At 64.2% G+C, this 225,930-nt stretch carries 214 protein-coding genes, 2 tRNA genes and 1 riboswitch (2 of these 217 only partly in view); of the genes, 72 read left to right on the top strand and 144 right to left on the bottom strand.

Annotated features, from left to right (window positions below):
* The 3 genes from J2R78_RS33560 to J2R78_RS33550 form a co-directional block, all read right to left on the bottom strand.
* Positions 1-168 carry the 5' portion of an oxaloacetate decarboxylase gene (locus tag J2R78_RS33560; protein ID WP_253608284.1) on the bottom strand. Its footprint begins 699 nt before the window's first position, so the window shows 168 of its 867 coding nt (coding positions 1-168); the start codon lies at positions 166-168; the stop codon falls past the left edge of the window.
* Positions 169-288: 120 nt separating this feature from the next.
* Entirely contained in the window at positions 289-2,304 is a 2,016-nt protein-coding gene (locus tag J2R78_RS33555) for an acetyl/propionyl/methylcrotonyl-CoA carboxylase subunit alpha (protein WP_253608283.1), read from the bottom strand.
* A gap of 197 nt (positions 2,305-2,501) precedes the next feature.
* Positions 2,502-2,708, bottom strand: a complete 207-nt coding sequence (locus tag J2R78_RS33550; protein ID WP_016840474.1) for a hypothetical protein — start codon at positions 2,706-2,708, stop codon at positions 2,502-2,504.
* 343 nt (positions 2,709-3,051) lie between these two features.
* Between J2R78_RS33550 and J2R78_RS33545 the strand changes: the two genes are divergently transcribed.
* Both J2R78_RS33545 and J2R78_RS33540 read left to right on the top strand, forming a co-directional pair.
* Entirely contained in the window at positions 3,052-3,831 is a 780-nt protein-coding gene (locus J2R78_RS33545) for a thermonuclease family protein (RefSeq protein WP_253608282.1), read from the top strand.
* An 80-nt stretch (positions 3,832-3,911) separates the two neighbouring features.
* On the top strand, positions 3,912-6,380 hold the full coding sequence (locus tag J2R78_RS33540; protein ID WP_253608281.1) for a PAS domain-containing protein: 2,469 nt from the start codon (positions 3,912-3,914) through the stop codon (positions 6,378-6,380).
* Between the two features lie 19 nt (positions 6,381-6,399).
* Here the strand turns inward: J2R78_RS33540 and J2R78_RS33535 are convergent, their stop codons facing one another.
* The 4 genes from J2R78_RS33535 to J2R78_RS33520 form a co-directional block, all read right to left on the bottom strand.
* A complete protein-coding gene (locus tag J2R78_RS33535) occupies positions 6,400-6,648 on the bottom strand; it encodes a septal ring lytic transglycosylase RlpA family protein (RefSeq protein WP_245467148.1) in 249 nt (82 codons plus the stop codon).
* 153 nt (positions 6,649-6,801) lie between these two features.
* Positions 6,802-7,251, bottom strand: coding sequence for a PPC domain-containing DNA-binding protein (locus tag J2R78_RS33530; protein ID WP_253608280.1), 450 nt, complete (start codon positions 7,249-7,251; stop codon positions 6,802-6,804).
* Positions 7,252-7,332: 81 nt separating this feature from the next.
* The gene (locus J2R78_RS33525) at positions 7,333-10,035 is read right to left on the bottom strand and encodes an EAL domain-containing protein (protein ID WP_253608279.1); all 2,703 of its coding nucleotides are present in this window, start codon (positions 10,033-10,035) and stop codon (positions 7,333-7,335) included.
* A 124-nt stretch (positions 10,036-10,159) separates the two neighbouring features.
* Positions 10,160-10,654, bottom strand: coding sequence for an ArsI/CadI family heavy metal resistance metalloenzyme (locus J2R78_RS33520; protein WP_253608278.1), 495 nt, complete (start codon positions 10,652-10,654; stop codon positions 10,160-10,162).
* A 94-nt stretch (positions 10,655-10,748) separates the two neighbouring features.
* Here J2R78_RS33520 and J2R78_RS33515 point away from each other — a divergent pair, with 94 nt between their 5' ends.
* From J2R78_RS33515 to J2R78_RS33495, 5 genes are all read left to right on the top strand, one after another.
* Positions 10,749-10,976 (top strand): hypothetical protein, encoded by a 228-nt coding sequence (locus J2R78_RS33515; RefSeq protein ID WP_018272058.1) that lies wholly within the window; start codon positions 10,749-10,751, stop codon positions 10,974-10,976.
* Positions 10,977-11,068: 92 nt separating this feature from the next.
* Complete coding sequence (locus J2R78_RS33510) at positions 11,069-11,419, top strand: hypothetical protein (RefSeq protein WP_143029738.1); 351 nt, start codon at positions 11,069-11,071, stop codon at positions 11,417-11,419.
* A 113-nt stretch (positions 11,420-11,532) separates the two neighbouring features.
* Entirely contained in the window at positions 11,533-12,753 is a 1,221-nt protein-coding gene (locus tag J2R78_RS33505) for an efflux RND transporter periplasmic adaptor subunit (protein WP_253608277.1), read from the top strand.
* Entirely contained in the window at positions 12,746-15,970 is a 3,225-nt protein-coding gene (locus J2R78_RS33500; protein WP_253608276.1) for an efflux RND transporter permease subunit, read from the top strand. Before J2R78_RS33505 ends, J2R78_RS33500 begins: the two co-directional genes overlap by 8 nt.
* Before the next feature lie 139 nt (positions 15,971-16,109).
* Entirely contained in the window at positions 16,110-17,951 is a 1,842-nt protein-coding gene (locus J2R78_RS33495; RefSeq protein WP_253608275.1) for an alkaline phosphatase family protein, read from the top strand.
* Between the two features lie 43 nt (positions 17,952-17,994).
* On the opposite strand, the gene J2R78_RS33490 is transcribed toward J2R78_RS33495, so the two are convergent.
* On the bottom strand, positions 17,995-18,576 hold the full coding sequence (locus J2R78_RS33490; protein ID WP_026192875.1) for a hypothetical protein: 582 nt from the start codon (positions 18,574-18,576) through the stop codon (positions 17,995-17,997).
* A gap of 388 nt (positions 18,577-18,964) precedes the next feature.
* Between J2R78_RS33490 and J2R78_RS33485 the strand changes: the two genes are divergently transcribed.
* Both J2R78_RS33485 and J2R78_RS33480 read left to right on the top strand, forming a co-directional pair.
* Positions 18,965-19,624 (top strand): peroxiredoxin, encoded by a 660-nt coding sequence (locus J2R78_RS33485; RefSeq protein ID WP_092088955.1) that lies wholly within the window; start codon positions 18,965-18,967, stop codon positions 19,622-19,624.
* 21 nt (positions 19,625-19,645) lie between these two features.
* The gene (locus J2R78_RS33480; RefSeq protein ID WP_253608274.1) at positions 19,646-21,109 is read left to right on the top strand and encodes an FAD-binding domain-containing protein; all 1,464 of its coding nucleotides are present in this window, start codon (positions 19,646-19,648) and stop codon (positions 21,107-21,109) included.
* Here J2R78_RS33480 and J2R78_RS33475 read toward each other — a convergent pair.
* Positions 21,106-21,978, bottom strand: coding sequence for a DMT family transporter (locus J2R78_RS33475; protein WP_253608273.1), 873 nt, complete (start codon positions 21,976-21,978; stop codon positions 21,106-21,108). The genes J2R78_RS33480 and J2R78_RS33475 overlap by 4 nt on opposite strands.
* 563 nt (positions 21,979-22,541) lie before the next feature.
* Here J2R78_RS33475 and J2R78_RS33470 point away from each other — a divergent pair.
* Positions 22,542-23,369: a YkgJ family cysteine cluster protein gene (locus J2R78_RS33470; RefSeq protein ID WP_253608272.1), complete on the top strand. Its 828-nt coding sequence runs from the start codon at positions 22,542-22,544 to the stop codon at positions 23,367-23,369.
* 30 nt (positions 23,370-23,399) lie between these two features.
* Here the strand turns inward: J2R78_RS33470 and J2R78_RS33465 are convergent, their stop codons facing one another.
* Together J2R78_RS33465 and J2R78_RS33460 are read right to left on the bottom strand one after the other, a co-directional pair.
* Positions 23,400-23,774, bottom strand: coding sequence for a hypothetical protein (locus J2R78_RS33465; protein ID WP_253608271.1), 375 nt, complete (start codon positions 23,772-23,774; stop codon positions 23,400-23,402).
* Between the two features lie 140 nt (positions 23,775-23,914).
* A complete protein-coding gene (locus J2R78_RS33460) occupies positions 23,915-25,099 on the bottom strand; it encodes an MFS transporter (RefSeq protein ID WP_253608270.1) in 1,185 nt (394 codons plus the stop codon).
* A gap of 114 nt (positions 25,100-25,213) precedes the next feature.
* On the opposite strand from J2R78_RS33460, the gene J2R78_RS33455 reads away from it, so the two are divergent.
* The 5 genes from J2R78_RS33455 to J2R78_RS33435 all read left to right on the top strand — a co-directional run bounded on the left by J2R78_RS33455 (position 25,214) and on the right by J2R78_RS33435 (position 30,031).
* Positions 25,214-26,035, top strand: a complete 822-nt coding sequence (locus tag J2R78_RS33455; protein WP_253608269.1) for a helix-turn-helix transcriptional regulator — start codon at positions 25,214-25,216, stop codon at positions 26,033-26,035.
* A gap of 88 nt (positions 26,036-26,123) precedes the next feature.
* Entirely contained in the window at positions 26,124-26,351 is a 228-nt protein-coding gene (locus J2R78_RS33450; protein WP_253608268.1) for a hypothetical protein, read from the top strand.
* Between the two features lie 85 nt (positions 26,352-26,436).
* Positions 26,437-26,655, top strand: a complete 219-nt coding sequence (locus J2R78_RS33445; RefSeq protein ID WP_028337636.1) for a hypothetical protein — start codon at positions 26,437-26,439, stop codon at positions 26,653-26,655.
* Positions 26,656-26,668: 13 nt separating this feature from the next.
* On the top strand, positions 26,669-26,965 hold the full coding sequence (locus tag J2R78_RS33440; RefSeq protein WP_253608267.1) for a plasmid stabilization protein: 297 nt from the start codon (positions 26,669-26,671) through the stop codon (positions 26,963-26,965).
* Positions 26,966-27,766: 801 nt separating this feature from the next.
* Complete coding sequence (locus J2R78_RS33435) at positions 27,767-30,031, top strand: cation:proton antiporter (RefSeq protein ID WP_253608266.1); 2,265 nt, start codon at positions 27,767-27,769, stop codon at positions 30,029-30,031.
* Between the two features lie 76 nt (positions 30,032-30,107).
* Here the strand turns inward: J2R78_RS33435 and J2R78_RS33430 are convergent, their stop codons facing one another.
* On the bottom strand, positions 30,108-30,554 hold the full coding sequence (locus tag J2R78_RS33430) for a hypothetical protein (protein ID WP_018272072.1): 447 nt from the start codon (positions 30,552-30,554) through the stop codon (positions 30,108-30,110).
* Between the two features lie 213 nt (positions 30,555-30,767).
* Between J2R78_RS33430 and J2R78_RS33425 the strand changes: the two genes are divergently transcribed.
* From J2R78_RS33425 to J2R78_RS33415, 3 genes are all read left to right on the top strand, one after another.
* Entirely contained in the window at positions 30,768-31,040 is a 273-nt protein-coding gene (locus tag J2R78_RS33425) for a hypothetical protein (RefSeq protein WP_253608265.1), read from the top strand.
* Positions 31,041-31,138: 98 nt separating this feature from the next.
* Positions 31,139-31,215 (top strand) — tRNA-Arg (locus J2R78_RS33420).
* A 226-nt stretch (positions 31,216-31,441) separates the two neighbouring features.
* Positions 31,442-32,668 carry a site-specific integrase gene (locus tag J2R78_RS33415; RefSeq protein ID WP_253608264.1) on the top strand — a complete coding sequence of 409 codons (1,227 nt, stop codon included), beginning with the start codon at positions 31,442-31,444 and terminating at the stop codon, positions 32,666-32,668.
* Between the two features lie 27 nt (positions 32,669-32,695).
* Here the strand turns inward: J2R78_RS33415 and J2R78_RS33410 are convergent, their stop codons facing one another.
* Complete coding sequence (locus J2R78_RS33410; protein WP_253608263.1) at positions 32,696-32,926, bottom strand: helix-turn-helix domain-containing protein; 231 nt, start codon at positions 32,924-32,926, stop codon at positions 32,696-32,698.
* 1,454 nt (positions 32,927-34,380) lie between these two features.
* Entirely contained in the window at positions 34,381-34,569 is a 189-nt protein-coding gene (locus tag J2R78_RS33405) for a hypothetical protein (protein WP_253608262.1), read from the bottom strand.
* An 876-nt stretch (positions 34,570-35,445) separates the two neighbouring features.
* Between J2R78_RS33405 and J2R78_RS33400 the strand changes: the two genes are divergently transcribed.
* Entirely contained in the window at positions 35,446-35,616 is a 171-nt protein-coding gene (locus tag J2R78_RS33400) for a hypothetical protein (protein ID WP_253608261.1), read from the top strand.
* Positions 35,617-35,689: 73 nt separating this feature from the next.
* Here J2R78_RS33400 and J2R78_RS33395 read toward each other — a convergent pair whose 3' ends face one another.
* On the bottom strand, positions 35,690-35,941 hold the full coding sequence (locus J2R78_RS33395) for a hypothetical protein (RefSeq protein WP_253608260.1): 252 nt from the start codon (positions 35,939-35,941) through the stop codon (positions 35,690-35,692).
* Positions 35,942-36,132: 191 nt separating this feature from the next.
* Between J2R78_RS33395 and J2R78_RS33390 the strand changes: the two genes are divergently transcribed.
* The 3 genes from J2R78_RS33390 (at position 36,133) to J2R78_RS33380 (ending at position 37,163) form a co-directional block, all read left to right on the top strand.
* Positions 36,133-36,336, top strand: a complete 204-nt coding sequence (locus J2R78_RS33390; RefSeq protein WP_253608259.1) for a hypothetical protein — start codon at positions 36,133-36,135, stop codon at positions 36,334-36,336.
* Positions 36,337-36,532: 196 nt separating this feature from the next.
* Positions 36,533-36,709, top strand: a complete 177-nt coding sequence (locus J2R78_RS33385) for a hypothetical protein (protein ID WP_253608258.1) — start codon at positions 36,533-36,535, stop codon at positions 36,707-36,709.
* A gap of 274 nt (positions 36,710-36,983) precedes the next feature.
* A complete protein-coding gene (locus J2R78_RS33380; RefSeq protein WP_253608257.1) occupies positions 36,984-37,163 on the top strand; it encodes a hypothetical protein in 180 nt (59 codons plus the stop codon).
* 1,097 nt (positions 37,164-38,260) lie between these two features.
* On the opposite strand, the gene J2R78_RS33375 is transcribed toward J2R78_RS33380, so the two are convergent.
* Positions 38,261-39,271: an AraC family transcriptional regulator gene (locus J2R78_RS33375; protein WP_253608256.1), complete on the bottom strand. Its 1,011-nt coding sequence runs from the start codon at positions 39,269-39,271 to the stop codon at positions 38,261-38,263.
* Positions 39,272-39,432: 161 nt separating this feature from the next.
* Here J2R78_RS33375 and J2R78_RS33370 point away from each other — a divergent pair, with 161 nt between their 5' ends.
* On the top strand, positions 39,433-40,578 hold the full coding sequence (locus tag J2R78_RS33370) for an alkane 1-monooxygenase (RefSeq protein WP_253608255.1): 1,146 nt from the start codon (positions 39,433-39,435) through the stop codon (positions 40,576-40,578).
* A 26-nt stretch (positions 40,579-40,604) separates the two neighbouring features.
* On the opposite strand, the gene J2R78_RS33365 is transcribed toward J2R78_RS33370, so the two are convergent.
* From J2R78_RS33365 to J2R78_RS33340, 6 genes are all read right to left on the bottom strand, one after another.
* Positions 40,605-41,402 (bottom strand): hypothetical protein, encoded by a 798-nt coding sequence (locus tag J2R78_RS33365; protein WP_253608254.1) that lies wholly within the window; start codon positions 41,400-41,402, stop codon positions 40,605-40,607.
* A 190-nt stretch (positions 41,403-41,592) separates the two neighbouring features.
* Positions 41,593-41,964, bottom strand: coding sequence for a hypothetical protein (locus J2R78_RS33360; protein WP_016846479.1), 372 nt, complete (start codon positions 41,962-41,964; stop codon positions 41,593-41,595).
* 243 nt (positions 41,965-42,207) lie between these two features.
* Positions 42,208-42,501 carry a hypothetical protein gene (locus J2R78_RS33355; protein WP_016846480.1) on the bottom strand — a complete coding sequence of 98 codons (294 nt, stop codon included), beginning with the start codon at positions 42,499-42,501 and terminating at the stop codon, positions 42,208-42,210.
* Positions 42,502-42,724: 223 nt separating this feature from the next.
* Positions 42,725-43,312 carry a zinc-ribbon domain containing protein gene (locus tag J2R78_RS45055; protein WP_253608253.1) on the bottom strand — a complete coding sequence of 196 codons (588 nt, stop codon included), beginning with the start codon at positions 43,310-43,312 and terminating at the stop codon, positions 42,725-42,727.
* A 58-nt stretch (positions 43,313-43,370) separates the two neighbouring features.
* A complete protein-coding gene (locus J2R78_RS33345; protein ID WP_253608252.1) occupies positions 43,371-43,823 on the bottom strand; it encodes a MaoC/PaaZ C-terminal domain-containing protein in 453 nt (150 codons plus the stop codon).
* 129 nt (positions 43,824-43,952) lie between these two features.
* Positions 43,953-44,816, bottom strand: coding sequence for a bifunctional 5,10-methylenetetrahydrofolate dehydrogenase/5,10-methenyltetrahydrofolate cyclohydrolase (locus J2R78_RS33340; RefSeq protein WP_253608251.1), 864 nt, complete (start codon positions 44,814-44,816; stop codon positions 43,953-43,955).
* Between the two features lie 15 nt (positions 44,817-44,831).
* Positions 44,832-44,911, bottom strand: a riboswitch (ZMP/ZTP riboswitch).
* A 219-nt stretch (positions 44,912-45,130) separates the two neighbouring features.
* Between J2R78_RS33340 and J2R78_RS33335 the strand changes: the two genes are divergently transcribed.
* On the top strand, positions 45,131-45,538 hold the full coding sequence (locus J2R78_RS33335; protein WP_028337625.1) for a hypothetical protein: 408 nt from the start codon (positions 45,131-45,133) through the stop codon (positions 45,536-45,538).
* A gap of 120 nt (positions 45,539-45,658) precedes the next feature.
* Here the strand turns inward: J2R78_RS33335 and J2R78_RS33330 are convergent, their stop codons facing one another.
* Entirely contained in the window at positions 45,659-46,186 is a 528-nt protein-coding gene (locus J2R78_RS33330; protein ID WP_253608250.1) for a hypothetical protein, read from the bottom strand.
* 215 nt (positions 46,187-46,401) lie between these two features.
* Positions 46,402-47,037, bottom strand: a complete 636-nt coding sequence (locus J2R78_RS33325) for a hypothetical protein (RefSeq protein WP_253608249.1) — start codon at positions 47,035-47,037, stop codon at positions 46,402-46,404.
* A 263-nt stretch (positions 47,038-47,300) separates the two neighbouring features.
* Between J2R78_RS33325 and J2R78_RS33320 the strand changes: the two genes are divergently transcribed.
* Positions 47,301-47,684 (top strand): VOC family protein, encoded by a 384-nt coding sequence (locus J2R78_RS33320; protein WP_028339253.1) that lies wholly within the window; start codon positions 47,301-47,303, stop codon positions 47,682-47,684.
* A gap of 15 nt (positions 47,685-47,699) precedes the next feature.
* On the opposite strand, the gene J2R78_RS33315 is transcribed toward J2R78_RS33320, so the two are convergent.
* Positions 47,700-48,131, bottom strand: a complete 432-nt coding sequence (locus J2R78_RS33315) for a hypothetical protein (protein WP_375167080.1) — start codon at positions 48,129-48,131, stop codon at positions 47,700-47,702.
* A gap of 235 nt (positions 48,132-48,366) precedes the next feature.
* On the opposite strand from J2R78_RS33315, the gene J2R78_RS33310 reads away from it, so the two are divergent.
* Positions 48,367-48,717, top strand: coding sequence for a GrlR family regulatory protein (locus tag J2R78_RS33310; protein ID WP_253608248.1), 351 nt, complete (start codon positions 48,367-48,369; stop codon positions 48,715-48,717).
* 106 nt (positions 48,718-48,823) lie between these two features.
* On the opposite strand, the gene J2R78_RS33305 is transcribed toward J2R78_RS33310, so the two are convergent.
* The 7 genes from J2R78_RS33305 to J2R78_RS33275 form a co-directional block, all read right to left on the bottom strand.
* Positions 48,824-51,505, bottom strand: coding sequence for a PAS domain S-box protein (locus J2R78_RS33305; protein WP_057015976.1), 2,682 nt, complete (start codon positions 51,503-51,505; stop codon positions 48,824-48,826).
* 149 nt (positions 51,506-51,654) lie between these two features.
* Entirely contained in the window at positions 51,655-51,786 is a 132-nt protein-coding gene (locus tag J2R78_RS33300) for a hypothetical protein (protein ID WP_309145027.1), read from the bottom strand.
* A 1-nt stretch (position 51,787) separates the two neighbouring features.
* Positions 51,788-52,627, bottom strand: coding sequence for a tripartite tricarboxylate transporter substrate binding protein (locus tag J2R78_RS33295; RefSeq protein WP_253608246.1), 840 nt, complete (start codon positions 52,625-52,627; stop codon positions 51,788-51,790).
* A 137-nt stretch (positions 52,628-52,764) separates the two neighbouring features.
* On the bottom strand, positions 52,765-53,673 hold the full coding sequence (locus J2R78_RS33290; RefSeq protein ID WP_229158986.1) for a DMT family transporter: 909 nt from the start codon (positions 53,671-53,673) through the stop codon (positions 52,765-52,767).
* A gap of 273 nt (positions 53,674-53,946) precedes the next feature.
* Positions 53,947-54,747: an NUDIX hydrolase gene (locus J2R78_RS33285; protein ID WP_253608245.1), complete on the bottom strand. Its 801-nt coding sequence runs from the start codon at positions 54,745-54,747 to the stop codon at positions 53,947-53,949.
* A gap of 2 nt (positions 54,748-54,749) precedes the next feature.
* Positions 54,750-55,706: a dihydrodipicolinate synthase family protein gene (locus J2R78_RS33280; protein WP_018272087.1), complete on the bottom strand. Its 957-nt coding sequence runs from the start codon at positions 55,704-55,706 to the stop codon at positions 54,750-54,752.
* A 95-nt stretch (positions 55,707-55,801) separates the two neighbouring features.
* Positions 55,802-56,683: an SDR family oxidoreductase gene (locus J2R78_RS33275; RefSeq protein ID WP_076831307.1), complete on the bottom strand. Its 882-nt coding sequence runs from the start codon at positions 56,681-56,683 to the stop codon at positions 55,802-55,804.
* On the opposite strand from J2R78_RS33275, the gene J2R78_RS44840 reads away from it, so the two are divergent.
* Entirely contained in the window at positions 56,682-56,804 is a 123-nt protein-coding gene (locus J2R78_RS44840; RefSeq protein ID WP_256558704.1) for a hypothetical protein, read from the top strand. The genes J2R78_RS33275 and J2R78_RS44840 overlap by 2 nt on opposite strands.
* Positions 56,805-56,811: 7 nt before the next feature.
* Here J2R78_RS44840 and J2R78_RS33270 read toward each other — a convergent pair whose 3' ends face one another.
* The 5 genes from J2R78_RS33270 to J2R78_RS33250 form a co-directional block, all read right to left on the bottom strand.
* Entirely contained in the window at positions 56,812-57,672 is an 861-nt protein-coding gene (locus tag J2R78_RS33270) for a MaoC family dehydratase (protein WP_229158984.1), read from the bottom strand.
* 208 nt (positions 57,673-57,880) lie between these two features.
* A complete protein-coding gene (locus J2R78_RS33265; protein WP_076831312.1) occupies positions 57,881-58,270 on the bottom strand; it encodes a Zn-ribbon domain-containing OB-fold protein in 390 nt (129 codons plus the stop codon).
* Positions 58,270-59,427: a thiolase domain-containing protein gene (locus J2R78_RS33260; protein WP_225646197.1), complete on the bottom strand. Its 1,158-nt coding sequence runs from the start codon at positions 59,425-59,427 to the stop codon at positions 58,270-58,272. Before J2R78_RS33260 ends, J2R78_RS33265 begins: the two co-directional genes overlap by 1 nt.
* Before the next feature lie 268 nt (positions 59,428-59,695).
* Positions 59,696-60,199 carry a DUF4262 domain-containing protein gene (locus tag J2R78_RS33255; RefSeq protein ID WP_253608244.1) on the bottom strand — a complete coding sequence of 168 codons (504 nt, stop codon included), beginning with the start codon at positions 60,197-60,199 and terminating at the stop codon, positions 59,696-59,698.
* Positions 60,200-60,202: 3 nt separating this feature from the next.
* Positions 60,203-63,697, bottom strand: a complete 3,495-nt coding sequence (locus J2R78_RS33250; RefSeq protein WP_253608243.1) for an indolepyruvate ferredoxin oxidoreductase family protein — start codon at positions 63,695-63,697, stop codon at positions 60,203-60,205.
* 233 nt (positions 63,698-63,930) lie between these two features.
* Between J2R78_RS33250 and J2R78_RS33245 the strand changes: the two genes are divergently transcribed.
* Positions 63,931-65,157, top strand: a complete 1,227-nt coding sequence (locus tag J2R78_RS33245) for a cytochrome c (protein WP_229158977.1) — start codon at positions 63,931-63,933, stop codon at positions 65,155-65,157.
* A 4-nt stretch (positions 65,158-65,161) separates the two neighbouring features.
* Here the strand turns inward: J2R78_RS33245 and J2R78_RS33240 are convergent, their stop codons facing one another.
* Positions 65,162-65,803 carry a trimeric intracellular cation channel family protein gene (locus tag J2R78_RS33240; RefSeq protein ID WP_225646193.1) on the bottom strand — a complete coding sequence of 214 codons (642 nt, stop codon included), beginning with the start codon at positions 65,801-65,803 and terminating at the stop codon, positions 65,162-65,164.
* Positions 65,804-65,947: 144 nt separating this feature from the next.
* Between J2R78_RS33240 and J2R78_RS33235 the strand changes: the two genes are divergently transcribed.
* On the top strand, positions 65,948-66,388 hold the full coding sequence (locus J2R78_RS33235) for a hypothetical protein (protein ID WP_229158975.1): 441 nt from the start codon (positions 65,948-65,950) through the stop codon (positions 66,386-66,388).
* Positions 66,389-66,454: 66 nt separating this feature from the next.
* Here the strand turns inward: J2R78_RS33235 and J2R78_RS33230 are convergent, their stop codons facing one another.
* Genes J2R78_RS33230 through J2R78_RS33220 form a run of 3 tightly spaced genes read right to left on the bottom strand, consistent with a single transcriptional unit; the run spans position 66,455 to position 68,022 of the window.
* Entirely contained in the window at positions 66,455-67,273 is an 819-nt protein-coding gene (locus J2R78_RS33230) for an oxaloacetate decarboxylase (protein ID WP_253608242.1), read from the bottom strand.
* A gap of 56 nt (positions 67,274-67,329) precedes the next feature.
* The gene (locus J2R78_RS33225; protein ID WP_253608241.1) at positions 67,330-67,680 is read right to left on the bottom strand and encodes an antibiotic biosynthesis monooxygenase; all 351 of its coding nucleotides are present in this window, start codon (positions 67,678-67,680) and stop codon (positions 67,330-67,332) included.
* Positions 67,681-67,713: 33 nt separating this feature from the next.
* A complete protein-coding gene (locus tag J2R78_RS33220; RefSeq protein WP_050384507.1) occupies positions 67,714-68,022 on the bottom strand; it encodes an NIPSNAP family protein in 309 nt (102 codons plus the stop codon).
* A 117-nt stretch (positions 68,023-68,139) separates the two neighbouring features.
* Here J2R78_RS33220 and J2R78_RS33215 point away from each other — a divergent pair, with 117 nt between their 5' ends.
* The gene (locus tag J2R78_RS33215; RefSeq protein WP_253608240.1) at positions 68,140-68,835 is read left to right on the top strand and encodes a helix-turn-helix transcriptional regulator; all 696 of its coding nucleotides are present in this window, start codon (positions 68,140-68,142) and stop codon (positions 68,833-68,835) included.
* A gap of 179 nt (positions 68,836-69,014) precedes the next feature.
* Here J2R78_RS33215 and J2R78_RS44835 read toward each other — a convergent pair whose 3' ends face one another.
* Positions 69,015-69,140, bottom strand: coding sequence for a hypothetical protein (locus tag J2R78_RS44835; protein WP_256520351.1), 126 nt, complete (start codon positions 69,138-69,140; stop codon positions 69,015-69,017).
* Between J2R78_RS44835 and J2R78_RS33210 the strand changes: the two genes are divergently transcribed.
* Positions 69,139-69,402, top strand: coding sequence for a GCG_CRPN prefix-to-repeats domain-containing protein (locus J2R78_RS33210; RefSeq protein ID WP_028338226.1), 264 nt, complete (start codon positions 69,139-69,141; stop codon positions 69,400-69,402). The genes J2R78_RS44835 and J2R78_RS33210 overlap by 2 nt on opposite strands.
* 69 nt (positions 69,403-69,471) lie before the next feature.
* Here J2R78_RS33210 and J2R78_RS33205 read toward each other — a convergent pair whose 3' ends face one another.
* Positions 69,472-69,768, bottom strand: coding sequence for a twin-arginine translocation signal domain-containing protein (locus tag J2R78_RS33205; RefSeq protein WP_253608239.1), 297 nt, complete (start codon positions 69,766-69,768; stop codon positions 69,472-69,474).
* 134 nt (positions 69,769-69,902) lie between these two features.
* Positions 69,903-70,220: a hypothetical protein gene (locus J2R78_RS33200; RefSeq protein WP_253608238.1), complete on the bottom strand. Its 318-nt coding sequence runs from the start codon at positions 70,218-70,220 to the stop codon at positions 69,903-69,905.
* A gap of 96 nt (positions 70,221-70,316) precedes the next feature.
* Here J2R78_RS33200 and J2R78_RS33195 point away from each other — a divergent pair, with 96 nt between their 5' ends.
* Together J2R78_RS33195 and J2R78_RS33190 are read left to right on the top strand one after the other, a co-directional pair.
* Complete coding sequence (locus J2R78_RS33195) at positions 70,317-71,564, top strand: glycerophosphodiester phosphodiesterase family protein (RefSeq protein ID WP_253608237.1); 1,248 nt, start codon at positions 70,317-70,319, stop codon at positions 71,562-71,564.
* 146 nt (positions 71,565-71,710) lie between these two features.
* Complete coding sequence (locus tag J2R78_RS33190; RefSeq protein ID WP_253608236.1) at positions 71,711-72,061, top strand: cupin domain-containing protein; 351 nt, start codon at positions 71,711-71,713, stop codon at positions 72,059-72,061.
* Positions 72,062-72,448: 387 nt separating this feature from the next.
* Here J2R78_RS33190 and J2R78_RS33185 read toward each other — a convergent pair whose 3' ends face one another.
* The 3 genes from J2R78_RS33185 to J2R78_RS33175 form a co-directional block, all read right to left on the bottom strand.
* Positions 72,449-73,228, bottom strand: a complete 780-nt coding sequence (locus J2R78_RS33185) for a hypothetical protein (RefSeq protein ID WP_253608235.1) — start codon at positions 73,226-73,228, stop codon at positions 72,449-72,451.
* Between the two features lie 213 nt (positions 73,229-73,441).
* Positions 73,442-73,789, bottom strand: coding sequence for a hypothetical protein (locus J2R78_RS33180; protein WP_092090159.1), 348 nt, complete (start codon positions 73,787-73,789; stop codon positions 73,442-73,444).
* Between the two features lie 94 nt (positions 73,790-73,883).
* Positions 73,884-75,416 (bottom strand): acyl-CoA carboxylase subunit beta, encoded by a 1,533-nt coding sequence (locus J2R78_RS33175; protein WP_253608234.1) that lies wholly within the window; start codon positions 75,414-75,416, stop codon positions 73,884-73,886.
* Between the two features lie 160 nt (positions 75,417-75,576).
* Here J2R78_RS33175 and J2R78_RS33170 point away from each other — a divergent pair, with 160 nt between their 5' ends.
* Positions 75,577-75,993, top strand: coding sequence for a DUF4260 domain-containing protein (locus J2R78_RS33170; protein ID WP_028335494.1), 417 nt, complete (start codon positions 75,577-75,579; stop codon positions 75,991-75,993).
* Positions 75,994-76,137: 144 nt separating this feature from the next.
* Here the strand turns inward: J2R78_RS33170 and J2R78_RS33165 are convergent, their stop codons facing one another.
* A complete protein-coding gene (locus tag J2R78_RS33165) occupies positions 76,138-77,001 on the bottom strand; it encodes a DMT family transporter (protein ID WP_253608233.1) in 864 nt (287 codons plus the stop codon).
* Positions 77,002-77,353: 352 nt separating this feature from the next.
* On the opposite strand from J2R78_RS33165, the gene J2R78_RS33160 reads away from it, so the two are divergent.
* Together J2R78_RS33160 and J2R78_RS33155 are read left to right on the top strand one after the other, a co-directional pair.
* Positions 77,354-78,712, top strand: a complete 1,359-nt coding sequence (locus J2R78_RS33160; RefSeq protein WP_253609990.1) for a PLP-dependent aminotransferase family protein — start codon at positions 77,354-77,356, stop codon at positions 78,710-78,712.
* A gap of 247 nt (positions 78,713-78,959) precedes the next feature.
* Entirely contained in the window at positions 78,960-80,123 is a 1,164-nt protein-coding gene (locus tag J2R78_RS33155; protein ID WP_253605569.1) for an IS4 family transposase, read from the top strand.
* A gap of 57 nt (positions 80,124-80,180) precedes the next feature.
* Here the strand turns inward: J2R78_RS33155 and J2R78_RS33150 are convergent, their stop codons facing one another.
* The 5 genes from J2R78_RS33150 to J2R78_RS33130 form a co-directional block, all read right to left on the bottom strand.
* Complete coding sequence (locus J2R78_RS33150; RefSeq protein WP_225646182.1) at positions 80,181-80,837, bottom strand: carboxymuconolactone decarboxylase family protein; 657 nt, start codon at positions 80,835-80,837, stop codon at positions 80,181-80,183.
* Positions 80,838-80,923: 86 nt separating this feature from the next.
* Positions 80,924-81,736 (bottom strand): class D beta-lactamase, encoded by an 813-nt coding sequence (gene blaOXA, locus J2R78_RS33145; RefSeq protein WP_253608232.1) that lies wholly within the window; start codon positions 81,734-81,736, stop codon positions 80,924-80,926.
* A 133-nt stretch (positions 81,737-81,869) separates the two neighbouring features.
* On the bottom strand, positions 81,870-82,133 hold the full coding sequence (locus tag J2R78_RS33140; protein WP_253608231.1) for an EscU/YscU/HrcU family type III secretion system export apparatus switch protein: 264 nt from the start codon (positions 82,131-82,133) through the stop codon (positions 81,870-81,872).
* A complete protein-coding gene (locus J2R78_RS33135) occupies positions 82,130-83,713 on the bottom strand; it encodes a flagellar hook-length control protein FliK (RefSeq protein WP_253608230.1) in 1,584 nt (527 codons plus the stop codon). Before J2R78_RS33135 ends, J2R78_RS33140 begins: the two co-directional genes overlap by 4 nt.
* A gap of 64 nt (positions 83,714-83,777) precedes the next feature.
* Positions 83,778-84,563 carry an ATP12 family chaperone protein gene (locus J2R78_RS33130; protein ID WP_253608229.1) on the bottom strand — a complete coding sequence of 262 codons (786 nt, stop codon included), beginning with the start codon at positions 84,561-84,563 and terminating at the stop codon, positions 83,778-83,780.
* 70 nt (positions 84,564-84,633) lie between these two features.
* Between J2R78_RS33130 and J2R78_RS33125 the strand changes: the two genes are divergently transcribed.
* On the top strand, positions 84,634-85,089 hold the full coding sequence (locus J2R78_RS33125; RefSeq protein WP_092090144.1) for a hypothetical protein: 456 nt from the start codon (positions 84,634-84,636) through the stop codon (positions 85,087-85,089).
* Between the two features lie 117 nt (positions 85,090-85,206).
* Here J2R78_RS33125 and J2R78_RS33120 read toward each other — a convergent pair whose 3' ends face one another.
* The 4 genes from J2R78_RS33120 to glsA form a co-directional block, all read right to left on the bottom strand.
* The gene (locus J2R78_RS33120; RefSeq protein WP_309145050.1) at positions 85,207-86,514 is read right to left on the bottom strand and encodes an amidohydrolase family protein; all 1,308 of its coding nucleotides are present in this window, start codon (positions 86,512-86,514) and stop codon (positions 85,207-85,209) included.
* 166 nt (positions 86,515-86,680) lie between these two features.
* On the bottom strand, positions 86,681-87,244 hold the full coding sequence (locus J2R78_RS33115; RefSeq protein WP_253608227.1) for an HdeD family acid-resistance protein: 564 nt from the start codon (positions 87,242-87,244) through the stop codon (positions 86,681-86,683).
* Between the two features lie 421 nt (positions 87,245-87,665).
* Positions 87,666-89,318 (bottom strand): MFS transporter, encoded by a 1,653-nt coding sequence (locus tag J2R78_RS33110; RefSeq protein WP_229161319.1) that lies wholly within the window; start codon positions 89,316-89,318, stop codon positions 87,666-87,668.
* 70 nt (positions 89,319-89,388) lie between these two features.
* The gene (gene glsA, locus J2R78_RS33105) at positions 89,389-90,387 is read right to left on the bottom strand and encodes a glutaminase A (protein ID WP_168857031.1); all 999 of its coding nucleotides are present in this window, start codon (positions 90,385-90,387) and stop codon (positions 89,389-89,391) included.
* 1,251 nt (positions 90,388-91,638) lie between these two features.
* Here glsA and J2R78_RS33100 point away from each other — a divergent pair.
* Both J2R78_RS33100 and J2R78_RS33095 read left to right on the top strand, forming a co-directional pair.
* The gene (locus J2R78_RS33100) at positions 91,639-93,447 is read left to right on the top strand and encodes a multicopper oxidase family protein (protein ID WP_253608226.1); all 1,809 of its coding nucleotides are present in this window, start codon (positions 91,639-91,641) and stop codon (positions 93,445-93,447) included.
* Positions 93,447-95,621: an alkaline phosphatase family protein gene (locus tag J2R78_RS33095; RefSeq protein WP_253608225.1), complete on the top strand. Its 2,175-nt coding sequence runs from the start codon at positions 93,447-93,449 to the stop codon at positions 95,619-95,621. The genes J2R78_RS33100 and J2R78_RS33095 overlap by 1 nt, the downstream gene beginning before the upstream one ends.
* A gap of 142 nt (positions 95,622-95,763) precedes the next feature.
* On the opposite strand, the gene J2R78_RS33090 is transcribed toward J2R78_RS33095, so the two are convergent.
* The 3 genes from J2R78_RS33090 to J2R78_RS33080 form a co-directional block, all read right to left on the bottom strand.
* A complete protein-coding gene (locus J2R78_RS33090) occupies positions 95,764-96,066 on the bottom strand; it encodes a hypothetical protein (protein ID WP_225160323.1) in 303 nt (100 codons plus the stop codon).
* Between the two features lie 88 nt (positions 96,067-96,154).
* Complete coding sequence (locus tag J2R78_RS33085) at positions 96,155-97,369, bottom strand: amidohydrolase family protein (protein WP_253608224.1); 1,215 nt, start codon at positions 97,367-97,369, stop codon at positions 96,155-96,157.
* Between the two features lie 108 nt (positions 97,370-97,477).
* Positions 97,478-98,770 (bottom strand): RluA family pseudouridine synthase, encoded by a 1,293-nt coding sequence (locus J2R78_RS33080; protein ID WP_253608223.1) that lies wholly within the window; start codon positions 98,768-98,770, stop codon positions 97,478-97,480.
* A 167-nt stretch (positions 98,771-98,937) separates the two neighbouring features.
* On the opposite strand from J2R78_RS33080, the gene J2R78_RS33075 reads away from it, so the two are divergent.
* Positions 98,938-99,855 (top strand): alpha/beta hydrolase, encoded by a 918-nt coding sequence (locus J2R78_RS33075; protein ID WP_253608222.1) that lies wholly within the window; start codon positions 98,938-98,940, stop codon positions 99,853-99,855.
* Between the two features lie 282 nt (positions 99,856-100,137).
* Here J2R78_RS33075 and J2R78_RS33070 read toward each other — a convergent pair whose 3' ends face one another.
* Positions 100,138-101,472, bottom strand: a complete 1,335-nt coding sequence (locus tag J2R78_RS33070) for a replication-associated recombination protein A (RefSeq protein ID WP_141343263.1) — start codon at positions 101,470-101,472, stop codon at positions 100,138-100,140.
* Entirely contained in the window at positions 101,469-102,827 is a 1,359-nt protein-coding gene (locus J2R78_RS33065; RefSeq protein ID WP_092090135.1) for a DegQ family serine endoprotease, read from the bottom strand. Before J2R78_RS33065 ends, J2R78_RS33070 begins: the two co-directional genes overlap by 4 nt.
* Positions 102,828-103,172: 345 nt before the next feature.
* Here J2R78_RS33065 and J2R78_RS33060 point away from each other — a divergent pair, with 345 nt between their 5' ends.
* A complete protein-coding gene (locus tag J2R78_RS33060) occupies positions 103,173-104,771 on the top strand; it encodes an OprO/OprP family phosphate-selective porin (RefSeq protein WP_057015490.1) in 1,599 nt (532 codons plus the stop codon).
* Between the two features lie 351 nt (positions 104,772-105,122).
* On the opposite strand, the gene J2R78_RS33055 is transcribed toward J2R78_RS33060, so the two are convergent.
* Positions 105,123-105,503 carry a helix-turn-helix domain-containing protein gene (locus tag J2R78_RS33055; RefSeq protein ID WP_166205903.1) on the bottom strand — a complete coding sequence of 127 codons (381 nt, stop codon included), beginning with the start codon at positions 105,501-105,503 and terminating at the stop codon, positions 105,123-105,125.
* Between the two features lie 118 nt (positions 105,504-105,621).
* Here J2R78_RS33055 and J2R78_RS33050 point away from each other — a divergent pair, with 118 nt between their 5' ends.
* The 3 genes from J2R78_RS33050 to J2R78_RS33040 all read left to right on the top strand — a co-directional run bounded on the left by J2R78_RS33050 (position 105,622) and on the right by J2R78_RS33040 (position 109,048).
* A complete protein-coding gene (locus J2R78_RS33050; protein WP_253608221.1) occupies positions 105,622-106,635 on the top strand; it encodes a zinc-binding alcohol dehydrogenase family protein in 1,014 nt (337 codons plus the stop codon).
* A 188-nt stretch (positions 106,636-106,823) separates the two neighbouring features.
* Entirely contained in the window at positions 106,824-107,903 is a 1,080-nt protein-coding gene (locus J2R78_RS33045; RefSeq protein WP_253608220.1) for an ecdysteroid 22-kinase family protein, read from the top strand.
* Between the two features lie 17 nt (positions 107,904-107,920).
* Positions 107,921-109,048, top strand: a complete 1,128-nt coding sequence (locus J2R78_RS33040) for a hypothetical protein (RefSeq protein ID WP_253608219.1) — start codon at positions 107,921-107,923, stop codon at positions 109,046-109,048.
* Here the strand turns inward: J2R78_RS33040 and J2R78_RS33035 are convergent, their stop codons facing one another.
* The 3 genes from J2R78_RS33035 to J2R78_RS33025 all read right to left on the bottom strand — a co-directional run bounded on the left by J2R78_RS33035 (position 109,049) and on the right by J2R78_RS33025 (position 111,556).
* Positions 109,049-109,345, bottom strand: a complete 297-nt coding sequence (locus J2R78_RS33035; protein ID WP_225646166.1) for a DUF1330 domain-containing protein — start codon at positions 109,343-109,345, stop codon at positions 109,049-109,051. It lies immediately after the preceding gene.
* Between the two features lie 6 nt (positions 109,346-109,351).
* On the bottom strand, positions 109,352-110,146 hold the full coding sequence (locus J2R78_RS33030) for an SDR family NAD(P)-dependent oxidoreductase (protein ID WP_076831371.1): 795 nt from the start codon (positions 110,144-110,146) through the stop codon (positions 109,352-109,354).
* A 372-nt stretch (positions 110,147-110,518) separates the two neighbouring features.
* On the bottom strand, positions 110,519-111,556 hold the full coding sequence (locus tag J2R78_RS33025) for an IS110 family transposase (RefSeq protein ID WP_253605065.1): 1,038 nt from the start codon (positions 111,554-111,556) through the stop codon (positions 110,519-110,521).
* A 197-nt stretch (positions 111,557-111,753) separates the two neighbouring features.
* Between J2R78_RS33025 and J2R78_RS33020 the strand changes: the two genes are divergently transcribed.
* Positions 111,754-112,788, top strand: coding sequence for an IS30 family transposase (locus J2R78_RS33020; protein ID WP_253608218.1), 1,035 nt, complete (start codon positions 111,754-111,756; stop codon positions 112,786-112,788).
* Positions 112,789-112,836: 48 nt separating this feature from the next.
* On the opposite strand, the gene rplQ is transcribed toward J2R78_RS33020, so the two are convergent.
* The 31 genes from rplQ to rpsL form a co-directional block, all read right to left on the bottom strand.
* Positions 112,837-113,253 (bottom strand): 50S ribosomal protein L17, encoded by a 417-nt coding sequence (gene rplQ / locus J2R78_RS33015; RefSeq protein ID WP_016843769.1) that lies wholly within the window; start codon positions 113,251-113,253, stop codon positions 112,837-112,839.
* A gap of 162 nt (positions 113,254-113,415) precedes the next feature.
* Positions 113,416-114,447, bottom strand: coding sequence for a DNA-directed RNA polymerase subunit alpha (locus J2R78_RS33010; protein ID WP_035631062.1), 1,032 nt, complete (start codon positions 114,445-114,447; stop codon positions 113,416-113,418).
* 119 nt (positions 114,448-114,566) lie between these two features.
* Positions 114,567-114,956 (bottom strand): 30S ribosomal protein S11, encoded by a 390-nt coding sequence (gene rpsK / locus J2R78_RS33005; protein ID WP_006021048.1) that lies wholly within the window; start codon positions 114,954-114,956, stop codon positions 114,567-114,569.
* A gap of 114 nt (positions 114,957-115,070) precedes the next feature.
* Positions 115,071-115,439, bottom strand: a complete 369-nt coding sequence (gene rpsM, locus J2R78_RS33000) for a 30S ribosomal protein S13 (protein ID WP_057019544.1) — start codon at positions 115,437-115,439, stop codon at positions 115,071-115,073.
* Positions 115,440-115,628: 189 nt separating this feature from the next.
* Positions 115,629-116,501 (bottom strand): adenylate kinase, encoded by an 873-nt coding sequence (locus J2R78_RS32995; RefSeq protein ID WP_253608217.1) that lies wholly within the window; start codon positions 116,499-116,501, stop codon positions 115,629-115,631.
* Positions 116,502-116,572: 71 nt separating this feature from the next.
* Complete coding sequence (secY, locus tag J2R78_RS32990) at positions 116,573-117,907, bottom strand: preprotein translocase subunit SecY (protein WP_057019546.1); 1,335 nt, start codon at positions 117,905-117,907, stop codon at positions 116,573-116,575.
* Positions 117,908-118,063: 156 nt separating this feature from the next.
* Positions 118,064-118,549, bottom strand: coding sequence for a 50S ribosomal protein L15 (gene rplO, locus J2R78_RS32985; protein ID WP_092082428.1), 486 nt, complete (start codon positions 118,547-118,549; stop codon positions 118,064-118,066).
* A 21-nt stretch (positions 118,550-118,570) separates the two neighbouring features.
* Positions 118,571-118,762, bottom strand: coding sequence for a 50S ribosomal protein L30 (gene rpmD, locus J2R78_RS32980; protein WP_028335461.1), 192 nt, complete (start codon positions 118,760-118,762; stop codon positions 118,571-118,573).
* Positions 118,763-118,801: 39 nt separating this feature from the next.
* Positions 118,802-119,377, bottom strand: a complete 576-nt coding sequence (gene rpsE, locus J2R78_RS32975) for a 30S ribosomal protein S5 (protein ID WP_016843761.1) — start codon at positions 119,375-119,377, stop codon at positions 118,802-118,804.
* Between the two features lie 58 nt (positions 119,378-119,435).
* Entirely contained in the window at positions 119,436-119,795 is a 360-nt protein-coding gene (gene rplR / locus J2R78_RS32970) for a 50S ribosomal protein L18 (protein WP_016843760.1), read from the bottom strand.
* Between the two features lie 11 nt (positions 119,796-119,806).
* On the bottom strand, positions 119,807-120,340 hold the full coding sequence (gene rplF / locus J2R78_RS32965) for a 50S ribosomal protein L6 (protein ID WP_028339311.1): 534 nt from the start codon (positions 120,338-120,340) through the stop codon (positions 119,807-119,809).
* A 14-nt stretch (positions 120,341-120,354) separates the two neighbouring features.
* Positions 120,355-120,753 (bottom strand): 30S ribosomal protein S8, encoded by a 399-nt coding sequence (gene rpsH, locus J2R78_RS32960; RefSeq protein ID WP_024578580.1) that lies wholly within the window; start codon positions 120,751-120,753, stop codon positions 120,355-120,357.
* A 14-nt stretch (positions 120,754-120,767) separates the two neighbouring features.
* Complete coding sequence (gene rpsN, locus J2R78_RS32955; protein ID WP_253608216.1) at positions 120,768-121,073, bottom strand: 30S ribosomal protein S14; 306 nt, start codon at positions 121,071-121,073, stop codon at positions 120,768-120,770.
* A 46-nt stretch (positions 121,074-121,119) separates the two neighbouring features.
* Positions 121,120-121,677: a 50S ribosomal protein L5 gene (gene rplE, locus J2R78_RS32950; RefSeq protein WP_016843756.1), complete on the bottom strand. Its 558-nt coding sequence runs from the start codon at positions 121,675-121,677 to the stop codon at positions 121,120-121,122.
* Positions 121,670-121,984 (bottom strand): 50S ribosomal protein L24, encoded by a 315-nt coding sequence (gene rplX, locus J2R78_RS32945; protein ID WP_016843755.1) that lies wholly within the window; start codon positions 121,982-121,984, stop codon positions 121,670-121,672. Before rplX ends, rplE begins: the two co-directional genes overlap by 8 nt.
* Entirely contained in the window at positions 121,984-122,352 is a 369-nt protein-coding gene (gene rplN / locus J2R78_RS32940) for a 50S ribosomal protein L14 (protein ID WP_011473865.1), read from the bottom strand. The genes rplX and rplN overlap by 1 nt, the downstream gene beginning before the upstream one ends.
* A gap of 75 nt (positions 122,353-122,427) precedes the next feature.
* Positions 122,428-122,676 carry a 30S ribosomal protein S17 gene (rpsQ, locus tag J2R78_RS32935; protein ID WP_016843754.1) on the bottom strand — a complete coding sequence of 83 codons (249 nt, stop codon included), beginning with the start codon at positions 122,674-122,676 and terminating at the stop codon, positions 122,428-122,430.
* A gap of 10 nt (positions 122,677-122,686) precedes the next feature.
* A complete protein-coding gene (gene rpmC, locus J2R78_RS32930) occupies positions 122,687-122,893 on the bottom strand; it encodes a 50S ribosomal protein L29 (RefSeq protein WP_016843753.1) in 207 nt (68 codons plus the stop codon).
* A gap of 5 nt (positions 122,894-122,898) precedes the next feature.
* Positions 122,899-123,312: a 50S ribosomal protein L16 gene (gene rplP, locus J2R78_RS32925; protein ID WP_016843752.1), complete on the bottom strand. Its 414-nt coding sequence runs from the start codon at positions 123,310-123,312 to the stop codon at positions 122,899-122,901.
* A gap of 30 nt (positions 123,313-123,342) precedes the next feature.
* Entirely contained in the window at positions 123,343-124,044 is a 702-nt protein-coding gene (rpsC, locus tag J2R78_RS32920; RefSeq protein ID WP_016843751.1) for a 30S ribosomal protein S3, read from the bottom strand.
* 20 nt (positions 124,045-124,064) lie between these two features.
* Complete coding sequence (gene rplV, locus J2R78_RS32915) at positions 124,065-124,451, bottom strand: 50S ribosomal protein L22 (RefSeq protein WP_016843750.1); 387 nt, start codon at positions 124,449-124,451, stop codon at positions 124,065-124,067.
* A gap of 10 nt (positions 124,452-124,461) precedes the next feature.
* Complete coding sequence (rpsS, locus tag J2R78_RS32910; RefSeq protein WP_028335459.1) at positions 124,462-124,740, bottom strand: 30S ribosomal protein S19; 279 nt, start codon at positions 124,738-124,740, stop codon at positions 124,462-124,464.
* A gap of 12 nt (positions 124,741-124,752) precedes the next feature.
* Positions 124,753-125,586: a 50S ribosomal protein L2 gene (rplB, locus tag J2R78_RS32905; RefSeq protein ID WP_021081655.1), complete on the bottom strand. Its 834-nt coding sequence runs from the start codon at positions 125,584-125,586 to the stop codon at positions 124,753-124,755.
* Between the two features lie 12 nt (positions 125,587-125,598).
* On the bottom strand, positions 125,599-125,898 hold the full coding sequence (locus tag J2R78_RS32900) for a 50S ribosomal protein L23 (RefSeq protein ID WP_028339313.1): 300 nt from the start codon (positions 125,896-125,898) through the stop codon (positions 125,599-125,601).
* Entirely contained in the window at positions 125,895-126,515 is a 621-nt protein-coding gene (gene rplD, locus J2R78_RS32895; protein ID WP_016843745.1) for a 50S ribosomal protein L4, read from the bottom strand. Before rplD ends, J2R78_RS32900 begins: the two co-directional genes overlap by 4 nt.
* A 1-nt stretch (position 126,516) precedes the next feature.
* A complete protein-coding gene (gene rplC / locus J2R78_RS32890; protein ID WP_253608215.1) occupies positions 126,517-127,236 on the bottom strand; it encodes a 50S ribosomal protein L3 in 720 nt (239 codons plus the stop codon).
* Positions 127,237-127,290: 54 nt separating this feature from the next.
* Positions 127,291-127,599 (bottom strand): 30S ribosomal protein S10, encoded by a 309-nt coding sequence (rpsJ, locus tag J2R78_RS32885; RefSeq protein ID WP_002712302.1) that lies wholly within the window; start codon positions 127,597-127,599, stop codon positions 127,291-127,293.
* A gap of 86 nt (positions 127,600-127,685) precedes the next feature.
* Entirely contained in the window at positions 127,686-128,876 is a 1,191-nt protein-coding gene (gene tuf / locus J2R78_RS32880; RefSeq protein ID WP_018272140.1) for an elongation factor Tu, read from the bottom strand.
* 39 nt (positions 128,877-128,915) lie between these two features.
* Positions 128,916-130,988: an elongation factor G gene (gene fusA, locus J2R78_RS32875; protein WP_092082422.1), complete on the bottom strand. Its 2,073-nt coding sequence runs from the start codon at positions 130,986-130,988 to the stop codon at positions 128,916-128,918.
* Positions 130,989-131,018: 30 nt separating this feature from the next.
* Positions 131,019-131,489: a 30S ribosomal protein S7 gene (gene rpsG / locus J2R78_RS32870; RefSeq protein WP_016843741.1), complete on the bottom strand. Its 471-nt coding sequence runs from the start codon at positions 131,487-131,489 to the stop codon at positions 131,019-131,021.
* Between the two features lie 15 nt (positions 131,490-131,504).
* Positions 131,505-131,876 carry a 30S ribosomal protein S12 gene (rpsL, locus tag J2R78_RS32865; RefSeq protein ID WP_006611834.1) on the bottom strand — a complete coding sequence of 124 codons (372 nt, stop codon included), beginning with the start codon at positions 131,874-131,876 and terminating at the stop codon, positions 131,505-131,507.
* A gap of 699 nt (positions 131,877-132,575) precedes the next feature.
* Between rpsL and J2R78_RS32860 the strand changes: the two genes are divergently transcribed.
* A complete protein-coding gene (locus tag J2R78_RS32860; RefSeq protein WP_253608214.1) occupies positions 132,576-133,787 on the top strand; it encodes an NAD(P)/FAD-dependent oxidoreductase in 1,212 nt (403 codons plus the stop codon).
* A gap of 40 nt (positions 133,788-133,827) precedes the next feature.
* Here the strand turns inward: J2R78_RS32860 and J2R78_RS32855 are convergent, their stop codons facing one another.
* The 6 genes from J2R78_RS32855 to rplJ all read right to left on the bottom strand — a co-directional run bounded on the left by J2R78_RS32855 (position 133,828) and on the right by rplJ (position 148,179).
* Positions 133,828-135,870: an ABC transporter ATP-binding protein gene (locus J2R78_RS32855; RefSeq protein ID WP_057019550.1), complete on the bottom strand. Its 2,043-nt coding sequence runs from the start codon at positions 135,868-135,870 to the stop codon at positions 133,828-133,830.
* 226 nt (positions 135,871-136,096) lie between these two features.
* Positions 136,097-138,157: an FAD-dependent oxidoreductase gene (locus J2R78_RS32850; protein ID WP_253608213.1), complete on the bottom strand. Its 2,061-nt coding sequence runs from the start codon at positions 138,155-138,157 to the stop codon at positions 136,097-136,099.
* Positions 138,158-138,337: 180 nt separating this feature from the next.
* A complete protein-coding gene (gene rpoC, locus J2R78_RS32845; protein ID WP_057019552.1) occupies positions 138,338-142,540 on the bottom strand; it encodes a DNA-directed RNA polymerase subunit beta' in 4,203 nt (1,400 codons plus the stop codon).
* Positions 142,541-142,667: 127 nt separating this feature from the next.
* Complete coding sequence (rpoB, locus tag J2R78_RS32840) at positions 142,668-146,786, bottom strand: DNA-directed RNA polymerase subunit beta (RefSeq protein ID WP_057019553.1); 4,119 nt, start codon at positions 146,784-146,786, stop codon at positions 142,668-142,670.
* A 441-nt stretch (positions 146,787-147,227) separates the two neighbouring features.
* A complete protein-coding gene (gene rplL / locus J2R78_RS32835; protein WP_028335453.1) occupies positions 147,228-147,608 on the bottom strand; it encodes a 50S ribosomal protein L7/L12 in 381 nt (126 codons plus the stop codon).
* Positions 147,609-147,660: 52 nt separating this feature from the next.
* Complete coding sequence (gene rplJ / locus J2R78_RS32830; protein ID WP_028335452.1) at positions 147,661-148,179, bottom strand: 50S ribosomal protein L10; 519 nt, start codon at positions 148,177-148,179, stop codon at positions 147,661-147,663.
* 618 nt (positions 148,180-148,797) lie between these two features.
* Between rplJ and J2R78_RS32825 the strand changes: the two genes are divergently transcribed.
* The 3 genes from J2R78_RS32825 to sigJ are packed head-to-tail and all read left to right on the top strand — an operon-like array spanning position 148,798 to position 150,575.
* Entirely contained in the window at positions 148,798-149,175 is a 378-nt protein-coding gene (locus tag J2R78_RS32825) for a hypothetical protein (RefSeq protein ID WP_253608212.1), read from the top strand.
* Entirely contained in the window at positions 149,168-149,713 is a 546-nt protein-coding gene (locus J2R78_RS32820; protein WP_253608211.1) for a hypothetical protein, read from the top strand. Before J2R78_RS32825 ends, J2R78_RS32820 begins: the two co-directional genes overlap by 8 nt.
* On the top strand, positions 149,691-150,575 hold the full coding sequence (gene sigJ / locus J2R78_RS32815; RefSeq protein WP_253608210.1) for an RNA polymerase sigma factor SigJ: 885 nt from the start codon (positions 149,691-149,693) through the stop codon (positions 150,573-150,575). The genes J2R78_RS32820 and sigJ overlap by 23 nt, the downstream gene beginning before the upstream one ends.
* A gap of 8 nt (positions 150,576-150,583) precedes the next feature.
* Here sigJ and J2R78_RS32810 read toward each other — a convergent pair whose 3' ends face one another.
* The 7 genes from J2R78_RS32810 to J2R78_RS32780 form a co-directional block, all read right to left on the bottom strand.
* Positions 150,584-151,540 (bottom strand): 2-hydroxyacid dehydrogenase, encoded by a 957-nt coding sequence (locus J2R78_RS32810; RefSeq protein WP_253608208.1) that lies wholly within the window; start codon positions 151,538-151,540, stop codon positions 150,584-150,586.
* Positions 151,541-151,694: 154 nt separating this feature from the next.
* Positions 151,695-152,387 carry a 50S ribosomal protein L1 gene (gene rplA, locus J2R78_RS32805; RefSeq protein WP_018272150.1) on the bottom strand — a complete coding sequence of 231 codons (693 nt, stop codon included), beginning with the start codon at positions 152,385-152,387 and terminating at the stop codon, positions 151,695-151,697.
* A 6-nt stretch (positions 152,388-152,393) separates the two neighbouring features.
* Positions 152,394-152,822: a 50S ribosomal protein L11 gene (rplK, locus tag J2R78_RS32800; protein ID WP_016840552.1), complete on the bottom strand. Its 429-nt coding sequence runs from the start codon at positions 152,820-152,822 to the stop codon at positions 152,394-152,396.
* 130 nt (positions 152,823-152,952) lie between these two features.
* The gene (gene nusG, locus J2R78_RS32795) at positions 152,953-153,486 is read right to left on the bottom strand and encodes a transcription termination/antitermination protein NusG (RefSeq protein WP_021081670.1); all 534 of its coding nucleotides are present in this window, start codon (positions 153,484-153,486) and stop codon (positions 152,953-152,955) included.
* A gap of 20 nt (positions 153,487-153,506) precedes the next feature.
* A complete protein-coding gene (secE, locus tag J2R78_RS32790; RefSeq protein ID WP_028335448.1) occupies positions 153,507-153,698 on the bottom strand; it encodes a preprotein translocase subunit SecE in 192 nt (63 codons plus the stop codon).
* Positions 153,699-154,034: 336 nt separating this feature from the next.
* Positions 154,035-155,348 (bottom strand): ATP-binding protein, encoded by a 1,314-nt coding sequence (locus J2R78_RS32785; RefSeq protein WP_253608205.1) that lies wholly within the window; start codon positions 155,346-155,348, stop codon positions 154,035-154,037.
* Between the two features lie 20 nt (positions 155,349-155,368).
* Positions 155,369-156,115, bottom strand: coding sequence for a response regulator (locus J2R78_RS32780; protein WP_057019557.1), 747 nt, complete (start codon positions 156,113-156,115; stop codon positions 155,369-155,371).
* Positions 156,116-156,319: 204 nt separating this feature from the next.
* Here J2R78_RS32780 and J2R78_RS32775 point away from each other — a divergent pair, with 204 nt between their 5' ends.
* The gene (locus tag J2R78_RS32775) at positions 156,320-157,153 is read left to right on the top strand and encodes a DUF3313 domain-containing protein (RefSeq protein WP_253608204.1); all 834 of its coding nucleotides are present in this window, start codon (positions 156,320-156,322) and stop codon (positions 157,151-157,153) included.
* Positions 157,154-157,158: 5 nt separating this feature from the next.
* On the opposite strand, the gene J2R78_RS32770 is transcribed toward J2R78_RS32775, so the two are convergent.
* The gene (locus J2R78_RS32770; protein ID WP_253608202.1) at positions 157,159-158,772 is read right to left on the bottom strand and encodes an acyl-CoA synthetase; all 1,614 of its coding nucleotides are present in this window, start codon (positions 158,770-158,772) and stop codon (positions 157,159-157,161) included.
* Between the two features lie 59 nt (positions 158,773-158,831).
* A complete protein-coding gene (locus J2R78_RS32765) occupies positions 158,832-159,596 on the bottom strand; it encodes a FadR/GntR family transcriptional regulator (RefSeq protein WP_018272155.1) in 765 nt (254 codons plus the stop codon).
* Positions 159,597-159,781: 185 nt separating this feature from the next.
* On the opposite strand from J2R78_RS32765, the gene J2R78_RS32760 reads away from it, so the two are divergent.
* Positions 159,782-160,987 carry an ABC transporter substrate-binding protein gene (locus J2R78_RS32760; RefSeq protein WP_253608200.1) on the top strand — a complete coding sequence of 402 codons (1,206 nt, stop codon included), beginning with the start codon at positions 159,782-159,784 and terminating at the stop codon, positions 160,985-160,987.
* Between the two features lie 64 nt (positions 160,988-161,051).
* Here J2R78_RS32760 and J2R78_RS32755 read toward each other — a convergent pair.
* Positions 161,052-161,127: transfer RNA gene (locus tag J2R78_RS32755), tRNA-Trp, on the bottom strand.
* 169 nt (positions 161,128-161,296) lie between these two features.
* On the opposite strand from J2R78_RS32755, the gene J2R78_RS32750 reads away from it, so the two are divergent.
* Positions 161,297-162,520 (top strand): serine hydrolase, encoded by a 1,224-nt coding sequence (locus J2R78_RS32750; RefSeq protein WP_253608199.1) that lies wholly within the window; start codon positions 161,297-161,299, stop codon positions 162,518-162,520.
* Between the two features lie 116 nt (positions 162,521-162,636).
* Here the strand turns inward: J2R78_RS32750 and J2R78_RS32745 are convergent, their stop codons facing one another.
* Together J2R78_RS32745 and J2R78_RS32740 are read right to left on the bottom strand one after the other, a co-directional pair.
* Entirely contained in the window at positions 162,637-163,404 is a 768-nt protein-coding gene (locus tag J2R78_RS32745; RefSeq protein WP_026192903.1) for an SDR family NAD(P)-dependent oxidoreductase, read from the bottom strand.
* A 138-nt stretch (positions 163,405-163,542) separates the two neighbouring features.
* On the bottom strand, positions 163,543-164,250 hold the full coding sequence (locus tag J2R78_RS32740) for a histidine phosphatase family protein (protein WP_168857052.1): 708 nt from the start codon (positions 164,248-164,250) through the stop codon (positions 163,543-163,545).
* A gap of 152 nt (positions 164,251-164,402) precedes the next feature.
* On the opposite strand from J2R78_RS32740, the gene J2R78_RS32735 reads away from it, so the two are divergent.
* Entirely contained in the window at positions 164,403-165,188 is a 786-nt protein-coding gene (locus J2R78_RS32735; RefSeq protein ID WP_253608198.1) for an SDR family NAD(P)-dependent oxidoreductase, read from the top strand.
* Between the two features lie 644 nt (positions 165,189-165,832).
* Positions 165,833-167,002 carry an acetylornithine deacetylase gene (gene argE, locus J2R78_RS32730; protein WP_253608197.1) on the top strand — a complete coding sequence of 390 codons (1,170 nt, stop codon included), beginning with the start codon at positions 165,833-165,835 and terminating at the stop codon, positions 167,000-167,002.
* Between the two features lie 32 nt (positions 167,003-167,034).
* Here the strand turns inward: argE and J2R78_RS32725 are convergent, their stop codons facing one another.
* A complete protein-coding gene (locus J2R78_RS32725) occupies positions 167,035-167,949 on the bottom strand; it encodes a DMT family transporter (protein WP_092082390.1) in 915 nt (304 codons plus the stop codon).
* Positions 167,950-168,367: 418 nt separating this feature from the next.
* Between J2R78_RS32725 and J2R78_RS32720 the strand changes: the two genes are divergently transcribed.
* Entirely contained in the window at positions 168,368-169,531 is a 1,164-nt protein-coding gene (locus tag J2R78_RS32720; RefSeq protein WP_057015126.1) for an IS4 family transposase, read from the top strand.
* Positions 169,532-169,616: 85 nt separating this feature from the next.
* On the opposite strand, the gene J2R78_RS32715 is transcribed toward J2R78_RS32720, so the two are convergent.
* Both J2R78_RS32715 and J2R78_RS32710 read right to left on the bottom strand, forming a co-directional pair.
* A complete protein-coding gene (locus J2R78_RS32715; RefSeq protein ID WP_092082388.1) occupies positions 169,617-170,675 on the bottom strand; it encodes a phosphotransferase family protein in 1,059 nt (352 codons plus the stop codon).
* A 135-nt stretch (positions 170,676-170,810) separates the two neighbouring features.
* Entirely contained in the window at positions 170,811-172,043 is a 1,233-nt protein-coding gene (locus tag J2R78_RS32710; RefSeq protein ID WP_057019565.1) for an acyl-CoA dehydrogenase family protein, read from the bottom strand.
* Between the two features lie 329 nt (positions 172,044-172,372).
* Between J2R78_RS32710 and J2R78_RS32705 the strand changes: the two genes are divergently transcribed.
* The gene (locus tag J2R78_RS32705) at positions 172,373-173,062 is read left to right on the top strand and encodes a TetR/AcrR family transcriptional regulator (RefSeq protein WP_057019566.1); all 690 of its coding nucleotides are present in this window, start codon (positions 172,373-172,375) and stop codon (positions 173,060-173,062) included.
* A 29-nt stretch (positions 173,063-173,091) separates the two neighbouring features.
* Here J2R78_RS32705 and J2R78_RS32700 read toward each other — a convergent pair whose 3' ends face one another.
* The 3 genes from J2R78_RS32700 to J2R78_RS32690 form a co-directional block, all read right to left on the bottom strand.
* Complete coding sequence (locus J2R78_RS32700) at positions 173,092-173,487, bottom strand: RidA family protein (RefSeq protein ID WP_253608195.1); 396 nt, start codon at positions 173,485-173,487, stop codon at positions 173,092-173,094.
* A 219-nt stretch (positions 173,488-173,706) separates the two neighbouring features.
* Positions 173,707-174,543, bottom strand: coding sequence for an IS5 family transposase (locus J2R78_RS32695; protein WP_253608194.1), 837 nt, complete (start codon positions 174,541-174,543; stop codon positions 173,707-173,709).
* Positions 174,544-174,669: 126 nt separating this feature from the next.
* Positions 174,670-175,896 carry a CaiB/BaiF CoA-transferase family protein gene (locus J2R78_RS32690; RefSeq protein WP_253608193.1) on the bottom strand — a complete coding sequence of 409 codons (1,227 nt, stop codon included), beginning with the start codon at positions 175,894-175,896 and terminating at the stop codon, positions 174,670-174,672.
* Between the two features lie 271 nt (positions 175,897-176,167).
* On the opposite strand from J2R78_RS32690, the gene J2R78_RS32685 reads away from it, so the two are divergent.
* Positions 176,168-176,419 carry a hypothetical protein gene (locus tag J2R78_RS32685; protein WP_141339650.1) on the top strand — a complete coding sequence of 84 codons (252 nt, stop codon included), beginning with the start codon at positions 176,168-176,170 and terminating at the stop codon, positions 176,417-176,419.
* On the opposite strand, the gene J2R78_RS32680 is transcribed toward J2R78_RS32685, so the two are convergent.
* The 4 genes from J2R78_RS32680 to nirB form a co-directional block, all read right to left on the bottom strand.
* Positions 176,416-177,471: an amidohydrolase gene (locus J2R78_RS32680; protein WP_233442899.1), complete on the bottom strand. Its 1,056-nt coding sequence runs from the start codon at positions 177,469-177,471 to the stop codon at positions 176,416-176,418. The two genes, J2R78_RS32685 and J2R78_RS32680, sit on opposite strands and share 4 nt — an antisense overlap.
* 97 nt (positions 177,472-177,568) lie before the next feature.
* Entirely contained in the window at positions 177,569-180,232 is a 2,664-nt protein-coding gene (locus tag J2R78_RS32675) for a nitrate reductase (protein WP_253608192.1), read from the bottom strand.
* An 11-nt stretch (positions 180,233-180,243) separates the two neighbouring features.
* A complete protein-coding gene (nirD, locus tag J2R78_RS32670) occupies positions 180,244-180,573 on the bottom strand; it encodes a nitrite reductase small subunit NirD (protein ID WP_028335429.1) in 330 nt (109 codons plus the stop codon).
* Positions 180,570-183,029 carry a nitrite reductase large subunit NirB gene (gene nirB, locus J2R78_RS32665; RefSeq protein ID WP_253608191.1) on the bottom strand — a complete coding sequence of 820 codons (2,460 nt, stop codon included), beginning with the start codon at positions 183,027-183,029 and terminating at the stop codon, positions 180,570-180,572. The genes nirD and nirB overlap by 4 nt, the downstream gene beginning before the upstream one ends.
* A 636-nt stretch (positions 183,030-183,665) precedes the next feature.
* Between nirB and J2R78_RS32660 the strand changes: the two genes are divergently transcribed.
* Together J2R78_RS32660 and J2R78_RS32655 are read left to right on the top strand one after the other, a co-directional pair.
* Positions 183,666-184,925: an MFS transporter gene (locus J2R78_RS32660; protein ID WP_076831717.1), complete on the top strand. Its 1,260-nt coding sequence runs from the start codon at positions 183,666-183,668 to the stop codon at positions 184,923-184,925.
* Positions 184,926-184,988: 63 nt separating this feature from the next.
* Positions 184,989-186,662: a protein kinase gene (locus J2R78_RS32655; RefSeq protein ID WP_253608190.1), complete on the top strand. Its 1,674-nt coding sequence runs from the start codon at positions 184,989-184,991 to the stop codon at positions 186,660-186,662.
* A gap of 162 nt (positions 186,663-186,824) precedes the next feature.
* On the opposite strand, the gene J2R78_RS32650 is transcribed toward J2R78_RS32655, so the two are convergent.
* From J2R78_RS32650 to J2R78_RS32635, 4 genes are all read right to left on the bottom strand, one after another.
* Positions 186,825-187,451, bottom strand: coding sequence for a hypothetical protein (locus J2R78_RS32650; protein WP_253608189.1), 627 nt, complete (start codon positions 187,449-187,451; stop codon positions 186,825-186,827).
* Positions 187,448-187,942, bottom strand: coding sequence for a c-type cytochrome (locus J2R78_RS32645; RefSeq protein ID WP_035631104.1), 495 nt, complete (start codon positions 187,940-187,942; stop codon positions 187,448-187,450). The genes J2R78_RS32650 and J2R78_RS32645 overlap by 4 nt, the downstream gene beginning before the upstream one ends.
* A gap of 134 nt (positions 187,943-188,076) precedes the next feature.
* Positions 188,077-189,849, bottom strand: a complete 1,773-nt coding sequence (locus J2R78_RS32640) for a PQQ-dependent dehydrogenase, methanol/ethanol family (RefSeq protein ID WP_129965109.1) — start codon at positions 189,847-189,849, stop codon at positions 188,077-188,079.
* 135 nt (positions 189,850-189,984) lie between these two features.
* Positions 189,985-190,455 carry a copper chaperone PCu(A)C gene (locus J2R78_RS32635; RefSeq protein ID WP_307720401.1) on the bottom strand — a complete coding sequence of 157 codons (471 nt, stop codon included), beginning with the start codon at positions 190,453-190,455 and terminating at the stop codon, positions 189,985-189,987.
* Positions 190,456-190,583: 128 nt separating this feature from the next.
* Here J2R78_RS32635 and J2R78_RS32630 point away from each other — a divergent pair, with 128 nt between their 5' ends.
* Positions 190,584-191,579 carry a phosphotransferase gene (locus J2R78_RS32630; protein WP_253608188.1) on the top strand — a complete coding sequence of 332 codons (996 nt, stop codon included), beginning with the start codon at positions 190,584-190,586 and terminating at the stop codon, positions 191,577-191,579.
* A 48-nt stretch (positions 191,580-191,627) separates the two neighbouring features.
* Here J2R78_RS32630 and J2R78_RS32625 read toward each other — a convergent pair whose 3' ends face one another.
* The 3 genes from J2R78_RS32625 to J2R78_RS32615 form a co-directional block, all read right to left on the bottom strand.
* A complete protein-coding gene (locus J2R78_RS32625) occupies positions 191,628-191,810 on the bottom strand; it encodes a hypothetical protein (protein ID WP_229158945.1) in 183 nt (60 codons plus the stop codon).
* Between the two features lie 87 nt (positions 191,811-191,897).
* A complete protein-coding gene (locus tag J2R78_RS32620) occupies positions 191,898-192,353 on the bottom strand; it encodes a cupin domain-containing protein (protein WP_253608187.1) in 456 nt (151 codons plus the stop codon).
* An 88-nt stretch (positions 192,354-192,441) separates the two neighbouring features.
* The gene (locus J2R78_RS32615; protein ID WP_253608186.1) at positions 192,442-192,999 is read right to left on the bottom strand and encodes a zinc-dependent metalloprotease; all 558 of its coding nucleotides are present in this window, start codon (positions 192,997-192,999) and stop codon (positions 192,442-192,444) included.
* Positions 193,000-193,620: 621 nt separating this feature from the next.
* On the opposite strand from J2R78_RS32615, the gene J2R78_RS32610 reads away from it, so the two are divergent.
* Entirely contained in the window at positions 193,621-195,459 is a 1,839-nt protein-coding gene (locus tag J2R78_RS32610) for a caspase family protein (RefSeq protein ID WP_253608185.1), read from the top strand.
* A 202-nt stretch (positions 195,460-195,661) separates the two neighbouring features.
* Here J2R78_RS32610 and J2R78_RS32605 read toward each other — a convergent pair whose 3' ends face one another.
* From J2R78_RS32605 to J2R78_RS32595, 3 genes are all read right to left on the bottom strand, one after another.
* A complete protein-coding gene (locus J2R78_RS32605) occupies positions 195,662-196,309 on the bottom strand; it encodes a DUF4384 domain-containing protein (RefSeq protein WP_253608184.1) in 648 nt (215 codons plus the stop codon).
* Between the two features lie 20 nt (positions 196,310-196,329).
* Positions 196,330-198,108 (bottom strand): caspase family protein, encoded by a 1,779-nt coding sequence (locus tag J2R78_RS32600; protein WP_253609989.1) that lies wholly within the window; start codon positions 198,106-198,108, stop codon positions 196,330-196,332.
* Between the two features lie 139 nt (positions 198,109-198,247).
* Complete coding sequence (locus tag J2R78_RS32595; protein WP_253608183.1) at positions 198,248-199,972, bottom strand: hypothetical protein; 1,725 nt, start codon at positions 199,970-199,972, stop codon at positions 198,248-198,250.
* Between the two features lie 156 nt (positions 199,973-200,128).
* On the opposite strand from J2R78_RS32595, the gene J2R78_RS32590 reads away from it, so the two are divergent.
* Both J2R78_RS32590 and J2R78_RS32585 read left to right on the top strand, forming a co-directional pair.
* Entirely contained in the window at positions 200,129-200,425 is a 297-nt protein-coding gene (locus tag J2R78_RS32590; protein WP_253608182.1) for a hypothetical protein, read from the top strand.
* Between the two features lie 88 nt (positions 200,426-200,513).
* Positions 200,514-201,494, top strand: coding sequence for a DUF4424 domain-containing protein (locus tag J2R78_RS32585; RefSeq protein ID WP_253608177.1), 981 nt, complete (start codon positions 200,514-200,516; stop codon positions 201,492-201,494).
* 8 nt (positions 201,495-201,502) lie between these two features.
* Here J2R78_RS32585 and J2R78_RS32580 read toward each other — a convergent pair whose 3' ends face one another.
* From J2R78_RS32580 to J2R78_RS32540, 9 genes are all read right to left on the bottom strand, one after another.
* On the bottom strand, positions 201,503-203,308 hold the full coding sequence (locus J2R78_RS32580; RefSeq protein ID WP_253608175.1) for a serine/threonine-protein kinase: 1,806 nt from the start codon (positions 203,306-203,308) through the stop codon (positions 201,503-201,505).
* Positions 203,305-204,081 (bottom strand): PP2C family serine/threonine-protein phosphatase, encoded by a 777-nt coding sequence (locus J2R78_RS32575; protein ID WP_253608172.1) that lies wholly within the window; start codon positions 204,079-204,081, stop codon positions 203,305-203,307. The genes J2R78_RS32580 and J2R78_RS32575 overlap by 4 nt, the downstream gene beginning before the upstream one ends.
* 6 nt (positions 204,082-204,087) lie before the next feature.
* Positions 204,088-204,789, bottom strand: coding sequence for a type VI secretion system-associated protein TagF (gene tagF, locus J2R78_RS32570; protein WP_309145026.1), 702 nt, complete (start codon positions 204,787-204,789; stop codon positions 204,088-204,090).
* Positions 204,786-208,337, bottom strand: a complete 3,552-nt coding sequence (gene tssM / locus J2R78_RS32565) for a type VI secretion system membrane subunit TssM (protein WP_253608169.1) — start codon at positions 208,335-208,337, stop codon at positions 204,786-204,788. The genes tagF and tssM overlap by 4 nt, the downstream gene beginning before the upstream one ends.
* 45 nt (positions 208,338-208,382) lie before the next feature.
* Positions 208,383-209,618, bottom strand: coding sequence for a type VI secretion system protein TssL, long form (gene tssL, locus J2R78_RS32560; RefSeq protein WP_256558703.1), 1,236 nt, complete (start codon positions 209,616-209,618; stop codon positions 208,383-208,385).
* Between the two features lie 284 nt (positions 209,619-209,902).
* Positions 209,903-211,240 carry a type VI secretion system baseplate subunit TssK gene (gene tssK, locus J2R78_RS32555; RefSeq protein ID WP_028335406.1) on the bottom strand — a complete coding sequence of 446 codons (1,338 nt, stop codon included), beginning with the start codon at positions 211,238-211,240 and terminating at the stop codon, positions 209,903-209,905.
* A gap of 48 nt (positions 211,241-211,288) precedes the next feature.
* The gene (gene tagH, locus J2R78_RS32550; protein WP_253608166.1) at positions 211,289-212,665 is read right to left on the bottom strand and encodes a type VI secretion system-associated FHA domain protein TagH; all 1,377 of its coding nucleotides are present in this window, start codon (positions 212,663-212,665) and stop codon (positions 211,289-211,291) included.
* Between the two features lie 12 nt (positions 212,666-212,677).
* Entirely contained in the window at positions 212,678-213,241 is a 564-nt protein-coding gene (locus J2R78_RS32545) for a DUF6931 family protein (RefSeq protein WP_225160378.1), read from the bottom strand.
* A gap of 5 nt (positions 213,242-213,246) precedes the next feature.
* Positions 213,247-215,115, bottom strand: coding sequence for a type VI secretion system Vgr family protein (locus J2R78_RS32540; RefSeq protein WP_253608164.1), 1,869 nt, complete (start codon positions 215,113-215,115; stop codon positions 213,247-213,249).
* A 350-nt stretch (positions 215,116-215,465) separates the two neighbouring features.
* Between J2R78_RS32540 and J2R78_RS32535 the strand changes: the two genes are divergently transcribed.
* The 9 genes from J2R78_RS32535 to J2R78_RS32495 form a co-directional block, all read left to right on the top strand.
* The gene (locus J2R78_RS32535) at positions 215,466-216,779 is read left to right on the top strand and encodes an ImpA family type VI secretion system protein (protein WP_253608163.1); all 1,314 of its coding nucleotides are present in this window, start codon (positions 215,466-215,468) and stop codon (positions 216,777-216,779) included.
* 128 nt (positions 216,780-216,907) lie between these two features.
* Complete coding sequence (gene tssB / locus J2R78_RS32530) at positions 216,908-217,435, top strand: type VI secretion system contractile sheath small subunit (protein WP_092082334.1); 528 nt, start codon at positions 216,908-216,910, stop codon at positions 217,433-217,435.
* A 17-nt stretch (positions 217,436-217,452) separates the two neighbouring features.
* Positions 217,453-218,955, top strand: a complete 1,503-nt coding sequence (tssC, locus tag J2R78_RS32525; protein ID WP_057019596.1) for a type VI secretion system contractile sheath large subunit — start codon at positions 217,453-217,455, stop codon at positions 218,953-218,955.
* A gap of 52 nt (positions 218,956-219,007) precedes the next feature.
* Positions 219,008-219,493, top strand: a complete 486-nt coding sequence (locus J2R78_RS32520; RefSeq protein ID WP_016843423.1) for a type VI secretion system tube protein Hcp — start codon at positions 219,008-219,010, stop codon at positions 219,491-219,493.
* 68 nt (positions 219,494-219,561) lie between these two features.
* Positions 219,562-220,110 carry a type VI secretion system baseplate subunit TssE gene (tssE, locus tag J2R78_RS32515; RefSeq protein ID WP_253608162.1) on the top strand — a complete coding sequence of 183 codons (549 nt, stop codon included), beginning with the start codon at positions 219,562-219,564 and terminating at the stop codon, positions 220,108-220,110.
* Between the two features lies 1 nt (position 220,111).
* On the top strand, positions 220,112-222,079 hold the full coding sequence (gene tssF, locus J2R78_RS32510; protein WP_253608160.1) for a type VI secretion system baseplate subunit TssF: 1,968 nt from the start codon (positions 220,112-220,114) through the stop codon (positions 222,077-222,079).
* Positions 222,043-223,107, top strand: a complete 1,065-nt coding sequence (gene tssG, locus J2R78_RS32505; RefSeq protein ID WP_225160383.1) for a type VI secretion system baseplate subunit TssG — start codon at positions 222,043-222,045, stop codon at positions 223,105-223,107. Before tssF ends, tssG begins: the two co-directional genes overlap by 37 nt.
* Positions 223,108-223,203: 96 nt before the next feature.
* Complete coding sequence (gene tssH / locus J2R78_RS32500) at positions 223,204-225,840, top strand: type VI secretion system ATPase TssH (protein WP_253608159.1); 2,637 nt, start codon at positions 223,204-223,206, stop codon at positions 225,838-225,840.
* A gap of 5 nt (positions 225,841-225,845) precedes the next feature.
* Positions 225,846-225,930, top strand: partial view of a class I SAM-dependent methyltransferase gene (locus J2R78_RS32495; RefSeq protein WP_253608156.1) — the 5' end (the start) only. Its footprint extends 1,502 nt past the window's final position; the window shows 85 of its 1,587 coding nt (coding positions 1-85); it begins with the start codon at positions 225,846-225,848; its stop codon lies beyond the right edge, outside the window.

The raw sequence follows: 225,930 nt of genomic DNA, 5'->3' as shown, positions 1-225,930 counted from the left end.
ATCGCCGAGCACGGCGAGCGACGCCACCGAGCCGCCGAACATGCCGAGCTCGAAGCCGAGATCCTCCGCAATCCGGATCGAGGTCGCGTCATAGACCGAGCCCGGGCGGATGCAGGTCGATCCGGTGAGAATCGATCGCAGGGCTTCGCGGCGTTTGCGGAAGGCCATTTGCTATGTCCTATTCTCCGTCATTCCGGGGCGGTGCGAAGCATCGAACCCGGAATCTCATCTCGCTCTCAATCTCGAGATTCCGGGTTCGCGCGTACCGCGCGCCCCAATATGACAGGGTTACGCGAACTCCAGGATCAGCGCGTCGACCGCGAGCGTGGCGCCGGCGGCGGCGTGGATCTTCTTGACCGTGCCGTCGCGCTCGGCGCGCAGCACGTTCTGCATCTTCATGGCTTCGACCACCGCCAGGGTCTCGCCGGCCTTGATCTCCTGCCCCTCGGTCACCGCGATCGACACGACGAGGCCCGGCATCGGGCACAGCAACTTCTTGCCGGTGTCGGCGGCCGAGACCACCGGCATCAGCCGCGCCGAGGTCGCTTCGGTCTCGGTGAAGACATAGACCGGCACCTCAAAACCCTGATGCGCGAGGCGGAAGCCGCTGTTGATCGCCCGCACCTGCACGGCAACAAAGTTGCCGTCGATGGTGCCCTGCCAAACCGGATCGCCCGGGACCCAGCTCGATACGAGGTTATGAGGGTTGCCCGGCAGCCCGTCGGCGCCGATGAAGCGCACTGCAATCGCGTCACCCTCGCGCGCCACGTCGAGCGCGATCTCGGCACGGTCGAGCCACACCGCGCGGCGGCGCTCGCGCAGCACCACGCGGCCGCCCATCTGGCCGGAGATCTGCCGCTTGCGCTCGCCCAGCACGTGATCGATGGCGGCACCGACCGCGGCCAGCCGCCGCGCGATCTCGCCCTCGGGCGCGCGCGCCGAAAACCCTTTCGGGAATTCCTCCGCAATGAAGCCGGTCGACAGCCGGCCCTCGCGCCAGCGCGGATGGTTCATCAAGGCCGACAGGAACGGAATGTTGTGCCGGATGCCGTCGACATAGAAGGCGTCGAGCGCGGTCGCCTGCGCCTCGATCGCCGCGGCGCGCGACGGGGCGTGGGTGACGAGCTTGGCGATCATCGGATCGTAATGGATCGAAATCTCGCCGCCTTCCTGCACGCCGGTGTCGTTGCGGATCGTGATGCCGTCATGGCTGGCCTCGGCCGGCGGACGGTATTTCACCAGGCGCCCGATCGACGGCAGGAAGTTGCGGAACGGATCCTCGGCATAGACGCGGGATTCCACCGCCCAGCCGGTCAGCGTCACGTCCTTCTGCGCGATCGCGAGCTTCTCGCCGGCGGCGACGCGGATCATCTGCTCGACGAGATCGATGCCGGTGATCAATTCGGTGACGGGATGCTCGACCTGCAGGCGGGTGTTCATCTCCAGGAAGTAGAAGCTCTTGTCCTGGCCTGCGACGAATTCCACGGTGCCGGCCGAATCGTAGTTCACGGCCTTCGCCAGCGCGACGGCCTGCTCGCCCATCTTGCGGCGGGTGGTCTCATCGAGCAGCGGCGACGGCGCCTCCTCGATGACCTTCTGGTTGCGGCGCTGGATCGAGCACTCGCGCTCGCCGAGATAGATCACATTGCCATGCTTGTCGCCGAGCACCTGGATCTCGATGTGCCGGGGATCGACGATGAATTTCTCGATGAAGACGCGGTCGTCGCCGAACGACGACTTCGCCTCGGCCTTGGCGAGGTTGAAGCCTTCGGCGACCTCCGCCTTCGAATGCGCGATGCGCATGCCCTTGCCGCCGCCGCCGGCGGAGGCCTTGATCATCACGGGGTAGCCGATCTCGTCGGCGATCTGGACGGCGTGCTTGTCGTCCTCGATGACGCCGAGATGACCCGGCACGGTCGAGACTTTCGCCTTCGCCGCGGCCTTCTTGGATTCGATCTTGTCGCCCATCGCGGCGATGGCGCCGGGGTTCGGACCGATGAAGACGATGCCGGCGGCTTCCAGCGCGCGCGGAAACGCCTCGCGCTCGGACAGGAAGCCGTAGCCGGGATGCACCGCCTGCGCGCCGGTCTTGCGGCAGGCCTCGACGATCTTGTCGATCAAAAGATAGCTCTCGGCCGCGGCGGGCGGTCCGATCAGCACGGCCTCATCGGCCATCTCGACATGCAGCGCGTCGCGGTCGGCCTCGGAATAGACGGCGACCGTCTCAACCCCCATACGGCGCGCAGTCTTGATGACCCGGCAGGCGATCTCGCCGCGGTTGGCGATCAGGATTCGTTTGAACATGCTCTTCTTGCTTGGGCTTTTTCGGACTTCGAATTGTCCATTTGGCAGGATTCCTCCCCGCGCAATCTGGCACGGGCGATTGGGCGTAACCACTCCGTTGGTACAGCAAATTGCCCCGGAGGCAACGGTCTAATGCAGACCCTGCCTACTGCCCGGCCAGTCCAAGGTCAGTCCTCGGCAGTAGCCCGATCGGTATTTCAGCCCGAATAGGTCTTGAAGCGGCCACGCGAATGAGCCTTCGCGACGGCCTTCATCAGCTCGCTGACCTCGTTCTCCAGGAATTCATTGGCCACGATCAGCGCCCGGATAGTGGCACGCAGATTCCCCCCGCAGGCGGAAATGGCCTGATCGACAGCGGCTTCCAGCCCGTCATCGTCGTCAGATTCGGGCCGTGCAGACATCATGGGGTATCCGGGATTCAGGTGGCGCATCATGTTCCTATTTTGTTCCCATCAAGTCAATTGGATCTTTGATCGGGCGCGGCCTCCTGGGCCGTCTTTCTCTTCCGCCGCCAGCGCGCGAAGCATTGCAGGCTCCAAATGCCGGTGATGATTTCGGCGGAGGACGTTGATAACGAAACTTGCCCATGCGCACCGCTTCAATGGCAATTGTCCGGCCGTTCTACGTCGCGGAATGCCGATCGGGACGTGACGGTGCGCACGCCCCCACTCGCGAACAGTCCTTGGTTGGATCGTACCGGCTTGTGCTAGAAGTTCGGCTGCCCGCCAAAGATCTGAAGTTGAGAAAATGCGGTTTCGAAATCCGGTCGCCACGACGCTTCTCCTGGCCTTCCTGTCTGCAACTACCAGCCTGACTGCAACCGCAGGCCCCACGGCCACTGCGGTCATCAAGGACGCCGGCACCATTCAGCTCGGCAACACGACCTATCGGCTCGACGGCATCGACGCGCCGGCGGTCGATCAGCTCTGCATCGACGAGCACGCCGACGCCTGGACCTGCGGGATCGAGGCGCGCGACCAGCTGACCAGGCTGATCGGCGGCAAGCCAATTCACTGCGACGATATCGGCGTCGATCCGACCTTCAAGAAGCGCCGCCTCGGCGTCTGCAAGATCGAGGGCGACCCGACCAGCCTCAGCCAGGTGCTGGTCCAGAAGGGCTACGCTCTCAATGTCGAAAACTCGGCCACTGGCCGATTCAAGCCGGATGAAGCCACCGCCAAGGACAATCGTGCCGGGCTCTGGAAGGGCTGCTTCGTGGCGCCACGCGATTTTCGTACGGCCAGGAAGGACGGCGCCCTGCTCGGCAACGCCTGCCCCGCCGACCGCGACCAGCAGATCCGCAACGCGCTCTTCCCCGACGACCTGCCGATGCCGGCCAGCTGCAACATCAAGGGCAAGTACGCCGTGCGGGCCCGCGTCACCGGCAATGTCGGCATCTACCACCTGCAGGCGTGCCGCAGTTATCCAGGCCTCGGCAATCCGGATCGCTGGTTCTGCTCCGAGGAGGATGCACAGGCCGCCGGGTTCCGCCGGGCCTATAATTGCCGGCCGCCCAAAGCCAAGTGAAGGGCAAGTGATCGCGATAAATCAAGCTGGCAAAGCCGCCGCGTCCTGTGTGAGACTGCACCGAGAGGTTGCCGGCGCGTATGACCCCATCCGATCCCGCTGATGTGCTTCCCGAAGCTGCGGCAGCCGAACGGCTGCGGCAGCATCTTGAGGAGATCGCGCGCGAACGCGATCGCGCCCATCGCGAGCTCCAGGAGCGCGAGGCGGAGCTGGCGCGGATCCAGCGCATCGCGCGGGTCGGCGGACTCGAGATCGATTTCCGCGACGGCGTGCGCAACCGCCGCTCTCCCGAATATCTCCTGGTGCATGGGTTGCCACCCGAAGAGGTCAACGAGACCTATGAGAACTGGGTCGCGCGCATCCACCCCGAGGATCGCGAGCGCACGATCCGGCACCTGTTCGGCGTGCTCAAGGCCGGCGGCGAAGACTACACGGCCGAATACCGCATCATCCGCCCGAACGACGGCGAGAGCCGCTGGATCCGCGTCGTCGCCAAGATCGAGCGCGACCGCAGCGGCCGTGCGCTGCGGCTGGTCGGCGCCGATCTCGACGTCACCGATCAGATGCTGGCACAGGAGACCCTGCGCGAGAGCGAAGAGCGCTTCCGCCTGATCGCCGACAGCGCGCCGGTGCCGATCTGGGTGACCAAGCTCGACCGCACCCGCTCCTTTGCCAACCAGGCCTATCTCGACTTCCTTGGACTGCCGTTTGAGGAAGCGATCGTGTTCGACTGGCGCAAGGCGCTGCATCCGGATGACCTGCCGCAAATCCTGCAGGAGCAGATCACCGGCGAGCTCTCGCTGAAGCCATTCGTGCTCGAGGCCCGCTATCGGAACGCCGCAGGCGATTGGCGCTGGCTGCGCTCGGAATCGCAGCCGCGCTGGGACCCGAACGGCAAGCACATCGGCTTCATCGGCGTCGCCCACGACATCACGGCGGCCAAGGAAGCCGAGATCGAGCTTCGCAAGCTCAACGAGTCGCTGGAGCGGCGCATCCTGGAGCGCACCGCGCAACTCGAATCCCGCGAAGCGCAGACGCGCGCGATCCTGGAAACCAGCCATCAATACCAGATGCTGCTCAACCGCAATGGCGGCCTGCTCTACAGCAACCAGACGGCGCTGGCCGGTATCTGTACCGATGCCGCCGACGTCGTCGGCAAGCCGTTCTGGGACACGCCGTGGTTCGCCGCGACCGAGGGCATGCCGCGCGTGATCCAGAATGCCTTCGCGACCGTGATGCGCGGCGAGGAAGTCAAGATCGAGATGCAGCTGCGCCTGCCGATCGGCGAGCGCTATTTCGATTTCGCGATGCGGCCGCTGCAGGACCAGCACGGCACCATCGTCGGCGCCGTTCCGGAGGCCGTCGATATCACCGAACGGCGCCGCGGCGAGGAAGCCCTGCGGCAATCGCAGAAGATGGAAGCCGTCGGCCAACTCACCGGCGGCGTCGCGCACGATTTCAACAACCTGCTCACCATCATCCGCTCCGCGACCGACTTCCTGCGCCGCCGCGATCTGCCGGATGACCGGCGCCGCCGCTATATCGATGCGATCTCCGAGACCGTGGAGCGGGCCTCCAAGCTCACCGCCCAGCTATTGGCATTTGCGCGCAGGCAACCGCTCAATCCGGAAGTGTTCAATGTCGGCACGCAGGTCGACAGCGTGACGCAGCTGATCCGCCCGCTGGTCGGCGCGCGGATCCACATCGAGGTCAGGATCGAGGATCCCGACTGCTTTGCGATCGCCGACATCGGCCAGTTCGAGACCGCGCTACTCAATCTCGCGGTCAACGCCCGCGATGCCATGAGCGGCGAAGGCCAGCTGACGATCGGCGTCCGGAAGGTCAAGAATATCCCTGCCCTGCGCGCCCAGGCCTCGCGCAGCGGCGATTTCGTCACGGTCTCGATCCAGGACACCGGCACCGGCATCTCGCCGGAAAACCTCGACGCGATCTTCGAGCCGTTCTTCACGACCAAGGAGGTCGGCAAGGGAACGGGTCTCGGATTGAGCCAGGCCTTCGGCTTCGTCAAGCAATCCGATGGAGACATCGAGGTCACCTCTACGCCCGGGCACGGTGCGACCTTCACCATCTATCTGCCGCACGCGATGCGCCCGGCGGACGCCAAGGTCGCAGCCCGCGCGGGCACCGAGCAGGCTTCGATCGGCCGCGGCTATCGCGTCCTCGTGGTGGAGGACAACGACGATGTCGGCCAGTTCTCCACCGAGCTGCTCGAGGATCTCGGCTATTCGGTCAAGCGCGCGGCCAATGCCAATGCCGCGCTCTCGATCCTCTCGGAGAACGAGTTCTCCGCCGACTTGGTGTTCTCCGACGTGATCATGCCGGGCATGAACGGCGTCGAGCTCGCCGGAATCATCCGCGATCGCTTTCCTGGACTGCCGGTGGTGCTGACCAGCGGCTACAGCAACGTGCTCGCCGAGAACGCGCACAGCGGCTTCGAGCTGATCCAGAAACCCTATTCGGTCGAGGCGCTGTCACGGACGCTCCGCAAGGCGATCGCCGAACAGCGGGCGACTGCTTCCAGGCCCTGATCCTGCCGCCGGCCGCGCTCTACTGGATCACGACATGCGCGACGCCGAGCTGAAGGATGCCGAGCGCGCGGGCCGCCGTGGTCGACACATCGATGATCCGTCCACGAACGAACGGGCCCCGGTCGTTGACGCGGCACCGGATCGATTTTCCCAGATACGAGACGGTGATCATGCTGCCGAATGGCCGCTTGCGATGCGCGCAGGTCATCTCGCCACTCCTGCCGATGCCACGATAATAGGACGCAAGGCCACTCTCTGCGTTTGCCATGCACGAGGCAAACAGCAGCATGGCCGCGGACGTTGCTGCGGTTTTCATTGATCGCCTGCCGGTCGAGCCCCGCAAGGGAACGCGGTTCCACGGGTTCGGTTCCGCGCCTCAGCGTCGGCAGGTCGATTTTTAGGAACTTTTCGGCGGAAAGCGTCAGGCGGTCGCGGCTGGATCGATCAGGGCGATGCCGAGCTCGGATCGCTTCCGCCGGCGAAGCCTGGCGGGGGCTTCCGTGACCACAACCTCCAGCGTCGGCCGAACGATGCCGGCAAGCAGATGGCCGCCGCGTGTCGATCCATCCGACAGTCCGAGCACGATGTGAATATGCAGGCTGGCCTTGCCGTCGTCGCCGGTCGCGATATCGCCGATCGCGCACAGCAATTCGCATTGCTCGTTGATCTCGATCTTCCGGTAGCTCTTGGATGCGAAATCGAACCAGCCGACGGTTGCCCGCTCGAACGCGCCGATCGCAGTGAGCGACGCCGCCGTCACCTTCGCATCATTGGCGAACTTCGTCAGCGCGCCGAACGCTTCCTCGCCGCTGTCGAGCACGACGACGTGAACCTGCGCGCTCGGCGCATCGGACACGAGCTTGCTTTTCATGGACCGCCTCGCCTCTCAAGAGCTTCCACTCTCAATCGGAGACGGCGACGATTGTTCCTGACGGACCGGATCGGCAGGCGCTCAGGCGGCGACGCAATCGGCCGCGAGCAGCGTCCGCAGGTCCCGCGCAGGAACCGGCCTGCTGAACAGGTAGCCCTGCATCTGCGTGCAGCCGAGCATCTGCACGGTGTCGCGCTGCTGATCGGTCTCGACGCCCTCGGCAGTGGTGATCATGTTGCGGTCGGCTGCGATCGAAACCACGGCGCGGATGATCGAGGCCGAGCCGCTGTTGCGGGTCACTTCCTTGACGAAGCTGCGGTCGATCTTGATCTTGTCGAACGGGAAGCGTTGCAGATATTGCAGCGACGAGTATCCGGTGCCGAAATCGTCGAGCGCGATGTGGAGACCGAGCGCGCGGAGCTGGCCGAGCGTGACCAGCGCCGCATCGTCGTCGGCGATCAGCACCGCCTCGGTGATCTCGAGCTCGAGCCGGCGCGGGTCGAGCCCGCTGTCGGCAAGCGCATTCGCAACCTTCAGCGCCAGCGTCTCCGACTTGAACTGGATCGGCGAGACGTTGACCGCGACGCACACATGCGCCGGCCAGGCTGCCGCCTCGGTGCAGGCGGTGCGCAGCACCCACTGCCCGATCTCCTCGATCAGCCCGGTCTCTTCGGCAACCGGTATGAACTCCGCCGGCGAGATCATGCCGCGCACGGGATGCCGCCAGCGCAGCAACGCCTCGCAGCCGGTCACCTCGTCGCTGCGCAGGTCGACCAGCGGCTGGTAGTGCAGCTCGAAGCCGCCCTCGGCCAGCGCGATACGCAAATCGGCCTCCAGCACGCGGCGCAGATTGGCCTGCGCCTCCATCGCCGGATCGAAGAAGCGATGGGTCCTGCGGCCCGCCGCCTTGGCGGCGTACATCGCAAGGTCGGCACATTTGAGCAGGCGGAACAGATCGGAGCCGTGGCGCGGGGCGATCGCAATGCCGATGCTGGCGTCGCTCGACAAATGGTGGCCGAGGCAGTCGAACGGCGTGCGCAGCGACTGATAGATGCGTGCGACCAGGTCGCCGACGTCGTCGTTCGAGGTGATGTCGTGCTGGACGATCGCGAACTCGTCGCCGCCGAGCCGCGCGATGAAGTCGTTCGACCCGACCGACTGGCGCAACTTCTCGGCCACGCGCCGGAGAAACTCATCGCCGATCAGATGGCCTAGCGTGTCGTTGATCCGCTTGAACTCGTCGATATCGATGTAATGGATGGCGAACTCGCGCGTGGCGGCCTCGAGCAGCAGCCCTTCCGCGTGGCGCTGGAACAGCGTCCGGTTTGGCAGATTGGTCAGCGCGTCGTAATGCGCGAGATACTCGATCCGCGCCTGCGCACGCCGCCCGTCGGTGACGTCCTCGAGAGTGGTGGCCCAGCCGCCGTCGGGCGCACGCTTATAGATCAGGCGGATGCTGCGACCGTCAGGCGTCATGATCACGGAGTCCCGAACCTCATCGCCCCTCGGGTTGGTGAAGCGGGCGCAGTACTCGTCGACGTCGCCGACAAACGAGCCGATCGCCTGGCGATGCAGGATCAGCTCGCGCAGATGGCAGCCCGGCCTCGCGACATCAGGCGAGAGGCCGAACATGTCGATGTATTGCTGGTTGCAGATCACGAGCCGCGCCGAGGCGTCGAACAGCAGCAGCCCCTGCGTCATGGTGTTGATGGCGGTGTCGAGGTGCTGGCTCTTCTCGGACAGCCGGCGGCTTGCCGCATCGTGCTGCCGCTGCAATTGGCGGACGATCAGGAAGACCGCGAAGCTGATGATCAGTACCGCCAACACGGCCGCGCAGAATTGCAGTTTGGTCTGGGTGCGCCAGTCCTCCAGCGCGCTCGATGTCTTCGTGGTAGCGAGGATCAGGATCGGAAAATGCGACAGCGATCTGACCGCGCCGACGCTCTCCTCGCCCGAAGCGCCAACGAACCGTCCCGAGGTGTTGCCGCCAAAGCTGATGACCTTCTGGAACACCGGCAGGTTGATGATGTTGCGACCGATCACGCTGGCATCCTGCGGATAGCGCGCGATGATGGTGCCGTCGCGGTGGATCATCGAAATCACGGTGTCGCCGCTCAGTGCCAGCGAGGCGACGAAATCCTCGAAATGGCTCGGCTCGACACCGCGGCTCGCGAAGCCGATGATCTCGCCGTTGCGCCCGGTGATCTTGCGCGCAAAGATCGTGGTCCAGTTGCCGGTCACCTTGCTCATTGCGGGCTCGACGATCACGGGTGAGGTCGGACGCCCCGAAGTGAACTCGTGGAAATAGCGCCGGTCCGCAACGCTGATGTCGGGCACCGGCCACATCTCGGATGAGTTGATCAGCCATCCCTTGGCGTTGAACAGATTGAGCCCGCCGACATGCGGCAGCGCCGCCAACCGCGTGCGCAGCATCTCGTGCGCGCTCAAGAGCGACATATTCTTTTCGAATTGATCGGCGGTCTCGACCTGCTCGGCCCGCAGGTAATTCACGATGTCGTCGTGGACATGCTGGAGATCTGTAAGCTGCTGGTCGAAATGCCGCGACAGCAGCAGCGCAGTGTTGTTGAGCTCGCGCTCGGACATCTCCAGCGCGCGCTCGCGAAACTGCAGCGCGAGATAGCCGGTGCCGAGCGTGATGGCGAGCACCAACAGCGCGGCGCTCAAGACGAGCCACTGGATCGCGCCCATCCTGCTGGCGCGCAACACACCCTTGATCGACAGCCGCCGGTATTCCGGCACGCTGCTCGTTGAGACAACCGACATTTTCCTGCCCCTGTGGATGCCCTTGTACGGGAACACAACCCAAGGGGTGGTTAGGAAAATCAGTTATCGGACGGTTAAGGCCAACGTGGACTCGCGCAGAGCCGGCCCCTCGGCCGCTCCATACTCACGAGCTGCAGCAAGCCGAAGCCTCCGGCGGCGCGGCCTTGGGCTGTGGGGCGCAACACGCGCTCTGTTTGTCTTCCTGCTTCTCGTGCGCCACTCGCGCGGTCCGCTCGCCGGTGCCGTCGCCATAGACGATGCTCTCACAGGTCGTATGGAACGTCTCCCAGGCGATCCCCGCGGGATCGTCGATCCACGACTTCTCGGACTTGGCATAGCAGCACACCGTCTGGCCCTGCTCGATGACCTCGCCGCCGGCCTTGCGCAGCCGTCCGTACACCTCGCCGAGCTCTTCAGCGCTCTCGACCTGAATGCCGAGATGGTCGAGGCCCGGTTCGCGGCCGCGGCTCGAGATCGCGAAGTTGACGCGGGGATCGTCGAGCATCCATTTGGCATAGTCGGATTTCACGACCGTCGGCTCGGCCCCGAACAGCGCCGAGTAGAAGCCGACCGATTGCGGGATATCCTTGACCGCGACGTGAACATGCATGCGCTTCATGGGGCAGTCCTTTCAGGGCGGCGACGCTGGATGGATATTCCATCCCAAGCATGCTCAGATATCAACAGCGTTACAACAGGAGTTCTGCTGCGGAATGGATGCGCTGACGCTGTTCGGGTTATTCGCCGTGACCATGATGCTCGTCTGCTATGCGGCCGAAGATCGCAGCCCCTGGTTCATCCTGGCCTTCGCTGTCTCCTGCGCGCTCGGCTCGGCCTACGGTTTCCTGCAGGGCGCCTGGCCGTTCGGCCTCGTCGAAGCGATCTGGGCGGTCGTCGCGGCGCGCCGATGGCTGCTGCGCCGAACCGCAGACAGCGCGTAACGTTATAGTATCCACGGCCAATCTGTCGCGGACGCGAACTTGAATGCGCGCTAGCACGGCGCTAAGTAGGCCTCATGGACGCTTCGCGCACCATGATTCAGTCTTCCCCTCACGCGACGGGATCGCGCCGCTGGCGCAGCCTGCTTGCGGGACTGATTTCGCTTGCGCTGGTGCTGTCGTTCTTCCACGGCTGGACCTCCGACGGCGATGCCGACGCGGCTCCCGGTTTCTCGATCGCGCAGCCGATCAACGACGCCGGCGGCAAGGCTCCGGCGCATCCCGCCTCGCCTCACAGCGACCATTGCCTGACGCACGTCGCCTCCGTGGCTCCGCAGGAGGCCGCGTTCCCGATCGCCTATGCACCGCACAGCTACGGCGACACCAACATCGGGCTGCCGGCTTCGGCCGATCGCCGCTCGCCCTTCAAGCCACCCCGCGCCTGATCCGGTCGACATGACCGGCCGTGCGCTGCTGCCATTCGGCAGCGCGCACCCTTCCGCACAGATCGATGTCGCGACAGCGCAGGGCCATCGGCCTGCGCTGCGGAGAGGCGCATATGAAACGGGTTGTTCTATTTTTCGCCGGCGTGGCCGCCGGCATTGCACTGGTCGTTGTGGCGGCCGGATGGATCGGTTGGCCGGTCAGGTTCCCGGCCGCGATGCAGGAGACTGCGACGACAGACACAAAGGCCGAGGCCCGGCACGAGGCCCCCGGACATATCGAGCTGAGCGAAGACCAGGTTCGCGAAGCCGGCATCACGTTCGCGCAAGCCAGCGGCGGCATGCTGAAGCGGCATTTCCTCGCGCCGGGATCGCTGATCCCCGATGCGGATCACATCGGCCGGGTATCGGTGCGCGTGCTCGCGACGGTCACGGAACTGCGCAAGCGCCTCGGCGATGTCGTCGAGAAGGGCGAGATCGTCGCCGCGATCGAAAGCCGCGAGGTGGCCGACGCCAAGAGCGAATACCTCGCCGCACGGCTCACCAACGATCTGCAGCAGACCCTCTACGCGCGGCAGAAGACGCTGGTCGAGACCCGCATCGTGTCGGAAAACGAGTTCCTGCGCACGCGGCTGACCGCGAACGATGCCCAGATCAAGCTCGACGGCGCTCGGCAGAAGCTGTTTGCGCTTGGTCTCTCGGAGGCCGAGATCGCCGACCTGCCGAACCAGCCCCCGGAGAGCCTGCGGACGCAGTTCTTGCGCGCGCCGATCAGCGGCCGGGTGTCCGAGCGGCGCGTCGATCTCGGCGGATTGATCGGGCGCGAGGGCCAGGAGAGCGAGCTCTATGTCATCGTCAATCTCGATGACATCTGGGTCGACCTCGCGGTCTCACCCGAAGACATCGGCGCGGTCCGCGAAGGCGTTTCGGTAAGAATCCGGGCCATCGGCACCGAAGATGAAGCCAATGCCGGTGTGATCTTTGTCAGCCCCCTGCTCGACCGCGAGACCCGCAACGCGCGCGTGATCGCGACCATGCCCAACAAGGACCACCGCTGGAAGCCGGGTACCTTTGTCACCGCCGAGGTCCCGCTGTCAGGCGCGCCGTCGACCGTGATCGTCTCGAAGAAGGCGCTTCAAACCATCAAGGGAACGCCGACCGTGTTCGTGCGCGATGCCGACGGCTTCGAGGCGAGATCGGTGCGGACCGGCCGCGAGGACGACGACGATATCGAGATCGTTGCCGGCCTCACAGCCGGCGAGACCATCGCGGTACAGAACACCTTCACGCTGAAGGCGGAGTTCGAGAAGGACGAGGCGGAGCACGACCATGATTGAGCGCATCATCGGTCTTGCGATCCAACGGCGCTGGGTGGTCGTCACATTGGCGGCGATCGCGATGTTCCTCGGCGGCCTTGCGCTGACCAGGCTGCCGATCGACGCGGTGCCCGACATCACCAACAAGCAAGTCCAGATCAACACCGTGGCCCCGGCGCTGTCGCCGGCCGAAATCGAGAAGCAGATCACCTTCCCGATCGAGACGGCCCTGGCCGGCGCGCCGGGGCTCGAGAGCACGCGCTCGCTCTCCCGCAACGGCTTCTCGCAGATCACGGCGGTGTTCAGCGAGGCCACCGACATCTATTTTGCCCGCCAGCAGGTTGGCGAGCGCCTGACCGAGGTCCGCGCGCGGCTGCCGCAAGGCATCGAGCCGCGGATCGGCCCGACCTCGACCGGCCTCGGCGAAATCTACATGTGGACCGTCCATTATTCCGGGCAGAAAGTGCAGGCCGACGGCGCGCCGGGCCTGCAAAGCGACGGCCGCTTCCTGACGGCGGACGGCCAGATGCTGCAAAGCGAGGTCGAGAAGGACGCCTATCTGCGTACCGTGCAGGACTGGATCATCAAGCCGCAGATCAAGATGGTGCCTGGTGTCGCCGGCGTCGATACGATCGGCGGATACCTCAAGCAGTATCAGGTCCATCCCGATGCGGCGAAGCTGATCGCGCTCGGCCTCACCTTTGCCGACGTCGCCAAGGCGATCGAGACCAACAATGTCAGCCGCGGTGCGCGCTATATCGAGCGCAACGGCGAAGGCTTCGTCGTGCGCTCCGGCGGCCGGCTCGAGAACATCGACGAGCTCGGCGCCGTCGTCGTCACCACCCGCGGCGGCGTCCCGGTCCGGATCCGCGACCTCGCCACGCTTTCGATCGGCGGCGAGACGCGCACCGGCAGCGCCAGCGAGAACGGCCGCGAGGTCGTGGTCGGCACCGCGCTGATGCTGATCGGCGCCAACAGCCGCACCGTGTCGGCCGCGGTCGACGCCAAACTGCTGACAATCATGCCGTCCTTGCCGGCCGGCATCGAGGTCAAGACGGTGCTGGATCGGACCCAGCTGGTTGATGCAACGATCGGCACGGTGGCGCGCAACCTCAGCGAAGGCGCATTGCTCGTGATCGCCGTGCTGTTCGTGCTGCTCGGCAATTTCCGCGCGGCATTGATCACGGCGCTGGTGATCCCGGTCGCGATGCTGATGACCGCGATCGGCATGTGGCAAGGCCGGATCAGCGCCAATCTGATGAGCCTCGGCGCGCTGGATTTCGGCCTGATCGTCGACGGCGCCGTGATCATCACCGAAAACAGCCTGCGTCACCTCGCCGAGAAGCAGCATGCGCTCGGCCGCGTGCTGACGCGCGATGAACGGCTGGCGACGGTGCAGGCCTCCGCGGTGGAAATGGTGCAGCCGAGCCTCTACGGCCAGGCCATCATCCTCCTGGTCTATGTGCCACTGCTGACCTTCACCGGCGTCGAAGGCAAGATGTTCGAGCCGATGGCGCTGACCGTGATCCTTGCGCTCGCGGCCGCCTTCGTGCTGTCGCTGACACTGGTTCCGGCGCTGATCGCGATCGGCATCACCGGCCGCGTGCAGGAGCAGGAAAACCGGCTCGTTGCCGCCCTGAAGCGCTGCTACAGCCCGCTGCTCCGGCGCGCGGTTGCAACGCCGATCCCGGTCATCGCGGTGGCGGTCGTGCTGTTCGCGACCGCCCTGTTCGGGTTCTTCCGCCTCGGCCAGGAGTTCATCCCCTCGCTCGACGAGAAGAACATCGCCATGCACGCGCTCAGGATTCCGAGCACAGCACTGTCGCAGTCGCAGGCGATGCAGCTGTCGGTCGAGAAGGCCGTCAGCCGCTTTCCGCAGGTGTCGTTCGTCTTCTCCAAGACCGGCACCGCGGAGGTGGCGAGCGATCCGATGCCGCCGAACGCGTCCGACACCTTCATCATCCTGAAGCCGCGCGAACAGTGGCCGGATCCATCGCTGACCAAGGAGCAACTGATCGAGGACATCTCGAAGGCGGTTGGCCGGCTGCCCGGCAACGTCTATGAATTCACCCAGCCGATCCAGATGCGCTTCAACGAGCTGCTCGCCGGCGTTCGCGGCGACATCGCGGTCAAGGTGTTCGGTGACGAGTTCGGGCCGATGCAGAAAGCCGCCAACCAGATTGCATCAGCGCTGCGCAGCGTGCGCGGCGCGACCGACGTCAAGGTCGAACAGGCCGGCGGCCTGCCCGTGCTCGAGATCAAGGTCGACAAGGGGGCGATCGCCCGGCGCGGCCTCAGCGTCTCTGCCGTGCAGGACGTGATCGGTACCGCGGTCGGCGGCCAGGATGCCGGCGTTGTGTACGAAGGCGACCGCAGCTTCGACATCGTGGTGCGATTGCCGGAGAGCGTGCGCTCCGATCTCGAGGCGCTGAGCAATTTGCCGGTCGCGTTGCCGAAGGCAACGCCGAGTTCGCCGGTGCAGAGCCTGCCGCTCAACCGCGTCGCCCAGTTCTCCTTCACCGAAGGGCCGAACCAGATCAGCCGCGAGAACGGCAAGCGCCGCATCGTGGTGACAGCCAATGTTCGCGGCCGCGATCTCGGCTCGGTGGTCGAGGAAGCCCAGGCAAAAGTCGCGCAATCGGTGCAGCTGCCGCCGGGCTATTGGATGACCTGGGGCGGCCAATCCGAGAATCTTGCCGCGGCGCGACAGCGCCTGGCCGTGGTGGTGCCGGCGTGTTTTGCGATGATCTTCCTGTTGCTGCTGGCGGCGATGGGCTCGGCCCGCGATGCGCTGCTGGTGTTCAGCGCGGTGCCGCTAGCGCTCACCGGCGGCATCGCCGCACTTTGGCTGCGCGGCATGCCGTTCTCGATCTCGGCGGCGGTCGGCTTCATCGCACTGTCGGGCGTTGCGGTGCTGAACGGGCTCGTGATGCTGAGCTTTATCAGGCAATTGCGCGAGCGCGGCGTGCCGATGCGGGAAGCCATCGAGCAAGGCGCCCTCACCCGCTTCCGCCCCGTGGTGATGACCGCATTGGTGGCCTCGCTCGGCTTCGTGCCGATGGCGTTCGCCACCGGCACCGGCGCCGAGGTGCAGAAGCCGCTCGCTACGGTCGTGATCGGCGGGCTGATCAGCGCGACCCTGCTGACGCTTGCCGTGCTGCCGGCGCTCTATGCCCGGTACGGGCATGCCGGCAGTGCTGCGCGCAATGGGAGAACCGCGATTCAGCCTGCCGAATGACGGTGTGTTGACCGACCGTCCGCGGGAGAAATCCGGCCGTTACAGCGCCGAACAAGCGCTGTAACATTTCTGTCATATGGCAAAACTAAACGAAGACTGCGGCGGGCTGCCGCGGGGCTTCATCAGGGGGAATAACAATATGCGTCGTGCCATTACCTTACTGTCCGCGAGCATGATCGCGCTTTCGGCGGGCGCCGCCTCGGCGCAGAACGCTAACCCCCGCAACCTCATCCTGTTCGTCCCCGACGGTCTGCGCGGCGGCATCGTGACGCCGGAGACGGCACCGGCCATGGCCGAGATCCGCGACAAGGGCGTCAATTTCAAGAATTCGCACTCGCTGTTCCCGACCTTCACGATGGCTAACAGCTCGGCGCTGTCGACCGGCCATTATCTCGGCGACACCGGCACCTTCTCCAACACGATCTATACCGGCTACACCTCGGTGCCCGCCGGCGACACCGTGGTCCCCTTCATCGAGAACGACGCGGTGCTCGCCGATGTCGACGATCACTTCAACGGCGACTACCTCAACGAGGAGACGCTGCTGAAGATGGCCCGCGGCCAGGGTTTCAGCACCGCCGCCATCGGCAAGGTCGGCCCGACCCTGCTGTTCGACCACACCGATCGCGGCAAGAACACGATTGTGATCGACGATTCCACCGGCGGCAAGACCGGCGTGCCGCTCTCCGACGAGATGAAGGAGGCGCTGACCAAAGCGGGCCTGCCGCTCGCCACCCCGAGCCGCGGCGACAACGCCAAGGCGGGCGACGCCAAGACACCCGGCACCACGGTCGCCAACGTGGCGCAGCAGGCCTACATGGCCGACGTCGCGACCAAGGTCGTGCTGCCGATGTTCAAGGCGCGCAACAAGCCGTTCGTGCTGGTGTTCTGGTCGCGCGATCCGGACGGCAGCCAGCACAACACCGGCGACAGCCTCAACACCATCACCCCCGGCATCAACGGCCCGACCTCGATGGCCGGCATCAAGAATGCCGACAACAACCTCGCGCAGCTGCGCAAGGCGCTCGACGAGCTCGGGCTTTCCGCCGACACCAACATCATGGTCTCCTCCGACCACGGCTTCTCGACGATCTCGAAGGAGAGCAAGACCAGCCCCTCGGCCAAGATCGTCTATGGCGACACGCCGAAGGATTTCCTGCCGATGGGCTTTCTGGCGATCGACCTCGCCAAGGCGCTGGACCTGCCGCTGTTCGACCCCAACGACAAGAACGCGAAGGTCGCCGACAATGCCCACCCGAAGGCCGGCAACGGCGTGCTCGGCCAGGATCCGGCCAAGCCTGACGTCGTGATCGCGACCAATGGCGGCTCGGATCTGATCTATCTGCCGAACCGCGACAAGAAGCTCGCCGACCGCGTCATCAAGGCGCTGCTCGAGCAGGACTATGTCAGCGGCCTGTTTGTCGACGACAAGCTCGGCACCTTCCCCGGCACGCTGCCGAATTCGAACCTCAATCTGAAGGGCAAGGCGGTGACGCCGAACCCGTCGATCGTGGTCAATTTCCGCTCCTGGTCGAGCGGTTGCGAGATCCCGACCAACTGCTCGGTGCAGGTCGCCGACACCGTGCTGCGCCAGGGCCAGGGCATGCATGGCAGCTTCAGCCGCGGCGACACCTTCAACTTCACCGCGGCGATCGGCCCCGACTTCAAGGCGGGCTATGTCGATCCGCTGCCGGTCAGCAACGCCGATGTCGGCATGACCGCGGCCCAGCTGCTCGGCCTGCGCGCGCCGAACAATGGCGGCTTGATCGGCCGGGTGATGTCGGAGGCGCTGCCGAACGGCATCGTGCCGAAGATGGCCGAGGGCACCATCATGTCGAAGAAGCCGTCGGCCAACGGCCTGCGCACCGTGCTGAAATTCCAACGCGTGCTTTCGACCCGCTATTTCGACGTCGCCGGGTTTCCGGGGCGGACGCTCGGGCTCGAGGAAACCGGTGGCAAACAGAAAACGGCGGGGAAGTAATCCCCGCCGCTCTGCTCGAATTCCAGTCACGCGGGATGATGGTTTACATCATTCCGATGTCGAACACGTTGGGGAGCTGCGCCGCGAGCGGCAGCGCAGTCGCGCCGACCAGCGTCGCCACCATCGCCGCCAGCGCGCGGCCGGTGCGGCGCTGACCGCGCATCTGGCCCGCGATCCACTCCAGAACCTTGGTGTCCATCTTGGCGCCCTGCCTCGGCGCCCAGCGATCGATCTCGGTGTCGGGCGACAGCGCCACCGTGCGCGGCGGCACCGGCAGGCCGGACTCGGAGGCGGCATGATGGGCGATCGCCTTGGCGAGCAGATCGTCGAACCGGCCGCCATCGCTGCGCTCGGCGGCGGCCTCGTTGATCGCGAACAGCGCCTCGATCTCGGCCCGGCTGACCGGCTGATGCTCAACCGCGGCCGCCGTCAGGATGCGCGCGCACCAGGCAGCGTCATCGGCATCGAGCGACCGGGAGAAATGGATGCGGCCCTTGGTGGTCGGGCCTTCGCCGGTGATCACGCCGTCGCGCACGATGGTGAGCGCATGGGCGGCAGTCTTGCGGCAGGACGGATGCAACGCACCGCTGAGAGGCTCAGCGGTCTTGGTACTTGGGGTAGACATTGTGGGAGCTTTCAATTCCTATCTCAGGCCAGCTTTTCCATGCGGGCGTAAACGAGTGGTTAATGATTCGGAACTTGCGTTCCGAGATTTTTAGATGGTTGCTATTTGGTCGCTTTAAACGTCGTCACGGTTCAGTCCTATAGCAGCCAGGGCCGGCGTGATGACTGCGATAAGCGGCATTATCTGGGCATTTCCAAGCCTTTGTGCCGCAGCTGATATTTCGCCGTAGGGATCCGGATCAAAACAAGTTGCTTGGAATTCCACCCTCAAGGAGAAATGTTTCACCTTTTTTCAGAACCCGTTCACTTAAGCCTTATCCCGTCCTATACTGGAACAGACAGCCTCAAATACAAATTCAATCGCAACTTCAAAGAGATGAGGTAAAATCATGGCACTTCAGATTGGCGCCGTCGCCCCCGACTTCGAAGCCGAGACCACCGAAGGAAAGATCAAGTTCCATGACTGGATCGGCAACAGCTGGGCGCTTTTGTTCTCCCATCCCAAGGACTTCACCCCGGTCTGCACCACCGAGCTCGGTGCGCTCGCCCGCCTGAAGCCTGAGTTCGACAAGCGCGGCGTCAAGCTGATGGGCTTGTCGGTCGACCCGGTGGACCGCCACGCCAAATGGTCCGACGACATCAAGGAAACCCAGGGCGCGGCGCCGAACTATCCGATGATCGGCGACACCGATTTCAACGTGTCGAAGCTCTACGACATGCTGCCGGCCTCGACCTCGGGCGATCCCCTCACCCGCACCCCTGCCGACAACCAGACCGTCCGCAACGTGTTCGTGATCGGACCGGACAAGAAGATCAAGCTGGTGATGGTCTATCCGATGACCACCGGCCGGAATTTCCAGGAGATCCTGCGCTCGATCGACTCGCTGCAGATGACCGCCAAGCATCGCGTCGCCACCCCTGCCGACTGGAAGCAGGGCGAGGACGTGATCATCGCGGGCTCGGTCAGCGACGACGAGGCCAAGACGATCTACCCGCAGGGCTGGAAGGCGCCGAAGCCTTACATCCGCATCGTGCCGCAGCCGAAGTAACGGCAGGCTCACTGCGTCCGGGTGACCCGCGCACAGCCGATCATCGTCTGGTTTCGCGACGATCTGCGGCTGTCGGATCACCCGGCGTTGCATGAGGCGGCGGCAAGCGGCGCGCCGGTCGTCGGCCTCTATGTGCGTGACGAAGAGAGCTGTGCATTGATGCCGCCGGCCGTACGTCGGCTCGGGGGTGCGACGCGCTGGTGGCTGGCGCAGTCGTTGCGCGCACTCGGCAAGAGCCTCACCATGGCAGGCGGATCGCTGGTGCTGCGCACCGGACCGGCCGCGTCGGTGATCGCCACGGTGGCGCGCGAAATCGGCGCACGCGCCGTATTCTGGAACGACATCGCGCAGGCACCGCATCAGGCCGTTGCCAGAGAAGTCGAAGCCGCGCTCGCAAGTGACAGCATCGACTCGCAAATTTTCCGCGGCGATCTGCTCGTCGAACCGAAGGCGATCCGCAACAAGGACAACCGGGCCTTGCGCGTGTTCACGCCGTTCTGGCGGCGCGTCCAAGGCCTCGGCGATCCGCCAAGGCCGTTGCCGGCGCCGAAGAGACTCACATCCATCGGCGGCATCGCGAGCGACGCCCTCGATGACTGGGGTCTCGAACCGACACGGCCGGATTGGGCCGGCGGCCTGCGCGAGACCTGGACACCGGGTGAAGCCGCGGCGCAGGCGCGGCTGAAGCGATTCCTCGATGAGGGGATCAGCGGTTACGCCGACGACCGCGATCGGCCCGACCGCGACGGCACCTCGCGCCTGTCGCCGCATCTGCGCTTCGGCGAGATCAGCCCGCGGCAGGTCTTTCACGCGGCCCGCTTCGCCGCCGCGGAAGACTCGCGCCTTGCCGGCGACATCGACAAGTTCCTCAGCGAGCTCGGCTGGCGCGAATTCTGCCGCCATCTGCTGTTCGACGTCCCCGATATGGCGGATCGGAACTTGCAGGAGCTGTTCGATGCCTTTCGGTGGAGGCGCAACGCTCTCGCCCTGGAGGCGTGGCAACGCGGACTCACCGGCTATCCGATCGTCGATGCCGGCATGCGCGAGCTCTGGCACAGCGGCGTGATGCACAACCGGGTGCGAATGGTGGCGGCCTCGTTCCTGGTCAAGCACCTCTTGATCGACTGGCGCACAGGCGAACAATGGTTCTGGGATACGCTGGTCGATGCCGATGCCGGCTCCAACCCCGCCAACTGGCAATGGGTCGCGGGCTGCGGCGCTGACGCCGCGCCCTATTTCCGCGTCTTCAATCCGGTCCTGCAGGGCGAGAAATTCGATCCCGACGGCGGCTATGTCAGGCGCTGGGTGCCGGAGCTCGCGCAGCTCTCCAACGAGCTGATCCATCAGCCCTGGACAGCGACACCGATCGAGCTGGCGAGCGCCGGCATCGAACTCGGCAAGACGTACCCGCCGCCGATCGTTGATCACAAGCAGGGGCGCGAACGCGCGCTTGCAGCTTACGCGAAGATCCGTCGCAAAGACTAAGCGCGGCGATTGACCAGCAGCACCGCCGCGGCGCAGGCGGCCATGCCGGCAATGGCGACATGATCCAGCCGCTCGTCGAACAGGACGTAGGCCATCAGCGCGGTCACCGCCGGCACCAGATAGAACAGGCTCGCGACCGAGGTCGCGGCATGGTGACGGATCAGCCAGTACAACAGCCCGATCGAACCGATCGACAGCGCGAACACGAGCCAGGCCAGCGCCAGCACGAACTCGCCGGTCCAATGCACCACATTGGTCTCGAACACGAAGGCGCCGATACCGAAGAAGATCGTCACCGCGATGTACTGCACCAGATTGCCGGCGCGCCAGTCGATCCGGTTGCAATAGCGCCGTTGGTAGAGCGTGCCCAAGGTGATGCTGATCAGCGAGACGCCGGAGGCGAGCCAGCCCCACCCCGCCTCGCTCGTCATCGGCCGGTTGTGCAGGATCAAGACGACGCCGGCGAGGCCGAGCACCAGTCCGCCCCATTGCAGCGGCGTGACGCGCTCGCCCAGCCAGCGGTTGGCAATGGTCGAGGTCAGGATCGGCTGCAGGCCCGGGATCAAGGCCGAGAGCCCCGCCGGAACCGAATGCGCGATCGCAATCGCGGTGCCGCCGAGATAGAAGCCGTGCACCAGGATGCCGGCGACCGCGCTGTGGAAAATACCAGTCCGGTCCGGCCAGTTCGGCCGCGCGATCGCGGCGATGACCGCCATCACCACCACCACGAACGCCATCCGGATTGCCAGATAGGTCAGCGGCTCCGCATTGTTGATGACGTATTTGGTGCCGATGAATCCGGTGCTCCACAGCACCACAAAGATCGCCGGCGCCAGACGAGCGGCAGTTTCCTCGAAGCTCTTGTTCATTGCAGGCTGTCATTGCCCGAAGATGAGGCAGCCAGCAATCGCGAATTTTGGCGGGGTGCCGCGCCCGTTTCCGCAAGCACACTTTCGTCCCGGCGCAAGCAGGGACCCATACTCCGCGGCGGTTGTTGTGAACGGGACCCGTCGTATCAGCATCGCGCAATAATCAGCATTCGTGGTTACGGGTCCCTGCTCCCGTGCGCAATTGCGCACTAGGCAGGGACGACACTGAGTGTGTTGCGCGGTCAGTGGTGTGCGCGAGGGGTTGCCCGTCGGGTCGACTTGCCGCGGTAACAGCGGCTCGCGAGCTCGCCGGCTCGTCAGCCCTCTCATGCGATGCGAAGCGCCGGCCGCACGCGCTGCCAATCACGACGATTTGTCCTCAGGGATGCCATGCGCGTTTGTCGGATGCGACATGCCGCCCTCGCCGATACGCTTCGGTAGAATCTCGCAGCCGTCGGTCGCGGCACGTTCCGGATTGCACTGGAATATACCGTCGCCGAATACCGGCGGCCAAAAACACTGCACAAGAAGAACCGGCCACGAGCCGGACAAGAAGAAAAACAATGGATCAAGTGGCGTTGGTCGTCGTTCGGGCGGTCGAGAGCGGCGCGACGACGACGAAAGATATTATCGGCGTGACCAGATTGTCGCGTCTCAAGGTCGAGCGTGCACTGAGCACGCTGGAGAAGCAGAAGCTGCTCCTCCGCGAACGGCAGGGCTCGTGGGCCCTCGGCTTTCCCGTGGCTCCGACGGTCAGGCAATGTGGATCATGCACCCTCTGCTGCAAGGTGCTTGAGGTGACCGATCTCGGCAAGCCGGTGAATACGGTCTGCAGCCACATCCTGGCGGGCGGCGGATGCGAGATCTACCACGAGCGTCCCCGGCAGTGCCGCTCATTCAGCTGTGCCTGGCTGCAAGGCCACCTCGATGATGATTGGTTTCCCGAGACCACGGGCATGGTGCCGCATTTCGGGCTCGACGCGCTGAATGTGCAGGTCGACCTCGATGATCCCGACCGCTGGCGCGAGGAACCCTATTTCAGCAAGCTGTGCGAACTTTCGTTGAAGGGCCTCAGGGTAAGTGAAGGGCGGCCGTATGCCACCCTCGTCATCGTCGGTCAGGATCGCTACCTGCTGCTCGGGCGGACCATCGTGCCCGATCCAACCCTGTTCGGCACCGCCTTCGTGCCGATTTCGCTCGACACCTTCCGCTACTGGAAGGCAACATCGCTTGAGCATCTGCAGCGGTTGAACGATCGGGTCATGGAGATCCAGCGCATCCAGCAGGAGTTCGGCCATTGCGCCATCCCTGACGACGACGATCCCTCCCCGCCTTACCGGCCGGCTCTGCTCCAACGGTCGAAGGAACTGGGCGTGATACGCACGACGTGACGACAGCCGGACACAGCGCAGGTCAGCTCGTCATCTCAGGTGATACTTCCTGCCGTTGGTGTTCGGGTCGGTGTTGTCGCTTGTCGAGAACATCAAGGCCGGGCCGAAGTAATTCCAGGTGTCCCGGTAAAATGCGAAGCGGCCGGCACCCTTGTCGATGATCTCTTGCTGGGTGGTGTTCGCGGGGCCGAGAAGCCGGTCGTCTTCGTACAATCGGGCAGTCTCGAGCGTGCCGTCCACGTATTTGACGGGGATGAGATACGCATATCCCTTGTAAAGACGGAAGGCGCCACGCAACAGGTTCCTGTCGATCGGACTCGGAGGAACCAGAAAAAGGAATGCGCTCGACGCCAAGGCAAAGAGCGTCGATCCGATCGCGATGCGCGTGCTGGCAGATGTCCTCAACGATACTTTTCCCTTGGCTCTTGCTTGCGAGGCTTCCCGCCTTCTGTAGCGCGCGCCTGCGGCGCAGACAACCGACCGCCCGCCGCCACGCCTTGTTGCGAGCCGGATCTGGCTCGCGATATTTCCGCATCGAAGGACAATCAGATTGTCGCCGCGCGGCCGGCTGATCGGCCCAGGACTGCCATCAACACCGTCGCGACGGCGCAGCACGCGAGCGCAACCTCCCAGCCTCCGGTCGCATCATGGGCAAGTCCGGCGAGCGGCGGGCCCGCGGCGGCGAGCGAGTAGCCGAGGCACTGCGCCATGCCCGACAGCACGGCCGCCTGCTGGCTGTGCGAGGTTCGCAGGCTGACGAATGTCAAGCCGAGGATGAAGGCTGCACCCGCCCCGAAGCCGAACAGCGCGACCCACAGCATTGCGAGCGACGGACACTGCCACAATCCCAGCAGCGAGAGGCAGGTCGCAAGCGACACGGTGATCGCAATCCCGCGCTGGTCCTTCATGCGCCGGACCATCGGCCCGAGGATCAGGCCGGGGACCGCGGTCGCCAATTGCAGCACACCGTGCAGCGTACCCGCCGTCGCCGCCGCGTAGCCTGCCTGAACGAGGATGGCGGGCAGCCATCCGACGATGATGTAGAACACCAGCGAGGTCAGGCCGAGGAAGCCGGTCACCTGCCAGGCGAGCAGCGAGTGCCAGATGCGCCCGCGATGCGGCGAGGAGGCCGGCTCGACTGTCGGGGCCGAGTGCGCCCCCAGCTGGGGTGCCCAGGCCATCAGCGCCACCAACGGAAAGATCAGCGTGCTGGCAAGCGAGAGATGCCAGTTCGATCCCAGCAATTGCGCGAGCGGGATGGCCACGACCGACGCGAGCGCCTGGGCCAATGCGGACGTGATCGCGTAAGCGCCGGTCAGGCTGGCGATACGGGTCGGAAAGTCCCGCTTGAGCAGGCTCGGCAGCAGCACATTTCCAACGGCGATTCCGGCACCAATGGTGGCGGTGCCCGCGAACAGCGCCCAGACCGGACCGGACGAGCGCAGCGCGATCCCGGCCGCGATGACAAGCAGCGCACCGAACAGCGACCGCTCGATGCCCCATTTGCGCCCGAGCACAGCTGCAACAGGTGAGATCGCGGCGAACGCCAGCAAGGGCAGCGTCGTCAGGATTCCGGCCTCGGCCGCGCTGATCCCGCTGGTCTCACCGATCATGCCGAGCATCGGCGCGACGCCGGTAATGGGCGCGCGGAGCGTCGAGGCGATCAGCAGGATCCCCGTCAACAACAGCCCCTGCCCGCCCAGCGTGCGCATCGGCGCTATCATCGTCATCGCATGCTCCTGCCCATCTGCATCGCCAGGCTATCGACTTGGCTGTCGGAAGAATTTACATATCTGTTCTATCGATCGCTAAATTCGGTCACTCGACGGGTTTCCGGCTCCCTTATGGGCTTTCAACTTCGCTATCCCTGGCCGGACCTTGATCCGGATGACGTCGCGGCGGCGGCCATCGCCGTGCGCCTCGACGTCACCGAAAACAAGGTCGAGGCGGCCGAGCATGCGCACCGGAAGGGACAGCTCGTCTTCGCGCTCGGCGGCGGCGTGATGTGCCGCGTTCCGAACGGGTTGTGGATGGTGCCGCCGCATTGCGGCGTCTGGCTTCCCGGCGGCACGCGCCACACCAATATCGCAACCGCCAATGCACGAATCTTCTTCGTCTTCATCGAGCCCGGTGCGGCCGACCTGCCCGACCGCTGCTCCACATTGTCGATCTCACCCTTGCTGCGAGAGCTGATCATCGCGCTTTCCGACCGTATGCAGCAGGACCACGGCACTGAAACCCTCGTTGCGCAATTGCTGCTGAGCGAATTGCCGCACATGCCGCTGCAGCAGCTGCATCTGCCGATCTCGCCCGAGCCACGCTTGCGACGGATCGCGGCAGCGCTCGCCGACGATCCGGCCGATCGCCGCACGATGGCCGAATGGGCCGAACGCGTGGCGCTGAGCGAGAGCAGTCTCGCGCGGCTCATCCTGAGGGAAACCGGCCTGACATTCGGACGCTGGCGTCAGCAACTGCATTTGATCGTCGCGTTGCGCGAACTCTCCGCCGGCGCGAGCGTTCAGCAGGTCTCGTCCGAACTCGGTTATGGATCCGTCACAGCCTTCATCACCATGTTCAAGAAGGCGCTCGGCAAGCCACCGGCGAAATATCTCAGCGATATCATGCAAGGGAGCGGCTCGGCGTTCGCGGCCGGCGGGCGAATTTAGGAACACCGGTCGGCAACGGACGTTTTCGACATATCGGGCGAACGACAAGCGAGCCGCCTGCGCCAAGCCAATGCAGCGAGGATGCCAGATGCCCTACGCGCTGTTCGATCGCGACAGACAGATCGACAAGGCTTTTCCGACGGAGAAGCAAGCGTGGGAACATGCACTGATCTGCGGGCTGGTCTTCGACGTTCCGGTCGCGGATGAAGCGCCGGGCCAGGTGCTGCCGACCGGCTATCACATGAAGCGAATTCCCGCCGATAGCGAAGTGTTCGAACCGGCGCCCGAATGGAAGTTACCGAACGAAATTTCGTGATCGGCCCGCGGCAGGGTTGCCGGTTGCGATCGTGACGTTGCGCGATAAGTAACGCCGAACCAGACCAACAATTCAGGATGAGCGCATGGCCGAAACCGGCAAGATTTTTCACGTTCGCTGCGTCGACAACACGTTGCAGCGGGATACGCTCTCGCTCGGGCGCGTCTACGAGGTGACAAGGGATATCGAACGTGACGGCTATTACGAGCTCAGCGGATTGGGCCGCTTCAGCCGATCCAGATTCGAGGTTGTCGAGACGAGCGACGACACGGCCGAAGTCCGGCAGACGTCTCGATCAAAATAGACAGGAGAGCGCGATGCCCAGAGGCGACAAGTCGAGCTATACCGACAAGCAGAAGCGGCAGGCCGAGCACATCGAGGAAGGCTACGAGACGCGTGGTGTTCCGGATCGCGAGGCCGAGCGGCGCGCATGGGCGACCGTCAACAAGGAGACCCACGGCGGCAAGAAGAGCGGCTCCGGCCGCGGCACGCGCGAGGATCATTCCCCGTCGCGCAAGGGCGGCAAGCTCGGCGGCAAGGCAGCCGCGAGCCGCCCCGCGGCGGAGCGGTCGCGTTCGGCGAAAAAGGCGGCACGCAGGCGCCGGGCCGCCTGACCGGCACGGACGTGGCCCCACAGACAGGAAGACAATACCGCAAGCCGGAGCATGATCCGGGAAATGCGCGGCGGTTTTCCGAAAAAATCATGCTCAAACAATGAGCTAGAGCGCGATGACGACGGCACACGATCTCATCGCGCGTTAGGCGACGGCTCGCAAATGCGTGATCGGGCGCCACCACCGGTTGCCTTCATTTCGGCACCTATCGGGAACAGGCTGTCGGCCCAGGAAGCAAAAGCGAAGCAAAGAAGCAAAGAAGCAAAAGCGAAGCAAAGGCGGCCGCCGCAGGGGGTGCCTGCAATTGACGTATCGGTCCCATAGCAGCTGGCAGGACGTGGATCTGCGCAATCTCGTCCGGGTCATATCGGCCTGCACCCTCGGGCTTTGGGCATTTGCGGCCGGCCTCCTGATCGGGACCTTCCTGCTTTGATGAATCGGCGCAGCACGCGCCGCCTTCCTACCCGCCGCTCAGGTGATGCGCGGCGACGAATAGGACGAGCGCGCTAAGCACCAATGCCGATGTGGCGCCGGCAACGCTACGCGCGAGTTCAGCCTTCGAAAGATTGGATCTGGTTGCCATTGCAGCCTCCCGTTCGCGCGAGCTGAGCCATAGCCGCTCCGGCGGTCAGGCTCGCTCATGGAGACATTCGCATCACCAGGATGAACGCATCATGAGCGAAACGAACCGCCGGTGCGTCCGTTCCAAAATCTGACCCAGTGGATCGCTTTCGGAACCCGGGCGTTGACCGCATGCGGCAAGCCGGCCGAGCCGCGCTGGAATTGGAAATCGGAGATGCCATGGTGATCCGCTGGGGGCGGCTTCAACCGGCGATTTGGGCGACCGTCATCCTGCTCGTGAGCATCACGGCAGCCGACGCTGCGGGCGACAAGGCGAGCAAGCCATCCGAGTTCATCCTGCTCGTCCAGATCGCGCTCCTGATCGCGGTCGGGCGCGGTCTCGGCGAATTGATGCAGCGGATCGGCCAGCCCTCCGTGGTCGGCGAACTGCTGGGCGGCCTGTTGCTCGGACCATCGCTGTTCGGCTGGCTGTGGCCATCGGCGCACGGCGTGATCTTTCCGCCATCCGGCGAGCAGAAGGCGCTGATCGACGGCATTGCGCAGTTCGGCATCCTGCTCCTGTTGCTGCTAACGGGCATGGACACCGACCTCAAGCTGGTGCGGAAGGTCGGCCGCGCCGCGACCACGATCTCGGTCGCGGGCATCGCGGTGCCATTCGTGTGCGGCTTCGTGCTCGCCGAATTCCTCCCCGACGGCCTGCTGCCGCATCCCGAAGCACGGCTGATCGCCTCGCTGTTTCTCGGCACGGCGCTGTCGATCTCCTCGGTGAAGATCGTCGCCGTCGTGGTGCGCGAAATGAACTTCATGCGCCGCAATGTCGGCCAGATCATCGTCGCCAGCGCGATCATCGACGACACCCTCGGCTGGATCATCATCGCTGTCATCTTCAGCCTCGCCTCGCGCGGCAGCCTCGACATCCTCTCGGTCGCGCAGGCGCTGTTCGGCACGCTCGCCTTCCTCGCGGTCAGCTTCACGATCGGCCGGCGGCTGGTGTTCCGGCTGATCCGCTGGGCCAACGACAATCTGGTCTCTTCGGCGGCGGTGATCACCGTGATCCTGCTGCTGATGTGCGGGATGGCGATGATCACGCATCTGATCGGCGTGCACACCGTGCTCGGCGCTTTCATCGCCGGCGTGCTGGTCGGGGAATCCCCGATCCTGACCCGGCAGATCGACGAACGGCTGCGCGGGCTGATCTCGAGCCTGTTCATGCCGGTATTCTTCGGGCTCGCCGGCCTCAGCGCCGACCTCACGGTGTTGAAGGATCCGTCGGTGCTGGGGCTGACCGCGGCGCTGGTGCTGATTGCGAGCATCGGCAAATTCGGCGGCGCCTTTGCCGGCGGTGCGCTCGGCGGGCTGACCCGGCAGGAGTCCTATGCGCTGGCGAGCGGCATGAATGCGCGCGGCTCGACCGAGGTGATCATCGCCACCATCGGCCTTTCGATGGGGGTACTGAGCCAGACCATGTTCTCGATGATCGTGACCATGGCGATCCTGACCACGATGGCGATGCCGCCGATGCTGCGCAGCGCGCTGGCGCGGCTGCCGCTCGGCCAGGACGAGAAGGATCGGCTGGAGCGCGAGGAATACGAGCAGCGCGGCTTCGTCGCCAATCTCGAGCGGCTGCTGGTCGCGGTCGACGAGAGCAGCAACGCGACATTCGCCGCGCATCTCGCCGGCCAGCTCGCCGGCGGGCGCGGTCTGCCGATCACGGTGCTGCATGTCGGCGCCAACGCCAAGCTGCAGGAGAAGAACCGTGCGGATGAGGAGAGCCCCGAGGCGGCGGTCATCAACGCGGCCAAGGCGAGCGCCGAAGCCGATGCCGACGGCGGCGGCAATGTCGACGTCATCAGCCGCGCCCGCGAGGAGACGGCGGCGGAGGCGATCGCCGAGGAAGCCAAAAAAGGTTTCGACCTGCTGGTGGTCGGCATGGACGCGGTCGCCGGCCCCGATGGCGGCTTCGACCGGCGGCTCGACGACCTGACCTCCGGCTTCGACGGTCCGCTGGCGATCGCGGCCGCCAAGGGCGTGCACGAGAAGGAGCCGACGGCGAATGCGCGGAAGATCCTGGTGCCGGTCTCGGGCAGCAACGTCTCGCGGCGCGGAGCCGAGGTCGCGATCGCGCTGGCGCGCCTCTCGAGCGAGCCGCTGCAGGTGGTCTACGTCTCGACCACGCGCGACAAGGGCGCCCGCCGCACCAGCCCCAGCATGTCGCTGGCGCATGAGGAAGCCATCCTGAAGGACATCGCGGCGACCGCGGCGCGCTACGACATCAACGTGACGACGCGGCTACGTGCCAACACCGCACCAGAGGTCGCGATCCTGCAGGAGATCGCGTCAAGCCGGGCCGACCTCGTCGTGATCGGTGTCGACCGCATCCAGGGCGACAGCCTGAATTTCGGCAGCGTCGCCGCGGCCGTGCTCGGCAAGTCGAAGGCGTCCGTGCTGCTGGTGTCGGATGGCGACGTCAGGCCCAAGACCTGAAACCCCACACCTGAATCTCCCAAGACTTGAAACAAAGACCTGAGCAAGGAGGTTCGAAGCGCGAGCGCGTCCGCGCCTACCACTCTTCCGGACAGGGATCGACGATCTTCCAGAGATCGACCCCGTTCTTGATCTTCTTCATCTCGGTGGTGAGCCCGCCATTGCGGCGGATCCAGTCCTTCACCGTATCGGGGTAGTAGGACATCAGATCGGAGGTGCCCTCGAGGCTGGTGACCTTGATGCCGAAGGTGAAGGCCTTGTCGTAATAGGCCTGGTGGAAGCCGATGCTGGCCCGCGGCGTGACGCAGATCTTGTTCAGCGGCACGATGCCGAACACCAGCGTGCAGGCCGAGTTGCAGATGCCGTCGATCACGACGCGCTCGCGGCGCTCGCGGATCTGCTTGTACTTGGCCTTGTACTCCTCGACATAGCCGCCATGGTCGCGCGTGATGTGCAGCACCGCCCGCGCAGGCGTCGCGGCCAGAACCGAGAGCAGCAAGGCGACAAGGGGCGTGATGCGCATGGATCGTTCGAAACCGCGGGAAAGGCCGGGCCCGGGCGGACCTGACCGCAAGACTCTGGCCGGACTGTGTTGGCAATCCGTTAAGCATCCGCAAAAAGGCAAAATTTGGCGCGCTGTGACTGATTTCCCGCAGCTTTTGGCCCCGATTCCGGGTTAGATGGGCCCCCGGGGCGGCCCACAATGCCGATTCCCGTAAATGCCCGGAGGCCGCCCATGACCAAGACCAAGCTTTTCGCCGCCCTCGCTGTTGCCGTGATGGCCCTGACCCCGGCGGTCGCGGCCGATCTCACGGCCCATCCGCGCCACCACAGGCATCACCACCACGCCCATTGGGGCCTGCCCTACCACATCAGCTATCTGCACAATTACGGCCCGGGCCCGACTGCCGGCAGCTTCGCCTATTACGACGGCTCCCCGCGCAACAAGTGCTACCAGAGTGCGGCCGCCTATATCGGCCAGGACCACCGCCGGCATCCCTGCTTCTGACGGCTGTAGGGGAGACGGCGGGACGTGCCGGCACCGCCGGGTGCCGCGCTCCGTGCCTGCTGGCCCTCCCCGCCCAAGTCTGATAATCGACCCGCGACGCGCTCGTAGCTCAGCTGGATAGAGCATCGGATTTCGATTCCGAGGGTCGGGAGTTCGAATCTCTCCGAGCGCGCCAAGCCCGCTTTTGCCGCCCTTCGCTCATCGTCGCCCGCGGCCTCCACCAACCAACTAAGCGCCTGTTTTACATCTCATTTTCGCGTCGCCGAGCGTCGTCGTCCGTCGCTCGTCGTCGCCGGCGATCCCGCGCCGGAACGCCCCTTTTGCTGTCCCTCGATCTGAGTTAGAATCTCCCATCGCCGAGAGCCGCATTATTTTGCGAGGGACAGGAGTTCGAATCTCCCATGCAGATTCCAACTGAAAAACCGGAGATCACCGCAAAGAACTACCTTTCCGTCGGTCCCGGCGAGTACCCGTGCGGCAACAACCTCTATCTGATCGTCACCCCCAGCGGCGGCCGGCGCTGGGCGTTCCGTTACCAGCGCAATGGCATCGTCAGAAAGATGGGTTTCGGCTCGGCCAAAGCTGCAGGCCTCAAGCCCTCAGAGGCCAAGGACAAGGCGATCGACGCCCTGCGGCTTCTTGCCAAAGGGACCGATCCGCGAGATCAGCGCGACGAGGACAGACGCCGCGAGCAAGGATCGCGTCTGTTTGGTGAATTCGCCGAGGAATGGCGGCAGACTTATGAGACCGGCCTGAAACACAAAGCTGCGCGCAACAAGCTTCGGCGCATCGTACAGGTTACCTGCCAACCGCTGCACAAGTTGCAACTCGACCAGATTGAAACCGAACATGTTAGCGGAGTCCTGCGGAAGGTCTGGCATCAGCGCGAGATCTCTCGCGATGCACGCCAGCGGATCAAAAAGATTCTGGACGCGGCGATAGCGCTGAATCCACGGCCGAAACACAACCCGGCGGACTGGGACAGCCGACTGAAGCCGATTATGCCGAAGCAGCGAAAGCGGGGCACGATCCGCGGCAGTCATAAGGCCATGGACTACCATGATCTGCCGGCATTCATGCAGAAGCTCAACGCTGATCCCGATCAAAGCGCGCGGGCCCTCGAGGTCGCAATCCTCACGCTGGCTCGAACCAATGAAGTGCAGAACATGCGCTGGCCGCAACTCGATCTCGAAGGCGGGCTTTGGGATCTGAACACGCTTGATACCAAAAACGAACGGCCCAAACGGACGCCGATGCCCCGACAGACCTTAGCCTATCTGCGCGAGGCCTATCAGAGCCGCGTTAGTGACGAGTTCGTATTTCCAGGTCGCAGCCTAAAGCAGCCGATCTCAAATATGACCATGCTCAAACATCTGAAGGAGATCACCGGAGACGAAACACTGACGGTCCACGGCTTCCGGACCACGTTCCGGACCTGGGCACAGGAGGAAACCGACTTCGAGGAGGAGATCGTCGAGCATTGCCTACATCACATCACCGGCGATGATGCTGAAAAAGCCTATAAGCGCGGTGAGGCGCTCAAGAAGCGTCGTGTCGTGATGCAGGCGTTTGCTGACTTCGCGACGCGACCACCAAAAAACAACGTCAAATCGATAAGGGCCGCCTAACTGGCTGTCTCCGCCCGCCGCTAGGTATCAGGCTTCGAAGCCATCGCGACCATCGGGTAGGTTCTCCAAGAAGGACGCCAGGTCGGCACGCGTGATGATGGTTCGTGTGCCGTACTTGCGAATTCGCAAGCGCCCTTCCCTAATCGCCTTATAGACCGACGTCTGGCCGAGTGAGGAAAGCACTGCAGCTTCTGCAACAGTAAGACCGAGTCTTTCCAAGGTAGGCCGGACGGGTGCGTCGCGTTTTGCTATCGTCATCGATCTTTGCTTTGAAAGCGGCTCGTCGGTCGCGTGTGTTCGCCTTACCGATGCATGAGACCTTCACTGCGGTCTCTTCAAGAGAAGCGGAACAGCCATAGATTCAAGGCGAGCGCTCGACAACGAACCGATACAAAACGGCGCAGTTTCGGACGCATTTGCGTACAATTCGGATGGTTATCAAAGGGTACTGCGATACGGTGCACGAGGACGCCGCTTGAAAGACGCCTCATAAGTCTCCCCATGGACGAGGTAGTTTCGCTTTGTCTTGAGAGCCCGCATGTCCGCGTAGATGCGCGTCAGCTCGCTCGCCGGCCGTTTGTGAACCAGTTCACAAATCGTCCCCCGTAAAACCACGGCATCGCACTCCCTTGCGCTCGACCAAGAGGTCTATCGATCGTTGTCGGCGTCGCCGCGAATGCGCGCGGTCGCAATGGAGCAGGATGGTTCATCCTTGCGTTAATCATCTCCCCACTGATCGCGCTTTTGCTGGTGTTGGTCATAGAGCGCAAGATGAGCTCAGGCAGTGACGCAGGGCGCAAAGACACGCCCAGCCGTTCTGAGGTGATCCGCCGGCTGGTCGAGATCAGTCTGGGGAAGGCCAAATGAGGCGCGCGCCCGCGGGTCACGCAAACTCGGGGTACCGTCCTAGTTAGGACACCCGCAGATCGGAACTAGGACACCCTTCGGTTGTTAATGGCCACAGCGGTCATTTTATCGCTGGGGAATTTCAATGCGGCTGTACTCTGATCTGATCGGATAGACAGCGTGGAGATCGCCCTCGCCAGCACTGTAGCAGTGTCATTCATTGCGCTTCTTGCCAGTATGGCGTGGCTTCTGTTTGGCTGACATGCTGATCGGTTCCGCTCCTCGGAACACCGTGCTCTCCCGGAATCCTCAAGCCTGTGGATAAGAGTAAAGTAGGTTCTTGCCGAGGTGAGAGCATTTCAGTGCGTGAGATTTTCGAGAATTTCCTTGGCTGGGGGCCGTAAGACGCGAACGGCCCCCTCTCGATTCAGCCGGCGCGGTGAGACGGCCCCAGCATTAAGCTCCAAGGGTGCTCGGGCCGTTTCTTTTGGAAAAAAGTGACGCGCGAACCGGAACGGCCCATGTACGCTCCCGGCAGTGAGCGACTTATCCCGCCCTTCAACACGCAACGCATTAACGATTTGGTACCAATTGGTGTCAGGCTAGGCTCACTGCAGACGACAGCGAATTCGGAAAGGCTTAACCGACTAGCCCAGTTGGCGGTCTCTCAATGGGGCCCACTATGATCAAAGGCTTCGCAATTGCAGCAATCGCGGTGCTAGGCACATCGCAAGTAGACCAGTATTTGACCCACGGTTTTTATACCGATGCCGTGCTAGCGATGCTGAGGCAGATGAGGCATTGGTTCGGAGTTTGAACCACGCGGATCGATTGGGCTTTCCAAGCGGCTTAAGATCGGTGTGAACTCAAGCCGCCGATTGATTATTCTCCGAATAATCGGTGTTGCAGGCCCTGAAATGCGCTGCAATTTCGGCCTCGGCGATCTGCTCCCAACGCTCAGCTTGGCAGAGCCACATCGATCTTTCGGTAGGACGCAATGCCGCTTTCTGGCGGCACAACGTGCTGAGTGCGCGGTAGCTCCGAATATTCTCCATTGCCACACTCCTCGCTGAGACCTTCGAGCATATTTCAGCTTAATACGTCACGGCGATTACAATTGTCGGACAGCCTTCCGTGCGCACCTTGAGGGTTTAGCGGGACCGCCTGCCTTGCTTTAAAATTCAGGCGGCCCCTACCGGCCACATCAATTATCCTGGCAGCGGCCATAGCCGGCCGACAAAAGTATGAGCAAAGCTATTTGACCCTCTTATGACAAAGGCAACGCATGGGCCCATGTGTCAGGGCTGCGGAATAGTATCGGACACCGAACAGACTGCTAGTTCTACATGTTGCAGCCTTAGCTGCCGGGATTTTGCAGAACCTTCCCGGGGCTGGACCAACGCCGCTCGCGATCATTTCAAGCGGGCGGCGTTGTTGTTTGAGTGAATCCGCATGTTGCCGATCGGCGGCTGATTGCCTCAGCCGGGCGGAAGGTAACCGCCGGGCTGCAGCTGCTTCACCATCGCAAGATTCTTGTCGATCGCCGCCAGCAGCTTGTCGTAACGCATTTGCAGGAACTCTGACCGGGCTGGACGGCTTACCTCCCGAAACTGCTCCCGGCTCGTCGGCTGACAGTTCACGAATGCTCGTCATCTTCATCTGCTCTCCCTCCTGTTGCCGGCGGCTCCATTGCGACCGGTGCAGGATGGATATGAACTCCAAGCGTCCATCGCTGTGACGTAAGCCGCGGAGGCCCCCGCTGAGTTGATGGGTGCGTCAGGGAGCCTTCGTCGTGGTGTTGGAGGGGCCAGCAACTAAGACCGACGTGAGGCGTTTCCAAGTCGCCCCTACCGCGGCGGCCGGTGTGCGCACTGGATCAAGGTCAAGAACCGAATTCACCCGGCCATGTATCGACAGCTCGAATAATGGAAATGGACCGGTCCTTCTATCTCGTGGGCTTTGCGCTCGTCCTGATCATCCTCGTCTATGGCCTGTGTGGCAGCCTCAGGAGAAGAAGAGCGCGGCGGGACGAGGAAATACGTCGGCTGATCGACGAACGCATCGACCGCATGGACATGAAGCGCGACAAAAAGCACGATTAATCGCATTAACGCATGTCAGTCAGCGCTGGTGTCTAATCTCCGCCAACTGAGACGGTTAATCTGGATTCTCATATCAGCGGTGACGCAGACCGCCGTGCACATTCTGAGAGTGGGCCGTGACCAAGTTTTTGCGGTGCTTCCGGGCCGCCGCTTCGGCCTCACGGGCCAGTCGTTCAGCCTTTAAGCGCTCGCGGTTTGCATGAAACGCCGCTTGGGTGCGTTGATACTCGGACATCGCCGGCTTGGCATCGGTTTCCTTGAAGACCTTTTGCGCCTCACGTTGGGCGGCAGTAGGCGGCCTCCATCCGGAATTATGAGCGGTCATTCCCTCCTCCTTCGGTGATAGCCGTGGGGCTTGTTGTGGGTTGATAGCGTGCGCCCTGCGTACCGCTAGGGCGCATGCGCAACTTCTAAAGCCGCGGGGACCATCAAATTCTCTGCCTGTTTTCCAGTTGCCGCAATCGAATATTTGCCTAGGGTTCGCAAATCCAGGGTCCGATAATTATCTGTCCAGACATGCCCATCCGGAGACCGCTGGAAATCCCGCCTGCGGTAGCCCGGCAGTTCGCCGCCAACATGCGGGCGTTTCATGTCGAGCACGATCCGCTCAAGCGGGACGAGATCGCAGCTGATACCAGTCATCTCCTCCTCGAGCAGATGCCCAAGGGCGCGAAGCTGCGGCTTGCCGACGTGCTTGAGCTGTTCAGGCTGATGCGATGACCTGAGCCGGCTCGCATCGTTTGGGACGCAGGTGGCGCTTAAAACTTTCGTCTGTCGGCTTCCATTTTTTTGTATTCCCCGTTGCAACATTCCTCGAGGTGAGTGCCACAGGGCCGTGCCCACAACGGCTGATCGCTTGCACCAACTACCTCCCGTGCTAGAACGCCGCCACGAAAGTGGATGAAGGATCGATGCCTTGGTCAAAAAGAAAAAGAGTGCTCGTCGTGAGTGGACGAAGGATGATGTTAAGACGCTGAAGTCGCTTGCCAAGCAAAAAGCTGGCGTCAAAAAAACTGCAAAGACGCTGAAGCGAACTCCCGCCGCCACAGCCGCGAAAGCGCATATCCTCGGGGTATCGCTCAGCACGCAGTAGGTGGACGCAGTGTGAATGGTTTGGCTGCACCGAGCCTTAGGGTGCTTAGAACCAGCCCTACATCCCTCAACATTGGTGCCCCGGAGACGGGACCACGGACGTGATTGGACAAGCTCAAATATTCAGCGCACCGGCTAATGATCGTCGGAGCCCCCAGGGCGGCATTGTGCTGAGCAGCAGGCCCAAAAAGGCCCTGGCGATGGGGCCGGGGCCAGTTGTTCCTATGCCGAATCGGGAGCGAGCCCCGACCGCCTACGCTACGTGACATAAAACCTTGGCACGTTTTGTGCTGAATGATCGGCACCGGGTTTTGCGTGACCCTCCCGGGGGCTGGGAAGCCGCCGCTCGCGATTTATTTCAAGCGAGCGGCGATTTTTTTGTCTCCAAAGCTCTTCACCGCGCCGCCGATCTCCCGAACGACAGCTCGCAAGATCAAGGCGACAAATTTGATTGACTGACCTCACTGCCAGCCCCTCGACTTGCCCCTCGAACAAAATCGAAGCAAAAATTCATTGGTGCCTGAACGACTTAGAGGGAAAATTCGAACCTCTCCGAGCGCGCCAGCGATTTTACCGATAGATCAATAATTTAAGCCGCGCTCATTTCGTTCTGAGTGAGCGTTTTCGCGTTGCGAGCCAGCTCAACTCGCTGCAAGTAAAATCAACGCGCTACCAGCCGCTACAAATCACTCCGCGCAACACGGGCGCAATACGGCGGTTTAGCGTCTGTTCTGAAGCGACGCTGCAAGATGAGAACGACCCCGACGCCACGCGCCGAGGCCGCCCCTGTGGCTCCCAGCCGGGTTGGGGGTATAGAGCCGGGAGCCGGAAGACACTACTTCCAAAACCACCGCTCGTTCCTGCCGCCAATAGCACCAATAGGGATTACCTCCCGGCCAGGCTCGCCGAAAAACGATATCGGAACTCGAGTGATGGTATCGGCCGCCCTGCCGACGAGAGGGACGGTTAGCAAATCGGCAACTAGATCGGCGCAGGCTTCTCTGAGGGACGGGACCGTTGGGGACGCAGCACGGTCACGTTTCGGAGGAGCTGACGTGTAGGCCCTGGCGTCGGCTCCTCTCTTAGAAGCTTGTGTGAGTTCGGCAACAGCCGTCTCTCCGCGGATCTGCTAAGGAAATGACACTGGGAATTTCAGGGCCCTAGCGCTGGGAATGACAGGGCGCCGCCGGGACAAACCATTTCGGGCCCGGCGGCGTAGCTTTTAGGTCGGCGTCACAGTATCGATGCCGAGCGATCCGAGCACCGCGCGAGCTCGATCCGGCAGCCGATCGTTGCAGCGATCCTGCCGCGAAACCATTTTCATCAGCGGACGAAACCGGGCGGAAACAATTGACCGGTACCACTTGTCCCAAACAATAATGGGGAAGTGTCATGATGGAAGCGACCATTGTCGCGCTGCTGCTCCTCAGCGCCGCTGTGTTTTTTGCCCACGCCTACGACGCCCTGCATACGCATTGACGGGATCGGCATCGTTTAGGTCTGCGTACCGTCCACCAGGGTCTGTGGACTTGCGCGAGCCAACAATCGCGCCCTAACCCCGCCCGTTCTTCTCGCCGAACCACCGCCGGCACGCCCGGCTGAAGCTCGTCGCATCGGTGTAGCCGAGCGCGGCCGCCATTTCGTCGCGCGATTGGGTGCCGGCCGCGAGCATGATCCTCGCGCGCTCGCGCAGCACGCCGTCGAGCAGCGGGCGGAAGGCGCTGCCGGTCTCGGCGAGCCGCCGCACCAGCGTTCGCCGCGAGGTGCCGATGAGGCGCGCGGCCTCCTCCTCACCAAGACGCTGCGGCAGGCGCGCCGCGATCAGGCGCTCGACGATCCCCGCCAGCGCCGTGGTGTCGGGCTGCGGATTCTCGATCGCCTCGAGCGCTTCGATGGCCTTGGCGTGCAATTGCGGATCGGCAAACGGCGACGGCCGCGCGCCAAGCGCTTTCGGCACCTCGAAGATGAAAGCGGCAGCGTTGAACTTCACCGCGCAGGAATAATGCTCGAGCAGCCGCGCCGCGCCCGCAGGCGGCGGCCAGGGAAATTGCAGCGTCGCCTGCCCGATCGAATCCTCGAGCAGCTGGACGTACACGGCGTGCACATTGAGGCTGACCGCCAGCGCCACGGCGTGCCACAGCGCTTCATCCATCGCGACGGCGGGAGAGATTTCAATCTGGATCGCTCGCGCGGTCTTGCGCAGCCGGTTACGGACGAAGGGCGCGCGGGTCGACCCGAAGCGCGCGCCGGTCGCCAGCGCGTCCGCGATGGTCGGCGCCGTCCTGGTCGCGACGTCGAGCGCGCCTTGCAGCGATGTCGACCACACCGCCGCGGCCGACAACGGCCACAGCTCGCCATGCCGGCGCGTGATGTTGGCCGCCAGCACCACCAGCGAGGATACCGGCATGTGAGCGCCGGGCTGGTCGAGCGCCTCGAGCCGAATTCCGGTGCCCTTCAGCAGCTCGTCGCGATCGCTTCGCGTCTGGCCAAACGCCCGCACCAGGGCCCGCGCATAGGCCGCGGAGACCGGCGAGCGAAGGGCATCGGATTCCGATCCGTGCATGGCGTCGGCGACCTCCCCCTCGTGAACGTCCGGCCGAACAAGCTTGGCGCAAAATGCCACAAAATTGGCCTGTTGTGAACTGGCGGCGCAGGCCCGCCTCGCGGCATGCTCGGCCCAACAATGGCGAACGCCGCCTCGCAAGAGATGCTGGAGGGAATGCGATGATCTTCACGGGCACCAATGCTGCTGGCGAAACGATCACCTACCGGGACGGCAAACGCTATCTCTGGATGCTCTCGTTCATTCCGCCGCTGATCCCGCTGTTGTCCTACTGGCTCTTCCTGCGGACGCACAATCCGCTGGTGACGCTGATCCCGTTCGTCTTCATCTTCATCCTGATCCCGCTGCTCGACGTCGTGTTCGGCGAAGACACCCACAATCCGCCGGCGGAAGTGGTCGCCGCGATGGAGGCCGATCCCTATTACCTGCGGCTCGCACGCGTCACCGTGGTGTTTCCCTGGATCAACTACGTCGCGCTGATCGCCTTCTTCGGCACCCAGGATCTGCCGTGGTGGTCCTATGTCGCCTTGCTGCTCGGCGTCGGCACCATCAATGGCGGCGCGCTCCTGATCGGGCACGAGCTCGGCCACAAGCCGGACAGGCTCAACATCCTGTTCGGCATGCTCGCCAACTGCGCGGTGGGCTACGCGCATTTCCGCGTCGAGCACAATCGCGGCCATCACACTTGGGTCGCAACCCCCGAGGACCCCGCCAGCGCGCGCTTCGGTGAATCGATCTATGCGTTCGCAACGCGCGAGCTGCCCGGCGCGTTCAAGCGCGGCTGGCGCAATGAAGCCGAACGGCTGACCAGGCGCGGCGAGCCGGTCTGGTCGGTCAACAACGAGATCCTGCAGGGCTTTGCGCTGACGCTCGTCGTCGCGGCCGTGCTGATTGCGCTGTTCGGCTGGAAGGTCGCGCCGTTCATCGTCGCGCACCATTTCCTCGGCTGGTACGCGCTGACCCAGGCCAACTATGTCGAGCATTACGGGCTGCTGCGCGAGAAGCTGCCGAACGGCCGCTACCAGGCGGTCGAGCCGCGCCACTCATGGAATACCAACCACATCGTCTCGAACCTGATGACGTTCCACCTGCAACGTCACTCCGACCACCACGCCAACCCGATGCGCCCCTACCAGTCGCTGCGCGATTTCGACGACATCCCGCGGCTGCCGAACGGCTACACCGGCATGTTCGGGCTGGCGGCGATCCCGCCGCTCTGGTTCCGCGTGATGGACCCGAAGACCCTGGCCTGGGCCGGCGGCGACAAGAGCAAGCTGAACCTCCGCGATCGGCCCGCGAGCTCGTGATCGCGGCGATTGCCCGGCTCCCGGTCCTACATCTGGGCCGAGCGCCGCTTCATGGCGCCGATGCCGAGGAATGAGCCATTGATCGACAGATACTGGCTGGTGAATTCGAACGTATCGAAGCTCGGCGCCTCGAACTGCTTCAGCGCCTTCCAGAGCAGCGTGGTATCCGGACAGGCTTGGGAATGGATGTCATGATGCACGATGATGCGGGCGTGGGAACGCACCAGCAGATGATCCTGTAGCGCACCGCGCAGGCTGTGATCGCCATCGATAAAGACGAAGTCCGGCTTCAGCCGGTCGACATGCGCACCGACCAGCGGCGAGGTCGAAAAATCCTGGATGTAGATCGGCTCGATAGCGGCCTGCTGCTGCAGCAGATCGAAATAGGTCGAGATAAAGGGCGTCGGCGCGATCGGATCGAGTGCAATCACGGTCTTGAGGTCGGCGCCGCTGTTCCTGAGCCACTCCGTAACCAGGACGAACATGCCGCCCCAGCGGCAGCCGATTTCCATGTACGAGGAAACGCCGGACGAATTGCGCGCAAGCCAGGCGAGGTATGGCGCAAGCTGGTTCGGGTATTGCCAAAGGTGGAGGCCCTTGCCGAAGTTCGGCGCCAGCTCCGGCGGCTGCTCATGAAGCAGTTCGTCATTGAGCCCCAGCGCCGGGATGAATTCGCGTTCGAGGAAGTCCACGTCTGTACGCTGAGCCGGATTCAACCCGGCGATCGCATTGATCGCGTCACCGACGGTGACAGCGAGATCGGCGAAACGCTGGTATCGGTCGGCTTGGTATCGGTCGGTTTGGGCTGGCTGGGCGTTGAGCATCGGCGCAATCAGATCGGTGGGCTGAAGAGGACACAGAGAGGCCGCAGGTCGTCGCGCCCCGATGATTGAACGGATGGGACATCCGTCTCGGGCGCGAAATCTTGCGTTCGGTCGCGAATAGTCCGCCTTCCCCCACCGGAAGAGCGAGCCGCTTCGGCATGGCGCGCCCGGCGTGCAGCCGGCATTCCTTTCAGCCACTCGGAATCTTCCGACGCACGGCCTCCACGCCGGCATCGGTCACGTTGTATCTGCGCCCCATCTCCGGGACGATCCAGCCCTTCTCGATCATTCCGGCAATGGTGCTCGGGCCGACGCCCGCGGGAAACGGACGGCGGTTGCGGATCGCGTCGATCGCGACCCGCTCGAGATGGGTGGCGACATGCGAGGGGCGCGCGCGAAACGCCTTTGCCATGATCAGGACCGACAGGACCTCGGCGCGCCGGCGCACCGCCGAAGCGCTGCGGGTCAGTTCGTTGCTGATCTCGAGAGCGTTCTTGCCGGCCCTGGCGAGTTCTCTGAGCTTCTCGTCCTCGTCAGGGCTCCAGCGCCGCACGATCCCCATCTGCCCCTCACCGCCTGGATACCCATCTCAAACCGATGCATACGCAGGCGGCGCTGATTTGCCATGTGACTTTCGGCACCTCTTGATGCGACGTCGGGGCTGTCGCCATCAGGACGGCCGATCGCGGTGTCGCACGATGCAGCACAAAGAGCACGATCCGATTGAATCGGATCATGCTCTCAATCCCCTTGCTTGGTGGCGTTTTGGTTGCGCGAACCGGTATTCACTTCGCGCTGGAACGCTTCAGTGCTTGCTGGGTTCAAGCGCGATGAGCACGCCGGTCGGCTCGGGCTCGTGCGGCCGAAGCGAGGTCAGCTCCGGATCGCTCCACTCGGCGAGACTGACGACTTCGCCGGTCTGCCCCGGCATGTCGGAGGTCTGGGCCGGTTCAAGCACCTTGAGCCCGCTGGTGTCGACGAAGAACGTGTGCTCACCGAACACGCTGTTCAGTTGCGCCACGGCCGGGTGATCGTCCGGAAGCACCTGGGCATTCAGTTGCGTCATGGTCTGCTTGACTTGCGTGGAATTGAGTTTCATCCGCTGCTCCTTCTCGTTGGTTCCGGCCGCGATGGTTTCCTTGACAGGTTTCCTTGACAAGTTTCCTTGGCTGGTTCCTCCCCGCCCGCACCCCACATCGGGGGCTTCAAGGTCTCGAACCAATCAGGCAACGAAACGTTCCGCACGCGCGACGCATTGACCGCCTGCGCAGCGGTTCCCCGCGTATCAGATGTGAAGTGCGACTCTGATGTCACGCCCATCGCTACGAGACGGGAGGCTTCTTCCTTGCGAGCCCTTCCAGGTGCACGCGGCGCGCGGCGGATTTGCGCGCGCGCTCCCTGGTGCGGCAGGCCCGGCAGCGCACTGCCGCGGTAAATACATCGCCCTTGGCGGTCTCGTACCACCATTTCTGCTGCAACGGCGTCCAGACCTCGGCAACGCCGCAGTCCTTGCAGATAAAGGGCTCCGGTCGATAGGTTCCGCGCAGCACGAAATCGGGAGTCGAATAGCTGTTCGATGGCGCGAGCCGCGTCGTATCCACGGCAACCTCGTCGCGCGCCAGCGCAATCTTGTAGTCGCGGAGACGTTGCCGTTCAGCGGCGCGTTGCGCCTGGATGCGGCGCCATTCCTCGGCCTTGCGCCGCCTGGCTTCGATCTCTCCGTTCGTCTGCTTGCTGCGTTTCACGGCGGCACATCCGTCTGGGTCGAATGCCTTCGGCGCATCGACGAAGTAAATACCGGGCAGCACGACCTCGTCGATGATGACGTCATTGATGCGCTGCCGTTCTGCCGCCGGCTTGTCATAATTGCCGCAACATTGCGCGACGACAAGGTCCCGTGCGGGGAACACGTAGAGGCGCTGACGGCCGTCCGAGGCGGATGACTTCGGGATGCCCCTCAGGCCGCGCCTATACCGGCCCCTGCTCCGCCGGCCGCATGCGGATCAGCGCGTCGAGCACGAGGACAAGAACCGGGCGCTGCTCGTCGTTGACCAGCTCCGTCTTGAAGATCACAACAGCGTCGCGCCGCTCCGGCCTGATGGTGATCTTCTGGATCTGGGATTGGCCGGTGAGCGTGGCGCCGGGCCGAACCGGGCTCGGCAGGCGGATCTCGAAGCTCCGCCCGACGATCCCCGCCACCTTGGTCCAGATCGCCTCCACGACGAGCCGCTGATAGATCGCAATGGTGTTGAAGCCGCTTGCGATCAGTCCGCCGAACGGGCCTGCCGCAGCCGCGACGGGATCGGCATGGATTGGCACCGGATCGTATTTGCCGGCGAACTCCAGGATCTCGGCCTCGCCGATCGTGTAGCTGCCAAGCCTGAACGTCTGGCCCTCGGTGAGATCTTCCGCATACAGCATCGCGCGCCTCCATCTGTCGCGCGACGATAGACGAATGGTGCGGGCTTTCCATTACCCCGGACGTCATGAACTTCGCGCGTGATGCGCGAGCGACACCCACCGCTCGCATATCGCCGCAGGTATCCCGCGCTAATGCAGCCGCGCCGCCCTCGCCTTTGCCGCCTTCAGCGTGTTCTCCATCAGGCAGGCGATCGTCATCGGGCCGACGCCGCGCGGCACCGGCGTGATGGCGCCGGCGACCTGCACCGCCTCGTCGAACGAGACGTCGCCGCACACCGCATAGCCGCCGTCCGGCCTCTCGACGCGCGTGGTGCCGACGTCGATGACGATGGCCTGGGGCTTGATCCAGTCGCCGCGCACGAGGCCGGCCTTGCCCACCGCACTCACCAGGATGTCGGCCTCGCGGCAGATCCTGCTGATGCCGCGGGTGTGGATATGGGTCTGCGTCACGGTCGCGTGCTCCTGCAGCAGCAACGCGGCCATCGGCTTGCCGACGATGTTGGAGCTGCCGATCACCACGGCATGGGCGCCGGTGAGGTCTGATCGGACCGACTTGATCAGCCGGAGACAGCCGAGCGGCGTGCACGGCACCAGCGCGTCATCGCCGTGAAACAGCCGGCCGGCGTTCAGGGCGTGCAGGCCGTCGACATCCTTGGCGGGATCGACCGCCGCCATCACGCGCAAGGCGTCGATATGCGCCGGCAACGGCAGCTGCACCAGGATGCCGTCGATATCGTCGCGCGCATTGAGCGCCTCTACTCCGGCAAGCAGATCGGACTCGCTGGCATCATCCGGCAGGCGTGCGACCTCGCCGCGCAGGCCGAGCCGCTCGGCCATCCTGACCTTGCTCTGCACATAGATCTGGCTCGCCGGGTCGCAGCCGACCAGCACGACCGCAAGCCCCGGCGCGCGGGGCAGCCGGTCGAGTTCGCCAGCAATCTTGTCGATGACAATTTGGGCATGTGCATGCCCATCGAGAATGTTCGCCGTCATGGCACCTCCGTTTCGAAGCGGTGCCCAGGCGCGCGGCGTTCAGTCTCTACGCTCCCCGATGGTGGTCCATCCAAGCGCCAGTCGCGCAGATGGCGTGGTCATAGCCGCCCCGCCGGGCAAAGGCAATTCACGCTCTCCCCGCGGGTCGAACGGCGACGAATTGCCCTCACTTTTGCCGGTGGATCGGTGCCGGGCGGGTCACCTCTGGGGGTAGGATTCGGGCAAGACTTGCGTTAAGTCTCGGCGCTTGCCGGGCTTTTCCGATCCCCGGCGCCATCCCTTCCGGTCATCACGCCATTTCGGACATTTTCGACATGAGACATATCATCCTCGCGCTGGCGCTCTTCTGCCCGGCTGCCGCGCTCGCCCAGGGCACCACGCCGGCCCCCGCCGACGCCGACAAGCCGGCAGCGACCTCGCAGCCGATGGTCGGCGACAAGCCGCTGGTCCAGGTCGGCAAGAAGTCGGCCGCCAAGAAGGGCGAGAAGCCTGCCGCGCCCGGCAAGCCGCAATCGGTCGCCCAGAAGCTTCAGGCCTGTCAGGACATCGACGATGCCACCAAGGAACGGCTGATCTGCTACGACGAGATCTTCAAGCCGCAGCCGAAGCCGAAGGCCGCCCCGGCCAAGGGCGTCAACGATTGCCGCTTCGTGAAGGAAGAGGACGAGCGGCTGACCTGCTACAACGGCTTCGCGGACAAGATCCCGCGCCTGCCGCGCTAAAGGTAGCGGGCGGCGCTCGGACGCCTTCCCGCATCCGGCGACGTGCCTGATCGCGGACATGAAAATGCCGCCGCAAGTGTTTGCGGCGGCGGATCGATTGCCGGCTGCGGCAGCCTTTTCTTACCAGGTCCCGAAGCCGCCGAAGAAGCCCATGCGCGGCTGCTGCTGCGCGACGCGGTAAGGCTGATACATGCCGGGCTGCGCCAGCCGCATCGGCTGCTGGGGATGGGCATGGTAGCGCGCGACCTTGCGCTTCTTCGGCTGCTGAGGCTGGGCCTGCGCCGGTTGTTCAGCCGATTTTGCCTCAGCCGCGACCTTCTGCGCGTCAGCCTTCTCCGGCGGAATGAACTGGGCGAACGTATTGCGGACGCGGGCTTGCGCCGACGCATCGCCCGTAGCCGACGGGATGGCCGCGGCGACCGCGTTGACCTGCGCCGGAACAATGGTCGGCAAATTGGTGTCGTAGACCACCCGCTCGGGCAATTTCTGGGTCGACTTGATGCGCACCATGGTCTTGTCGACGCCCGGCGACGACAGTCCCTGGTTCTGGCCGGCGACCACGGCCTCCTGCGGCACGATGGCATTGACGACGAAGAGCAGCGCGAGCAGCACTCCACCAACGAACAGGAAATAACGCGCCACAGGCATTTTGGTAGCTCCCCCCGCGCAGCAGGGCGCGGCTCATCTCGGCGCGACGACATCAGTCATCGCGCGGGCGATTTCATCGTCTGCGCATGATCACCCGGACGCTATCCGCGCTCCCGGGTCGTTCATCAACGGCTGGTTTATTAGTTAGTTCCTGTCCGGCCGTTACGGTTCACCCGGCAGGTCAATTCGCGGTCACTTTTTCGAGATGCCGGGAATTAGAGGCGGCTCGCCGTCACGACCGAACATTTCGCCTTGTTTGCGTTAACGTTGACGAACCCGACCAACATTTGCGAGTAGGTCTTGCGGCTTTTCATGGCGATAGTGTCGGAGATCAGCCGCTTGCGCTCGGTCAGCGGCCGACCGTCGCGGCGGATGAAGGCGCAGGCGATCTCGATATCCTTGACGGCGAAATCATTGGCATTGCGCAGCGTCAGGGTGACCAGCGCCTTCGAACCCAACCCGCCGCGCCGCCACGATTGCGAGGCGATCCGCAGCTTGTCCAGCGGCGGCCTTTCAGCGCCGGGCCCGAACGGCTTGGCCTCCTCTGCCCCCTGTGGGGCGATGGCCACGCCGACGGTGGTCGGCTCGTCCGCCGGTGCGGCTAGCGCATCCCTCGCGGTCTGATTTGTGATTTGGGCTGGTTGCGCGCCGGTCGGGGCATTCTGCGCGGTGCGGATCATGGACGACACCGGCCAGGCATCCTGGTCTCCGGCGTCGCTCGGCTCGGGGAGCATGAACCATGCGGCGATCCCGGCGAGCGCAATCAGCGGCAGCAGCAGGCTGGCGTAGAAGCCCCCTTCACCGAGACGTCCGGCGGCCAACCTCCGAAACGACGCCAAGCCGATCCGCATCGTCGTGCCCTCACCCTGGCGGCCTGATCGGGCCGCCCCCCACACAGAGAGGAAGCCGCACCGCGCGGCTTCCGGGACGGCCGCAGGTCGAGCGGCCACGCGAAGACAATCGCTGACGGCCGCAATGGTTTCATTCCGGGACGACAATCTTGGGCAGGCATAACGGAGGGATGGTATCCCAGCAGACCGCTCGCTAGATTTGCGCCGCCCGGGAGCGAGTGCCGCGCACCGAACAGCAGCACGACAACAACAAGGAGATCGCAATGCCTGTCGTCACCTGGGACCACGTCCACCTGCGCAGTCCCGATCCCGAGGCTACCGCGACCTGGCTGCGCGACATTCTCGGCGGCGAGATCATCCGCGGCCCCGGCCGCATCGACGTCCAGCTCGGCGGCGCCAAGGTGTTCATTGCGGAGGTGGCCCAGGGCGACGGCGTCAACGCCGCGCCGGTGACGCCCTATCAGGGGCTCGATCATTTCGGGCTCACGGTGAAGGACATCGACGCGGTCGCCGCCGAGATCAAGGCCAAGGGCGTCGAATTCACCAAGGAGCCGACCACGATCCGTCCGGGCGTGCGGATCTGCTTCATCCGCGGCCCGCAGGGCATCTCGATCGAACTGCTCGAGCGCGACCAGAAATACGTCTGAGCCACGCGTGCGGCGCTAAGTCATGCTGCCAGGCATGAAGCAGCGGATCGTCACGCCCATGTAGCTGGGAATCGGCCAGACCATAGCGCGGCCGACCCGGTTGGGCTCGGTGACCACGGCCTCGTCGGGGACATCGATCCACGCCCCGTCGAGGCGCACACGATAGTGCCCGTCCTTGGATTCCCAGTCGACATCGCTGACCGCTGTGCCGTCGGCATCCGAACAGCACGGCCCTTTGCCGCTGCGCAGGCCGTCGAACCATTCCTTCAGCGGCGAATTGGCGTAGCGGCCGTCGGGATCGCGCGCCTGCGCGATTCGCATGGCCGCGACCAACACCAGCGTTATCAGCACGAGGGATACGATCATGTGGCCCGTATAGCGGGCCGGAGTTCCATTGAGCCTGCGAGGGCGTGCCCAATGGCCGCCGGATTCAATCCAGTCAGACATGTGTTTGCTCCAGCACTCACCGGCCAGTGCAACCAGAGCCATGCATTTCGCGGGCCACTTTGATTCGCGCGTACGGTCCGCTGTCATTGCGCCGTCACACTGCCTGGCAGGAACCGAGGGTCACCCGAACGCGGGACACCCGGGAATCAACCTGCCGCATTGCACGAGGTTGCTCGCTTTGGCATAAAAAACCAACTGGCTTGCCGTGGGCGTGGCGGCCAGCAATCGGGACGTCATGAAGAACGGACTTTACTCAATTCACGTCACCCTGCTGGACGGTCGCGTCGGCAAGGGCAGCGGCGTCATTCTCTTCCGCGACGGCCAGATACTGGGCGGCGACGCCTATCTTTACTACACCGGCAGCTACTCGGTGAAGGGCGATGCCTTCAAGGGCGAAATCCTTGTGCAACGCCACACGACGCCGCGCGACACCGACAACCCGCTGTTCGGCGGGCCCGCGCCCGTCGGCATCGGCGTCTCCGGCACCTTCACCGACACCCGCGGCACCATGAGCGGGACCGCGCTGGTCGGCAAGGCGAGCCTGATCTTCGGCGCCACGCTGCACAAGCTCGCGGATATCAATTAGCGGTTTGAAACTCGCTGCTAGATCCGTCACCCCCGCGCAAGGGCTTCGCCTTTGCGCGGGGATGACGGATCGAGAGCAAACGCGTGGTTGGCCACTACGCTTCGCGCTACTCCGCGGCCTGCTCCAGCGGCGCGACGCGCGGCAGGATCATCTGGATGCGTGTGCCGTTGCCCGGCGCGGAATCCAGCGAGAGCCGGCCGCCGAGCCGCGTGGTGACGATGCTGTAGACGATGTGCAGGCCGAGCCCGGTGCCGCCCTGATCGCGCCGCGTCGTGAAGAACGGATCGAAGGCGCGGCGGCGCACGTCGAGGCTCATGCCGCAGCCATTGTCGGCGAAGATCACCTCGACATTGTCGCCGCCGGCGGCATGGACCTGGATCTCGACCTCGCCGGCCTTGCCGTCCGGGAACGCATGCGCGACCGCGTTGAGAAACAGATTGGTCAGCACCTGGCCATACGGTCCCGGATAGGAATTCATGATCAGGTTCGGCTCGCAATCGACATTGAGCGTCAGATTGTGCTTGCGCAGGCCGGGCCTCAGACTCATCACCACCTGCTCGGTGAGATCGCCGAGGTCGAAGGTGCGCTGGTCCGAATAGTTGCGGTCGGCGGCGACCTGCTTGAACGACTGGATCAGCTCCGCGGCGCGGTTGAGATTGGCGACGAGTTGCGAGGAGGCATCGCGCGCCGTGTTCAGGAAATCGTTGAGGCTGGAGCGGCGCAAGTCGCCGCGCTCGACCTGGGTGGCGAAATTCGCGGTCTTGCGCTCCAGCGCGGACGCCACCGTCAGGCTGATGCCGACGGGATTGTTGACCTCATGGGCGACGCCGGCCACCAGGCGGCCGAGCGCGGCGAGCTTTTCGGCCTCGATCAGCGAATTCTGGGTTTCCCGCAGATTGCGCAACGCGGCCTCCGCGGAATCCCTCGCCTTGCGCATCTCCTGCTCGGAGCGCTTGCGCTCGCCAATGTCGAGCGCGACCGTGACGATGTTCTCGATCTCGCCTTGCGCGTCGAGGATCGGCAGCTTGTTGACCAGCCATTGCCGCATGTTGCCGGCGACGTCCTTGTACTCCTCTTCATAGAAGCCGAGCTCGCGCCGCGCCGACAGGACGCGCTTGTCGTTCTCATCGGTCTTCGCCGCGCCATAGCGCGACATCAGCTCGCCGGTGGTCTGGCCGATCGCGTCCTGCGGCTCGATGCCGAAGATTCCCGCCATGTAGCGGTTCATCAGCACGTAGCGCAGGTCGCGGTCCTTGACGTTGATGACGGCGGGCACGGTGTCGATGACCATCTGCAACAGCCGACGGCCTTCGGCGATCGCGTCTTCGGCGCGCTTCTGGTCGGTGATGTCGCGCACCGTGCCCTCGTAGCGGATCACTTCGCCCTCGTCGTTGCGGACGACGGTCGCCGAATCGGACAGCCATAGCACGGTGCCGTCGCTCGCGCGCACCTGGTACTCGTAGTCGCGCACCGTGCCGTCGCGCTGCATCAGCTGCTGGTACTGCTCGCGCGCCGCCGGATCCACGTAGACGGTGGTGGCGATGTCGTCGATGCCCTTGATCAGGTCCTGCGGCGCGGCATAGCCCATCATCCGCGCCAGCGCCGGATTGGCGTTGAGCAGCGCGCCGCCCGGCGTCGTGACGTAGATGCCCTCGACCGACGCCTCGAACAGCTTGTGGTAGCTCTCCTCGGCAAGCCGCTGCTCGGCGAGCGCGCGCAGCGCGGCCTCGCGCGCGCTGTCGGCGTCGACCAGGGTCTGGCGGAACACTTCGGCGGCGCGTGCGATGTCGCCGATCTCGTTGTCGAGGTCGGCGCCGGGAATGAACGCGCTCTTCTCGCCGCCGGCGACCTTGCGGATCGAGCCCGCGATCCTGGCCAGCGGGCGGACGGTGCGGCGAACCACCAGCACCGACGCGAACAGGCCGATCAGCACGCCCGCCGTGCCGAGCACGATGCTCTGCCATTTTGCTTCAGCCAGCGTCCGGGCAAAATCGCGCGACAGCACATGGCCGCGGCGCGAGCTGAGCTCGCGCAGCAGCTCGGTGACCTTCTGGATCAGCCGGCCTTCGGCGCCGAGCACCTCCTTGTCGATGTCGGCGATCTGGCCCTCACGCACCGAGACCGCGATGATCGCCTCGGCATAATTGTCGACGGCGCCGCGCAGCGCGGGATCGGAGATGGTCATCGCCCGCATGCTCTGCGCGGCCTGCTCGGCGGCGGACGTGTTGTGCGCCAGCAACGCGGTGGCAATCCGGCTCTGGGATTGCGACAGCGCATTGGCCAACGCCGCATCGTTGCTCGCGGCGACCGCCTTGTCGAAGGCGTCGCGCAGCGGCGGCAGCCCGGCGACCAGCTCGGCGCGGCGGCTGAGCAGCGCCGAGATGCGCTCGATACCGTTGCGATAGGTCGCCAGCCGCTGGGTGACGCCGTCGATCATGTCCTGCTGCTCGGGCGCCAGCTTGATGCGGGTCTTTTTCAGGATCTCGCTCAGCGACTGGGCCGCCTCCGCGACCTGGACCGACTGGCTGCCCGGCTCGGTGACGAAATCGCGCGCCGCCAGCCGCAGCTCGTTCATGCGGCGGTCGATATCCTCGGCGATGTCGCCGACGCTCTGCAGCCGCTGCAGCTCGGCGAAGGTCGTATCGATGTGACGGATCGCGATCACGCTGGCGGTGGATGTGATGATGATCACAGCCAGGACCAGCAGGAAGCTGCCGAACGTGAGCTGGCCAATGGAGAGGGAGAACGCACGCGGCGCTTGCGAATTCGGCGGCAATTCAGCGGTCATGTCATCAAGGGCCGGGGTCCAATGCGCCCTAATATACGGGAAATTACGGGCTTTGGGGAAACATGCTGCACGGCCCAACCCGCCGGAGGTGTGACCGGCGTCACCCCGGGCGGGTGCCGGTGGCCGATTCCGGCACAGGGCGGCGGGGCTCAGTCCGGCGGGATGCCGGCCTCCTTGACCACCCTGGCCCAGAGCGCAACGTCCGCCTTGATGATATCGGCGAACTGCCTCAGCGGCGCGCTACGGGCGTCGCAACCGGCGACATCTAGCTTCTTCCGCACCTCAGCGGAGGCCAGCGCCGTCTCCAGCGCGGCGCTGATGCGTTCGACCACCGGCTGCGGCGGTGCCTGCCGGCACCACGAAGCCGAACCATGGCGTCACCTGCGCTTCGGCAAAGCCTTGCTCGGCCATGGTCGGCACGTCGGGGAAATACTTCGAGCGGCCGTCGCTGATCGCCCCGATGATCCGGATGCTGCCGGACTGCACCTGGGCCAGCGCCTGGTTGGCCGACAGGAAGCTCGAGGTGATCAGGCCGCTCGCGATATCGGGCACCATCTGCGGATAGCCGCGATAGCCGATCGCGGTGACGTCGATGCCGGCGAGCCGCTTGAACAGCTCGAAGCCGAGATGGCCGGTCGAGCCCTTGCCGGGATGGCTGTAGTTCAGCGTCCCCGGCTTGGCCTTGGCCAGCGCGACATAGTCGGCGACGGTCTTCACCGGCAGCGAGGTCGGCACGATGAAGAAGTTCGGGGCGAGACAGATCTGCCCGACCGGCACGAAATCCTTCACGGGATCCCAGCGCAGCTGCGTGTTCAGCGCCGGGCTTGCGGTAAAGAAGGTCGTCACCAACAGCCATGTGTAACCATCGGGAGCGGCGCGTGCGACCTCCTCGGCCGCGATCGAGCCATTGGCGCCGGATTTGGCCTCGACGACGATCGTCCCCTTCCACTGCTCCTGCATGTCCTGCGCCATGATGCGCGCGAACACGTCGGCGACGCTGCCCGGCGCGTAGGGAATGACGATGCGGATCGGCCGGCTCGGGAAGTCCTGTGCGCGCACCGTGCCGGCCATCGCCAGCAACGCCATGCACGCACCGGCAATGAGGCTGACCCGCCGCAACATCGTCCGTTTCCCGCCCAGTGATCTCGTTGCGGGCAGCATGCAGGCATTGGCCGGCGGCAGCAAGGCGCCGGTTTCAGCGGGCGAAACTTCAGGCTGTAGCGATCTTACGCGCAGGAATCGTCATCGCGGCGATGACGTCAGGCTGTGGCGATCCTTCGTGCAGGAATCGTCATCGCGGCGACGCCGATCACGACGCAGGCGAGGCCGATCCACGCCGTCGGGCTCAGCCGTTCGCCCAGCACCATGACGCTGAGCGCCACCCCGATCGGCACCCGCAAGTAAGCTTGCGCGGTGGTGCCGACCGAGCCGAGGGTCTGGATCAGGCGGAAGTAGATCACGAACGCGATCGCGGTCGAGAACACGGCAAGCGCCAGCAATGCGGTGAGCGATGTCGTCGACGGCGAAAGCGTCCAGGGCCGCTCGACGACAAGGCTGAGCGGAACGAGGATCGCGGCGCCCGCGAGCAGCGAACCCGCCGCCGGCGCCATCGGATCGAGCTCCTTGAAGCCGCGGCTGAAGATCGCGGCACAGGCGTAGCAGATGGTGGCGGCGACGATCGCGACCTCGGCCACGATCCCCTGCCCGAGATCGCGGAACGCATCGACGCCGACGATCAGGCAGATGCCGGCCATGCCTGATATCACCCCGAACAGCTTGCGCGGGCTCGCCCCCTCATGGCGGGTGATCGCGGCGGTGAACAGGAAGGTGAAGATCGGCGAGGCCGAATTGAGGATGGTGGCGAGCCCGGCATCGACGAAGCGCTCGCCCCAGGCGATCAGCGTCCACGGGATCACGCTGTTGAGGCAGGCCTGAAAGATGAAGCGGCGCCAGGTCGCGCGATCGGCCGGCATCGATACGCCGCGCATCCGCATGATGACGAGCAGCAGCAGCCCCGCGATCGTGGTGCGCGCCGCGATCAGCGTGATCGGCGGGATGGTCGCGACGCCAAGCTTGATGAAGGTATAGGAGCCGCCCCACAGGGTGGCGAGCGCGAGCAGCAAGGCGAGCTCGAAGGCCATGCTCGGCTGTCGTGGGGCGGTGGTCATTGGCGGGATTCCGTCTCGATGGTTGAGACGGAAGCTACATCGCTGCGAGGTGATGATATTTCGATATAAGCCGAAATGTGGAGAAGCGACTCTCCTTCCCCCGTCGTCCCGGCGAAGGCCGGGACCCATTACCACAGGGTTGTGTTGTTGGAAAAAGCTGCAGCCTCGGCGTCGCGCAGCAATGCAGTTCGGTGGTTATGGGTCCCGGCCTTCGCCGGGACGACATAGCGCTGCCTGTGAGTCACGCACTCGCCGTCTCTCAGGACGACGGACCTACCCCAGCGTCCCGACGTCGAACACCTCGCCATCGTACCCCGCTTCCTTGGGGATGCGGAGCTGGCGGCCGGTGGCGGTCTTGGTCATCATGGGCATTACGGCGACAATCGACTTGCCCTTGCTGTCGGCGAGCGCGGCGCTGACGTTCGGCTGCTTGCCGAGCCTGATCAAATTGCGCGTGGTCGGGAACGGCAGCTTGAAGCGGCCGCTCTCGCCGCCCTCCAGCGCCTCGCGCGTCGACACCCAGATCGAGTCGGTCGATTCCTTGCCGTCATGGGCGCCGAGCTGCTCGGGCGGCGCGGCGGCCAGGAAGAACCAGGTGTCGAAGCGCTTCGGCATGCCCTCCGGCGTGATCCAGTGCGCATACGGCACGAGTTCATCGAGCGCGAGCACCATGCCGTTGTCGGTCAGCACCTTGAGGAAGCTGATCTTGCCTTCGTTCAGCGCCGTGCGATGCGCGGTCGCGATCTCGTTCGCGCGCTTCGCATCGACCAGGTCTTTCGAGCCTACCGGCCGCGCCAGCAGGATGCCGCTCTCCTCGAAGGTCTCGCGGATCGCCGCGATGCGGAAGCCGAGCGCGTCGCCGTCGAGCCCTTCGCCGCCGGAATAGAGCGCGGGATCGGCGGCGATCTCCTTGTCGTTCTTGTCGACGCTGCCGCCCGGAAACACCAGCGCACCCGAGTTGAACTCGATCTGGTGATGGCGGACCATCATGAAGACTTCGATTTCGCCCGATGAGCTGCCGTCACGCAGCAGCAGCACGGTCGACGCAAGGCGCGGGGCAACGATCTCGGTCATGATTAGCCTGCTGCACTGGATTGCGGTTGCAGATTGGCGCGGCGGTCGACGCGCGCCACACGGGACAAGAGATAGTCGACCTCCGCCCTTGCCTGCGGCGTGATGACAGCTCCGGGCTTGCGCTGCGCGCTGGAGGAGATGATGCCGCGCTTCTGCAGCACGTATTTGCGCACGGTGAGACCGACGCCGGGCTGCTGCTCGTAGCGGATCAGCGGCAGATGCGCGTCGAACAGATCATGCGCCGCATCGCGTTTTCCCGCCTTGGACAGGTTGACGACGTCGATCAGCAGTTCGGGGAAGGCATAGCCGGTCATCGCACCATCGGCGCCGCGCTCCATCTCGAAATCGAGGAAAAGGCCGCCATTGCCGACCAGGATCGACAGCGGCCGCAGCGAGCCGTCCTTCTGGAAGTTGCGCAAGGTCGAAATCTTCTCCAGGCCCGGCCAGTCCTCGTGCTTGAGCATCACGCAGGACGGCGAATCCATCACGATCTTGCGGATCACGGCCGGCGTGAACACGACGGTCAGCGTCAGCGGATAGTCCTGCAGCACCCAGGGAATATCGTCGCCGATCGCTTCCTGCGCCTGCTTGAAATAGCCGATGATCTGGTCGTCGGTACGCAGATGCGGCGGCGGCGCGATCATGACGCCGGCGGCGCCCGCATCCATCGACTTCTTCGCCAGCGAGCGCATCGTGGCAAAGCCCGGCGCCGAGACACCGACGATGACCTGGAGCTTCTTGGCGCGCTTGACGAAGCGCAGCGCGACCTGCTCGGCCTCCGCGGCGTCGAGCTTCGGCGCCTCGCCCAGGATGCCGAGCACGGTGACGCCGTCGCAGCCGACATCGGTATAGAAATCGGTCAGCCGGTCGATCGATGCCTCGTCGATGCGGCCGTCGTCGTGGAACGGGGTCGGCGCGATCGCAAAGGTTCCGGCGGCCTGGGCGGTGAGTTTGGTCATGGGTGCCTCGTCTGTTTCCGCCCTCTATACAGCGTCATTTCCCGATGCGCCATTGCGCATCGGGAAGCCGTCCCCGCAGTCGCGGGTGCCAATCCTTACTTGAACCGCCGCGCCGACTTCTTGATCTCTTCCTCGGAGAAGAAGATCTCCTTGGCGTGGGTGACGATGTCCTCCGCCTTCCATCCCGTGAATGGCGGCGTCCAGCCCTCCATTTCCATCATCCGCATCTCGCGGACGCCGCGCGGGCCGGAGACGCCAAGCACCTTGCCGGTCTGGTCGCCCGAGAGATCGCTGACCATGTAGAGCACGGCCGGCGCGATGCCATCGGGCCCGAGCGCCGCACCCGGGTTCTCCTTGTAGCGCGGCAGGTCCGCGGTCATGCGGGTCAGCGCGCCCGGCGCCAGGGTCCAGATCCGGATGTTGTACTTGCGGCCCTCGATCGCCAGCACGTTGGAGAGGCCCCAGATGCCGCCCTTGGCGGCGCCGTAATTGGTCTGGCCGAAATTGCCGATCAGGCCCGAGGTCGAGGACGTGTTGACGATGACGCCGCCGCCATTGTCACGCATCCATTTGAACACCGGCTGGGTGCAGCAGAAGGTGCCCTTGAGGTGCACCTTCATCACCTTGTCCCAGTTCGCTTCCTTGGCCTTGTGGAAGGTCTCGTCGAGCAGGATGCCGGCATTGTTGACCAAGATGTCGGCGCGGCCGAAATGCTTGATGGCGTCGTCGAACACCGACTGGCCGCCGGCGAGCGTCGAGATGTCGGCGCCGTTGGCGACGGCGCGGCCGCCCTCGGCCTTGATCGCGTCGACCACCTTGTCGGCCATCGACTTGTCGGAGCCCGAGCCGTCGCGCGGGCCGCCGAGATCGTTGACCACCACGGCCGCGCCCTCGCGCGCAAACAGCTTCGCATAGGCTTCACCAAGCCCGCCGCCGGCGCCCGTGATCAGCGCAACCTTGCCGTCGAGTAATCCCATGGTTGTTTTCTCCGTTTTGTTCTTGATTGCCGTCATTCCGGGGCGCGCGCAGCGCGAACCCGGAACCCAGAAGTTGTGGCGCGAGATTCCGGGTTCGATGCTTCGCATCGCCCCGGAATGACGGAAAACTACGCCAGCACCGTCTTGCCGCTCTTGATCACGGTGACGCCGCGCGACTTCACCTTGGCCTCGAACGACACCACATTGCCGTCCTTCCACAGCTCCATGGTCACGGTCTCACCGGGGAACACCGGCGAGGAGAACCGCGCCACGTGCTGCTTGAAGGCGGACGGATCGTAGTCGGCATAGGTCTGCAGCACGCCGCGGCAGGTGATGCCGTAGGTGCACATGCCGTGCAGGATCGGCCGCGGGAAGCCGGCCTTCTTGGCGAACTCCGGATCGGAATGCAGCGGGTTGCGGTCGCCGCACAACCGATAGACCAGCGCCTGGTCGGGCCGCGTCGTGATGTCGACGACCTTGTCCGGCGCGCGCTCCGGCACCTTGTGCGGCTCGGGCTGGCCGTCGGACGGGCCGCCGAAGCCGCCATCGCCGCGGGCGAAGCGCGAGGCGACCAGCGTCGCGAGCTTCTCGCCCTTTTCGTCCTTCAGCACGGTCTGGTGGCGGATCACCGCGCCCTTGTCCTTGCCCTTGTCGAACACGTCGAGCACGGTCGAGTCGGCCGTGATGTGCGCGGCGGTCGCGAACGGCTTGTGGAAGGTGATGTCGCGCTCGCCGTCGACCACCATGACGCGGTTGAGATTCATCTCGCCGGGACCGGCGCCCCAGGCCGCGACCGAGGCAAACGTCGGCACCACCTTGAGCGGGCGCGGCGTCAGCACGCCCTCATTGACGAAGGCGAGCTCGTTCTCGTCCATCGGATCGGCCCCCAAGCCGATGCCATAGGCATAGAGCATCACGTCGCGGTCGCTGTAGCTGTATTTCTGGCCGAGATTCTTCAGGGTCATCAGCTGTTCGTACACGATCGGCATTGTTGTCTTCTCCCCGAATGTATTCTTAACGGCACGGTGCCCATTGCTGCGCCCTCTCCCCTTGTGGGAGAGGGCAGCACCGGCAGTCGTCTCAAACTCGTTTCGGTGAGGGGTTCGCGCCACAGAGAGATTCTCTACGCGGAGAGAGACCCCTCACCCGCCTTCGCTTTCAGCGAAGGCACCCTCTCCCACAAGGGAGAGGGTAAAATCAGGCCGGCGTGAAGAACGGCAGCGGGGCGCCGTCGGTCGGCTTCCACACCACCTTCACCTTCTGGCCGATCTTCACCTTCTCCAGATCGCAATCGACGATGTTGGTCTGCAGCGACGGACCTTCCTTCAGCGTCACATAGGCGATCGCATAGGGACCGGTCGGCGATTTGCGCATCAGGCTGTAGGTGTAGACCGTGGCCTCGCCGCTCGACTCTTCCCACACCGTCTTGTCGGAGAAACAGAACGGGCAGATCGCGCGCGGGAAGTAGTGCGCCTCGCCGCAGGTGTTGCAGCGCTTGATCATGAACTTGCCCGCCTTCGCCGCTTCCCAGAACGGCGCGGTCTCCGGATTGGTCACCGGGGCATTGTACTTCTTCGCTTCAGACATCACGCACGCTCCAGAATGCAGGTTGAGGCGGCGTGGCGAACGCCGAGCAGACCGCCGGTGCCGTGGGCGATCGCGAGGTCGCAGTTCTTCACCTGCACCTTCGGATGCGCCTCGCCGCGCAACTGGCGCACAGCCTCGAGGATCTTCGTCATGCCGCCGCGATTGACGGGATGGTTGCTGCACAGGCCGCCGCCATCGGTGTTGAACGGCAGCTTGCCGACGCCCGAGATCAGATTGCCGTCGGCGACGAACTTGCCGCCCTCGCCCTTCTTGCAGAAGCCGAGATCCTCGAGCTGCATCAGCACCGTGATGGTGAAGCTGTCATAGATCGAGGCGTATTTGATGTCCTTCGGCGTCACGCCCGCTTCCTCGAAGGCGCGCGGACCGGACCACACGCCGGCGGAATAAGTCAGGTCGAGATCCTTGCCGCCACGCGGGCCCTTCATCGCCTCGCCATGGCCGATCAGGCGCACCAGCGGCTTCTTCAGGCTCTTGGCGATCTCGGGCGTCGTGACGATCATCGCGCCGCCGCCGTCGGTGACGACGCAGCAATCCATGCGATGCAGCGGATCGGAGATCATCGGCGAGTTCAGCACGTCCTCGACGGTGACGACCTCCTTCAGCATCGCATGCGGATTGTATTGCGCGTGATGCGAGGCGGCGACCTTGATCCAGGCGAGCTGTTCGGAGGTGGTGCCGTAGTCGTGCATATGGCGCATGGCACACATGCCATAGGCATTGTGCGTGGTAGCCCCGTAGGCGGATTCGAAATCGGCCTCGGCGCCCGACGCGCGCGGCGGCATCGGGCCGGTGCGCGGTTTGCCCGCCAGCGTGACCAGCGCGACCGAGCATTTGCCCGCGGCGATCGCCTCGGCGGCGTGGCCGAGATGGATCAGATAGGAACAGCCACCGGTCTCGGTGGAGTCGACATGACGCAGCTTCTTGGTGTTGAGGCCGAGATAATCGACCATCGGCCACAGCCCGCCCGGCGCGTCGCCGGCGCAGAAATAGCCGTCGATATCGTCCTTGGTGAGCCCGGCATCCTCGATCGCGCCCTTGGCGACCTCGGCGTGCAGCTGTGCTGTTGATTTATCGGGTGCGTGCCGGGTGGGATGTTCGTAGATCCCGGCAATGTAGGCCTTGCCCTTGATGGTCAAATCGCTCTCCGCTGGCGTTTCTTCGCTCGAGCGTTTTTCTGAACCGACGACGCGACCTTGGCAAGCGCGGAAATATTCCGTCAGGCGAGACTGCAGCATGTGCACAGTGCGCGCGCCAAAAACACAGTTGTCGTCCCGGCGAAGGCCGGGACCCATAACCACAGGATTGTGTGGTGAGAGTGCGCTGTGGCCCCATCGTCGCGCAACAGCGAACGACGGTGGTTATGGGTCCCGGCCTTCGCCGGGACGACACCGAATTTGTGGCACGCTATCGATCGCGCAGCCCGGACCGATTGCCAGCGGTCAAGTCCGGCTGCGCCGACCTAAACTCGTCCGATGACCCCGGCGCCCACGGAAACTCTCCGCCTCGATCCGGGAATATGATCTGGTGGCATTCAAAGTTGTCGTTTCCGTAAAACCATCTGCTCCACCCGAGATGGGATCGATAATGCTCGACAGCGACCGGGAGCAGCACCGCGGAGGCATTCTCGAATATCTCTTCCGTTAGCTCGCCAACGGGAAACCGTCGTCCAGCCTCGAGTTCGCGATAGATGTGCCAGAATGTATCCTGGGCGTTCTCCATCGACATTGAGAACAGGATCAATTCCGGAAGCTTGAATTTCAGCCAAAATCCGGTGGTGTACGAGAAGCCCGGGCCTACGTCGTCCGATGCGACATGCGTACCGAACCAACCATGTCGTCGGATCCGCTCGACGAAGTTCTGCTCGTGTTTGTCGAGCCGCTCCGGAGCAGCATCGAGCGCTGTGAACACCCCCTACTCCGCCGCCATCTGCCGCGGCGCGGGCGGCGGGTTGGCGAGGTCGGCGGCGAGTTGCGCGTAGCGAACCTTCGCTTCCTTGATCGCCATGTCCTTCACCGGACCGTAGCCGCGGATGCGATCGGGCAGCGCCAGCAATTCGACCGCAATATCGTGGTTGAGTGGCGACAGCAGGTTCAGCACGGTCGCGACATCCTTCTCGTAGCCCGCGATCAGATCGCGCTCCAGCTTGCGGTCGGCGTTGTAGCCGAAGATGTCGAGCGGCGTGCCGCGCAGGAAGCGGAATCTTGCCAGCACCCTGAAGGCCGACATCATCCACGAACCGAAGGCGCGCTTCTTCGGCCGGCCCTGCGCGTCGAGGCCGCCGCCGAGGATCGGCGGCGCCAGATTGAAGTTGAACTTGAACTCGCCCTCGAACTGATCGCGCAGCTGCTTCTCGAAGCGGCCGTCGGTGAACAGGCGCGCCACCTCATACTCGTCCTTGTAGGCGAGCAGCTTTGCGTAGTTGATCGCGACCGCGCGCGGCAGCGCCTCGCCATAGCCGCCCTTGGTGGCGGCATCGCGCACCTGGTCGACCAGCTTGCGGTAGCGTTTTGCCAAACGCGCGCTCTGATAGTCCGTCAGAAGCGCGATACGGTGAGTAATGATCTCGTCGAGCGACATCGCATCCAGCGACTTGACCGGGGCTACGTCGTCATCCTGCCCCTTCATCATCGCGGCGAGGCGCGCCGGATCGGCCGCGGCCAGGCGACCGAGCTGGAACGCCTGCGTGTTCATCTTGATCGAGACGCCGTTAACCTCGATCGCCTGCAGAATCGCCTCCGCCGACAGCGGCAGCAACCCGCGCTGATAGGCAAAGCCCATCATCATGATGTTGGTGGCGATGGAGTCACCGAGCAGCGCCTCGGCCGGCTTGGTGAAGTCGAAGAAGGCGGAGTCCTTGCGCAGCTCGGTCTCCAGCACGGTGTTGACCTTGCGGCTCTGGAAGTTGAAGTCGCGGTTCAGGATGAAGTCCGCGGTCGGGATCACGTGGCTGTTGATGATGCCGACGGTGCGGCTCGCATCGCACAGCGTGATGGTGTCCTTCGACGCCGCCACGACCTCGTCGGCCGCAAGCACCAGATCGGCCGTTCCGGTCACGATGCGCGAGCAGGTCACGTCGGCGGTGTGCTCGGAGAGCCGGACGTGGCTCAGCACCGCGCCGCCCTTTTGCGCGAGACCTGACATGTCGAGGATCATCGAGGCCTTGCCCTCGATATGGGCCGCCATGCCGAGCAGCGCGCCGATCGTCAGCACGCCGGTGCCGCCGACGCCGCCGACCGCGATGTTGTAGGGCCGGTCGAGCGCGGGCTTGGAGGCCGGCTCGGGCAGATTATCGATGCTGCCGAGCTCGGGCGGCGCGCGCCGCCTGAGCTTGCCGCCGTCGACCGTGACGAAGGACGGGCAAAAACCCTTCAGGCAGGAATAGTCCTTGTTGCAGGTCGACTGGTTGATGGTGCGCTTGCGCCCGAGCTCCGTCTCCAGCGGCTCGACCGAGATGCAGTTCGACTGCACCGAGCAGTCGCCGCAGCCTTCGCAGACCGCGGGATTGATCAGCACGCGGCGCCGCGGATCCTCCATCAGGCCGCGCTTGCGGCGACGGCGCTTTTCGGCGGCGCAGGTCTGCACGAACACGATCGCCGACGTGCCCTTGGTGTCGCGGCACATCTTCTGGACGTTCTCGAGCTCGTCGCGGTGATACAGCTTGACGCCGGGCGCGATCGTATCGGCCGGATAGGCGTCCGGATTCTCCGAGACCAGATAGATCTCGCGGATGCCTTCGGCATGGAGCTGGAAGGTGATCTGCTGCGGCGAGAGATCGCCGTCGTGGCGCTGGCCGCCGGTCATGGCGACCGCGTCGTTGTACAGGATCTTGTAGGTGATGTTGGCCTTGGAAGCGATCGACTGGCGGATCGCGAGAATGCCGGAGTGGAAATAGGTGCCGTCGCCGAGATTGGCGAAGATGTGGTTCTCGTTGGTGAACGGCGCGATGCCGACCCACGGCACGCCCTCGCCGCCCATATGGGTGAAGGTCTCGGTTGACCGGTTCATCCACAGTGCCATGAAGTGGCAGCCGATGCCTGCCAGCGCGCGGCTGCCTTCCGGCACCTTGGTCGAGGTGTTGTGCGGGCAGCCCGAGCAGAAATACGGCGTGCGGCTGACAGGCGCGGTCGCCTGCATCTGCGTCGACTGACGGCCGTTGAACCAGTCGGCCTTGGCGCGCAGCATCTCGGCGATTTCAGGATTGAGATTAAGTCGAAGCAGCCGTTCGGTGAGCGAGCTCGCAAGCGAGGCCACGCTGAGCTCGGCGGCGAAGGTCAGGAAGCGCTTGTCGTGATCGTCCATCTTGCCGACGATGCGCGGACGCACGTCGTCGCGCCAGTTGAACAGCTCCTGCTTGACCTGGTTCTCGACGATCTCGCGGCGTTCCTCGACAATGAAGATCTCCTCGAGGCCGACCGCGAAGTTGCGCACGCCTTCCGGCTCCAGCGGCCAGGGCATGCCGATCTTGTAGAGGCGGATGCCGATCTTGGCGGCGATCTCGGGCGTGATGCCGAGCTCGCGCAACGCCTGGCGGATGTCCTCGTAGCTCTTGCCCGAGGCCATGATGCCGTAGCGCGCGTTCGGCGAATCCATCGTGACGCGGTTGACCTTGTTGGCGCGGGCGAAGGCGATCGCGGCAAAGCCCTTGTAGTCCTGCAACCGCCGGTCCTGCTCGAAGCGGTCGTCGGGCCAGCGGATGTTGAGGCCGCCCGGCGGCAATTCGAAATCGGTCGGAATGATGAACGGCGTCATCTCGTCGGTGAGGTCGATCTCGGCGGTCGTCTCGACCGTCTCGGTGATCACCTTCATGCCGACCCAGCAGCCGGAGTAGCGCGACATCGCGATACCCAGGAGGCCCATCTCGATCATTTCATGGATGCTGGAGGGGTAGAGGTAGGGCATCAGCGCGGAGATGAAGGCGTGGTCGGACTGATGCGGGACGGTGGAGGATTTCGCGCCATGGTCATCGCCGGCAAGGCAGAGCACGCCGCCATGCTTGGCGGAGCCGGCCGCATTGCCGTGGCGGAACACGTCGCCGCAGCGGTCGACGCCGGGGCCCTTGCCGTACCAAATGCCGACCGCGCCATCATATTTGGCGCCCGGCGACAGGGCGAGCTGCTGCGAGCCCCAGATCGCGGTGGCCGCGAGGTCCTCGTTCACGCCGGGCTGGAATTTAATGTTGTACTGCTCGAGATGCTTGCGGGCGGCGAACAGCTGCTGGTCGTAGCCGCCGAGGGGGGAACCGCGATAGCCGGAGATGAAGCCTGCCGTGTTGAGGCCCGCGGCGCGGTCGCGCCTGATCTGCGCCATCGGCAGGCGGACCAGCGCCTGGATGCCGGTCATGAAAACGTGGCCGGTGTCCTGGGTGTATTTCTGGTCGAGGCTGATAGGCCCTTGGTTGATTCCCATTTAGCCCTCTTTTCGCTGGTCGCGACGACTGCTTTTAGCTAGTCATCCGAGCTTGTTAGAACCAGTCTATGTCGGATTTTCCGGCCCGCGCAGCACAATTCTGGGCGACCAGGCCCATCGCTCAAAAATCGCAATTTCGTGCCGGGAATATTGCAGGGCCGTTTCGGTTTCTGTCGCAGGACAGGCCCGTGGCGAAATGGCGTGACGCGTCTTGTGGACCGGAAGGTGATCGGATGCGGCGACGATTTCGAACGACGGGTGCGATTCTGGTTGCAGCGCTGTTGTGCGGCGCGCTCGCGACCCGCGAATGTGCCGCCGCGCCGACCGACGACGTCATCGCCCGCGGCAAGGCGCTCACGATCGCCGGCGACTGCGCCAGCTGCCACACGGCCGATCCGGCAAAGCCTTTTGCCGGGGGGAAGCGGATCGACACGCCGTTCGGTGCGGTGTTCTCGCCGAACCTCACCCCCGACCGCGATACCGGCATCGGCGGCTGGAGCGACGACGATTTCCTGCGCGCGCTGCGGATCGGCGTCGCGCCGAGCGGCGCGCATTATTATCCCGCCTTCCCCTACCCCTATTTCACGAAGCTGATCCGCGACGACATCCTGGCGATCCGTGCCTATCTCGCGACGCTGGCGCCGGTCAGCAACAAGGCGCCGCCGCCGGAGCTGTGCTGGCCATTGAACTACCGCGTGCTGATGCGGGCGTGGAACGCACTGTTCTTCACGCCGGGCATCATCCAGCCGGACCAGGGCAAGGGTACGGAATGGAATCGCGGACGCTATCTCGTCGAGGCCCTCGCCCATTGCGGCGCCTGCCACACGCCCAAGAACGCCTTCGGCGCCGACAGGCGTGACCAGGCGCTCAGTGGCAGCACGGTGCAAGGCATGTTCGCGCCAAGGCTCGATGGCGCAGCGCGCAGCGGGCTGAAATCATGGAGCGTCGCTGACATCGCCGAATATCTGCAGAGCGGCCGCAACGTGCACAGCCATGCCGGCCCCCTGATGTCCGAGGTGGTGCTCAATTCGACCTCGAAGATGAGCGACGCCGACGTGCGCGCCATTGCGGTCTATCTGAAGGACCTGCCCGCCGGCGCGCCGGAGCCGGAGGTCACCCCGCCCTCGCCGGCGCAGATGAGCAATGGCGAACGCATCTACCGCGGGGCCTGCATCGCCTGCCATGAGCTCGACGGCTCCGGCGCGCCGCGGATCTATCCGCCGCTGCCCGGCAACGCCAATCTGCAATCGGCCAATCCGGCAAGCACGCTGCGCATCATCCTCGACGGCGCACAGACCGTGACCACGCTGCGCGCCCCGAACGGCGGCTCGATGCCGGCCTATCCCAAGCTCACCGACCAGGAGGTCGCGGACGTTGCGACCTACATCCGCAATGCCTGGGGCAACGCGGCGCCGGCCGTCACCGCGGACGAGGTCGCCAAGGCGCGGACGGCGAAATAGCCGTTCAGCGCTCCTCGTCGCTGAACACGAATTTCGGCATCTCCCATCGGTAGCGGATCGCGAGCATGCGGAACGTCAGCCCGAGTGCGAAGGTCAGCGCGGTCCAGAGCTGGGCGTTCACCTGCAGCCCGGAGCCGGTCACATAAAACAGTCCGGTCACCACGGAGACGCTGGCGTAGAGCTCGCTGCGAAACAACAGCGGCACCTCGTTGCAGAGGATGTCGCGCAGCACGCCGCCGGCGCAGCCGGTGATCATGCCGGCGACGATCACGATCGGCAGCGGGACGTCGATTTGCGAGGCCACGTCGCAACCGGCCATGGTGAACACCACAAGTCCGATCGCATCGAGCACCAGGAATGCGAGGTTGAGCCGGTGCACCAGCCGCGCCAGGAGGATGGTGGCGAAGGCGCCCGCCGCGGCGACCGCAAGGTAGATCGGGTGCGCGACCCAGAGCAGCGGATAATGTCCGAGCAGCACGTCGCGGATGGTGCCGCCGCCGAGCGCGGTGATCGCGCCGAGCATGCAGACGCCGGCCCAGTCCATGCTGCGCCTGCCTGCCGCCAGCGCCGCCGTCATCGACTGCGCCGCAACCGCAATGAACGAGAGCAAGTGCAGCACCGAATCGGTGGGCGGCATGGTCCACATTGAAAAGGCCTCATGAAACAGGTTGGAACCCGAGGAATCGGCGGTTCCTGCATGAACAGGTTGCAACATTGGCGCGGAACATCCTCGCGCGCCAGCCATTGTCCTCTGCGTTTAGCTTTCAGGTGCTAACGGAGGAACTTTGCAATGACCCATCAACCTGACGATCCGTATCGCGCCAACCTGACCGAGGACGAAATGCGCCGTCAGGCGCGCTTCAACAGCCTGGACAACGAGCTGCAGCCGGACCCGGAACTCCAGGAGGGACCGGCCAGCACCACCAAGATCGCGATGTTCGCAGTCGCGGTGGCCGTGGTGCTCGGTGCGTTGTTCTACGGCTTGAACAATACCTCGGTGCATGAGGCGGGTACCACGCCGTCAGCGCAGACCGCGCAGCAGCAGCCGGCCAATCCGGCCGCGCCGCCTCCGGGCATGCGCGACGTGACGCCGAAGCCGAACAGCCAGCCCGGCACGACCACGGGCGCGGCACCTGCGCAGCCGGCCTCTCCGTCGGCCAACAAGCCGACCGGACAGGACATCGACCGCTCGGCGGCGCCGTCCGACTCGACCGGCGACAAGAACAAGTAATCCGCTCGCTATCGTGAGCGACGAAGCAGCGGGCCGCGGCGGCCCGCTGCTTTTTTGCGTGTGAGTCTACTTGAACATCTTGTTGAGCTCGCCGCCGGGATAGCCGTTGGCGAATTCCGTGAAGGTGCCCTTCTCGGCCATCTCCTTGGCCGCCTTCATCACGCCGGTCCAGGCCATCCGAGCAAGCGCTCCGCCGACGCTGATCCGGCGCACGCCGAGATCGGCGACCGATTGCAGCGTCAGCTCCGACGCGCCGCCGATCAACAGATTGACCGGCTTTGGCGCCACCGCCTTCACAACCGCGGAAATCTCCTCCTTGGTCGCGATGCCCGGCGAATAAAGGACGTCCGCTCCTGCTTCCGAATAGGCCTGCAGCCGTTCGATCACCAGATTGAGGTCCTTCTTGCCCCACAGGAATGCCTCACAGCGGCCGGTGAGCAACACACCGCTGTTGTCGGCATCGATGGCCTTGCGCGCCGCCTTGATGCGCTCCACCGCAAGCTTGTGCTCGAACAGCGGGTTGGCGGCGTCTCCGGTGGAATCCTCAATGGAAAGCCCGGCGACGCCGGTCTTGACGCCGCGCGCGACATTGGCGGCAACCCTGTCGGGCTCGACCGCGAAGCCGCCCTCGAAATCCGCATTGACGGGAATATCGACCGCCGCGCACAGTGCGGTCAGGTGGTCGCAGACGTCATCGACGGTGACGCGGTTGTCGGCCTTGGCGATGGTCCATGCAAAGCCCGCGCTGGTCGACGCCAGCGCCTTGAAGCCGAGATGCTGCAAGGCGCGGGCGCTGCCGACATCGAACGGATTCGGAATGATGAAGCAGCCGCTCTCATGCAGCTTCCTGAAGGCGGCGCGTTTGTCAGCAGTTGGCAGTGGCATTGGTCGCTCCCTAGAGTCATTGGCCGCGCACAGATAGGCACCCACGCATCCGCTCGCTAGTGCGGCTCATGCGCCGCGCGGCTGTCCTTCGGCGCCTGATCGCGTTCGTTCAGGCCGTAATCACGGATCACGCTTGCCACCCGCAGCCGGTAGTTCTCGAAAATCCGCGCGCGGCCCTTGGCCTGGGTCCGGCGATGTTCGATCGTGTTGCGCCAGGCGTCCACCGCAGCCTCGTCGCGAAAGAATGACAGCGACACGAACTTGCCCTTCTCGGTAATGCTCTCGAACCGCTCGACCGAGATGAAGCCGTCGATCTCCTGCAGGATCGGCTTCAGCTCGGCGGCGAGGTCGAAATAGAGATCCCGTTGCTCAGGCTTGGGCCAGACTTCGAAGATCACTGCGATCATGGGCGCCTCCCGCACATTGCTGTTGTGGCCCTACTATACCTCGACCTTGCGGAGAAATGTCCGTTCCTCGGCGAGGATGAAGCGGTTTTCTTCCGCGAAGTTGAAGTTCGCCACGCCCTCCTTGTCCTGGCGCAGCCGTGCGCGATAGGCCTCATAGGCGGCAAGGCTGTCGAACGAGATCAGCGCGAAGGCGATGTTGTTGGTTCCCTCATGCGGCATCCAGTAGCCGATGAGGTCGCCGCCGCAGCGCGGGATGATCGAGAGCCAGTTTCTCGAATACTCCTCGAACATCGCGCGCTTGAATGGATCGAGCTGGTAGCGGATGAAAACGGTGACGGTCATTGATGGCCTCCGGTCATGTTTCCGTTGTTGCGAGCGTCAGCGAAGCAATCCTCGCAATGACGGCACGGTGAACAATAGCGGCTTGTCCGACCTCGATGCTTCGTCTATCATCGAACTATGAAAGCAGGACCCGATATCTCCCGGATCGCCGCTCTGGTCGGCGATCCCGCACGCTGCAACATGCTGACCGCGCTGATGACCGGCCGCGCGCTGACCGCGAGCGAGCTGGCGCAGGAGGCCGGCATCACGCCGCAGACGGCGAGCTCGCATCTCTCCAAGCTCGAGGTCGGCGGGCTGATCGAGCCCGAGAAGCAGGGCCGCCACCGCTACTACCGCCTCTCCGACCCCGACGTCGCCGACGTGCTGGAAGGCCTGCAGGGCATTGCCGCTCGCGCCGGCCATATGCGGGTGCGCACCGGGCCGAAGGATCCGGCGCTGCGCCGCGCCCGCATCTGCTACGACCATCTCGCCGGCGATCTCGGCGTGCAGATGCTCGACAGCATGAAGCGGCAGAAGCTGGTCCGCCAGAGCAAGCAAGCGATCGAGCTCACCGGCGAAGGCAAGCGCTTCATGGCCGAGGAGCTGCAGATCGACGCCGATGCGCTGACGCATCCGCGCCGGCCGGTGTGCAAGGCCTGCCTCGACTGGAGCGAGCGACGGCATCATCTCGCCGGCACGCTCGGTGCTGCCATGATGGACCGCTTCACCGAACTGAAATGGGCCGCACGCGACCCTGCGCCGGGCAGCCGCGTGGTCAATTTTTCGCGCAACGGCGAGAAGCGATTCGCTGCGCTGTTCGGCCCGGACCAATAGCGGCGCGCCTTCGGGCAAGCGTCGATGAACCGCCGGTCTCGCTTGCCTCGCCTTCCGATGTATTTTCGTACGCTCGCCATGAGCGCGCGGCTGCCCGCGTCCGCGAAATATTTCGAAGTGATGCTGAGCCGGCTTGCGGCGTGCTGACGCAGCTGTGAGCTGCAACATTCATGTCGCATTCAGGCCGCAACATTATGGTCGGCGACATCGGGCACGCCTTCTGCAATGATCCGGCCGGGCGAATCGGTAGACGAAAGTTTGTTGCGGTGCCGCAGCGCGGCCCAAAATAAAAAAGGAGAAGACATGAAGTATCTTTTTGCTGCAGCAGTTCTGGTGACGACCGCATTCGCCGGCATCAGCGCCGCTGATGCGGCCGGTGGCTGCGGCCCCGGCTGGCACCGTGGCCCCTATGGCGGCTGCGTCAGGAATCGCGGCGTCGTCGTCGCGCCGGGGGCCGTTGTCGTGCGCCCGCCGGTCGTGGTCGAGCGCCCCGTCGTGGTGGCGCCGCGTGTCCGCGCCTGCCCGTACGGCTTTGTCTGGCGCTACGGCCGTTGCCGCCCGATCTGATCGCGGCAGATTCCGAACTAACAAAACCCCGCCTGGCGCGGGGTTTTTCTTTTCGTCATGGAGTCGACATCACCAGCGGCGCCAGTGATGACGGCGCCAATGGTGGCGACGCCAGCCCCAATGCCTGCGGTGCCAGTGCCGGTGACGCCAACCCCAATGGCGATGATGCCAGCGTACCTCCTCGGGCTTCATGCGGCCGACCTCGTCACCCGTGGTGACGGCCGGATGCGCGTCGCCAGCCGCCGGCGCGCGTGCATCCTGGTTGAGAGGAAGCGGCGCGAGCGGCGCCGCCTGCGCCGGCGCTGCGAAGGTGACGGCTCCGGCGGCGACACCGAAGGCCATCTTCAGAAAATCCCGGCGTTCCATGAGCGTTCCCTTTGTTGCTGAGTTGGACCAACTGCAGCAGCGAGTTTTTGCCTCGCGAGCTGAACGCTCGCTGAACCGCGCGTTCACGTTTCATGGAACTCGAGGGTTGTCGACGTCGTGACGTCACGCAACCATCATGCCGCCGTCGCCTCCTCCGCCAGCACCAGGAGATCGCGCGTGCGCGTCACCTCCGGCCAGTCACGGTTGAAGTCGGCGACCAGCCGCTTCATGTCCTCACTGCTCACCGCGCGCTCGAGCGCCTTCTCGTCGGCGAACTGACTGGTCGCCTGGTGCAGCGAGGGATCGCTCAGGCTCCAGCATCGCCAGGCGCGCTCGGCGCCGAACGATTTCATCGCGTCCGGCAGATGCGCGCGCGAATACCAGGCGTCGAAGGCGGCACGCCGGGCGGCGTCCGTGACGGTGGCGCGGACGACGAAATAGGCTGCCGGCATTGGTTTTCCTCTCCATGGTTTCATTTCGCACAGGCGGCCGGCACATGCTCCGTGATATGTCGGCCTGCTGACAATGCCCAATCAGCGGGATCACCCATGCTTGCCCGTCACCGCACCGCGCTGCTCTCGTTCCTGCTCGCCCTCGGCGCCGCGCTGCCGGCTGCCGCCGGGGAGATCGCGCTACCGCGCGACGCACAGCTCGGGCCGCGCCCGTTCTATCTGGTCGACAGGATGAAGGACGGGCCCCTGAAGCAGCAGCTCAGCCAATGCACCGGGCCGTTCCACAAGACCGACTTTTCGATCGGCCACCGCGGCGCCGCGCTGCAATTCCCCGAGCATAGCCGGGAATCCTATCTCGCCGCCGCGCGGATGGGCGCCGGCGTGATCGAATGCGACGTCACCTTCACGCGGGATCGCCAGCTGGTGTGCCGGCACTCGCAATGCGACCTGCACACCACGACCAACATCCTGACGGTGCCGGATCTCGCCGCAAAATGCACGCAACCCTTCAGCCCGGCCGATCCGGCCGCCGGCAGGAAGGCCTCGGCGAAATGCTGCACCAGCGACATCACGCTCGCCGAATTCAAGCGGCTCACCGCGAAAATGGACGGCTTCAATCCGGATGCGAGGACGCCCGAGGGGTACCAGAACGGCACGCCGCGCTGGCGCACCGACCTCTACGCCAATTCCGGCACGCTGATGAGCCATGACGAGAGCATCGCCTTGATCAAAAGTCTCGGCGCAAAATTCACGCCCGAGCTGAAGGCGCCGGAGGTGGCGATGCCGTTCGACGGCGACTACACCCAGGAAACATATGCGAGCCAGATGCTCGCCGCCTACAAGGCCGCCGGCATTCCGCCGAGCGACGTGTTCCCGCAGAGCTTCAGCCTCAAGGACATCCTCTATTGGGTGAAGACCGAACCCGACTTTGCCGGCCAGGCGCTCTATCTCGAGGACCGCTACGAGAAAGCAGGCCTCGATCCGAACCGGCCGGAGACCTGGAAGCCGTCGATGCAGGAATTGAAGGCCTCCGGCGTCGCGATCCTGGGGCCGCCGATCTTCGCGATGCTGGCGCTGAACGACAAGGGCGAGATCGTCCCGTCGGCTTACGCCAGGGCGGCAAAGGCCGCCGGCCTCGATCTGATCGGCTGGTCGCTGGAGCGCGACGGGCCGCTCAACCGAGGCGGTGCGTTCTACCACAAGTCGGTGAAGGCTGCGATCGACCGCGACGGCGACACGCTGACCGTGCTCGACGTGCTGGCAAGACAGGTCGGCGTCCGCGCGATGTTCTCCGACTGGCCGGCGACGACCACATTCTATGCGAACTGCATGGGGATGAAGTGAGGTCTTGCCGGGCGGCGCGTTACGGCTGTCCCGCCCTACGCACCGTGCGCGCCCGCCATAACCATTCCGGCCGTTCCGCGCGCGGCAGAACAGGACTAGCATCATCGCCTTCCCGCCCGACGGGACAACACCACAGGGAGGCCGCCATGAAGCCAGGACAACCGGTCAAGGACGCCAGCCATCTCTACGAAGTCGAGCGCCGCGCCCAGCACGCCGCCCGACCCGGCTTCCGCATCATGGAGCTGCAACTCTCGCCGACCCAGAAGGTGCCGTGGCACACCCACAGCAACATCTCCGACACCTTCTATGTGCTGGAGGGCCAGATGCGGCTGTTCCTGCAGGAGCCCAAGGAGGAAGTGAACCTGAAGGTCGGCGAAGTCTACGCCGTCCGCCCGACCCGCCCTCACCTCGTCACCAATGCCGGCACGACGTCGCTGACCTTTTTGATCCTGCAAGGCGTCGGCGAATACGACTACGTGCCGCTGGCGGCAGGCTGAGGACACGCGTCGCTTGCTCCGCCGTCGTCCCTGCGGAAGCAGGGACCCATAACCACCGCGTTGCGTTGTTGAAGCAAGCTGTGGCCCCAACGTCGTGCAACAAGATCGAGCTGTGGTTATGGGTCCCGGGTCGCGCTGCGCTTGGCCGGGACGACCCAAGGATAGAAGCCGATTCACATATCAAACAGCATGAGGATATGCGCGCCCGCTTTCTCGCGACATGATTTGTCCGAGTTTGCATTCGTCCGGATTTGATTTGCGCCCCGGCCAAATCAAAACATGGTCCGCGCCAGCGGATCGTTCAATAAATGTGCGCCCCGATGATAGACGTCGCGATACCGAGTTGTGTCGCGCGGATCAAGTCTCGGGCGCCGCGCGATCTAATTCCTATCGCAGCGTCTGGCCAGGAAGTAACCTGACCGGTGCTTGGCGTTGCAGCAGAGTGTTCAAGTTGGGATTACTGAAAGTACGCGTCGCCGATGAACTTATTCGAGATGCGGCTCCGACCTTGTGCGTTGTGTCACCAACAATGATTACTTTTTGAGGACCCACATGAGGAGACAGCCCTACTACGAGCTGGTTGGTTTTCGTGCCTTGAACAGAGGCGCCGACATCCAAATTGATCGGAGCGAACACCCAGCCAAATCGCGCTCCTGCGTTCGCCTGCAATTCCAGAATTTTTGTATAAGTAAGACCGCCATTGCTGTCTCTGGGAATCGCCGTAAACACCGTTTCAATCCAAGCGGCCAGACCAAGCCCAGTACCCGATGGATCGATATCCTTGGGCTGGCACCAAGCGGGCGGCGGCGTCGACAAGACCGCTGCGAGGTCCGTCGAGAACGCAAGGTGCGCCGTGATCGTATCCTGAGCATGCCCGCCAACGCTCGGCGTCAGCGAATAGTCGACTGGAATAGCCCAGGAGACCTTGCCGTCAGCATCGACCCGACTGACTAACGTCAAGTCGAGCGTCGAGCCAATGTCCCACACGTCCGGAATTTTCGGGTTCACCTCCGCTGGAAGGAAACGGCGAACTGCTCGCAATTCGCATTCGACTATCTCTACAAAGTGCCTAACTTCGACGACACGCTCCCGATTGATGGTCGGATACGCGCACGCCGACGCGAAAATGCAGGCTGACAAAATCAGCAAACCACGATGAAAATTCATTGATTATATCCACCCCAGGTTGAGCAGATCAAACCACGCAGCCTAAGTAAAGATATGGCATGAACGGGAAGCCGGTTATTCAGCGAGCCGTTGCACAACTGCAACAATTGGCCCGTTGTATCGAACAAGCAGGGCCGGCGTCGCTGCCCAGGCTCGCAGGGCATCTAAACGGGCGCGCGATCCCGTCGACAATTAGGAGAGATCGATACTCCGTCACATCAGCTTCAGCGGCGCGTCGTGAACCAGCCGCAGGTCGATATTGCCGATCAAACGCGCGCGCCGCGCCTCGGCGGTGCTGATCGCAGCCTCGGTCTGCCGCAACGTGCTGACATTCGATCCGAGCGACACGATACCGCCGAGCACCAGCGCGATCGATCCGAGTGCCGCGGTCTGACCGGCCCCGAACAGGCCGAGCAGCGCAATGAGTAACAATCCGAACCCGCCTGCGATCGCGATCTTCGAGCCGAGAATGATCCGCCGCGATCGCTCGGCGCTCTCGGCAAGCTCCTCGATCTGCGCCTCGATCTCGGAGATCTCGTCGGTCGGCTCGTCTTCGGTCATCAGGTTCGGACCTGTCGGGCGGGTCAGGCCCGCCACGGATCGTGCGGAGCGAACGCGGCGGGTCACGCTTGCGCTAACCCACCCTACGCTCTCCTCACAACGGCAGATTGTCGTGCTTCTTCGCGGGGATCTCGACCTTCTTGTCCTTCAGCATCGCCAGTGCCCGCGCGATCCGCCGCCTGGTCGAATGCGGCATGATGACGTCGTCAATGTAGCCGCGTTCGGCGGCGATGAAGGGGGACAGGAAGCGGTCTTCGTATTCCTTGGTGCGCGCGGCGATCTTGTCGGGGTCGCCGATGTCAGAGCGGAAGATGATCTCCACCGCGCCCTTGGCGCCCATCACGGCGATCTGGGCGGTCGGCCAAGCGTAGTTCATGTCGGCGCCGATTTCCTTCGAGGCCATGACGTCGAAGGCGCCGCCATAGGCCTTGCGGGTGATGATGGTGACGAGCGGCACCGTGCACTGCGAATAGGCGAACAGCAGCTTTGCGCCGTGCTTGATCAGGCCGCCATATTCCTGCGCGGTGCCCGGCAGGAAGCCCGGCACGTCGACGAAGGTGACGATCGGGATGTTGAAGGCATCGCAGAACCGGACGAAGCGCGCGGCCTTGCGTGAGGCGTCGCTGTCGAGCACGCCCGCCAGCACCATCGGCTGGTTGGCGACGAAGCCGACGGTGCGGCCGGCGATGCGGCCGAAGCCGGTGACGATGTTTTTCGCAAAGGTCTCCGAGATCTCGAAGAAGTCGCCCTCGTCGACGACCTTCAGGATCAATTCCTTCATGTCGTAGGGCTTGTTCGGATTGTCGGGGATCAGCGTGTCGAGCGACATGTCGACCCGGCCGATATCGTCGAAGCTCGGCCATTCCGGCACGCCGTCGGTGTTGTTCGAGGGCAGGAAGTCGATCAGGCGGCGCATCTGCAGCAGCGCGTCGACGTCGTTCTCGAACGCGCCGTCGGCGATCGAGGAGCGCGTGGCGTGCACCGAGGCGCCGCCGAGTTCTTCCGCGGTCACCACCTCGTTGGTGACGGTCTTCACCACGTCGGGGCCGGTGACGAACATGTAGCTGGTGTTCTTCACCATGAAGATGAAGTCGGTCATCGCGGGCGAATAGACGTCGCCGCCGGCACAGGGGCCCATGATGACAGAGATCTGCGGGATCACGCCCGAGGCCTGCACGTTGCGGCGGAACACGTAGGAATAGCCCGCCAGAGCAGCGACGCCCTCCTGGATACGCGCGCCGCCGGCGTCATAGAGACCGATGATCGGCGCCCTCGCCTTCATCGCCATGTCCTGAAGTTTCGTGATTTTCAGCGCGTGGGTTTCGGAAAGCGAGCCGCCGAACACCGTAAAATCCTTGGCAAAGACGAACGTCTTGCGGCCGTTGACCGTGCCCCAACCGGTGACGACACCGTCGCCGGGGATCCTGGTCTTCTCCATGCCGAATTCGATCGAGCGGTGCTCGACGAACATGTCGAACTCCTCGAACGAGCCCTTGTCCAGCAGGAGCTCGATCCGCTCGCGGGCGGTCAGCTTGCCGCGGGCGTGCTGCGCCTCGATGCGCTTTTCGCCGCCGCCCAGCTTGGCGCCGGCGCGCCGCTCTTCGAGGGTATCGAGGATATCTTTCATTTGTTTCCGCCCGTGTTAGCTACAGTCCGCGTCCCGGCGCGAGCCGAGGTCCGCTTCGTTCGGAAATGGCTTAGCACGGCCATTTCGGAACCGGAAAGGCGGTTGTGGACGGGTTCGGGCGCAAAAACGGTAGGATTTTCCGATATCTGGGGAGATGGCGATGACCGACACGAGCACGGCCACGGTCGAGACCGGCGCACCGACCGGCGGGGTGCGCACCCTGCTCCGGCTGGAGGGCCTCGTGCTGTTCCTCGGCATGACCGTGCTCTATGCCCAATGGGAGGGCTCGTGGCTGGTCTATGTCCTGCTGTTCCTGGTGCCGGATTTGAGTTTCGCGGCCTATCTCGCCGGCCCGCGGGTCGGCGCCATCGTCTACAACGCCGCCCACAGCTATCTGGCGCCGGTCGCGCTGATGACGCTGGGCTTTGCCGCCGCGGCGCCGCTGGTGCTGTCGATCGCGATGATCTGGCTCGCCCATATCGGGATCGACCGCGCGCTCGGCTACGGGCTGAAGTATTCGAAAGGCTTTGGCTTCACCCATCTCGGGCGGATCGGGAAAGCGCAGGAGCCCGCCTAGCACCCGCTTCCTGACGTCACGCACGGCCGGTCAAATTGACAGCGTGCGCGTCGATTGCTGGCGTCTCGAAGGATGCAGGCCCGCCTGTGGCCTCATGGTTCGAGACGCGCGTTCCGCGCTCCTCTCCGTGAGGAGAGACAGACGTCAAGCAAAGCGGCGCGCGAACACCACGCAGACGACGACGAGCATGGTCGCCACGATCATCGACCACGGCACCTGCTCGTGCAGCAACAGGCCGGCCAGCGCGAGGCCGAAGAACGGTTGCAGCAGCTGCAATTGGCCGACGCTGGCGATGCCGCCGATCGCAAGGCCGCGATACCAGAACACGAAGCCGACCAGCATGCTGAAGATCGAGACATAAGCGAGCCCGAGCCAGGCCGGCGCACCGATGCCCTGCCAGCTCGGCGGCAGCGTCATGATCGTCATCAAGAGCACCACCGGCGCCGACAGCACCAGTGCCCAGGAGATCACCTGCCAGCCGCCGAGCCGCCGCGACAGCGCCGCGCCTTCGGCATAGCCGAGGCCGCAGACGATGATGGCGGCGACCATCAGGAGGTCGCCGGTCAGCGACGCCGATCCGTCGCTCGACAAGGCGAACGCGCCGACCGTCGCGCTGCCGATGCAGGAGAACAGCCAGAACAGCGGCTGCGGCCGCTCGCCGCCGCGCAGCACGCCGAACACGGCGGTCGACAGCGGCAGCAGCCCGATGAACACGATCGAATGCGCCGAGGTGATGTGCTGGAGCGCGAGCGCGGTGAGCAGCGGAAAGCCGATCACGACGCCGAGTGCGACGATGGTCAGCGACACCAGATCCTTGCGCTGCGGCCAGGGCTGGCGCAGCACCGCCAGCAGCGCGGCGCCGAGCAGCGCCGCGATCGCCGCCCGCGCCGAAGTCAAGAACAGCGGCGAGAACCCTGCCACGGCCACGCGGGTCGCCGGCAGCGAGCCGCTGAAGATAATCACGCCGAGCAGGCCACTGCCCCAGCCGTCGATCGAAGCCTTGTCCATCGTACTTTGCTTCCCAAAACGTAACTGCGCCCCCTCACCCCGCTCTTGCGGGGCCGAGACGAGCGAAGCTCGCTCTTAGAGGGTTAGGGTGAGGGGCGGCTCCGCATACTCGGTAACGGCCGAACTCGTGGAGACTCCCCCTCACCCGGAACGCATCTGGCGATGCGTTCCGACCTCTCCCCGCAGGCGGGGCGAGGTGAAGCCGAGTCCGACCTCGCACCGACCATAGCCGGCGGAGGCTCGCCAAGGCAGCTACAGATCGGTACAATATCGTAAAACTGTATGGGCAAAGGTAGGCATACACTTGCAACAGCAATCCGATGCGCCAAAGGCGATGCGGACCACCGAGGTGATGAACGCGATCCGCGCCAAGGTGGCGAGCCGCGCGCTGGTCGCCGACGACCGCCTGCCCTCGATCCGCGGCCTCGCCGCGACCATGGGCGTCTCGCCCTCCACCGTCGTCGAGGCCTATGACCGCCTCGTCGCCGAGGGCCTGATCCGGGCCCGGCCCGGCTCCGGCTTCTATGTCTCGTCCGCGGCGCTGCCGCCGCTCGCGCTCGCAAAGGACCAGCCGCAGCGCGACCGCGCGGTGGATCCGTTCTGGGTGTCGCGGCAATCGCTCGATGCCGAGACCGGCGCGCTCAAACCCGGCTGCGGCTGGCTGCCCGCCGAGTGGATGCCGACCGAGGCGCTGCGGCGCGCGCTGCGCGGCCTCGCGCGGGCCGACGACGCCGTGCTCTCCGACTATGGCGCGACGCGCGGCTCGCTCACGCTGCGCCGGATCCTGATGGCGCGGTTTGCCGACGAGGGCCTCGAGGTGCCGCCCGAGCAACTCTTGCTGACCGCGTCCGGCACGCAGGCGATTGATCTCGTCTGCCGCTTCCTGCTGCGGCCGGGCGACACTGTGCTGGTCGACGATCCCTGCTATTTCAATTTCCGGGCGCTGCTGCGCGCGCATCAGGTTCGCATCGTCAGCGTGCCCTACACGGCATCGGGCCCCGATGTCGCCAGCTTCGAGGCGACACTCGCCGCCGAGCGGCCGCGGCTCTATGTCACCAACTCGGCGCTGCATAATCCGACCGGTGCGACGCTGTCGCCGCAGACCGCGCACCGCGTGCTGAATGCTGCGACAGCCTACGATCTCACCATCGTCGAGGACGACATCTTTGCGGACTTCGAGCCGGGGCCTTCGGCGCGGCTCGCCGCGCTCGATGGCCTGAGCCGCGTGATCCGGATCGGCAGCTTCTCCAAGACGCTGTCGGCATCGGTGCGCTCCGGCTTCATCGCGGCGCGAGCGGACTGGATCGAGGATCTCGTCGATCTCCAGGTCGCGACCGGTTTCGGCGGCCCCAGCGCGGTCGCCACCGAGATCATCGCCGGCGTGCTGTCGAGCGGTTTCTATCGCAAGCATGTCGAGGAGTTGCGCCGGCGCCTTGCCCGCGCCCGCCGCGACGTCGGCGACAAACTGCAGCGCATCGGCGTTACACCCTGGCTGATGCCGCGCGGCGGCTTCTATCTGTGGTGCCATCTGCCCGACGGGTGCGACTCCGCCGATGTGGCGCGGCTGGCGCTCGCGGACAATGTCGTGCTGGCGCCGGGCAACGTGTTCAGCGCCTCGCAGACGGCCGCCGCCTTCATGCGCTTCAACGTCGCGCAATGCCGCGACCCGAAACTGATGTCGACCTTGCAGCGGGCGATCGGGCGCCAATAGCGACGGCGCCCTACTCCCTCTCCCCGTTCTTACGGGGAGAGGGTTGGGGTGAGGGGCTGCTTCCTCTTGCACGGTGATAGCTGTGCCTGAGGAGAGTCCCCTCACCCGGAACGCATCTGCGATGCGTTCCGACCTCTCCCCGCACGCGCAGGGGTGTCCGGGGAATGATTCACTGTGTCGCGGTGCATGCTCGGCAGGACCGAGGCAAATCGGTCTTTTCTGGTTGTCGAGACACAGAGGGCCGAGCATGCGATATCGCGGTAGCATTTTTGGAAGGCTGCTTGAACCGATCAATCGACGGCAGTTTCAGACGGTTGTGGATCGTCTGGACGGGGATGCCTACGACAAGTCGTTCAGGAGCTGGGATCATCTGGTGGCGCTGATCTATGCCCAGCTTAGCGGCAACAGCAGTCTGCGCGGGGTGGTGACTGGCTTCAACGCCAATTCGCAGCATCACTATCACTTGGGAACCGGCAAGCTGTCGCGCTCGACGTTGTCCGATGCCAATGCCCGCCGTCCGATCGGCATTTTCGCGCAAACCTTTGCGGCGCTGTCGGCGATGGCGCGTCGCCAGCTGCGGAGTGAAGGCATGGAGATGGTGCGTCTGATCGACGCCAGTCCGATCCCGCTCGGCAAGGTCTGCAGTTGGGCGACGTGGAACGGCCGCATCCGCGGCATGAAGCTGCATGTCGTCTACGACCCAAGGAGCGATGTCCCGACCTGCGTCGAGATGACGGCCGCGAACGTCAATGACATCGAGATCGGCCGACAGACCCCAATCCAGCCCGCCACCACCTATGTGTTTGACAAGGGCTATTGCCGTTTCGACTGGTGGCAGAAGATCAATGATAGCAAGGCTTTCTTCGTTACCCGGGCGAAGACGAGCATCCGTCTTCGCTCGCTCAGGCATCGCGCCATCCGCAAGCGTAACGGGGATGGCTTCGAAATCCTTGCCGATGACGAGGTGAAGCTCACCAGCAAGGGCGATTCGCGCCTTCCAATCCCGCTCCGCCGCATCAAGATCAGACGCGAGAAAGGCGGCAAGATCACACTCCTGACCAACGACCTTGTCCGTAGCGCCGTCGAGATCGCCGCCCTCTACAAGAGCCGATGGCAAATCGAGCTGCTGTTCCGCTGGATCAAGCAGCATCTCGATATTCGCAAGTTCCTCGGCGCCAACGACAACGCGATCCGCCTTCAGGTGCTCGCTGCGATGATTGCCTACCTGCTGCTGCGCATCGCCGCTCACACCAACTGCATCAAAATGCTCCCGCTCAGGTTCGCCGAACTCGTCGGCCAGCTCCTGCTCACGCGTCGATCCCTCGCTGCCATCGACAAACCTCCGCCCATCAACCCCAGCCGTCGGAAATCAACCATCTCACCTGACCAGATGGAGCTCCGCTATGCCTGAATTTCCCCGGACACCCCTGCCGCACGCGGGGCGAGGTGAACGGAGTCCGCGCCGCCCCTACTTCTCTCCCACCTTGAACGGCTCCTCCTTGCCCGGCGGCACCGTCTCTTCGGCCATCGCCAGGATCATCGCCACCATCACGTAATTGCCGGCGACCGCGGTGAGGTCGACGATCTGCTGATCGTTGAAAATCTTCCTGGCCCGCGCATAGGTCTCGTCGGAGACCTTCTTGGTCGTGGTGAGCTCGGTGACGAAGTCGTACACGACCGCCTCGTCGTCGGCCATCTTCGACGGCCGGTTGCCGGCCTTGAGCTCGGCGATGACGTCGGGCGGCAGGCCGGCCTTGGCAGCGAGCGGCGCGTGCGCGAACCACTCGACCTGCGAGCGCCACTGCCGGCCGATGATCAGGATCGCGAACTCGTTCAGCCTGGTCGGTACCGAGGTCTGCCAGCGCAGATAATAGAACAGATCGTAGAGGCGCTGGCCGAGCACCGGGCTCCGGATCATCGGATTGTAGGGACCACCGATGCCGACGCTCGACACCTTCATGATCTGCTCGCCGAGCGGTTTTTGCAGGTCGCTGAGCTGCTCCATCGTGAGCTGCGGGAAGCGCGGCTCCTTGCTGGTGGCCGGCGCTGAAAACACCGTTGCCGCAAGCCAGCCGCCGGCCGCGGCCAGCGTGAGCGACGAGAGCCAGACTGTTGCTGAATGCATGATTCCTCCGCTTTGATTTATCGGAGGATGCTAGAGCATGGCGTCGCGCGCGACAAACGCAAAGCGTTTGCGCGGAGGTCAGCCCGTCACAGCGCGACGATATCGGTGAGGCATTGCTGCGTGACGCTCATCCGCGCGTCGGTCTGCGCCTGCGTCTTGCAGTCCATGTTCATCGCGAACACGGTGATGTCGGTGCCCTTCTCGGCCCAGCCGACCAGCCAGCCGAGCGAGCCGTGCTCCTTGTCGGTGAGGCCGGTCTTGGCGCGGATGACGGTCTCGCCGACTTTCGTCACCGGGAGAATGTCGCACACCAGCTGCTGGCTGCGCTTGCCGACCGGCAGCACGCCGCGGCGCAGCCGGTCGAGGAAATCGATCTGCTGCACCGGATCGATCCGCAAATTGCCGGTCACCCAGAACTGGTCGATGCCGCCGCCGATGTCGCGGTTGCCGTAGTCGATGATCTCGAGATATTTCTTCATCCGCTCCTCGCCGATGCGGCGGGCGATCTCCTGGAACACCGGAAACGCCGACACCGCGAGCGCGGAGCGCAGCGTGTGGTCCTTGTTCCAGGCCTCGATGCTGCGGGTTGTGCCGTCCCACTTGAAGACGTCCTTGTCGGGGTCCTGCACCACGCCGGTATCGAGCGCAATCAGCGCGTTCGCGATCTTGAAGGTCGAGGCCGGCAATTTGCCCTCGCCCGAGCGGACCTTGTCGCTGGCGATGATCAGATAGTCCTCGACCTTGTAGCCGACGAAGGTGCCCTCGGTTCCGAGCTCGAAGAAGCGCTTTTGCAGCTCCTCGCGAAACTCGCTGCGCTGATAGGACACGTTGGCGAAGCTGCGCGACGGCAGGATCGTGGCGGCAGCAAGCAGACCGAGCGCATGACGGCGATGGATCACGACAAGTCCTGGGCAGGTTCGCGTTGACGACGATGGTGGATGCCATCGTGGTGAAAGGATGGCAAGAAGACTCACTTGTCTGTCGCGTTTTCTTCACGCGAACCGGTGCCCGCTTCGCTCGAAAACGCGCCCGCTAGCGCGCCCGGCCCGACATCCGCAGCACGAACACCAGCACCTCGGCGACGGCCTTGTAGAGCTCGGCCGGAATCTCGTCGCCGAGCTCGACATTGGAGAGCGCGCCGGCGAGCACCTCGTTCTCCTCGATCGGGATGTCGTTGGCCTTGGCAACCTCGATGATCTTGGCGCCGATCGCGCCCTTGCCTTTTGCCACCACGCGGGGCGCGCCGGCGTGGTCGTAATGCAGCGCGACCGCGAGCTGGTTGTTGGCGTCGCTCACGATGCGCGGTCCAGGAAATGGCCGGCGCGCGCGGGCGCAGGTTGCGGCGGAGTGCCGTCGCGGATCTCGATATCGCCGGGCGCGAGCTCGGCCCTGGTCAGCGCCTGGCTCAGCTCGGAGACGCCGGCGCGCAGTTGCGCGGCGGTCGAGGGACGCTCGGCCCACATCCGCACCGAGGTGCGCTCGCCGTTCAGCGAGACCAACGCGTGCACCGGGCCGGCCGGCTCGACATCGAGCGTGAAGCGCGCGCGCCACACCCGCTTGGCGGCTTCGACCTCATTGCCGCCGCCATCGCGGGAAATCTCGAACTGCGCCATCGCCGTGCCCTGCGGGGTCAGGAACGGGATCTCGAAATTCCAGCGCGGCAGCATGGCGTCGAGCTGCGGGCGCGACCCGTCGCCGCGGTCCGGCAGCGAGGCGACCTGCAGCAGCGTCTGCCGCGCCAGCGCGGCGTCGGTGTTTTCCAGCAGGCGATGCGCGGCGGTCGCGAGCGGCGTGTTTGGCGCGATCGACGGCCCGGCGACGGCCTGCGCCGACGGCAACGCGCCGTGAAACGGCGGTGGCGGTGTGTTGCCGCGTACGGACACCTCGCCCGGCAGCAGCTCCCTCGGCACAGCGCCCTGCCGTGCGGGGTTGCCGAGCTCGTGCAGCGCTTCCTGAATGAGATTGAGCGCGCCGCCGGAGGACGGGCCGGCATCGAGCGCATCGGCGAGCGCCCCTGCGAGCCCTGTGGTGCCGCGGCCGACATCCTCGGCGACCGGCAGGCGAGCCTGCGGCAGCAGGATCTCCTGAACGTCGAGGTCTGGCGTGCCGGATGGCACGAGGCTCGGCGCCGTGGCGGCGCTGGCCTGCGCCGGTTGCTGGAGCGATGTGGTGGACGCCGGTCTGCCGGCATCACCGGCGCCAAGCGAGGTCAGCGCCTGGCGCAGCACGATCAGCGCGGCCTTCAGATCGGGCGCGCTGCCGCTCGCGGGTGCAATGCCCGCCGCGAGCGTCGCCTCGAACATCAGGCCGGATTTCTGGAAGCCGGCTTTCACGGCATCACCGCTCAGACCGTCGTCGAGGCCGGTCTGCTGCGCCAGTACCTGCGCGATCGCAGCTTGCAGCTTCGGCGGCAGATTGGCGGAGGCGACCGCGGCGAGATTGGCAAACAGCGGCGCCTGGCTGCCCTGCGCCGCAGCCGCGGTCTGGGCCGTCGCGGTGATGGTGACGCGCTCCAGCGGCGTCAATACAGCCTTCGGTGCCGTGGCGATCGGCTGGGCGGCATCGATGGTGTTGGCCGCTGCCGGCGACAGCCGTACGGCATCGCCGGTGTCAGGGCCCTGCCCGACCAGCTGCAGGCGGATGCCGTCATTGGTCTGCGACACCGCGAGCTGCAGGTTCTGGCCCTGCTGCAGCGGCACTTCGGTCTGGACGTCGATCGACAGGCTCGCGATCGCGATCCGCACCAGATCGGCGGACAGCACCTTCAGCACCCGCGCATTGACGACGCTGCCGGCCTCAAGCGTGAGGTCCGGCGCAACGCTGTCCGCCTCCTTCGAGGCGAGCACCGGCAGCACGGGATTGATGGCGAGTGCCATGTCGGAGGTCTCGGCCCTGCGCGAGGAACGTGCCGCAGGCTAGCCCGGCGCCGTAAACCCCTCGTTAACCGGCGGCCGGCTTGAGCTCCCTGAGCACGCCGGCGGCGGCCTTGAAATCGAGCTGGCGGGCGGCGCGGCGGGCGGCGACCTCCTCGTCGACGCCCCATTTCTCGATGTTCCAGTCCTCGTCGACATGGGCGGCGGCCCAGACCTGGTCCTCGTCGCGGACGCCATGCGCCAGCGCCAGCGCCAGCAGCGCCGAGCCGGTCAGCGTCGTCACCACATGGAGCGCCGCGACCGACCATGGGTCGGTCGGGAACGCCGCCCGCGCCGCCTTGATCGCAGGCTCGGGCTGGCCGACATGCATCACCCCCTCGGCCATCACGAAATGGGCGCCGAGCGCGTCGGCGGCCCAGAACAGGATCGGATCCCAGTGTTGGGCCTCGCGCGCCACCAGCGTCTCGGGATGGCCGGCGCGATAGAACAAGAGGTCGCTGCCGAGGAACTTGGCCGCATCGTCGGCGACCTCGTCGACGCGATCGATCACCCCCTCGATCACGCTGTTGGCAAGCCGCGTCAGCGGCATGGTCATGGGATCGATGGTCTCGCCCTGCGCATTCCATTCCGCCGCAACCGCGTCCGCAATGGCCCGCGTCGGCACCGCGATCGGCTTGCCGGACGGCGTGCGGATCGGCTTGCCGTCGAGGGTGATCGAAAATCCGCCATCGGCCTCGGCGACGCCGGCGCTGGTGTAGAACCGCTTGCGCTGGGGCGTGCGGATGTGGCGCCGCACCGCCTCCTGCGGATCGAACGGAGATTGTTCTGGGACATCGTCGAAAAGTTCGCGCATCGCGCCGGGTAGCTTTCGTTCAAAGGGATTTCCCTGCAAGATATGTCAGGGGCAACGGCAAATAAAGCTGATGGGACGCGGCAAATTCCTTGCGGGTTTTTCGCTGGTTGCGGCGGTTTTCGCCGCCGCCACAGCCTGTGCCGGGTTCCGTTCGCCGGAATCCCTGATCCGCAACGTCTACGCCCATTATGGGCGAGGCAGCGCCGAATATTCCAACGGCCTGCCGCGCGACGAGGAAACGGCTCGCCGATTCTTCGATCCCACCCTGCGCGGTGCCTGGACCGCGCTGCACGATGCGCCCTACGATTTTCTGGTGCAGAGCCCGACCTGGCGGCTCGGCCCGATCTCGATCGCAATCCCGCGCCGGCAGTTCGACAAGACCGACGTGACGGTGACATTCGACAATGAAGGCCGCGCCGTCACGCTCAACTTCATCGTCGTCAACGGTCCCGACGGCTGGGTGATTTCGGATGTCGAGAGCCCGCACGATTCCTTGCGGACGTTTCTGACGCAGTTTCGGCGGTAGGAGACTGCCCTTGCCCTTCCGGCGATCGCTGCTCCACCGGCCAAAAGTCGGCAGCCATATCGGCTACAAGCTTATGCTTGGACGCTGCCGCTTGGCCCGCCTCGTGATCATGTCCGCCTACCTGTTCCGGTCACCACCAAGAAGATTCTTGTAGACCTTCCCATCTTTCATGATGACCAAGAAGTTCTTCGCCGGATCCTCGATCAGCTTGATGTTGTCGATTGGATTGCCATCGACCAGCAGAAGGTCGGCGAACGCGCCTTCCTCCACCACGCCCAGCTTGCCTGGATATGGATTTCGAAGCCCGGACAGACCGAGCAATTCTGCATTCGTCGATGTCGCCATGATGAGCGCCTCAGCCGGCGTGTACCATCGCGTGAGGGCTGACAGCATGGCGCCTTGCCGGTCGGCGAGTGCCTTCGAGAACAAAACGTCGGTACCGAAGGCCGTCTTCAACTTGTACTTCTTGGCAAAGCCGTAGACCCGGTCGGTGCCGGCAACAACCTGCCGCATCTTGTCCTGCTCCGCAGGTCCAAGGGCGCTGGCGCCCGACATATCGAGGAAGGGCTGGGTGCTCAGCCAAATTCCCTTCTCGGCCATCAGGCGGGCCGACGCGTCGTCCATCAAATGACCATGCTCGATACACTTGACCCCCGCTGCGATCGATCGCTGGATCGCGACCGGCGTGTAGGCGTGTACGACGGCATAAGTACCCCAGTTCTCCGCAGCCTCGACCGCGGCGCGCAACTCCGGTTCAGTGAACGTGGACACATCGAGCGGGCTGAACGGCGACGCCACCCCACCGCCCGCCGTGAGCTTGACCTGCGTAGCCCCTTGCATGAGCTGCTCGCGCGCGCGCACGCGAACTTCATCCGGGCTGTCCGCGACCATGGCGCCGCCTATCCTCTCCATGCGGCTGAGCATGCCGCCGATTGTTCTGGGCAGATCGGACAGCGGCCGGAAGTCGCCATGGCCGCCGGTGATGGTGATCATGGCACCGGATGGGTAGATGCGGGGACCGACGACGAGACCTTCGTCGATCGCCCGCTTGAGGGAAAAGGCCGGCCCGCCCATGTCGCGAATGGTGGTGAAGCCACGCATGAGGGTGGCCGTTGCCTCGGCGGCCGCAAGAAGATTGATGTAACCGATGTCGCTGGCCATCACGGCCGCCGGCGTCGGGCGTACCAGCAATGCATGCCAGTGCGCGTCGATCAGCCCGGGCATCAGCACCCGTCCGTCGCCGGCAATCACCTGAGCGTCGGCCGCAATCGGCCCAGTCGAAATTTTCTCGATCTTGTTGTTCCGGATCAGCACATTGGACGGCCCGGACAGCGCGCCATTCCTGCCGTCGAAAATGCGCACGTTCTGAAACAGTACGCCACCATCCTGCTGAGCTTGCGCTGGCAGCAAGGCGATGAGGCTCATCACAATCGACGCAACCAGCGCCGAAACTCTCACGCCCTTCCTCAAACCTGACATGTCCACTCTCCGCCGATGGCTCATCGCGCGAGACCGTCATTGATCTCGCGAGGAGCCGACTTGATTTCAGACGATTAATGAGAGTTCTGCTGCTCCCTGGAGGATCGACGGCCTATTGAGCCGCTCTGGCGGCAGGCTGTAAAGCGTAAGTCAGCCATCCGATGCCATGAGACAGCAGATCGATCCCCAGCAGCAGCCCGAGCACCCACAGCCCGGTCGCCGGAAATCCCGTCAGAATGACGAGGCCGGCCAGAACGCCAAACAGCCCGGATGCGAGCATGATCCAGCCGGACTGCTGCCAATGGCCGATGCCGACCAGCATGCGCACAATCCCGGAGACTAAAAGCATGAGACCGAGGGCATAGGTCAGGAGCAGCGCGCTCGCCACCGGTTGACTGAGCAGAACGATTCCGCAGGCAAGGTAGAGCACCCCCAGCACAAGCTGCCACACGAATCCACCCCAGCCCTTGGTCCAGAAGGCGTGCAGGATTTCGAACCCGCCGGCAACAATGGCCGTCCAGCCGATAAAGATGGCGCTGATCACGGTGAAAAGCACGACATCTCCCAGGACCAGAAGGCCCGCGGCGATCATAACGAGGCCCAGCAGCACGCAGACCCATAAGGGCGGGCCAGGCAGGCCGCGGAGCATCGTGGAACTGTTCTCATAGGTAGCCATGTCGTCCTCCTTGATCCCAGGCAGCCATGGCCCGGTCGCGCGCAACCGGGCCACTCGAGCTGCCGGAGCTTGTGCCTGCCCTCACCAGCGCCATCCACAGCGGCGGCGACCTCTGTGCCACCAACAGACCCAGCGGCGCCGGCGATGCCAGCGGCGGCGCGGTGGCGGAGGACGCGGGCGCGGTGGTGGTCGGGCGACGACCATATGAAGCGGCCGCACGGGACCACCCGTCTTCGCGACGAGGGCATCTTCAGGGACGAGTGGCAGCGCCTTGGCCGCCTGCGTCAGCAAGCCGGTTCCGAGACCAACGGCTGCGACGCCGCCGAGCATTTTCCTGAGCACGATGCGACGATCGAGTTCATCCATATCTGGCACCTCGTTCTTGCAGAGACCTTCTTGCCCCGCGGCGCCCGACATCCGATCAGGTCGATCGCTCGCGCTCGCCGGTCGCTCCGTCGTCCGGTATTTCGCCTGGCCGATAATTCGGCAGCCGTCCCGCGGGAATGACCGCAAGCAGTGCGAGGCCGGCCATGATCAGCAACCCGATCTTCAAAGCGCGCAGGCGCGCTTCGGTGTTGACCCGGACGGCTTCCTCGACCTGCTGTGGCGTACCGCTCGTGCCTTCGAGTACGCTGCGCAGCCGGTCATTGCTGACGAAAGTGATGTTGCCGAGATCAACCTGGCTCTGAAGCTCCTTGGTCAGCACCGGACTGGCCGCAATCCTGCCGAGCGCGATCGTGCTCAAAAGACCGACCAGAAGAGCTCCGGCGACCGCGGTGCCGACTGCGGCCGCCAGATTCTGTGTGGTTCCGCGCAACGACCCGACGTCCCCGGCCAATGCCTTGGGTGAGGCCGTGACCAGAACGTTGAACAGCAATGTCACCAGCGAGCCCTGGCCGATGCCGAACAGCACCAGTCCGAGCAGAACGGGAATCTCGCTCCAGTCGTTGCGCACGACGAACGCGAGCCACAGCAACGCGACGGTACAGAGGCCAAAGCCGAAGCGTCCGATCTGGCGAGGCGTCAGCTTGTCGTAGAGATTGACGATCATCATCGCCGAGAGGAAAACGGTCAGATTGAAGGGCATCATCGCGATCGCCGTCGCGATTGGTGAACGTCCCTGCACGATCTGGATGTAGAGCGGCACCGTGAAGTTCAGCGCGGCCTCGAGCGCCACGACCGCGAATAGCGCGTAGACGGCGCTCCTCTCCTCCGGTGAATCGATCACCTCCAACGCCAGCAAAGGCGTCCTCCCCGCGGCCTGCTGGCGATGGGTCCACATCAGGAATGCCTGCCCGAGCACAATGCCAAGCACGATCAGGACCGGCGCCGGCGAGACGCCCAGCAATTCGAATGGCGCGTTAGCGGTCGCCAGGATCACGCCCCAACTGTTCAGATTATTGAATCCGAAGCTGATGAAGATGATCGCGCTCGCGGCAAGAGCGACCCCGATCAGGTCGATCTGGACATCCGCGCGACCGCGGTCCGGCCGCAGGCGGAAACTCAGAGCGAAAGCGATCGCCGAGGCAACGATGAGAACTCCAAACGCGGGGCGCCAGCCGATATAGGTGCCGAGCAACCCGCCGACGACAAATGCCAGCACGCCGGCGGCAGCCCGCGCCGAGCCAAGCGCGCCAAGGGCCGTCGCCTGCTGGCGTCCGGCATAATTCTCGGCAATCAGCGCGACGAGCGAGGGCACGATCACCGCGCCCGCAGCGCCGCAAAGCGCCTGAGCGGAAATCATGACGGAGGCCGTGGGGCTGAACGTCATCGCAATCTGCGCTATCAGGAAAAGCACGACGGCGGCACGAAATACCTGCACCGCCCCGAACCTTTGGGCGAGCTTGGCGCCAAGCATCACGAACCCGGCGACAAGCATCGAGTAAGCCACGATTCCAGTCGCGACGGTGGTCGGCGGCACGCCGAAGCTGGCCACCATTCCCCCCATCGCAACCGGCAACGACGCGACGTTGAACGACATGATCATCTGGCCGAACGCAATCGCGACCATGGGCACCCATGATGCGCGCTCTTCCTGATGAATGTCGCCGATCGAGATTGCTTGCGTTGCCATCGCGTCCTCCAACCTGCCCGACGTTGCGATCGATCGGGCCACGGCTCGACCGATCTTCAGTGCCTCTTGTTCACTCGTCCGGTTGGGACACGAACAGATCCATGCCCAGTCTTTGCGACAGGAACTTCGCGGCGAGCTGCCCTCGCACGCTGTTGCCGGCCGCATCCAGTGGCGGCCCGAAAGTGCCGAAACCACCCTTTCCCGGAGACACCGCGACGATGCCTCCACCAATGCCGCTTTTGCCGGGCAGACCGATGTCGTACAGCCAGTCGCCCGACGTCTCGTACAGTCCGGCAGTGACCATGACCGCCAATGCATAGTGGCACACGGCCGCATCGACCACCCGCTGCCGGGTCACCGGATTCACGCCACCATCGGCCAGCGTCGCACCCATCACGGCGAGATCCCTGGCGCTCACATTCAGCGAACACTGCCGGGTGTAGAGATCGGTCGCCTGCCTGGCGTCGCAGTAGATCCGGTCGTAGCTCTCCAGCAACCGCGCGATGCTTCGATTGCGAAAATTGGTCTTGGATGCCGATGCGTAGACTTCCTCGTTGAGCGAAAGCTTGCGGCCCGCGAAGCGCGAGAGACCGTCATGGATGAACCGCCATTGCTCGTCAGCGCTCGAGCCCGGCACAAGGCTTGTGGTCGCGATCGCGCCTGCGTTCACCATGGGGTTGGTGCGCCCGGCTCCATGCTCGATCGCCGCCAGTGAATTGAACGGCAGCCCGGTCGCGTTCGCGCCCAGTTTTGCACGAGCCTCTTCAGGGCCGATGGCCTCGCACACCAATGCGAATACGAATGGCTTCGATACACTCATGATCGAGAATTCGTATTCGGTATCGCCCGCGCCGTAGACACGTCCGCTGGTACCGGCCACGCAGACGCCGAACAGTTCACTCGGCACCCTGGCCAGGGCCGGATAAACCTGCGAATTGGTCCCTTCGCTGTTCGACTTGAAGCGCTGATGCGCTTGAGACACGAGCTCCTGCACCATCTCGGGTTCGGGCAAGTGCCCGGTCGAGATGTAGGGCCGCTCCGCTTGTTCCGCGATCGAAGGCGGCCGCATTGGCTGTCCTTCCGGATTTCGACCTTATTGCTTCAGGTCTTCTAGTCGGCAACCAGAAGTAGGCGCCCAAAAATCCACGGAGTCAACGATCCGCTCCCGCAGCCTTTGCAATGCTTGCGTTGGTCCAGAACACTTTACGACAAATGCGCTGAACGCATTGCGTATCGCGGAATCGCAGCGCCGTTGCGCGATGCACATTCGATACAGTCATGCGACGTTTCGGCGCGGCTAGGTAAGCAAGATTGTCCAATCGCCCGCGGCGCAATTGAATCAAAAGAGAAGTCATCATGGCAGCAACGAGCGATTTCCATCATTGGCACGCGAGAGTACGATCATCGTGTGCGGATGTGAGCCCGCCGCTTGTCCAAGCAACACCGGCCCGCGGCGACGGTGGAATGACCGCATCACTTGCAGAGTGAGGTTGATCATGGTGGCGCGCGCAAGCGACGGACAGCTTCTGTTGGTAAAGAAGCTTGGTGGGCTTATTGCTATCCTTGTTGGCTGCTTGCTGACAGCAGTCGGTGTGACATTCGAATCGACAAGCACAATTGTCGTCGGTGTCCTGCTTCTTGTGCTCGGAGCGGCCCTGCTCACGCTCAAGATCATGAGACGAAATCAAAGCGGTCCGTTTGGATAGCCAGACAGATTCGCGATTTCGACAGCCCTGAACCGGATCGCCGCGCCTTCGCCGGCCGATGCCGCTTGCCCGTTCGAACTCGCACCGGCGCGATAACAATTTCCTCCGTTTTGTTCGGAGGACTGCTCGCCTTCGTGAGGGGAATGCAGGACCGTCACTACGTGAGGCCCTGCCGTCGTGAATGACGACGCGAGTTCCGCCGGTTGCCGTGGCCCGCACGTCTCGTGCATCGACACGGTGCGTCGATCAGACCATGCCCCGCCGTCGTCCGACGGTTGGCGCAGGACCGCGAACAGGTGGCAGGATCGGCACACCGAAAAAATTTTCGTCGATTGCCTGCGCGTCGCCGTATCTCCGCAATTCAGTCGGTGAATGCCCATCCGATTGATCGCTCAGCAGGTTTGAACGTCGCGCCCATTTCTGCGTCGAAGTGCCGCAAGTTTCTGTCATCTGCGTGTTAAAAACCTGCCAGATTCCGGCAACAACGCACCGCTAGCCTCACGGCACCAAACAGAAGCATTTGCCGACCCTTGCGGTCGCAAGACGTGGACCGACGTCACGCGTGGCGCCGGTAGCGCGCTTGCGCGCCTGTGGCGGCGTATTGGCGGGGCGGCGTGGCACGACGACTTTCGACCGTTTGTTGTGTCATCGTCGCGGCCTGCCTCGGGCTCGCCGCGAGCGGCATGACGGCATGGCTCGGCGCGACGGGCTTGCAGGATGCGCCGCGCATGCAGCAGGACGTGTGTGCGCGGCCCGAACCCGGAAGCGCGATCGCGGAGCCGGCGGAATTGCGCAGCCGCGACGGCGTTCTCGAAACCGGCCTCACGATCCACGATCAGAAACTGCCGGATGGCACGAGCCGCTACTGCTATTTGACGCCGGACGGCAAACCGTCGCCGACGCTGCGCGTGAGGCCCGGCGATCAGCTGGTCATTCATCTCAAGAACGACCTCGTCGACCTCGACACGGCAACGCCTGCGATCGACCGCCCGCTCGCCGGCGCGCCGATCTGCACGGCGAAAAAGCCGGCAGACATTTGCGAGAGCGGCGCGATGACGCCAGTCTCGACCAATCTGCACTTCCACGGGCTGACCGTGCCGCCGGTCTGCCACCAGGATGAGGTGCTGAACACCTCGATCCAGCCTGATGATGCGCCGTTCGACTATCGCCTGCGCATTCCGGGCGACGCGCCGCCCGGCCTCTATTGGTATCACCCGCATCTGCACGGCCACAGCAAGACGCAGGTGCTCGGCGGCGCTTCCGGCGCCATCATCGTCGAAGGCATCGAGCGCGCCGATCCACAGCTCGCCGGCCTGCCCGAGCGCGTGCTCGTGATCCGCGACCAGGATCTGGTCAGTCCCGACGCGCCGCCGTCAAAATTCGAGCCGGTTATGACCAAGAGCCAGCTCGACAATGATGGCGACGTCGCCAATTCCGGCACCGGCTTCGGCAAGCCGTCGAAGGATCTCTCCGTCAATTTCGTGCCGGTGCCCTATCCGAACTATCCGCCGGCCAGGCTCACGATGAAGCCCGGCGAGCGGCAGCTCTGGCGCGTGCTGAACGCGTCCGCGATCACCTATCTCAACCTCGTGCTGCTGGTCGGCCGCGCGCCGCAGCAAATCGGCATCGTCGGGCTCGATGGCGTGCCGTTGCAGTTCGACGGCAGCCCATCGCCGTCGGTGCAATGGGTCAACCATATCGGCCTGCCGCCGGGCTCGCGCGCCGAGTTCATCGTCGAAGGACCGCCGGCCGGCGCACAGGCCTTGCTGGTGACGCGCGCGGTCGACACCGGGCCCGCCGGCGAAAACGACCCCAACCGCGCGCTGGTGGCGATCACGGCATCAGCCGATGCAAGCGAACCGCAGGCCGCACTGGCCGCGCACGCTGAGCCGCTGCCCCGCTCCGAGCGGCCGTGGCTCGGAAACGTCGCCCCGGTGCGCGTCAGGAAACTGTTCTTCTCCGAGCAGCCGGAGAACCCGAACGATCCGAACAGCCCGACCAGGTTCTTCATGACCCTCGACGGCGAGACGCCGAAGCCGTTCGATCCGCATTCTGACGTGCCCGACATCACCGTGCAGCAGGGCGACGTCGAGGATTGGATCATCGAGAACCGCTCGATGGAGCTGCACGATTTCCATATCCATCAGCTTCACTTCCAGCTGCTCGACTGGTCCGGCGTCGCCGTCAACGAGCCGTTCCTGCGCGATACCGTCAATGTGCCCTACTACAACAGCCGGATGCTGAAATATCCGAGCGTGCGCCTGCGCATGGATTTCCGCGATCCCAACATCGTCGGCACCTTCGTCTACCACTGCCACGTCCTCGAGCATGAGGACGGCGGCATGATGGGACGGATCAAGGTCGTGCCGCGAGACGCCGCAAGTTCCATCAAGCCGCCCAATCAGCAAAAAGGAGAGCTCTAATGCGCGACAGGCACAAGTCACGTTGGCTGCAAGGTTGCCGCCTTACCCTCAGCGCGCTTGCGCTAGGCCAGTTCACCGCCGGCCCGGTGCTTGCGGAGGATTGGAATCATCACGGTGGACACGAGGCGCGGTCGCCGATCAAGCACGTGATCGTCATCATCGGCGAGAACCGCAGCTTCGACCACGTGTTCGCGACCTACGTGCCTGAACGGCGCGGCGAAAGCGTGTTCAACCTGCTGTCGCAGGGCATCGTCAAGCTCGATGCCAACAAGAACGCGATCCCCGGGCCCAACTTCGAAAAGGCGCATCAGCAGGCCGCGACCGATACCGGCCTGAACGATGCGTTCCTGCTGAGCCCGCCGAAGCAGGACTTCCCCAGGGATCAATTGCCGGCTCCGCTGGTCGGCGGCCCCAAGGTCTCCTACATCCCGAACCAATGCGGCAGCTCGCCGATCACCACGTGCGAGGCATCGCTGGCGCTGGCGCAGCAGTCGGAATCCGGCCTGCCGTCCGAATACTACCAGTATCTGCTGACCGGCGGCACCGGCCAAACCTCGCAGACCCCCGACCAGCGCATCACCAATGTCAGCGCGCTGCCGGCCGGTCCGTTCCAGCTCACCAACAACGATGCCATGCCCTACGACGCCTATGCGGCGAGCCCGGTGCATCGCTTCTACCAGATGTGGCAGCAGCTGAACTGCAACCACTCGGCGGCCAGCCGCGACAATCCGTCGGGCTGCGGCAACAATCTGTTCGCCTGGGTTGAAGTCACCGTCGGCGCCGGCGCCAACGGCGCGGCACAGCCCTCCAACTTCTCCACCGACTATTCGCCGACGGCAACGACCACGGGCGAGGGTTCGACCGCGCTCGGCTTCTACAATGTGCAGAAGGGTGACGCGCCCTACTTCACCTCGCTCGCGCAGAAATATGCGATGAGCGACAACTTCCACCAGTCCGTCAACGGCGGCACCGGTGCCAACCACATCATGTTCGGCCATGCCGACATGCTTTACTTCAGCGACACCTACGGCAACGCCGCCGTGCCGCCGAACGGCGTGCAGGTGTTCGGCGGCACGCCCGACGCCGGCATCGTGCATCAGATCGAGAACCCGAATCCGGCCATGGGTACCAACAACTGGTACACCGAGGACGGTTACGGCGCTGGCGGCAATGGCGGCTTCGCGCCGCCCTACCAGACCAATCCGGTGTCCGGCGGCGGCTCCTACAGCGACTGCTCGGATCCGGGCCAGCCCGGCGTCAAGCCGATCCTCGACTATCTGAAGGGACTCCGGATCAATCCGAATTGCGAACCTGGCCACTATTATCTCTTGAACAACTACAACCCGGGCTATTTCGGCAACGGCAAGAACGCCTACACCGACACCAATCCCTCCAACACGCCGTTCACGATCCCGCCGTCGACCCGCAAGAGCATCGGCGACAGCCTGAACGAGCGCAACATCTCCTGGAAGTATTACGGCGACCAGTGGAACAACTACGTCAACGACCCCTACCAGCTCAACTGGGGCGTAGCCGGACCGAACGCCGACGAGTACTGCAACATCTGCAATCCGTTCCAGTACGACACCTCGATCATGACGCACCCGGAGCAGGTCGCAGCCCATATCAAGGACTCGGTTGATCTGTACTCCGACCTCTCCAAGCACGCGCTGCCGGCGGTCTCCATCGTCAAGCCGAGCGGCTTCACCGACGGCCACCCGGCGTCGTCCAAGCTCAACCTGTTTGAGGGCTTCGTGAAGAAGATCGTCGACCAGGTCGAGGGCTCCGACTACGCCAAGGACACCGCGATCTTCATCACCTTCGACGAAGGCGGCGGCTACTTCGACTCAGGCTATGTGCAGCCGCTCGATTACTTCGGCGACGGCACGCGTATTCCGCTGATCGTGGTGTCGCCGTTCGCGCGGCAGGGCCATATCTCGCATGAATATTCCGATCACGTCTCGATCATCAAATTCATCGAGCGGAACTGGGACCTGCAGCCGATCACGCATCGCAGCCGCGACAACTTCCCGAACCCGGTTGCGACACCCGGCAATCCCTATGTTCCGGTCAACAGCCCGGCGATCAGCGACCTGTTCGACTTCTTCGACTTCGACGGTGGCGGCCATCATCATGGTGACGGCAACGATCAGGGCGGCAACTGGAACCACTGAAGACGTACCTCGCCACACAACAATCCGCCGGCCCAAAGGCCGGCGGATTTCATTTTGCGCCAAGCAGGATGTCAGATGTTCGGATCAGGACCGATATCGGTCCAAGCGGCATCGGGTGCCGCCCTATTCCGCTGTCGAGGTTCTAATCGCGGTGGTTGGCGCAGGATCGCGAATAGGCTGCACGCTCGGCCTGGTTCAGGCCGGCGGCGGCGGCCTCGTCGAGGCACCGGCTGACGCGGTCGCCGAACGAGCTGCGCGGCCGCGAACGCAGGCTCGGCTGCGTCGGCGCGTCCATCCTGGGGATCGCCGGCACCTCGATCCGCGGCGGAGGCGGAGGCTGAGGGACCGGCGGATCCCACGTCGAGCGGCCGGGCGCAAGAATTTGCGCGCTTGCCGCGCCGATGGCCCAGAGCAGAATGCCGGCAACAATCAGGGATCGCTTCATAGCCTATATGTCGTGACGCGGCAGCAACGGTTCAAGTGAACGCACCAAGCGTCAATGCTGCCCCCGAAATGCGAGTTCCCCGCCATCGTTACGGCTTCTGGTAGATCACGTGACCGGCACGGATCGTGCTGCTCACTTTCGCAAGATTGCCGACGTCGCCGAGCGGATCGCCGTCGAGCACCACGAGATCGGCGTCGAAGCCCTGCTCGACCCGTCCCTTCTTCGCGGCCTTGAAGAACCGCGCCGGATTGGTCGTCAGCGAGGCCAGCACCTGCCGCTCCGACAACACGCGGTGCATCAGCTGAAATTCCTGCGTGGTGTCGTACAGCGTGGTGAAACCGACATCGGTGCCGAACAGCACCGTGCCGCCATTCTCCGAAAATTGCTTGAGCTGGTTGACGGTCGAAGCCACCAGACGGTTGGTGACATTCTGATCGAGCACCACCGTGGTGAACAGCGACAGTGTGGGAACGAGCGCAGTCCCCTGTGCCTTGAACCGCGCCAGCTGATCCGCGGTGTAGCTGGGTTCGCCGGGCGTGGTGTGCGCGAGCACGTCGACGCCGGACTCGATCACCGTCTCGACGCCGACCTTGTTCTGCGGATGTGCGAACACCGGCCTGCCCTGCGCATGCGCGACGTCGACAGCCGCCTTGGCGATTGCAGGGTCCATGTTGACGACGGGCTTGTCCCCCATGAACGCGCCGGTGAACAGTTTGATACCGTCCTCACCCATGCCGAGCCAGTCGCGCGCCCATTTCGTTGCCTCCTCCGGCGTTGCAACTTCGGGAAGCTGCACTTCGCGCGGGATGTAGACGGGGTGCCCGCCCTTCGGGAAGATGTTGCCGGCGAGCAGGATGTTGGGGCCGGCGACTTCGCCCGCGACGATGCGCTTGCGCAGCGGCAACGTGTCGCTCGGATCGGAGCCGAGATCCCAGACCGTGGTAAAACCCCAGCGCGTCAGCATCTCCTGCATGTGCTGCGTCAGCGCCGCGGCCGGCGCTGCGCCGGAATTGCGCCAGACTTTTTGCGTGAAATGGACATGGCTGTTCCAGAAGCCGGCGACGATGGTCTTGCCGCTGCAATCGATCACGCGGGCATCCGGCGGCGCCTGGATGTCGCCGGACTTGCCGACCGCGCTGATGACGCCGTCGCTCATCACGATCACCGCATCCGGCAGCGCCTGCGCATCGGCCGATGCGTAGAGCGTGCCGCCGCGGAGCACGATGGTCTCGGCCTGCGCCGTCATCGAGGCGACAGCCGAGCCGATCAGGAAAAGCGTGACGCGCAGCCAGGTGCCGATCATGGAGAGTCTCCGTTGCAGGCCGGCAAAGGCCGGCGCGCGAAGATAGCCGCAAAGCGCGGAGCCGTTTGATCGTTGTTGCTGTCCGCGCCGGATATCGGCGCCCGTCCGTCACTCCTCGGGCGCGTTCTCGATCGGGTCGAAGCGGTCGGCCTCGAGCCCGAGCAGATTCCAGGATTGCAGCATGTGCGGCGGCAGCGGCGCGGTGGCATCGATCACGCCGCCCCTCGGGTGCGGAATCACGATGCGGCGGGCAAGCAGATGCAACCGGTTCTGCAGGCCACCGGGCAGCTGCCAGTTCTCCTTGTTGAAATATTTGGGATCACCGACGATCGCGTGATCGATATGCGCCATGTGGGCGCGCAATTGATGGGTGCGGCCGGTCACCGGCTTGAGCGAGACCCAGGCGAGCTTGGTCGCCGAGGTCTCGACCACGGCATAATAGGTCACGGCGTGGCTCGCGCCCTCGTCACCATGCTCCGCGATCCGCATGATGCTGTCCTCCTCGCTCTCCTCCTTGGCGAGATAGGTCGAGATGCGGCCCTGCTTCGGCTTCGGCACGCCGGCGACCAGCGCCCAGTAGATCTTGCGCGCGGAGCGATGGCGGAATGCGCCGGTGAGATGCGTGGCGGCGAAACGCGTCTTGGCGACCAGAAGGCAGCCCGAGGTCTCCCGGTCGAGCCGATGCACCAGCCGCGGCTTCTGCCCCTTGGCGTCGCGCATCACCTCGAGCATCTGGTCGACATGGCGCGTCATGCCGGAGCCGCCCTGCACGGCGAGACCGGCCGGCTTGTTCAGCACCAGCACGTCGTCGTCCTCGTACAGCGTCATGTCCTTCAGCGCCTGCAGCGTCTTCGCCTCGGCCTCGGAGAGCGTGCCTGATGTCTTCGGCGTATCGAGCCGCAGCGGCGGGATGCGCACGCTCTGGCCCTCCTCCAGCCGGTCCTTGGAATCGGCGCGCTTGCCGTTGACCCTGAGTTCGCCCTTCCGGACGATGCGCTGGATGTGGGAGAACGACAGGCCGGGAAAGCGTGCCTCGAGGAAACGGTCGACGCGCATGCCGTTCTCGTCGGCGGTGACGACGACGGTCTGCACCTTGGTCGGCAGCGGCTGCTCGGCCGCGGGCTTCGTAGCGGCGGGCTCAGCCCGCTCCTGCCGGTCGCGACGCGACTCGGCAAAGCGCGGCGGCTTTCCGGCCGCACGATGCGCGAACGGACGCTCTCCAGACTTGCGCTCACCGAACTTGCGATCGTCCGGCTTGCGGGTGCGCTCCGCCGATCCGCTCTTGCCACGATCCTTACCACGATCCTTGCCGCGATCGCCGGCGCGGTCCCGGTCGCGGCCCTTGTCGCGCCCTTTGGCGCGGTCGCCCGGCGATGTAGTTCTCTTGATGCGGCGGCTCATGGTGATTTTTCGGCTCCAGACCTGCATTGTGCCTAGCGCAAATGCCGCGAATCGTCACGGCGAAATCGGTGTGAATCCGGTGCAACATCGGCCATGTTCGGCCGCATACGGCAATCGACGGGGGCCCTGGAATGAGACTGGCGATATCGGCTTTGGCGGCGGCCCTGATGCTCACGGACCCTGCGCTCGCCCAGCAAAGCCCGATGCCCGAAGCCGCGATGCCGGAAGATCTGGCCTGGAAGCTCCTGGAACTCGGCCGCGTCATCGACCCACCCAAGACCGCTGCACTCTACGCGCCGCTGCAACAGAAGGAGCCCTATCAGGGCGTCAAGGTCGAGCGCGACCTCAAATACGGCTCCGCCGACCGCCATCTGCTCGACGTGTTCACGCCGGAGACGGCGGCGCCGGCACGGCCCGTGCTGATCTACATCCATGGCGGCGGACTCATTGCCGGCAACAAGCGCGCGCCCGGCAGCCCGTTCTACGACAACATCATGCTGTGGGCGGTGAAGAACGGCTTCGTCGGCGTCAATGCCACCTATCGCCTGGCGCCGGCCTTTCCGTGGCCGGCAGGCCCGGAGGACATCGGTGCGATCGTGCAGTGGGTTGCGGAAAACATCGCCTCCCGCGGCGGCGAGCCCAGGCGCATCTTCCTGATGGGCCAATCGGCCGGCGCGATCCATGTCGCGAGCTATGTCTCCCATGGCGAATTCCACAAGGTGAAGGGCGGCGGGCTTGCCGGCGCGATCATGGTGTCGGGCATCTATGATCTGACGGCCTCGCCGGCCGGTGACGCAGAGCTCGCCTATTACGGCTCCGATCCCTCGCGCTATGCCGAACGCTCCTCGCTGCAAGGGCTGGTCGCGAGCCCGATCCCGTTCCTAATCACCGCGGCCGAGCTCGATCCGCCGCGCTTCGTCGAGCAGTTCGAGCTCATGAAGCAGGCCAGCTGCAAGCGGCCGAGCGGCTGCGCCCGCAGCTTCATGCTGCCGCAGCACAGCCACATGTCGGAGGTCTATGCGATCAACACGCCGGACACGCGGCTGACGGACGAGATTTTGGAGTTCGTGAAGAGCGTCAAGTGACGCGCCAGCGCAATATGAGGTTATGGGCCGTTGCAGCGGGCGCTGGCAAAATATCGAGAACAACCCCATGCAAAGGAGCCGGCGGCGATCGGCGTGGCACCAAGCAACTTGACACGTCGGGCAAATCAGGAATATATTTCTAATATTCCGAAGTTACGTAAGTATTCCTCGCCTGAAGGTGTTGCATATGGCATTGGCGAGCCTCCGCAACTGACGCTTTCACGCCGCAGGTGGAAACGGGAACGTGCGTTATTCGCGGCCACGGCCCAATCTCGTCTTGCCCTAGCTCCCGCCCCGTTCCTTGCGCAGCCGCTGCCAGTAATCCAGCCGCTTGCGGATCTCGCGTTCGAAGCCGCGGTCGGGCGGATCGTAGAAGGTCTGGCGGCCCAGCGCTTCCGGGAAATAGTCCTGGCCGGAGAATGCGTCCGGCATGTCGTGATCATATTGATAGCCGGAGCCGTAGCCCTCCGACTTCATCAGCTTGGTCGGCGAATTCAAAATGTGCTTCGGCGGCAGCAGCGAGCCGCCCTGCTTTGCGGTCTGCATCGCAGCACCAAACGCGGTGTAGACCGCGTTCGATTTCGGCGCGGTGGCGAGATAGACCACGGCCTGCGCGATCGCGAGTTCACCCTCCGGCGAGCCGAGGAAATCGTAAGCATCCTTGGCGGCGTTGCACACCGCCAGTGCCTGCGGATCGGCAAGGCCGATATCTTCGACCGCCATGCGCACCACGCGCCGCGCCAGGAACAGCGGATCCTCGCCGGCATCGAACATGCGCGCGAGATAATACAGCGCCGCATCCGGATCGGAGCCGCGCACTGACTTGTGCAGCGCCGAGATCAGATTGTAATGGCCGTCGGCCGATTTGTCGTAGATCGGCGCCCGGCGTTGCAGGATGGCCTGCAACTGCTCGGCGTTGAACACCTCGCCCTTGCGGGCGGCGCGCCAGACCTCTTCGGCCAATGTCAGCGAGGCGCGGCCATCGCCATCGGCCATCCGCACCAGCACGGCGCGGGCTTCGGCATCGAGCGGCAGCGGCTTGCCCTCGATCTTCTCGGCATTGGCGAACAGTTTCTCGATCGCCGCCGTATCGAGCGAGTGAAACACCAGCACGCGGGCGCGCGACAGAAGCGCCGCGTTGAGCTCGAAGGACGGGTTCTCCGTGGTGGCGCCGACCAGCACCACCGTGCCGTCCTCCATCACGGGCAGGAAGGAATCCTGCTGCGCGCGATTGAAACGATGCACCTCGTCGACGAACAGCAGCGTGCCCTTGCCGGTCTCGCGGCGGGCACGCGCGGCATCGAACGCCTTCTTGAGATCGGCGACGCCGGAGAACACCGCGGAGATCTGCTCGAAATGCAGCTCGGTGGCGTCGGCCAGAAGCCGCGCCACCGTGGTCTTGCCGGTGCCGGGCGGTCCCCAGAACACCAGCGAGCCCAGCGTGCGCGTCTCCAGCATCCGCGTCAGCGCGCCGTCAGGGCCGAGGATGTGATCCTGGCCGACGACATCGGCCAGCGTGCGCGGACGCAGCCGGTCCGGCAGCGGGTGCGGCGCGTCCTGCTCCATCCCCGCCGCAGCAAAGAGGTTGCCGGCCTCTCGCGGTTGCTTGGGGCTCATCCGCCGAGCGTCACGTTGATCTGCTGGCCGCCGCGCACCAGCGTGATGCGCCAGACCCGCGTCCCCGTCTTCGATGCCTTCTCGAGGTCGCTGGTCCGCACGATCTTCTCGTTGTTGACCGCGAGGATGATGTCGCCCTTCTGGAAGCCGACATTGGCCGCGGTGCCGTCACCGGCGAGATCAGTCACCACCACGCCCTCGGCACCGGCGTCGAGATGCAGTTCGTCGGCCAGCGCCGGCGAGATGTTGGCGACCCTCGCGCCCTGGAACGGCGAGCGCGCGGTCAGCACGATCTCGTCGCGGTTGGTGTCGGGCGCGGTCTCCAGCGGTATGGTGAGCTTCACCGGCTTGCCGGCGCGCTGCACCTCGATCTCCGCGTTGCCGCCGAGCGGACGGGTCGCGAAGCGGTAGTCGAACGCGTTGGGATCGTCGATCGGCGTGCCGTCGATCCCGACGATCAGGTCGGAGAGCTTCAGGCCCGCCTTCGCCGCCGGGCTGTTCGGCGCGACGTTGGCGACCAGCGCGCCAGACGGCAGCTTCAGCCCGAGCGTCTCGGCAATCTCCGGCGTCACCGCCTGCAGCCGCGCGCCGAGCCATGGCCGCTTCACATTCTTGCCGCCGCTCTTGGCGGAGGCCACCACGACGCGCACCATGTTGGCGGGGATCGCAAAGCCGATGCCCTGCGAGCCGCCGGAGCGCGAGAAGATCGCAGTGTTGATGCCGGCGAGCCGGCCCGTCATGTCGACCAGCGCGCCGCCGGAATTGCCGGGATTGATCGCGGCGTCGGTCTGAATGAAGAATTGATAATCCGTGATCCCGACTTGAGTGCGCGCCAGGGCCGAGATGATGCCGTGCGTCACGGTCTGGCCGACGCCGAACGGATTGCCGATCGCGAGCACGACGTCACCGACCTGCAGTTGGTCGGAATTGGCGAAGTCGAGGGTCGCGAACTTCTCCTTGTTGGTGTCCTTCAGGCGCAGCACCGCGAGGTCGGTACGGCTGTCCTTCAGCACGATCTCGGCCTCGTATTCGCGCTTGTCGGCGAGCGAGACCTTCACCTGATCGGCGCCCTCGATCACGTGATTGTTTGTGACTACGAGGCCGGAGCCGTCGACCATCACGCCGGAGCCGAGCGAGCGCTGCATCTGCTCGGGCTGCTGTCCCGGCACGCCGAAGAAGCGGCGAAAAATCGGGTCATCCAGAAATGGATTGCGGTTTTGCACGGTCTTGGCGGCGTAAACATTGACCACCGCCGGCTGCACCCGCTGCACGATCGGCGCATAGGACAATTGCAGCTCGGCCTGCGAGGACGGCACGCGGCGGTCCTGGGCCGCGGCTGCGGAAAGATTCCCCATGAAGGCCAACGTGCACAGAGCGGATACGGCAGCAAAGCGGACAGGTCGGAGCATTCTCACCTCTCGTGGAAACGCCGGAATATAGGCGTGTTCGCCGGGCAATTGAAGGGCGCCCGGCCGGATAACTGGCCCCCCGCCGTACCGGTGCACAACCCGCAGCGGCCGCGTTGAAGCGCGCCGCCAAGCTTCTATGATGGCTGTCATCTCACTGCGCCGCTCCGCTTGTTGCCTGCGGACCACAAGCGGAACTGCGATGCCCGGAAGCACTGTCGTGCGTCAGTCACGATACGCTCCTAGGACCGTTCAGTGAGTGAGTGGGGAATTCAAACACAACAGGGGTGCACAATGGGTGCAACAAAAGTCAGTGCAATCGCCATAGGCCTGGCAGGGGCGCTTGCCGCCTCGCCGGCCTATTCGCAATCGGCCGGAGGCGGCAGCGATGCGGAGATCGCGCTGCTGAAGCAGCAGCTGAAGATGCTCGAGCAGAAGCTCGACAAACTGCAGAAGCAGACCAACGCCAATACCGCAAGCGCAGCCAGCGCAAACGCCAATGCGAAGGCGGCGGATGCCAAGGCCGCGCGGGTGGCGACCGCCAACGCCGCGATCCCGGTGAAGGGCCCGGTCGCGCCGTCCGGCGTCGTGGTGACGATGCCGAACAACCGGCCGACGATCTGCACCGCGGACGAACAGAACTGCGTTGCGATCACGAGTCGCGTGCACTGGGATGTCGGCGGCTATGACTATCGTCCGAACACCGCAGGCACCTCGCCGCAAAAGCTCGACAGCGGCGAGAACGTCCGCCGCGCACGCATCGGCATCGTCGGCAAATTCTTCGGCGACTGGAATTACTCGCTGATCTACGATTTCGGCGGCTCGTCCGACGGCTTCGGCGGCGCGGCTCCGGGATCACTGCCCGGCGGCGGCACCTCGGGCATCGAGAATGCGTATCTGAGCTACACCGGCTTCAAGCCGTTCGGCGGCAAGATGGCGATCGAAGGCGGCATCATGGACGTGCCGTGGACGCTCGACGAAGCGACCAGCTCCAACGACATCCTGTTCATGGAGCGCGCCTCGGTCGGCATCATCGCCCAGAACATCGCCGCCGGTGACTTCCGTTCGGCCGCCGGCACCCGCTGGTGGAACGACCAGTTCTGGATCGGCGGCTATGTCACCGGACCGACGTCGGGCGCCATCCACTCCGCGTCCTCCGCCTCGCCGGCCGGCACGTCCGAGCAGTATGGCGGCGTCATCCGCGTCGCCGGCAATCCGATCAGCGGCAAGAACTATTCGGTGCACATCGGCGCCGATGCGGAATGGCTGGTGCAGCCGCCGCGCAACCAGCTCACGCAGGCGCAGACGCTCACGCTCAGCGACCGGCCCGAGCTGCGCATCGATCCGACAACACTGATCTCGACCGGTGCGATCGCCAACGTCTCCGGCGCGCAGGTGTACGGCGTCGAGGCGGCAGCGACCTATGGCCCGTTCATCGCGCAGGGCGAATATTACTGGTTCAATGTCGATCGCTCCGCGAACACCGGACTGCCGCCGTTCGGCGCGCCGAGCCTGAAGTTCGACGGCGGTTACGCGCAGGTCGGCTACGTGCTGACCGGCGAGAATCACGCCTACAATCCGGCGACGGCCTCCTATAGCGGGATCAAGCCGCACGATCCATTCTCGCTCGCCGGCGGCGGCTGGGGCGCCTGGGAAATCGCCGGCCGCGTCAGCACGATGGACCTCAACGATCAGATCGCGCAGGCGGTCGGCATCGCGGGCGGACGGCAGACCGTCTACACCGCCGCGCTGAACTGGTACGTCAACAACAACGTCCGCTTCATGCTGAACTACCTGCACGGCGATATCGCCAAGCAGGCCTCGGCGACCTCGGCTGCGGACGTCGGCTCGAAGTTCGACGCGGTCGCGCTGCGTACGCAGGTTGCGTTCTGAGCTGATCGGAGCTGAGACCAACTCATAGACGGCCGGGGCATCGCTCCGGCCGTTTTCATCGAGCGTTTGGTTCACGCGTTTCTAGCTGAATGAGATCGGTCGAATATTGACAGGACGGCGCCGCGCTCCCTCTCCCCGTTCTTACGGGGAGAGGGTTGGGGTGAGGGGCCCTCTCCGCGTATTCGGCAGCAGCTGCGCTTGCTGAGGCTCCCCCTCACCCGGAACGCATCTGACGATGCGTCATAGCCGAAGCACCGCTTCGGCGTTCTTGAGAACGGCCGCCGTAGGCGGCCTATGCCTCTCCCCGCACGCGGGGCGAGGTGAAGCGGAGCGCGTCGCGCGAACATGCTTTCAGGCCGCGCGCTTCGACTTCTTCACAACAACCTCCGGCGCCGGCGCGCAGGACAGCCGCTCCTGATGGCCCTCGCCCCAGGCTTTCAGAATATCGATCACCGGGCGCAGGCTCTCGCCGAGTTCGGAAAGCGTGTACTCGACCCGTGGCGGCACCTCGGCATAGACCTTGCGGATCACGAGGCCGTCGTCCTCGAGCGCGCGCAGCTGCTTGGTCAGCATGCGCTGGGTGATGCCGGGCATCCGCCGCCGCAACTCGCCGAAGCGCTGGGTGCCGGCCTGCAAGTGGTACAGGATCACGCCCTTCCACTTGCCGTCGATCAGGTCGAGCGCCGCCTCGACCGCGCAGCCCGGCCGGCGCGCGAAATTCTTCCGTTTCATCCAGTATTTTCCCAATAGTATACAAACAGGGACTAGTTCCCTGTTTTTACAGTACTTGCCAAATGGAAGCCAGCGCGACAGTTAATCGGCAGGCAATCGCCCACCACGGAGACCAGGCATGAAGGCCGTCGGATACCAAAAATCGCTGCCGATCGAGGCGGCGGATTCGCTCGTCGATTTCGAGATCGCCAAGCCCGAGCCGAAGGGGCGCGACATCCGCGTCGCGGTAAAGGCCATCTCGGCCAATCCGGTCGACTACAAGGTGCGCAAGCGCGCGGCGCCGACCGACGGCGGATACAAGATCCTCGGCTTCGATGCGGCCGGCGTGGTCGACGCGGTCGGGCCCGACGTCTCGCTCTTCAAGCCCGGCGACGAGGTGTTTTACGCGGGCTCGATCCTGCGCCAGGGCACCAATTCGGAATTTCATCTGGTCGATGAACGCATCGTCGGCAACAAGCCGGCGTCGCTGTCATTCGCGCAGGCCGCCGCCCTGCCCCTGACCTCGATCACCGCGTGGGAGCTGCTGTTCGACCGGCTCGGCGCGGTGCCGGGCAAGAGCCTCGATCCGCGCACGCTTCTGATCATCGGCGGCGCCGGCGGTGTCGGCTCGATCCTGATCCAGCTTGCGCGCCGCCTGACCGGACTGACCGTGGTTGCGACAGCAACGCGGCCGGAGTCGCAAAAGTGGTGCCGCGATCTCGGCGCCCATGCGGTGATCGACCACTCGCAGCCGATGAAGGAGCAGATCGAGAGCTTGAGGCTGCCGCCGGTCGGCCTCGTCGCCAGCCTCACCTTCACCGACCAGCACTACAAGTCGATCGCCGACTTCATCGCGCCGCAGGGCAAGTTCGGCCTGATCGACGATCCGCCGGAATTCAACGTCGCCGCGTTCAAGGGCAAGGCGGTCTCGGTGCACTGGGAATCGATGTTCACGCGCTCCTCGTTCCAGACACCCGACATGATCGCGCAGCATCATCTGCTCAACGATGTCGCCGACCTGATCGACAAGGGCGTGCTGCGCACCACGCTCGACCAGACCTTCGGTACCATCAACGCCGCCAACCTCAAGCGCGCCCACGCTCTGCTGGAAAGCGGCAAGTCACGCGGCAAGATCGTGCTCGAGGGCTGGTAAGGCTCCTAACGTCCGCTTCCTCATGCCCAGGCAACATCCCGGGCATGATATCCCCACAGGCCGGCGGGTGGCTTTTGCCAAAGCCGCCAGCGCCTGTATGATTTGCGCAACGATCACCCCGTCCTCAATCCGGCCGCGCAGGACGCGGCCGGAGCGGTGGTGACGCCCACGGGGATGGGAGGAAACCGATGAGTTTGCTCACGGCCGATCCGTCGCGGATCGATCCGGAGTGGATGACGCGGGCGCTGCGCGAAGCCGGTGTGATCGACCAGGTCAGGGTCGTCGATCTCGCCTGCAAGCCGGTCGGCAATGGCCTCGTCGGCGACAGCTATCGATTTCGTGTGACCTATGACGGTGACGAGCCGAACGCTCCTTTGAGCGTCGTCGGCAAATTCCCGGCCGCAGATCCCGACAGCCGCCGCTCCGGTTCCGCGCACACGCTTTACGTCCGCGAGGTCGCATTCTATCGCGAGCTGGCCGCCACCGTCGCCATTCACACCCCCCGGCCGATTCTTGCCGAGATTGATCCGGCGACCGACGACTTCACCCTGATCCTGGAGGACCTCGCGCCCGCACGTCCGGGCGATCAGCTCGCCGGATGCTCGATCGCCGACTGCCAGATCGCCATGACCGAGGCCGCGGCGTTGCATGCGCCGCGATGGAATGACCCGAGCCTCGATGCGGTGCAATGCTTCGTGATGGCCGCAAGCCGGCGCAGAGACCTTCGCTCGGTGCTGCCCGGCATCATCGGTCACTACAAGGAGCGATATCGCGGCGTGATCGAGCCTGAATTCCTTGATCTGATCGACCGGCTTCCGGACGCGCTATTGCGCTACCAGTCCGATCGATCGGCGCCGCGAACCCTCCAGCATGCGGATTTCCGGCTCGACAACATGCTGTTCGACGTCCGCGGCAATACCCATCCGATGGCGACGCTGGACTGGCAGACGCTGACAGTGGGCCCAGGAATCGTCGACGTCGCCTATTTCCTCTCGGCCGGCATCGACCCGATCGAACGGCGGCTTCATGAAGCCGACCTGGTGCGGTTCTATCATTCGGAACTGATCCGGCGCGGCGTGCGGGACTACGACTGGGATCGTTGCTGGCAGGATTACCGGCGCTACACGCTGCACGGCATCATGATGGGCGTGGTCTCCGCGCTCAGCGTCCAGCGCTCCGAGCGCGGCGACGCGCTGTTCCTGAAAATGACCCGCGGCGCCTGCGCGCAAGCCCTGGACCACGACAGCTTTTCATACTGGAAGGACTGACAGCGAAAGGGATCGGCGTGCTCAACAAACTGGACGATTTCCCCATCCACCAGACGCCGGAGCCGATCGCGGTTCCCTCGACCAGCGACCGCAATGTCTATGACCGGACCTGGTTCAACGGCTACACCGCCGACGGCGCGTATTATTTCGGGATCGGCATTGCGATCTACCCGCACCGCAAGATCCTCGATTGCGCCTTCAGCGTCGTGGAACGCGGCGGACGGCAGCACTGCTTTTACGGCTCGCGGCGCGCCCCGCTCGAGCGCACCGAGATGCAGGTCGGTCCGTTCAGGCTCGAAGTGCTCGAGCCGATGCTGCGGACCCGGGTCGTGCTCGACGACAATGCGACGGGCCTCGCCTGCGACCTGACCTTCTCCGCGCGCACCGCCGCGATCCAGGAAGCGCGCCAGACGCTTTGGTCGGGCGGCCGCCGCGCGATGGATTCGACCCGGTTCGACCAGTTCGGCCGCTGGAGCGGTGTCATCAGCCACCCCGACGGCGGGATCAAGGTCGACGATCGCACCTGCTACGGCACCAAGGATCGCTCCTGGGGCGTGCGCAATGTCGGCGAACGCGACGTCGGAGGCGCGCCGATGCCGCCGCCGAGCGTGTTCTTCCTCTGGGCGCCGCTGGTCTGGGACGACCACATTTCGCACGCGATCTTCTTCGACGGGACGCAGGGCGAGGCGCTGGTCCGCGAGGGCATCACCGCGCCGCTCTACCGATGCGAGGCCGAGATTCCCGGCGTGGTCGACGGCCTCGACCGCCGCATGGCGACCGCGCGGCATCGCGTCAAATACGTGCCGCACACCCGGCTGGCGCAGTCGGCTGAAATCGACCTCGTCGATATCGACGGCCACACCACGACCATCGCGCTCGACCCGATCCTCAAATTCCAGATGAAGGGCCTCGGCTACGGCCATCCGCAATGGGGCCAGGGCATGTGGAAGGGCGAGCTCGAGATCGGCGGCGAGTCGCTCGATCCATCGACGCTGGATCCGCTGGCCCGCGAGAATGTGCACGTCCAGCAGGTGGTCCGCGCCCGCCAGGGCAGCCGGACGGGGATCGGCGTTCTGGAGCAGATTTGCTTCGGTCCCTACCGTCCCGCAGGCTTCAGCGAGTTTCTCGACGGCGCGAAGGGATAGCTAGGTCGGCGGCACGCCCTCGACGAACAGCAGGCGTCGCTCCAGCGCGGTTGCGCGAAGCTTCAACGCTTCGGCATATTCCGGTGACGCATACCATTCGCGCAGGCGCGCCATGGTCGGAAATTCGACGATGACGATCGCGTTCGGTGGTGGACCGCCCTCCACCACCTCGACTGTGCCGCCGCGCACGACGTAGCGCCCGCCATATTTTGCGATGGTGTTCGCCGCCAGCGTGCGATAGGCCTCGAACGCCGCGGCGTCCCGCATCTCGACCTCGGAGATCACATAGGCCGGCATGCGGCCTCATGCGATGGTGTTGACGATGCCGCCTTCGGCGCGCAGCGCGGCGCCGTTGGTCGCGGATGCCTGCCTGGAGCAGACATAGACCACGAGATTGGCGATCTCCTCGGTGCTGGCAAAGCGCTGCAGCAGCGAGGTCGGCCGGTGCTGCTTGACGAAGTTGGAGGCCGCCTCCTCGACCGATTGGCCGTTCTGCTTGGCGAGATCCTTGACGAAGGTCTCGACGCCTTCGGACATGGTCGGTCCGGGCAGCACCGAGTTGACGGTCACGGCGGTGCCTTTGGTCAGCTCGGCGAGCCCGCGCGCGATCGCAAGCTGCGCGGTCTTGGTCATGCCGTAATGGATCATCTCGGTCGGAATGTTGAGGCCGGACTCCGAGGAGATGAAGACGATGCGGCCCCAGTTGCGCTTCAGCATGCCCTGCATGTAGCCGCGCGACAGCCGGACGCCCGACATCACATTGACCTCGTAGAAGCGGCTCCAGTCCTCGTCGGGAATGTCGAAGAACGGCTTCGGCTCGAAGATGCCGGCATTGTTGACGAGGATGTCGACGTCCGGCAGCGCCGCGAGCAGCGCCTTGCAGCCCGCCGCGGTCGAGACGTCGGCGGCAATGCCGCGGAGCTTTGCGTCCGGTACTGCCTTCGTGATCGCGGCAATCGCGGCATCGACCTTGGCCTGACCGCGGCCGTTGACGACGACCTCGGCGCCGGTCTCGGCCAGCCCCCTTGCGATGGCATTGCCAATGCCCGCGGTCGAGCCGGTCACCAGCGCAGTCTTTCCGGAAAGGTCGATTTTCATCTGTCATCTCCATTGATGTCGACGGACATATCGGGCGCGGCATGCAGCGCCGCAATTGCATCTCACCGATGCGTGAGGAAATAGAACACACCTCGTCGTCCTGGCGAAAGCCAGGACCCATATGTGGACGGCCCCCGTGGCACAAGAGCTGTTTGGTGAGATCGGATCGCTTGCATCCATATGTCCGGCCTGTTGGGTGCGATCGAATGGATCGCTGGCCAAGATGGTTTGCGCGATGCGAGTTCCAAACAACCACGCGGCCTGTTGGCGGCCGATGGGTCCTGCGGACTGTCTCGCATCGTTGCTCGATCGATCGCTCCATCTGCTCTTGCAGCTCCGGTCGGCCGGCGAGCGAGCCCGCCGGCTAATCGATTAGGCGGCGGCTGTCATGGGATTCATCCGTGCCGCCTCGTAACTCTCGCCCGTTGCCATCAGCTTCCAGGCGATACGGGCCACTTTGTTGGCGAGCGCCACGGCCGCAAGCTTCGGCGGCTTGCGCTTGATCAGGGCCAGCAGCCAGCGCGAGTGATGACCGCGTCCCCGCCTGGCCTGCTGGATCACCGCTGTGGCCCCGACCACCAGCAGACGGCGCAAGTTCTCATCGCCAGCCCGCGTGATCTTGCCAAGCCTGGTCTTGCCAGCGGTGGAGTGGTCCTTGGGTGTCAATCCCAGCCAGGCCGCAAAATGACGACCAGAACGGAACGTGCGCGGATCAGGTGTCTTCATCACCAGCGCGGTTGCAACGATCGGACCGACCGAGGGGATCTGAGCCAAGCGCCGGCCCGTGGCATCGGCGCGGTGCCAGGCCATCAGCTTGGCCTCAACCGCCTCCAACTCACCCTCGAGCCTGACGCGCTCCCGGCCCAGCACCACAAACAGCTCGCGCGCCAGAACCGGAAGCGTCTCGTCCTGCGCAATCCGCACCAGCAGGGGTTCGATCGCGTCCAGTCCCTTGGGGGCGATCAGGCCATACTCCGCCGCGTGGCCGCGTATCGTATTGGTCAGCTGGGTGCGCCGGACGATCAATCCGTCGCGGACACCCATCAGCATCAGCGCGGCCTGCTGCTCGGCCGTCTTCACCGGCACGAAGCGCATGCTCGGCCGGCTCATCGCTTCACACAGGCCTTCTGCATCCCGCCCGTCATTCTTGTTCCGCATCACGTAGGGTTTGACCAATTGCGGTGCCATCAGCTTCACCTCGTGACCGAGCTTGGAAAGCTGACGCGCCCAATGTTGCGAAGCCCCGCAGGCCTCCATCCCGATCACAGTCGGCGGCAATTTGGCGAAGAACTCCAGCACTTGTTTGCGCGACAGCTTCTTGCGCAGCACCACCTGCTCCGCCGCATCAACCCCATGCAGCACAAAAATATACTTCGACGTATCAATCCCAATGCGGATAATCTGGTTCACGGACGGCTCCCTTGTATGAGATCTAGACAACCTCATTCTGGCACACTGATGCCGTAGGGGGCCGTCCACACCATCAACCACCGCAGGTGATTATGAGAAGGATTTGAGCCCCAGCGTCGCGCAACAATTTAGATTTGGGGTAATGGGTCCCCTGAGTTCACAAACGAAGTGCAACACTTCCTTGAGGAGGTGTTGCCATGGGGCGGACTTACAAGCAGCTCTCTCTGGACGACCGATGCGAGATTGCCTGCCTATCGGCCAATGGCAGCTCGGTCCGGCAAATCGCGGCAGCTCTGGATCGCTCGCCATCAACGATCTCTCGGGAACTGAGGCGCAATCGGGGGAGCCAGGTCGGCTACAAGCCGAGCTATGCCCAGCACCAGATGCGAGCGCGGCGCTGGACGGGCGGACGCCTCGAACGGGAGCCCGGCCTGCGCCGCGCGGTGTTGCAACGCCTTCGCCGCGGCTGGTCGCCCGAGCAGGTCGCTGGCCGGCTGGCCCGCGAGCACGGGCGCAAGGTGATCTCCCACGAGACCATCTACCGCTTCATCTATGGCCAACTCAGGCGCACCACGGACTTCAACTGGCGGCGCTATCTGCCGCGCGCCAAGAGCAAGCGCGGCTGCCGCGGCAAGCGGGGCGGCAGCCCCGCAAGCTTCATCGAAGGCCGTGTACCCTTGGCAAATCGGCCGCTCGAAGCGGCCGACCGCAGCGTGCCCGGACACTGGGAGGCCGACCTGATGATGTTCTCGAAATACGGTCAGGCCGTGCTGACCGTGCACGAGCGCACCTCGCGGCTGCTGCTCGGCATCCGCCTTGCCAGCAAGGTCGCGCGCGGTGTCGCCCGCCATCTCGTGGGCTTCTTCGCGCCCCTTCCACAAGAGCTGCGCCAGAGCGTTACCTTCGACAACGGCACCGAGTTCGCCGGTCACCTGGCGCTGCACCGCCTCTCGATCGCGACCTTCTTCTGCGATCCCCATGCCCCCTGGCAGAAGGGTGGCATCGAGAACGCCATCGGCAGGATGCGCCGCTTTATTCCCCGCAAGACGGATCTTCTAACCCTCTCGACCGCCAGGTTCCGCCAGTTCATCGCCGCCTACAACAACACCCCGCGCAAATGCCTTGACTACCGCACGCCTGCCGCGTCCTTTGCTCAAGTGTTGCACTTCGAATGTGAATCCACCTCCTGGCTTTCGCCAGGACGACGGGGATGGAGCGTGGCCACCAAATAAAAACGGCGCCCGAAGGCGCCGCTTTCAAATCCTGGCGCGAAGCGGGGCTTACGCCGCCTCGGCTTCCTTGTCCTGCGCCGGACCGGAGTCCTGGCCCTTGGCGTCGACGTCGCGGTCGACGAACTCGATCACGGCCATCGCCGCGTTGTCGCCGTAGCGGAAGCCGGCCTTGATGATGCGGGTGTAGCCGCCCTGGCGGTCCTTGTAGCGGGTCGCCAGCGTGTCGAACAGCTTCTTGACCTGGTCGACGTCGCGCAGCTCCGAGATCGCCTGACGGCGCAGGGCAAGGCCGCCCTTCTTGCCGAGGGTGACGAGCTTCTCGACGATCGGCCGCAGCTCCTTGGCCTTCGGCAGCGTGGTGACGATCTGCTCGTGCTTGATCAGCGCGGCCGCCATGTTGGCGAACATCGCACGCCGGTGTTCGGCGGTGCGGTTGAGCTTCCGATGAACCTTGCCGTGACGCATTGACTTCTTCCTTCTTCAATTCTGCCGCGGTGGTTCAGCGACAAGTTTTGCAGGTGGGCATCCTGCGTTCGCCCGGACGTCATTCCGGGGCGACTCGCAGAGCCGAACCCGGAATCTCGAGATTCCGGATCGCCGCTTCGCGACGTCCGGAATGACCAAAGCTTAGTAGTGATCCTCGAAGCGCTTGGCGAGCTCGTCGATGTTCTCCGGCGGCCAGCCCGGCACTTCCATGCCGAGGTGCAGACCCATCTGGGCCAGCACTTCCTTGATTTCGTTCAGCGACTTGCGGCCGAAGTTCGGAGTACGGAGCATTTCCGCTTCCGACTTCTGCACGAGGTCGCCGATGTAGACGATGTTGTCGTTCTTCAGGCAGTTTGCCGAACGCACCGACAGCTCGAGCTCGTCGACCTTCTTGAGGAACGCCGGGTTGAACGCGAGATCGGGGATGATCTCCTGCGTGACTTCCTTGCGCGGCTCTTCGAAGTTGACGAACACGTTGAGCTGATCCTGCAGGATGCGCGCGGCGTAGGCCACCGCGTCCTCCGGCGTGATCGCGCCGTTGGTCTCGATCGTCATGGTCAGCTTGTCGTAGTCGAGGATCTGGCCCTCGCGGGTGTTCTCGACCTTGTAGGAGACCTTGCGGACCGGCGAGAACAAGCTGTCGACCGGGATCAGGCCGATCGGAGCATCCTCGGGACGGTTGCGCTCGGCGGCGACATAGCCCTTGCCGGTCGTGACCGTGAACTCCATGCGGATCTCGGCGCCGTCGTCCAGCGTGCAGAGCTGCAGGTCGGGGTTGAGCACCGTGACATCGCCGACGGTCTGGATATCGCCGGCGGTGACGGCGCCCGGGCCCTGCTTCTTCACGACCATGCGCTTCGGGCCTTCGCCCTGCATCTTGATCGAGATGTCCTTGATGTTGAGGACGATGTCGGTGACGTCTTCACGGACACCGGCGATCGAGGAGAACTCGTGCAACACGCCGTCGATATGCACCGACTGCACCGCCGCGCCCTGCAGCGAGGACAACAGGATGCGGCGCAGCGCGTTGCCGAGCGTCTGGCCGAAGCCACGCTCGAGCGGTTCGGCGACCACGGTGGCGAACCGGCTCGCGTCCGAGCCCGGCGTCACCTGCAGCTTGTTCGGTCGAATGAGTTCTTGCCAATTTTTCTGGATCGTCACTGTTTCACCCATTTGCCGGTCACAGGGCCAAATCGAATGGCCGAACCCGGCGTTGGAGATCGCGGATCAGTCCGCGCGGTCAATTCCAAAAACCATCGCAGGGCGGCCAGAGGCCGCCCACGACTTACAGATCAAACGCGCCGACGCTTGCGCGGACGGCAGCCATTGTGCGGGATGGTGGTCACGTCGCGGATCGAGGTGACGGTGAAGCCCGCAGCCTGCAGCGCACGGAGCGCCGACTCACGGCCCGAACCCGGGCCGGCCACTTCAACCTCCAGCGTGCGCATGCCGTGTTCCTGCGCCTTCTTGGAGACGTCTTCCGCCGCGACCTGCGCGGCATAGGGGGTCGACTTGCGCGAGCCCTTGAAGCCCATGGTGCCGGCCGACGACCAGGCAATGGTGTTGCCCTGCGCGTCGGTGATGGTGATGGTCGTGTTGTTGAACGACGAATTCACGTGCGCGATGCCGGAGGCGATGTTCTTGCGTTCGCGGCGGCGTACGCGGGTGGCTTCCTTGCCCATTTCAAACCTTTCCTGTGATCTCGACGCCGCCGTAGTGCCAGCGGCTACACCTCAAAACGCAAATGGCGAGTAGCGAATTTCCATTCGCTACTCCCCACCTGCAATTCGCAAAACTTACTTCTTCTTGCCGGCGATCGCCTTGGCCGGCCCCTTGCGCGTGCGCGCATTGGTGTGGGTGCGCTGGCCGCGCACCGGCAGACCGCGGCGATGACGCAGGCCGCGGTAGCAGCCGAGGTCCATCAGCCGCTTGATGTTGATGCCGACCTCACGACGGAGGTCGCCCTCGACCAGATAGTCGCGGTCGATCACTTCGCGGATCTGCAGGACTTCCTGGTCGGTCAACTGGTTGACGCGACGGTCCAGCGGGATCTTGACCTTCTCGATGATGTCGGCCGCGTTCTTCTGGCCGATGCCATGGATGTACTGAAGCGCGATCAGGACGCGCTTGTTGGTAGGAATGTTGACGCCGGCAATACGGGCCACGGACTTCTCTCCTGTCGCCGATCCATCACGGATACGGGCTTCTCAAGTGCTTGCTCTCTCGGGCTTGTGTCCACAAACGCGAACACGACGCCCTCCCCTCATGTCCTTCGGGGCCCGGCATCGTCATCAAACTATCCAACTTGGATGCGGGGCTTATTAAAGGATTCATGTCGGTTTCGTCAACCGCTCCTAGCGTTTAGCTCGCTTTTTCGTGAGCTTTTTTGCCGCCTTTTTGGCGGTCTTTGCTCCCTTGCGGGCTTTCGCGGCGCGGGCGGCCTTCTTTACCGCCTTCTTCGCGGCTTTCTTCACGGTTTTCTTGGCCGCTTTGGCCTTGGAGGGCGCCTTGGCAGCCTTCCGGGCCGATTTAGCGGCCTTTTGGGCTGGTTTAGCTGCCTTCTTGCTGGCCTTCATGGCCGCCTTGGCGGCCTTTTTAGCCGTCTTGGGGACGCGATCCTCGTGTTCCCTGGGTTCCAGCGCGCCGAGCGCGGTCAGGATCCGGTTGATCTCGCGGGTGACGTGCTCGATGGTCATCATGCCATCGACCGTCAGGAGCTTCCGCCGCTCCGAATAATAGTGAATCAGCGGCTCCGTCAGCGAACGGTACTGCGCCAGGCGCTTGGTCAGCACTTCCGGCGTGTCGTCGAGGCGGACTTCCTCGCCGCGCGTGCGGGTTTCCTCGGCACGCTTCTCAACGCGGGCGAGCAGCGCGCTCTCGTTGACGCGGAGCTCAACCACCGCGTCGAGCTTGAGGTGCTTTTTCCGGAGCAGATCGTCGAGCGCCTCGGCCTGCGGCACAGTGCGCGGGAAGCCGTCGAGAATGAACCCCTTCTTGGCATCGGGCTCCTCGATCCGGTCGGCGATGATTCCCACCACGACCTCGTCTGGAACCAGGCCGCCATTGGCCATGATCTCCTTGGCCTGTAGGCCGACCGGCGTGCCCGCGGCGACCGCAGCGCGCAGCATCTCACCGGTCGAGAGCTGGACGATGCCGTGCTTGTGCACCAGCCGCTGCGCCTGGGTTCCCTTGCCCGAGCCCGGCGGCCCCAAAAGGATCAATCTCATATCTGTTTCGCCCCCCGGCTAGGTGGGCGACGTCCGCACACCTGTGTTTTGAGTTCGAAGCCAAGCCGCGATCAGCGGCGGCGGCCTCCCCTGAGCTTCGACTTCCTGATCAACCCCTCATACTGATGAGCGAGCAGATAGCCCTGCACCTGCGACACCGTATCCATCGTCACGCTGACGACGATCAACAGCGAGGTGCCGCCAAAGTAGAACGGGACCGATGCGTAGGAAATCAGAATTTCAGGAATCAGGCAGACGATCGCGAGATAGACCGCGCCGAGCACCGTGATGCGCGACAGCACATAGTCGATGTACTCGGCGGTGCGCTCGCCGGGCCGGATGCCCGGGATGAAGCCGCCATGCTTCTTCAGGTTGTCCGCAGTCTCGGTCGGATTGAACACGATCGCGGTGTAGAAGAACGCGAAGAACACGATCAGCGCGAGATACATGAACAGGAACAGCGGCCGGCCGTGGCTGAGCTGGGTCGTGATCCACTGGAACCATTCCGGTCCCTTGCCGGCGTTGAAGTTCGCGACCGTGGTCGGCAGCAGCAGCAGCGACGAGGCGAAGATCGGCGGAATCACGCCCGAGGTGTTGAGCTTGAGCGGCAGATGCGAGGACTGGCCCTCGAACATCTTGTTGCCGACCTGGCGCTTCGGATACTGGATCAAAAGCCGGCGCTGCGCGCGCTCCATGAACACGATGAAGGCGATCACGGCGACCGCCATCACGATGACGATCAGGATCAGGCCGGTCGACATCGCGCCCTGGCGGCCCAGTTCCAGCATGTTGGCGAGCGCCGACGGCAGCTCGGCGACGATGCCGGACAGGATGATCAGCGAGATACCGTTGCCGATGCCGCGCGAGGTGATCTGCTCGCCGAGCCACATCAGGAACATGGTGCCGCCGGTCAGCGTGATCGCGGTCGAGATCCGGAAGAACATGCCGGGGTCGCTGACGACATTACCGGCGCCTTCGAGGCCGATCGCGATGCCATAGGACTGGAACAGCGCCAGGATCACGGTCAGATAGCGGGTGTACTGGTTCAGCGTCTTGCGGCCCGCCTCGCCTTCCTTCTTGAGCGCCTCGAGCTGCGGCGACACGGTGGTCAGCAGCTGCACGATGATCGATGCCGAGATGTACGGCATGATGTTGAGCGCGAAGATCGCCATGCGGTGGATGCCGCCGCCGGCGAACATGTTGAACATGCCGAGGATGCCGCCGGACTGGCTGCGGAACACCTGCTCCCAGATGTTGGGATCGATGCCGGGCAGCGGGATGTAGGTGCCGAGCCGATAAACAAGCAGCGCACCCAGGGTGAACCAGATGCGCTTCTTCAGCTCGTCGGCTTTCGCCAGCTGTCCGAAATTGAGGTTGGCGGCAAGTTGTTCGGCTGCTGAGACCATGTTTCGGCTTTCTCCCGGAGCCCCATTCGCCGGCGCCCCCAAAGAGATCAATTCCCTGGGCGCCGGCAGACACCGGACATTATCTGGTGCTCGGCCTCGATAAGTCCATCATTCGATCTGCGGATTGCCCGCGCGTCGCGGGCAATGACGCAGATGTTACGCCGCCTCGCCTTCTTCCTTGGCGGGGGCCAGGATCTTGACCGAGCCGCCGGCCTTCTCGACCGCGGCAATGGCCGACTTGGAAGCGCCGTGCACCTCGATGGTCAGCTTGGTCTTGATCTCGCCGCGGCCGAGCAGCCGCAGGCCGTCCTTGGCGCGGCGCAGCACGCCGGCCTTGACCAGCGATTCGGCGTTCACCGTCGCGCTCGCATCGACCAGCTTGTTGTCGATCGCTTCCTGCAGACGGTCGAGATTGATCTCGGCGAAGTCGAGCCGGAAGATGTTGTTGAAGCCGCGCTTCGGCAGACGGCGATGCATCGGCATCTGGCCGCCTTCGAAACCCTTGATGCGGACGCCCGAACGCGCGGTCTGGCCCTTGCCGCCGCGACCCGAGGTCTTGCCCTTGCCGGAACCGATGCCACGGCCGACACGCATGCGCTTCTTGCGCGAGCCGGCGTTGTCGGCGATATCGCTGAGCTTCATCGCCCTTCTCCTTATCTCTGCTTACTCGCCGACGACGCGGACGAGATGCTGAACCTTGCTGATCATGCCGCGAACTTCAGGGGTATCCTGCAGCTCGGCAACCCGGCCGATCTTGTTGAGCTTGAGGCCGATCAGCGTCGAACGCTGCGAGTGATGGCGGCGGATTGCGCTGCCGATCTGCTCGACCTTGATGGTCTTGCTGGCCTTGGCCATGACAGTAACTCCGAATAGCGCTTCGAGAAGCGCGCGTTGTTATTCCGCCACCACTTCGGCGTCGCCGCCGACGCGGCGCGACTGCAGGGTGGAGACCTTGATGTTGCGGCGTGCCGCCACCGAGCGCGGCGAGTCCTGATGCTTCAGCGCGTCGAACGTCGCGCGAACCATGTTGTAGGGATTCGACGAGCCGATCGACTTCGCCACCACGTCCTGGATGCCGAGCGTCTCGAACACCGCGCGCATCGGGCCGCCGGCGATGATGCCGGTACCGGCCGGAGCGGCACGCAGGTAGACGCGGCCGGCGCCGTGACGGCCGGCGATGTCGTGATGCAGCGTGCGGCCTTCGCGAAGCGCGACGCGCGTCAGGTTGCGCTTCGCCGATTCGGTCGCCTTGCGGATCGCTTCCGGAACTTCGCGCGCCTTGCCGTGGCCGAAACCGACCCGGCCCTTCTGGTCGCCGATCACGACCAGCGCCGCAAAGCCGAAGCGCTTGCCGCCCTTGACGACCTTCGCCACGCGATTGATGTGGACGAGCTTGTCGACGAACTCGCTGTCGCGCTCCTCGCGCTCCCTGCTCCGTTCGCGTCCGCCGCGTTCGCGTTCACCTGCCATGGTGTTTTCCAATCTGTAGGAGGCCTTGCGCCTCTTTCCTCGTCATCGTTCGTAAAGTTTAGAAGCTCAATCCGCCTTCGCGCGCCGCATCCGCGAGCGCCTTGACGCGCCCGTGATAGATGTAGGCGCCGCGATCGAACACGACTTCCTTGACACCCTTCTGCGCCGCGCGCTCGGCGAGCAGCTTGCCGACCGCCTTTGCCGCATCGATGTCGGCGCCGGTCTTGCCGGCGTCGCGCATGGTCTTCTCCAGCGACGAGGCGGAAGCGAGCGTCTCGCCCTTCTGGTCGTCGATGACCTGGGCGTAGATGTGCTTGGACGAGCGGAACACCGACAGCCGCGGACGGCCGCCTGCCGAGCGGCGAAGCGCAAGGCGCACGCGCTGCTTGCGCCGGGCATTCGTAACCTTGAGTGACATGACCGGCTCCGTTACTTCTTCTTGCCTTCCTTGCGGAAGATGAATTCGTTGGCGTACTTCACGCCCTTGCCCTTGTAGGGCTCCGGCGGACGGTAGGCGCGGATCTCGGCGGCGACCTGGCCGACGCGCTGCGGATCGTTGCCGGTGATCGTGATCTCGGTCGGCTTCGGCACCGCGATGGTGATGCCTTCCGGGATCGCGTACACCACGTCGTGGCTGTAGCCGAGCGCGAGCTGCAGGTTCTTGCCCTGCATCGCGGCGCGGTAGCCGACGCCGGTGATCTCGAGCTTCTTCTCGAAGCCCTTGGTGACGCCCTCGACGAGGTTGGCGACCTGCGCGCGCGCGGTGCCGTACATCGCCTGCGCGCGGTTGGTCTTGATCCGCGGAGCGACCTTGACCTGGCCGTTCTCGAACTTCACCTCGACGTCGTCATGCACGACGAACTGAAGCTGGCCCTTCGGCCCCTTCACCTTGACGGTCTGGCCCTCGACGGTCGCCGTCACACCCGACGGGATCGCCACCGGCCTTTTGCCGATACGTGACATCGTAAAATCCTTCCTCAGAACACCGTGAAGAGAACTTCGCCGCCCACGTTGGCGTCGCGCGCCTGGTGGTCAGCCATGATTCCCTTCGGCGTCGACAACACCGAAATGCCGAGACCGTTGTTCACGCGCGGCAGGTTCTTCACCGAGGCGTAAACGCGGCGGCCCGGCTTCGACACCCGCTCGATCTCGCGGATGACGGGCTCGCCGTCGAAATACTTCAGTTCGATCTCGAGCTCGCTGCGGCCCGAGGCATGCTCGACGCTGGCGTAGCCGCGGATGTAACCCTCGGACTTCAGCACCTCGAGCACGTTGGCGCGCATCTTCGAGCCGGGGGTCGAGACCTTGGACTTGGAGCGCATCTGCGCGTTGCGGATGCGGGTGATGAGATCGCTGATCGGATCGTGCGTAGACATGGTTCCGACCCTCCTTACCAGCTCGACTTCACTAGGCCGGGAACCAGGCCCTTGGAGCCGAGTTCACGCAGCGCGATGCGCGAGAGCTTGTTCTTGCGATAGTTCGAGCGCGGGCGCCCGGTCAGCTCGCAACGGTTGCGGATGCGCGTCGGCGACGAGTTGCGCGGCATCTCGGCGAGCTTCAGCGTCGCGGCGAAGCGCTCTTCCATCGGCTTGGTCTTGTCGGCGATGATCGCCTTCAGCTTCGCGCGCTGCGGAGCAGCGTTCTTCGCCATCCGCTTGCGCCGGTTGTTCTTCTCGACTGAACTCTTCTTTGCCATGCTTGGCTCCTGGGTATCCGCGTTTGAGTGGCTTTGGTTCAGCTACTCACTGCCGGAACGGGAAATTGAAAGCGGTCAACAAGGCGCGCGCCTCGTCGTCGGTCTTGGCGGTGGTGCAGACCGTGATGTCCATGCCACGCGCTTCCGAGACCTTGTCGAAGTCGATCTCGGGGAAAATGATGTGCTCCTTGATGCCGAGCGAATAGTTGCCGCGGCCGTCGAAGCTCTTCGGGTTCAGGCCGCGGAAGTCACGGACGCGGGGCAGCGCCACGTTCACCAGGCGGTCGATGAACTCGTACATGTGGGTCTTGCGCAGCGTGACCTTGCAGCCGATCGGCTGGTTCTCACGCAGCTTGAAGGTCGCGATCGCGATCCGCGAATAGGTCACGATCGCCTTCTGGCCGGCGATCTGGGTCAGCTCGGCAGCGGCGGTCTCGGCCTTCTTGCGGTCGTTGACCGAATCGCCGACGCCCATGTTGAGCACGACCTTGTCGAGGCGCGGCACCTGCATCACGTTGGCATAACCGAACTTCTCGGTCATCATGCCGCGGATCTTCTTGTCATACTCCGCGCGCAGACGCGGCGTGTAAGCTGTATCAGCCATCGATCTCTGCTCCCGAGCTCTTGGCAACACGAACCTTCTTGCCATCGGCCTGAATCTTGAACCCGATGCGGGTCGGCTTTCCGTCCTTGCCGACATACGCAATGTTCGAAAGGTCGATCGGCATCTCCTTGGAGATGATGCCGCCTTCCTGGGTCTGGGTCTGCTTCTGGTGACGCTTCACCATGTTGATGCCGCGAACGAGCGCCTTGTTCTCGTCCGGACGCACCTCGAACACCTCGCCGGTGCGACCCTTGTCGCGGCCGGTGAGCACCATCACCTTGTCGCCCTTGCGGATCTTGGCAGCCATCACAGCACCTCCGGCGCGAGCGAAATGATCTTCATGTGGTTCTTGGCGCGCAGCTCGCGCGGCACCGGCCCGAAGATACGGGTGCCGACCGGCTCGGACTGATTGTTGATCAGCACGGCGGCGTTGCGGTCGAAGCGGATGACCGAACCGTCGGCGCGGCGGATGTCCTTGCGGACCCGGACCACGACGGCCTTCATCACGTCGCCCTTCTTCACCTTGCCACGCGGAATGGCTTCCTTGATCGACACAACGATAACGTCGCCCACGGTGGCATAGCGGCGCTTGGAACCTCCAAGAACCTTGATGCACATGACACGGCGTGCGCCTGAATTATCGGCCACGTCGAGGTTGGTCTGCATCTGAATCATTGATGCACCTCGTCCTCTTTCTGCGCTTTAGCGCGCTCAAAATTTCCCTGAATTTCCTCGGCCAAGCCGAAGTAATCAGGCCGTTTTCTTGTGTTCGCCCCGGACCACGGTCCAGCGCTTCAGCTTCGAGATCGGCTTCGATTCCTCGATCCAGACCATGTCGCCCGGCTTGAACTGGTTGTTCTCGTCGTGCGCGTGGTAGTTCTTGGAACGGCGGATCGTCTTCTTGTAGATCGGGTGGGTGAAGCGGCGATCGACGCGCACCACGATGGTCTTGGCTTGCTTGTCGCTGACGACCACGCCCTGCAGAGTACGTTTCGGCATAGCTGGCCCCTTACTTCTTCTTCGCGCGCTGCTGGGCAGCGATGGTCTTGATACGAGCGATATCGCGGCGGGCTTCCCGCATCCGCGAGGTGTTCTCCAGCTGCCCGGTGGCGCGCTGGAAACGCAGGTTGAAGCGTTCCTTCTTCAGATTCAGGATCGCGTCTTCCCGCTGGTCGTCGCTCATCGCGCGAATGTCTTCAACTTTCATCTCGGCCATGGCGATTACTCCGCAATGCGCGCAACGAAGCGCGTCTTGATCGGCAGCTTGGCGGCGGCGAGCGACAGCGCTTCCTTCGCGGTCTGCACCGGCACGCCGTCGATCTCGAACATCACGCGGCCCGGCTTGATCCGGACCACCCACAATTCCGGGGCACCCTTGCCGGAGCCCATGCGGACTTCGGCGGGCTTCTTCGACACCGGCACGTCCGGGAACACGCGGATCCAGACGCGGCCGGCGCGCTTCATGTGACGGGTCAGCGCGCGGCGGGCGGCTTCGATCTGACGGGCGGTGACGCGCTCAGGCTCCATCGCCTTCAGGCCGAACTGGCCGAACGCCAACGTCGCGCCAGAGGTCGCAACGCCGTGGATACGGCCCTTATGCGCCTTCCGGAACTTCGTTTTCTTAGGTTGCATCATGGCTTTAAGCCCTCAAATTCCTGCTTTGCCTCAAGCGGCGTCGCGGCGCGAACGCGGCGTGCTGTCGCCTTCGGCCATCTTCTTGTCCTGGGCCATCGGATCGTGCTCGAGGATCTCGCCCTTGAAGATCCAGACCTTGACGCCGCAGGTGCCGAAGGTCGTGAACGCGGTGGCAACGCCGTAGTCGACGTCGGCGCGCAGCGTGTGCAGCGGCACGCGACCTTCGCGGTACCACTCCATGCGCGCGATTTCGGCGCCGCCGAGACGGCCCGAGCAGTTGATGCGGATGCCACCGGCACCGAGACGCATCGCCGACTGCACGGCGCGCTTCATGGCGCGGCGGAACGCGACGCGGCGCTCGAGCTGCTGGGCGATCGATTCAGCGACCAGGGTCGCGTCGAGCTCCGGCTTGCGGATTTCGACGATGTTGATCACGACGTCCGACGAGGTGATGTCGGCAACCTTCTTGCGCAGCTTGTCGATGTCGGCGCCCTTCTTGCCGATCACGACGCCCGGACGGGCCGAATGGATCGTCACGCGGCACTTCTTGTGCGGGCGCTCGATCACGATGCGGGCGACGGCCGCCTGCTTGAGCTCCTTGTGCAGGATCTCGCGGATCTTGACGTCCTCGTGCAGCAGCTTGCCGTATTCCTGCTTGCCGGCGAACCAACGGGAGTCCCAGGTCCGGTTGATGCCGAGACGCAGCCCGATTGGATTGATCTTTTGACCCATCGTCTTCTCCTGCGCCCTTCTTAGGCGCTTGCCTCGGCCTCGACCTGACGAACCACGATGGTCAGGTGCGAGAACGGTTTGAACACACGGCCCGAACGGCCACGGCCGCGCGGAGCAAAACGCTTCATCACGATGCCATTGCCGACATGCGCCTCGGCGACGACGAGATCGTCAACCTCAAGGTCATGGTTGTTCTCGGCGTTCGCGATCGCCGATTCCAGGCACTTCTTGACATCGACCGCGATCCGCTTACGCGAGAACTGCAGGTCGGCGAGCGCAGCGGACGCCTTGCGGCCGCGGATCAGCTGCGCCACCAGGTTGAGCTTCTGCGGGCTGACGCGCAGCATGCGGGCGACGGCCTTAGCCTCATTGTCCGCGAGGCTACGTTCGCGCTTTGGTTTGCTCATCGGTTAATCCTCAAGCCTTCTTGGCTTTCTTGTCGCCCGAATGGCCGTGGAAGGTCCGGGTCGGCGAGAACTCGCCGAACTTGTGACCCACCATTTCCTCGTTGATTGCCACCGGCACGTGCTTGTGGCCGTTATAGACGCCGAACGTCAGGCCGACGAACTGCGGCAGGATGGTCGAGCGGCGGCTCCAGATCTTGATGACGTCGTGACGGCCGGACGAGCGCGCGGCATCTGCCTTCTTGAGCAGAGAACCCTCGACGAACGGGCCTTTCCAGACTGAACGAACCATGTCCGGCGTTCCTTACTTCTTCCGCTTGTGGCGGCTGAGGAGAATGAATTTGTTGGTCGACTTGTTGGTGCGGGTCTTCTTGCCCTTGGTCGGTTTGCCCCACGGAGTAACCGGGTGGCGACCGCCCGAGGTACGACCTTCACCACCGCCGTGCGGGTGATCGATCGGGTTCATGACAACGCCGCGGTTGTGCGGACGCCAGCCGAGCCAGCGGGTACGACCGGCCTTGCCGATCGAGATGTTCATGTGATCCGGGTTGGAGACCGCGCCGATCGTGCCGCGGCAACGGCCGTGCACCAGACGCTGCTCGCCCGAGTTCAGGCGGACGATCACGTAGTCCTGGTCGCGGCCGACGATCTGGGCGTAGGTGCCGGCGGAGCGCGCCAGCTGACCGCCCTTGCCGATCTTCAGCTCGATGTTGTGCACGATCGTGCCGACCGGCATGTTGCCGAGCGGCATGACGTTGCCCGGCTTGACGTCGACATAGTTGCCGGCGACGACGGTGTCGCCCGCCGCCAGACGCTGCGGCGCCAGGATGTAGGCCAGCTCACCGTCCTGATACTTGATCAGCGCGATGAACGCGGTGCGGTTCGGATCATACTCGAGCCGCTCCACGACCGCCGGCATGTCCACCTTGTCGCGGCGGAAGTCGACGGTGCGGTAGGCCTTCTTGTGGCCGCCGCCGCGGAAACGCACGGTGATGCGACCGGTGTTGTTGCGACCGCCGTTGCCGAGCTTGCCCTCGGTCAGGGTCTTCACCGGCTTGCCCTTGTAGAGCGCCGAACGATCGACCATGACCAGCTGGCGCTGGCCCGGCGTCGTGGGATTGTAGGTTTTCAATGCCATCGTCGTTGCGCCTTATAGTCCGGTAGTCACGTCGATGCGGTGGCCCTCTTCCAGGGTCACGATCGCGCGCTTGGTGTCCGACTGCGAGCCGAGATTGCCGCGGAACACCTTGGTCTTGCCCTTGCGAACGAGAGTGTTGACGCTCTTCACCTTGACGTCGAACAGCTTCTCGACCGCTTCCTTGATCTGCGGCTTGGTCGCCTTGCCGGCGACCTTGAACATCACCTTGTTGTGCTCGGAGGCGAGCGTCGCCTTTTCCGTCACGACGGGAGAGATGATGACGTCGTAGTGGCGCGGATCGATGTTCTTCATTTGAAGCGCGCCTCCAGCGCATCAACCGCAGCCTTGGTCAGCACCAGCTTCTGGCGGCGGAGAATGTCGTAGACGTTGATGCCCTGGATCGGCAGCACGTCGATGTTCGGAATGTTCCGGGCCGCGGTCGCGAAACCGGCGTTCAGCTCGGCGCCGTCGATGATCAGCGCGTTGGTCAGTCCGAGGCCGGAGAAGTGGCCGAGCAGCGCCTTGGTCTTGGCGGCCTCGAGCTGCGCATTGTCGATCACGATCAGCCCGCCGTCCTTGGCCTTGGCCGAGAGCGCATGCTTGAGCGCGAGCGCGCGCACCTTCTTCGGAAGGTCGGTCGCATGGGAGCGAACGACCGGACCGAACGCACGGCCACCGCCGCGGAACTGCGGCACGCGGGCCGAGCCGTGACGGGCGCCGCCGGTGCCCTTCTGCTTGTACATCTTCTTGCCGGTGCGCCAGATCTCGGCGCGGCCCTTGGCCTTGTGGGTGCCGGCCTGACGCTTGTTCAGCTGCCACTGCACGCAGCGCTGGATGATGTCGGCGCGCGGCTCGAGACCGAAGATCGCGTCCGAGAGCTCGACGGATCCGGCGTCCTTGCCTTCAAGGGTCGTGACTTTCAATTCCATCTCACACGCCCTCCTGCTCGGCCACAGCCTCGGCAGCTTCGCCACCTGCAACCTTGAACTTGCCGGGCTTCGGGGCGTCCTTCGGCAGCGGCTTCTTGACCGCGTCGCGCACCGAGATCCAGCCGCCCTTGGAGCCGGGAACGGCGCCTTCGACGAGGATCAGGCCGCGCTCGACGTCGGTCGAAACCACGCGCAGATTGAGCGTGGTGATGCGGTCGACGCCCATGTGACCGGGCATCTTCTTGTTCTTGAAGGTCTTGCCGGGGTCCTGACGGCCACCGGTCGAACCGATCGAACGGTGCGAGATCGACACACCGTGGGTGGCGCGCAGACCGCCGAAATTCCAGCGCTTCATGCCGCCGGCGAAGCCCTTACCGATCGAGGTACCGGTCACGTCGACGAACTGGCCGACCACGAAATGGTCCGCCTGGATTTCCGCGCCGACCGGGATCAGCGCATCCTCGGACACGCGGAACTCGGCGACCTTGCGCTTCGGCTCGACCTTGGAGACCGCGAACTGGCCACGTTCGGCCTTGGGCATGTACACGGTCTTGCGGGCGCCCGAGCCGAGCTGAAGAGCGACATAGCCGTTCTTCTCGGTCGTGCGGTGGCCCAGCACCTGGCAGTTGCCCAACTTCAGCACGGTCACAGGGATATGCTCGCCGGTCTCCGTAAAGACCCGCGTCATCCCGACCTTTTGTGCGATCACTCCGGAGCGCATCGGCGTGCTTCCTGTCTTTCTGTCCGCAAGCGGCGGACGTAAAAATCCAAAACCTTAGAGCTTGATCTCGACGTCGACACCGGCGGCCAAGTCGAGCTTCATCAGCGCATCGACGGTCTGCGGGGTCGGGTCGACAATGTCGAGGAGGCGCTTGTGGGTGCGCATCTCGAATTGCTCGCGGCTCTTCTTGTCAACGTGCGGCGAACGGTTGACGGTGAACTTCTCGATGCGGGTCGGCAGCGGAATCGGTCCGCGAACCTGCGCACCGGTGCGCTTCGCCGTGTTCACGATCTCGCGGGTCGACGTATCGAGGATTCGATGGTCGAACGCCTTGAGACGGATGCGAATATTTTGGCCGTTCATTGCCGTATTCTTTCTTTAGTGAGTGGCGAGTAGCGAATAGCGAATGGAGTGACCCACTCGCTACTCGCCATTCCCTATTCGCGTAGTTACTCGATGATCGCGGCGACGACGCCGGCGCCGACGGTGCGGCCGCCTTCGCGGATCGCGAAGCGCAGCTTCTCTTCCATCGCGATCGGCACGATCAGGTGCACTTCCATCGCGATGTTGTCACCCGGCATCACCATCTCGGTGCCTTCCGGCAGGTGCACGACACCGGTCACGTCGGTGGTGCGGAAGTAGAACTGCGGACGGTAGTTGGTGAAGAACGGGGTGTGGCGACCGCCCTCTTCCTTGGTGAGGATGTAAGCCTCAGCCTTGAACTTGGTGTGCGGCTTGACCGAACCGGGCTTGCACAGCACCTGGCCACGCTCGACTTCCTCGCGCTTGGTGCCGCGGAGCAGTGCACCGATGTTGTCGCCGGCCTGGCCCTGATCGAGCAGCTTGCGGAACATTTCGACGCCGGTGACGATGGTCTTCTGGGTGTCGCGGATACCGACGATTTCGATCTCCTCGCCGACCTTGATCACGCCGCGCTCGACACGGCCGGTGACGACGGTGCCGCGGCCCGAGATCGAGAACACGTCTTCAACCGGCATCAGGAACGGCTGGTCGATCGGACGCTCCGGCTGCGGGATGTACTCGTCGACATTGCGCATCAGCTCGAGGATGGCGTCGTGGCCGAGCTTCTTGTCCTTGTCTTCGAGGGCGGCGAGCGCCGAGCCCTTGATGATCGGGATCTTGTCGCCCGGGAATTCGTACTTCGAGAGCAGCTCGCGGACTTCGAGCTCGACGAGCTCGAGCAGCTCCGGATCGTCGACCATGTCGCACTTGTTGAGGAACACGACGAGCGCGGGCACGCCGACCTGGCGGGCGAGCAGGATGTGCTCGCGGGTCTGCGGCATCGGGCCGTCAGCAGCCGACACGACCAGGATCGCGCCGTCCATCTGGGCGGCACCGGTGATCATGTTCTTCACGTAGTCGGCGTGGCCGGGGCAGTCGACGTGGGCGTAGTGGCGGTTGGTCGTCTCGTACTCGACGTGAGCGGTCGAGATCGTGATGCCGCGGGCCTTCTCTTCCGGCGCCTTGTCGATCTGGTCGTAGGCGGTGAACGTCGCGCCGCCGGTTTCTGCGAGCACCTTGGTGATCGCTGCGGTCAGCGAGGTCTTGCCATGGTCGACGTGACCGATGGTGCCGATGTTGCAGTGGGGCTTGTTACGTTCGAATTTAGCTTTGGCCATTTGACTCTCCGTTCAATCGTTGACTGCCATCAACGACAATCAGGCAAACTTCTTCTGGACTTCAGCCGACACGTTCGCCGGAGCTTCGGCGTAGTGATCGAACTGCATGGTGAAGGTCGCGCGACCCTGGCTCATCGAGCGCAGGTTGTTCACGTAACCGAACATGTTCATGAGCGGCACCATCGCGTTGATGACGTTGGCGTTGCCGCGCATGTCTTGGCCCTGGATCTGGCCACGCCGGGAATTCAGGTCGCCGATGACCGAACCGGTGTAGTCTTCCGGGGTCACCACCTCGACCTTCATGATCGGCTCGAGCAGAACGGACTTGCCCTTCGTCAACGCTTCGCGGAACGCAGCCCGCGATGCGATTTCGAACGCCAGTGCCGACGAGTCGACGTCGTGATACTTGCCGTCGACCAGCTGCACCTTGACGTCCACGACCGGGAAGCCGGCAACGACACCGGAGCCCATCACGCTGTTGAGGCCCTTTTCGACGCCGGGGATGTATTCCTTCGGCACCGCACCGCCGACGATCTTCGACTCGAACTCATAGCCCTTGCCGGGCTCGTTCGGCTCGACGACGATCGACACTTCGGCGAACTGACCGGTACCGCCGGTCTGCTTCTTGTGGGTGTACTTGACTTCGGCCTTCTTGGTCACGCGTTCGCGGAACGCCACCTGCGGCGCGCCGATGTTGGCGTCGACCTTGTAGGTGCGCTTGAGAATGTCGACCTTGATGTCGAGATGCAGTTCGCCCATACCCTTGAGAATGGTCTGGCCGGACTCCTGGTCGGTCGACACGCGGAACGACGGATCTTCCGCGGCGAGCTTGGCAAGCGCCACGCCGAGCTTTTCCTGGTCGGCCTTCGACTTCGGCTCGATCGCGATCTCGATCACCGGCTCCGGGAATTCCATCTTCTCGAGGATCACCGGCTTGTCGGGATCGCACAGCGTGTCACCGGTGCGCGCTTCCTTCAGGCCGGCCAGCGCGACGATGTCGCCGGCATAGGCTTCCTTGATGTCTTCGCGGTTGTTCGCATGCATCAGCAGCATGCGGCCGATACGCTCTTTCTTCTCGCGGGTCGAGTTCACCACGCCGGTGCCCGACTGCAGGATGCCGGAGTAGATGCGGCAGAAGGTGATGGTGCCGACGAACGGGTCGTCCATGATCTTGAACGCGAGCAGCGCCAGCGGCTCCTTGTCGTCCGCCTTGCGCACGACTTCGTTGCCGTCATCGTCGGTACCCTTGATCGCGGGCACGTCGATCGGCGACGGCAGATAGTCGACGACGGCGTCGAGCAGCGGCTGCACGCCCTTGTTCTTGAACGCGGAGCCGCACAGCACCGGATAGAACGCGCCGGTCAGCACGGCCTTGCGGATCAGGCGCTTCAGGGTCGCCTCGTCCGGCTCCTTGCCGTCGAGGAAGGCAGCCAAAGCGTCGTCGTCGAGCTCGACGGCGGCTTCCACCATCTTCTCGCGATACTCCTTGGCCTGCTCGACCAGATCTTCCGGAATGTCGACATAGTCGAACTTGGCGCCGAGCGATTCATCGTTCCAGATGACGCCCTTCATCTTCACGAGGTCGACGAGACCCTTGAAGTTGTTCTCGGCACCGATCGGCAGCTGGATCGCGATCGGCTTGGCGCCGAGGCGGTCGACGATGTCGGACAGGCACTTGAAGAAGTCGGCGCCGGTCTTGTCCATCTTGTTGGCGAAGACGATGCGCGGAACCTTGTACTTGTCGCCCTGGCGCCAGACGGTCTCGGTCTGCGGCTCGACGCCCTGGTTGGAGTCGAGGACGCAAACGGCGCCGTCGAGCACGCGCAGCGAACGCTCGACCTCGATGGTGAAGTCGACGTGGCCGGGGGTGTCGATGATGTTCAGGCGCTTGCCGTTCCAGAACGCGGTGGTCGCAGCCGAGGTGATCGTGATGCCACGCTCCTGCTCCTGCTCCATCCAGTCCATCGTCGCGGCACCCTCGTGCACTTCGCCGATCTTGTGGCTCTTGCCGGTGTAATACAGGATGCGTTCGGTGGTCGTGGTCTTGCCGGCGTCGATATGCGCCATGATACCGAAGTTGCGGTAGTCCTCGATGGCATGTTGGCGGGGCATGAGACTGTTCCTTAAATTCCGTTGTTCGCCTTACCAGCGATAGTGCGAGAACGCGCGGTTGGCTTCCGCCATCCGGTGCACGTCTTCCCGCTTCTTGACGGCGTTGCCGCGATTGTTCGAGGCGTCGAGCAGCTCAGCCGAGAGACGCTCCGTCATGGTCTTCTCGTTGCGCTCGCGAGCGGCCGAGATCAGCCAGCGGATGCCGAGCGCCTGACGGCGCACCGAACGGACTTCGACCGGAACCTGGTAGGTCGCGCCGCCGACGCGGCGGGAACGAACCTCGATGGTCGGCATCACGTTCTCGAGCGCCTGCTCGAACACGCCGAGCGGGTTCTGCTTGGTCTTGGCCTCGATCATGCCGAGCGCACCGTAGACGATGTTTTCGGCAACCGACTTCTTCCCGGCGTACATCACCGAGTTCATGAACTTCGTAATGATGATGTTCCCGAACTTCGGATCCGGAAGAACTTCACGCTTCTCGGCAGAATGGCGACGCGACATCTGATCGGTTCCCGCTTACTTCGGACGCTTCGCGCCGTACTTCGAACGACGCTGCTTACGGTTCTTGACGCCCTGGGTATCCAGCACGCCGCGGAGGATGTGGTAGCGCACACCGGGCAAGTCCTTGACGCGGCCGCCGCGGATCATGACCACCGAGTGCTCCTGCAGGTTATGGCCCTCACCCGGGATGTAGCCGATCACCTCGAAGCCGTTGGTCAGGCGCACCTTGGCGACCTTACGAAGCGCCGAGTTCGGCTTCTTCGGGGTCGTGGTGTAGACGCGCGTGCACACGCCGCGCTTCTGCGGCGACTGCTGCAGCGCCGGCACCTTCTTACGCGACTTCTGCACTTCACGCGGATTTGCGATCAGCTGGTTGATCGTCGGCATGCAGCCTTCACCCTTTAGTTCGCGCGAAAACCTTGAATGGCTCCGCAAATTTCTTCTCAGGACTAGCCGTCCCGCACGGCCCGCTCGACACGGAACAAACAACCGCGCAAAGCGAAATCGCGCCAACCACTCATCGCTGAGCGGAAAGCGCATCGACGCCACAGAGGACCGCGATCCCGAACCGTTCAGCGTTCGCTGTTCGGTCCGCCACCGAGGTCATGCATCCGAATTCACTCTCAAGAGGACGTGCTCAAGAGAACTAATATCGTCCTGGCATTGCCTAGCTATCATCGACAGCGTTTGAGCGGCATTCGTCGAGGTTGGTGCCCGTCCGGCTCCTCAAAAAGGACCTTCGGGTGTTCCGTTCCGACGCTGGCGTAGCTCACCGCCTGTCGTTAAGTGGGCGCCTTGTATAATCGAGAGATAGTGAAGTCAAGCAAAACGACAAGCGAAGAAACGCCTCTGGCACTTGCGGATTTCGCATTTCACCGAGGTTCGGCGCAAGGCGAAATGTGACGGCCGACCGACCTCCCCGCGCACTTCATCCGAATCTTCGGACGCGTGCGGAATCATATTACATCCGGGTAAAATATGAATAGAAACAACTCTCCCCAAGTTAGTCCCGAAGGCAAACTTCGAAACTAAGCCTTTATTTGCCATTCGCAGCGCAAAAATCGGGGTCACAGCCACGGAATTCTCATGCGGTACACCGACATCGCGATCATCGGCGGCGGTCTTGCGGGCTCGACCGCAACCGCCATGCTCGGCCGTGCCGGGATACCGACGATCCTGATCGACCCCCACCGGGTCTACCCGTTCGATTTCCGTGTCGAAAAGATCGGCGGCGACCTCCAGCTCGAGCGATTCGCCAGGACCGGCCTCGCCGAGTCGGTGCTCCGCTCGGCGACGCTGGACGGCGAGAACTGGATCGCGCGATTCGGCCGGTTGCTCGACCGGCAGCCGAGCCGGCAATACGGCATCATGTACGACGCGCTGATTGCGGCGATTCGGAACGAAATCGCCGGGCCGGCGGAATTCATCTGCGACAAGGTGATCAATGTCGCGACCAGTTCCGAGCGGCAGCGGCTCGTGCTTGCCAATGGCGAGGAGATCTCGGCGCGCCTTGTGGTGCTTGCCAACGGCCTGAACGTCGGGTTGCGCCGGATGCTCGGCATCGAGCGGCTGGTCACGAGCTTCTGCCACTCGATCTCGCTCGGCTTCGATTTCGTCCCCGTCGGCCGCCCCGCCTTCCCGTTCGCGGCCATGACCTACTTCTCGGAGCGGCCGAGCGATCGCATCCCCTACATCACGCTGTTTCCGATCGGAAACCGGATGCGCGCCAACCTCTTCACCTATCGCAAGGCCGACGATCCCTGGCTGCGGGCGATGCGGCGCAATCCGGTGGAGACGCTGAACGCCGCGCTGCCGCGGCTGCGCCGGCTCACCGGCGAGTTCGACATCGCCGGCGATATCAAGATCAGGCCCGCCGACATCTTTGTCAGCACCGGCTATCGGCAGGCCGGCGTGGTGCTGGTCGGTGATGCCTTCGCCAGCACCTGCCCCGTCACCGGCACCGGTACCGACAAGGTGTTCACCGACGTCGCCCAGCTCTGCAACGTCTACATCCCGGCCTGGCTGTCGACCGACGGCATGGGCGAGGAGAAGATCACCGCGTTCTACGACGATCCGGTCAAGACCGCCTGCGACGCCTGGTCGAACGCCAAGGCATTCAGCTTCCGCGAGGTGTCGGTCGGCAGCGGGCCCACGTGGCAGGCCCAGCGCTGGGCGCGCTTTTTCGGCTATCTCGGCCGCGGCTGGCTGCGCCGGCTGCACAACCCTGCGGCGGCGGCGTCAACGACGCAGCCGGCCAACCACTTCCGGCAACGTCCGCACGCCGCGGACCGGGCGTAACGAAAAATCTGGCGCTCGACCATCGCCCGCGACGCGGGCCTCACGCCTCCTCATCCTCGTCTTCGTCCTCATCTTCATCATCGTCATCATCGTCATCATCCGCGTCGTCGGCGTCCTCGTCGTGATTCAGATGTCCCTGGTCGTCCCACAGCTTGCGATAGACGCCATTGCGGGCCAGCAGCTCCTCGTGCGAGCCGCGTTCGATCGCCCTGCCGCCGGAGATCACGATGATCTCGTCCATCTCGACCACCGAAGTCAGGCGATGCGTCGACCAGATCATGGTGCGGCCCTCGGCGACCTTGAGCAGCGTGCGATTGATCGCAGCCTCCGTGGTCTGGTCGAGCGCCGAAGTCGCCTCGTCGAGCAGCAGCACGGACGGGTTACGGATGATCGCGCGCGCGATCGCGATGCGCTGGCGCTGGCCGCCCGACAAGGTATCGCCGCGCTCGCCGACCGGCGTGTCGTAGCGCTGCGGCAGGCTCATGATGTAGCGATGGATCTCGGCCTTGCGGGCAGCGTCCTCGACCTCCGCGTCGGTCGCGCCTTCCTTGCCGAGCCGGATGTTCTCGCGGATCGACATGTTGAACAGCATGTTCTCCTGGAACACGACCGCCATGTTGGCCCGCAGCGACTCGCGCGTCACCCGGCGGATATCGACGCCGTCAACGGCGACGCGGCCCTCGTCCGGCACGTAGAGCCGCAGGATCAGGTTGATCAGCGTGCTCTTGCCCGAGCCGCTGGGACCGACGATCGCAATGCTCTTGCCGGCATTGAGCTTGAGGCTGAGATTGTCGAGCACCGGCGTCTGTGCCCCCTCATACTGGAAGGTGACGCGATCGAAGGAGATGTCGTTGGTGATGCGCGGCAGATCCGGCGCGCCGGGACGGTCGGCGCCGCGGGTCGGCTCGTCGAGCAGTTCCTGGATGTGCCGCACCGCCGCCGCCGACTGGATCGACACCGGGATGAAATGCATCAGATGGGCGATGTTGTACGACACCTCCCAGAACGCACTCTCGAAGGTCACGAAGGTGCCGACGGTGATCTGCCCCTTGGTGGCGAGATAGGCGCCGATCGCCAGCACCACGAGGTGGAGCAGCAGCACCGCGATGGTGACGGTGCGCTCCACCATGGTCGACAGGAACATGGCTGACGCGGCCTTGGCCCGGACGTCGCGGTTGCGCATCGTGAACCAGCCGAGCGCCCGGCGCTGCAGATTGAACGCCTTCACCACCGCCTGCGCGGCGACGTTCTCCTGCACGGTTCCGAGCAGCGCGGCCTCGTTCTGCTTCTGCTCGTAATTGGCCTGCACCGCCTTCGGCGTCAGGATGCGCGGCCCGATCAGGGTGATCGGAAACACCAGCAAGGCGACCACGGCAAGCTGCCAGTTCAGGAACAGCATCAGGATGATGCCCGCGACCAGCTCGAGGCCCGGCAGCGCCGCGCTGTTGGCGAAGGTCTTGACCGAGCCCTCGAACGCCGACAGATCGATCGAGAAGCGCGACAGGATCTCGCCGCGCTTGGTGCGCGCGAAATAGGCCGACGGCAGGTTCTGGACATGGTCGAACAGCCGCGTCCGCACGTCGGCGATGATGCCGGCGCCCAGCCGCGCATCCCAGCGCTCGTACCAGACCGCGATGATCGAGGTGACGATGCCGGCAACCGCGAGCACGCCGAGGATCTTGTAGAGGGCCCCGAAATCCTCCTCGCCGAGCGCGTCGTCGATCAGGAATTTCAGGCTGAGCGGCATGATGACGTTGAACAACGTCTCGACCAGCACGCCGAAGGCGACGCAGGCGAACGGCTTCCTGTAGTTCGCCAGGATCGGCCTGACGAAGCCAAAGATCGTGGAGAGCGCGCCGGCGGCTTCCTTGGCGGTGAAGACGACGAGGTCCTCGTCATCATCGTCGTCATCGAGCTCGAACTCGTCGTCCGCGTCGTCTTCCTCTTCGTCGTCAGCCGGCGCCGCGGACGGCTTCGTGGAGGCGGCCGCCGCGGGCGGACCGGACGCGGGCTTCTTCTTCAGCTCGGGATCGTCGGCCGCCGCTCTCGTCGGATCGTCTGATGCAGGAGGTCTTGGCGCCATGAAACCAACCGATGCTCCACGGCCGGCATGACCGCAAATCGAAACCGCAGCTGATAACACTGCGCCCGTAATCCTATGCGATCACGACGAATTCGGCAAAGCGTTTGGAACGGCCGACGCGCCGCGGCGCGCTCGCGCGGATTCGCGGAGCAAAGCATTGCCGCCGTTTGACAGCTGGTTGACACGAGGCCGGTCGGCTCGCGGCAAAAGCTTCCGGTCGGTCCCGCTAGTCGTCGAGGTCGGCTTCGACCTTGTCGAAGAAGGAATAGCGCAGGCTGTCGGAGTCGGCGTACCACTGCCCTGGCCCCTTGTTGGCGGCCAGCGTCAATGTCCACAGCGCATCGGTGCAGTCGCGGCGGTGCATCGACAGATCGAAGCCGTTGCCGAAGAACAATTCCGACCACTCCCACCAGGTGCCGAGCTTCTTCACCCCGCGCAGCAGGTCGTAGCGATCGATCACTGCCGCCGCCATGTCGGAAGTCACCGACGCGAACACGACGCCGGTCTTGACCACGCGGTTGAGCTCGCGCACCCCGCGCACCACCTGCTTCTCGCCGAGATGGCACAGCGAGGTCTCGAACACGAAGTCGAACTCGTTGGCCTTGAACGGCATGTCGGCGATCGAGCCGAGCTTGTTGTACTTCTTGAGCGCCTTCGGCGTCTTGCCGTGGATGTAGCGGTTGTTCTCGATGCCCCAGGCATCGATGCCACGTTCGCGCAGCGCGCCGACCAGTTCGCCGCTGGCGGAGCCGGCGATCAGCAGCTTGTAGCCCTTCGCCCTGCCCCAAACCGTCTTGATCAGGTCCGTCAGATAGGCGGGGTCGGTGAAGTTGCGCCAGACCTCGCTGTAAGGGCCGACGCCGCGATAATCGTCGAAATAGCTGCGGTCGATCTTGTCGGACAGCGAGCTCTCGTCCTGCGCGCGGCTACGGCGCAGCCGCATCATCTCGGTGACAATGATGTCGGTCGCGGCATCGGAGGAATCGAGCAGTCCGTTCAGCGTCGAATCGAACAGATAGTCGCCGACCACCACGATGCCGGGATGCTCCTTCGGCTCGGGCCGGTGGTTGGTCATGACGTCGCGCACCGGCAGGCCGCCCGGCAGCGCGTTGACCGACGACAGCCAGCGATGGATCTTGCCTTCCAGGAAATGCTCGCGCGCATCGCCGAGCGAGGCAGGCAGCGACTTCAACGCGGCATCGATCAGCTCCTGATCGCTGAGATTGGCGAAGGCCAGCGCATCCGAGCCTGCGATCAGCCAGTTCAGCACGCCGTGCTTGCCGACATCGTGACGCGCGCCCTCGTTGTAGACGCAGCAGCCGCCGAACGCTTCCGACATGAACCAGGCGCCCGGGATCTTCTCGCCCCAGAACGGCTCGTCGAACAGGATCGAGACCCGCAGATAATGCGCGGGCCGGTCGAAATAGGCGACGTGCTTGACCATCGACTTGCGCAGCTGTTCGCCGTCCCAGCGCATGGTCGCGAGCCAGGAGTGCGGCAGGCAGACCAGCACGAGATCGAAGTCGCGCGTCTCCGGCCCCTTGCCGTTCATCATGTTGAGCTGGTAGCGGCCGCCAGCGGTCTTGCCGACCTTGAGCACACGATGGTTGAGCTGGATGTCGGCGCTGACTTCCGAGCGCAGACAATCGATCAGCTGCTCGTTGCCGTTCTGGATCGAATACAGGCCGATATAGCCGTCGACGTCCATCACGTAGTTCTTCAGCGCGTTGAGGCCGTTGGTGTTGTGGCTCTCGGTCGCGATGTCGGAACGCGCCATCACCTTGAAGAAACGCTTGGCGGTCGCGTCCTCGACCTCCTCGTCGAGGACCTGCTCGGCGGTCTTGTAGGCCCACGGGTGTTCGTTGTCGTGGGCGCCGACGCCCTCGTAATATTCGATCGGCGACACCAGGTCGCTGCAGCGCTTGCGGAACGCCTCGATCGCGGCCGCGGTCTTCGCCCCGTATTTGCGGCGCATGCCGGGAACGTCGGCAAGCAACTCGCCGTCGAGCTGCACCTGCTCGGCGTCCATCGGGATCGTCTGCAGGCCGAAATGCTGGATCAGCTCGCGCAGCGGGTCCGGCCCCGTCATCGAGTAATCATAGATCTCGGCGACGCCGGCCTCATACATCGCGGGCGCGGTGTCGAATTTGCGCGTGACGATCTTGCCGCCAAGGCGGTTCGACGCCTCGAAGATGGTAACGCGGCAGAGGTCGCCGAGTTTGCGCTTCAAATACCAGGCGCTCATCAGCCCCCCGGGGCCGCCGCCTACGATAGCCAAGTCGAGCATATGGATTCCGTCGTCTCCGGCGCGAGCCAAACAGCCGGTCTAAGTCACCCTAGCAAAGGCACTTTTTTGCCTGAAGGAAAGATGAACAAATTGCGTCCCTGCACCGCAGCAAGCAAAGAAAGCAGCAAAAAGGCCGGCTAAACGCCGGCCTTCTCGCCATACCCGTAGTCTTGCGGATGCCTATTCGGCGGGCGGCAGCGCCAGCGGCTCCGCTTCCGGAGCCGTCGGCACGATCGCCGCCTGCTGCTTCTCGCGCTCGTCGAGGATCAGCTTGTCGCGCTTGACCGCGACCTCGCGGATCCGCGCCATCGAGGCGCCGGTGCCGGCCGGGATCAGGCGGCCGACAATGACGTTCTCCTTGAGGCCCTCGAGCGGGTCCACCTTGCCGTTGACGGCAGCTTCGGTGAGCACGCGCGTGGTCTCCTGGAACGACGCCGCCGAGAAGAAGGAGCGGGTCTGCAGGCTCGCCTTGGTGATGCCGAGCAGAACCGGCGTACCCGTGGCGGGCTTCTTGCCCTCCTCCTTGGCCTTGGTGTTGAGCGCGTCGAACTCGATCTTGTCGACCTGCTCGCCCGAGATCATGTCGGTGTCGCCCTGATCGGTGACCTCGACCTTCTGCAGCATCTGACGGACAATCACCTCGATGTGCTTGTCGTTGATGAGCACGCCCTGCAACCGGTAGACCTCCTGGATTTCGTTGACCAGATAGGCAGCGAGCTCCTCGATGCCCTTGATCGCCAGGATGTCGTGCGGCGCCGGATTGCCTTCGACGATGAAATCGCCCTTTTCGACGATGTCGCCGTCCTGAAGGTGGATGTGCTTGCCCTTCGGGATCAGGTACTCACGCGGCTCCTCGGTCTTGTCCATCGGCTCGATCGAGATGCGGCGCTTGTTCTTGTAGTCGCGGCCGAAGCGGATCGTTCCCGCGGTCTCCGCGATGATCGCCGCATCCTTCGGCTTGCGAGCCTCGAACAGTTCCGCCACCCGCGGCAGACCGCCGGTGATGTCACGCGTCTTGGCGCTCTCGGTCGAGATACGCGCCAGGATGTCGCCCGGCATCACCTTCCCGCCGGTGTCGACCGACAGAATGGCGTCGACCGACAGCATGTAGCGGGCATCGCCGCCACGCGCGAGCTTCATCACCTTGCCGTCCTTGCCCTTGACCACGATGGCCGGACGCAGGTCCGAACCGCCGCGCGTCGTGCGCCAGTCGATGACCACGCGCTTGGCGATACCGGTCGACTCGTCGAGCGTTTCCGAGATCGACTGTCCCTCGACCAGATCCTCGAAACCGATCGTGCCCTCGACCTCGCTCAGCACCGGGCGGGTATAGGGATCCCACTCGGCGATGCGCTGGCCGCGCTTGACCATATCGCCTTCGTCGACGTGCATCTTCGAACCGTACTGAATACGGTGGGTCGCACGCTCGGTGCCGTCGGCATCGACGATCGCAACGACCATGTTGCGCACCATAGCGATCAGGCTGCCTTCGCTGTTGCGGGCGATCGCCTTGTTCTTAATCACGATCTTGCCGTCGAAGTTCGATTCGACGAACGACTGCTCGTTGAGCTGCGCGGCACCGCCGATGTGGAACGTGCGCATCGTCAGCTGCGTGCCGGGCTCACCGATCGATTGTGCCGCGATGACGCCGACGGCCTCACCGTGGTTGACCGGGGTGCCGCGGGCCAGGTCGCGGCCGTAGCACTTGGCGCAGATGCCGTTGATCAGCTCGCAGGTCAGCGCCGAGCGGATCTTCACTTCCTGGATGCCGGCCTGCTGGATCGCGTCGACGTGGCTCTCCTCCATCAAGGTGTCACGCTTGATGACGACCTCGTTGGTGGCGGGATCGCGCACGTCATCGCAGGCCACGCGGCCCAGGATGCGCGAGCCGAGCGAGGCGACCACGGTGCCGGCGTCGACGATGGCGCGCATCTTGATGCCGAGCGTGGTGCCGCAGTCGGTCTGCGTGATGATGCAGTCCTGCGCTACGTCGACCAGACGGCGGGTCAGGTAACCCGAGTTCGCGGTCTTCAACGCGGTGTCCGCGAGGCCCTTGCGGGCGCCGTGGGTCGAGTTGAAGTACTCGAGCACCGACAGACCTTCCTTGAAGTTGGAAATGATCGGCGTCTCGATGATCTCGCCCGACGGCTTGGCCATCAGGCCGCGCATGCCGGCGAGCTGGCGCATCTGGGCCGGCGAACCACGCGCACCGGAGTGCGCCATCATGTAGATCGAGTTGATGTCGGCATCCGCGCCCGCCGCCGTCTTCTTGGTGGACGAGATCTCCTTCATCATCGCCTTGGCGACTTCTTCACCGGCCTTCGACCAGGCGTCGACGACCTTGTTGTACTTCTCGCCGTGGGTGATCAGGCCGTCATTGTACTGCTGCTCGAAATCCTTCGCCAGCGTACGGGTCTGATCGACGATCTTCCACTTCGACGCCGGCACGACCATGTCGTCCTTGCCGAACGAGATGCCCGCCTTGAAGGCGTTGTAGAAGCCGAGCGCCATGATTCGGTCGCAGAAGATCACCGTCTCCTTCTGACCGCAGTGCCGGTAGACCTGATCGATCACGCCGGAGATCTCGCGCTTGGTCATCAGCTTGTTGATGATGTCGTACGAGATCTTCGGGTTCTTCGGCAGCAGGTTGCCGAGCATGACGCGGCCCGCAGTGGTTTCGATCCAGCGCTTGGAGTGCTTGCCTTCCTCGTCGAGGCCTTCCCACCGGTACTTGATCTTGGTGTGGAGGTGGATGACCTTCGAATGCAGGGCGTGCTCGAGCTCGGCCATGTCGCCGAAGATCTTGCCCTCGCCGGGCAGGCCTTCGCGCATGATCGAGACGTAGTAGAGGCCGAGCACGATGTCCTGCGACGGCACGATGATCGGCTGGCCGTTCGCCGGATGCAGGATGTTGTTGGTCGACATCATCAGGACGCGCGCTTCCAGCTGCGCTTCGAGCGACAGCGGAACGTGCACGGCCATCTGGTCGCCGTCGAAGTCGGCGTTGAAGGCGGCGCAGACCAGCGGATGCAGCTGGATCGCCTTGCCCTCGATCAGCACCGGCTCGAACGCCTGGATGCCCAGGCGATGCAGCGTCGGCGCGCGGTTGAGCAGCACCGGATGCTCGCGGATCACCTCGTCGAGGATATCCCAGACCTCCGGACGCTCCTTCTCGACCAGCTTCTTGGCCTGCTTCACCGTGGTGGACAGGCCCTTGGCGTCGAGCCGCGAGTAGATGAACGGCTTGAACAGCTCGAGCGCCATCTTCTTCGGCAGGCCGCACTGATGCAGGCGCAGCTCGGGACCGACCACGATCACCGAACGGCCCGAATAGTCGACGCGCTTGCCAAGCAGGTTCTGGCGGAACCGGCCCTGCTTGCCCTTCAGCATGTCGGCGAGCGACTTCAGCGGACGCTTGTTGGCGCCGGTGATGACGCGGCCGCGGCGGCCGTTGTCGAACAGTGCGTCGACGGCCTCCTGCAGCATGCGCTTTTCGTTGCGGATGATGATGTCGGGCGCACGCAGCTCCATCAGCCGCTTCAGGCGGTTGTTGCGGTTGATGACGCGGCGGTACAGGTCGTTGAGGTCCGAGGTCGCAAACCGGCCACCGTCGAGCGGCACCAGCGGACGCAGGTCCGGCGGAATCACCGGCACGACCGTCATGATCATCCATTCCGGCTTGTTGCCGGAAACGCGGAAAGCCTCGACGATCTTCAGACGCTTGGCGAGCTTCTTGTGCTTGATGTCGGAGTCGGTCTCCGCCATGTCGGCACGCAGCGTCGCCTCGAGCTTTTCGAGCTCGAGCCCCTTGAGCAGCTCGCGGATCGCCTCGGCGCCGATCATGGCGGTGAAGGAATCCTGGCCGTACTCGTCCTGCGCCTTCAGATACTCGTCTTCCGACAGCAGCTGACGGTCCTTCAGCGCGGTGAGACCCGGCTCGAGCACAACGTAGTATTCGAAGTACAGGATCCGCTCGAGATCCTTCAGCGTCATGTCGAGCAGGAGGCCGATGCGCGAGGGCAGCGACTTCAGGAACCAGATGTGGGCGACCGGCGCCGCCAGCTCGATATGGCCCATGCGCTCGCGCCGGACGCGCGACAGTGTCACCTCGACCGAGCACTTCTCGCAGATGATGCCCTTGTACTTCATCCGCTTGTACTTGCCGCACAAGCATTCGTAGTCCTTGATCGGCCCGAAGATGCGCGCGCAGAACAGGCCGTCACGCTCCGGCTTGAAGGTGCGGTAGTTGATGGTCTCCGGCTTCTTGATCTCGCCGTAGGACCAGGACAGAATCTTCTCCGGAGACGCGATCGAAATCCGGATCTGGTCGAAGACCTGGGCCGGGGTCGTCGGATTGAAAAGATTCATAATCTCTTGATTCATGGTCTTCTCCTCGCGTGCCGATCGTCACCGGCAGCAAATTCGAAACTTTTATTCAGCGCGCGCCCCGCCCAACGTCCGAGCGGGGTGCGGAGGCCCGGCGCGTTTGGCGCCGGGCATGATCACAGCGTTACTCGGCCGCTTCCGACGTCGACGCCGGTCCCACCTTGGAATTGTGCAGGTCGACGTTGAGGCCGAGCGAGCGCATTTCCTTGACCAGCACGTTGAACGATTCCGGAATACCGGCCTCGAAGGTGTCGTCGCCGCGCACGATCGCCTCGTACACCTTGGTACGGCCGGCGACGTCGTCCGACTTCACGGTCAGCATCTCCTGCAGCGTGTAGGCGGCGCCGTAGGCTTCCAGCGCCCAGACCTCCATTTCGCCGAAGCGCTGGCCGCCGAACTGCGCCTTGCCGCCCAGCGGCTGCTGGGTGACGAGCGAGTACGGACCGATCGAACGCGCGTGGATCTTGTCGTCCACGAGATGGTGCAGCTTGAGCATGTAGATGTAGCCCATCGTCACCTTACGATCGAACTGATCACCGGTACGGCCGTCATAAACGGTCGACTGGCCGGAGGCGTCGAAGCCCGCGAGCTTCAGCATCTCCTCGATGTCTGCTTCCTTGGCGCCGTCGAACACCGGCGTTGCGATCGGCACGCCGTGGCTCAGATTGCGGCCGAGTTCGACCAGCTCGTTGTCGTTCAGCGACTTGATGGTTTCATCCTCGCCGTAGATCTTCTTCAGGGTCTCGCGCAGCGGCTTGAGATCCTGCTTGTGATAATAGGCGTCGATGGTCTGCCCGATGCGCTTGCCGAGGCCGGCGCAGGCCCAACCGAGATGGGTCTCAAGGATCTGACCGACGTTCATGCGCGAAGGCACGCCGAGCGGATTGAGCACGATGTCGGCGTGCGTTCCGTCCTCGAGGAACGGCATGTCCTCGATCGGCACGATCTTCGACACCACACCCTTGTTGCCGTGACGGCCGGCCATCTTGTCGCCGGGCTGGATCTTGCGCTTCACCGCGACGAAGACCTTGACCATCTTCATCACGCCGGGCGGCAGCTCGTCGCCACGCTGCAGCTTCTCGACCTTGTCGAGGAAGCGCTGCTCGAGGCCCTTCTTCGACTCGTCGTACTGCTTCCGCATGGCCTCGATCTCGGCCATCAGCTTGTCGTTCGGCGAGGCGAACAGCCACCACTGCGACTTCGGATACTCGTCGAGCACCGCGCGGGTGATCTTGGTATCCTTCTTGAAGCCCTTCGGGCCGGCGATGCCCTGGCGGTTCTCCAGCAGCTCGGCGAGGCGGTTGTAGACGTTGCGGTCCAGGATCGCCTGCTCGTCGTCGCGGTCCTTGGCGAGACGCTCGATCTCCTCGCGCTCGATCGCCAGCGCACGCTCGTCCTTGTCGACGCCGTGGCGGTTGAACACGCGGACTTCCACGATGGTGCCCTGCACGCCCGGAGGCACGCGCAGCGAGGTGTCGCGGACGTCGGAGGCCTTCTCGCCGAAGATGGCGCGCAGCAGCTTCTCTTCCGGCGTCATCGGGCTCTCGCCCTTCGGCGTGATCTTGCCGACCAGGATGTCGCCGGCGCGGACTTCCGCACCGATATAGACGATACCGGCTTCGTCGAGGTTCTTCAGCGCTTCTTCCGAGACGTTCGGAATGTCGCGGGTAATTTCCTCAGGACCGAGCTTGGTGTCGCGGGCCATCACCTCGAACTCTTCGATGTGAATCGAGGTGAAGACGTCGTCCTTCACGATCCGCTCGGAGAGCAGGATCGAGTCTTCGAAGTTGTAGCCGTTCCACGGCATGAACGCGACCAGCACGTTGCGGCCGAGCGCGAGCTCGCCGAGATCGGTCGACGGACCGTCGGCGATGATGTCGCCCTTCTTGACGATGTCGCCGACCTTCACCAGCGGACGCTGGTTGATGCAGGTCGACTGGTTGGAGCGCTGGTACTTCATCAGCCGGTAGATATCGACGCCCGACTTGGTCGGATCGAGATCCTCGGTGGCGCGGATCACGACGCGGGTGGCGTCGATCTGGTCGATCACGCCCGAGCGGCGCGCGGCAATCGCCGCGCCCGAGTCACGGGCGACCACGCCTTCCATGCCGGTGCCGACGAACGGCGCCTCGGCGCGGACCAGTGGCACCGCCTGGCGCTGCATGTTCGAGCCCATCAGCGCGCGGTTGGCGTCGTCGTTCTCGAGGAACGGGATCAGCGCCGCGGCGACCGAAACCAGCTGCTTCGGCGACACGTCCATGTAGTCGACCTTGTCCGGCGTCACCGGCAGCACTTCGCCGGCGTGACGGCAGACCACGAGGTCGTCGGTGAAGCGGCCCTTGGCATCGAGCGGCACGTTGGCCTGCGCGACGCGGTAGCGGCCCTCTTCCATCGCCGACAGATAGATCACCTCGTCGGTGACCCGGCCGTCCTTGATCTTGCGATAGGGCGTCTCGACGAAGCCGTACTTGTTGACGCGCGCGAACGTCGCCAGCGAGTTGATCAGGCCGATGTTCGGACCTTCCGGCGTCTCGATCGGGCAGATGCGGCCGTAATGCGTCGGATGCACGTCGCGGACTTCGAAGCCGGCGCGCTCGCGGGTCAGACCGCCCGGGCCAAGCGCCGACAGGCGCCGCTTGTGGGTGATTTCCGACAGCGGGTTGGTCTGGTCCATGAACTGCGACAGCTGCGATGAGCCGAAGAACTCGCGCACCGCGGCAGCCGCGGGCTTGGCGTTGATCAGGTCCTGCGGCATCACGGTGTCGATATCGACGCTCGACATGCGCTCCTTGATCGCGCGCTCCATGCGGAGCAGGCCGATCCGGTACTGGTTCTCCATGAGCTCGCCGACCGAGCGCACCCGGCGGTTGCCGAGGTGGTCGATGTCGTCGATCTCGCCCTTGCCGTCGCGCAGGTCGACCAGCGTCTTGATGACCGCCAGGATGTCTTCCTTGCGCAGCGTGCGATGGGTATCGGGCGCATCGAGCTCGAGGCGCATGTTCATCTTGACGCGGCCGACCGCGGAGAGGTCGTAGCGCTCGGCGTCGAAGAACAGCGACTGGAACATCGCCTGCGCCGAATCCAGCGTCGGCGGCTCGCCCGGACGCATCACGCGGTAGATGTCGAACAGCGCGTCCTCGCGCGTCATGTTCTTGTCGGCAGACAGCGTGTTGCGGATGTAGGCGCCGACATTGACGTGGTCGATGTCGAGCAGCGGCAGGTCCTTGTAACCCTGCTCGTTCAGCACCTTGAGCGACTTCTCGGTGATCTCCTCGCCGGCTTCGGCGTAGATCTCACCGGTCTTCGGGTTGACGAGATCCTCGGCGAGATAGTTGCCGACGAGTTCCTCGTCCGACATGCGCAGCGCCTTCAGGCCCTTCTCCTGAAGCTGGCGCGCCTGGCGCACTGTCAGCTTCTTGCCGGCCTCGAGCACCACCTTGCCGGTGTCGGCGTCGATCAGGTCGTTGACGGTCGAATAGCCGCGGAAGCGGTTGGCATCGAACGGCACGCGCCATCCGTCCTTGGTCCGCTTGTAGGTGATCTTCTTGTAGAAGGTCGACAGGATCTGCTCGCCGTCGAGACCGAGCGCGTACATCAGCGAGGTCACGGGCAGCTTGCGGCGGCGGTCGATGCGCGCGAACACGATGTCCTTGGCGTCGAACTCGATGTCGAGCCAGGAACCGCGATACGGAATCACGCGCGCGGCAAACAGCAGCTTGCCGGACGAATGGGTCTTGCCCTTGTCGTGGTCGAAGAACACGCCCGGCGAACGGTGCATCTGCGAGACGATGACGCGCTCGGTGCCGTTGACGACGAAGGTGCCGTTCATCGTCATGAGCGGGATATCGCCCATGTAGACGTCCTGCTCCTTGATGTCCTTCACCGACTTGGCGCCGGTTTCCTCGTCGATATCAAACACGATGAGGCGCAGCGTCACCTTGAGCGGCGCAGCGAAGGTCATGCCGCGCTGGCGACACTCGTCGACGTCATATTTCGGCTGCTCGAACTCGTAGCGGACGAATTCGAGCATCGAGGTGCCGGAGAAATCCGAGATCGGGAACACCGAGCGGAACACCGCCTGCAGGCCCTCGTCGAGCCGACCGCCGGTCGGCTCGTCGACCATCAGGAACTGGTCATAGGACGCCTTTTGTACCTCGATGAGGTTCGGCATCTCGGCGACTTCCTTGATGTGACCGAAAAACTTGCGTACGCGTTTGCGACCGGTGAATGTCTGCTGCGCCATCGTGGCCTCTCATTTTCGTCGCCTTTGTGGGGCGAACCTTCCGGGAGCGACTGCCATCGGCCCCGGGTTGAATTTCGAATCGTCTCGAAGGAACGAAGCGCAAAGTCAGGAATTAAATCCCCGTCCCGGCCCCGACCACCTCCAAAACGCAAAACAACGCGCGGGGCGCATCACTGCACCCGCTCGTCCAAACGCTCCGCTTTACGGACTGAAAAAGCCCGAAATCTGACTGTCTCCCAACGGCTTCCGCCGAAGACCCTGCCGTCCCCGCCGCCTACCGTGTTTTTCCGCTGCCAACCCGATATGGGATGGCAATAAAGGAGATTCGAGGGTTAAGTCCACGGATCCCCACACTTTTTTGTGTCCGGCGTGCCACGCGACAACCTGTCGCACGCCGTTTGCATGGCCCGGGAGCGCCCTGCGGCGCTCCCGGATCGCGCATTACTTGAGCTCGACCTTGGCGCCAGCCTTCTCGAGCTGGGCCTTGATCTTGTCGGCTTCTTCCTTGTTGACGCCTTCCTTGACGGGCTTCGGAGCGCCTTCGACGAGGTCCTTGGCTTCCTTCAGGCCCAGGCCGGTGATGGCGCGGACTTCCTTGATGACTTCGATCTTCTTGTCGCCGGCCCCAGCCAGCACGACGGTGAAGTCGGTCTTCTCTTCAGCCGGAGCAGCGGCACCGCCACCACCAGCAGCCGGGCCGGCAACCGCAACGGCGGCAGCGGCGGACACGCCCCACTTTTCTTCGAGGAGCTTGGCGAGTTCGGCCGCTTCGAGCACGGTGAGGCTCGAGAGGTCGTCGACGATTTTCTGCAAGTCAGCCATTGTTCAGTTCCTTAAACGTTTGGTTCGAACCAGGTTTGAGATTAGCGAAGGGTCAGGCCGCTTCGCCCTTTGAGGCATGAGCCTGAATGACGCGTGCGAGCTTGGCCGCGGGCGCGTTGGAGAGCTGAGCAAGCTTGGTCGCCGGCGCCACGAGGAGGCCAACGATCTTGCCGCGCAGTTCGTCGAGCGACGGCAGTGAGGCAAGCGCCTTCACGCTGTCGACATTCAGGACGGTTTTACCCATCGAGCCGCCGAGGATGACGAACTTCTCGTTCGCCTTGGCGAATTCGATGGCAACCTTTGGCGCCGCAACCGGATCGTTCGAAGTAGCGATCACGGTCGGTCCCTTCAGCAGGGAGCCGATGGCAGCGACGTCAGTGCCTTCAAGAGCAATTTTGGCGAGACGGTTCTTCGAGACCTTCACCGACGCACCCGCCTGCTTCATCTGCATGCGCAGCTTCTGCATCTGGGCCACGGTGAGGCCGGAATAGTGAGCAACGATCGCAACCGACGTGGTCTTGAAGACCTCGTTAAGTTGTTCGACCGACTCTTTTTTTGCCGCTCGTTCCACAGCAAGCTCTTTCCGGTTGGCGGCCTTTCCGCGAAGGCAGGACCGCCGGGTTGCACCCATCGTCCCGCCCTAAACCTGATCCTTGGGGCGCAAGACCCTTCGGACATGCCGGGCAAGACGACATCTAGAAGCCTGCCCTCCCAAGCCTTGCGGCCATGGGCTGTCGAGGTTCGAACCAAACCAGCCTCCCGGCCGCGAACTGATCGCGACGTGGAGTGCAAAATCCGGTCTTCACCCGTCTATGCAGGCCATGCGATTAAGCCGTTGAAAACACGAAGTTCTCGCGGGCGCCTGCAGTCTTGGACAGGATCGAGGCACTTCAGCACGCTGAAGGCCCCTGCTCTCATTCCTCTGAAGGCGATGGGTCTCCTTCCTTTCGAGCATCCTTGCGGGCATGCGGAAAGGAATGATCTCCTATCATCTCAGGTTTTCGGATTGCGAGCACGGACATGCCAGCAAGTGCCAGCACGCCCGGAAGGCGCTATGTAGCCGGTCCTGCCCTGCTTGCCAAGAGCAAATTTCAGACCAGTTCGGCGACCTGCCCGGCCCAGCGAAAAATTTCTTCCCGGACGGCGTCACGCTCCAATGCCGCCGCTCGTCTGGGCGCTGGAGGCTCGCATGAAACGATGGATTGCAGGAATTCTCGCCCTCTTCAACCTCGCCAATGGGCTGGTGATGCTGTCGGCCGGTTCCCTCTGGTGGCAGCTGGTGCCCGGCGCCGCCGATACCGGTCCGTTCAACCCTCATTTGGTCCAGGACGTCGGCATTGCCTTCATCGCGGCCGGGCTCGGCCTGGCCGCGCGAGCCTTGTGGCCGGCCTGGTGGCCGGCAGCGGTCGCGGGCGCCGCGTTCCTGGCCGGCCACGGCCTGCTGCATCTCGTGATGATCGCCGGCGGCCACGACCGCCATGCCGCATCCGATCTGGTGGCGGTCGTCCTGCCCGCGGCGCTCGCCCTCTATTCCGCCCTGCCAAATCAAGGAGAACGACATGCGTAGCTTCATCGCGCGCCGCATGCTGCGCGCCTATTCCAGGCGCTACGGCTACGACACCACCTATCTCGAGATCATGCTGAAGGAATCGCCCGCCGCGTTCTTCAAATTCGCCGGCGCGATGAAGGCCGCCGCCTACCGCGCGGTCGCGCCGGTTGAGGCCTTCTATGCTGCCAAGCTGACCGGCGCCCTGGCGGAAGATTGCGGTCCCTGTGCGCAACTAGTCGCCGACATGGCGATCGGAGCCGGAATGGCGGAACAGCAGGTCACCGCCGTGCTCCGTCGTGACGTTGCCGCCATGACCGCGGACACCGCGCTCGGCTTCCACTTCGCCGACGCCATCGTGCAGCGCTCGACCGACGATGACGCCTGCCGCGACGCCGTTCGCGCGCGCTGGGGCGAAAAAGGCGTGATCGACCTCGCCATGGCCCTACAAATCGGCCGGATCTTCCCCATGATGAAGCTGGCGCTGGGATATGCCAGGGAGTGTCGCCGCGTGACCGTGGCCGGCCATCAGATCGATGTCATCAAGCAGGCGGCCTGAGCGCGACCCGCTGGCGCCGTATCGGGCGCGGCTGACCGGGCTTGCCTATCGCATGCTCGGCAGCCGCGGCGATGCCGACGATGTGGTCCAGGACGCCTGGCTGCGGTTCGCCGCGGTCGACGACGTCCGCAATCCCGAGGCGTTCCTCGTCACGGTGGTGACCCGGCTTTGTCTCGACCGGCTGAAGAGCGCCCGCGCCCAGCGCGAGGTCTATGTCGGTGCCTGGTTGCCCGAGCCGGTGTTCGACGAGGCGCTGTCGGCCGAGGCGGCGACCGAACTCGCCGACGATCTCTCCTTCGCGCTGATGCTGGCGCTCGACGCCCTGACGCCGCTCGAGCGCGCCGCGTTCCTGCTGCACGACGTGTTCGACCGGCCGTTCGCGGAAGTCGCCCGCACCCTCGAGCGCAGCGAGGCGGCCTGCCGGCAGCTCGCCGCGCGCGCCCGCCGATCGGTCCGCGACAACCGCCCTGTTCCCGCCGAGCCGCCCGAAGGCCACGCACGGCTGCTGACGGCATTCTGCAAGGCCGCGGCCAGCGGCGACGTCTCCGCCCTCGCCAACCTGCTGCGCGAGGATGCCATCGCGATCACCGACGGCGGCGGCCGCAAGCTGGCGGCGCTGAAGCCGATCAAGGGGGCAGAGAAGATCGTCCGCTTCATCATCGGCATCGCCGGCAAGAACGCCGGCAGCGAGGTTCGCGTCGAACCGATGATGGTCAATGGCAGCGCGGGCGCGCTGATCTTCCTCGATGGCGAAGTCGACCACACATTGAGCATGGCGATCGACGGCGAGACCGGCCGGATCGCGGCGATCTACATCGTCCGCAACCCGGACAAGCTGCGCCACGCGCCGCGCCGGAGCTGAAGCTCCGGTCAGGCCGCCGTCGCCACCGGATAGGCGAGCGGCTTGCCGGCAAAGAACGCGTCGAGATTGGCCAGCACGCAATCCTGCATGGCGACGTGCGATTCCAGCGTGTGGCCGCCGAGATGCGGCGACAGCACCACGTTCGGCAACGCCGTCAGCGCATCGGGCCCATGCGGCTCCCTCGCGAACACGTCGAGGCCGGCACCGGCGATCACGCCGTCGGTCAACGCTGCGACCAGCGCCTTCTCGTCGATGACCGAGCCGCGCGCGATGTTGACGACGAACCCGTCGCTGCCGAGCCGGCGCAGGATGTCGGCATTGACCGCATGCTCGGTCTCGGCGCCGGCGCGGACGGCCACCAGCAGCACGCAGCACCAATCGGCGAGCGCCTCCAGCGTCGGAAAGTATTGATAGGGCACGTCCTGCTTCGAGCGGCTGAAATAGCCGACCTCGGTCTCGAAGGCCGCGACGCGGGCGGCGATCTTGCGGCCGATCTCGCCCATGCCGTAGACGCCGACCTTGCGGCCGCGCATGCCGGCCTGCGGCCGCATCATCGGCGACGGCTTTGCACCGGCCCAGTCGCCGCTCCGCACGTAATTGTCAGCCACCAGCAGCCGCCGCACCGACGCCAGCATCAAGGTCACCGCCGTGTCGGCGACGGAGGCCGCATTGGCCCCCGGGCTGTGGCCGACCGCGATGCCGCGCCTGGCGGCCGCGGCGAGATCGACGCCGTCATAACCGGTGCCGTAGCAGACGATTGCGCCGAGCTTCGGCAGCATGTCCATGGCCTCCGTGCCGAGCGCCGTGCCGCCCGCGGTGATCATGGCGCGGATATCGGCGAGCTCGGCCGCCGGGAACGCTTCATCCAATCGCTTGCCCGCCGCGTTCAGCAGCTCATAGCGCTCGCCGAAGCGGATCAGCTGGGCCTTGGGAAAGCGTGAATAGACCAGGACCTTATCGGGCATTGTTGTTCTTTCTTGCGAGAGGCTTCAGATCTTGTCTTGGCGCGTTTTCTTCACGCGAACCGGTAGCCACTTCGCTCGAAAACGCTTTGGCAAAACAAAGGGCGGAACCGGTTGCCCGGTCCCGCCCCTCTTTATCTCGTCACGGCCAGAGACCTCAGCCGAGGATTGTGCCCGGCTCGACCTTCACGCCCGGGCCCATGGTGGAGGAAACCGCCACGCGCTGGATGTAGGTGCCCTTGGAGCCCGCCGGCTTCGCCTTGGAGACCGCGTCCGCGAGCGCCTTGACGTTCTCGACCAGCTTGTCCTCGGAGAACGAGGCCTTGCCGATGCCGGCCTGCACGATGCCCGCCTTCTCGACGCGGAACTCGACCGAGCCGCCCTTGGCGCCCTTCACGGCGTTGGTGACGTCCATGGTCACGGTGCCGATCTTCGGGTTCGGCATCATGCCGCGCGGACCGAGCACCTTACCGAGGCGGCCGACCAGGGGCATCATGTCGGGCGTGGCGATACAACGATCGAAATCGATCGCGCCGCCCTGCACCTTCTCGACCAGGTCTTCCGCACCGACGACGTCGGCACCGGCGGCCTTGGCTTCCTCAGCCTTGGCGCCGCGCGCGAACACGCCGACACGAAGCGTACGGCCGGTTCCGTTCGGCAGGTTGACGACGCCGCGGACCATCTGGTCGGCGTGGCGCGGGTCGACGCCGAGATTGATCGCGATCTCGATCGTCTCGTCGAACTTCGACTTGGCGCGCTCCTTGACCATCTTGATGGCATCCGCGAGCGGATAGAGCTTCTCGCGATCGACGCCCTCGCGGGCCTTCTTCAAACGCTTTCCGATTGACATGGCCCGTTACCCCGCAACTTCCAGACCCATCGAACGGGCAGAGCCCTCGACCATCTTCATGGCCGATTCGATGGTGTCGCAATTCAAGTCCTTCATCTTCTTCTCGGCGATCTCGCGCACTTGCGCCTTGGTCACCTGGCCGGCCTTGTCACGGCCCGGCGCCTTCGATCCGGACTGGATCTTGGCGGCCTGCTTGAGGAAGTAGGACATCGGAGGGGTCTTCATCTCGAAGGTGAAGGACCGGTCCGCATAGATGGTGATGATCACCGGGATCGGGGTGTTCTTCTCTTCCTTCTGGGTCTGCGCGTTGAACGCCTTGCAGAACTCCATGATGTTGAGACCGCGCTGACCAAGCGCGGGGCCGATCGGGGGCGAAGGATTCGCCGCACCGGCCGGGACCTGAAGCTTCAGGTATCCGGTCACTTTCTTTGCCATTTATCACTCCTGTTGTGCCGGACGTGCCGGCGGTTTCAGGTTCCGTGGTTCGGTTGAAGGGGCTGGCGACCGCCTCCTCCCTCCCACGGCCTCTCGACTTGACGCGAGGCATATACCCCGCGCCGTCCGGTCAGACCACCTTTTCGACCTGACCGAATTCCAGTTCCACGGGCGTCGCGCGGCCGAAGATCGACACCGCGACCTTGACGCGCGAGCGCGCCTCGTCGATTTCTTCCACCACGCCGGAGAACGAAGCGAACGGGCCGTCGGCCACGCGTACGTTCTCCCCGATCTCGAACGACACCGACGCCTTCGGACGCTCCACGCCCTCCTGCACCTGGTGCAGGATCCGCATCGCCTCCGCTTCCGAGATCGGCATCGGCTTGTTTTCCGCGCCGAGGAAGCCGGTCACCTTCGGGGTGTTCTTGATTAGATGGAACGCCTCGTCGGTCAGCTTCATCTTCACCAGCACATAGCCCGGGAAGAACTTGCGCTCGGCGTCGATCTTGCGGCCGCGGCGCACCTCTGTGACCTTCTCGGTCGGCACTAGAATCTGCTCGAACAGTTCTTCCAGCCCACGCTGCTTGGCCTGCTCGCGGATCGATTCCTGAACCTTCTTCTCGAAGTTCGAATAGGCGTGGACGATGTACCAGCGCTTGTCCATCAATTGAGTTCCCATGCTCATCAGTGGATGCCCAGTATCAGGGTAATCAGATAGCGGATGATCTGATCTGCGGCGAAGAAGAAGACCGAGGCCAGCGCCACCATCACGAACACCATGATGGTGGTGATGGTCGTCTCGCGGCGCGTCGGCCAGGTGACCTTGGCGGTCTCCGAGCGCACTTCCTGCAGGAATTTGAACGGGCTGAAAGCCATCGTGAGATCCGCGTCCGTCTCCGGACGATTGCAACGTTTCAAGGAATCCGAACAGCCGACCTTGCGGACCCAGCCCTCGTTTGGAAGGTTGAGCCGATAAACGAGCTCGAATGTTCGGGGAATTAGGCCGCGCCGGATATCCGCCATCAAAGCGGGCCGGCTGCGAGTGGCGAGTATCTACTGCGAGACCGGCCAAACGTCAAGGTCGGCGGGGTCGGGTCCGGCTCCCGCCCGGTTCGGGCAGATCGGGCATTGGTCTCTCCAAATCAAGGGCTTAGCCGGCGCCCTGCGATCCCCTGGCGTCCTGGCGCGATCAGCGTCGTTCGTCTCGCCCCTCTAGGCCAGGCCGGGTTTTGGCGGCAGCAGCATCGATACGAGCAGTCCGCTCGGCTCCCGCAGCCTCAACGCGATGCTGCCGCCATGGCGCTTGGCGATATCCTGCGCGATCGATAGCCCCAGCCCGAAGCCCCCCTCATGCCGGGCGCTGTCGGCCTTGAAGAAGGGCTCGAATACCTTGTCGTGCAGCGCAGGTGGGATGCCTGGACCGTCGTCCGCCACCTCGATCTCGATGTGGCCGGCCTCCATGGGGCGAAGCGTCACCACGACCTTGCTGCCGTGCTTGACCGCATTCTCCACGATATTGGTGACGGCGCGCGACAGCGCGCGGGGCCGGCAGGCATAAGGCAGACGCGCCGGCCCAGCATAGGATACCGCGTGGCCCATGTCGGCGAAGTCCGAACAGATGGTCTGCAGGAAGCTCGGCAGGTCGATGAACAACGCCGCCTCCGAGCGGGCATCCTCGCGCAGATACTCCAGGGTCTCGTTGATCATGCGCGTCATCTTGGCGATATCGCCCAGCATCGCCGGGCGCAGGGTGTCGTCGCCGACGCGCTCGGTACGCAGCCTGAGCCGGGTCAGCGGCGTCCGCAGGTCATGACTGATGGCGGCGAGCATGCGGGTGCGGTCGTCGAGCAGCGCTGCGATACGCGTGCGCATGTCGTTCAGCGCGTCGGCGACCTGGGCGATCTCGAGCGGACCGCGCCGGCGCAGCACCTCGGGAGCCCGCGGCGAGCGGCCGAACGAGGTCGCGGCACGCGCGACGTCGGCCAGCGGCGCGATCACCCAACGCACCGCATAGACCGACAGCAGCAGCATCGAGATCAGCACGATGATCGTCCCCCCGGCCAGCGGGCGGAGCAAAGTAGACCAAAGGCCGCCTTTGACCGCAACGTCGGCCATCAGCGCGTGGCCATCGTCGAGTCTCACGATCACCTGTGACGACGAGCCTGCGGGATGGCGCAGATCCTCCATTAATTCAATTCCGGGCTCGGCAGCCAGTTGCCGGAACGCTCGCATGGAAAACGACCGCGTCTCTGCGGCTGTTCGAGGCACCAGTTCGCCCAAGGCGACGCGCCTGACGTCGAGACCGCCGCGCCTGGCTGCGGCCAGCAGTTCATCCGCGTCTGCCGGCGTCTTCGTGGAACGCACAAGCTGCGTGAGCTCCGCGACCCGCCCGGCAAGAAACTTCTGCGTGTCGGTGATCGAGGGAGAATCGAACAGAAAAATGATGGTCACCGCCGCGAGCGTGATGCCGATCAGTTCCGAGAGCGCGACGAGGCTCATGAGTTGCGCAGCGACGCTGCGCGGCATCAGCCGCTGCGCCCATCCCATCATATCTGCTCGACCGCAGGTGTGAAGAGGTAGCCGCCGAGCCGCACCGTCTTGATCATCGAGCGGTCCTTCGGATCCGGTTCGATCTTCTGCCTGATGCGGCTGATATGAACGTCGACGCTGCGCTCGACTGAGGCGATCAGGCCGCCGAAGGCCTGCTCGATCAATTGCTCGCGTGACAGCACCTGCCCAGGATTGCGGCAGAACGCCAGCAGCAGATCGAACTCGGCACCGGTCAGCGTGATCCGGACGCCCGCGGGGTCATGCAGCTCACGGGTGGTGGGGTTGATGCGCCATCCGGCAAAGGTCAGCGGACGCGGCCGTGACCGCGACGTGGCGCCGCTCTCGACGCGGCGCAGCAGCGCCCGGATGCGGGCGACCAGTTCGCGCGAATTGAACGGCTTGGTGACGTAGTCGTCGGCACCGAGCTCGAGGCCGAGGATGCGGTCGATGTCCTCGCCGCGCGCGGTGACCATGATGATCGGAATCGAAGACGACATGCGCAGGCGCCGGCAGATGCTCAGCCCATCCTCGCCCGGCAGCATCACGTCGAGTACGACGAGATCAAAGCTCTCGCGCTTGAGCAGCGCATCCATCTCCACGGCCGAGCCGACCAGCACCGGCCTGAAGCCGTTGTCCTCAAGCACCTCGGCCAGCATGCGCGCGATATCGGCATCGTCCTCGACGCAGAGGATGCGTGCGTTGGTGACGGGGAAAGCCACGAGGTCGTATTCCAGGATTTGCATCACGGCATTTTAGAGGCCTCGGCCCCGGATGCGCAGTGCGCAAATATAGCGTTTTGTTAAGCCTGCACGGCCAAATGTGGCTCAAATAGGTCGCGCGGTTTCGCGAGCTACATCTGACTTAATATCTCTTAATCCCGACCCGGGCGGCCCTGCCCTATCGTGACGTGCGATCGTTCGTGGGGTGAGCGGTCGTTCGAGGGGTACATGAGAATCGAATTTCTGCCGGGCGCTGCGGTTGTGGTGGCGTTGTTGTCGGGCTGTGCCAGCGCACCGATGACGCGGGGCGGGTCACTGGCATCCTACGACAATCTCACGCCGTCCGACGGCGTGCTGGCGAAATCGCTGGTTCGCGTCAACAAGGACGAGGTCCTCGCTGCGAAGACGGTGCGGATCGTCCCGACGACCTTCTCGCAGGCAGCGTCGCCGACGCTGTCCCAGGAGCAGCGGCACCTGGTGGCCAACGCGATCGATCGTTCGCTGTGCGTCGGCCTAAGCGAGCGGCTTCAGGTCGTTGGTGCCGATCAGCCTGCGGATCTGTCCGTGCACGCGCTTGTCACCCAGGCGGCGCCCACCGACGAGGTCGCGGCGGGCACTTCCAAGGTGGTCAGCTTCCTGCCGAGCGCGCTCGGCGCAGGCGTGCCGGTGCCGGTGCCGCGGTTGCCAGTCGGGCTTGGCAGCCTGACCGTCGAAGCCGAGGTGCGCGATCAGGCCAGCCGCCAGCAGGCGGCGATGATCTGGGCCCGCGGGGCGAATTCGTTCACCAACTCGCCGATGGTCTCGAGCGCCGGTGACGCCTACGATCTCGCCCCTTCCTTCAGCGACGACTTCAGCAAGCTCGTCGTCACCGGCAGCACGCCATTCGGAAAGGCGCCGGAGCTGCCGTCGTTCGACAAGATTGGCGCAACGCTCGGCGGCAAGCCGAAATACGCGGCCTGCGAGGCGTTCGGCCGCAATCCCGGCCTGGCCGGAATGGCCGCCGGCAAGCTCGGCTTGCCGCCGGAATGGTCGGACAAGGCGCCGGCGACAGCTGGCCAATAGACAGCCTAGCCGGCGAAGCTCTTCTGCACCGCCTGGTCGAGCGTGGCGCCGCCGAGATAGCGCTGGCGCAGCTCGCGCTTGAGCAGCTTGCCGCTCGGATTCTTCGGCAAGGCATCCACGAAGATGACCTGCTTCGGCACCTTGAAATGGGCCATCGACGCCGCGCAATGCTTGATGACGGCGTCGGCATCGAGGCTCTGGCCGGCCTTGACCACGACGATCGCGGTCACCGCCTCGATCCAGCGCGGATCAGGCAGCCCGACCACCGCGACCTCCGACACCGAAGGCAACCGGTAGATCATCTCCTCGACCTCGCGGCTCGCGACATTCTCGCCGCCGCTCTTGATCATGTCCTTCACGCGATCGACGACGGTGATGTAGCCGTCGGCATCGATGGTCGCGAGATCGCCGGAATGAAACCAGCCGCCGGCGAACGCGGCCGCAGTCTTGACCGGATCGTTGTAATAGCCTGACAACAGATGCGGCGAGCGATGCACGATCTCGCCGACCTCCCCCACCCCGACGTCGGTCATATCAGGCCTGACCACCCGCGTCTCGACATTGATCGCGGGCTTGCCGGCCGAGCCGGCCTTCGGCAGCTGGTCCTCCGGCGACAGCACGGTCGCGAGCGGTGCGATCTCGGTCTGGCCGTAGAAATTCCAGAACTTCACGTCGGGCAGCCGGCGCTGCAACTCGAGCAGCACCTCGACCGGCATGATCGAAGCGCCGTAATAGCCCTTGCGCAGGGTCGACAGGTCGGTGCGGTCGAACGCGCCCGAGCGCAGCATCGCGATCCAGATCGTCGGCGGAGCGAAGAACGAATTGATCTTGTGGGCCGCGATCAGCGCCAGGACATTGTCAGGCACCGGCTTGCCGGTAATGAGGCTGGTGGCGCCGAGATAGATCGCGGGCCCCAGAAAGACGTCGAGCTGCGCACAGTGATAGAGCGGCAGCGCGTGCAGCACCGTGTCGTCCGTCGCCATGCCGCCGTCGATGATGCAGCTGACATACTGCCACATGACGGCTTCGTGGGTGAGGATCGCGCCCTTCGGCAGCGACTCGGTGCCGCTGGTGTAGATGATCTGCGCGGGATCGAGGCTGTCCACCGACGCCTCCGGCGCCGACGCGTCGCTGTGCAACAGGCTGTCGAACGTCGTGATGCCGTTGGGCGCGGTGGCCGGATCCTCGCCGGGCAGCCAGACCAGGGTCTCGACCGCCGAGCCCTTGGCGGCCGCAGCGTGCGCCGTCTCCACGAAATCGGGGCCGACCGCGAGCAGCCTGGCGCCGGAATTGGCGAGGATGAAATTGATCTCGTCCGGATTGAGCATGAAGTTGATCGGCACCAGGATGGCGCCGATCCGGGCCACCGCAAAGCGTAGCGCGGCGAAGCCGTGCGAGTTGCGCGACAGCACCGCGACGCGATCGCCCTTCGCAACGCCGAGCGCGAGCAAGCCGCGGCCGAGCCGATTGCAGATCGCGTCCATCTCCGCAAAGCTCCAGCTCACCGCGCCGCAGATCAGCGCGGTCTTGCCGGGGTAGCGCTTCGCCGACCGGCGCAGCAGATCGCCGATGCTGTGCTCGCGGGCGCGCTGGATGGTTGCTGCGATGTCTCCGCTCATTTGTCCCTCCCGAATGTGCTTGTTGTCGTTGTCTTTGTCTTGTCTCGGCCGCGCCGTCGCTATTGCCGCGCGGCGTAAGCGTGTTCCATGTAGGTGTGCTCGACCGAGCGATCGAGCGAGGCGATCTTCTCGAAACCGCGCCGCCAGTCCTGCAGGTGCCGCCGCGTCCACAGCACGCCGGCCTCCTTGTCGCGCCGCTTGATCGCGTCGAGCAGATGATGGTGCGCCTCGACCAGCCGCGCGCCGCCCTCAGGCACGCCGCCCACGATCATCTCGGTGGTCGGAAAGAACAGTTGCGCGGCGGGCTCGCGCGCCAGCTGCAGCACGCGGTTCTGCGAGGCCTTGGCCATCAGCACATGGAATTCCGCATCGAGCTCGGCAAGCGCAGCGGGATTGCCAACGACAGCTGCGCTGCGCTCGAGATTGCCGGCGAGCTCGGCGATGTTCTCCTCGGTCGCGCGCTCCACCGCGCCCTCGACGCTCGCGACCTCCAGCGTCATCGAGGTCTCGAACAATTCGCGGAACGTCACCTCGTGCAGGATCAGCGCGCGGGACAGTCGCGTCGCGAGCTTGTTGTAGCGCGGCAGGCAGGCCTGCAGCCGGCGGCTGGAATCGCGGCGGATCAGTCCGCCCTCCTCGAGCACGCGAATGCCTTCGCGCACCGTCGAGCGGTTGACGCCGAACTGCGCAACCAGCTGCTGCTCGGTGCCGATCGGCTCGCCCGGCTTGATCCGCCCGTTGATGATCTCGCGTTCGATCGCGTCGGCGACCTTCTGATAGGCCGGCGCGACATCGATGCGCCGGAACAGCGGCGTGGTGGGCATCTTCAGCTCCCCGGGGCTCCCGATTGTCGTTTGTCGGACAAAGGATAGGCGAAGGCCTTTGGGGCGTCAAATGAGCGATATCCAGCCTGATTGTCGCACCCAGGCGGGCGGAATTGACACCGGAACCAGGCAAATCTAGCTTTGTCGGACAAACTGATAAGAGCACCTCGGGGAGGCACACCATCATGAAATCCATCGTCACGAGTCTGTCCGCCGCCGGCCTGATCGCGGCTGTGCTGGCAGGGCCGGCGCTCGCCCAGCAGGCGCCGCTCAAGATCGGCGTGCTCACGGATTTCCAGTCGGTCTATTCGGACATCGGCGGCGCCGGCAATGTCGAGGCCACCAAGATGGCGATCGAGGAGTTCGGCGGGTCGATGTTCGGCAAGCCGATCGAGCTCGTCACCGCCGACGCCCTCAACAAGGCCGACGTCGCCGCCACCATCACCCGCAAATGGTACGAGGCCGAGAATGTCGACATGATCATCGACATGCCGACCTCGGCGACCGCGCTCGCCGGCATGGAGATGTCGAAGCAGTTCGAGAAGATCATGATCGTGACGGATGCGGCGAGCTCCGACATCACCGGCAAGTCCTGCTCGCCCTACACGCTGCACTGGACTTACGACACCTACGCCAACGCCCACACCGTCGGCAGCGCGATCGTGAAGAACGGCGGCGATACCTGGTTCTTCATCACCGCCGACTATCTGTTCGGTCATTCGATCGAACGCGACACCGGCGACGTGGTCCGCGCCGCCGGCGGCAAGGTGCTCGGCAGTGCGCGGCATCCGCTCAACACGCCGGACTTCTCGTCCTTCCTGCTGCAGGCGCAGGCCTCGAAGGCCAAGATCATTGGCATGGCCAATGGCGGCGCCGACACCATCAACACCATCAAGCAGGCCTCCGAATTCGGCATCGTCGCGGGCGGCCAGAACCTCGCCGGCATCGTGATGTTCATCTCGGATATCCACAGCCTCGGGCTCAAGCTCGCGCAGGGCCTGATCATCACCGAGGCCTACTACTGGGACCTCAACGACCGCACCCGCGCCTTCGGCAAGCGCTTCTTCGAGCGCATGAAGCGGATGCCGACGATGAACCAGGCCGCGACCTACAGCGCCACCCTGCACTACCTCAACGCGGTGAAGGCCGCCGGCACCAAGGAGACCAGGCCGGTGCTGGCCAAGATGCGCGCGACCCCGGTCCGCGACGCCTTCACCGACAACGGCGTGGTGCGCGAGGACGGCCGCATGGTGCACTCGATGTTCCTGTTCGAGGTCAAGAAGCCCGAGGAATCGAAGGCGCCGTGGGATTACTACAAGGTGCTCGCCGAAGTGCCCGGCGACCAGGCGTTCCGGCCGCTGAAGGACGGCGGCTGCCCGCTGATCAAGTAGGCAAACATGATCATGGCCGGGGTCCGGGACCTCGGCCAAGACATTAAAATGATTGGGAAAAGGCTGGCAGGAGTGGCAGGGCTCGAACCTGCGACCCCCGGTTTTGGAGACCGGTGCTCTACCAATTGAGCTACACTCCTGCAGGGAACCGGCGTCGCCGCCGGTTCGCGCCGTTTCAAGCACAGGGCATGGCCGGTTTGCAAGGGCGAAGCGGTGAAGCTTCTGTTCATTGCAAAACTTCTGCGCCAGACTTCGGCGATCACCCCGTGTCGGCACCTCGCCGCAAGAATCAAGAACCAGGGAGAGACCATGAACGCCCAAACCGCCACCAAGCACGCCGCCAGCCCGACCACCCCCTCTCTTCCCCTCGCCAAGCCCGAATCGATCGGATTGTCGAGCGCGCGGCTGCAGGCGATGTCCGACACCTTCCGCCGCGAGGTCGACAAGGGAACCGTGCCTGGCGTGACGGTGCTGGTGGCGCGGCGCGGCCAGATCGGCTGGTTCGACGCGATCGGCCGGCAAAGCCCGACCGCCTCGGCGCCGATGGCGCATGACACGATCTTCCGCATCTTCTCGATGACCAAGCCGATCGCCTCGATCGGCATCATGCAGCTGCTGGAGGACGGCCACTTCCTGCTCAACGACCCCGTCGCGAAGTTCATCCCCGAATTCGCCGAGACCAAGGTCGGCGTCGACAACAACGGCAAGCTCGAGCTGGTACCCGTGCAGCGGCAGATGACGATCCAGGACCTGCTTCGCCACACGTCTGGGCTTACTTATGACCACACCGGCAACGGCCCGGTGCAGCAGCTCTACCAGCAGTCGCGGCTGCGCAGCCGCAAGATCACCAATGCCGAGCACGCCACCATGCTCGCCGGCATGCCGCTGGTTTGCCAGCCCGGCGCCGAGTGGAACTACAGCCGCTCCACCGACATACTCGGCCGCATCATCGAGGTCGTCAGCGGCAAGACGCTCGGCGCGTACCTCACTGAGCACATCCTCTCGCCGCTGCAGATGACCGAGACCGCCTTCCACACCGGGGAAGCCAATGCCGGCCGCCTCGCCGAGGCCTTTGCCAACGATCCCTGGACCAACGAGAAGGTGCAGCTGTTCAACATGCTGGAGAAGCCGGCGATGGAATCCGGCGGCGGCGGCCTGGTTTCGACCACGATGGACTATGCCCGCTTCGCGCAGATGCTGCTGAACGGCGGCTCGCTCGACGGCACCAGGATCATCGGCCGCAAGACGCTCGAATTCATGGCCTCCGATCACCTCGGCGCCGGCGTGGCAATCCAGGGCACGTTGGTGTCGCCCGGCCACAGTTTTGGCCTCGGCTTCGCCGTGCGCATGCAGCAGGGCATCGCGCCGTTCTCCGGCTCGGTCGGCCAGTACTTCTGGAGCGGCATGGCCGGCACATTCTTCTGGATCGATCCGAGCGAAGACCTGATCGCGGTCTTCATGATGCAGGGCCCGGGCCAGCGCGAATATACCCGCTCGCTGGTGCGCAACGGGGTGTACGCGGCGGTGGAGTAGTCCGTCATTCCGGGGCGCGAACCTAAGATGCGCAATCGCGCATCGGGGAATCTCGCGCAACAACATCGAGATTCCGGGTTCAGCCCTGCGGGCTGCCCCGGAATGACGAGTGATGCTCAGCTGATCGTCGCGCCGCCGTCGATCACGATGGTCTGGCCGGTCATGAAGTCGCCGGCCCGCGAGCCCATCATCACGGCGGCGCCCGCGATCTCGTCCGGCACGCCGATCCGCAGCAGCGGCGAGCGCGCGGTCGAGGCCTTCAGATTGTCCGGATTGTCCCACAGCGCCTTCGCAAAGTCGGTCTTGATCAGGCCCGGCGCGATGCAGTTCACGCGGATATTGTGCTTGCCGTATTCGCAGGCGAGGTTGCGCGCGAGCTGCATGTCGGCGGCCTTGGAGATCGCGTAGGCGCCGAGGATGGTCGAGCCCTTCAGGCCGCCGATCGAGGACACGATGATGATCGAGCCGTCCTTGCGCTCGATCATCTGCGGCACCACCATCGAGATCAGCCAGTTGTTGGCGACGATGTTGTTGTCGAGGATCTTGCGGAACTGATCGTCGGAGATGCCGGCGAGCGGACCGTAGTAAGGATTGGACGCCGCGTTGCAGACCAGCACGTCGATCTTGCCGAAGGCGCGGTTGCTCTCGTCAACCAGGTTCTGCAGGTTTTCCTTCGACGAGATGTTTGCCGCGATCGCAACCGCGGTGCCCTTGCCGTAGCTGTCGTTGATCTCCTTCGCCACCTGCTCGCAGACGTCAGCCTTGCGCGAGGAGATCACGACCTTGGCGCCGTGCTCGGCCATGCGCTCGGCGATCGCGCGTCCGATGCCGCGCGTCGAGCCGGTGATGACGGCGACTTTTCCCTTCATGTCGAACAAGGTCATGTTTCTCTCCCTGATGTTAAGTGTTCGTCTTAGCGTCATTCCGGGGCGACGCACCAGCGTCGACCCGGGATCTCGAGATTCCCCGATGCGCAATTGCGCATCTGCGGTCTGGTCCTTCGGACCATCCCGGTATGACGATCACGCAAGCTTGCTCGCCGGCCTGACTTCAGGCCCGGACGGCTGATGCATCGCGGCGTGGCGCGGATCGGCAATCCACGGCTGCTGGTTCACCATCGGCAAGCGCCAGGTCGACAGGCCGGCGCTCGCGATGTGATCGAGCCGCGTCACCGAGACATTATCGATATCGAACGACAGCCCCCTGTCCGGCTGGCCGCCGAGCGCCAGCCCGACCGCGGCCTTGATCACGCCGCCATGGCCGACGGCGATGATATTCCTGCCCGCTTCCGCGGCGGTGATCCGCACAATGGTGCGGCAGACGCGGGTGTAGAGATCCATGTAGCTCTCGCCGCCGGGCGCGGGATCGTTGACGTCGGCGAACCAGGCCGTACCCGGCGGGCGACTGGCGAGAAACGCGGCGCGGTTCATACCCTGCCATTGGCCGAGATGCTGCTCGGCGAAGTCGCGTTCCTGCGTCATGCTTTCAGGCTTTGGAAACCCGGCAGCCCAGATCGCGTCCGCAGTCTTGTGTGTGCGCTTCAAATTGCTCGAATACCAGACCGCATCGCGCGGCAGCATCTTGGCGACCGCCTCGAACACCTCGACATCGCCGGTGTCGCAGTCGATATCCTCTTGTCCGTAGATGTTGCCGCCGTCGCTGCGCACCGGCGCGTGACGAACCCACCACCACCGCGTCACCGTCACCTCAGGCTTGTCTGGATTGGACATCGGATGAGCCCTTCAATAGTGTCCCGTCTCGCTGTACGTCACGCCGCACACCGTCTCAAGTGCTTCGGACGTTTGAAATTTTGTTTGAATTCCGTCGCGCGGCAGACGCGCCAAGGACCACCCGAACTAATCACGTGAACAGGGAGAAACTCATGGGCCGCCTCGAAGGCAAATCCGTCATCATCACCGGCGCTGGCAGCGGCATCGGCCGCGCCGCCTCGCTGCTGTTCACCAGTGAAGGCGCCAAGCTGATCGCGGTCGATCGCACCGAGGGCGTCAACGAGACCGCCAAGCTGGTGCGCGATGCCGGCGGCACTGTCGAGGCCGTCACCGCCGATGCCGGCTCGGAGAGCGACGTGAAGGCCTTCATCGAGAAGGCGGTCTCGAAGTACGGCAAGCTCGATGCGATCTGGGCCAATGCCGGCGTCAGCGGCGGTCTCGTCCCACTCGCCGACCAGACCGTCGAACACTGGCAGGAGGTGCTGCGCGTCAATCTGATCGGCCCATTCCTCGCGATCAAGCATTCGATTCCGCATATGACGAAGCAAGGTTCCGGCTCGATCGTCTGCACCGCCTCCGTCGCGGGCCTGAAGTCGGGTGCCAGCGGACATCCCTACGGCGCGAGCAAGGCCGGCGTCATCAGCCTGGTGCAGACCACCGCCTACTCGCTCTCCGGCACCGGCGTCCGCATCAATGCGGTGTGCCCGGGCCTGATCGAGACCGGCATGACCAAACCGGTGTTCGATCGCGCCAAGGAGCGCGGCACCCAGGACAAGATCGGCCAGCTCAATCCGCTGAAGCGCGCCGGCCAACCGCATGAGCTCGCCGCGATGGGATTGTTTTTGGCGAGCGATGAAGCGTCCTACGTCAACGGCCAGGCCATCCCGGTCGACGGCGGCCTCACCGCATCGATGCCGTATACGGGCAAGCCGATCTAGCGAGGGCAGTCTCCGTGGTTATCCCGGCTGCGGCCCCGATGGCTCCACATTCACGACCGTCGTCCCGGCGAAGGCCGGGACCCATAACCACAGGGTCGAGTAGTTGAAGAAGGCTGTTGCCCCAGCGTCGCGCATTCATTGGCATTTGGGGTAATGGGTCCCGGCCTTCGCCGGGACGACGCTGGAGATGGTTCGCATTCAAGGTGCCAAACAATGCGGTGTCATCACCTGCGCATACGCATGCGGGTGATCCAGTATTCCAGAGACCTCTGTGCTTGAGCCGAGAGGCCGCGGCGTACTGGATCGCCCGGTCCGAGCCGGGCGATGACAGCCGAGAATGGGGATACAGTTTCGCATTCTCGCGACATGAATCGCCCGAGTCTTGCCTTTCGTTCCGCTCTAGGTCCGCGCAACGCGCGACCCGATGATAAACTCCACGAAACCCATCATCTCACCGCGCGGATATATTCGATGGGTTTCGCTTCGCTCTACCCAACCCATCCCACACGCCTGGACCGCAATAACCGCCGGCAACGGTCCGAATATTGCTTGGCCTCGGCAGGCCAACCAGCTGTTATACTTCGCTGGCAGGATCGCTCGCACACTCGTCATTCCTCGCACAATCCCTCGCAAACGAACAGGCAATGCAAAATCAACGTTCCGACCGCATCCGCAAGCTATTGGCCGACCTCGTCGCGTTCGACACCGTCAGCGACCGCAGCAATCTGCCCCTGATCGACTACATCGAGCGCTACCTCGCCTCGCTTGGCCTCGCGGGGCAACGCATCGTCGATGAAACCGGGCAGAAATCCTCGTTGTGGGTCACTGTCGGCCCTGAGGACAAGGCCGGGCTGGTGCTGTCGGGGCATACCGATGTCGTGCCAGTTGTGGGACAGGACTGGAGCCACAACCCGTTCGAGCTCGTCGAGCGCGACGGCCGGCTGTACGGCCGCGGCACCACCGACATGAAGGGCTTTGTCGCCGTCTGCCTCGCGATGGTTCCCGAGATGCTCGCGGCCGATCTGAAGACGCCGATCAATCTTGCCATCTCCTATGACGAGGAGATCGGTTGCGTCGGCGTACGTCCGATGCTGCGCGAGGTCGCGCGCAAGCCGATCAAGCCGCTCGGTTGTTTCGTCGGCGAGCCGACCCAGATGCAGGTCATCATCGGGCACAAGGGCAAGCACGGCGTGCGCGCCACGTTCCGCGGGCTTGCCCGCCATTCCTCGATTGCGCCCGACGGCGTCAACGCCATCGAATATGCCGCTGACCTGATCACCGAGATCCGCCGCCGCGCCGCGTTGCTGACCGCGGATGCCGAACAAGGCAGCCTCTACGATGTCCCGCACTCGACCCTGCTCACCAGCATCGTGCATGGCGGCGCCGCGCTGAACATCGTGCCCGACCAATGCGTGGTGGAATTCGAGTGCCGCGGCATCGGCATCACCGAGTCGAGAGAGGTGACGGACGCGATCATCGCCTGGGCCAAGGCCGAGATCGAGCCTGACATGCGCAAGCGACATCCCGAATGCGGCATCGAATTCGAGGAGATCCTCGACTACCCCGCGCTCGACACCGCCGCCGACGCCGCCATCGTCACGCTCGCCAAGCAATTTGCCGGCCGCAACGACCACGCCAAGGTCGCCTTCGGCACCGAGGCCAGCCTGTTCGTCAGCATGGCGGACGTGCCGTCCGTTGTGATCGGCCCCGGCTCGATCGCACAGGCGCATACGCCGGATGAGTTCGTCGAGATGTCGCAGCTCGAGGCGTGCGGCGCATTCGTCGCACGGCTGATCGCACATTGCGCCAAGTGATTTGCAAATGATTGCGTAGGATCACGGACGCCTCACAACCCGTCCGGCGGTAGCCCCGGTCCCGTTGCGGCGGGACGGAGCTTGTCGCGCTTGCGCTCGCGGTAGAAGGCATAGAGGCCGGAGGCCACGATGATCGCGGCACCCGCGAGCATCGGACCGTCGGGCTTGTGGCCGAAGGCGAGATAGCCCGTCAGCATCGCCCACGGCAGCGCGGTATAGCGGAACGGCGCCACCGCCGAGATGTCGCCTGTGCGCAGCGACACGATGATGCACTGATAACCGATCAGGATCAGGACCGCGGCCAATATGAGCAGGCCGAGCGCGGTGCCGGACGGCGGCCGCCAGCCGCCGAGCGGGACAAGGACGACAGCACCCGCCGTCGTCACGGTCACGGTGGTGAGCAGCGTGATGAACACGGTCGGCAGCTCTTTCGGGATACGGCGGGTGGCGAGATCGCGCACCGCGCAGAAGCCGACCGACGCCAGCGCCAAGAGCGCAGCCTGGCTAAAGCCTTCCGCACCGGGCCGAACGATGACAAGCACCCCGATGAAGCCGGCCGCGATCGCAAGCCAGCGCCGCCAGCCGACCGGCTCGCCGAACACCAGCGCCGCACCGAGCGTGATGACCAGCGGCAGCGCCTGGAAGATCGCCGAGGCGTTGGCGAGCGGGATCTGCGCGATCGCGGAGAGATAGGTTAGCGTGCCGCCGATCTCGCCAAGGACGCGCAGCCCGACCGGCCAGATCAGCAGCACGCTGAAACTGCGCAGCGCGTCACGGTACCAGGCGAGCGCCGCGACCAGCACCATCGCAACCAGGCCGCGCACCAGCAGGATCTCGCCGATGTTGAGCTCCGCCGACACCGCCTTGGTGATGGTGTCGTTGACCGTGAAGCTGGCCATGGCCGCAGCCATGAACAGGCTGCCGCGAAGATTGGAGGAAAGAGCCAAAATGAAAATGTCCGATCAGGACCAGGGCGGGCGTTGACCGGACTGACTTGCCAAAGCGGCAGCGCGAACTCAAGTCACAGATGGCTACAATGCGGAAACATGCCGCACCTTGCAGCGGCGGCGCGAGCCTTTGGAATCGCGATCGGCCTGCTGCTCCCTCGCGCCGCTCTTGCCGGGTCAAGACGAGCGCAGCTCGCTCTTAGTGGGTTGAGTGAAGGGCTTGCTCCGCACAGACGGCGGCAAACGAGTTGCGGAGACTCCCCCTCACCCGGATCGCACTTCGCTTCGCTGCATGCGATCCGACCTCTCCCCGCAAGCGCAGGGGTGTCCGGGGAATGATTCACTGTGTCGCGGTGCATGCTCGGCAGGACCGAGGCAAATCGGTCTTTTCTGGTTGTCGAGACACAGAGGGCCGAGCATGCGATATCGCGGTAGCATTTTTGGAAGGCTGCTTGAACCGATCAATCGACGGCAGTTTCAGACGGTTGTGGATCGTCTGGACGGGGATGCCTACGACAAGTCGTTCAGGAGCTGGGATCATCTGGTGGCGCTGATCTATGCCCAGCTTAGCGGCAACAGCAGTCTGCGCGGGGTGGTGACTGGCTTCAACGCCAATTCGCAGCATCACTATCACTTGGGAACCGGCAAGCTGTCGCGCTCGACGTTGTCCGATGCCAATGCCCGCCGTCCGATCGGCATTTTCGCGCAAACCTTTGCGGCGCTGTCGGCGATGGCGCGTCGCCAGCTGCGGAGTGAAGGCATGGAGATGGTGCGTCTGATCGACGCCAGTCCGATCCCGCTCGGCAAGGTCTGCAGTTGGGCGACGTGGAACGGCCGCATCCGCGGCATGAAGCTGCATGTCGTCTACGACCCAAGGAGCGATGTCCCGACCTGCGTCGAGATGACGGCCGCGAACGTCAATGACATCGAGATCGGCCGACAGACCCCAATCCAGCCCGCCACCACCTATGTGTTTGACAAGGGCTATTGCCGTTTCGACTGGTGGCAGAAGATCAATGATAGCAAGGCTTTCTTCGTTACCCGGGCGAAGACGAGCATCCGTCTTCGCTCGCTCAGGCATCGCGCCATCCGCAAGCGTAACGGGGATGGCTTCGAAATCCTTGCCGATGACGAGGTGAAGCTCACCAGCAAGGGCGATTCGCGCCTTCCAATCCCGCTCCGCCGCATCAAGATCAGACGCGAGAAAGGCGGCAAGATCACACTCCTGACCAACGACCTTGCCCGTAGCGCCGTCGAGATCGCCGCCCTCTACAAGAGCCGATGGCAAATCGAGCTGCTGTTCCGCTGGATCAAGCAGCATCTCGATATTCGCAAGTTCCTCGGCGCCAACGACAACGCGATCCGCCTTCAGGTGCTCGCTGCGATGATTGCCTACCTGCTGCTGCGCATCGCCGCTCACACCAACTGCATCAAAATGCTCCCGCTCAGGTTCGCCGAACTCGTCGGCCAGCTCCTGCTCACGCGTCGATCCCTCGCTGCCATCGACAAACCTCCGCCCATCAACCCCAGCCGTCGGAAATCAACCATCTCACCTGACCAGATGGAGCTCCGCTATGCCTGAATTTCCCCGGACACCCCTGCCGCAAGCGGGGCGAGGTAAAAAGAAAAGCGGCGCGAGCCCTGTTGGATCGCGCCGCATTCTTGGATCAGGTTGCGCCGGCCTTCTGCGCGTATTCCCATGACGCCTGCGACAGCGGCACGGTGCGCTTGGCCGACTCGAGGGCCTTGGCATTCGCCGCGGTGCCGTCGCGAACCCGGCCCGCGATGCCCTGCGTGATGCCGGCAAGGCGGAACAGGTTGTAGGAGAAATACCAGTTCAGGTCCGGCACCGGGATGCCGGTCACGTCGCAATAGATCTGCGCCGCTTCATCCTGGCTCGGAATGTTCAATGCCTTGAGGTCGGCATTGACGAGGCCCGGCATGGTCCACTGCATCAACAGGTAGGTGAAGTCGGCCATGGGATCGCCGAGCGTCGACAATTCCCAGTCGAGCACCGCCTGCACCCGCGGCTCGGTGGCGTGGAAGATCATGTTGTCGAGGCGATAGTCGCCATGCACGATCGAGACGCGCTTCTGCTCCGGAACGGTTTTCGGCAGCCACTCGGCGAGCTTCTCGAATTCGGGAATGTGCTGCGTTTCGGAGGCGCGGTACTGCTTGGTCCAGCGATCGACCTGTCGCGCAAAATAATTGCCGGGCTTGCCGAAATCGCCGAGGCCGATCGCCTCGGGATTGAACAGATGAAGCTTGGCCAGCGTCTCGATCTTGCTGGCGAAGATCTTTCGGCGCGCGTCGGGCTCCTGGGTCGGCAGCGTCGGATCCCAGAACACCCGCCCCTCTTCCATCGACATGATGTAGAAGGCCGAGCCGATCACCGCGTCGTCGGTGCACAGCGCGTAGGCTTTCGCAACCGGGAAATTCTGCTTGCCGAGCGCCGCGATCACGCGGAACTCGCGATCGACCGCATGCGCCGACGGCAATAATTTACCGAACGGCTTGCGCCGCATCACGTAGTTGCGGCCGGGGGTCTCGAGCTTGTAGGTCGGGTTGGACTGGCCACCCTTGAACTGCAGGACCGTGAGCGGCCCCTGATAGCCTTCGACGTGTTCCCTCATCCAGGCGTCGAGACTAGCCTCGTTGATACGATGGCGCTCCTCGACTTCCCTTGTGCCGGAAAATTCTTCGTCTTTCCTGACGCCGTCCGCCACGATGACGCTCCCTCAACTCGATTTTTCAAAGAGCGCGTCGGGGCGCTCCATCAATCAGGCTGGCACGCCAGCCTGATCTCTCTTTTTCATTCTGAGCACGATGTGCGCGCGAACGCCATGCGTTCCGCATCATGCTCAGTGCGACGTGTTTGCATACTTCCGAAGTTCAAGTCTGGCAATGGCGCGATTGTGCACCTCGTCCGGACCGTCCGCCAGGCGCAGCGTGCGGATGTGGGCATAGGCGCGGGCGAGCCCTGCTTCGTCGGAGACGCCGCCGCCGCCAAAGGCCTGGATCGCCTGGTCGATGATCTTGAGCGCCATGTTGGGAGCTGCGACCTTGATCATCGCGATCTCGGCCTGTGCGGTCTTGTTGCCGACCTTGTCCATCATGTCGGCGGCCTTGAGGCAGAGCAGACGGTTCATCTCGATGTCGGTGCGGGCATCGCCGATGCGCTGCTCCCAGACCGAATGCTCGATGATCTTCTTGCCGAACGCGGTGCGCGAGGCGAGCCGCTTCACCATCTTCTCCAGCGCCTCCTCGGCCTGGCCGATGGTGCGCATGCAGTGATGGATGCGGCCCGGACCGAGACGGCCCTGGGCGATCTCGAAGCCGCGGCCTTCGCCGAGCAGGATGTTTTCCTTCGGCACGCGGACGTTCTCGAGCAGCACCTGGGCGTGGCCGTGCGGCGCATCGTCGAAGCCGAACACCGGCAGCATCTTCTCGACCTTGATGCCGGGGGTATCGAGCGGCACCAGGATCTGCGACTGCTGCTGATGCTTGGCGGCGTTGAAGTCGGTCTTGCCCATCAGGATCGCGATCTTGCAACGAGGATCGCCGACGCCCGACGACCACCATTTGCGGCCGTTGATGACGTAGTGATCGCCGTCCTTCTCGATCCGGGTCTCGATGTTGGTGGCGTCGGACGAAGCGACCGCCGGCTCGGTCATCAGGAAGGCGGAGCGGATCTCGCCGTCCATCAGCGGGCGCAGCCATTTGCGCTTCTGCTCCTTGGTGCCGTAGCGGATGAACACTTCCATGTTGCCGGTATCGGGAGCGGAGCAGTTGAACACTTCCGAAGCCCAGGAGATGCGACCCATCTCTTCCGACAGCAGCGCGTATTCGAGATTGGTCAATCCCGCGCCGTGGAATTCATCGTCCTCATGCGAGGACGGCGGCATGAACATATTCCAGAGGCCTTCGGCCTTCGCCTTCTTCTTCAGATCCTCGAGGATCGGGATCACCTTCCAGCGCGGGCCCTCGGCATCCTGCTTGTCGTAGATCGGCACGGCGGGCCGAACGTGCGTTTTCATGAAGGCCTGAACGCGCTCCAGCCACTCCTTCTGCTTGGGCGACATCGTGAAATCCATGGGACGCTCCTCGTTTCCTAGACTTGGGCCGCTGACCTGGGCCGATGACCTGGGCCGTAGCCATTTGCCGACATTGTTGACCCCGCCTCCGCGGCTCGCAAGGGCGTTCGCGAAAGGGCGGCGGCGGTGTGCCAGAATGCTGCCCCGCGATCCGCGGATTGACATTTCCGACCGTTCAAACGATAGTTTCATACAAATGTTTGAAATGCAACCTTGCGTTCGTCATTCCGGGGCAGCCCGCAGGGCTGAACCCGGAATCCGGAAATTGTGGAGCGAGATTCCGGGTTCGATGCTGCGCATCGCCCCGGAATGACCGGAGGCTCTCAGCCATGGCCAGCGACCAGACCCGATCCGCCATTCTCGCCGCCGCCGAGCGGCTCTATGCCGACCGCGGCTTCGGCGACGTCACGCTGCGCGACATCGTCGCGGAAGCGAACGTCAACCTCGCGGCGGTGAACTATCATTTCGGCTCCAAGGACGAATTGATCGCGGAGCTGTTCGTCACCCGCAGCATCCAGACCAACCGCGAGCGCCTCAACGAATTGCGGGCGGCGGAGGAAAAAGGCGGCGGCCGCGCCGCGATCGAGGACATCATGCGCGCCCTCGTCGGCCCCACCCTGCGCGGCTGCCTCGGGCCGGATCGCGAGGGCTCGACCGCGGCGCGGTTCATGATCCGCGCCTCGATCGAATCCGTGCCGCCGATCCGCCGCATCAAGAATCGCGAGGTCGATCACCTGCGCAAGTTCGCCGCGGCGATGCGCCGCGCGATGCCGGCCAGCAGCGACACCGAGCTCTATTGGGGCCTGCACTTCGCGCTCGCGATGGCGCACCACACCATCCGCGAGAAGGAACGCCTGCTGCGGCTGTCGGAAGGCAAATGCGATCTCGACGACGTCCGCGGCATCATCGATCGCGTGGTCACGGTCTCGGTGATGGCGCTGACGATGGGCGACGTGCCGAGCAAGCCGGCGCCGCGACCGGTCGCGATGCACGGGCGGCTGACGCGGCAGGATTTGTGAAGCGAGGGCGCCGCTGCGGCGCCCTGCCCTTACACCATCGCGATGCAGTCGATCTCGACGTCGAACGGCCCGGTCCATTCCGGGATGCAGACGAAGATCCGCGCCGGCGGCTGGTGTGGGAAGTACCTTGCATAGACTGCATTGAAGGTTGTGAAGTGCTTTGCCGAAGTGCAGAACACGTTGCACTTCATCACATTGTCGAGCGTGGCGCCGGCCGCCTCGAGGCATTGCTTGAGCTGCTCCATGACCAGCTCGCTTTGCAGCTCGATCGACGCGCCGGCGGCGAACTCGCCGGTCGCGGGATCGAACGGCGGCAGGCCGGAGACGAACACCATGTTGCCGGCCCGGGTCACCGGCGACGCCGGCGCCTTCCAGCGCTCCAGCCAACTCGAGATCGGTTCGACGCGGACCACTTCCCGTTTCATGATTGGCACCTTCGATGAGGGATCGATGGCGCCAACCTAGCAGGCGGATGTCAATGATGCCTCGATGCTGGTCGAAGTGTTGTTGCGGAATGACGACCCTGGTCCCGTCACCCTGAGGAGCGCGCCCTTGCGCGCGTCTCGAAGGGTCGACGGCCACCAGCGGGGCCGTTCATCCTTCGAGGCTCGCAAGAGCTCGCACCTCAGAGTCTGACTCATAAATCACCCAACCTTAGCTGCAGCCGCGAGTCTGCGGGTCAGGAGCCTGATGTGTGCAATCAGCAGCCAGGCAGCTTCGGTTGCCACCGTCGCCTCGAAGTCCTTGGCGAGGCGGCGGCATCTGCCGAACCAAGCGAATGTGCGTTCAACCACCCACCGCCTCGGCAGAAGCTGGAAGCCTTTGACGCCTTGAGGCCGCTCGACGATCTCGACAGTCCATGGACCGCAGTCTGAGAGCGCGTCGAGGAGTTGATTTCCGCGGTAGACCCGGTCGGCAAAGACGTGGCGCAGCCGGGGGAAGTTCATCCGCACGTTCTTCAGCAGCGGTACGGCGCCATGGCAGTCCTGAACGTTGGCCGGATGAACATGAACCCCGAGGAGGAGGCCATTGGTATCCGTCACGATATGCCGCTTGCGGCCGTAGATGCGCTTGCCTGCATCGTAGCCGCGCGGTCCGCCAGCTTGGGTGGTCGGCGCACTTTGACTGTCGATCACGGCTGCCGTCGGCTTCGGTGTCCGTCCAAGCTTTTTTCGCGCCCGTCGGACAAGCACGCTGACAATCCTCTGCCACCGGCCTGTATCCCGCCATCTATAAAAATAGCCCTGCACCGTCGAATAGGGCGGGAACTCCTGCGGCAACGCCCGCCACTGGCAGCCGGTCGAAACGATATAGAGGATCGCTTCGATCACACGACGCAGCTCCGTCTTACGCGGCCGGCCGCGCCGGTTCGCTCGCGGCAACAGGCGTCTGATCAGCGCCCACTCCGCATCGGTCATATCGCTTGCATAACGCAGATCGTCCCGCCGATATTGCTCCCGAGTGATCTTGGTCCAGGGCATCGTGCTCTCCCTCGAATCTTTGCAAATCCGATGGAATCACACCCCACTGAGATCACTCACCCATTTTTCAGTCAGGCTCTCAGGATGACGGAGAAACTCCACCGCCCGCGGCCTCGAAGTCAGTGCCTACAGAATCCCCTGCGCCTTCAGTCCCTCGACCTTGGCGTCGTCATAGCCGATGGTCGCCAGGATCTCCTTGGTGTCGGCCCCCAACAGCGGCGGGGCGCGGTATTCGGTGATCGGCGTGCCCGAGAAGGTCAGCGCGTTCCGGATCAGCGACAGGTTCGGCTCGAACGGATGGTCGACCTTGACCCGCATGCCGCGCGATTGCACGTGCGGATCGCTGAACACCTGCTCGAAATTGTTGATCGGGCCCGACGGCACGCCGGCCTCCTCGAGCTTCTCCAGCCAGTAGGCGACCGGCTTCTTCAGGAACAGCCCGGCGAAGATCGCCATGATCTCCTTGCCGTGCACGACGCGGTCGTTGTTCTTGACGAAGCGCTTGTCGTTCGCGAGCTCGGGCTCGCCGAGCACGGCGCAGGTGCGCTGGAACTGGCCGTCATTGCCGACCACCAGCATCAGCTCGCCATCAGTGCAGCGGAACACGCCGGCCGGCATGCCGCCATTGCCCCAGGTGCCGCGGCGCGGCGGGGTCTTGCCATTGACGAGGTAGATCTGCAGCCAGTGCGACAGCGATGCGATCACCGTGTCGAACAGGCAGACGTCGATGTGCTGCCCTTCCCCGTTGTTGGCGTCGCGATGGTAGAGCGCCGAGAGGATGCCGATCGAGGTGTTCATGCCGGTCATGTAGTCGACGATCGAGGGGCCGACCTTCATCGGGCCCTCGCCCGGCTCGCCGTCGATATGGCCGGTGACGCTCATCAGGCCGCCCATCGCCTGCAGGATCGCATCATAGCCCGCGCGCGGCGCGTAAGGTCCGGTCTGGCCGAAACCCGTCACCGAGCAATAGATGATACCGGGGTTGAGCTGCTTGATGGTCTCGTAGTCGAGACCGTAACGCTTGAGGTCGCCGACCTTGTAGTTCTCCATCATCACGTCGGCCGTCTTGGCGAGCTCGCGGATGATCGCCTGCCCTTCCGGCTTGGCGATGTTGACGGTGACCGACTTCTTGTTGCGGTTGGCGCAGAGGTAGAACGAGTTGTTGTTGTTCTGCTTGCCTTCGGGATCGGTGAGATAGGGCGGGCCGAAGGCGCGGGCATCGTCGCCGCCGCCGGGCCGCTCGATCTTGATCACCTCGGCGCCGAGATCCGCCAGCATCTGGGCCGACAGCGGGCCCGCGAGCACCCGCGTCAGGTCGAGAATCTTGATGCCCGAGAGTGGCAGAGCCGACATGAACCTTCCTCCAAATCTTGCGATATCTTGATTGTGTCGCACCGGGCCGCTGCCCGCGCGCGCTCAAGCCTGCCGATACACCATTTTGGTGTGACGAGCACTGCATTGTCGGCATGAAGCCATCCCCGGGCGGCCTATGTGCGGCGCACCGGCGGTATTTGGCCGGAACCGGCCGGCCCCCGCCCCGATTGCCGCCACGCGAAATTGTGAAGATGGCCGACACCCATTTGCCTCAGCGTCAGCGGTATTTTGCCGCGACGAGGAGGAAAACATGCGGACGATCACGACGGTCGGGTTGCTGCTGACGCTGCTTGCGGCCGCGATGCCGCCGGTGGACGCGCGCGGCAGCCACGGCCATGGCGGCGGGCACGCGATGCACGGCATGCACGTGGGCGGCGCCACTGGCGCCGGCAGTTTTGCCGACGACAAGCGCCACGGCAACGACCCCTACACCAAGGCGGCCTCCGACGAAGAGGACCGCCTGCTCAACAGCAAGCTGAAGAGCATCTGCCGCGGCTGCTAGGACGACGTCCAGCGAAGCCGCGCCAGGATCGCGCGGCCCATGATCCAGTCCTTGTCGCTTTCGCTGAGGAACGGAAGCTCCTCCGTGAATTGCGTCACGCGCTGCCGGTAAGTGGCCCGGGCGAATGAGTTGGTTAGATCGGTCCCCCAGTGGCAGCGCTCCGGGCCGTAGGCGTCGAACAGGCGGTGGATGTGCGGGATCACGTCGCGGAATGGATATCGCTCAGTCGAAATCAGCGGGACCGACGACAACTTCACCGATACATTCGCATATTTTGCGAGCGCGGCCGCCTGGACGATAGCCTCCGGCACCATGTTGTTTTCCGATGAGCCGGGACGAGGGCGAAGTCCCGCGCCGACGCCCATGTGATCGATGATGAGCGTAAGTTGCGGGTGCCGCTCGGCGATGCGGGCGAACAGCGACGTCTGCCCCTCAGTGAGAAACATCACCGGCAGGCGGGCCTTCTCCGCCGCCGGCCAGAACCAGTCCGCGGTTCCGTCTGTCAGCCACGCCGCTTCGCCGGGGCCGACGTTCAACCTCACGCCCAGTACGCCGGGCTGGTCGCGCCAAGTCGCAAGCCGTGCCGCGCGGTCGGGCTTGTCGAGGGCGACACGCGCCATGATGGCGAAGCGGCCCGGGTACCGTCTGACTGCCTCCTGGGCATAATCGATGCGCTCACCTTCAAGCGACACTGGCGGAACGATGACAACGCGATCGACGCCAGCCTCGTCCATCAGTGGAATGACTCGCTCGATGGTGAAGGGCTCCGGGAGCTGCGGCTTGGCACCGGGGAGCCAGGGTCTCTCCGGAGTGCTTGCCGGCCACAAGTGAACCTGCGAATCGACGATCACTCGTTTTTGCTGCGCGACTGCTACAGTGGCGCGTTGCATTGACAGCGCGACACCGGTCGCGACGGCGCCGGTCAGAAGATGACGGCGTGAAGGCATGTAATGTCCTTCCTGTTCTATGGCTTTGGTCACGACATGATGGTGATCGGCACGGCGCGCCTCAGCAGGGGTAACCGCAAACTGGCTCGCAATATTGAAGATCACATCAGGAAATTGCGGCCGTAGAAATAGGGCTCACGGTCAATTTGCGCCGCAACAATCTTGAATCGCGCATTTCTCGGCTGGGCCCTGGCGCGGCGACCTACGACGCGATCGCCTGCCGCGGCTGCGCGGTGGCGCCGATCAGCTTGCCGATCTCGGGCTTGCAGCCGCCGCAATTGGTGCCGGCCTTCAGACAGCGGCCGATCGCATCGACGCTGTCGGCGCCCTTTTTGATCTCGGCGGTGATCTGGTGCCGTCCGACGCTGAAACAGGAGCAGACGATCGGGCCGACATCCTCGCCCGCGCCGAACGGCCGTCCCGCGAGCAGCGACATCCGCGCATTGGCCGACAATTGCTGCTCGGCGAACAGCCCGGTCAGCCAGGCCCGCGACGGCAGCGCGTGATCGGGCGCGATGAACACGCAGCCCTCGAGCCGGCCGTCGCGCACCGCCGCGTAGCGGAAGCGTCCCGCCGCCGGATCGCGATAGGCGATCCACTCGATCTCGACACCTTCGAGGCCGAGCTGCGCCCTCGCCCAGTCGCGCCAGCTCTCCGGGCGAGTGTCGAGCGCGAGCTCCAGCCGCGTGCAATCGCCGGCCTTGCCGTAGACCCAATAGCCGCTTGCCGGACGCCTGATCGCGTCGCGGCTCAGGATGAAGGCGTGCCATTTCGGCGTATAGCGATCGGCCTTGACCGGCGTGTGCTTGGACTCCGGCTGGCCGGACACTGGATCTGTCGCCGGATTGACCAGCGCGTTGACGCGCCCCTCGCCGGCGAACTCCGCGTTCCAGTGCATCGGCACGAACACGCAGCCGCGGCGCTGGTCGGCGCTGACCACGACGCGCGCGATCATCTCGCCCCAGCTGCTGGTCAGCCGCACCAATCCCTCGTTTTGCAGCCCGGCCTGCCGCGCATCCTCGGGGTGAAACTCGGCATAGGGCTCGAACACATGCGCCAGCAGCCGGCCGGTTTTGCCGGTCCGGGTCATGGTGTGCCACTGATCGCGCACGCGGCCGGTGTTGAGCACCAACGGAAAGTCGCGGCTGGTGGCGTGGCGCGCCGCGCGCGGCGCCACCGGCACGAAGCGCGCCTTGCGGTCCGGCGTGAAGAATTGCTGGCTCTCGAACATCCGCGACGTGCCGGCCGGATGGTCCGACGTCACCGGCCACTGCACCGGCGCCAGCGCGTCATAGGCGGTATCGTCCAGCGCCGCCAGCGCCGAGATGTCGAAATCGCGCCGGCCGCTATTCTCGAAGCCGGACAGTTCGGCGTGCTCGCGGAACACCTCGGCCACCGAGGCATAATCGAAGCCCGAATATCCCATGCGACCGGCGACGTCGCAGATAATGCGCCAGTCGGCGCGCGCCTCGCCCGGCGCTGCGAGAAACGGCCGCTGCCGCGAGATCCGGCGCTCGGAATTGGTGACGGTGCCGTCCTTCTCGCCCCACGCCAGCGCCGGCAGCAGCACGTCGGCATGGCGCGTGGTGTCGGTGTCGCGCATGCAATCCGTCACCACGACGAGCTCGCAGGCGTCGAGCGCGGCGCGCGCGCGATCGGCATCCGGCAGGCTCACCACCGGATTGGTCGAGATGATCCACACCGCCTTGATGCGGCCGTCGGCGATCGCGTCGAACATGTCGACCGCTTTCAGCCCGGCCTTCTCCGCGATCACTGGCGCACGCCAGAACCGCTGCACCAGCTCGCGATGCGCGGGATTCTCGATCTCCATATGCGCGGCGAGCTGGTTGGCGAGCCCGCCGACCTCGCGGCCGCCCATCGCGTTGGGCTGGCCGGTCAGCGAGAACGGCCCCATGCCGGGACGGCCGATGCGTCCAGTCAAGAGATGGCAATTGATGATGGCGTTGACCTTGTCGACGCCGCTCGACGACTGGTTGATGCCTTGCGAATAGAGCGTGACGACGCGCTCGGTGCGCGTGAACCAGTCGAAGAACAGCCCGACCGCGCCTTCGGTCAGGCCGCAGGTCGCCGCGGTCTGCGCCACGGTCTGGCCGCCGACCTGCTTCAGCGCGTCGACCACACCCGTCGTGCAATTGCCGACAAAGCCGCGGTCGACCGCGTTGCTGCCGGCGAGGAAGGCGAACAGGCCGTTGAACAGCACGGAATCGCTGCCCGAGCGCAGCGGCAGATGCAGATCGGCGCCCTCGCAGGTCGCGGTGCGGCGCGGATCGATCACCACGATCTTGCAGGCCGGATTCTTCTCCTTCGCCGCCAGCATGCGCTGGTGCAGGATCGGATGGCACCAGGCGGCGTTGGAGCCCACCAGCACCAGAAGCTCCGCCTGCTCGAGATCCTCGTAGCAGCCCGGCACGGTGTCGCTGCCGAAGGCGCGCTTGTGCCCGGCGACGCTGGAGGCCATGCACAGCCGCGAATTGGTGTCGATATTGGCGGTGCCGACGAAGCCCTTGGCGAGCTTGTTGATGACGTAATAGTCCTCGGTCAGGAGCTGGCCGGAAACATAGAACGCAACCGCGTCGGGCCCGTGCTCACGAATGATCCTGCTAAAGCCATCGGCGACGCGATCGAGCGCGTCGTCCCACGCCGCCGGCGCGCCGTCCACCATCGGCTCGAGCAGACGCCCGTCGAGATCGATGGTCTCGGCGAGCGCCGAACCCTTGCTGCAGAGCCGGCCGAAATTGGCCGGATGCTGCTTGTCGCCCTCGACCTGGACGGTGCCCGCCGCGTCCTTCGACGCGATGACGCCACAGCCGACACCGCAATAGGGACACGTGGTCTTGACGGACATTGCCTGACCGCTCAGCTCACCGCCGCCGCCTGCCGCACCGACAGCCAGACAACGCCGTTCTCGACCTTGGCCGGGTGGGTATGCGTGCAGCCTTCGTCGGGCGCGACCGCCTGCCCGCTCGCCAGCTCGATGACGAAGTTATGCAGCGGACAGGTCACGCGCTTGTTGTGCACGATGCCCTGCGACAGCGGCCCGCCCTTGTGCGGGCAGCGGTCGTCGAGCGCGAACACCTCGTCGCTCTCGGTCCGGAACACCGCGATGTTGCCGCCCGGCGTGCGCACCACGCGCGAGCCGAGCCGCGGAATGTCGGTCAATGCGCCGATTTCGATCCACTGGGTCATGCGAGCTCCAATTCGGCGAGAGGCGCGAACTCGTTGCGATCGACGCCGCGGCTGGCACGCTCGGCCCACGGATCGGTCTGCGCGAACTGCTGTGAATAGGCAAAGCGAGCGAACAGCGCCTTGCGGTTCGCAACGTCATCGACCACCCGCTTCCTGATCTGCTCGAGACCGACGCGGTCGCACCATTTGTACATGCGCTCGAGATACCAGCCCTCCTCGCGGTAGAGCTGGGTCAGCGCCACGATCACCTCGAGGCATTCGTCTTCGGTCTCGACCTTGGTCAGGAACTCGGTGCCCTTGATGTGCAGTCCGGCGGCACCGGCGAAATGGATCTCGTAACCGGAATCGACGCAGACCACGCCGACGTCCTTGCAGGTCGCTTCCGCGCAGTTGCGCGGGCAGCCGGAGACGCCGAGCTTGACCTTGGCCGGCGTCCACGAGCCCCACATGAACTTCTCGAGCTTGACGCCGAGGCCGGTGGAATCCTGGGTGCCGAAGCGACACCATTCGGAGCCGACGCAGGTCTTCACCGTGCGCAGGCCCTTGGCGTAGGCATGGCCCGACACCATGCCGGCGTCGTTGAGGTCGGCCCACACCGCCGGCAGGTCCTCCTTCTTGACGCCGAGCAGGTCGATGCGCTGGCCGCCGGTGACCTTTACCGTCGGGATGCTGAACTTCTCGGCGACGTCGGCGATCGCGCGCAGCTCGCTCGGCGTCGTGACGCCGCCCCACATCCGCGGCACCACCGAATAGGTGCCGTCCTTCTGGATGTTGGCGTGGACGCGCTCATTGATGAAGCGCGACTGCTGATCGTCGCGATATTCGCCGGGCCAGGTCGCGAGCAGATAGTAATTCAACGCCGGACGGCAGGAGTGGCAGCCGTTCAGGGTCTTCCACTCCATGAAGCGCATGACCGCGGGAATGGTCTTGAGCTGCTGCTCGACGATCACGCGGCGAACGTCGTCGTGGCTGTGATCGGTGCATTTGCACAGCGGCTTGACCTTCGGCGCCGCCGAATAGTCGCCGCCGAGCGTGAACGCCAGCACCTGCTCGACAAGGCCGGTGCAGGACCCGCAGGACGACGATGCCTTGGTGTGAGCGCGGACATCATCGAGCGTGAACAGCTTCTTCTCGCTGATCGCCTTGACGATGGCACCCTTGCAGACGCCGTTGCAGCCGCAGATTTCGGTCTCGTCGCTCATCGCGGCAACCGAGCTCTGGCCGCTGACGCCGCCATCGCCGAGATTGGCGGCGCCGAACACCAGGCGCTCGCGCATATGCGAGACGTCGGTGCCGTCACGCAGGTGCTGGAAGTACCAGGGACCGTCGATGGTGTCGCCATAGAGCACGGCGCCGACGATCTTCTTGTCCTTCAGGATGATGCGCTTGTAGACGCCGCGGTTGGCGTCCTGCAGCACGATCTCCTCCTTGTCCGGCCCCGGCGCGAAGTCGCCGGCGGAGAACAGGTCGATGCCGGTGACCTTCAGCTTGGTCGAGGTGACCGAGCCGTCATAGGTGGCAAACCCCTTCATCGCGAGGTGGTTGGCGCAGACCTTGGCCTGGTCGAACAGCGGCGCGACGAGACCGTAGGTCTGGCGGCGGTGCTGCACGCACTCGCCGACCGCGTAGATGCGGCCGTCATAGGTCTGCATGGTGTCTGAGACGACGATGCCGCGCTCGCAGTACAGCCCGGCCTTCTTGGCGAGCTCGAAATTCGGGCGGATGCCGACCGCCATCACCACGAGATCGGCCGGCAGCTCGGTGCCGTCGCCGAAGCGCACGCCGGTGACGCGATCCTCGCCCAGGATCGCCTGGGTTTGTGCGGGCATCTTGAACACCATGCCGCGCTCTTCCAGCGACTTGCGCAAGAGACCGCCGGCCACCGGATCGAGCTGACGCTCCATCAGCGTGTCGAGCAGATGCACGACCGTGACGTTCATGCCGCGCTTCATCAGCCCGTTGGCGGCCTCGAGGCCCAACAGGCCGCCGCCGATCACCACCGCGTTGCGATAGTCGGTCGAGGCCTTGATCATGCGATCGACGTCATAGATGTCGCGGAAGCCGATCACGCCCGGCAGTTCCTTGCCCGGCAGCGGCAGCATGATCGGGTTTGAGCCCGTCGCGATCAGCAGGCGGTCATAGGGCACCCGTTCGCCGGCCTCGGTGACGACTTCGCAGGTCCGGCGATCGATCATGGTGATCGTCTCGCCCTTGCGCAGCGTGATGTTGTTGTCCTCGTACCAGTCGACGGTGTTGAGCATGATGTCGTCGACGGTCTTCTCGCCGGCGAGCACCGGCGACAGCAGGATGCGGTTGTAATTGCCGTAGGGCTCGGAGCCGAACACCGTGATGTCGTAGAGATCGGGCGCGCGCTCCAGCAGCGCCTCGACCGTCCGGATGCCGGCCATCCCGTTGCCGATCACCACGAGCTTCTGCTTGGTCACTTTGTCGAGCATGGTCTGCCTTTCAATTCCGACGGCGCTGCGCAGCGACGCGGCGTGCGTCGTTGATGGGCACCGATAAAGGTTTGGAGTTGTAGGAAGCCCAGCCGCGGGCGCAGACCGTCTTCGATGACGACCAATGTTCCGTTATTGATTGATATTCAAAACGCGTGCCAACTCGTGGCGGGCGAATCCGGCTGCAAAATCAATAGGTTTCCGGCCGATCAAAATCCACCGGTCCGCGCGCCGCGCCGACAGCCGGCCGAAATTTTAGCCACGCCGATGATCTCTTGTGCATCACAGCATCGCGGGCCGCGATGGCGATCGCGAAATCGCATTTGATGCGCGATCGCACGGACTTGGCGCATCGCACAAAAAAGCACCAGCATGCACGTTTGCGCAGCGGCACTTGCCGCAAGCCACGCCACGCGCGGCGGCGGAACGCTGTTCGCGATTGCGCGGCAACGTCTTGCGACTGCACGGCAAAGCGACGCGACCTGATCGATGGCACGGTAATTGCTGACCCCAGCTGTTGACGGAGTGCGTCTCAACGACGAGCGCACTCACGATTCACCAACATTCCATTTGTCTGCGCCTGAGATGGCCGCGCTTTCGCGGCTGCCTCCGCCGCATCAACGCGAGATGCTTGCGATGAAGCTAGCCGAGTTCAAGAAGGCAGGTCACTGGCCGACACTGCTTGCCGCGTTCCTGTACTTCGACATCAGTTTCATGGCGTGGGTCGCGCTCGGACCGCTGATCGTCTACATCGCGCGAGACATGAATCTGGCCGTGAACGAGAAGTTCACCCTGGTCGCCATTCCCGTGCTGGCCGGCGCGCTGCTGCGCGTGCCGATGGGCATTCTCGCCGACATCATCGGCGCCAAGCGCACCGGCATCATCGCCCAGCTCGTCGTGATCGCCGCGACTGCTGCGGTGTGGCACTTCGGGCTGACCAGCAAGCTCGCGATCGAGCTGTTCGGGCTTGCGCTCGGCGTCGGCGGCGCCTCGTTCGCCGTCGCCCTGCCCCAGGCGAGCCGCTGGTATCCGCCGCAATATCAGGGCGTGGTGATGGGGATTGCCGGTGCCGGCAATATGGGCGTCGTGCTCGACACGCTGCTCGCGCCGACCATTGCCGAGCATTGGGGCTGGCAGGCCGTGTTCGGCTGCCTGCTTATTCCGATGCTGATGGTGCTCGCCTATTACGCGGTCGCAGCCAAGGACGCGCCGGGCGAGCGCAAGAAGGTCTCGCTGCAGGCCTACGGCGCACTGCTGAAGGATTCCGACAGCCGCTGGTTCATGTTCTTCTACTTCATCACCTTCGGCGGCTTCGTCGGCCTCGCCAACGCGCTGCCGCTCTATTTCACCGTGCAGTATCATGTCTCCGGCGTCGCGGCCGGCATGCTGGTCGCGCTGATCGTCGCGTTCGGCTCGGGATTCCGTCCCGTCGGCGGCATGATCGCCGACCGGATCGGCGGCATCCGTTCGCTGTCGATCCTGTTCGGTGTCGTGGTCGCGGCCTATCTCGTCATTGCCTTCATGCCGGAGGGCCCGACGGCGCCGACGCAGGCCGGCTGGGCGTTGACGGAACTGCCGCGCATCGCCTGGATCTCGGTGCTGCTGTTCTCGATCGGCGTGCTGGCGCTCGGCATGGGCAACGGCGCGGTGTTCCAGCTAATCCCGCTGCGCTTCCGTCACGAGATCGGCCTGATGACCGGGCTGGTCGGTTGCGCCGGCGGCGTCGGCGGCTTCTTCCTCGCCCAGACGCTCGGCGCCGCCAAGGGCATGACCGGCGGCTTCGGCGCCGGCTTCCTGTTCTTCGGCGGGCTGGCGTTGCTTGGCTTCATCGGACTTGCCATGGTCAAGGTTCGCTGGCGCACCACCTGGGGCGCGGTATCGGGAGCGCGCGTCTGAGGACTCCGCTCCGCAACATGACGGGGCCCGGACGTGGCGAACGGTTCGCAACGGGACTTGGGGGTGCGCGTCGGCTTTGCCAGCGAGACCGGCAAGCGCGCCGCCAATGAGGACTATGTCGCGGCCTGCTTGGGCCAGCCGGGCACGCTGCATCGCGATGTGGTCGCCGCGGTCGCCGACGGCGTCGGCGGCCACAAGGGCGGGCGCGAGGCCGCGGAGGTTGCGGTCCGCAGCTTCATCGACGCCTATTATTCGTTGCCCGAGACGCTCGGTGTCCGCCGCCGCGCCGCGCGGGCGCTGGAAGCCGCCAACAGCTGGATCCACGGCCAGGGCCGCGTCGATGCCGCGCGCAGCGGCATGGCCTGCGCGTTCTCCTCGATCATCCTGTCACGGCGGCAATGCCATGTGATCCATATCGGCGACACCCGTGCCTATCGCCTGAGCGACGGCCGGCTGGAACGCCTGACGCAGGACCATATCGCCGGCCGCGGCGACCTCGCCCACATGCTGAGCCGCGCCATCGGTTTCGAGGAGTTCGCCCGCTTCGACTACACGTCCCTCGGGCTCCGGCAACATGATCGCCTGCTGATCTGCAGCGACGGGGTTCACGGCGCGCTCGGCGATTTGCGTCTCCAGCAATTGCTGGAGGAACGCACGCCGCCCGACGAGTCCGCGCGCAGCATCGTCGACGCCGCCCTCGCGGCCGGCAGCAGCGACAACACGACCGCGCTGGTGCTCGACGTCGTCGACCTGCCGCCGGCGGACCGCGACGACCTTACCCACGCGATCGCGACGCTGCCGATCCTCGATTTGCCGGTGACCGGCGATACGATCGACGATTTCAGCCTCGGCGACGTCTTGTCCGACGGACGCTACAGCCGCCTGTTCAAGGCGATCGACAAGCGCGCCGGCCGCGACGTGGTGCTGAAGTTTCCCCATCCACGGGTCGCGAGCGAAGGCTCCTACCGCCTCGCCTTCGTGCGCGAGGCCTGGGTCGCCGCGCGCGTGCGCAGCCTCTGGATCGGCGAGATCATCGAGGTGCCGGCGGAGCGGCAGACCAGGCTCTATTCGGCGATGCCGCTCTACGAGGGCGAAACACTGGAGCAACGGCTTGGTCGCGCGCCGCGGCTGTCGCTCACCGACGGCATCGCGATCGCAACCAAGCTGGTGCGTGCGGTCACCGCGCTGCACCGCGCCGGCATCATCCATCGCGACATCAAGCCGGACAACGTGATCCTGCTGAAGGACGGCGGGTTGCGCCTTGTCGATCTCGGCGTCGCGCGGGTGCCGCTCTTGGAGGATTTTCCCGCCGAGGACATTCCGGGCACCGCGAGCTACATGGCGCCCGAACTGTTCGGCGGCAAGGCCGGCGACGAGGCCTCCGACCTGTTCGCGCTCGGCGTCACGGTCTACCGCATGTTCACGGCGAACTATCCGTTCGGCGAGATCGAGCCGTTCTCGCGGCCGCGCTTCGGCAAGCCCGCGCCGCTGTCGCGCTACCGGCCGGATCTGCCGGCCTGGCTCGACGCGGTGATCGGCAAGGCGCTCAGCGTCGACCCGGCACAACGCTTCGGCGATGCCATCGAATTCGCGCACGAACTGGAAAACGGCGCGACCTGGGCCGGCCCCGCCGTCACCACCCGCAAATCGCTGCACGACCGCGATCCCGTGACCTTCTGGAAGGTGCTGTGCGCGATCCTGGCCCTGATCGTCGTGGTGCTGCTGGCTCGGCATTAGAGTAGCTCCGTCATGCCCGGCCTTGTGCCGGGCATCCACGTCTTCGCTGCAATCGCGTAAGAAAAGACGTGGATGGCCGGGACAAGCCCGGCCATGACGAAAAGAAAGAGAGTCATTTTAGATCAGTTAGGCAGCTGAAATTTGGCTATTTCAGTTTGCAGCTCAGGACCCGGCGCGGCGGATCGTGATGCGGGTCTCGTCGGTCATGTCCTTGAGCTCCTTGTTCGGCTCGCGGTAGAGATGGCGCTCGATCTCGACCGTGCGGCCGTCGATCGTCTTGGTGCATTTCTCGTCGACAAATACGCCGCCGACCTCCTGCTTGTCGGCGCCCGGCTGTGCCTTGGAACAGGTCCAGCCGTCCTCGCCATAGCGCGACCTCGCCTGCAGGCCGAGCAGGAAGGCCTTCTTGCGCAGATAGAGCCGCGCCTTCGGATCGGTCTCGATCATCAGCGCCGCGATCTTGGCGTCCTTGTCGATCATGACGGTGAGGATCGCGGGATGGCCGCCGACCATGGTGCCTTCCCGCCCACTCTCGCGATCGTACTCGAAGCGGATGCCGCGCAGCTGGTCCGGTCCGGCCTGGCAAGCCTGCCATTGCGCCCAGTCAGCCAATCTGTGGGTCTTCTCGCCGATGCAAGTCAGGTTGATGTAGCCCGCGTCCGGCACGCTGCTGATCGCCATTCCGACGCTGATGTCGCGCAGGTCTCCCGCGGTCGCCATCGCCGGCACCGCTGCCGTGACGGTGACAGCGAAGACCAAGCCACGGATTGCCGATCCTTGCTTGCTCATGGCTTTGCCTTCTCGCTCTGATCGGACGGCGCGGCGGCGTGGCCGGCCTCCTTGTAGATGTTGCAGACCCGCGAGCCATCGCCGAAGAACGCGATGCATTCATCGTAGGTCGGCTCGCCCTTGCCCTTGACGCGGGCGAGCACGTAGTCGGCAACGGCCTCGATCTCGTTCGGCCGCAGGAACACATTCGCTTCGGGCGGCATGCGGTCCGCGACGTCCTGCCGGGTCATCTCGTAGCATTTCGTGGTGTCGTAGGAGCCGCGCACGAAGAACGGCATGCCGGTGCCCGGCCGGCCGCACGTCACGGTCTCGATGATCTGCTCGCGGGTCAGCTCGGTCTTGCGCAGCGACAGCGCGTCGCCGCCATAGCCGCCGCCGCCATTGCCGTGCCATTTGTGGCAGCCGACGCAATTGCCGCGCTTGAACACCGCCTTGCCCGCATCGGTCGGATCGCTCGCCGACTGCGCTTGCGCGGTACCGATAAATCCCATCACCAGCGCGCAGCCGAGCCACGCGCCAACCAGCGATATTTTTTTCATTTGTCTTGTTTCTTGTCTTTTTTCTTGTCTTTCTCGGCCAAATCGACGCGGGAGGCCTCGGTGAGAGGCCTCCCGCGCTTGCGACGTCAAAGGGCGAACACGTAGAGCATCGAGCCCGGCTGCATCCGCTTCAGCTCGGGCGTGGCATCGATGAACCACTTGTCCCAGGCACCGCCGAGGCCGACCAGGATCGCGACATACTGCTTGCCGTCCACCGAGAACGTCATCGGAGGCGCATTGACGCCGCCGCCGGTGTTGAACTGCCAGAGCTGCTGCAGCGATTTCGCGTCGTAGGCGATCACCTCGCCGGACGGCTGTCCGGAGAACACGAGGTCGGGCGTCGCCAGGATGCCGCCGAGGTTCGGGAATTCGGTCTCCGCCTTCCCTGCCACCTTGCCGGTGGTAACGTCGATCGCGGTGACGCTGCCGGTGATCTTGACCGGCTGGCTCGGTCCGCCGCCCGTGAAGAACTCACGCTTCTTCAACTTGTCCGGCGTCGTCTCCTCGACCGTGATCCGGTTGCAGCTCTCGATCACCGGGATGTACCAGAGCTTCAGGTTCGGATTGTACGCGGTCGGCGGCCAGTTCTTGCCGCCCATGTTGCCGGGGCAGATGTCCGTCACCTTGTTGGTCCGGCTTGGCGTCACCGCCGCGTTGTAGCGCTGCACGCCCTGCTTCGGATCATACTCCACCGGCTTGCCGGATTCGGGGTCGAGACCCTTGGTCCAGGTCACCTTCTTGACGAACGGCAGACCCCAGATGAACTTGCCGCTGTTGCGGTCGATCGCATAGGCAAAGCCGTTGCGGTCGGCCTCGAGCGCGAGCTTCTGCGTCGTGTTGTTCGGACCGGGGACGTCGACCAGCACGTTCTCCGCCACGCTATCATAGTCGTAGGGATCGTTCGGCGTGTGCTGGTAGTGCCATTTGATCTTGCCGGTGTCGGCATCGAGACCAAGCGAGGAGTCGGTGTAGAGGTTGTCGCCGGGCCGGTACTCGTTGTCCCAGTCCGGTCCGGGATTGCCGACGCCCCAGACGATGGTGTTGGTCGAGGGGTCGAAGCTGCCGGTGACCCAGGTCGATCCGCCGCCGCTCGCCTTGGCGTCCTTGTCGTCCTTCCAGGTCTCGTGACCCGCCTCGTCCTTGCCCGGGATGGTGTGGGTGCGCCACACTTCCTTCTGGCTCTTCAGGTCGGTCGCCGCGATCCAGCCGCGAATGCCGTATTCGGCGCCGGCCACGCCCGTGATCGCCATGTCCTTGACGATCAGCGGTGCGCCGGTGATCACCTCGCCCTTGTCGGGATCGGCGACCTGGCGCTGCCAGGCGACCTGCCCGGTCTCCTTGTTGGTCGCGATCAGGCGGCCGTCGAGCGTGTGCGAGACGACGAGGTTTCCCCACAATGCGACGCCGCGGTTGTCGACGCCGCAGCAGGCGACTGCACCGGCCCAGTCATGGTCGGTCTTCGGATCCATCTTCCAGAGCAGCACGCCTTTGCCGCCATGCGCATCGATCTTGTAGACCGAACCCCAGCCGTCGGTGACATACATGAAGCCGTTCTCGACGATCGGCGTCCCCTCCAGGCCGCCATGCGACCAGATTCCGCCGCCCTCGACGCCGCCGAGATGCATGGTCCAGGCGACCTTGAGATTCTTGACGTTGTCCTTGTTGATATCGGCCAGCGACGAGAAGCGCGTCGCCGAATAGTTCTTGTGGTGGTGCAGCCAGTTGCCTGCTTCCTTGTCAGCATTGAGCAGACGGTCCTGGCCGACATCGTCGGCGAGCGCGAAAGAGCCCGCGAACGTCGCTGCGGATGCTACTGCCGCGGCGAGCATATGCGACTTTACCCAATTCAACCTTGTCATGAGTTCATTTCCTCCGGATCTAGCATTCTTCATTGATCGAACCGCCCGTCACACACGGGCGATCACGCGAGAAGCCTTGAGTCCCGGCGCATGGCTGTGCACCACCCGCCGTCTTGTTGAGTCATTTCTGTGAGGTCACTTCTGGACCTGTACCTCCGTCTCGATGGTGCCTGCTTTCTGAAAAACGATCGCGCATTTGAACGTCTCGCCCGGCGTGAGCGCCTGACGCATCTGCAGCAGCATGACGTGATAACCGTCACGCTTCAGCTCGAGCATTGCCTTTGCCGGTACTGGTATATTGGATATCGAGCGCATCGCCGGTGCGCCCTCGCCGCGATCCACAGTATGACGCTCGGAAAAATTCGCAACCGGGCAGCGGACACGAAGCAGCGCATCGGCGCTGTCGGCCTCGTTCTTGATCGTCATCGTCAAGGGAAGGTCCCCGCCCGCTTTGTCGACCGCCGGCACGCGCGCGTCCACAATCTGCAAGGACTCGTTCGCGGCGGCGTTATGCATCACTCCGAACGTGCTGATCAGGCAGAATAATGGCAACGCGATCCATGATCGGCACGCAACGGCGCAATGCAACTCCCGCTCGAACGACATCAAGTTCTCTCCCAACATGATTTTTGCAGCATTGTTTCATGCTTCGTCGTGCGCTGCCAGCAATAGATCGCGAACGCTGCATTAACGCGATTTTGGGCACGCATAGCGGCCATGCTAGCTTCTTGCGCATGAGTGCTCTCGATAAACTTCCGCCGGCACAGCGCGACGCAGCACATGCCGCACTGCGTCAGGTGATCGGCACCGCGGCGATCGACGCGGTCACATCGGTCTCGGGCGGCGCAACGTCGGCGCAATTGTTCCGGATCGATGCAGGCGGCGAGAATTATTTGCTCCGAATCGAAGGAATGCCGAGCCCGCTGCGCAATCCGTTTCAGTATGTGTCGCTCAGGATCGCCGCCGAGGCCAGCATCGCGCCGCGACTCCATTATGTCGACGAGGCCTCGCGCGTCGCGGTGATGGATTTTGTGCAGCGGCAGCCGCTCGGCCGCTATCCCGGCGGCCTGCCGGCGCTGGCGAAGGCGCTCGGCGAATTGCTGGCGCGCCTGCAGGCGACGCCGACCTTTCCCGCTTTCGTGCGCTACCCCGACATCGTGGCCCGGCTCTGGGCCCATGTCGGCCGCACCGGCCTGTTCGCGCCCGGCGTGCTTGAGCGCTGCAACGAGCACCTCGCGCGCATCCGCGCGGCCTATGCCTGGGATGAGGCCAACTCGGTGTCGAGCCACAACGACTCGCTCCCCGCCAACATCCTGTTCGACGGCAACAGGCTCTGGATGATCGACTGGGAATCCGCCTATCGCACCGATCCGCTGGTCGACCTCGCGATTGTCGGCGACAGCCTGGCGCGGACGCCGGAGCTGGAAAGCATTTTGCATCGTGCCTGGCTCGGCCGCCGGCTCGACGAGGCGCGGCGCGCACGGCTCGCACATGTCCGCGCGCTCACCCGGCTCTACTATGCCGGCGTGCTGCTCAGCGCATCCGCGACGGCGCCGCGCACCGTACCCGATACGAGCCTTGCGGCACCGACGCTTGCCGAGCTCGCAGAGGCCACACGCGCCGGCCGGCTCAAGGCCGGCACGCCGGCGGCCAAGCATGTGCTGGGCAAGATGTTCGTCGCCGCGTTCCTGACCGAAATCGCGACGCCCGGCTTCGATCTTTCGGTCTGACGTTCACCCCGGCGGATTGAACGTCGACGGAAAGAACTGCAGCGCAGCTCACTGCGGCACCGGGTGCAGCCTTGCGAGCTGGTCGAGCGACAATTCGGCCTCGCGATCGCTCAGGGGAAAACGCACGATCACGTCCTGACGCGCCAGCTGGCCCCACAGCGCATCCGACGACCATTTCTGCGGCTCGGGTCCGCGCGGACCGTCGACCCAGATGAAATACCATTCCGGCATGGACGCGACCAAAGCTCCTCGCCGGAACATTGGTCCTTCGCCGGCCAATCCGCAACGCCCGATTTCGTCGCGGCGCGACAGGTGGGGCTATTCGTACGGCGTGCCGTCCTTGTGCAGGAAGCGGCCGTCGGAGCTCGGGCTCATCATGTCGATGTCGGAGCAGGTGATGACGTCGGCGCGCGAGCGCGAGCCGACCTCGAGATAGGTCGCCGTCATCTGCGACCTGTTGATCAGATGATGCCCGTTGCCGGAGTTTTTCGGGAACGCCGCGCAATCGCCGGCCCGCAGCACCGTCTCGCCGCCGTCCTCCACCAGAACCACCTCGCCCGCGAGCACATAGACGAACTCGTCCTCATCCGAATGCCAGTGGCGCTGGCTCGACCAGTTGCCGGGCGGCAGCCGCATCAGGTTGACGCCGAAGTCGGCGAGCCCGCCGGCATCACCGAGACGCTGTCGCACCCGCTCGGCGCACGGCGCGGCGAACTCCGCCGGATAGCCGGTCCCCTTGCGCTCCGGCACGTTTGCAAGGTCGACCTTGGGCATGGCGTCTCTCCGGCGGTTGGCGGGCGAACGAGCGATCGGGCCGACTGCAATTGGTTTCATGGAAGGCGGCAGCGAGGAGGTTCCGCGGTCAGCCGCCAAATCGCTTCACCAGTTTTGAACCTTTGGCCGTGCTGATCTGCTGACCGGTCAAATCGCTTCCCACGCTCAATCCCTTCGTCATCAAGTTGCTGCGCAGGGCGGCCTGCTTCTCATCGGCGTAATCTACGTCGACGTGGTCGAGACTCATCAAATGCCCAAGTTCATGAGCCCACGCGCGTCCGTTGGCAAAGTCATTGCCATACCATTGGACAAAGCTTGCCGGCTCGGGATCGCTATGAAGATACGAGCCGCCACCGGCCGAGAGATTGACTATCGGATTGACGAGATAGATGTGGACCGCATTGTCGGGAGCATGCCGGAAACTGAGAACATCCAGCACGCGCTGGTCATTGTTGCGCGCGCTCTTCGCCATATCGAGCGGTTTATCTTCCACGTAATCATTGATCACGAACCCGATCTTGGCCTTCGCCCAGATCTTATTGACCACATCCAGTGCCTTCTTGGCGGCCTCGCCACTCCATTTTTGCGGCTCGGCGACACCTTTCTCGGCAAATGGCGTAATGTAGATTTTCAGTGGAATAGACATGTGCGTCTCCAGAGATTTCGACGACACCTGCGGTGGGCGTCCACACGTCGACGTCCGGATCCCGAGGACGCAGATTTCGATTCTTTCGGGACTCGCACGTCTCAGCTCGAACGGATCGGCGTTGCTTCCAGATAGACGCAGTTCGCGCTCCTATGGAAGAGGCCCGAGGCTGCGACAAACGGCCGAGACGAACGGGCTGAACCCTGTCGACGCCACCGAGACTAACGACGCGGCCGTCACACGCTGACGATCCGGCACGAGCATCGCTTGAGCATGCGAGTTCAATTCCGAGATCACTATCGAGAGATGGAACTTCGCTTGGCGAAGCCCAGGCGGATGCCGGCACTGCCAGCCATTCCGGCGCTAACGATAAAAGACAGATATTTCAATATCTTACAGGTCAATTGACATTTGTTCGGCCGTGCACCACCGGCCCTACACGCTTCGGTGTATCCTTGAACAATCTCGCTGCCCCGGACGACAACATCAGGAATGGATTGGACTCAAGTTTGTTCTCTACGGAGGTATGCCGGCGCCCGTAACGCTTGACGCAGTGGAGTTTGCGCGCGGCCACCTTCGATAAAGCTGCCGTTGTTTCGAGCCGATTTTTGGACGTTCGCCATGCGCTACACGCTCCTCCGAGTTCTTGTTGTTCTTGCTGCTTCGGTTCTCCTGGCGTCTCAGCCAGCCTGGGCAACGAAGCGAGTGGCTTTGGTGGTCGGCAATTCGAACTATCAAAATGCGCCATTACTTCCGAATCCTGCCAATGATGCCACCGCTATCGCCGCGACCTTGAAGGGCGCCGGGTTCGATTTGGTGGAGTCTCGGCTGAACCTGACCTCGAGCGACATGCGGCGGGCACTGAGGGATTTCGCCGATCAAGCTCGCGATGCAGACATCGCCATCGTCTACTATGCAGGTCACGGAATCGAGATCGACGGGACGAATTATCTGATCCCGACGGATGCCAGACTTGAACGCGACACCGATATCTATGACGAGGCCTTCTCGCTCGATCGTGTCCTGCTGGCCATCGAGCCCGCCAAGCAGCTCCGCGTCGTGATCGTTGATGCCTGCCGCAACAATCCTTTTGCCGACACCATGAAGCGAACCGTCGCTTCGCGCGCGATCAGCCGCGGGCTCGCCCGGGTAGAACCCGCCGTATCCAATACGCTGATCGCGTTTGCGGCGAAGGCCGGACTGACCGCGCTCGACGGCAACAGCACGAACAGTCCCTACGCGACGGCGCTGGTGAAATATATCGCAAAGCCTGGACTGGACCTGCGCAGGGCTTTCGGCTTCGTCCGCGATGATGTCTTGCAAGCGACCGGCAACCGGCAGGAGCCTTACGTTTACGGCTCACTGGGCGGTGAGGACGTTGCGCTCGTGCCAAAGGCAGAAGGGCCGGCGCCGCCGGCGGTTAACGCCTCGTCGGAGATCCGTCGCGACTACGAATTGGCCCTGCAGGTCGGCAATAAGGCCGCCATGAGCGCGTTCCTCGCCCAGCATCCCGACGGCTATTATGCAAATCTGGCCAAGCTTCAGCTCAACCAGATCGACGCGGAGGACGCGCGCGTTACCGCCACCAGGAAAGCGCAGGAAGCGGAGCAGCAGAAGGCGCGGCTTGCGTCCGAAGGTGCCCAGCGAGCGGAGCAGGAAAAGGCGGCCGCAGAATTCAAGGCCGCGGAGGATGCCCGTATCGCGGCAGAAAGAACAAAGCAGGCGGCGCAGGACCAAGCTGCTGAGGCTGAACGGAAGCGGACCGCATCCCAAACCTCAACGGTCGCCATGCTTTCCGCGAACGGACCCGCGCCCGACAGCGCCAAGCCGGATAATATTGCAACCGCTACCCCATCGCAGAATAGCGAGGGCGCGAAGGTTGCCGCCCTGAACACGGCGCCGCCGCAGGAAGATCTTGCCAAATCGGTGCAGAGCGAATTGAGCCGGGTTGGTTGTTTCACAGGCTCCATCGACGGTGAGTGGAACGCGGCCTCGCGTCGCTCCCTGACCTTGTTCAACCGGCACGCCGGAACCAAATTTGACGTCAAGCTTGCAAGCCTCGATGCGCTCGATGCGATCAAGCTGAAGCCGGCCCGGGTTTGCCCGCTGATCTGCGAACATGGCTACAAGGCCGACGGCGACCAGTGCCGCAAGATCACCTGCGCCGAGGGCTCGTTCCTGAACGAGGATAACGAATGCGAGAAGCGGCGCGGGAAAAAGCCGGTGGCGAAGCGCAACACGGATGAGCGGCCGTCGCGCGCCGATCGTCCGGTCCGTGAGAGGCCCGAGCCGCAAGCCGACGTTCCCCGACGACAGGCGACGGCCAGACCCTCTGGTGGCAGCGGCCAGATCGTGTGTGATGCTTATCTATGCCGCCCGGTCCGTCGCGGGTGTCATCTCGATTACCGTGGCGGCGGAGGTCCCGGCGGCGGTACCGGCAATGTTGAGGTCTGCAACTAGGACGGCATGCAAGGCGGCACGCTCGAGATCGGGCCGCCGTCTCCTCCCCGCAATCGGCAATGCCGGGGGCAAGGGAGCCAAACCGCGGGGCCCTGCACGCAAGACGCCGGACAGCAGCTTCGGCCACAAGAATATTCACCACATGATCGCGCGGGACGGTCTCCTCGACCGCCCGGGCAGCCTGAGCAATGCGATCGCTGACCTACTTGATGGAGTATGATTTGATGTCGAACGACCAATTGTTCGGCAACAGTCTTCCGCCGCCGCTGTCCGGTATCCGCAGCTGACTGGTCCAATCCGACAGATAGCTCAACGTGTCGGCCGGCCCCTGAAGCTTGCGCTGAATGTCCGGCAAATCGAGCAATTGCACACGTCGCTCGCTCAGGATCGCAACGATCACGGCGGACCCGGCCGGCGGCGCGACGACATATTCAAATCCACGTTGCTGTGCCGCCGGGGTCGGAACGATGAATTGGACGCCAGGCTTGACAAGATTCATGTCGGGTCCGACCGACTGCGCCAATAGCTCGGCAGTCGGGAAGATCTGGCTCATCCGCCCTTCCGCATCAACATCCACCAGCATCAGATAGCCGGGCTTCCTGGCGGTTACGCCGAATGACACCTTGCCGCCAATGTTGACGGTTGGACCCGGCAGGATTTCAAGCGCCACGCCGGCGGCATTTGCCGGGCCGCGCGGGGTCTGTACGCGCCAGAGCAACGGAGCGTTCGTCGCTCCTGCCGATGGAGCGGCCGATGGCGGCGGCGTCGCCCACGCGGCCCCGCTTCCTGCCAGCAGCAGCGCGATCGCGAACCAGGATTGCTTGCGGGAAACCAGTTTCGCTGGCGACATGACCGGCTGTCACAGCTTCGTCAGGGAACGCTGAAAAAGCCGATTGACGCGATCCGCGCGTCCGCCGGCAGGTAGCGCTCCAGACTCTTGATCACCTGCCCCGAGGCACGGCGCCGGTTGAGCTGCATCAGGACCGTCTCCAGATCCACCATCCGCTGCTGCGAGGTTACCGCGACGATCTGCTCGGCGCCGAACGGCTCGCCTACCCGAAGCGGCAGCCGCAGATTTGCTGACCGAGCCATCGCGGCATCGGAACCCACCGGATACAGCATTTGGATGGTTCCATCACCGGACACGTTGAATAGCAGCACCGCCCGCGAACCGACGTCGGACAATTCGACCTCGACGGTCTGTCCGCTGCGCTGCTGTCGATCATCCGGCCAAATACGCATCAGCTGCGGCGATTGCGTCGCCATGCGCTTCAGCTCGCGAATTGCCGCGGTTCGGTTGACCACCGTCGTCAAGCCGCCAACGTCGACGCCATAGGCGACCACGTCGCCCCAGGCGATCACGTCATGGGACACGGGGTCCCAGATCAGGTCGGGATTATCAGTCGGTTGAACGGCCTGCACGCTGGCGTCCTGCGGCTTGACGCTGGTGAAATAGCTCATCTTGCCGTCAAGCGCTGCCAAGCGGATCGGCGTGGTGAGGCGGAAGGGCGGCAGTGCGGCACTGGGCGCGGCTGGGGCGGTCGCAGCGGCACTGGTTGGAGCGGTTTGCGACTTGGCCGTAACGGCCGGCGGCGCAGGGGTCTGCTTCTCGGCGGACGCGACGGTAGCGACCTGGCCGGAGGCAGCTCTCGCCGCCGTCCCCTGGATCAGCACCACGCCGCGGGTCAGTTCGAACGCGACCTCGGTTTCCGGCATCTGTGCCGGCGACGATACCGTCACGATATTCTGGCGCTGGTCGGACAGTTGATAGACCACCTGCCGAACATTGCTGAAAAGCTCTTTCAGGGTCACCTTGCCATCATGATTGATGTCCGCGTTGCCCTCCACGGCGCGCGCAACGGCATAACTCAGGGCGCCGCGCAGGCCGTCGATCCCGGGAATCCGCACTTCCGGCGCCTTGGTGTGCCGATCGACCGCGGCGATGAACGCGGTGTGGTCGAGATCGAGTTCGGACTTCGGGTCGTCGCTGCTCGACACCGGCTTCAATTCATCGACCAGCAGCGTGTAGCGGGGCACCTGCCGAAAACTCATCTCAGCCGCCCGCGGATCGATATCGCGCACCATTCCGCCGCCATGGCAGGTATCCGCGACGAAAATCACCCTTGCGCCGCGCAATTCGAACTGCCGGATGAAATGGTTGAATTCGCTTCCCAGAATGCGCTCGACAGATCCTGCCGGCGTGGTCGCGAATTCAGGCAGCAGGAACACGTTCTCCATTCCGTCCGGTTCCGAGCCCTTGATCCGCTCCGGCTCCTGCGTGCCGTGACCTGCGATCGACAGGAAGACGAGATCGTTGCTCTTGGTCCGCTCCACCAGTGAGCTGATTTCGCGCAGCACGCTCGCCCTGTCCGCCTGTGCATTGGTCAGCTCGACCACATCGCTGACACCCATGGTTCTCAAGCTGGACACGATGTCATTGGCGTCGGCGACCGCGCCCTTCAACTTGCGTACATGCTGGTAGTCGTCGATGCCGATGACGAGGGCCCGGAGCGCCGCACCGTCGGGATTGCTTATCGACAGTTCACCCGCCGCATGCGCGCGCTGGAGTGGCAGGCCGATCAACGCGGCGAGCAGGATGGCGGCACACAGCCAACCGGTCCTTCGATCAAAGCCCCTGAGCGTTCGCATCGCGATCCACCTCGATATCAAGCAGGTCCGCCCTGGAACCGCACCGGTAAGACAGAAAGGCAAATGCCGTCCGGACCTCCGGAAACCAGCGCGCAGGCGGTGATCCATGTTCATCTGTAGCCTTGGCAAGACTTCAGGTTCAGCGCCGTTTGTTCGCCGTCTTGCGGCCTGTCGGCGCCTCGGTCTCCTGATAGGCGTTCGCGGAAACGGTCGTCTGATCGTCTGCGAACGCCCGAAAGCGGACCGGAACGTAACCGCGCGCAAGCAGGCTCGCGAGCGGGTAGACGTTGCGGCAGACCCGACCGTTGCAGCCACCCGTCGAGGATTCCATGACCTCGGCCTTGCGATCCGGGGTGAACCGCAGGAACAACATCACGTGGGAACCCGGTTTGTTCAGGGCGTCACCAGGCTTGAGGTCCCAGGGATTGGTCACGGGCGCGGCGATCGCGGGGATGGCGGCGGTCGTGTAGTGGACGGAAAGTCCCCACGTGGCACTGACGAACGCCGAACAGTCGACACCGGCCACATCCGGCCGTGGCTCGTTACGGGTGCAGACATTGCCCGCCAGGGTCCCGCTGTCGATCCGCTGCCGGAAATTCGCAAGCGAACCGTGGCAGCCCCAGCAATAGGGCACGCCGCGCACTTCCTGGTTTACCTTGCCCTGCAGATACCACGGCCGGCGAATACGACTGAAACCGGAGCATTGGCTGTCGGGATCGCTACCGTAGTTCGCCGGTGTCAGCTTCCATTGAATGCCCTCAAAGGCGAAGGCCGTCTCGATCGCCTGCTGGCGATTGGACGGCCGCACAGCGGCGGTCGCATTGAACTTGATATCCGGCTGCGCCGCCGCCGGCGCGGCAGCCGTGCGCGACGGCCTGACGTCAATGACGGATACCTTCCCCAGGGGGCGGAAGCCGACACCGACCACCTCGACACCATCCGGCTTGGTGCGCAGAAAATAGACGTCGCCGTCGCCCGAGACGGTGACGAACCGCCGGGTCACGGGCGTATTCTCCAGCGGCAGCTCGTAGATGCCCTCAAGGCGTCCGTTCGCGGCATAGCGTGCGACGAAGGTGGAGGCATTCTTGCCCGACGGAGGAATGTCCTCGGCCAGCACGTAGAAGCGGTCGCTGTTGTCGATCTCGAGAAACTCCACGGTGCCGAGCTGGTTGCGGACGCGCAGGCCGAGCTGACCGATGGTCTCGTTGGAGACCATGGTCTGGATTTCGACCCGAACGCCGGCATTGCCCTTGTCGGGAATGATATCGGCGATCACCGATCCCTTGCTGCGCGAGGCGATATATTGCCGGTCGGGCTGTCGCGTCGTCCTCACGATGGCCGCGCGCGTATTCTGATCCAGCAAGTCGGTGGGGCTGCTCAGCGCCTGCGAGCCCATCTGTGCGAAGGCCGAAATGGCGACCTGGTCGTCCGTTCCGCGGGATGAGACTTCCTCCAACTGGATCACGTCTCCGCCAAGCCCGCGTGTGGACTGTCCTGCTGCCGCCTTCAGCATCCGCACGCCGCCGTCCCAAACCATGATGTCGTCGTTATGGACGACGAGGTCGGTGGGCTGCACATCGCCAGGCATCTTCAGGATATCGGGAGCCGTGTTCGGTTGTTTCGGGTCGAACTGCAGAATGCGGCCATTGATCTGATCGAGCACAAACAGGTTTCCCTGTCCGTCAGCGCTGAGCGCTTGCGGGCCCGCGAGTTCGACGTCCTGGCTGGCCGCGACGATCCCCACCATGGATGCAGCCGAACCGCCGGCAAAGCTTCGCACGACCGCGTCGTCGGCCCTAGCCCCGGTGGCAGCTATGGCCGCGCCGACGATAGAGAGCCAGATCCAGCTAGATCGACGAAGCATATCCGCCTCAATGTAACCGAACCGAATGCGGCGTCAGTCCGACTAATCCAAGACTGCCTAATCCAAGACTGCGCGAGTGCAGCGTCAATTAGTGGCGAGCAACCCCGATCCCGTTCAACTCTTTCACTGGACGGTGATAGTCCGAACTCCTTCAGCTTGCAGTGCAAAATCATGGCCAGAAACAGATTTGAGCAAGTCAGTGAAATCCAGCCCGACGCGATTACTCTGGTTTTGAGACGCGACAATGCCGGCGCCTCCGGGTCAATCGTGTTGCCGGCCGCCGCAAGCGGGGGACGCCTGAGCAGCGACCAGGTCAGCGCCCATATGCCGGCCCAGGATGCCTTTCGCGGCGCAATCCGTCTCGCCAATGACATGAAGCTCGCGATCGTGGTTTGCGACCCCGATGGCGTCTGGAAACCGGAATGGGGCGACCTTTACCAGGCGATCGATTGACCCACACGGGCAGACGCTGGGGCGCCGCATGGAGGCCGGCATGGCAAATGGAGCGTTAAGCGGGCAGTCGTTGAGGTCGCGAGCCTTGATGATCGCCCTGTTGGCCGCAACCGGCTGGCCTGCGCGGGCGAACGATTCGGCGGCCGAATTGTCCATCGGCGGGCTGCAATTCGTCCGCACCAAGGACGTGGCCATGGCGAGCGAGGAGCTTCGTATCGGGCTGGACCGGGTCAGCGTTCGCTACCAATTCGTCAACCAGACGAGCAAGCCGGTTGCACTCACGGTCGCCTTTCCGCTGCCCGACATCGACCTGTCCGAAGCCGAGAGCATTGCGCTTCCATCGAGCGATCCAGTCAACTTCGTCGCGTTCGAGACGAGGATCGACGGCAACCCGGTGCCGCTGGCCATCGACCAGCGCGCCATGGTCGGCAACAAGGATGTCACCGCCCTCCTCCGTCAGTTCAAGCTGCCTTTGCTGCCGCTCGGTGATCGGGAGATACGGGTGGCCGACCTGCCGGCGACAACCCGCACGAAGCTGATCGATGATGGCCTTCTGATGCCTGCCGGCATGAGCGACAACGGTCGCCAGCAATACACGCCCGGCTGGATAACCAGGACGTCGGCTGTTCGCGAGCAAGTGTTCCCAGCGGCGCGTACCGTCACGGTCGAACATCAATATCGCCCGAGCGTCGGCTCCAGCCCCGACACGGTCCTGCGCTCCGGTCTGCGTCACAGCGCGGCGCTAGGCCCGGAAGTCGAGCGATACCGGAGAGATTATTGCGTTACGGATGCCTTCCTTGCCGAATTGGACAAGCGCACAGGTGACAGCCAGGCTAACACCGCAAAGCTGCAGGAGCGGCGTATTTCCTACGTGCTCAAGACGGGTGCGAACTGGGCGGGTCCAATCCGGTCCTTCACGTTGACGATCGATCCGGGCGGCGACGACCGTCTGGTCAGTTTTTGTCCAGGGCGGCTCAAGCCGTCATCTGCCGACAACGCGCGGCAGTTCACGGCGAGCGACTTCAAGCCGGATGCCGACCTGAAGATCCTGATGATCGGCAAGTTCTGAACGGCAGCTCAATTGGTGAGCATCACATAGCGTCCAGCCGCGGTGATGGTCACGTTGCCGCGTTGAGCTTCGCTGGTTGCCTGCAGGAAGAATGTGTCGGCAGCCATCGGTCGCGGCTGGCGCAATGAATCCAGGACCCGCGGGGCTGCGACGGCCAACAGGAGTTGCGGACCGGTCGTACGCTCCATCGGCAGGGCAAAGGAAAGCGAGTCGACGCCCGGCTTCAGGAGGTAGGACAAACTCCGCACCTCGCCGCGATCCGAGACCATGAGCAGTTCCACCACCCGGTTGGCAAAATTCTCGACGGTCCCATTGAGGGTCTCGCCGGCCTTCAGCTCCGTCGCCGACAGGTTGATGCGCGGCGCCCGCGCTTGATCGCTTCCGACCTGACTGAGGAATTTGACGGCCGGACATTGTGCCTGATTCACCTGCCTGACGCCGACCGAAGCCTCAAATCCCTGCTCCTTTCGAAACGCCTTGTCGAAGGTATCGAACGGGGCGGTCGAAGCGCCGAAGCCTTCAATGACGGCTGCGCTTGAGCTCACGGCAACAGGCAGGATGAAGAAGCAGTCGCCGCCCGCATACTGGGCAACATATTTGCGGATGCGCTCGGCTCGACCCGGCCCGTCGAGGGACGGAGACGGCGTCAACGTCGGCTGAGACGGCAGCTTCACCGGCTCCTGACGTGCCGGCGGTGGCGGAGCAGGCTCGCTCGTCGGCGCGGATGTCCCGGCGAGTTTCGGAGGCGGCGGCAAGGCCGCCAAGCCCGATGTCTTCCAGACAAATTTATAGAAGGTGTACCCACCGCCGCCCAGCAGAAGCAGCAGCCCCGCGACGCAAGCGCTGAGCCAGATGCGGCGAGAGTTCCGTGTGGTTGATGGCACCCGCTCCTGCCGCGCAGACGTCCCGGCTTCCGGCTTCCCCAATGGATCGAAGCCGTAGAGCGGTGCCGCGGACGGCTGCGCCGAACCCGCCGGCGTCCCGTTGGCGACCTCCGCCATGGTCGGGCGCAAGGCCGGGTCCGGCTGCAGCATCCTCTCGAGAAGCGGCCTGATGCGCATGTCCACTGCGCCGAGATCGGGCACGCGCCGACGCTTCTCGACCAGTTGAAACTGGCTCCCGCCCATATCGAGCTTCTGTCCGGTCAGGGCATGGAACAGCACGAGACCAAAGCTGTAGACGTCGGATTTCGCGGTGACATCATTGCCGTACAAGCCGACCTGTTCCGGCGACGCGTAATTGTCCTTGCCGGCGAAGCCGGAGCCGATGATGGTCTTGTCGCCCATCTGCGTCGATCGGGCGATCCCGAAGTCGATGATCTTCGCCCGCCTTACATCGTCGAGCGGCACGATGATGTTATCGGGGGAGACATCGCGATGGATAATGCCGTGCTCGTGAGCGGCCTGAAGGCCCGATGCGACCCGCCGCATCAATTTGATCAGCGCTTCGAAGGTCAGCGGCCCATCGTCGAGCATGTTCGACAGCGAGCGTCCGTTCACAAACTCCATCGCCAGATACGGGCGCTGCAGTGCGGGCTCGACCGTGAACAGGAAGTAGCGAACGATTGCTTCGTGCGGAAGATTGTGAAGCGCCGCCGCCTCCCGGCGGAACAGCGCAAGCGCCGCCTCGTTGTCGACCATGTCGGGGAGCAGCATCTTGACCGCGACGGGCGATCCGGTCTGGATCTCGCGGCATCGGTAGACCTCCCCCATGCCGCCTGCCCCGATCATCGCCTCGATCTCGTAAATGCCGTTGAGCCGGGTGCCGGCCGGCACACCGCGGTAGGATGACCGAAACGGATCGTTCGCGGTCATGGTCGCGGCTCCTGATCAAGCGGCGTCCTCGTCGGCTCTGAGGATCGTGGCGCGAGCAATCGCACGATCACGATCGTGACGTTGTCGAGTCCGCCGCGATCAAGTGCGAGCGCGAGCATGTCGTCGCAGGCGGTCTGGGCAAGGCGGGTGGCCGCGTGCTGCTCGATCTCGTCGTCCCGCACGTGCCGTGTCAAGCCGTCACTGCAAATCACGAAGATATCTTCCGGTTCGGCCGGACCGGTCACCACCTCGAGCTCGGGGTCGGCGACGACACCGACAGCACGGGTGATGGCATTGCTCGGCCAGTCCTGGACCTCTTCGCGCGACAGCGCGCCATCGGCGATCAGCTCCTCCAACTCGCTGTGATCGTGCGACACCTGTGTGATGCCGTGGCGGTTGATCAGGTACACCCGGCTGTCACCCGCCCAGATGCAGGCATAATGGCCGTCGCGCACCAGCAGGACTGCCGTCGTGGTCCCGACAATGGCACCCTGCCTTTCATGGCTGAGTGCCAGGATCTGCTGGTTGGCGCTGAACAGACGCGCCTCGCATTGCGCCAGCAGGTCCGCCGCGGAGTCCGGCGCGCCGATGGAATCAAGCGACTCCACCACGATGCGGCTGGCAAGATCGCCCGCCTCGTGACCGCCCATACCGTCAGCGACGGCCCACAGGCCGACGTCGGTTCTTACCAGGCACGCATCCTCGTTCCGCGCCCGCACCCGTCCGGCGTGAGTGACGCTACCGACATCGAACAAGGAGGGGACGTGTGCCATCGCGCGTCATCCCGTCCCGGATACTTCGCGGCCAACGTCGCCGGTCAGCAACGTGGAATAGCGAAACGGATCCGGCAATCCGCGGCAACACAGTGCGGTCGGCGAGAACCCTTCGCCCCCGGCGGTCCACCAGAAACTAGCCGCGGCATAGACTTGAGGGTTGGCGCCGCAGAGCGTGCCGAACGACTCGGCAAACCCATCGACCGTCGAAACCATTCCCAGCGTCGCATCACTCAGCGACACGACCGGCGGTCGATCGGTCCCCGGCGTCCGCAGACGGGGAAGCGCGAGACGATCCAGTGCATCGGAGATCTGCTCGAACGTCGCAGCCCGGTCCAGGGTCGAGAGCAGGAACGTCTCCACTTGCCCATACCACTCGTCCTGCGGGTCGATCTGCGGCGGCGACAGCGCGGCGTCACCATCCGGCACCGCATGCAGCGTCAACGGATAGTATCGCCCCACACCGTCGAGCGAGGGCATGATCGCTCCCGCGACGGTGGTGCCGCAGATCGCGGCGCCAAGCCAGAATCGCCAAATCGGCGCGGTCAGGAACGCTTCCTGCCAGCCGGCGCCGAGTTGATGGCGGCTTGCGGAGATGGCGGCCTGCACCCACGGCTCCCAGACTTCGAGGAAGCTGCGCGGCGTCGCGATCGCGATGAAATCACGCTTCGCGCCGATCTTGCCGAATAAGCCGCATCGCATGGTCATATTCCGGTCGGGCAACGAAACTCGCGGAGCACTGACAGGTTTAGCGGATTGCGCAGCGATCCGGTCGAAATCTGATAGTTGAGCTCACGTCCGGCAACAATGAACGTTGCGCTGGCGGATTCCGCCTTGGCGACCAGCGAGCCGGCCTCCAGCATTCGGAACAATGACCAGGGGCCGATGCGCTCGAGTACGGACGGCGAGCCAGTCTCGTTGCTGACCGAAATTGCCGTCCGCGGCGATGGGCCGGGCCAGAGCACCGTCGTCGGTGAATTGCTCTGCGGCGGCGGCGGCGGAGGAGCGGGTTGCGGCGCACCAAACATGGAGGGAGCTGCGGCTGGTCCTGGTGTGGTTGGGCTCGTGATCGTCGTGCCGCCGATCTCGGTCTTGACTGTGATGCCGGGTCCGGCCGCGGCCGGCGGCCGGATCGCAAAGGACACCGCCGGCACACCGCCGCCAGTCTGGAAAAAGGCATCGCGGATATAGGCTGCGTTCTGGAACTGCTTTAGCGTATCGGGCGAGAACGATCGGCCGACGGGGCTCTCCTTCCGCCAGACCCATTCGGATCGCGACGTATCCGCATAAGGCGCCAGGAACTGAGTGAAGAACTTGTCCATGACACCGTTCGGGCTGAACAGTTTGGCAAAGTCCGCGAGCGGGACTTCCTGACCGCTGCTCCGTACGAACGGGTAGCGGTTGGTCACCGTCTGCTGACAGACCGGCGTGACCTGATCGCGCAACGACTGCAGGATCTGACCGGCCGTGGAGGCGGCGATGCTGCCTTCGAACTCCGCGGCCGCCGCCCGCAGCATATCGGAAAATGGTGGCGGCATACGCGAGGCATTGTTGCGCAGCGCCGCAACCTGGGTCTGAAGCCCCGCCGTTGCTTGCGCCGTCAGCTGCGGATTCTCGACCATCAGCGTCAGATTCTGCGCGATGTCGTTCAGGTTTGCGATCGTCGAGTCGATCGGCCGGCGGGTGCTCTCCCCTTCAAGCACTGCATGGTAGGGTTTGAACTGCGACTCGATCGCCGCACCGGGCGTACCATCCTGGGCGTTGTTGAACAGCGCCGGCGCGGTCACCGCGGGCGGCGCGGCCGGCGTGCCGCCGCTCGCCGGCTTCGGGCGTTCCTTGGTCAGCATCGTCTCATCGCGCACCGACTCCAGGATTTGCCGCATCGGCGAAGTCGGCGCCGAAAGCGCCCTCAGCACCTCGTATTTCGGCTTGTCCGCGAGCAATTTCTTCAGACGCAGACTGCCGAGCGCGGTCCGCCACGTCGTCACGAACTCATTGGAGTAGATGCTAAGCAGATCGCCAGCCAGATTGTCATACTGCTGGTCGATTGCCGATTGCTGGCCGGCGTCACCCAAGACCCACCGCTCCCGCTTCATGCGCTCCGACAATCCGGGCAGTCGAGCGATGAACTTCTGATTGAAGCCGTTGTAGGTGAAGAACTCGGGTACCCGCACGTTGTCCAGGGGCTGCCCAGTCGTGGTTTCGAAGACAACTGCCACGTCCGGACCGCCTCGGCGGCTGGCGATCCAGTCGCCGGCGGTCGATCCTCGAGCCTCCGACTTCAGGAACTCGTAGGCGCGTTGCGAGACGCTGAGGCGCGCCAATGAATTCTGGGCCTGCTTGATCAGCCGTCCGTCAAGCTCGACCAGCGGCGGCTGCTCGGTTTCGAGGTCGAACATGGCGACGAGATTTTCGTCGAGCAGACGCCGCCCTTCCGCATTGGTCGCGCCAGGATAGAGGTTGTCCGCCCAGTCGCGCTGCATCCAGGAACGGATGAGCTCGCGGTCCGGGGATTGCAGGCCGCCGAGCATCAGGTAGACCTTCAGCGCCTCATAGACGAAGGCAGGCTCGTTGATGCGCGCATTGAGCTGCTCTTCCAAACGGTACAGCAAGCGAGGCCTGAACATGCGCTCAAGCGCGGTGTGATAGGCTGCCTTCGCGGGCGACAACAGGCGCGCGTGCTGACTGAGCCCGTAGCGCGCCGACAGTGCGACCGGCTCATTCCGTGAGGCATAGCCGGCCGGGGCGTTCCGCAGCCGATAGAGCAGCGGCAGCACCTTGTCGAGATCGTGATCGGCGATCAGCGTTTGCTTGATGAGCGGCGCCCCGGCGGCCGCATACTCGTTGTCCGCCTGCAAACTCTGCTCGATCAGGTCGGAGTTGCGCTTGTAGCTGGTCAGCCACGCACCGACCAGTCCGATCGCCACCAAACCTATCAGCGACAGCGCCGCGGTCTTGAGGATCAAGGCGCGGCGCACCGCAGCGCGGTCGGTCGAGACCCAGTCGGCCTCGCCGATGATGACCTTCGAAATCAAATCGGCAAGGAAATAGCTCTTGCCGGTTCCGGAGTACGATCCGGCACCGACTTCCTCCGCGCCGAACGTACGCGCCAACGATCCGATCAATTGATCGATCGGCGTGCCCTGCTGGGTGCCCGACGTGAAATAGAACCCACGCAGATTGGCATTCACGTGATACCGTGTCGGCTCAAAAATCTGGTTGAGGAAATCGTGTATCTGCGGCTTGAGCCGCGCCATCTGCGCCGGGAAGCCGAACAACTGCACCCGGTGCTGCGGCGTCGGCTCGTCCTGCAGACGGTCGAGCGTTTCCTCGCTCAGACGCTCCAGCAGGCGATCGAACTCGACCGGGACCTGTCCCACCAGATTCTGGGTCTTGTCGGCGGTCTGGAACGTGGCGCCCCAGACCTGGCGCCGGCCGGCCTCGCTGAGATAGGCGAAATATTCGGTGAAACCGGCAACGAGATCGGCCTTGGTGAACAGCGCGTAGACCGGGAAGCTCACTTTCAGCCTTTGATGCAGCTCGAGGAGCCGCATCCTGATGGCATCGGCATGAAGCGCGAGTTCCTGCTTCGGCAGCGTCAGCACGTCTTCCAGACTGATTGCGACGAGAACGCCGTTGATCGGCTGGCGCGACCGATTTTTTTTCAGGATGTCCAGGAAGGACAGCCAGCTTTCCTTGTCGGCCTTGCTGTTTGAATCCTGGGTCGTATAGCGACCGGCGGTATCGATCAGCACCGCTTCCTCGGTAAACCACCAATCGCAGTAGCGAGTCCCGCCGACCCCGGCGATCGCCGCCGGCGTCGCCCCGCGCGCGAGCGGAAACTTGAGCCCCGAATTGACCAGCGCAGTGGTCTTTCCCGCACCTGGCGGACCGATAATGACGTACCAGGGTAGATCGTAGAGATATCCGGACTTGTTGCCGCTCGCGGTCTTGAGCGTTGCGAGCGCATCCTTCATGCGCTCCTTGAGCACCGGCTCGTCGCTGACAGCCTGGTCCGCAGCGCTGACGCCGTCGGCGATCTCTTTGGCATTCTTGCGTCGCTTGAAGAAATGAAGGCCGGTGATGCCTGCCGCCGCCGCGCCGAGCAGCAGGATCGCGATCTGGCGAACGATGTGATTTTCCAACGGATGCCAGTCGCCGAAAGCAACGAAGGGACCGGCAAGGTAGATCACTGCTCCAAGCGAGCTGAGCCCGACTCCATAGAGAACGATGCGTAGAATGTCCTTGGCGAGCATATTGACCGGTACCTGTCGCTTATCGCGTGAGCTTCTGGCGTCCGCTTATTCGCTACGTTCGATGAAAATTTCGACCCGACGGTTTTTGGCACGTCCCTCGGGTGTCGAATTGCTGGCAATTGGTGAATCCGATCCCTTGCCGTCGACATCAACGCGCGAACCATCGGCCAGGCCGGGTTTCAGCGCGGCGGCAACCGCCTTGGCGCGCTCGACCGACAATTCGAAATTCGAGGGGAAACGCACGGTGCGGATCGGCGAGCTGTCGGTATGGCCAACCACCCGGATTCGTCCCGGCTCCTTGTCGAGCGTCGCGGCAACGCGGGCCGCGATCGGCTTGAAACCATCCAGGATGGTTGCCTGGCCCGAGGCAAACAATGCGAGATCGCACACCCTGATCACGATGAAGCTCGCGGTCTGATCCGCGGTCATGGCGCACGCCGTCTTCTCCTGCGCAAGCGCGTTGCGAATGCGCTGCAGCTGGGTGATGCGGTCCGGCGGTGGCGGCGGAGGCGGTGGTGGCGGCGGCGCAACGACGCGGCGCTTGAGCTCGATCGGATCGCCGGGATGCAGTGCCAGCGCGACTTGCGCAGCATTCTCGGCGCGGCCAGCCAGCAACGTTCGCAGAACGAAATAGGATCCGGTCAGCAGCGCGGCGACCACGGCCGCCACCAGCCAGACCGGAATGCGCAAGCGCTTCCGCCGACCGGCCAAGGCCTGTCCGCGCCAGTGCGGCGACAGATCGTTGGTCGGCTTGGGCCGAACCCGGCGTAGCGTTTCATAGAGGTTGCGCTGGATCATCTGGAGGTTCGCAAGTCCGCCCGGCGACGTCCGGTGGATGCCCTGGAATCCGAGCGCAAGGCAGGCGTGCTGGAGCTCGAGCACCGGATAGTTGACGAGCGGATCAGTCTTCAAATGGTCGAGAATCTCGAAGAAGCGTACGCCGCCCACGCGCTCGCCGAAGAACCGGCTGAGCATCGAGTATTGGGCCCAGACGTGCCGGTCGTCGGTCGGAATGTGCTGCACAATATCGTCGGCGGTCGCGCACAGGATATACTTTGCCGTATTGGCCTGGTGCTCGGAAATGCCCGCCGAGCGGATATCCTTTTCGAAGAACTTGATGGCGTCGGCGACCTGCTCCATCAGGCTCGCGAATGACGCCCGCATCAGCGCGACGCGCAGCCGGCCGAGCAACTGCAGCAAAGGGCCGCCGGCGCGCATTACCGGATTGGCGTTTGGCGCAACCAGATCGTCGACACGCAAGGGCGGTCCGGGCGGCAGCATCGGTTGCGGCGCCTGAGCCTGCGCCGGCGTCGAAATCCATTCCTCTGAGGGTTGGCTGGTCGGCGGGGCGGCGTAGCTTGCGCTCTGCGGTGTGGGAGAAAATGAGGGCGGCGAAGGGGCACCAGGCGAAGCCATGGGCGATGGTGAGTACGCTGGACGGCTGGCAGGTCCCTCGCCTGCCGGAGGTTGAGGGGCCGGAGCCGGCGGCATCTTCCCGCCGGGGTTCGGACGGATGATGGTCCGCTCACCCCGACCGAAAGGATTAACCGGCTTGTCCCTGTCGGTCATGGCCGCTCTTCCAGGATGGCCCAAAGGTACAACTCAAGCTCCGGCCAGTCGCCGGAAAAATGCATCCCGATCGAGGCCGCTGTGCTGAACTCGGGCCACAGCGGCGACTTGCGATCGAGATAGAAATAGACGTGGTCTGTGATGGCTCGGATGTGCGGTGGCGGCGTCGGCAGATGCACCAAGGTCAAACCCGGCAGGTTTGCGTGCACGATCTCGGTCATTTTCGTGTTGGGCCCGACCTTGAACAGATGCGGGAATTCATTCTGAATCTCCACGAGAGGTCGCCGCGCGGCGACCTCCAGCACCAAGGTCGCATTTCGGAACAACGCGCGATCGCGGATCGGCGATACAAATGCGTTCTGGGCGCGTTCGATGATCTCCAGACGAATCGCCCGCCTGCCCAGCCGCGCGCTCAGGAAATCCTGGATGTCGCGCACCAGGGGCGTGAAGACGTATTCGAGGTTGTCGTGATCGTATGCCGGGTAGTCACGTGCGCGTCGTTCGGTGGTCGCGAAGGTCGCAAGCTCACCGGCAAACCTCAGCAATTCCTCGTACAGCCGCTCGGGATGTACGCTGCCGGATCGCTTGAAATGAGTCAGCACCGGAATGGTCCGGTTCAGTACCTGCAGCACGAGATAATCGACGCTCTGCAAACCGCCGCCGGACGACGGATCGACTGCGTAGCGTGCAAGCTCGTCGAGCTTGGTCTCGACCCAGCCGATGATTCGATTGAGCCAGCCATCGACAACCGGATGCGCGGCGCAGACCAGCATCGGCGGCACAAACTTGTCGTCGAACAGGATATTCTTGTCGCGCACTTCGAGGATGCGAGCGATGCCGAGACCCATGTATCCCGGCTTGCTCGTCTTGCGCAGCTCGAACGACAGGCGTGGATAGACAACGTCGATCTCTTCTTCGATGCGCAGCGCCGAGGTTGAATCGATAAACGTTTCGGCAGTCCGAACGTAGCGACTTGCGCTGTCGGTGCGATCCTCATCCACCTCCCGCGTATTGGGCGCCGCGACCGGCATCATCAGCCAGACGATCTGGCCTGCGGCCGAATCCGGCACTTCGATGGCTTCCGGGATCGGGCTGTCGGCAGGAATATCGAACGGCGTTCCGTCCGGCATGACGCCGGTCGCACTGCGCACGGCGAATTTGCTCTGCTGGGTAAGATCGTTATCGATCTCGAGCTGGGCAAAGCCCCAGGGATACGGTGTCGTGTAACGAACGCGCTTTTCCAGCAGATGCTCGAGATAGCGATCGTTCTGCTGCAAATGATGCGGTCGCAGGAACAGGCCTTCCGACCAGAAAACTTTGCTGTACCAGGACATTCCTACATCCACTTGGCAATGATCGGCGACTGCATCGTCACCGACAGTTCACTTTGACCCCGACTTGTCTGCGCGGTCGTAATATTCGGAGAAATGCAGCATGAAGGTATCGATCGGCGCGCTTTCGTCGCGACCGAGATGCGCGTTCCAGCGCGTCAAAAATTCGTCCCAGAGCTTGCTCTTGTTCGAGCCAAACAAGGATCTTGCGCCGCGCTGAAGCTCGAGCTCGCGCGCCATCAGCGTCGGATCGATACTGGCGATCAGTCCCCGGACGGCATGCTGCATTGCCGCATAAGTCTTCAATTGATGGGTTTTGAGGTCCTTGAAGCCCTGGGCGAAGGCATGCGGCGCATCGAGGTAACTGCGGGTCGGCGGCCCGAACAGGATACGCATCGCGTCTTCCGCGGTCGGCGAGAATTTCAGCGGATTGTTCTCGATGGCCTGGATGGTGGTTTGACTGGTGCTGCGCGTCAGCTGCTTGGCCTGGGTGCGCGCCTGCAGCAGGGCCATCAAGTTTTCCACGGTCATGCGCAGGATGACGCCGAGCTGTTCCGCGAGTTCAGCTTCGGTCTTGTCGGCGAAGAAACCGTCCGGCAGCCCGGCAGCACGTGCGACCAGGCGCGCAAACTCCGGATTGCCGATCGACGCGGCCGTGGCCGGTGCCGGCTCGGCCAGTTGCGGCCGCGGCGCTCCCACATGCCCTGCCGGTGAAGGCGCCGGCGGTGGCGGGGCAGCCGCTTCGTCGTCGGCCCATACCGACGGTCGGCGCGGCGTCGGCATCGCGTGCAGCACGTCGACCGGCGGTTTTGGCGTGGCGACCGGACCGGCTGCCCAGCTCATGTCGTCGTGCAGCGGCGGCTCGCGTTGAGGCATCTGCGGCGAATGGCGGACAGGATCCACACCCGCCGCGGGAACGCTCGCTGCCCAGTCCAGGAATTCCGGATTGACGGGCCGCGCGGCCTCGCGCGGTTTTCGCAACTGCTGCGGGTCGATTGGCGGCGGCACGTCGCGACCGGGAGCCCACAGCTCGTGGTAATCGGCGTGCTGCTGAGCGAGCGGAGCTTGCTGCTGCGCACCATGGCTCGGCGTGCCCTCGGCAGGCTCATCCAGGTCCAGCGAAACGCCAATGACATAGTGGCCGATGACGAGCCGATCGCCGTTGCGCAGCCGATGCGCTCCCCGCATACGCTGGTCGGCACCATTGAGAAAGGTGCCGTTGGTCGAGACGTCGTGCAGCCAGTAGCCGCCGTCGCGATAATGGACCTCGCAATGCTTCCCCGAAATCATCCGTGCCGGATCGGGCAATGTCCAGTCGAGATGGCGGTCCCGGCCAATGTCGACCGAACGCCTTCCGGTGACAGTAAATGACACAGGGCCGCCGTCTGGAAGGTTCGGCTCGTTCTCGATGTTGAAGCGAAGCACCATCACATCGTCTCGTCAGCGTGGAGGGCGCGGTTCGCCGCGTGCCAATTGAATACCATCCTCCAGGCAGGCCGTCATTATCCGGTCCCTGGACTCACGGGTAAGCCGGCAGAGGCCGATCAAAAGGGCTGCGCGAACCGCTCGCGCTGTCTGGTCCGGCTTGGCTTCGACCGGTGCAAATTCCGCGGGAACCACGCTTCCGCCAGACCAACCCGCCGCCAGCGCCAGCCAGGTCGCCGGCTGCTCGGGATCGTTGGCGTTGCCGACCGCCAAAGCCTTGTTGCGCGATTGCTCGTCCGGTTGCCGGACCCAGGTCTCGGCAAAACTGAGCGACCTGCCTTCATTGCCGTCGAAATGGTCGAACATCTGCCGCAACGAGCGACAGCCCCAGGCGACGGCCACGCGCCTGGGGAGCAGATACGCGCAGAAGGATACAGCCTGGTGCCAGTTGCCCGCATCGGCCGCCTCCTGCAGGAAATCCAACGACAGTTTATCCGGAGCGGCTTTGCCGACGTCGTAGCGCGCCAGCGGATAGGCTTCAAAGAGATCGTGGACTGTGCTGAACCGAACCTGATTCATGGCTGTCAGCCGACAATGGTTGGCGTGCCGTGGGCAACCAGCGGGCCGCCGGCCGCGAGCGCCATGGCGGCCTGCGCGGTCATGGTGATGGTTGGCGCGTTGATGACGATGCCGGCTGGAGACAGGATGATCTGGCTTGGGCCAACCTGCAGGGTGATGTTGACGTTGGCCGTGAGGGTGATGCTCAGGCCCGCATCGACGGACTGATCCATCGCCAGCTTGACGTGCTGACCGCCCAATTGGATATCAAGCTTGTCGTTGCCGTTCTTGAGCGTGGTCTTACGAGTATCGCCGCCGAACGCCGCCTCACCGATGGTCCTGGTCTCGGTGTCGCGGACCGTGACGTCGTAGTCCTTCTCGGCGTGCACGGTGATCTTCTCGGACCCCTTCTTGTCCTCGAAGTTCCATTCGTTGTAGCCGCCTCCTCCCTTGGTCGAGTCGGACTTCAGACCCGCAATCGTCTTCTTGGACGGCAGGTCGTAAGGCAGCTTGTATTCATCGTTGTAGACGGTCCCTATCACCAGGGGCCGGTCGGGATCCCCTTCCAGGAATTCCACGACCACCTCCTGCCCGACGCGCGGGATGATCTGACCGCCCCAGCGCTTGCCGGACCAGACTTGCGCCACGCGCAACCGGCACGAGCGCTTCTTCTTCCGATCCCAGAAAAAGCGAACATAGATTTCGCCCAGCGACTCGACGTCGATCTCCTCGCTCGAATTGTCGTCCTTGGTCACCACCTTGGCTGTCTGAATGCCGTTGATCCTCGGCTTCGGCGTCGTCATGGGAGTTCGAAACGGCCGATCGCTCGGCAGAAATTCGTAGCTGCCGAAGTAGACATGCTGTCCGGCGTCGCCGGGGCCGCCAGTGCGATAGGATTCGATGGAAAACGAATGCGCGGCTCGTACCACGAGATATTCGACGTTCTGCGAGTCTTTCGAGTGCTTCTCGAGCTTGGTTAGTCCGCCGGGGAAAAGGTTGACGGCGTCGCCGTTGCCCCGACGGCGCCGATCCATCGCCTGCTCGGCCTGGAGCTGGATCTTCGCATATCGCTCGCCGTCGGACTTCTCCTTGAACTTGCCGGGATAGTCGTAGAACTCCATCTCGGATCGTGTGTAGTGCTCGGAGCCCTTGGCGTCGCTGATCATCTGCGCGTTGGGCTTCTGGTAGTTGTAATCGTTGAGCTCGATCTTCCCGGTGCGGAACCGGCGCTCGGACGCCCATTCATAAATATGCTGCTCGCCGCGACGATCGGAGCCGGTGAGCGGGATGTAGGGGATCTTCGCGAGGCCGTTGATTGGACTGTGCGAGGACTTGGAATCGGCCAGCACCAGCGTGTGCTTGCCGCCTTCATGCTTGAAGAAGTAGTAGATCCCGTGCTGTTCCATCAACCGGCACACGAAATCCAGATCGGTCTCGCGATATTGAACGCAGTATTCGAGCTTTGGACATGAGCCCTCTTCGGTAAGCTTGGACTCATAATCAGTGAAGCCGCGCTCGTTGAAGACTTCCTTGATGATGTCGGGCGCCTTCTTGTCCTGAAAGATCCGGCAATCGGTGGTCCGCGACAGCAGCCACAACCAGGGCCTCAGCACGATCCGGTAACTGAAATAGTCGTTCTTCACCCCCAGCCATTGGGCTTCCGTGAGAATGCCGCTGAACTCGCGTTCCTTCTCGTGCAATTTGATGGTGAGGGTGCACTGCTTGCCGATGGCCCGATCGAAGTCGAGATCGGCTTCCTCGCTGAGACATTCGATGCGGTATTCGAACAGTTCGCTCAGACCTTCGGCGGCCTCGAACCGGGCAAAAACCAGAACGTCCTTGCCAAGGGGGGTCTTGAGCTCGCAGAGGCGGGTATCCTGGGTAAGCTGGCCCATGTGGGCGTTAAACTCCCTCGTTGACCGCACGAGCTGCGCAACCGGCGCATCGGGCGGTCAAGCACGAACGACCGAAATCCGAGCCGGCCATCGGTGGGATGGCCGGCAAGTCCGCTCGGTGTCACCTCTCCTGACGCGGCAACGCACCCGCCCGGGGAAGCCACTGCGGCACTCATGTAGTCGGTTCCAAGCGCTTGCTGGTTCACGGGAAACCGCCATCATCGCGGGAATGAACCGAGGCCGGCGTTGATCTGACCTACCAGTCAATCGGATCATGATCCCCCGCGTGATCCGCTAGATGTCATGGACCTGGCAGAGGGGCCAGGGGCCCGCAGACGGATCCTCTTTGCATGCTCGACGTCGTATCCCTGACCCAGCCCATCGACCCCGACGATCCCTGCGGGCCAGACCTCGATGCGGCCGGCGACGTCCAGTACCTGAACTTCTTCGCAGCTGCGGAATCGCTGCTGCCGATGTCGTATTTCGAGGTCGTCAACGCGAATGGAGAGCGCGGACGCTTCGACCCGAAGGCCATCGATATTGCCGGCCAGTTCGCCGCTGCGCAGCCCCTGTTGGCTCGCACCCGCGATCTGCGCCTGACCATGCTGCTCGCCAAGTTTTCCATCCTGAACCGCGATCTCGACGGCTTCCTCGGCTGCCTGCGGGCAACCACCCTGCTGCTCCGCGAACAATGGGAAGCGGTTCACCCGAGGGGCGAGGACGGCGACTATGCCTTTCGTGCCGTCACCATCGAGGCGATCGACGTGTTTCCGACGGTGATCAACCCGCTCCAATTCCTCCCCCTGATCGAAAATCGAAGGCACGGCAGCCTCAACTACCGTGCCTATCAGATTGCCAAGGGCGAAATTCCCGCCGGCGATGCCGATGTCGACACGCCAGATCTCGGAACCATCGAGCGCATCGTCAGCGAGACCGATCTCGACACCCTCAAGGCGGTGAGCGCCCGCTGTTCCGCGGTCGCTGCCGAGATCGCCGGCATCAAATCGGTTTGGCACGAAAAGTTGAACTCGGGGCAACCCATCAGTCTCGACCGGCTGGCGGGTGTCGCGAATGGCATGGCCGGCTGGCTCGCGACTCTGGTCGCTGCACGCGATCCGGCCGCAATTGCCCCGTCTCCGGACGAGACTGCTCAAGACGGCCCGCAGCCTCCGATCGAAATCGCCGGCGCAGTGATGTCACCCGGACAGGCGTCCGCGGCGCTGGCGGCGGCTGCCGACTATTTCGCTCGAAAGGAACCGTCGAGCCCGGCGCTGTTGCTGGTGCGGCAGGCGCAGGACATGGTTGGCAAATCGTTTATCGAAGTGATGCGGATGCTGATGCCGGCCCACGTCGAGAGCGCCGCCATCAATATCGGTCGCGACAAGGTCTTCGACCTGCCGATCGAGCGCATGGCGGAGTTCGCCACCTCGCTCCCATCCGCGGCCGAAAACGAGGCTCAAGACGCTGTTTTTGCAGCCGAAAACAGAGCCCAGGCGTTGGACCTGCTGAGCAAGGTCGCGTCGTTCTTCCGAGCCGCGGAGCCGTCCAGCCCGATCCCGTTCCTGGTCGATCGCGCACGCGAACTCTCACAGCGAGACTTCCTCAGCCTGCTGAACGAAGTGCTGCCCGAGGGCGCTCTGAAGGCGATCGACAAATCGAATTGAACCCGCCTTCCGTTCGACGGGACTAACTGAACGGAAGGAAGCTCCGCCGACGAAAGACCGAGGCACTTCCCTGCCTGCGTCGTGCAAGTCGGCTTCCGCAGAGATTTTTTTGTGAAGAGGGCAACCCAATGGCAACCGACAGCGGTCAAAAATTCATTCGCCGAAACCGCGCACCGCGCGTGCACATCACTTACGAAGATCCCTACGATGCCGAGCGGCTGATCGAACTGCCGTTCGTCATGGGCGTCCTGTCCGATCTTTCCGGCAACAACCCCGGCATCGAGAAGACGAAGGTCGAGGAGCGCAAGTTCCTCGAGTTCGACATGGACAATTTCGACAACCGCATGGCGGCGATCCAGCCCGGCGTGACGGCGCGCGTCGCCAACCGTCTCAGCGACGGGTCCGACGAAAAGATCTCCGTCAACCTGCGCTTCAACAAGATATCCGACTTCACGCCGGTGGCGGTCGCCCGCCAGGTGCCGGCGACGGCCAAGCTGCTCGAAGCGCGTGAACAGCTCGCCAACCTGCTGCGCTACATGGATGGCAAGGTGGGTGCCGAGGACCAGCTGAAGAAGCTCCTCGCCGATCCTCAACTGATGGCCGCACTGCGCGAGCGCGCGACCAGCCAGTCCACCGAATCCGACAGCAACAGCTAAGGGAAGGAATGGGGACCATGGCAAAAGAAGCAATCCACAAAGAGACCACCGCCAAGGTCGGGACCGTCGAGGCTGACGAGTTCGCCGCCCTGCTGAAGCAAAGCTTCAAGCCGCGCACCGAACGTGCGGCGACCGAAGTCGAGAACGCGGTGTCCACGCTCGTTCAGGAAGCGCTGAAAGATACGAGCGTCATCAAGTCGGACGTGCTCGACACCATCGAGGAGATGATCGCGCGGATCGATCAGAAGCTGACCGCGCAGATGAACGAGATCCTGCACGCGCCCGAATTCCAGGCGATCGAAAGTGCCTGGCGCGGCCTCCACTACCTCGTCTTCAACTCCGAGACCGACGCCAACCTCAAGATCCGGGTGATGAACGTCTCCAAGAACGAGCTGTATCGGAACCTGCGGCTCTATCCCGATGCGCGCTGGGACCAGAGCCCGCTGTTCAAGCAGATCTACGAGTACGAATTCGGCCAGTTGGGCGGCGAGCCGTTCGGCTGCCTGATCGGCGACTACTATTTCAGCCACCTCCCCACCGACGTGCAGTTGCTCCGCGATCTCAGCAAGATCGCCGGCGCCGCGCACGCCCCCTTCTTCAGCGGCGCCGAGCCTACGCTGATGGGAATGGACTCGTGGACCGAACTGTCCAACCCTCGCGACATCGGCAAGGTGTTCGACACGCCGGAATACGCCGCATGGAAGGGACTGCGCGATCAGGACGACTCGCGCTATCTCGGTCTGTGCATGCCGCGCGCACTGGGCCGCCTCCCCTACGGCGCCAAATCGGAGCCGGTGGAAGAGTTCGCCTTCGAAGAGGAGACGGACGGGCACACCGGTGACAAATACGGCTGGATCAACGCCGCCTATGCGATGGCGGTCAACATCAACCGCGCCTTCAAGGAGTTCGGCTGGTGCACGCGCATCCGCGGCGTCCAGTCCGGCGGCGAGGTCATCAACCTGCCGACGCATACGTTCCCGACCGACGACGGTGGCGTCGACCTGAAATGCCCGACCGAGATCGCCATCAGCGATCGTCGCGAGCACGAGCTTGCAAAGGCGGGACTGATCCCGCTGATCCATCGCAAGAACACCGACAAGGCCGCCTTCATCGGCGCCCAGTCGCTCTATAAGCCGAAGAAGTATTTCGGCGACAAGGGCGTGGATGCAACCGCGTCCGACAACCTGTCGTCACGCCTGCCCTACATGTTCGCAGTATCCCGCTTTGCGCATTATCTGAAGTGCATGGTTCGCGACAAGATCGGATCCATGAAGGAAAAGGATGAGCTGACGGTCTGGCTGCAGACCTGGATCAACGAATACGTTGATGCCAATCCGGCCTTGTCGTCAGAAGCTCAGAAAGCGCGCAAGCCGCTGGCCGCTGCGAAGGTTGAGGTCATAGCAAACGAGGAGAACCCGGGATATTACAACGCGCGCTTCTTTCTCCGTCCACACTTTCAACTGGAAGCGATGGACGTCGGTCTCAGTCTCGTTTCGCGCCTGCCAGGCCCGAGCTCCTGACGCCGCGCTATTGCAACCGTCACTCATCAGAGAATTTTGAAAGGGCTATGCTATGGCTGTCGACATCTTTTTGAAACTCGATCCGATCAAGGGCGAGTCGCTCGACGACAAACACAAGGACGAAATCGACATTTTGAGCTGGTCGTTTGGCGAGAGCCAAAGCGGCACGTTCCACAGCGGGTCGGGCGGCGGCGCCGGCAAGGTCGCGGTTCAAGACCTCCACTTCACGCACTTCGTGGACAAGGCGACGCCCGAGCTTTTCAAGGTCTGCGCCAATGGAAAGCACATCGACAGCGCCATCCTCACGGTACGCAAGGCCGGTGAACACCCGCTCGAATATCTCAAGATCGAGATGAAGCACGTTCTGGTCTCGAGCGTCTCGACGGGCGGATCGCACGGCGAGGATCGCCTCACCGAAAACGTCAGCCTGAACTTCCAGAAGGTCAAAATGACCTACAAGACCCAGACGGAAAAAGGCGGCGCCGGCGCGTCTCCGGTGTTCGGATGGGACGTTGCGGCCAACAAGGAATGGGCCTGATCGCAGGCTTCCTGCCCGGCGCCGGTTGTCCATAGCGGCAATCGGCGCCGGCTGTACGGGGACCGTCAATGACCGTTACGCCAAGGAAGGATCGGCTCTCTCCGCCATTGATGCTGGCCTTTCGTGCGGCTCATGACGCGCGCGATGCGCGCAAACCACTCGAACTGCGCGATCAGTTCGGTGAGCGAGTCATAGCGGGACGGCGCAGCGCCGGTCGATTCCCGATCTCGGAGACGCTGCTAAGGCGCGAGGTTTCGCAGGACGTCGAAACTCTCCTCAACACCATTGCCCTCGAATCGACGCTTGACCTGACGGGTCGCAGCTGCGTCCGCACCTCGATCTTGAACTATGGTTTCCCCGATATCGCAAACCGTTCGATCGACGAAGTCACCGACGAGGAGCTCAGCGATGCCCTGCGCATGTCGCTGACGACTTACGAGCCGAGACTCGATCGCAAGTCCATCCGGGTGCGGCGCGACACCTCCGTGGGCCCCGAGCAGCTCAAGCTGCGCTTTGTCGTGCATTCCGACCTGAAGTGCGAACCGCTCAACGTCCCCGTGGAATTCGTCGCAGACGTCGACCTCGACAGCGGCGATATACAGATCAACCGATTATAGCATGAACCGCGAATTCCTCGACTTTTACAATCGTGAACTGTCGCTGCTGTACGAGCACGCGGAAGGTTTTGCCGAGGAATATCCTGGTATCGCCGAGCGCCTCGGCGGTCTGGTCCGCGACCGCTCGGATCCGATGATCTCAGGCCTGCTGGAAGGCGCTGCATTTCTCGCCGCCCGTGTCCAGCTCAAGCTCAAGCACGAGTTTCCGGAATTCACGGCGAACCTGCTTGAGCAGTTGGTTCCGAATTATCTCGCGCCAACTCCGTCCGCCATGCTGGTCAGGATTCAGCCGACCTACGCCGATCCGGCATTGCGCGACGGCAAGAAGATTGCGCGGGGCGCCTATTTCGACGCGAACTATCGCGAAAGGGAACGGAGCCTCGCCTGCCGATTCCGGCTTTGCCGCGATATCGTGCTTTGGCCTTTTGACGTCACCGGCGCCGAATATTTTGCGACCGCGGGCGCGTTGCAGGCCCTCGGGATTCCAGTCGGCGGAGAAGTTATCGCTGGGCTCAGGCTCTCCTTGACGCACCGTACCGCCGCGCGGCTCGACGAGGAGCCGGCGGACGCCGAGACTCGCAACAAACCGGAGACCTGGTTCGCCGGCTGCCGCACCAGCGAACTGCCCATCTACCTGACCGGCGCCGAGTCGGATGCCATCGCACTCTACGAGCAACTGACCTCGAACTGCGTCGGGCTCTATTTTCGCTATCTCGACGATTTCGGCGATCCGGTCGTCATCCGGGCTCCGAACGACTGTGTGCAGCAGGTCGGCTTCAGCGAGAACGAATCCCTGTTTCCGAACGACAACCGGGTCTTTCGCGGCTCGGAGTTATTGCGGGAATATTTCGTGTTTCCGCGCAAGTTCCTTGGCGTCAATCTGACGCAGCTTCGCGCTGTGATGCCGCGGTTGCGCAGCAAATCCATCGATATCGTCTTCGCGTTCGATGAACACAACTCGCGTCTCGCCGCCTCGGTCCGGGCGGATACGTTCAGTCTCTACACCGCCCCGGCGATCAACCTGTTCGAAAAGACCAGTGATCGCATCCCGATCAAGTCGAACACCTACGAATACCACGTGGTGCCCGACCGAAGCCGCTACCTCGAATACGAGCCGCACCAGGTGCTGGAGGTTTACGCGCACTTTCCGGCGGAAAAGGACAAGCGGCGCGTGCGTCCGCTGTACTCCGCCGCCGTCGACAGGACGGCCGGATCGGTCGAGGGACTTTATTACACGGTTCGTCGGCTGCCGCGGCGGCGCACCGTCGAAGAGAAGACCTATGGCGCGGCCTCGGACTATACCGGGACGGACATGTTCCTCTCGCTGCTCGAGCCCGGCGACCCGAGCGGCGACGGATCCGCCGCCGAGCTGAGCGTCCGCGCGCTGTGCTCCAACCGGCATCTCACGGAACATCTGCCGGTCGGCCAGGGCGGAGCCGACTTTCGCCTGCTGGACGACACCTCGCTCGAGCTGATGTGCATCGCCGGCCCCACCCGACCACGCGAGCCGGTGGTGGCGCAGTTGCGCAGCCGCAGCGAAATCGCCAATAGCGGCGTCGTCAGCTGGCGCCTGATCAACATGCTGAGTTTGAACTATCTCGGCCTCGTGGAACGCAGCGGCGGCAAGAACGCCGGAGCACTGCGGGAGATGCTGTCATTGTTCGCCGACCAGTTCGACGACGCGACGGAGCGAAAGATTCGTGGTGTGCGCAGCGTCGAGAGCAGGCCCGTGGTGCGGCGGGTGCGTGAGCGTACCGGCAGTGGCGCAGCGCGCGGCCTGGAGATCACGGTCACGCTTGACGAGAAGGCATTCGAGGGCAGCGGCGTGTTCCTGCTCGGGGCTGTGCTGGAACGCTTCTTCGCCGACTATTCAGGCTTCAACACCTTCACCCAGACCGTCATCTCGACCCCGGAGCGCGGCGAGATCATGCGTTGGCCGGCCCGCATGGGCACCCGGAGGCCGCTGTGACGCTGATCGACCAGATGAAGGCCGAGCCCTGGCGGTTCGATTTCTTTCAGACGCTCCGCCAGCTCGAGCGATGCAATCCGGATCGACCGCGGATCGGCGACAGTGCAGCGCGTCGCGAGGAGTTTGTCGACCTCGGTCAAACCCCCTATCTGGAATTTCCCGCCTCCAATCTGAGCTCGGTCGACGATCGTGATGGCAGGCTCAAAATTCTGGTCAAATTCCTCGGCCTGCTCGGACCGCAGGGCGCGCTGCCGCTGGCTACCACCGATGAGAGCGTCGGCTGGCAGTTGATGCGGGACGACGCTTTCCCCCGTTTTCTCGACCTGCTGAACGGACGCTTTCTGCAGTTGTTCTTTCGAGCCTGGGCAGACGCACGGCCGATCGCCCAGCATGATCGGCCATCCGACGACCGCTTCATCGCTTATGTCGGCTCCTTCGCCGGCCTCGGCTCCGATATTTTTGCCAATCGGGATACCGTGCCTGACATGGCGAAGCTGAGCTTCGCCGGGCTGGTTTCACCGAGAGCGAAATCCGCATCACGACTGGCGCGGCTGCTGCAAGGGCTGTTCGATGTCAGGGTCGAGATCGACGAGTTCGTCGGCACGTGGCTCCCATTCGACCCAAGCCATTGCAGCCGGCTCGGCGGGACGCACGCCAAGCTTGGTCACGACGCGCTCCTGGGCTCGCGTGTGTTCAGCGTCGAAGACAAGATCAGGGTTCGCGTGTTCGTGAAGGATTTTGCTCAATACGAGCAGTTCCTGCCCACCGAAGCGCCGAACCTGTCCGAGCCCCTGGCTGACGCCGTCTACTTCTACATCGGCGACGAACTCGAGTGGGAGGTGGAACTTGCCATTCCGGCGGGAGCGGTTGTCCCGATGAAGCTCGGGCAGAGCGGACGCCTTGGATGGACCAGCTGGGTTTCGCCGAACTGGGCCTCGACCGAGGAGTATCGGCGCGATGCACGCTTTCACCTTGCCGAGCGTCTCAGAGCCCGGCGCAACGCTGCGACTGATCAGCAGCCGATTTGAACCTAAGCATCGCTCCGATTGTCCTAACATCATGGGAATTCGAGCCGATTTCCGCGACGACCCGGCATCGTCCGGGATTGAGCAGGAGGCGCCATCGTGACCGACATCAGCCTTGAGGCCGTGACTGGCAAACTGAACCGGGCCGGCTACGACGCCTTCATACAATCCCTTCGCCACGCCAAGAGCGTCAGCAACCGTAACGTGGAGCTTGCGCACTGGCTGTTTCACATCCTGCAACAGGAGCGGACCGACCTCAGCCTGTCGGTGGATCACTACAAGCTCGACCGCGCGCGGCTGCTGTCGGACCTCGCGGGCGTCATCAACGGTTTCCGCAAGAACGAAACCGACATGCCGGGCGTCGCCAATTCGGTCATCGATATTCTCGACCGTGGCTGGCACTACGCCACGCTGTTCTTCGGCGAGACCCAGATCCGCACCGGACATCTCCTGGTCGCCGGATTGAAATCGAACGAGATCCGTCGTGCGCTCAACAACATCTCGCAGGAATTCGCCAAGATAAATGTCGACGCATTGGCTGCGGAGCACCGCGCCATCTGGGCAGGCTCCGAGGAGGAGACCATGCGTCCGATGGACGGCTCCGGATTGGCCGGTGCCGGTACTGACGGTACGGACCGGGCGAATCCCAAGGGGACGACGCCGCTCGACCGGTTCTCCCAGGATCTGACCGCCAAGGCCAGATCGGGCCAGATGGACCCGATCCTCGGTCGAGACGACGAAATCCGCCAATTGATCGACGTGCTGATGCGCCGGCGGCAAAACAATCCGATCCTCACCGGCGAGGCCGGCGTCGGCAAGACTGCCGTGGTCGAGGGATTTGCCCAGCGCATTGCCGCCGGCGAGGTGCCGCCGCCGCTGCGCAACGTCAGGCTCTGCGCGCTGGATATCGGCCTGATGCAGGCCGGTGCCTCGATGAAGGGCGAGTTCGAGCAGCGCCTGCGCTCGGTGATCGACGAGGTACAGAACTCGCCTACCCCGATCATCCTGTTCATCGACGAAGCGCACACGCTGATCGGGGCCGGTGGCGCCGCCGGCACCGGCGACGCGGCCAATCTCCTCAAGCCTCCCCTCGCCCGCGGCACGCTGCGGACCATCGCCGCCACCACCTGGGCAGAGTATCGCCAGTACATCGAAAAGGACCCCGCACTCACACGGCGCTTTCAGCCGATCCAGGTCGATGAGCCGGATGTCGAGACCTGTTGCATCATGCTGCGCGGTCTCCTGGGCCCGATGGAGAAGCACCACGGCGTTCGCATTTCGGACGCCGCGATCGTGACCGCGGTCAACCTGTCGCATCGCTACATTCCGTCCCGACAGCTGCCGGACAAGGCGGTCAGCCTGCTGGACACAGCTTCAGCACGGGTAGCCATCAGTCAAAGCGCGACGCCGGCCCTGATCGAGGACGCTCGCGTCGCGATCGCGGCCCGCGAGGCCGAACGATCAGCGCTGGTCAGCGACGGCGATCTCGGGGACGAGAACAGCGAGCGCATCACCACAATCGACGGCGACATAGCGACGCTGAAGGCCAAGCTGTCCGGCCTGGAGGCCGACTGGGCCAAGGAACAGGAGCTCGTCAAGGACATCCGCAGCATTCGCGAAATCCTCTCCGAGAACGGCGACGAAGATCGAGCGACGAAGCGCGTCGAGTTGCGCGGCAAGTTCGAGACACTGGAAGGCATCAATCCGGAAAAGCGGATGATCTATGCCCATGTCGACCAGCAGTCGGTGGCCTCTGTCGTGTCCGACTGGACCGGTATCCCGACCGGCAGAATGATGCGCGACGAGATCGAAACCGTCCTGAAGCTACCCGAAATTCTCAATCGCCGCGTGGTCGGCCAGTCCCACGGGCTGACGATGATTGCGAAACGAATCGAGACCAGCCGCGCCAAGTTGGACAACCCGTCCAAGCCGATCGGCGTTTTCATGCTGGCCGGACCGTCCGGCGTGGGTAAGACAGAAACCGCCCTCGCGCTTGCCGAAACCCTTTATGGCGGCGAGCAGAACATGATCACGATCAACATGTCGGAGTTCCAGGAGGCCCATACGGTCTCGACCTTGAAGGGCGCACCTCCGGGTTACGTCGGCTATGGTGAAGGCGGCCGGCTCACCGAAGCGGTCCGGCGCAAGCCCTACAGCGTTATCCTGCTCGACGAGGTGGAGAAGGCCCATCCCGACGTCCATGAGATCTTCTTCCAGGTGTTCGACAAGGGAGTCATGGAGGACGGCAACGGTCGGCGAATCGATTTCAAGAACACATTGATCATTCTGACCACGAACGTCGGCACCGATCTCATCATGAGCCTGGCGCGCGATCCGAAGTATCGCAACGAGCCGGAAGAACTCGCCAGGCTGCTGCGGCCGGAATTGCTGAAGGTGTTCCCTGCCGCGTTGCTTGGGCGCATCGTCTCGATCCCCTACTTTCCGCTTTCGGACGAGATGCTTGCCGGCATCGTCAGATTGCAGCTCGACCGGATCGGACAGCGCCTCCGCGATAATCACAAGGCTGCCTTCGGCTACGACGATGCAGTCGTCGAGCACATCGTATCCCGTTGCAACGATCCGGACTCCGGCGGGCGGATGATCGACAACATCATCACCAACACGCTGCTGCCCGAACTGTCGCGCGAATTCCTCAGCAAGTCTCTCGCCAAGGAGGAGGTCAAGCAGACGCGCGTCTCGATCGTGAACGACAAGTTTGCATATTCGTGGAACTGACTGCGATGAACATCCAGACCGAGCACCGCCAGCCGACCACCGGCACCACACCATACGATGAGGTGTATTATCCCGGGCATGTCTACGGGC

Source organism: Bradyrhizobium sp. USDA 4538 (assembly GCF_024171045.1).
Lineage (GTDB): Bacteria > Pseudomonadota > Alphaproteobacteria > Rhizobiales > Xanthobacteraceae > Bradyrhizobium > Bradyrhizobium australafricanum.
This window is presented reverse-complemented; position numbering and strand designations above follow the sequence as displayed.

What these genes read in the sequence shown, in the direction of transcription:
- J2R78_RS33555 (WP_253608283.1), bottom strand. Translation starts at nt 2,304, where the DNA reads ATGTTCAAACGAATCCTGATCGCCAACCGCGGCGAGATCGCCTGCCGG.
- J2R78_RS33550 (WP_016840474.1), bottom strand. Translation starts at nt 2,708, where the DNA reads ATGATGTCTGCACGGCCCGAATCTGACGACGATGACGGGCTGGAAGCC.
- J2R78_RS33545 (WP_253608282.1), top strand. Translation starts at nt 3,052, where the DNA reads ATGCGGTTTCGAAATCCGGTCGCCACGACGCTTCTCCTGGCCTTCCTG.
- J2R78_RS33540 (WP_253608281.1), top strand. Translation starts at nt 3,912, where the DNA reads ATGACCCCATCCGATCCCGCTGATGTGCTTCCCGAAGCTGCGGCAGCC.
- J2R78_RS33535 (WP_245467148.1), bottom strand. Translation starts at nt 6,648, where the DNA reads ATGGCAAACGCAGAGAGTGGCCTTGCGTCCTATTATCGTGGCATCGGC.
- J2R78_RS33530 (WP_253608280.1), bottom strand. Translation starts at nt 7,251, where the DNA reads ATGAAAAGCAAGCTCGTGTCCGATGCGCCGAGCGCGCAGGTTCACGTC.
- J2R78_RS33525 (WP_253608279.1), bottom strand. Translation starts at nt 10,035, where the DNA reads ATGTCGGTTGTCTCAACGAGCAGCGTGCCGGAATACCGGCGGCTGTCG.
- J2R78_RS33520 (WP_253608278.1), bottom strand. Translation starts at nt 10,654, where the DNA reads ATGAAGCGCATGCATGTTCACGTCGCGGTCAAGGATATCCCGCAATCG.
- J2R78_RS33515 (WP_018272058.1), top strand. Translation starts at nt 10,749, where the DNA reads ATGGATGCGCTGACGCTGTTCGGGTTATTCGCCGTGACCATGATGCTC.
- J2R78_RS33510 (WP_143029738.1), top strand. Translation starts at nt 11,069, where the DNA reads ATGATTCAGTCTTCCCCTCACGCGACGGGATCGCGCCGCTGGCGCAGC.
- J2R78_RS33505 (WP_253608277.1), top strand. Translation starts at nt 11,533, where the DNA reads ATGAAACGGGTTGTTCTATTTTTCGCCGGCGTGGCCGCCGGCATTGCA.
- J2R78_RS33500 (WP_253608276.1), top strand. Translation starts at nt 12,746, where the DNA reads ATGATTGAGCGCATCATCGGTCTTGCGATCCAACGGCGCTGGGTGGTC.
- J2R78_RS33495 (WP_253608275.1), top strand. Translation starts at nt 16,110, where the DNA reads ATGCGTCGTGCCATTACCTTACTGTCCGCGAGCATGATCGCGCTTTCG.
- J2R78_RS33490 (WP_026192875.1), bottom strand. Translation starts at nt 18,576, where the DNA reads ATGTCTACCCCAAGTACCAAGACCGCTGAGCCTCTCAGCGGTGCGTTG.
- J2R78_RS33485 (WP_092088955.1), top strand. Translation starts at nt 18,965, where the DNA reads ATGGCACTTCAGATTGGCGCCGTCGCCCCCGACTTCGAAGCCGAGACC.
- J2R78_RS33475 (WP_253608273.1), bottom strand. Translation starts at nt 21,978, where the DNA reads ATGAACAAGAGCTTCGAGGAAACTGCCGCTCGTCTGGCGCCGGCGATC.
- J2R78_RS33470 (WP_253608272.1), top strand. Translation starts at nt 22,542, where the DNA reads ATGGATCAAGTGGCGTTGGTCGTCGTTCGGGCGGTCGAGAGCGGCGCG.
- J2R78_RS33460 (WP_253608270.1), bottom strand. Translation starts at nt 25,099, where the DNA reads ATGACGATGATAGCGCCGATGCGCACGCTGGGCGGGCAGGGGCTGTTG.
- J2R78_RS33455 (WP_253608269.1), top strand. Translation starts at nt 25,214, where the DNA reads ATGGGCTTTCAACTTCGCTATCCCTGGCCGGACCTTGATCCGGATGAC.
- J2R78_RS33450 (WP_253608268.1), top strand. Translation starts at nt 26,124, where the DNA reads ATGCCCTACGCGCTGTTCGATCGCGACAGACAGATCGACAAGGCTTTT.
- J2R78_RS33445 (WP_028337636.1), top strand. Translation starts at nt 26,437, where the DNA reads ATGGCCGAAACCGGCAAGATTTTTCACGTTCGCTGCGTCGACAACACG.
- J2R78_RS33440 (WP_253608267.1), top strand. Translation starts at nt 26,669, where the DNA reads ATGCCCAGAGGCGACAAGTCGAGCTATACCGACAAGCAGAAGCGGCAG.
- J2R78_RS33435 (WP_253608266.1), top strand. Translation starts at nt 27,767, where the DNA reads ATGGTGATCCGCTGGGGGCGGCTTCAACCGGCGATTTGGGCGACCGTC.
- J2R78_RS33430 (WP_018272072.1), bottom strand. Translation starts at nt 30,554, where the DNA reads ATGCGCATCACGCCCCTTGTCGCCTTGCTGCTCTCGGTTCTGGCCGCG.
- J2R78_RS33425 (WP_253608265.1), top strand. Translation starts at nt 30,768, where the DNA reads ATGACCAAGACCAAGCTTTTCGCCGCCCTCGCTGTTGCCGTGATGGCC.
- J2R78_RS33415 (WP_253608264.1), top strand. Translation starts at nt 31,442, where the DNA reads ATGCAGATTCCAACTGAAAAACCGGAGATCACCGCAAAGAACTACCTT.
- J2R78_RS33410 (WP_253608263.1), bottom strand. Translation starts at nt 32,926, where the DNA reads ATGACGATAGCAAAACGCGACGCACCCGTCCGGCCTACCTTGGAAAGA.
- J2R78_RS33405 (WP_253608262.1), bottom strand. Translation starts at nt 34,569, where the DNA reads ATGGAGAATATTCGGAGCTACCGCGCACTCAGCACGTTGTGCCGCCAG.
- J2R78_RS33400 (WP_253608261.1), top strand. Translation starts at nt 35,446, where the DNA reads ATGGACCGGTCCTTCTATCTCGTGGGCTTTGCGCTCGTCCTGATCATC.
- J2R78_RS33395 (WP_253608260.1), bottom strand. Translation starts at nt 35,941, where the DNA reads ATGACCGCTCATAATTCCGGATGGAGGCCGCCTACTGCCGCCCAACGT.
- J2R78_RS33390 (WP_253608259.1), top strand. Translation starts at nt 36,133, where the DNA reads ATGCCCATCCGGAGACCGCTGGAAATCCCGCCTGCGGTAGCCCGGCAG.
- J2R78_RS33375 (WP_253608256.1), bottom strand. Translation starts at nt 39,271, where the DNA reads ATGCACGGATCGGAATCCGATGCCCTTCGCTCGCCGGTCTCCGCGGCC.
- J2R78_RS33370 (WP_253608255.1), top strand. Translation starts at nt 39,433, where the DNA reads ATGATCTTCACGGGCACCAATGCTGCTGGCGAAACGATCACCTACCGG.
- J2R78_RS33365 (WP_253608254.1), bottom strand. Translation starts at nt 41,402, where the DNA reads ATGCTCAACGCCCAGCCAGCCCAAACCGACCGATACCAAGCCGACCGA.
- J2R78_RS33360 (WP_016846479.1), bottom strand. Translation starts at nt 41,964, where the DNA reads ATGGGGATCGTGCGGCGCTGGAGCCCTGACGAGGACGAGAAGCTCAGA.
- J2R78_RS33355 (WP_016846480.1), bottom strand. Translation starts at nt 42,501, where the DNA reads ATGAAACTCAATTCCACGCAAGTCAAGCAGACCATGACGCAACTGAAT.
- J2R78_RS33345 (WP_253608252.1), bottom strand. Translation starts at nt 43,823, where the DNA reads ATGCTGTATGCGGAAGATCTCACCGAGGGCCAGACGTTCAGGCTTGGC.
- J2R78_RS33340 (WP_253608251.1), bottom strand. Translation starts at nt 44,816, where the DNA reads ATGACGGCGAACATTCTCGATGGGCATGCACATGCCCAAATTGTCATC.
- J2R78_RS33335 (WP_028337625.1), top strand. Translation starts at nt 45,131, where the DNA reads ATGAGACATATCATCCTCGCGCTGGCGCTCTTCTGCCCGGCTGCCGCG.
- J2R78_RS33330 (WP_253608250.1), bottom strand. Translation starts at nt 46,186, where the DNA reads ATGCCTGTGGCGCGTTATTTCCTGTTCGTTGGTGGAGTGCTGCTCGCG.
- J2R78_RS33325 (WP_253608249.1), bottom strand. Translation starts at nt 47,037, where the DNA reads ATGCGGATCGGCTTGGCGTCGTTTCGGAGGTTGGCCGCCGGACGTCTC.
- J2R78_RS33320 (WP_028339253.1), top strand. Translation starts at nt 47,301, where the DNA reads ATGCCTGTCGTCACCTGGGACCACGTCCACCTGCGCAGTCCCGATCCC.
- J2R78_RS33315 (WP_375167080.1), bottom strand. Translation starts at nt 48,131, where the DNA reads ATGTCTGACTGGATTGAATCCGGCGGCCATTGGGCACGCCCTCGCAGG.
- J2R78_RS33310 (WP_253608248.1), top strand. Translation starts at nt 48,367, where the DNA reads ATGAAGAACGGACTTTACTCAATTCACGTCACCCTGCTGGACGGTCGC.
- J2R78_RS33305 (WP_057015976.1), bottom strand. Translation starts at nt 51,505, where the DNA reads ATGACCGCTGAATTGCCGCCGAATTCGCAAGCGCCGCGTGCGTTCTCC.
- J2R78_RS33295 (WP_253608246.1), bottom strand. Translation starts at nt 52,627, where the DNA reads ATGTTGCGGCGGGTCAGCCTCATTGCCGGTGCGTGCATGGCGTTGCTG.
- J2R78_RS33290 (WP_229158986.1), bottom strand. Translation starts at nt 53,673, where the DNA reads ATGACCACCGCCCCACGACAGCCGAGCATGGCCTTCGAGCTCGCCTTG.
- J2R78_RS33285 (WP_253608245.1), bottom strand. Translation starts at nt 54,747, where the DNA reads ATGACCGAGATCGTTGCCCCGCGCCTTGCGTCGACCGTGCTGCTGCTG.
- J2R78_RS33280 (WP_018272087.1), bottom strand. Translation starts at nt 55,706, where the DNA reads ATGACCAAACTCACCGCCCAGGCCGCCGGAACCTTTGCGATCGCGCCG.
- J2R78_RS44840 (WP_256558704.1), top strand. Translation starts at nt 56,682, where the DNA reads ATGGTTGTTTTCTCCGTTTTGTTCTTGATTGCCGTCATTCCGGGGCGC.
- J2R78_RS33275 (WP_076831307.1), bottom strand. Translation starts at nt 56,683, where the DNA reads ATGGGATTACTCGACGGCAAGGTTGCGCTGATCACGGGCGCCGGCGGC.
- J2R78_RS33270 (WP_229158984.1), bottom strand. Translation starts at nt 57,672, where the DNA reads ATGCCGATCGTGTACGAACAGCTGATGACCCTGAAGAATCTCGGCCAG.
- J2R78_RS33265 (WP_076831312.1), bottom strand. Translation starts at nt 58,270, where the DNA reads ATGTCTGAAGCGAAGAAGTACAATGCCCCGGTGACCAATCCGGAGACC.
- J2R78_RS33250 (WP_253608243.1), bottom strand. Translation starts at nt 63,697, where the DNA reads ATGGGAATCAACCAAGGGCCTATCAGCCTCGACCAGAAATACACCCAG.
- J2R78_RS33245 (WP_229158977.1), top strand. Translation starts at nt 63,931, where the DNA reads ATGCGGCGACGATTTCGAACGACGGGTGCGATTCTGGTTGCAGCGCTG.
- J2R78_RS33240 (WP_225646193.1), bottom strand. Translation starts at nt 65,803, where the DNA reads ATGTGGACCATGCCGCCCACCGATTCGGTGCTGCACTTGCTCTCGTTC.
- J2R78_RS33235 (WP_229158975.1), top strand. Translation starts at nt 65,948, where the DNA reads ATGACCCATCAACCTGACGATCCGTATCGCGCCAACCTGACCGAGGAC.
- J2R78_RS33230 (WP_253608242.1), bottom strand. Translation starts at nt 67,273, where the DNA reads ATGCCACTGCCAACTGCTGACAAACGCGCCGCCTTCAGGAAGCTGCAT.
- J2R78_RS33225 (WP_253608241.1), bottom strand. Translation starts at nt 67,680, where the DNA reads ATGATCGCAGTGATCTTCGAAGTCTGGCCCAAGCCTGAGCAACGGGAT.
- J2R78_RS33220 (WP_050384507.1), bottom strand. Translation starts at nt 68,022, where the DNA reads ATGACCGTCACCGTTTTCATCCGCTACCAGCTCGATCCATTCAAGCGC.
- J2R78_RS33215 (WP_253608240.1), top strand. Translation starts at nt 68,140, where the DNA reads ATGAAAGCAGGACCCGATATCTCCCGGATCGCCGCTCTGGTCGGCGAT.
- J2R78_RS33210 (WP_028338226.1), top strand. Translation starts at nt 69,139, where the DNA reads ATGAAGTATCTTTTTGCTGCAGCAGTTCTGGTGACGACCGCATTCGCC.
- J2R78_RS44835 (WP_256520351.1), bottom strand. Translation starts at nt 69,140, where the DNA reads ATGTCTTCTCCTTTTTTATTTTGGGCCGCGCTGCGGCACCGCAACAAA.
- J2R78_RS33205 (WP_253608239.1), bottom strand. Translation starts at nt 69,768, where the DNA reads ATGGAACGCCGGGATTTTCTGAAGATGGCCTTCGGTGTCGCCGCCGGA.
- J2R78_RS33200 (WP_253608238.1), bottom strand. Translation starts at nt 70,220, where the DNA reads ATGCCGGCAGCCTATTTCGTCGTCCGCGCCACCGTCACGGACGCCGCC.
- J2R78_RS33195 (WP_253608237.1), top strand. Translation starts at nt 70,317, where the DNA reads ATGCTTGCCCGTCACCGCACCGCGCTGCTCTCGTTCCTGCTCGCCCTC.
- J2R78_RS33190 (WP_253608236.1), top strand. Translation starts at nt 71,711, where the DNA reads ATGAAGCCAGGACAACCGGTCAAGGACGCCAGCCATCTCTACGAAGTC.
- J2R78_RS33185 (WP_253608235.1), bottom strand. Translation starts at nt 73,228, where the DNA reads ATGAATTTTCATCGTGGTTTGCTGATTTTGTCAGCCTGCATTTTCGCG.
- J2R78_RS33180 (WP_092090159.1), bottom strand. Translation starts at nt 73,789, where the DNA reads ATGACCGAAGACGAGCCGACCGACGAGATCTCCGAGATCGAGGCGCAG.
- J2R78_RS33175 (WP_253608234.1), bottom strand. Translation starts at nt 75,416, where the DNA reads ATGAAAGATATCCTCGATACCCTCGAAGAGCGGCGCGCCGGCGCCAAG.
- J2R78_RS33170 (WP_028335494.1), top strand. Translation starts at nt 75,577, where the DNA reads ATGACCGACACGAGCACGGCCACGGTCGAGACCGGCGCACCGACCGGC.
- J2R78_RS33165 (WP_253608233.1), bottom strand. Translation starts at nt 77,001, where the DNA reads ATGGACAAGGCTTCGATCGACGGCTGGGGCAGTGGCCTGCTCGGCGTG.
- J2R78_RS33160 (WP_253609990.1), top strand. Translation starts at nt 77,354, where the DNA reads ATGAACGCGATCCGCGCCAAGGTGGCGAGCCGCGCGCTGGTCGCCGAC.
- J2R78_RS33155 (WP_253605569.1), top strand. Translation starts at nt 78,960, where the DNA reads ATGCGATATCGCGGTAGCATTTTTGGAAGGCTGCTTGAACCGATCAAT.
- J2R78_RS33150 (WP_225646182.1), bottom strand. Translation starts at nt 80,837, where the DNA reads ATGCATTCAGCAACAGTCTGGCTCTCGTCGCTCACGCTGGCCGCGGCC.
- J2R78_RS33135 (WP_253608230.1), bottom strand. Translation starts at nt 83,713, where the DNA reads ATGGCACTCGCCATCAATCCCGTGCTGCCGGTGCTCGCCTCGAAGGAG.
- J2R78_RS33130 (WP_253608229.1), bottom strand. Translation starts at nt 84,563, where the DNA reads ATGCGCGAACTTTTCGACGATGTCCCAGAACAATCTCCGTTCGATCCG.
- J2R78_RS33125 (WP_092090144.1), top strand. Translation starts at nt 84,634, where the DNA reads ATGGGACGCGGCAAATTCCTTGCGGGTTTTTCGCTGGTTGCGGCGGTT.
- J2R78_RS33120 (WP_309145050.1), bottom strand. Translation starts at nt 86,514, where the DNA reads ATGAGCCTCATCGCCTTGCTGCCAGCGCAAGCTCAGCAGGATGGTGGC.
- J2R78_RS33115 (WP_253608227.1), bottom strand. Translation starts at nt 87,244, where the DNA reads ATGGCTACCTATGAGAACAGTTCCACGATGCTCCGCGGCCTGCCTGGC.
- J2R78_RS33110 (WP_229161319.1), bottom strand. Translation starts at nt 89,318, where the DNA reads ATGGCAACGCAAGCAATCTCGATCGGCGACATTCATCAGGAAGAGCGC.
- glsA (WP_168857031.1), bottom strand. Translation starts at nt 90,387, where the DNA reads ATGCGGCCGCCTTCGATCGCGGAACAAGCGGAGCGGCCCTACATCTCG.
- J2R78_RS33095 (WP_253608225.1), top strand. Translation starts at nt 93,447, where the DNA reads ATGCGCGACAGGCACAAGTCACGTTGGCTGCAAGGTTGCCGCCTTACC.
- J2R78_RS33090 (WP_225160323.1), bottom strand. Translation starts at nt 96,066, where the DNA reads ATGAAGCGATCCCTGATTGTTGCCGGCATTCTGCTCTGGGCCATCGGC.
- J2R78_RS33085 (WP_253608224.1), bottom strand. Translation starts at nt 97,369, where the DNA reads ATGATCGGCACCTGGCTGCGCGTCACGCTTTTCCTGATCGGCTCGGCT.
- J2R78_RS33080 (WP_253608223.1), bottom strand. Translation starts at nt 98,770, where the DNA reads ATGAGCCGCCGCATCAAGAGAACTACATCGCCGGGCGACCGCGCCAAA.
- J2R78_RS33075 (WP_253608222.1), top strand. Translation starts at nt 98,938, where the DNA reads ATGCTCACGGACCCTGCGCTCGCCCAGCAAAGCCCGATGCCCGAAGCC.
- J2R78_RS33070 (WP_141343263.1), bottom strand. Translation starts at nt 101,472, where the DNA reads ATGAGCCCCAAGCAACCGCGAGAGGCCGGCAACCTCTTTGCTGCGGCG.
- J2R78_RS33065 (WP_092090135.1), bottom strand. Translation starts at nt 102,827, where the DNA reads ATGGGGAATCTTTCCGCAGCCGCGGCCCAGGACCGCCGCGTGCCGTCC.
- J2R78_RS33060 (WP_057015490.1), top strand. Translation starts at nt 103,173, where the DNA reads ATGGGTGCAACAAAAGTCAGTGCAATCGCCATAGGCCTGGCAGGGGCG.
- J2R78_RS33055 (WP_166205903.1), bottom strand. Translation starts at nt 105,503, where the DNA reads ATGAAACGGAAGAATTTCGCGCGCCGGCCGGGCTGCGCGGTCGAGGCG.
- J2R78_RS33050 (WP_253608221.1), top strand. Translation starts at nt 105,622, where the DNA reads ATGAAGGCCGTCGGATACCAAAAATCGCTGCCGATCGAGGCGGCGGAT.
- J2R78_RS33045 (WP_253608220.1), top strand. Translation starts at nt 106,824, where the DNA reads ATGAGTTTGCTCACGGCCGATCCGTCGCGGATCGATCCGGAGTGGATG.
- J2R78_RS33035 (WP_225646166.1), bottom strand. Translation starts at nt 109,345, where the DNA reads ATGCCGGCCTATGTGATCTCCGAGGTCGAGATGCGGGACGCCGCGGCG.
- J2R78_RS33030 (WP_076831371.1), bottom strand. Translation starts at nt 110,146, where the DNA reads ATGAAAATCGACCTTTCCGGAAAGACTGCGCTGGTGACCGGCTCGACC.
- J2R78_RS33020 (WP_253608218.1), top strand. Translation starts at nt 111,754, where the DNA reads ATGGGGCGGACTTACAAGCAGCTCTCTCTGGACGACCGATGCGAGATT.
- rplQ (WP_016843769.1), bottom strand. Translation starts at nt 113,253, where the DNA reads ATGCGTCACGGCAAGGTTCATCGGAAGCTCAACCGCACCGCCGAACAC.
- J2R78_RS33010 (WP_035631062.1), bottom strand. Translation starts at nt 114,447, where the DNA reads ATGGGTGAAACAGTGACGATCCAGAAAAATTGGCAAGAACTCATTCGA.
- rpsK (WP_006021048.1), bottom strand. Translation starts at nt 114,956, where the DNA reads ATGGGCAAGGAAGCCACCCGCGTACGCCGCCGCGAACGCAAGAACATC.
- J2R78_RS32995 (WP_253608217.1), bottom strand. Translation starts at nt 116,501, where the DNA reads ATGAGATTGATCCTTTTGGGGCCGCCGGGCTCGGGCAAGGGAACCCAG.
- secY (WP_057019546.1), bottom strand. Translation starts at nt 117,907, where the DNA reads ATGGTCTCAGCAGCCGAACAACTTGCCGCCAACCTCAATTTCGGACAG.
- rplO (WP_092082428.1), bottom strand. Translation starts at nt 118,549, where the DNA reads ATGAAGCTCAGCGATATCGCCGACAACGCCGGCTCGCGCAAGAAGCGC.
- rpmD (WP_028335461.1), bottom strand. Translation starts at nt 118,762, where the DNA reads ATGGCCAAGGCCAGCAAGACCATCAAGGTCGAGCAGATCGGCAGCGCA.
- rpsE (WP_016843761.1), bottom strand. Translation starts at nt 119,377, where the DNA reads ATGGCAGGTGAACGCGAACGCGGCGGACGCGAACGGAGCAGGGAGCGC.
- rplR (WP_016843760.1), bottom strand. Translation starts at nt 119,795, where the DNA reads ATGTCACTCAAGGTTACGAATGCCCGGCGCAAGCAGCGCGTGCGCCTT.
- rplF (WP_028339311.1), bottom strand. Translation starts at nt 120,340, where the DNA reads ATGTCACGTATCGGCAAAAGGCCGGTGGCGATCCCGTCGGGTGTGACG.
- rpsH (WP_024578580.1), bottom strand. Translation starts at nt 120,753, where the DNA reads ATGTCTACGCACGATCCGATCAGCGATCTCATCACCCGCATCCGCAAC.
- rpsN (WP_253608216.1), bottom strand. Translation starts at nt 121,073, where the DNA reads ATGGCAAAGAAGAGTTCAGTCGAGAAGAACAACCGGCGCAAGCGGATG.
- rplE (WP_016843756.1), bottom strand. Translation starts at nt 121,677, where the DNA reads ATGGCTGATACAGCTTACACGCCGCGTCTGCGCGCGGAGTATGACAAG.
- rplX (WP_016843755.1), bottom strand. Translation starts at nt 121,984, where the DNA reads ATGGCTGCCAAGATCCGCAAGGGCGACAAGGTGATGGTGCTCACCGGC.
- rplN (WP_011473865.1), bottom strand. Translation starts at nt 122,352, where the DNA reads ATGATTCAGATGCAGACCAACCTCGACGTGGCCGATAATTCAGGCGCA.
- rpsQ (WP_016843754.1), bottom strand. Translation starts at nt 122,676, where the DNA reads ATGCCGAAACGTACTCTGCAGGGCGTGGTCGTCAGCGACAAGCAAGCC.
- rpmC (WP_016843753.1), bottom strand. Translation starts at nt 122,893, where the DNA reads ATGGCCGAGATGAAAGTTGAAGACATTCGCGCGATGAGCGACGACCAG.
- rplP (WP_016843752.1), bottom strand. Translation starts at nt 123,312, where the DNA reads ATGATGCAACCTAAGAAAACGAAGTTCCGGAAGGCGCATAAGGGCCGT.
- rpsC (WP_016843751.1), bottom strand. Translation starts at nt 124,044, where the DNA reads ATGGGTCAAAAGATCAATCCAATCGGGCTGCGTCTCGGCATCAACCGG.
- rplV (WP_016843750.1), bottom strand. Translation starts at nt 124,451, where the DNA reads ATGAGCAAACCAAAGCGCGAACGTAGCCTCGCGGACAATGAGGCTAAG.
- rpsS (WP_028335459.1), bottom strand. Translation starts at nt 124,740, where the DNA reads ATGGTTCGTTCAGTCTGGAAAGGCCCGTTCGTCGAGGGTTCTCTGCTC.
- rplB (WP_021081655.1), bottom strand. Translation starts at nt 125,586, where the DNA reads ATGGCATTGAAAACCTACAATCCCACGACGCCGGGCCAGCGCCAGCTG.
- J2R78_RS32900 (WP_028339313.1), bottom strand. Translation starts at nt 125,898, where the DNA reads ATGAAGAACATCGATCCGCGCCACTACGACGTCATCATCTCTCCCGTC.
- rplD (WP_016843745.1), bottom strand. Translation starts at nt 126,515, where the DNA reads ATGGAATTGAAAGTCACGACCCTTGAAGGCAAGGACGCCGGATCCGTC.
- rplC (WP_253608215.1), bottom strand. Translation starts at nt 127,236, where the DNA reads ATGCGCTCCGGAGTGATCGCACAAAAGGTCGGGATGACGCGGGTCTTT.
- rpsJ (WP_002712302.1), bottom strand. Translation starts at nt 127,599, where the DNA reads ATGAACGGCCAAAATATTCGCATCCGTCTCAAGGCGTTCGACCATCGA.
- tuf (WP_018272140.1), bottom strand. Translation starts at nt 128,876, where the DNA reads ATGGCCAAAGCTAAATTCGAACGTAACAAGCCCCACTGCAACATCGGC.
- fusA (WP_092082422.1), bottom strand. Translation starts at nt 130,988, where the DNA reads ATGCCCCGCCAACATGCCATCGAGGACTACCGCAACTTCGGTATCATG.
- rpsG (WP_016843741.1), bottom strand. Translation starts at nt 131,489, where the DNA reads ATGTCGCGTCGCCATTCTGCCGAGAAGCGTGAAGTTCTTCCGGATCCG.
- rpsL (WP_006611834.1), bottom strand. Translation starts at nt 131,876, where the DNA reads ATGCCGACGATCAACCAGCTGATCGCAAATCCGCGTGAAGTGCAGAAG.
- J2R78_RS32860 (WP_253608214.1), top strand. Translation starts at nt 132,576, where the DNA reads ATGCGGTACACCGACATCGCGATCATCGGCGGCGGTCTTGCGGGCTCG.
- J2R78_RS32855 (WP_057019550.1), bottom strand. Translation starts at nt 135,870, where the DNA reads ATGGCGCCAAGACCTCCTGCATCAGACGATCCGACGAGAGCGGCGGCC.
- J2R78_RS32850 (WP_253608213.1), bottom strand. Translation starts at nt 138,157, where the DNA reads ATGCTCGACTTGGCTATCGTAGGCGGCGGCCCCGGGGGGCTGATGAGC.
- rpoC (WP_057019552.1), bottom strand. Translation starts at nt 142,540, where the DNA reads ATGAATCAAGAGATTATGAATCTTTTCAATCCGACGACCCCGGCCCAG.
- rpoB (WP_057019553.1), bottom strand. Translation starts at nt 146,786, where the DNA reads ATGGCGCAGCAGACATTCACCGGTCGCAAACGCGTACGCAAGTTTTTC.
- rplL (WP_028335453.1), bottom strand. Translation starts at nt 147,608, where the DNA reads ATGGCTGACTTGCAGAAAATCGTCGACGACCTCTCGAGCCTCACCGTG.
- J2R78_RS32825 (WP_253608212.1), top strand. Translation starts at nt 148,798, where the DNA reads ATGAAACGATGGATTGCAGGAATTCTCGCCCTCTTCAACCTCGCCAAT.
- J2R78_RS32820 (WP_253608211.1), top strand. Translation starts at nt 149,168, where the DNA reads ATGCGTAGCTTCATCGCGCGCCGCATGCTGCGCGCCTATTCCAGGCGC.
- sigJ (WP_253608210.1), top strand. Translation starts at nt 149,691, where the DNA reads ATGTCATCAAGCAGGCGGCCTGAGCGCGACCCGCTGGCGCCGTATCGG.
- J2R78_RS32810 (WP_253608208.1), bottom strand. Translation starts at nt 151,540, where the DNA reads ATGCCCGATAAGGTCCTGGTCTATTCACGCTTTCCCAAGGCCCAGCTG.
- rplA (WP_018272150.1), bottom strand. Translation starts at nt 152,387, where the DNA reads ATGTCAATCGGAAAGCGTTTGAAGAAGGCCCGCGAGGGCGTCGATCGC.
- rplK (WP_016840552.1), bottom strand. Translation starts at nt 152,822, where the DNA reads ATGGCAAAGAAAGTGACCGGATACCTGAAGCTTCAGGTCCCGGCCGGT.
- nusG (WP_021081670.1), bottom strand. Translation starts at nt 153,486, where the DNA reads ATGGACAAGCGCTGGTACATCGTCCACGCCTATTCGAACTTCGAGAAG.
- secE (WP_028335448.1), bottom strand. Translation starts at nt 153,698, where the DNA reads ATGGCTTTCAGCCCGTTCAAATTCCTGCAGGAAGTGCGCTCGGAGACC.
- J2R78_RS32785 (WP_253608205.1), bottom strand. Translation starts at nt 155,348, where the DNA reads ATGCCGCGCAGCGTCGCTGCGCAACTCATGAGCCTCGTCGCGCTCTCG.
- J2R78_RS32780 (WP_057019557.1), bottom strand. Translation starts at nt 156,115, where the DNA reads ATGCAAATCCTGGAATACGACCTCGTGGCTTTCCCCGTCACCAACGCA.
- J2R78_RS32775 (WP_253608204.1), top strand. Translation starts at nt 156,320, where the DNA reads ATGAGAATCGAATTTCTGCCGGGCGCTGCGGTTGTGGTGGCGTTGTTG.
- J2R78_RS32770 (WP_253608202.1), bottom strand. Translation starts at nt 158,772, where the DNA reads ATGAGCGGAGACATCGCAGCAACCATCCAGCGCGCCCGCGAGCACAGC.
- J2R78_RS32765 (WP_018272155.1), bottom strand. Translation starts at nt 159,596, where the DNA reads ATGCCCACCACGCCGCTGTTCCGGCGCATCGATGTCGCGCCGGCCTAT.
- J2R78_RS32760 (WP_253608200.1), top strand. Translation starts at nt 159,782, where the DNA reads ATGAAATCCATCGTCACGAGTCTGTCCGCCGCCGGCCTGATCGCGGCT.
- J2R78_RS32750 (WP_253608199.1), top strand. Translation starts at nt 161,297, where the DNA reads ATGAACGCCCAAACCGCCACCAAGCACGCCGCCAGCCCGACCACCCCC.
- J2R78_RS32745 (WP_026192903.1), bottom strand. Translation starts at nt 163,404, where the DNA reads ATGACCTTGTTCGACATGAAGGGAAAAGTCGCCGTCATCACCGGCTCG.
- J2R78_RS32740 (WP_168857052.1), bottom strand. Translation starts at nt 164,250, where the DNA reads ATGTCCAATCCAGACAAGCCTGAGGTGACGGTGACGCGGTGGTGGTGG.
- J2R78_RS32735 (WP_253608198.1), top strand. Translation starts at nt 164,403, where the DNA reads ATGGGCCGCCTCGAAGGCAAATCCGTCATCATCACCGGCGCTGGCAGC.
- argE (WP_253608197.1), top strand. Translation starts at nt 165,833, where the DNA reads ATGCAAAATCAACGTTCCGACCGCATCCGCAAGCTATTGGCCGACCTC.
- J2R78_RS32720 (WP_057015126.1), top strand. Translation starts at nt 168,368, where the DNA reads ATGCGATATCGCGGTAGCATTTTTGGAAGGCTGCTTGAACCGATCAAT.
- J2R78_RS32710 (WP_057019565.1), bottom strand. Translation starts at nt 172,043, where the DNA reads ATGGATTTCACGATGTCGCCCAAGCAGAAGGAGTGGCTGGAGCGCGTT.
- J2R78_RS32705 (WP_057019566.1), top strand. Translation starts at nt 172,373, where the DNA reads ATGGCCAGCGACCAGACCCGATCCGCCATTCTCGCCGCCGCCGAGCGG.
- J2R78_RS32700 (WP_253608195.1), bottom strand. Translation starts at nt 173,487, where the DNA reads ATGAAACGGGAAGTGGTCCGCGTCGAACCGATCTCGAGTTGGCTGGAG.
- J2R78_RS32695 (WP_253608194.1), bottom strand. Translation starts at nt 174,543, where the DNA reads ATGCCCTGGACCAAGATCACTCGGGAGCAATATCGGCGGGACGATCTG.
- J2R78_RS32690 (WP_253608193.1), bottom strand. Translation starts at nt 175,896, where the DNA reads ATGTCGGCTCTGCCACTCTCGGGCATCAAGATTCTCGACCTGACGCGG.
- J2R78_RS32685 (WP_141339650.1), top strand. Translation starts at nt 176,168, where the DNA reads ATGCGGACGATCACGACGGTCGGGTTGCTGCTGACGCTGCTTGCGGCC.
- J2R78_RS32675 (WP_253608192.1), bottom strand. Translation starts at nt 180,232, where the DNA reads ATGTCCGTCAAGACCACGTGTCCCTATTGCGGTGTCGGCTGTGGCGTC.
- nirD (WP_028335429.1), bottom strand. Translation starts at nt 180,573, where the DNA reads ATGACCCAGTGGATCGAAATCGGCGCATTGACCGACATTCCGCGGCTC.
- nirB (WP_253608191.1), bottom strand. Translation starts at nt 183,029, where the DNA reads ATGCTCGACAAAGTGACCAAGCAGAAGCTCGTGGTGATCGGCAACGGG.
- J2R78_RS32660 (WP_076831717.1), top strand. Translation starts at nt 183,666, where the DNA reads ATGAAGCTAGCCGAGTTCAAGAAGGCAGGTCACTGGCCGACACTGCTT.
- J2R78_RS32650 (WP_253608189.1), bottom strand. Translation starts at nt 187,451, where the DNA reads ATGAGCAAGCAAGGATCGGCAATCCGTGGCTTGGTCTTCGCTGTCACC.
- J2R78_RS32645 (WP_035631104.1), bottom strand. Translation starts at nt 187,942, where the DNA reads ATGGGATTTATCGGTACCGCGCAAGCGCAGTCGGCGAGCGATCCGACC.
- J2R78_RS32640 (WP_129965109.1), bottom strand. Translation starts at nt 189,849, where the DNA reads ATGACAAGGTTGAATTGGGTAAAGTCGCATATGCTCGCCGCGGCAGTA.
- J2R78_RS32635 (WP_307720401.1), bottom strand. Translation starts at nt 190,455, where the DNA reads ATGTCGTTCGAGCGGGAGTTGCATTGCGCCGTTGCGTGCCGATCATGG.
- J2R78_RS32630 (WP_253608188.1), top strand. Translation starts at nt 190,584, where the DNA reads ATGAGTGCTCTCGATAAACTTCCGCCGGCACAGCGCGACGCAGCACAT.
- J2R78_RS32625 (WP_229158945.1), bottom strand. Translation starts at nt 191,810, where the DNA reads ATGCCGGAATGGTATTTCATCTGGGTCGACGGTCCGCGCGGACCCGAG.
- J2R78_RS32620 (WP_253608187.1), bottom strand. Translation starts at nt 192,353, where the DNA reads ATGCCCAAGGTCGACCTTGCAAACGTGCCGGAGCGCAAGGGGACCGGC.
- J2R78_RS32615 (WP_253608186.1), bottom strand. Translation starts at nt 192,999, where the DNA reads ATGTCTATTCCACTGAAAATCTACATTACGCCATTTGCCGAGAAAGGT.
- J2R78_RS32610 (WP_253608185.1), top strand. Translation starts at nt 193,621, where the DNA reads ATGCGCTACACGCTCCTCCGAGTTCTTGTTGTTCTTGCTGCTTCGGTT.
- J2R78_RS32605 (WP_253608184.1), bottom strand. Translation starts at nt 196,309, where the DNA reads ATGTCGCCAGCGAAACTGGTTTCCCGCAAGCAATCCTGGTTCGCGATC.
- J2R78_RS32600 (WP_253609989.1), bottom strand. Translation starts at nt 198,108, where the DNA reads ATGCGAACGCTCAGGGGCTTTGATCGAAGGACCGGTTGGCTGTGTGCC.
- J2R78_RS32595 (WP_253608183.1), bottom strand. Translation starts at nt 199,972, where the DNA reads ATGCTTCGTCGATCTAGCTGGATCTGGCTCTCTATCGTCGGCGCGGCC.
- J2R78_RS32585 (WP_253608177.1), top strand. Translation starts at nt 200,514, where the DNA reads ATGATCGCCCTGTTGGCCGCAACCGGCTGGCCTGCGCGGGCGAACGAT.
- J2R78_RS32580 (WP_253608175.1), bottom strand. Translation starts at nt 203,308, where the DNA reads ATGACCGCGAACGATCCGTTTCGGTCATCCTACCGCGGTGTGCCGGCC.
- J2R78_RS32575 (WP_253608172.1), bottom strand. Translation starts at nt 204,081, where the DNA reads ATGGCACACGTCCCCTCCTTGTTCGATGTCGGTAGCGTCACTCACGCC.
- tagF (WP_309145026.1), bottom strand. Translation starts at nt 204,789, where the DNA reads ATGACCATGCGATGCGGCTTATTCGGCAAGATCGGCGCGAAGCGTGAT.
- tssM (WP_253608169.1), bottom strand. Translation starts at nt 208,337, where the DNA reads ATGCTCGCCAAGGACATTCTACGCATCGTTCTCTATGGAGTCGGGCTC.
- tssL (WP_256558703.1), bottom strand. Translation starts at nt 209,618, where the DNA reads ATGCTGCCGCCCGGACCGCCCTTGCGTGTCGACGATCTGGTTGCGCCA.
- tssK (WP_028335406.1), bottom strand. Translation starts at nt 211,240, where the DNA reads ATGTCCTGGTACAGCAAAGTTTTCTGGTCGGAAGGCCTGTTCCTGCGA.
- tagH (WP_253608166.1), bottom strand. Translation starts at nt 212,665, where the DNA reads ATGGTGCTTCGCTTCAACATCGAGAACGAGCCGAACCTTCCAGACGGC.
- J2R78_RS32545 (WP_225160378.1), bottom strand. Translation starts at nt 213,241, where the DNA reads ATGAATCAGGTTCGGTTCAGCACAGTCCACGATCTCTTTGAAGCCTAT.
- J2R78_RS32540 (WP_253608164.1), bottom strand. Translation starts at nt 215,115, where the DNA reads ATGGGCCAGCTTACCCAGGATACCCGCCTCTGCGAGCTCAAGACCCCC.
- J2R78_RS32535 (WP_253608163.1), top strand. Translation starts at nt 215,466, where the DNA reads ATGCTCGACGTCGTATCCCTGACCCAGCCCATCGACCCCGACGATCCC.
- tssB (WP_092082334.1), top strand. Translation starts at nt 216,908, where the DNA reads ATGGCAACCGACAGCGGTCAAAAATTCATTCGCCGAAACCGCGCACCG.
- tssC (WP_057019596.1), top strand. Translation starts at nt 217,453, where the DNA reads ATGGCAAAAGAAGCAATCCACAAAGAGACCACCGCCAAGGTCGGGACC.
- J2R78_RS32520 (WP_016843423.1), top strand. Translation starts at nt 219,008, where the DNA reads ATGGCTGTCGACATCTTTTTGAAACTCGATCCGATCAAGGGCGAGTCG.
- tssE (WP_253608162.1), top strand. Translation starts at nt 219,562, where the DNA reads ATGACCGTTACGCCAAGGAAGGATCGGCTCTCTCCGCCATTGATGCTG.
- tssF (WP_253608160.1), top strand. Translation starts at nt 220,112, where the DNA reads ATGAACCGCGAATTCCTCGACTTTTACAATCGTGAACTGTCGCTGCTG.